Origin of the sequence: Pantoea vagans, assembly GCF_004792415.1 — a bacterium.
GTDB lineage: Bacteria > Pseudomonadota > Gammaproteobacteria > Enterobacterales > Enterobacteriaceae > Pantoea > Pantoea vagans.
On the sequence record NZ_CP038853.1, the window covers coordinates 2,688,837 to 2,919,522 of the forward strand.

Consider the following 230,686-nt stretch of genomic DNA (forward strand, 5'->3'; position numbering starts at 1 on the left):
CGTCGCGCCCGCTTCGGTGGTGTTACGGAAGTGCAGCAGCGTTAAATCGGGGATCAATGCGGTGACAAAGGCCGCCATGGTGGTGGACTTACCCGCGCCGTTACCGCCTGACAGCGTGGTCACTAATTCATCAAGATCAAAGGTACGGGCAAAAAAGCCGTTCCAGTTGATCAGCGTAAGCGAACGAAACTTTCCGCGCTCAATCATGCCTGTTCTTCCTCTGCGTTCTCACTCGCGTCGCCTTCCTGCCCTTCACTTTCATCGGTGTCGATCGGTGCAGTCGCATTTTCCAGTAGCATAGCCTCGCCATCACGAATCAGGCGAAGCTGCGCTTCACGGGCATCATCACCGCCGCGCACGTCGGCACCAAAGCGAAACACCGATTCCGTGATACGGAATTTGCTGCTGTCGTTGCCGAAAAACCACACCATGCCAAGGCGACGCAGGCGGCTCAGAGAAGCGCGTACCTTCTCCTGCAGTTTGGTGCGATCCAGATCTGAACCGGTTGAACGCTGGTTAACCAGCTTCAGCAGACGGTTCTCGTCGGCCAGCGAGAGCAGCTCGTCATAGAGCTCCTGCTGGGTGAAGATCCCCTCATTCGCCAGGCGTTCCGGACTGAGATAGAGGTAGCAGAGAATCTTCCCGACCATCATGTCCAGCTCAGAGAGTACGGAACGCGGAATCAGCGTGGTTGAACGCGGACGCAGATAGAAAAAACCTTCCGGCGCACGAATTAACTCAACGTTATAGCGGGTGTAAAACTCTTCGAGAAATGACTGGTAGTCCATCAGAAAAGCGTGGTTATCCAGCTCTTCAATTCCGATATGGCGTCCGGCGCGTAACTGGCTGTCCAGCGCGGGAAAAATCGGGTTGGCCAGTGCCTGTGCCAGCTTAACCGGCATCACTTGTTCAATATTTGTCGATGACATGTGCCTGCACCTTGGCTCCGTAATCATTGATGGCTTGCCATTCCACAGGCAAACCGGCTAAATCAGCTTCCGCTACGCCAAGGCGTACCGCCTGGTCCACCACAATGCGCGCCAGGTCAAAATGGCGGGCGCGTGGATACTGGGTCAGGTAGTCGCGCATCACTGACGCGAGGTTGAGCGGTTTTTGTTGCGATTTGTAGACCTGCAGCACTTCTTCAATCATCGCTGCCAGCTGTTCGCGAATTTCGTTAATCTCTTCGTATTCCATCTCTGGCGGCAGTTCGCCCATCACTTCGTCATTCCGCAGCGTCAGCGCCTCATCGCGCATGTCATACAGGCGGTCAGCATTGGCGTAGGTCAGCGCCCAGGGCGCGTCGAAGTAATTCTGTACCGATACCCGCAGACGCTGGGCAAAGACGCGGTTTTTATCCATGTCGATGGCGGTACGAATAAATTTATGGACGTGGCGGTCATAGCCGATCCACAGGTCAATCGCCTGCTGGCCCCAGCTGGTAATACGGTCGAGCTTGCTTTGCAGGTCAAACACCAGCTTATCGACGAAGCCCAGGTCAGGGCTGTCCAGCGTGGCATCCTGAATGCGCAGCAGATTTTCCTGAAGTTTGTCGCCTGCCGCTTCCAGCGTATCCTGCAGTTCACGCAGCGTTCCGGAGGTTTCAGAGAGCAGCATTTCACAGCTGGAGATCGCCGCGCGCCAGTCTTTATTCAGCAGTTCAGCGATGTCGTTTTTCACCGCCTGCTGCTGTTCATCCATCAGACGCTGGGTCATATCGATGCTGTCGAAAATTTCCGCCACCGAATATTTCAGCGGCGCGAAAACATTGCGATGCCAGTGAAACTCATCGCCGTTTTCCTGCGCGGCATCGGCTGCCCGCTTGAGCTCGCTGGCCACAATCGACAGCTGCATCGACAGACGCAGCGTTGAAAACTCACGCTGACGGATATAGTAGTCGGTGATGCCGATCGCCAGCGGCGTCAGGCGGTAGATAGCGTTGCCTTCGGTGAGTTCACTGGTAAAGCGGTTGAGCAGGCGCTGACGCACCATGTCGTTGATGGCGTTGTTGGCACGAACCAACACGGTTTCATGGGTTTGTTCAAAAGCTTTACTGACATGACGGAAAGCGTCAATCAGATCGCCTTCGCTCATTTCGCCATCCATCCGCTCACCGTTGAGGGTGGCGATAGCCAGCAAAAAGGCCAGACGTTCCACTGGCAGCGCAAGGGAAAAGTCATTTTTGCGCGCCCAGGAGACCAGTTCAGGTACCGTCTGGGAAAATTCACTCATAATTCGTCCTTCTACCCCGGTTTACGCGCGGTCACATGGATGTAGCGCCCTAAGCTTAAAAAGGGTTCCTGACGGCAGTAACGCCGCTCCATCTCAATAATTTCGTCGTCGCTTTTTGGCTCGCCCTTCGGCGGTTTCATGTAGTCACTGAATACCCGGATCCCGGCACGCTGCTCAATCACAAAGCCACACGCCTCCAGCCAGCGATAGACCTGCTCGGGGTCGCGCGGATAGTCAGGCGACAGGGTTCGCTTTTTGCGTTTAGTCAGGTTGGTGCGCAGATAGCCGAAGTTACCCAGCGTTAAGGTGCGCAATGTCAGGCCGTGCAGATTGTAAAACATCAGCGACATGACGCCCCCCGGACGCAGCAGATCGAACAGCGCTTTGAGCACCTTCTCCGGTTCAGCGACCCACTCAAGCACAGCGTGGAACAATACCAGATCCACCGGCTTATCCAAATGTTCGCCCACCTGCTGCGCGCTAATTTGTCTGAATTGCATGTTGTGGCTCACACCCTGCGCCGCCGCATTTTCGGCGGCCCGACGCAGCATCTCAGCAGAGAGGTCACACAGCAAAACCTGATGGCCCTGTGCAGCCAGCCCGCTGGAGACCTGGCCGACACCGCCGCCGGCATCCAGTATCGACAGCGGATGGGGTGACAGGCCAGGAACTATCTTCTCCAGCTCATCCCGGAGGATGGCCTGGCGTATCTTCCCTTTGGTGGTGCCGTAAATATTTTGCGAAAATTTATCCGCGAGATCGTCAAAGTTACGATCCTGCATGGCATGCGCTCCGGTATGCTGCGGTGAGACTTGTGCTATTTTGTCACAGGCACCAGAAGAATGAACCTTTCATCCCCATCTTCCCTTCCGGGTGCTCTATTTTCGGACAACAGGACGCGTTTTCGATGTTATTTACCCTGAAAAAAGTGATTGGCGGGCTGCTTTTACCCTTGCCGTTTCTGCTTTTGCTGATGGCGCTGGGCATTTTACTGCTTTGGTTTACTGACTGGCAAAAAAGCGGCAAAACCGTGATCTCCGTCAGCTGGCTGTTACTGCTGCTGCTGAGCCTGCAACCGCTGGCCGATCGGCTGCTTTTGCCGCTGGATATCCGTTATCCGACCTGGAACGGCGCAGAGAAGGTGGACTACATTGTGGTGCTGGGCGGAGGCTATACCTTCAATCCGGCCTGGGCACCCAGCTCGAACCTGCTGAATAACAGTCTGCCACGCGTGGCAGAAGGTATTCGTCAATGGCAACGCAATCCACAGTCGACCCTGATTTTTACCGGTGCTGCCGGTGGCACCAATCCGAAGAGCAGCGCCTGGGTAGCCGCTCAGGTGGCAGAAAGTCTGGGCGTGCCGCGCGAACATATTCAGATTCTGGACCAGCCTCGTGATACCGCGGATGAAGCGCAGGCGGTCAAAACGGTAGTCGGCGATCGCCCGATGCTGCTGGTCACCTCAGCGAATCATATGCCGCGGGCGATACGCTTTTTCCACGCGGTCGGTCTGAAGCCGATTGCTGCGCCTGCTAATCAGCTGGCGATTACCTCACCGCTGAATGGCTGGGAACGGGCGCTACCATCATCGATCTGGCTGAGCCACAGCGAACGGGCTGTGTATGAGACGCTGGGCACGTTACTGCAGCGACTTAAAGGTGAGGAACCCGACTCAGCCGAGCCAGGGAAGTAGTTGCGTGCAGGCATGGTCAAAACGAGGACGATTAAACGTGCCGGTCTGCACAAGATGCTCGATGCAGTCCCACAGCTGATAAACCCATCGGCGCCAGACAAAGCCCTCAGAGACGGGTGCCCGTTGCAGGTAGTCGTGCAGCAGCGCTGTCTCGGCGGGTGAGGTATCCAGATGGATCAGGTCGTATTCACGGGGCGCCCAGAGAATCGTGCCCGGCTGTGTCATCGCGACTAACTGGTCGCTGCGGCTGTTTTTCAGCATGCTCTGCAGCCGCACGTTGCCGTGAACCATCACACAGGGGTCATCGAATTCGCGAAAAAGATGCGCCAGACGCGACCGGCAGCGGAACAGAATCTGGCGATCTTCCAGCGTGAAGGCGGGTGGGCGCAGATAGCTCAGGGTCGACCACAATACTTCAACCCGTTGTGCATACCAGGCCGGCCAGTGATTCTGCTGCGTGCTGTCTACCGTTCCGACCAGGCCGTGGCTGTCGAGCCGGTGCCAGGCCAGCAGCCCCTCGACTGCCTGTTCGCAAAACTGTTGCCAGCGCTGAGCATCCCGCGCAGGCGCCTCCGCCGTCACGCCATTCAGTCGCGCCATCAGAAGCATTTCATGTACCGGAGGCTGCTGGCTCAGCACCAGACCATAGACGGCTGGCACCGGAATCAATCCGGCCTGCCCCAGTAATGCCAGCTTTCTGGCTTCCAGCGCTGCCCGCCCCTGATGACGAAAATATTTTGCCACCATCGGCATGGGGTGCCCCTGCCGATCGTACAGGGCATAGAGTCGGGTGGGCGGATGTTCACTGATTAATTCGAGGCGGCTGATGGTTTCACCCAGCGCCAGCGTGAGTTCCGATTTAAGCTGTTCCATGCGGCATCCTCCTCAGATGAGTATCACAATATCCTGAAGGAAGTAATGGAGATAAGTTTAGCGGCGGATCAATAACGTTGCGCTGAAACGGGGAGACTGACTCCCCGTGTATCAGGCCTGCATGGCAGCGCGGACGCGTTGCAAATCGTCTGGCGTATCCACGCCCACGCTGGGAATGGTTTTTGCTACGGCGACATGAATTTTTTCGCCGTACCATAAGACACGCAGTTGCTCGAGCAGCTCAATCTGTTCAAGAGGACAAGGCGCCCAGGCAACATAGCGGCGAATAAAACCAGCCCGGTAGGCATAGATGCCAATGTGTCGCAAAAGCGTATCGCCAATCTGTTCGCGTGAGGCAGCATAGCGTTCACGATCCCAGGGAATGGTGGCCCGTGAGAAATAGAGCGCATAGCCATTCGCATCCATGACCACCTTCACCGCGTTCGGATTGAAGGCTTCTTCCACATCGGTGATTGGCACCGCCAGCGTTGCCATCCCGGCCGCTGAGCCCGCCAGATTGGTCGCCACCTGACGCACAATCTCTGCCGGGATCATCGGCTCATCACCCTGCACGTTGACGATGATTTCGTCATCAGCAAACTGATATTTTTCGATCACTTCCGCCAGCCGCTCCGTGCCGGACTGGTGATCGGCGCGCGTCATGCAGACTTCACCGCCTGCCGCTTCCACTGCCAGAGCCACATCGGGATGGTCGGTGGCAACAATGACCCGGCTGGCACCCGATTCACGGGCGCGCTCCATCACATGCACGACCATCGGTTTACCGTGAATATCGAGCAGCGGCTTGCCGGGTAACCGGGTTGACGCATAGCGAGCAGGAATGATGGCAGTGAAACTCATGGATGAATCTCTTCCACTGACAGCGTGCGGGCTTCAGTTTCCAGCAGCACCGGAATACCATCCCGAACCGGGAAGGCCAGGCCATCAGGCTTGCAGATCAGCTCCTGCTGCGCATTGTTGAAGTAAAGTTTGCCATTGCACACCGGGCAGGCAACGATTTCGAGTAAACGATGATCCATATGTCCTCCATCAGGAACCGAATGCTTAAGGCACCAAGCATACCATAGCGCGGCGCAGGCGGGATGGGGTAAAACGCCTTACCGCAGCGGCTGCCGCAAAATTGATTAATTCAGCTGCCACCGGGCTGGCCAGTGGTCTTTGAGTGCATCAGGTACCTGCAGAATAGCGACGCTTTCTGCCCCCTGCCAGGCCGCGAAGCATTCAATCGCACGCCGGATATCCACCACAAAGCGCGCCGTGACGCGGGTCGTCTCTTCCAGCCAGAGTTTTTTAATCTCCAGCTGTTTGGCCTGACGCAGCATACGGGCATCGAGCCGCCCTTTTATCTGCCCACGATGAAGGATGGGCAAAACGAAATAGCCAAACTTGCGCTTCTCCTCCGGGGTGTAACACTCGATACGATAGTCAAAGCTGAACAGCTCCAGCGCACGTTTGCGATCCCAGACCACCGGATCAAAAGGTGACAGCAGCGCGCTGTGCGTTGCCTGCAGCGGCGTCTCCAGCCACGGTAAGTAGTCACGATGCAGCCACATCTCACCCAGTCCCTCTGTATTGACGGCGACCAGCTCGCCCGTAGCCTGGGCATCAGAGATAAAGTCGTTCAGGGGTGCCCGTTTAAGGCGATAGTAGTCCGGCAGCCAGGCCGCGCGGAAAATCCCTAAGCTACGGGCGCTGTTCATCAGCATCTGTCGGGTGGCCTCGGCTTCGCTGATGCCATGCACCGCATCCTGCCAGTCGGGCATGACACGGCTTCGCAAATCGTAGACGCGCTGAAAGTTACGGCGTTCTGTGACCATCAGCTCACCGGCACTGAAGAGATTTTCCAGGTGTCGCTTGTGTGGTTTCCAGTCCCACCAGCCTGATTTCGGATTACCGGGATGGGTGAAATCGGCGGCGCGCACCGGACCGTTTTCCTGAATCAGCTGCAGTAATTCGGTAATCGCCTGCTGGTGTTCAGCGACCCACTGCGCGTTGTATTTCCAGCCAAGGCGCTCAGGCGACAGCATGCGATGACGAAGCAGTCTGTAATCGGCGCGGGGAATAAAGCAGGCTTCGTGCGCCCAGTATTCAAAGAGATCGCCCTGGGCCAGCGCCTGTTCCAGCCATGCCTGAGGATAGTTTCCCAGGCGACTGAACAGCACCAGATAAGGACTGCGGGCCACCACATGGATGGTGTCGATTTGCAGCAGCGACATACGAGAAATGCAGCTGATCAGATCCTGATAAACAGCGCGTTTTGCCGGAGGGCGCAGCAGGCCCTGCGCGGCGAGATGAAGGTGACGTGCTTGCTGTAACGAAAGTGAATGCGGGGTGTTCATCCTCTTCCTTATCAGGCTTCACCTGAATGGGTGCAGGTATCAGAGCGGGCGACGGCAGCGTTGTTCAATGTCGTCCAGTAACGGCGTTACGGCGTTACCGGATAAATGGGCATCAACCGGCAGATACCACCAGTCAGGCTGCGCAAAGTGACGGCATTTCACTGCGTCCTTTTCAGTCATCAGTAGCTGCTGACCCGGCTGTAATAATCGTGTCAGCTCATCCTCACTGTAGGCATGATGGTCAGCAAAGGCGATCTCTGCGACTGGCGTTATGCCCTGCTGTTTCAGCGTGGTGAAAAAACGCGGAGGATGACCAATACCGGCCATGGCGACCACGGCACCCAGTTGCTCAGGTGCGCGGGTTTCCCCGGTCAGCAGATTGGTGGCGAGTCCGGGCTGAAGTTGCATTGCAATCTCGTCACCCAGGACCTCACCGCCATTAATGATGACGGCATCGACCTGGTGGAGACGATCGGCACGTTCACGCATCGGACCGGCAGGCAACCACCAGCCATTGCCAAAGCGACGAACGCCATCAACCACCACGATCTCGCGATCGCGCTGCAGCGCATAATGTTGCAGGCCGTCGTCAGTGATAATCACATCCAGCGGCCCCTGCTTCAGTAACGCCTCAATCGCCTGTCGCCGTTTGGGCGCAACCGCGACCGGCGCTCCGGTGCGCTGGGCGATCAGTACTGGTTCATCACCGGCCTGTTGCGTGGGGGTCTGCGCCGTGACCAGCAAGGGATAGTGGTCCGCCTTGCCGCCATATCCTCTGGAGACGACGCCAGCGCGCAGGCCACGCTGCTGCAGCGCCTCGACCAGCCAGATCACGACCGGCGTCTTTCCATTGCCACCAGCAGTGAGATTACCCACCACCACGACCGGCAGAGGCGCACGCCAGCTTTTACGCCAGCCGCGCCTGTAACTGAAACGTATCAGGGCCGTGATCGCACCATACAGCAGGCTGAATGGCCATAACAGAATCCATAACGGGGAGCGACCACTCCAGATACGTTCAATCATTGGCCGAATTGCATCTTATGCAGCTGTGCATAGGCGCCACGTTCTGCTAACAGCACCTGATGCGTTCCGCGTTCAACAATCTGACCATCTTCGATCACTACGATTTCATCGGCTTTCTCAATGGTAGAGAGACGGTGCGCAATCACCAGCGAGGTACGGTTCTTCTGCAACTCATCCAGTGCAGACTGAATGGCGCGTTCTGACTCGGTATCCAGCGCAGAAGTCGCTTCATCCAGGATCAGAATCGGACAATCACGCAGCAACGCACGGGCAATGGCGATACGCTGACGCTGACCGCCAGATAACAGCACGCCATTCTCGCCAATCACCGTATCCAGGCCTTTATCCATTTTATTGATAAAGTCCATGGCATGCGCCATGGTGGCCGCCTGCTCAATCTCTTCACGGCTATATTGCTCACTTCGGGCATACGCGATGTTATTAGCAATGGTGTCGTTGAAGAGATGCACATTCTGCGACACCAGCGCCACCTGATTACGCAGCGCACGCAGGCTGTACTCACGCAGATCATGACCATCCAGCAGGATTTGGCCCTGCTGAATGTCATAAAAGCGGGTCAGCAGGCTCGCCATCGTAGACTTACCTGAACCGGAACGGCCCACCAGCGCCACCGTTTTTCCTGCCGGCAGCGACAGATTGATATTACGCAGTGCCGGAATTTCACGACCTGGATAGGTAAAGGTTACATCACGGAATTCGATATCCCCTTTAGCACGGGTGATCTGGCGCGTGCCGTTGTCCACTTCCTGCTCGCTATCCAGAATAGAGAACAGCGTCTGACAGGCCGCCATGCCACGCTGGAACTGGGCATTGACGTTGGTCAGAGACTTAAGCGGACGCATCAGGGCAATCATCGAGGAGAAGACAACGGTGATCGTACCGGCTGTCAGCGTATCCATGACGCTGGGGAAGCTGGCAGCATAAAGGACAAAAGCCAGTGCCAGCGACGCGATCAGCTGAATAATCGGGTCTGAAATGGAAGAAGCAGAGACCAGTTTCATACCCTGCTGGCGCATACGGTTACTGACGCGGGAAAAACGCTCCGACTCAATTTCCTGACCGCCAAAGATCAGCACTTCTTTGTGCCCCTTCAGCATCTGCTCGGCGCTGGTTGTCACCTGCCCCATGGTGTTCTGCATACTTTTGCTGATCGAGCGGAAGCGCTTGGATACGGTACGGATTGCAAATGAGACGACAGGTGCCAGGACAATCAGGATTAACGACAGCTGCCAGCTGTAGTAGAACATCATGATGAACAGGCCAATAATAGAGGCACCTTCACGCACGACAGTGACCAGTGCGCCCGAAGATGAAGAGGCAACCTGCTCCGAATCATAGGTAATGCGCGACAGCAGGGTACCGGTTGACTGCTGGTCAAAAAATGAAACCGGCATGCCCATCATATGGCTGAACAGGCGACGACGGATATTCATCACCACATTGCCAGAGACCCAGGAGATGCAGTAGCTGGAGATATAACTGGTGACTCCGCGAACCAGCATCAGGCCAATAACGACTAATGGCATCCAAAGCATTACTGACCTGTCAGCTTTACCAAAGCCATCATCCAGTAACGGTTTCAACAGGGAGAGCATTAAGGCGTCGCCCGCAGCATTAATAATCAGGGCGACAGAGGCCACGATTAATCCCGCTTTGTTAGGCGCGATCATCGGCCAGAGTCGGCGAAACGTCTGCCACGTAGAGAGATCTTTATCTTGATGCATTATTTATTCACGCTGTTGGAAATAGCCGGCCATTCTACCTGGATTCGCGTTTGACGCCAAACCACTGATGATACCAACGGGGCATTAATTGTTCCCGCAGGGTGAAAACCTGCACTCTGCCCTGCTCTATCCTGATACTGATTTGTCCTGACTGGCCCGTGTCCAGCCACTGAAATCCAGCCGTTCGGTAATTTTCCAGCACATTTTTCGCGGGCATGCGCCATGCATTGTAGCGTGCCAGAGAGGCAATCGCGGTGTGTCCTTCTGTTTTACGCAGCAGCAGGGAGGTCGACGAAGTACGGCTTCCGTGGTGCGGTACCTGCAGGATATCGGCCTTCAGCCCCTGCTTCTCCAGCGCCACCAGCTGACGTTCCGCTTTAGCTTCAATATCACCGGTTAACAGTAGCCGGACCTGACCGTCATTGACAATGATGACACAGGAGTCGTTGTTCCCACCGGCTAAAGGGTTCGTCAGCGGCCAGACAACCCGGAAATGGAGCTGTCGCCAGCGCCACTGCGTACCACGTACACAGGGTAAGTGCGTTTTATCCGCCAGTGCGCTTCTCACTTCAACCGCGGGCCAGCGTTGCGTAATCGCCTGCAGCCCACCAGTGTGATCCAGATGGTTATGACTGAGGATGACCTGTTTTAAACGTAACTGTCTGTGCTCCAGCCAGGGAATAATCACCCGGCTCCCCGCATTATCGTTCTGCCAGCGTGGCCCTGTGTCATACATCACCGCTTCGTTACCCTGAGTGAGCACTATGCTCAGACCGTGTCCGATATCCAGCATATCGATGCGCCAGCCCTGCTCCGGTTCTGGCTGTCGACTCAGTATCATCGTCAGCGCTAGCGCGCAGCTGCTTAATGGCAGAGAGAAGAAGAACTGTGCACGCCAGAGAATCAGGCCACCCCATACCATGACCGTAAACCAGGCTGTGCCACTTAGCGGCCACCAGCCCGGCGGCAGCAACGTCAGGCAATAAAACAGTGCGCGTAAAGAGAGATCGGCCGCACCCCAAAAGAAGGCAGATAAATGCGCTACCGGCAGCAGCATGGCAAGTGTTACAAGGGGCATGGTAATAAATGAGACGACCGGGATTGCGACAACATTGGCCACCAGTGCGGTCAGGCTGATCCCGTTGAATATCGCCACCTGTAACGGCACCATCAAAATCATCATGCCCGCCTGCAAGTGCAGCAGTTGTAACGGAATCCAGCGCCGTTGATGACGGAACCGCGCAGGCAGCGGGAACCAGTGATACCAGACCAGCAGCATGCCGACAGCCAGTACCGAAAGCCAGAAGCTGTCAGAGAGCACCGTCAGCGGATCCGTTACCAGCAGCAACGCAATACAGAACGTCCAGATCTGCCAGCTGTTCAGCTGAACACCCGCAAACCGTGTTATTGCCCATAGCGTCAGGGCGAGCAGCGAACGGGCTGCGGGCGGCTGAGCCCCGGAGAGCCACGTATATACTGCAGCAAATAGCCAGCTCACGATGAGGGGAAAAAGATAGCCGATAAAGCGGGCTGGCAGGATAAATTGTACCCCACGCGCCATCATCCAGCCGGTGCTGGCGGCCAGGGCAATATGCATGCCCGATATCGCCATCAGGTGCGCCGTGCCGGTATCACGCAGTAGCTGACGTGTCTGCTGGCTCATCTCATCTCTGATGCCAAATGTCAGTGCCTCCAGCGTGCCTCGAAAAGGCATTTCGCGGGTTCTGTCACGGTGCCATACAATAAATCGCCAGCGGCCATCACAGCGATCGCTGACAGCATCCTGTTTAAGGATCCGCCCCTGGAGCGGCGTATTATTCGCGAGTGCAAAACGCTGGGCATCGAAGTCGCCTTCATTCAGGCGGGCATGAACCGGTCGTAAGCGCAGCTGCATCGTCCAGCGTTGTCCAGGACAGTAAATAGTTGGATCAGCATCTAAATAAAGCCAGGCAAAGCGAGGCGGAAATATCATCCTGCCCTCCTCTTCCAGCAGACGAACCCGGATTTGTTTTCGCTCTTGCCGCAGTTCATTAATCTGAAGGGTGAAGGTGGCGGGCCGTGCGGAGAGACGTTCAATATCCTGCACCATCACGCGGGCATCGTGACAGGCCCATGCCAGAAACAACAGAGTGATACCCGTCAGACGAGCGGGCTGATAAGGACAATGTTGCAGAGCCACGCCCACAAAGAGCAGGACCACTATCGCCTCACCGGAAGGCAGTCGGGCCATCAGCAGTAGCGGTAACGTTGCAACGATCGCCAGTCGCGCCAGAACGGTCCATGTCAGCATAATCGTGTCCATTATTTCAGTACGATTATTCTGGGCAAATGCGGTGAAAGTTACAGGAGAGGATCAGTCAGGCGCGGGCGGTCTCGCAAAAAGAATAACGGATTGCAGTGTTGGGTACAGCATTCCGGATGTCAGATCTGAATCTGAATAACAGGCAAAAAAAAACGACATCCGGAGATGTCGTTTATCTGGTTCGGTATCAGCTTAGCCGTAGATATTTGCGCGATCGCGCAGCTCTTTGCCTGGCTTAAAGTGGGGAACGTATTTACCTTCCAGATCCACTTTGTCACCCGTTTTCGGGTTACGTCCAGTACGCGGAGCGCGATAGTGCAAAGAAAAGCTGCCGAATCCCCGGATTTCGATGCGTTCGCCCTGTGCCAGCGTAGTGGCCATGTGCTCAAGCATCTCTTTTACTGCATCCTCAACGACTTTCGCCGGTATATGAGTATGCTGTCCCGCCAGTCTTTCGATCAGTTCTGACTTGGTCATGTAACCTCCGGTTTATCCCTGTGGGAATGTATGACAGCTTTTACCGAAACCGGGTGGTTGCCCACCCGGTGCTTCAGGTCAATTACTCGCCTTTAGCCGCTTTGAACGCTTCAGCCATAGCGCTAGAGAAATTGCCTTCTTCCTGTTTGGTGTTAACAGTATTGATAGCTTCTTTCTCATCAGCCTGGTCTTTCGCACGGACAGACAGGCTTACGACACGGTTTTTACGATCAACGCCGGTGAACTTAGCTTCAACGTCGTCGCCAACGTTCAGAACCAGAGTTGCATCTTCAATGCGGTCCAGTGAAGCTTCAGAAGCGCGCAGGTAACCCTCAACGCCGTCTGCTAATTCAACTGTAGCACCTTTAGCATCAACTGCAGTCACTTTACCGGTGACGATGGCACCTTTCTTGTTCAGAGTGATGTAGTTGTTGAACGGATCTTCTGCCAGCTGTTTAACGCCCAGAGAGATACGCTCGCGCTCTGCATCAACCTGCAGTACAACGGCAGCGATTTCGTCGCCTTTTTTGTACTCACGAACGGCTTCTTCGCCAGTCGCGTTCCAGGAGATGTCAGACAGGTGAACCAGACCGTCGATGCCGCCGTCCAGGCCGATGAAGATACCGAAGTCAGTGATTGACTTGATTTTACCTTCAACACGATCGCCTTTGTTGTGCGTCTCAGCGAACAACTGCCATGGGTTAGATTTACACTGCTTCAGACCCAGGGAGATACGACGACGCTCTTCGTCAATGTCCAGAACCATAACTTCAACAACATCGCCTACGTTAACAACTTTAGACGGATGGATGTTTTTGTTGGTCCAGTCCATTTCAGACACGTGTACCAGACCTTCAACGCCTTCTTCGATTTCCACGAAGCAGCCGTAATCAGTCAGGTTGGTAACACGACCGGTCAGGCGGGTGCCTTCCGGATAGCGTTTAGCGATAGCAACCCATGGATCTTCGCCCAGCTGCTTCAGACCCAGAGAAACACGGGTACGCTCGCGGTCGAACTTCAGCACCTTAACGGTGATTTCGTCGCCAACGTTAACGATTTCGCTTGGATGCTTAACGCGTTTCCATGCCATATCAGTGATGTGCAGCAGGCCATCAACGCCGCCCAGATCAACGAATGCACCGTAGTCAGTGAGGTTCTTAACGATACCTTTAACTTCCATGCCTTCCTGCAGGTTTTCCAGCAGCTGATCGCGCTCTGCGCTGTTTTCGGATTCGATAACCGCACGACGTGAAACCACGACGTTGTTGCGTTTCTGATCCAGCTTGATGACTTTGAACTCAAGCTCTTTGCCTTCCAGATGCAGCGTATCGCGCACCGGACGCACATCTACCAGTGAACCTGGCAGGAACGCACGGATACCGTTGAGCTCAACTGTGAAGCCGCCTTTAACTTTGCCGTTGATAACACCGGTAACAGTTTCAGCGTCTTCGTAAGCTTTCTCCAGCGTGATCCATGCTTCATGGCGCTTAGCTTTCTCACGGGACAGCAGGGTTTCACCGAAGCCGTCTTCCACTGCATCCAGAGCAACATCAACTTCGTCGCCAACCTGGATTTCCAGTTCGCCGGCTGCGTTCTTGAACTGCTCTGCAGGAATTGCAGATTCAGATTTCAGACCCGCATCAACCAGAACGACATCTTTGTCGATAGAAACGACGATGCCACGAACGATAGAACCCGGGCGGGTTTCGATTGTTTTTAAGGATTCTTCAAATAGTTGAGCAAAAGATTCAGTCATATTGATAATCTTCAGGATTCTTCAATTTAACGTCCATCTGACTTCATGTCGGATGGGGTTGTTTCACATGCCCGGCACCGGATCCGTGGTACAGGGTGATAAATTCAGTTAAGCCGGAATGCCCAGCTTCTCGCGGGCATAGTGTAGCGCTTTTTCAATGACCTGGTCGATAGACATCTCGGTAGAGTCCAGAACCAGTGCATCAGCAGCAGCCACTAAAGGCGCAATTGCGCGGTTACGATCGCGGTCGTCGCGTTCTTTTATCTCGGCTAAAAGGCGGTCAAAGTTAACATTAAAGCCATTTCCCTGCAACTGTAGCATACGTCGCTGAGCACGCTCTTCCGGGCTGGCATCAAGGAAAATCTTTACTGGCGCATCCGGGAAAACCACGGTGCCCATATCACGGCCATCAGCGATCAAGCCCGGCATCTCGCGGAAACCGCGCTGGCGGCGCAATAACGCTTCGCGCACCCGTGGAAACGCAGCGACACGTGATGCGGTATTGCTGACCTCCTGAGTGCGGATTTCGCCGGTCACATCTTCACCTTCAAGTATGACCTGCATTTCACCGTTTTGTGACAAAAAGCGCACATCAAGATGCGCAGCAATCGGCACCAGCGCCTCTTCAGATTCAATGTCCACCTGATGATGCAATGCGGCTAAAGCCAGCACGCGATAAATAGCACCGGAATCCAGCAGATGCCACTGCAGCGATTCTGCCATCGCTTTGCACAGGGTTCCCTTTCCCGCTCCACTTGGCCCATCAATAGTTATGACCGGGGCAGTTACTGTCATTATTCCCTCCTGTTGCTGCGTGCATTATGACCTTCAGGCCACCCTTAATGCTTAGCATTATACGCTGCATAGCAAGGCTTGGTTACCCTTTCGCACTGACGGGGTTCGAAATGTTAGTCAATTCAGAGGATATCGGTGCGGTTGCAGCCAGATTAAATCAGGGAGAGATCCGGTGCGGAACCGCACCGGAAAGGCGATATCAGGCGTGCTGACTGATTTTAGCCAGCTGAACAAAATAGTCCGGGAAGGTTTTCGCTGTACAGCCAGGATCAAGAATGGTTACCGGCGTATCAGAAAGTGCAACCAGAGAAAAACACATCGCCATGCGGTGGTCATTGTAGGTGCCAATATCAGCATGAATCAGCGATGCTGGCGGTGTAATACGGATGAAATCATGACCTTCTTCGACTTCCGCCCCTACTTTACGTAATTCCGTGGCCATTGCGCTCAGTCGATCGGTCTCTTTTACCCGCCAGTTATAAATATTACGTAACTGGGTAGTGCCCTCTGCAAACAGCGCGGTGGTCGCAATGGTCATTGCAGCATCAGGGATATGATTCATATCCATATCGATAGCCTGCAGTTTTCCGGCTGTGCAGGCAATGTAATCATCGCCCCACTCAATCACAGCGCCCATCCTTTCCAGCACGTCAGCGAAACGGATGTCGCCCTGCACACTCTGGCGTCCAATACCGGTGACGCGAACCGTCCCGCCTTTTATGGCAGCAGCAGCCAGGAAATAGGAGGCGGAAGAGGCATCGCCTTCAACCAGGTAATCGCCCGGTGACTGATACTGTTGCTGTCCCTTGATCAGGAAGCGCTGATAGTTCTGATTCTCAACCTCGACGCCAAAGCACTGCATCAGATTCAGAGTGATATCGATATAAGGTTTGGAAACCAAATCGCCTTTGATGGTAATGCAGGTATCCTGCTGCGCCAGCGGCGCGGTCATCAGCAGTGCCGTCAGGAACTGACTGGAGACGCTGCCATCCACGCTGACGTCACCCCCGGTGAAACCTCCGCGTAAACGAAGCGGCGGATAGTTTTCATTTTCCAGGTACTCAATTGTTGCTCCCCCCTGACGAAGCGCGTCAACCAGATGGCCGATGGGACGCTCTTTCATGCGGGGTTCGCCCGTCAGTTCGATATCGTGTTCGCCCAGACAAAGTGCTGCGGCCAGAGGACGCATTGCGGTGCCAGCATTGCCCAGAAACAGCGACAGCGGTTGAGAGGAGCGCAGCGGCCCGGCATTTCCCGTCACTTCACACACGGTGCGATCGCCGGAAAGCGTATAGTTTACGCCCAGCGCGGTCAGCGCATTCAGCATATGCTTCACATCATCGCTGTCGAGCAGGTTGGTGAGACGGGTTGTACCTTTAGCCAGCGCAGCCAGCAGCAGTGCGCGATTGGAAACGCTTTTCGAACCGGGCAGATTTACGGTGCCATCGACGCGTGCGATCGGTTGGAGAGTCAGGGAGTCCTGCATGTGAAACGAAATCCTCAAAAAATACAGAGACCTCGCTATATGGCGAGGTCTGGCATCAGCATCAATGCTGATATCTTAGTAATCAGCCGTGACGGCGTTCAAAGTCGACCATGAAATCGGTCAGCGCCTTCACACCTTCCAGCGGCATCGCATTATAAATAGAGGCACGCATACCGCCTACTACACGGTGGCCTTTAAGCGCATGCAATCCTGCCTTAAATGACTCTTCCAGGAACAGCGCATCGAGCGACGCATCCGCCAGCTGGAAAGGAATATTCATACGCGAGCGGTTTTCTTTAGCCACATCGTTACGGTAGAAGCCACTGTGATCGATAACGCCGTAAAGCAGGTCAGATTTTGCCTGATTGATACGATCAATTTCGGCTACACCGCCCTTCTCTTTCAGCCATTTAAACACCAGGCCTGAGAGATACCACGCAAATGTTGGCGGAGTATTAAACATCGAATCATTATCGGCCAGCACTTTGTAATCGAGAATTGAAGGTACAGAGGCGTGCGCCTGACCCAGCAGATCTTCGCGAACGACAACCAGCGTTAATCCGGCCGGACCGACATTTTTTTGCGCACCTGCATAAATCACGCCATAGCGGCTCACATCGATCGGACGTGAAAGAATGGTAGATGAGAAGTCAGCGACAACCGTTTTACTGCCGAAATCGGGCTGTTCATCAATGGCGATGCCATCGATAGTTTCATTCGGGCAGAAATGCAGGTAAGCAGACGATTCGCTCACCTGCCATTCGCTCATCGGCAGAATGGCACGTTTACCATCGCGGGTGGTTTTCACATCCAGCGTGCGTGGGGAGCAATACTTTTCCGCTTCCTTAATTGCACTGTGCGCCCAGTAGCCGCCATCGACATAGTCGGCGCTGGTCGCTTGCCCGAGCAGATTACCTGGTACAGCAGCGAACTGCGCACGCGCGCCGCCATGACAGAATAAAACTTTGTAATTAGCCGGTATTTTTAGCAGATCACGGAAGTCCTGCTCCGCTTCCTCAGCCACCTGAATAAACTCTTTACTGCGGTGACTGATCTCCATTACAGAGGTACCCAGACCGCGCCAGTTCGTCAGCTCCTGTTCTGCACGACGAAGGACTTCAACCGGTAGCATCGCCGGGCCAGAGCTAAAATTATAAACTTGCGTCATTTCCCCTCACCACTGTCATATCGAACGGTTATGAATAACCATCCGGTTTTATCACTGCATTCTGATAGCTGCAATGATAAATCAGGGTGCGGTCACATTTTCTGAATCCGGCTCGCCGGAGGTTATGTTACCAATGCAAATCTGAACGGAATTTTGTGAGGCTCTATCCAGCCTCACCAATCCGCATTTGGCCTGAGTGCCGCGGCAATGAAAACTATGCCGGTAAACTAAGCCGGTAAAAATGTCCCGCCCTGATAGCGGTCAGTTAGCAAAATCCGTATCATGGCGCGCTTTACGCACCCTATGACAACAGAGAGAGCGGCACTATGACGCAAACATTTATCCCGGGCAAAGATGCCGCACTGGAAGACTCCATCGCGCGTTTCCAGAACAAGCTGCAGGATCTTGGCTTTAATATTGAAGAAGCCTCCTGGCTTAATCCTGTTCCCCATGTCTGGTCTGTGCATATCCGCGACCGCGATTGCCCGCTCTGCTTTACCAATGGTAAAGGCGCCAGTAAAAAAGCGGCACTGGCTTCTGCGCTGGGCGAGTATTTTGAGCGTCTCTCTACTAACTATTTTTTTGCTGATTTCTGGCTGGGGAAAAAGATCGCTAACGGTGATTTTGTTCACTATCCCAATGAAAAATGGTTTGCGTTACCAGAGGATAATTCCTTACCTGAAGGCATTCTGGATGCGCGTCTGCATGCGTTTTACGATGCCGACAATGCTCTGACGGCTTCCGGCCTGATTGATTTGCAGTCCGGCAATGCTGAGCGTGGTATATGCGCTATGCCCTTTACCCGCCAGTCCGATCAGCAAACTGTCTATATCCCGATGAACATCATCGGCAACCTCTATGTCTCAAATGGCATGTCGGCGGGCAACACCGCGAATGAAGCGCGTGTTCAGGGGTTGTCAGAAGTGTTTGAGCGCTACATTAAAAACCGCATTATTGCTGAATCAATCAGCCTGCCAGCGATTCCTGATGAGGTGATGCAGCGTTATCCTGACGTCATTGAGGCGATTGCGCGCCTTGAAGCGGAAGGCTTCCCGATTTTCGCCTATGACGCCTCGCTGGGCGGCAAATATCCGGTTATCTGTGTGGTGCTGTTTAACCCGACCAACGGCACCTGTTTTGCTTCCTTTGGTGCGCACCCTGATTTCGGTGTGGCACTGGAGCGTACCGTTACAGAGTTGCTGCAGGGTCGCAGCCTCAAAGATCTGGATGTGTTTACACCACCGACCTTTGATGACGAAGAAGTGGCTGAACATGCCAACCTTGAAACACACTTCATCGATTCAAGCGGTCTGATCTCCTGGGATCTGTTTAAAGAGACGGCAGATTATCCTTTTGTCGACTGGTCTTTCGCGGGCAGCACCGAGCAGGAATTTGCTACGCTGATGGCGATCTTCGCTTCAGAAGATCAGGAAGTGTATATCGCTGACTACGAGCACCTGGGTGTCTATGCCTGCCGCATCATCGTACCTGGCATGTCTGATATCTACCCGGCGGAAGATCTGTTCCTGGCAAATAACAGCATGGGTGCAGGCATGCGTGAAACCCTGCTTGCCCTGCCTGACAGCAACTGGAATCCGGAAGAGTATCTGGATCTGATTGGACAGCTGGATGATGAAGGTTTTGACGACTTCACCCGTGTTCGCGAGCTGCTGGGCCTGGCAACCGGTAAAGACAACGGCTGGTACACGCTGCGAATTGGCGAATTAAAAGCGATGCTGGCGCTGGCGGGCGGCGATCTGGATCAGGCATTAATCTGGACCGAGTGGACAATGGAGTTTAACAGCTCAATCTTTACGCCAGAGCGGGCTAACTACTATCGTTGCCTGCAGACCCTGCTGTTGCTGGCAATGGAAGATGAGCGCGATCCGCTGCAGTATCATCACGCCTTCCTGCGTATGTATGGTGAGAACGCAATGGAAGCGGCTTCCGCTGCTATCAGTGGTGAGAATCCGTTTAACGGGCTTCAGGCTGTGGATGAAGAGTTGCAGGCATTCCCGGCCCATCAATCCCTGCTTGCTGCCTACGAAAAACTGCAGGCTGCTAAACGTCATTACTGGAAAAAAGCGTAAGGCATAATGCCTGAAGCTGGAAACAGATAGCTCAACATGGCACTGGATTTATCTGGTGCCATAATTTCCCTCTATCTCAATGAAACATTAGCTGTAATAAAAATACCTTCCGCCACATTGCATCATTTCACTTAACATATAAGATATTAATTCGTAACATAGACTGAATTAAAAGTGCGAGCAACTACATCCCATTAAAATATATTTGTATTTTTAAAATTTATTTAAATCTCTAATTTCAATAATTTACGCGATTATTTTTTCATTTCCATGCGAGATGATGGCGACCATTTCGGCAAACATGATCCACATCAATTACTGACCTATACTCCTTTGTTAGTATTTTTTCAGACAACTTCAGGAGTAAGTTAGTGTGAAAACTGACAACCCTTTTAATCTTTTATTACCAGCCGCAATGGCGAAAGTGGCCGAAGAGGCCGGTATTTATAAAGCAACCAAACATCCCTTTACTACCTTCTTTCTTGCAATAAACGCTGGCGTATTCATCTCAATCGCATTCGTTTTTTATATTACAGCGACTACCGGCAGCGGCGCGATGCCCTATGGCATAGCCAAACTGATTGGCGGTATCTGCTTCTCACTCGGTTTGATGCTGGTCGTGGTGTGTGGTGCCGACCTTTTTACCTCGACGGTATTAATCGTCGTGGCTAAAGCCAGTGGTCGCATCAGCTGGGGTCAGCTGGCCCGCAACTGGATTAATGTCTACGCCGGTAACCTGGCAGGTGCACTCTTCTTTGTCGCCCTGATGTGGTTTGCCGGACAGCATATGGTTGCGAATGGTGCCTGGGGCTTAAATGTCCTGGAAACCGCCGATCACAAAATGCATCACACCTTCATAGAAGCAGTCTGTCTGGGTACATTAGCTAATCTGCTGGTCTGCCTCGCCGTCTGGATGAGCTATTCCGGTCGCAGCCTGACCGATAAGCTGGTCGTGATGATTCTGCCTGTTGGGATGTTTGTCGCCAGCGGTTTCGAACACAGCATCGCCAACATGTTTCTCATTCCCTATGCCATTACTATCCGCGACTTCGCAACACCTGAGTTCTGGCAGGCTGCTGGCACTACGGCTGCACAGTTTCACGCGCTGACCGTCAGTAACTTTATTCTCCACAATCTGATTCCCGTAACGATCGGTAACATCATCGGCGGTGGCGTTCTGGTTGGGCTGACTTACTGGGTTATCTATCTCCGCAAAGGTGACCAGGTACATTAAACGCATTTTTGACGGCACAGGACGTTGACTGTGCCCGACCGTAAAGTCTCTTCATATAAGGCAGGTATATTATGACCGAACTTAATGCAAAACTGGCTTCAGCATGGGAAGGATTTGCTGAAGGCGAATGGCAGAACAGCGTCAATGTGCGCGACTTCATTCAGAAAAACTACACCCCCTATGAAGGTGATGAGTCATTCCTGGCGGGCGCCACTGAAGCGACCACCAAACTGTGGGAAAGCGTGCTGGAAGGCATCAAAATTGAGAACCGCACCCACGCGCCAGTCGACTTCGACACCGATCTCGCCTCCACGATTACCTCGCACGACGCGGGCTACATTAATAAGTCTCTGGAAAAAATTGTTGGGCTGCAGACTGAAGCGCCATTAAAACGCGCTATCATTCCTTATGGCGGCATCAAAATGGTCGAAGGTTCATGCAAAGTGTATGGCCGTGAACTCGACCCTTCTCTGAAAAAAATCTTCACCGAATACCGCAAAACACACAACCAGGGTGTATTCGATGTTTATACCCCGGACATTCTGCGCTGCCGCAAATCAGGTATTCTGACCGGTCTTCCTGATGCTTATGGCCGTGGCCGTATTATCGGTGACTATCGTCGTGTGGCGTTATACGGCATCGATTTCCTGATGGCGGATAAATTCGCTCAGTTCGCATCACTGCAGGAAGATTTAGAGAACGGTGTGAATCTCGAAGCGACCATTCGTCTGCGTGAAGAGATCTCCGATCAGCATCATGCGCTGGCCCAGATTAAAGAGATGGCTGCAAAATATGGTCATGACATTTCCGGCCCGGCAACCAACGCAATGGAAGCTGTGCAGTGGACTTACTATGGTTATCTGGCTGCCGTTAAATCACAAAACGGTGCTGCCATGTCGTTTGGCCGCGTCTCAACCTTCCTGGATGTTTACATTGAGCGTGACCTTAAAGCCGGTAAGCTGACGGAAGAACAGGCTCAGGAACTGATTGACCATCTGGTCATGAAACTGCGCATGGTTCGCTTCCTGCGCACCCCGGAATATGATGAGCTGTTCTCTGGTGACCCAATCTGGGCAACCGAATCACTGGCAGGTATGGGTGTTGATGGTCGCACACTGGTATCAAAAAGTACCTTCCGCTTCCTGAATACCCTCTACACCATGGGTCCTTCACCTGAGCCAAACATGACCATTCTGTGGTCAGAAAAACTGCCCATTAATTTCAAAAAATACGCCGCTAAAGTCTCTATCGATACCTCATCTTTGCAGTATGAGAACGATGACCTGATGCGTCCTGATTTCAACAATGATGACTACGCCATCGCCTGCTGCGTGAGCCCGATGATTGTCGGCAAACAAATGCAGTTCTTTGGCGCACGTGCCAACCTGGCGAAAACGCTGCTTTACGCAATCAACGGCGGCGTGGATGAAAAACTGAAAATGCAGGTCGGACCGAAAGGCGACAAAATCAGCGACGACGTGCTGGATTTCGACACCGTCATGGAGCGTATGGATCACTTCATGGACTGGCTGGCAAAACAGTATGTGACTTCGCTGAACATCATCCACTACATGCATGATAAGTACAGCTATGAAGCGGCACTGATGGCTCTGCATGACCGGGATGTCTATCGCACCATGGCCTGTGGTATCGCCGGTCTCTCTGTTGCTGCGGATTCACTTTCTGCAATTAAATACGCCAAAGTGAAACCGATTCGTGACGAAGATGGTCTGGCGATCGACTTCGATATCGAAGGTGAATATCCTCAGTTCGGTAACAACGACGCCCGTGTTGATGACCTGGCCTGCGATCTGGTTGAACGCTTCATGAAGAAAATTCAGCAGCTGACTACCTATCGTAATGCCGTACCGACGCAGTCTGTTCTGACCATCACCTCGAACGTGGTGTATGGTAAGAAAACCGGTAACACGCCGGATGGACGTCGCGCTGGCGCACCGTTTGGACCTGGTGCTAACCCGATGCATGGTCGTGACCAGAAAGGTGCGGTGGCTTCACTGACTTCTGTCGCTAAACTGCCGTTTGCCTACGCGAAAGATGGTATCTCCTATACCTTCTCAATCGTGCCAAACGCGCTGGGTAAAGATGATAACGTGCGCAAAACCAACCTTGCCGGTCTGATGGATGGTTACTTCCATCATGAAGCCAGCATCGAAGGCGGCCAGCACCTTAACGTCAACGTTATGAACCGTGAAATGCTGCTGGACGCGATGGAGCATCCGGAGAAGTATCCGCAGCTGACCATTCGCGTTTCCGGTTACGCTGTACGCTTTAACTCACTGACTAAAGAGCAGCAGCAGGATGTGATTACCCGTACCTTCACACAGTCACTGTAATCACGGCTAAACCCGATAAAAAGGCTCCTCGCGGAGCCTTTTCCTTAAAAGTCTGTTCTGATGGTCATCTTCATCAAGGTTCCCACCAGAATCGATTTCCTGCCCTGAGCGCAACAGAGATTGCGCCGTCTGTCCCGGCAGACTCACTGGAGAAACATCGCAATGTCAGTTAACGGTCGTATCCACTCATTTGAATCCTGCGGGACCGTCGACGGTCCAGGCATCCGCTTCATCACCTTCTTCCAGGGCTGCCTGATGCGCTGTCTCTATTGTCACAACCGTGACACCTGGGATACTCACGGCGGCAAAGAGATCAGCGTCGAGGCGCTGATGGCGGATGTGCTCTCCTATCGCCACTTTATGAATGCCTCTGGCGGCGGTGTTACTGCGTCAGGCGGTGAAGCGATTCTTCAGGCTGAATTTGTGCGTGACTGGTTCCGCGCCTGCAAGGCCGAAGGCATCCATACCTGTCTTGACACCAATGGCTTCGTACGCCGCTACGATCCGGTAATCGACGAACTGCTCGACGTGACTGACTTAGTGATGCTCGATCTCAAACAGATGAATGACGATGTGCATCAGATTCTGGTAGGTGTATCCAATCATCGTACGCTGGATTTTGCCCGCTACCTGCAGAAAAAAGGCAAGCGGACCTGGATCCGATTTGTCGTGGTACCTGGCTATTCTGACGATGATGACACCGCGCATCGGCTGGGTGAATTTACGCGTGACATGGAGAACGTTGAGAAGATTGAATTGCTGCCCTATCACGAACTGGGTAAGCATAAGTGGATTGCCATGGGTGAAGAGTACAAGCTGGATGGGGTGAAACCACCGGCGAAAGAGACGATGGAACGCGTTAAGAATATTCTCGCCAGCTACGGCCACGAAGTGATGTACTAGAGAATCGGTCACAAAAAAGGGAGCTTAACGCTCCCTTTTTACTGTTCAGCGATCAGGCATGTGCCACTGGCGTCGCCTGCTGGTCCGCTTTACGCAGCAGCATCAGCAGATAGATCAGCGCTACTGCAGCGATCATCACAAACAGCAGCCGGTCAGAATAATTCTGCATCAGAACGGAGGTCATTGCCGGTCCAGCCAGACTGCCAACGGTATAACTCATCAGCAGCGCCTGATTCATCGCAACCAGTTCATGATGTGCAACCGTCTCACAAGCCCAGGACATGGCCACCGGATAGAGTGTGAAGCCCGCCAGCCCCAGAACAAACAGTGCTGGTGCCATTGCGGCATTGGTTAGCATCGCCATCGCACCCAGGATAACGACAAAGACCTGCACCCGCAGCACCAGCAAGCGGCCGAAACGATCGGCCAGCCGACCAACTGGCCACTGCCCGACAATACCGGCGCTGACCAGTAACGCCATCCAGTAACCGACATTGGCATCGCTCATTCCCTGATGCGACAGGTAAAGCGGCATCAGGCCATAAAGCGAACCTAAAACGATACCGGAGATAATGCAGCCATTGATGCCGAGACGTGAACTGCGACGACGAAGCATCGGCCAGATGCGAGCCGGTGCCGCTTCAGCCGCTTCACCGGTGGCTGATACCCGTGTAAAGACCAGCGGCAGTACCGCACAGAACACCAGTGAAGTAACCCAGGGTACTACGCTCAGTAATTCTGTTGAGAGGGTGCTGACCAGTAACTGACCGGTTACGGTGCCGAGATAATAAACAATCATATAGGCAGCCAGTAGCTGTCCACGATTGCGGACGGTTCCGCTACAGAGAAGTGCGCTTTCAACCACGACCCACATCAGCGCACAGCCTGCGCCCGCGACAAAACGAAGCGAACTCCACGCCCAGAAACCTTCCATCGTTACCAGGCAAATCGTTGCCACGGCAAAGAGCCCGGTTGCCAGATAATAACTGCGATTAAATCCGTAATGTCTGATTAACCAGCCAGCCAGTAATGTACCTGCCAGATTGCCGGTGTAATAAGAGGAACTTACGATGCCCACTTGCCAGGTTGTCAGTAAGTCATGCGTCAGCCACAGTGGAACAAGCGTATTCAGCACGGCAATGGCGACAGTCATTAACATCAGACCGCAAAGCAGCAATATCACGGGGCGTGACCAGGTTGACATAGGGGATAGAAACCAGAGCAAAATGAAGGAAATTGCGCGCAGTTTGCCACTGGCTTTTTTAAAGTCAATGGGCTGAATTTCACAGCAGCACATTTTGCTGCGGGACAATTTAATTTACTAATCTTCAGTGGGTTACAATTGTGTTATGCGGCATATTGCTGAGCGCTATCTCTATGAAAAATTAGATTTTTAAGCGTTCCGGCGCACCTGGTATCGATAACGTTTATTTGTGATTAAAGTCGGTCTCAATAAATCCTTTTTTCAAAAACTACGCATAAAAAAACCCGGCCATGGCCGGGTTTAAGAATGGTGAATCATTTAGCCGATGATATCGACGCCATTCATGTAAGGGCGTAAAACTTCAGGTACGGCGATGCGGCCATCTTCCTGCTGATAGTTTTCCAGCACCGCGACCAAAGTACGGCCTACGGCCAGTCCTGAACCATTCAGGGTATGAACCAGACGCGGTTTCTTTTCCTGTTTGTTGCGGTATCGCGCTTGCATACGACGCGCCTGGAAATCACCCATGTTGGAACAGGATGAAATTTCACGATAGGTATTCTGCGCTGGCAGCCAGACTTCCAGATCGTAGGTTTTGGTCGATCCAAAGCCCATATCGCCGGTACAGAGTAAAACCTTACGATACGGCAGATTCAGCAGCTGCAGCACTTTCTCTGCATGACCAGTCAGCTCTTCCAGCGCATCCATTGACTGTTCCGGAGTGACAATCTGCACCATTTCAACTTTGTCGAACTGGTGCATACGGATCAGGCCGCGCGTGTCACGACCGTAAGAACCCGCTTCAGAACGGAAGCATGGCGTATGCGCGGTCAGTTTAACCGGCAGGCTATCCTCTTCTACGATCTCATCGCGCATCAGGTTGGTCAGCGGCACTTCCGCGGTAGGAATCAACGCATAGTTGCTGCTGTCTGACTGCTCTTCCAGCGGACGGGTGTGGAACAGGTCCTCGCCGAACTTAGGCAGCTGACCGGTGCCATAAAGCGTTTCGTGGTTAACCAGGTAAGGCACATAGGTTTCAAGGTAGCCATGCTGCTCAGTGTGCAGGTCAATCATAAACTGACTCAGTGCACGGTGCAGGCGGGCAATCTGCCCCTGCATGACCACAAAGCGCGAACCGGTCAGTTTCACGGCAGCCGCAAAATCCAGGCCTTTCGCCGCTTCACCCAGCTCAACGTGATCTTTAACCTGGAAACTGAATTCGCGCGGGGTACCCCAGCGGCTCACTTCCTGGTTTTCGCTGTCATCTTTGCCCAGCGGCACTTCGTCTGCCGGAATGTTCGGCAGCGCCAGCGCAAAGTCACGGATTTGATTCTGCAGTTCATCCAGTTCTGCTTTTGCGGCATCCAGGCGTTCGCCCAGCGCGTTCACTTCCTGACGCAGCGGCTCGATGTCTTCCCCACGTGCTTTGGCCTGACCGATGGATTTGGATCGGGAGTTACGCTCTGCCTGCAGACTTTCAGTTTCCACCTGCAGTACTTTGCGACGCTCTTCAAGCGAACGCAGCGTTTCCACATCCAGTTTGTATCCCCGGCGTGCCAGTTTTTCTGCGACTGCGTCTGGCTCGTTACGCAGCAGATTGGGATCGAGCATGCTTATCCTGTGTATAAAAAGTTGGTTGAAAGAAGGGACGCATTCCCGCGGAATGCGTTGAAAACATTGCCCACATTACCGTAACGTCTGTTTCAGCGGTAGCGTTTTGTCGGGCTATTTTGATCCTGCTCAGCGAGCCAGCTTAGCTTTTCACCAATCTTACCCTCAAGCCCACGCTGGGTTGGGGTGTAATAGCGTGCGCTGGCCAGTTCCTGCGGAAAATAGACTTCACCGGCGGCATAGGCATTGGTTTCGTCATGGGCATAACGATACTCTTTGCCAAGGCCCATTTCTTTCATCAGCTTAGTCGGCGCATTACGCAGATGCTCAGGTACATCGTAATCGGGATGGTCGCGCGCATCCCGCATGGCGGCTTTAAACGCGTTATAGACCGCATTACTTTTTGGCGCGCAGGCGAGATAAACAATAGCCTGAGCGATAGCGCGCTCCCCTTCTGCTGGCCCGACGCGCGTAAAGCAATCCCAGGCCGCAATCGCCACCTGCATACCGCGTGGGTCGGCATTGCCGACATCTTCTGAGGCGATAGCCAGCAACCGGCGTGCCACATAGAGCGGGTCGCCACCTGCGGTAATAATGCGTGCATACCAGTAAAGCGCCGCATCGGGTGCCGAGCCGCGCACGGATTTGTGCAGAGCCGAAATCAGGTCGTAAAAGCGGTCGCCTTTGTTGTCAAAACGCGCGGATCGCTCACCCGAGACTTCGTTGAGCAACTGCGGCGTCAGTTCACGCTGACCCGAGGCGGTGATTTCAGCCATATCCGCCATCATTTCCAGCGTGTTCAGCGCCCGGCGGGCATCGCCATTAACCAGTTCAGCGATCATCCTGCGTGTATTGTCCGGCAGCACAATATCACTGTCGCCATACCCACGCGCTTTATCCTGCATCGCCTGATCCAGCACCTGCTCAATATCCTCGGTCGTCAGTGATTTCAGCAGGTAAACGCGGGCGCGTGACAGTAATGCGGAGTTGAGTTCAAAAGAGGGGTTTTCGGTGGTCGCACCAATAAAGGTAATCGTGCCATCTTCGATATGCGGCAGAAAAGCATCCTGCTGGCTCTTGTTAAACCGATGGACCTCATCCACAAACAGGATGGTGCGCCGCCCGGCATGTTTATTCTGGCGCGCGCGCTCAATCGCCTCACGAATCTCTTTAACACCCGAAGTGACTGCTGAGATACGCTCCACATCGGCGTTACCATAATGCGCAATAATTTCAGCGAGTGTCGTCTTGCCGGTCCCGGGTGGTCCCCACAGGATCATCGAGTGCAGGTGCCCTGCTTCAATCGCGCGCGGCAGAGGTTTGCCCGCACCCAGCAGATGTTGCTGACCAATGTACTGTTTCAATGTTTCTGGCCGCATACGCGCGGCCAGAGGTTTGAAATTTTCGGTGGAAAAATCCAGGGACAGGTTACTCACCGTGACCTCACTGACGTTGGTCGTCCACCGTCACGCCTTTAGGCGGTGTGAACGTGAATTTATCCGGGCTGATAGCACCATTCTGCTGGCTTTTCAGCTGGTAATCACTGCGCTGGCCATCCTGTTCGATAGCGCTGAAGCGGTTAATGGTGCCGCTGGAGGTCACCTGAATGGTGAACTGTTTCAGGTTGCCATCGCTGTTTTTCGGTGTCAGCTCGAAATTGTCACCCTGCTGTTTAATGTTGTACTGCTTCCAGTCATTCGACTGGTTGCGGGCAATCAGCATAAACGGCGTATTGCTGGTCGCATTCTGCAGCAGGCTAACGGTCGCCTGCTCAACAAATGGATTGTAGAACCACAGCGATTTGCCGTCAGAGATGATGATGCTTTCGTCCGGCGCGGTCATGTGCCAGTTAAACAGGCTGGGACGTTTAACCCATAATTCGCCTTCACCATCCTGCACATTGGCACCGCTGCTGTCGGTGACTTTTTGCGTGAAGCTGGCGTGGAAGCTGCTGACCTTGTTCAGGCGCTGTTGCAGATCACTGGAAGCATCAGCCAGAACGCTGGCTGAAGAAAAGGTGGCCAACAGGCCCAGAGCGATTACGCGTAATTTCATCTGCTTCAATTCCTTATTTAAACGTTCCCATCGATAACTGCATTAAGCCTGGTCGCCGTTCCGTCATCAGAACAGAGGAAAAACCCGAAAGCTGATCCAGATATGGGGATTAACCGCGTAAAAACAATGAGCCAGTCGGAACTGGCTCATTAAGTAGTGTTTCAAAACATTTAACCGCTACATATCGTGAGGCGGTGGCGACAGCACTTCACGGTTACCATTGTGTCCTGGCGTAGAGACTATGCCCTGCGCTTCCATCTGCTCAATGATACGTGCCGCGCGGTTATAGCCGATGCGGAACTGACGCTGAACGCCTGAAATCGAGGCACGGCGCTTATCAACCACAAAGCCGACTGCCTGATCGAACAGCGGATCAAGTTCTTCATCGCTATCGATGCCACCGGCACTTTCACTCTCTTCGCCTGCCGTAATACTGTCGATATATTGCGGACGACCACGTGCTTTCCAGTCCTGAACCACCGCATGTACTTCCTGGTCACGCACAAAGGCACCGTGAACACGAACCGGCAGTGAGGAGTTCGGTGGCATGTAAAGCATGTCACCCATACCCAGCAGGGATTCCGCGCCGCCCTGATCGAGAATGGTACGGGAGTCTATCTTGCTCGAAACGGTAAAGGCGATACGTGTCGGGATGTTCGCTTTGATTAGGCCAGTAATCACATCTACGGATGGACGCTGTGTTGCCAGCACCAGATGGATACCCGCAGCACGGGCTTTCTGTGCCAGGCGCGCAATCAGCTCTTCAACCTTTTTACCCACTGCCATGATCAGGTCAGCAAACTCATCGACCATTACCACGATATACGGCAGTTTCTCCAGAACCGGCGGCGTCATATCCATGCTGTCGCCCGGTTTCCAGAACGGATCAGGAATCGGACGACCCATCGCTTCGGCCTGCTCCACTTTCTCGTTGTAACCCGCCAAATTACGCACGCCCAGCGCAGACATCAGCTTATAACGACGCTCCATTTCGCCGACGCTCCAGCGCAGCGCATTCGCGGCGTCCTTCATGTCGGTGACCACTTCGGTCAGCAGGTGCGGAATGCCTTCATAGACCGACAGCTCCAGCATTTTCGGGTCGATCATAATGAAGCGAACTTCTTCCGGCGTCGCCTTGTAGAGCATGCTGATGATCATGGCGTTCACGCCCACGGACTTACCGGAACCGGTAGTACCGGCAACGAGTAAGTGCGGCATTTTCGCCAGATCGGCCACGACCGGCTGACCGGCAATGTCTTTACCCAGCACGACGGCCAGTGGCGACGGGTTGTCGCGGAATTTAGGGCAATCCAGGACTTCACGCAGATAAACGGTCTGACGATGTTTGTTTGGCAGTTCCAGGCCCACATAAGGTTTGCCAGGGATCACTTCCACCACGCGAACCGCGACAGTCGAGAGTGAACGTGCCAGGTCGCGCGACAGGTTAGAGATACGTGCTGCTTTTACACCCGGCGCCAGGTCAAGCTCGAAACGGGTGATAACCGGGCCAGGTGAGATGCCAACCACTTCGGCTTTGACGCGGTAATCGCCTAGGCGTGACTCCACCAGACGGGCAGTCTGCTCCAGCGAGAACATATCGACCGGCTCTTCCTCTTCAGGAGGCGCCGTCAGCAGATCCAGCGAAGGCAGTGGCGTGGACGGTTTCTCCAGCGGCTGCTCGTGGCGCATCAGGAACGGATGGATCAGGCTGTCATGCAGTGAAGGTTTCGCTTCTTCAACAGGCTGAACCGGCTCAACGGCTGGCGTGCCATAAGACGGCGCAGAATAAGCCGGAGCCTGAGGCGCCGTTGGTGCAGCATACACAGGCGCAGACGGCGCGGCATAACCCGCTTCAGGCTCTGCTGGCGTACCGTAAGCTGGCGCAGAATAAGCCGGTGCCTGAGGTGCCGCTGGTGCATGATAGGCAGGCTCTGCGGGTGCCGCAGGCGTCACTGGGGCACTATAGGCAGGTTCTGCCGGTGCAAAACGGGCAGGTGCAGGCACCTGAGCCGGTGCCTGAGGACTTGAGAACTCACTCACCTGCTGCCACGGTTCGTGTGAAACCGCAGGCGCTTCCGGCTCCGGCGTCGCAGCAATGGTAAACAGCGGTTCAGACGGGCCGTCATCCACCAGATCTTTCATCGGTGAAAAATCAAATGCTGAGGCGGTATCAATATTCAATACCGGCTCTTTTCTGACTTCAGGTTCATAGCGCTGCTGTTGCTGCTCGGCGAACTGACGTGCCAGTGCATCCTGCTGCTGCGCATCCTGCTCCTCTTCTTCGTCCTGCTGCCAGTTGGTGCCGTAACGCTGCTGCTGTTCAGACTGGAAAGCCTGACGCAGTTCAGCCTGCTGCAATGCCTCTTCAGCATCAGGTGCAGTGGAAACCGACGTAGCCGATGCCGTTTCGCTCTCTTCCGCTTTGGCTTTCTCTTCAGCCATGCGCTGAGAAGGTAACTTAATGCCATAAGAAGCCAGCTCACGACGCGTAGGCAGTTTTACCGGATTAGGACGCGGCAGCGCCGGTCCGATACCCTGCTTAACCTGCGGATTCAGATTGGTTTCAGGGGCTAAGTCGAAAACAGGCGCAGTACGTGTGGCCGCCGTTCCGGCAGCGGCGGCTGTTGCGGCCGCAGGGATCGCTGATGTGTCACGCCAGTTACCCATTTTAGGTTCGTCATCGTCGTAAGCATTGAACGACGGCGCAGCCGGAGCTTCGTCTGGCATTTCAAAGTGGTAAAGCGGTGGTGAGGCTGCGGGTGCAGAAGCACTCTGCGCCGGGGCAGTCGTTGCACCATAGGATGCAGGGGTGCTCTGTGCAGATGCTGGAACAGGTTGTGCCGTCGGTGATGCAGGTATTGCTGCTGACGCGGCAGGTGCCGATGCAGTAAAGGCTGCAGCAGCAGGTGCCGCGTTAACCGGCGCTGCGGGAGCGATGGTCACCTCTGCAGCTTCCGCAGTGGCGGCTACCGCCGCACTGGTTGCGGCTGCCGCTTTCGCCAGTAGCGGATCCGGCTGTGTCGGCACAGGCTGAGCGGCAGCGCGTGGCGCGGCAAGCAGCACATCATCTTCCTGCTCGACAGCACGCGGCGCAGACAGCAGCACGTCATCATCCTGATCGGCGGCATGCAATGCAGGGACATCCGCATAATCTTGCGCGTCGCGTTCGTCATCCTCTTCCTGCCAGGGTTCATCGTGACGTGAGCGGTTGCTGGCAAACGTCAGGACGCCCATGACGACACCACCAATTCTTTCTGCAATGGTGAGCCAGGACCAGCCGGTATACAGGGTTATCCCCGCCGCCCAGACGCAGAGCAGCATCAGCGTGCCGCCAGCCGGACTGAACCAGGGAGCAATAGCATTACTGACCAGGCTACCAATCACGCCGCCCGAAGCAAAGTACCAGATATCATCAGCGTTCAGCGCTGCCATACCACAGGTCGTTACCACGAGCGCAAGAACGCCAATTAAGCGTAACCCCACGGCAAAGTAGTCAAAATAGTCCTGGCTGTCGCGCTGACGGAAAGCAATCCAGCACAAACCCAGAATGACGGGCGGAATGGCGTACGCCATCACACCAAAGATGAAGAGTAAGGTGTCAGCCAGCCAGGCACCGACGCTGCCGCCGATATTATGGATAGGTTCATGCCAGGCCGTTTGCGACCAGCTCGGATCGGAAGGGTTAAAACTGACCAGTGAAACCATCAGGTAAATGGCAAACAGCGCCACCAGAATGAGCAACGCTTCCAGCAGACGACGTCCACTGCTCAGCGATTGTAACGAAACGTCTTTATCTTCTGTATATTCCTGGCTCAAGAGGACTCTCCAGGTGCCTGTAAAGTAAGAAGCAACAGCGTCGGGCAAGCCCGACGCTGATCCTGTATGAATGCACAGGAGTGTACCGAAATCTCACAGGTTTTGCACCTGCCCCGCATCAGCGAGTTTTGATCACCAGTCGATTGCTCTGTTTGACCTCTTCCATCACCACATAAGTTCGCGTGTCGTTTACGCCCGGCAGGCGCAACAGGGTTTCGCCCAGCAGCTTACGGTAGGCAGACATATCAGGTACGCGCGTTTTCAGCAGGTAGTCGAAATCGCCGGAAACGAGGTGACACTCTTGAGTTTCCTCAAGTTTTTGCACAGCGGCGTTAAATTGCTCAAACACATCCGGCGCACCACGATTCAGAGTAATCTCAACGAATACCAGCAGAGAGGCATCCAGATAGTGCGGGTTTAACTGCGCAGTGTAACCAAGAATAAATCCCTGGCGTTCGAGACGGCGTACACGCTCAAGACATGGCGTAGGCGATAAGCCTACGCGTTTGGAAAGCTCTACGTTTGAAATGCGACCATCTTTCTGAAGTTCATTCAGAATGTTCCTGTCAATTCTGTCGAGGTCTTTCCCGGGGCGTTTCTTATTGTCTACCATTATTATTGTCTCTCTTAATTCCTTCCCTTTACCTGCCACGCCCTGAAAACGCTCAATGTTCGGGGCATTTCTGAAGTGAGCTAACAGAGCCTGTGATCTGACACCTATCGATATGACGCATGTTGTCTGTCCACATCATGCGTCATTATCCATATCAGGCTGCTTTTATTCGGCGTTACACGCAAAACAGGCGACGAAAACCTGTTTTGTTCCGATAAATGTTATTCGCTTCTGATAATGTTTTCGCAAAAGCGCAGGCGATTGTCAAAGTAAAATCACCAAATTCAGGACAAGATGCCAGACAGACCGCTGGGTATCTGTTTTTAAATGAGTATTTTTCCACTTTTGCACCCTTTAAAGCCGATTTTTGCCCCATTCTGGCGCATTGACCAGGCAAAACCGCCGCTCATCGTCTACGCCACTTGCAGCTATCGTTAACAAAATTGGCTAAGTCTTGTTATTGTCGCCGGATATTCCCTACAATCGCAGACTATGTCAGCCGAATGAAACTGAGGAACGCATGAGTACGGCCAAACACAGTAAGTTACTCATTCTGGGCTCCGGCCCAGCGGGTTATACCGCAGCCGTTTATGCTGCACGCGCCAACCTTAACCCGGTGCTGATCACCGGTCTGGAAAAAGGCGGACAGCTGACCACCACCACTGAAGTGGAGAACTGGCCGGGCGACCCGCACGATCTGACAGGTCCATCGCTGATGGAGCGCATGCACGAGCATGCCGAAAAATTTAATACTGAGATCATTTTCGATCACATCCACACCGTTGATCTGCAGAACCGTCCGTTCACCCTCACTGGCGACAGCGGCGTATACACGGCAGATGCCCTGATCATTGCCACCGGTGCGTCAGCGCGCTACCTGGGTCTGCCGTCTGAAGAGGCGTTCAAGGGCAAAGGTGTCTCTGCCTGTGCAACCTGTGACGGTTTCTTCTATCGCAACCAGAAAGTCGCAGTGATTGGCGGGGGTAACACGGCCGTTGAAGAGGCGCTCTATCTGGCGAACATCGCGGCTGAAGTGCATCTGATTCACCGTCGTGACAGCTTCCGCGCAGAGAAGATCCTGATCGACCGCCTAATGGAAAAAGTGCGCAATGGCAATATCGTGCTGCACACCCATCGTACGCTGGAAGAAGTCACAGGCGATCAGATGGGTGTGACCGGCCTGACGCTGCGTTCTACCCAGAACAGTGATGAAACAGAAGCGCTGGAAGTTGCGGGTCTGTTTGTGGCTATCGGACACAGTCCGAATACGGCTATCTTCGAAGGTCAGCTGGCGCTGGAGAACGGTTACATCAAAGTTCAGTCGGGTCTGCACGGCAACGCCACTCAGACCAGCATCCCAGGCGTCTTTGCGGCAGGCGATGTGATGGACCATATCTATCGTCAGGCGATCACCTCGGCAGGCACCGGCTGCATGGCCGCGTTAGACGCTGAGCGTTTTCTTGACGGGCTGGTTAAAAACGATCGGTAAGTTGTTAACCCTCTGATCTCAAATGTTCCAGGCGACGGTTTTTCCGTCGCCTTTTTTATGGCTCTCATGCTAGATTCTGGCGCCTGAAGAGATGGAAATGTCTTTCCATTTTCCCCTGTCACCGACATTTAGCATGGTCTCGCATGGAAAAATCGCGGCAGCAGCATCTTACCCGCTGGCTTCGTCAGCAACGTCGTTTCGCCGGTCGCTGGTTGCGGCTCAACACGCTGCTGGGCATGGCAAGTGCCCTGCTGATCATTGCCCAGTCGGGTTTACTGGCCTCGCTGCTGCAGGCGCTGATCATAGACCAGCAGCCGCGTGAAACCCTGACGGTCAGTATCGTGCTGTTACTGCTCTGCTTCGTACTGCGCGCCCTGATCAACTATGCCCGCGAACTGACCGGTTATCGGGCGGGACAGGCTATCCGTCAGGCGTTACGTCAGCAGGTCTTAGACCGGTTGTCTGCGCTGGGCCCGGCGTGGATTCAGGGAAAACCAGCCGGGAGCTGGGCAACCCTGCTGCTGGAGCAGATCGAAGAGATGCAGGAGTACTACGCCCGCTATCTGCCGCAGATGACGCTGGCGGTGCTGATCCCCTGCTGCATTCTGCTGACTGTTTTTTCGCTGAACTGGACCGCAGGTCTGATCCTGTTTGCCACTGCGCCGTTGATTCCGCTGTTTATGGCGCTGGTCGGCATGGGTGCGGCCGAGGCCAATCGCCGCAACTTCCTGGTGCTGGCCCGCCTGAGCGGTAACTTTCTCGACCGTCTGCGCGGCAGAGAAACGCTGCGGCTGTTTCATCGTGGTGAAGCAGAGCAGCAGGCGGTTGCCGACGCCACCACCGATTTTCGCCAGCGCACCATGGACGTGCTGCGTTTAGCGTTTCTCTCCTCCGCCGTGCTGGAGTTTTTTGCCTCGTTAGCCATTGCTGTGGTAGCCGTCTATTTTGGCTTCTCCTATCTGGGCGAATTGCATTTCGGTGATTATGGCCACGGCGTGACGCTGTTTGCCGGATTCCTGGTGCTGATCCTCGCCCCGGAGTTTTTCCAGCCACTGCGCGATCTCGGCGCGTTCTATCATGCCAAAGCCCAGGCGGTCGGCGGTGCCGATGCACTTGAGGCCTTTATGCAGGCGACACCTGACGCCGCGCCGCAGGAGGGTCAGTTACCTTTCACAGCCGACCGTTCCATCGCGCTTGTCGCCGATGATCTGCGGGTCTGCGCGCCCGATGGTCAGGTGCTGTGCGGCCCGCTCACTTTCACTATTGCCGCTGGCGAGCAGATTGCGCTGGTCGGTCAAAGCGGAGCCGGGAAAACGGCACTGATGAACGCCCTGCTTGGCTTCCTGCCTTATCAGGGTTCGCTGAAAGCGAATGGCGTCGAACTGCGTGATATACGGCGGAGTGACTGGCATCAGCAGCTTAGCTGGGTAGGACAGAATCCTCAGTTACCGGCCACCACCTTGCGCGACAATATCGTGATGAATGCGGTCTGGGATAGCGAGCGCTTTGCGATGCTGCTGGAATCGTGTGGCATTAACGAGTTCCTGCCTCGTCTGCCCAGGGGTATTGAAACTCAGCCCGGCGATGGCGGTAATCAGCTGTCGGTGGGTCAGGCACAGCGGGTCGCGGTCGCACGCGCGCTCTATAAATCCTCACATTTATTGCTGCTTGACGAACCGGCAGCCAGCCTGGATGCACTCAGCGAACGTCATGTAATGCTGGCCCTGAACCAGGCGGCTGCCCGCCAGACCACCCTGATGATTACCCATCAGATTGATACGCTGAGTTACTGGCAGACCCTCTGGGTAATGGAGGCGGGTAAACTGGTGCAACAGGGCAACTGGCAGCAGCTATCGCAACAGCCCGGTGCCTTCAGCGAAATGCTGAAGCATCGTCAACAGGAGATCCGCTGATGTCCGCCTTGCGTCCTTTTCTTCGTCTCTGGCTGCGCCACCCATTCCGTCTTGCCCTGGGCATTGTGCTGGCGATTGTTACCTTGCTGGCCAGCATCAGCCTGCTGACCCTGTCAGGCTGGTTTCTCGCCGCATCGTCAGTGGCAGGCGTAGCGGGCCTCTATACCTTCAACTATATGCTGCCCGCGGCTGGCGTCCGTGGCGCTGCGATCATCCGCACCGCCGCACGCTATGCTGAACGTCTGGTCAGCCATGATGCGACGTTCAGGGTGCTTCAGCATCTGCGCGTCCACACCTTCAGCCGCCTGATGGCACTTTCGCCGGGACAGCTGTCACAGTTCCGCCAGGCGGACCTGCTCAACCGTTTTGTCGCCGATGTTGATACGCTGGACCATCTCTATCTGCGCGTCATTTCGCCGCTGCTCGGCGCATTTGTGGTAATAGTGGTCGTTACCCTTGGGATGAGTTTTATTGATGTTTCGCTGGCACTGACGCTCGGCGGTATCATGCTGAGTACGCTGGTTCTGATGCCGTCACTGTTTTATCATCTGGGCTCACCGGCAGGCGTCGCGATTGCCCATGGACGCGCCCGCTGGCGTCTGCAGCTAATGCAGTGGCTGGCGGCGCAGGCTGAACTGACGTTATATGGTGCCTCGCAGAGCTGGCGTCAGCAACTTGACGAAGATGAACAGCGCTGGCAGCAGGCACAGAGCCAGCAACAGCGTTTACAGGCTGCCGCCCAGAGCCTGCTGCTGCTGATCAGCGGCGTAACCGTAACCCTGCTGCTCTGGCTTGGTGCTGCGACAATCAGCGAACAGCAGTTACCCGGCTCGCTGATTGCGCTGGTGGTGTTCTGCGCCCTGGCCGCCTTTGAGGCGCTGGCACCGGTTGCAGGCGCTTTTCTGCCTATGTCGCAGGTGACAACTGCCGCGCAGCGGGTCAATGACATTATTGATCAGTCACCCGCCATCACCTTCCCGGCACGGTCAGACGCCCGATCAGGACCGCTCGACGTCAGTATCGATCGGCTCGACTTCAGCTACCCCGACCGTCCGGATAAGGTACTCAATGGCTGTACCCTGCAGGTCGCCGCGGGTGAACATATTGCGCTACTGGGACCGACCGGCTGCGGAAAATCGACGCTGCTGGCGCTGCTGACCCGCGCCCGGGAGAGCCAGCATGGTGTCATCAGCCTGAATGATCTGCCGATTACCGCCTGGTCAGAGTCCGCGTTGCGCCAGCGTATCAGTGTAGTGACGCAGCGGGTTCATCTTTTCAGTCAGAGCCTGCGCGATAACCTGCTGCTGGCTCGTCCCGATGCCACTGATGAACAGCTATGCCGCGTACTGAACGACGTTGGCCTGCAGCGCCTGCTTGAGAACCAGGAAGGATTAAACGCCTGGATGGGCGAAGGGGGTCGCCCGCTTTCCGGCGGCGAACTGCGCCGGCTGGCGCTGGCACGTGCGTTACTGCACGACGGCGATCTCTGGCTGCTGGATGAGCCCACCGAAGGGCTGGATGCGACCACCGAGCAACATATTCTCGCCCTGTTGCAACGGCTGACCGCCGGAAAAACCTCGATCATAGTCACCCACCGGCTGAGTGGCCTGGAGCGCATGGATCGTATCTGCGTGATGGATAATGGCGCGATTGTTGAACAGGGCAGTCATACGGAATTAATCTCAAAAGCGGGGCGCTACTGGCGTTTCCGGCAGCGTATTGCGTTATAGTCTTAGCGAAATGCCGATGAGTAACATAACGCGATGAGACTGGTACAACTGTCACGGGAATCTCTGCTCTTTCCACCGCCTGAGATGGCGCTGCGTGAGCCAAATGGCCTGCTGGCCATGGGCGGCGATCTCTCCCCTGCCCGGTTACTTAACGCTTACCAGCACGGTATCTTTCCCTGGTTTTCGCCCGGCGATCCCATTCTCTGGTGGTCACCCGATCCGCGAGCCGTCCTGCTACCTGAACAGTTTCATCTCAGCCGTAGCATGAAGCGTTTTCACAATCGCTCACCCTATCGGGTAACAATGAACGAGTCCTTTGCCGAGGTGCTTGAGGGTTGCGCCAGCGGTCGCGAGGAAGGCACCTGGATTACCTTTGAGATGAAGCGTGCCTGGTTGCGACTGTATGAACTTGGCCACGCGCACTCCATCGAGGTATGGGATGAACATCAGCTGGTGGGTGGCATGTATGGGCTGGCGATGGGGCAAATCTTCTGCGGTGAGTCGATGTTCAGTCGTCAGCAGAATGCATCCAAAACCGCACTATGGGTCTTTTGTCAGCATTTCATCCGGCATCAGGGCCGACTGGTAGATTGTCAGGTACTTAATCCCCATACTGCCTCGCTGGGCGCGCAGGAGATCCCGCGCGCTGATTATCTGCAATATGTACAAAGCCTTGCTTACCAGCCGGTCAGCGATGGCTGCTGGCAGACACAAACGCTTTTTTAGCCGTGCAGAGATGTTTTGCACACATAAAGGCGCATAAGTGGTATAATAGTCGAGTTTGGTATGTCGTCCGCGCTTCGCAATAACGAGCCGGAATTGCCAGGCTGGGAATCTCAACGCACTCTCGGAACTGTTTTCAATCGTGCGCATGTAACCGGTTGATTCAGATTCTTAGCCCGCTAATCCCCTGCAGACGTCACCTTAAACACCCTAATTTTACCGGATGCGCGCAACTGACGTGCACCCCGGCAAAGCGTTGGCAAAATCGCCGACGGTTCTTTACATAAATCGTTGAATTGGGCATTATCTTGCCGGTTCAACTGAAAGGTAGTACACCCAGAGGATTCGATGGCCAAAGAAGACAATATTGAAATGCAAGGTACCGTACTGGATACGTTACCTAACACCATGTTCCGCGTAGAACTTGAAAACGGACACGTGGTCACTGCTCACATCTCCGGTAAAATGCGCAAAAACTACATCCGTATCCTGACGGGTGACAAAGTGACCGTTGAGTTGACCCCGTACGACCTGAGCAAAGGCCGCATTGTCTTCCGTAGTCGCTAATTTGCAGTAATCTCATCGCTCTGCATATTGCAGCGAAAAAAAAGGCCGGATTTTAATCCGGCCTTTTTCACATCTGTAGCAGGTGATTAATGAACAGTGCCTTCGGTTTTGCGTTTTTCAGCACTCAGGAAGTGATAGGTCAGTTCACCTTTCTCACGATCCAGCGCGACTGATACTGAGCCGCCATCCACCAGCGAACCAAACAGCAGTTCATTAGCTAACGGTTTCTTCAGGCTGTCCTGCACGGTGCGCGCCATCGGACGTGCGCCCATCGCTTTGTCGTAACCCTTCTCAGCCAGCCAGTCACGTGCTTCATCACTGACTTCCAGCGACACGCCTTTCGCATCCAGCTGCGCCTGCAACTCGACAATAAACTTGTCGACCACCTGATGGATCACCTCTGGTGACAGGTGACTGAACCAGATGATGTTGTCGAGACGGTTACGAAACTCTGGCGTAAAGATCTTTTTGATCTCCTCCATCGCATCGGTGCTGTTGTCCTGATGAATCAGGCCAATCGACTTACGTTCTGTCTCACGCACACCGGCGTTGGTGGTCATCACCAGCACCACGTTACGGAAGTCTGCTTTACGACCGTTGTTGTCGGTCAGCATGCCGTTATCCATCACCTGCAGCAGCAGGTTAAAGACATCCGGGTGCGCTTTCTCAATCTCATCCAGCAGCACGACCGCGTGAGGATGCTTGATTACCGCATCCGTCAGCAGGCCACCCTGATCAAATCCGACGTAACCCGGAGGCGCACCAATCAGACGACTGACGGTGTGACGCTCCATATACTCAGACATATCAAAGCGCAGCAGCTCAATGCCCAGTGCTTTCGCCAGCTGCACGGTGACTTCCGTTTTACCAACACCGGTTGGTCCGGCAAACAGGAAGGAACCGACCGGCTTACGATCCTGACCCAGACCGGCGCGGCTCATTTTGATTGCTTCGGTCAGCGCCTCAATGGCGTTGTCCTGACCAAATACCAGCATCTTCAGGCGATCGCCCAGATTTCTCAGCGTATCGCGATCGGTTGCCGACACGCTTTGCTCAGGGATACGGGCAATACGGGCCACCACGGTTTCAATGTCAGAGACATTGATGGTTTTCTTACGCTTACTGGCTGGCATCAGGCGCGCACGCGCACCCGCTTCATCAATCACATCAATGGCCTTGTCAGGCAGATGACGATCGTTGATATATTTCACTGCCAGTTCTACGGCTGCACGCACCGCTTTCGCGGTGTAACGCACATCGTGATGCGCTTCGTACTTGGTTTTCAGGCCATTCAGGATCTGCACGGTCTCTTCAACGGAAGGCTCCGTGATATCGATCTTCTGGAAGCGACGCGCCAGAGCACGATCTTTTTCGAAGATGTTGCTGAATTCCTGATACGTAGTGGAACCCATCACGCGAATTTTGCCCGAAGAAAGCAGTGGCTTGATCAGGTTAGCGGCATCAACCTGGCCACCGGACGCGGCACCCGCACCGATGATGGTATGAATCTCATCGATAAACAGAATGCTGTGTTCGTCCTGTTCCAGCTGCTTCAGCAGCGCTTTGAAACGTTTTTCAAAGTCACCACGGTATTTGGTGCCCGCCAGCAGTGAACCAATATCCAGCGAGTAGATGGTGCAGTCTTTCATCACTTCCGGTACGTCGCCCTGCTCGATGCGCCAGGCGAGACCTTCTGCAATGGCGGTTTTACCCACACCCGATTCACCCACCAGCAGCGGGTTGTTTTTACGACGACGGCACAGCACCTGAATGGTACGTTCCAGCTCTTTATCGCGACCAATCAGTGGATCAATACCACCGACGCGAGCAAGCTGATTAAGATTGGTGGTGAAGTTTTCCATACGCTCCTCCCCGCCTGCTTGCTCTTCGTTAACCGGATTTTCAGCGCCTGGCGCCTGGCCCGGCTCGTCTTTGCGCGTACCATGAGAGATGAAATTCACCACATCAAGGCGGCTGACTTCATGTTTGCGTAACAGATAGGCCGCTTGCGACTCCTGCTCGCTGAAGATGGCGACCAGCACATTTGCCCCGGTGACTTCGCTGCGACCGGATGACTGGACATGGAAAACCGCACGCTGCAGGACGCGCTGGAAGCTGAGCGTCGGTTGTGTATCACGCTCCTCTTCACTGGCGGGCAGCACCGGCGTGGTTTGTTCGATGAAGGCTTCGAGTTCCTGCCGCAGAGCCACAATGTCCACCGTACAGGCTTCCAGTGCCTCTCTGGCCGACGGGTTACTGAGCAACGCCAGTAACAGATGCTCGACGGTCATAAACTCATGACGGTGCTCACGCGCTCTGGCGAAAGCCATATTTAAACTGAGTTCCAGTTCTTGATTGAGCATTAGGCACCTCCCCCAATTATCGCCCTTACCAGTTTCCTATATGGAGACGGGTTCAGGCTTTTTCCAGCGTACACAGCAACGGATGATGGTTTTCCCGCGCATAGTTGTTCACCTGGGCCGCTTTTGTTTCGGCGACTTCTGCAGTAAATACACCACAGATCGCCTTGCCGTGATAGTGAACTTTCAACATCAGCTGCGTTGCACGTTCAACATCATAAGAAAAGAACTTTTGTACGACGTCAATAACAAATTCCATAGGTGTATAATCGTCATTATTCAGAATGACTTTATACATAGAAGGCGGCTTTAACCCTTCGCGTACTTTGTCTTCGGCCAGATGTTCAAAGTTAAGCCAGTCGTTTGTGTTTGCCATAGTGTTCCGTTGAGATTTTGCTTTGAGCCTTTTAATGGCTACATGTTGAGAGTTTAACATGCCTGTCAAGCTCCTGGTCGCTGCTGAAAATTTATTCAGAAATTTCCTTGCGCGACCTGCATCACAAAATTTGCAATAGCGTTAACCACCTCAAATTTTGATGATTTTTTCCCCACCTGGCCCGGTGGTTTGCTTGACGCCAGCGGCGCTTTCTCTACATTCTACCTGCACACGCTGATTGAGTTTTAATCAAATCCGACTCACAGCCTGTAAGACCTCACCTACTTATAAAATGTCTTGCGAGGGAAGTAAAAGCATGGAGACGGGCACAGTTAAATGGTTCAATAATTCCAAAGGCTTTGGCTTTATCTGTCCGGTTGGCGGTGGCGACGATATTTTTGCACACTACTCCACCATCCAGATGGAAGGCTACCGCACGCTAAAGGCAGGCCAGCAGGTTCAGTTCGACGTTCATGAAGGTCCGAAAGGCAATCACGCCAGCCTCATCGTGCCGGTTGAGATACAGGCTGTGGCGTGATACTTACCCCACCTCTGAACAGTGACGCAAAAATGCCAGCCAGTGCCGCTGGCATTTTTCTTTCCGAAGCAGACTTAATCTGCCTGGCGCTGCGCCAGCCCAATCACCCGGGCAAACATCTGCCGTATTAACGGCGGGATGGCCTCCGGCCCGCGTTCCGCCGCCGACGTCGCCACTGCGATCGCCAGTTCTGGCTTGGAGCTCTGATGAATCGCTTTAGTAATAATACGCCTGGAACTCATCGGAACGTTTAACGGCAGGTGCGCCATCTGATGATAGACATCCTGGAAACCCTGGTGATAGAGAAAATTTTCCATATCCAGCGCCGGTAGCTGCGTCAGAAAACGCGGCTCAGGATCGCCGGGCTGTAGCTGCGTGCGTGCGGTACTGGCATATTTGTTACCCGCCTGATCGCCGTCTGTCAGCACATGCCAGGCGATGCCCATGCGGCGGGCAAACTTCAGCAGCGGCTTTAAGCCCGACTGAGCAAACTCAATCACTTTTACCCCTTCAGCCGCGAAGTTGTAACCGCACTGCTGTGCCAGCTCATTCATGATCCAGACTTCGGTTTCCCCCTCCACCAGCAGCCAGCAACGGGCAAACAGCGCTGCAGGCCGGTTGACACGAATATGGAAGCCGATGCGCCGGCTCTCTTCGCCACTCAGCCCTTCTGGCCCGATGCGCCAGGCGGCCACGCGCGAGGGGCCGCGTACCAGACGACAGACGTTCTCTACCGGCACCTGAGACAGCAGCTCAGCGGAATTGGTGGTGGCGATTTTTTGCAGCGGCAGCAGCCTGAGCAGGTTCCACGCCACAGAAAGCATAATCGGATGCAGCCGGGTTTCCGGATCTTCAATCAGCAGTAGCGGCCGGGCATCAGCGGCCAGCGGGACATCGCCTCGCGCCTCAATCAGCAGGGTAAACATCTGCAGCAGGATCAGCTGACGGCTGCGGGAGTCGGTTCCGGCAATCAGCTGATTGAGATGATCCAGCGCCCGCCATCCCTTTTCCCCGTCGCGTGTCTGCGCATCCCGTGACCTGAGTTCGTTGCTCGCATCGGGCAGTTGCACCAGAAAGTAGTGCTGCATCAGTTGCTGCATGGTCTTCAGCCCCTGTCGCAGCACCTCATCACTGAGCTGCTGAGGATGGTGCTCCAGATCGCGCGCCAGCGACTCCATGCCCGCCAGCAGCTCAGGATGGGGAGTCGCCACCGGCGCACTGTTTCGCGTCCGCTTACTAAAGCGCGCATCGCGCAGTCGCAGCACCGGATAGCGTTTCAGCAGCAGATCGATGGCCGCCGCGCAGTGCTGCTCAGGCAACAGCTGTGCATTCGCGTCAACAAAACGGCGACGGGTTTCGATGCCGCTTTCCCGCCAGGTGGCACTAACACTGTAATAAAGCCGACGCTGACCCTGAGCATCGTGCTGCCAGAAGGCCGAGAGCACCGCATCCGGGTCGCTGCCGTCATCGCGAAAATGAAATACTACTGACAGACGGCGCATAGGATCGGTCACATCGCCCGGTGTGAAATGGAAATCAGCCTGGGTAAAATCATAGGCTGGTTCATGGGGCGAAAGCAGCAGGCTCAGGGCATCCAGCAGGCTGGATTTCCCCCACGCATTTTCACCAATCAGCAGATTGGTGCGGGTTAAAGGGAGTGAGAGTTTGTTGATGCCGCGGAAACCGCGAATATCGATATGTTCCAGAATCATAGGCGTCCGTCCTCAGGTTATAAACAGCATGGTTGCCGCCAGCGAACCGGTCAAGCTGCGATGGGGTTTACTCCGATACGCTTTTTCGCTAGCGTGTTGCCTCTTCCCCCATGGATGGCATTGATATGTACTCCGGACTTCTGATTATTCTGCTGCCGCTGATCGCCGGCTGGCTGATACCTTTCCGCAAAACCGACACCCTGCGCCGGGTAAATCAGCTACTGGGCTGGATGGTTTACGTGATCCTCTTCTTTATGGGCATCAGTCTGGCCTTTCTCGACAATCTGAGCAGCAACCTGCTGGCGGTTTTTCACACCGCACTGGTAGCGGCGTTCTGTATTCTGCTGTGCAACCTGCTGGCGCTGCGCGGACTCGAAAAGTATGCCCCCTGGCAACATGCGCACCGGCAGGAAAAACTGCCATCGCGACTGCATATGGCGCTGGACTCCCTGAAGCTGTGTGGCGTCGTTGTCCTTGGTTTTTTGCTTGGGCTGACCCAGTGGCCACTGCTGCATCACGCCTCAACCGCAAGCGAATATGCGCTGATCTTCCTGCTGTTTCTGGTGGGCATTCAGCTGCGCGGCAGCGGCATGACGCTGCGTCAGATCATCCTGAACCGTCGTGGCATGCTGGTGGCCGTTGTCGTGCTGGTCAGCGCGCTGATCGGCGGCATGCTTGCCGCGCTGGTGCTGGGCATGCCACTAAAGACCGGTCTGGCGTTAGCCAGCGGCTTTGGCTGGTACTCCCTCTCCGGCATTCTGATGACCGAAGCCTTTGGGCCGGTCATCGGCAGCGCCGCCTTCTTCAACGATTTGGTGCGTGAACTGGTCGCCATCATGCTGATCCCGGCACTGATTGGCCGTCATCGTTCGAGTGCACTGGGCCTGTGCGGCGCCACCTCAATGGACTTTACCCTGCCGGTACTGCAGCGGGCGGGCGGCAATGAGATTGTCCCGGCCGCCATTGTGCACGGCTTTGTCATGAGTCTGCTGGCCCCGATTCTGATCGCCCTCTTCTCTGCCTGAATCCTGTCTGAGATGCGCTGAGCTTTACCCAGCGCATTTTTTCACGTCTGCTTTTCTGCCGTGTCGTCTACGCTTCTTTTTTCGGTTCTGGTCACGTCACTCTTGAGGACGGGCCGACAAAGGAGAAGAGCATGAAACAAACCGTGGCGGCGCTGGTCGCCAAAACGCTGGAAAGCGCCGGCGTCAAACGCATCTGGGGTGTTACCGGGGACTCCCTTAATGGCCTGAGCGACAGCCTTAATCGCATGGGCACCATCGAATGGATGCCGACGCGCCATGAAGAAGTGGCTGCCTTTGCGGCGGGCGCGGAAGCCCATATCAGCGGCGAACTGGCGGTCTGCGCCGGTTCCTGCGGGCCAGGCAACTTACATCTGATCAATGGTTTGTTCGACTGCCATCGCAACCGCGTCCCGGTTCTGGCGATTGCGGCACATATCCCCTCCAGCGAAATCGGTAGCGGCTATTTCCAGGAAACCCATCCGCAGGAGTTATTCCGCGAATGCAGCCACTACTGTGAGCTGGTCTCGAATCCTGAGCAGTTACCCCAGGTGCTGGGCATCGCCATGCGTAAAGCGATTCTGAATCGTGGCGTCTCGGTCGTGGTACTGCCTGGTGACGTGGCGCTGAAACTGGCACCGGAAAGCGCCAGCACTGAGTGGTATCCGCCGCAGTTGCCGCAGGTCCTGCCTCAGCCCGCCGAACTGGCCCGGCTGGCTCAGACGCTGAACGACGCCACCGATATTACGCTGCTGTGCGGCAGTGGCTGCGCCGGTGCGCATCAGGAAGTGGTCGCGCTTGCCGAAGCGCTGAAAGCGCCTATCGTCCATGCGCTGCGCGGTAAAGAGCACATCGAGTATGACAACCCTTATGATGTCGGCATGACCGGCCTGATTGGCTTCTCATCCGGTTTCCACGCCATGATGAATGCCGGGACGCTGGTATTGCTCGGCACCCAGTTCCCCTACCGCGCCTTCTATCCCGAAAAAGCTAAGATCATCCAGATTGATATCAATCCGGGCAGTCTGGGATCACATTGTCACGTCGATCAGGCTTATGTCGGCGATGTGAAAAGCACGCTACAGGCATTGCTGCCGCAACTGACGCCCAAAAGCGATCGCAGCCATCTCGACAGTGCAGTTAAGCACTACGGTGAGGCGCGTAAAAGTCTGGACGAGCTGGCGCAACCCAACGACAGGCAGCCGATCCACCCGCAATATCTGGCACAGCAGATCAGCCACTACGCCAGCGACGACGCTATTTTTACCTGCGATGTCGGAACACCGACTGTCTGGGCGGCGCGTTACCTGAAGATGAACGGCAAACGTCGCCTGCTGGGTTCGTTTAACCATGGCTCGATGGCGAATGCGATGCCACAGGCGCTGGGCGCGCAGTCGATCGATCGCAACCGTCAGGTCGTCGCGTTGTGCGGCGACGGCGGTTTCAGCATGCTGATGGGCGATTTTATCTCGCTGGCGCAGCTGAAAATGCCGGTGAAACTGGTGATCTTTAACAATAGCGTTCTGGGCTTTGTGGCGATGGAGATGAAGGCCGGCGGCTATCTCACCGACGGCACAGAGCTGGAGAACCCTGACTTTGCCGCTATCGCCCAGGCCTGCGGCATCCGTGGCATCCGGGTGGAAAAAGCGTCGGAACTGAATGGCGCACTGGAGCAGGCGTTTGCCCATGATGGCCCGGTGCTGGTGGATGTCATCACCGCCAAAGAGGAGCTGGCGATGCCGCCGCAGATCAAAATGGAGCAGGCCAAAGGCTTCAGTCTTTACATGCTGCGCGCCATCATGAACGGTCGCGGGGATGAGGTGGTAGAACTGGCGAAAACCAACTGGCTGCGGTAAAACAGAGGTTCCATCCAGGCGGGCGCGATGCCCGCCTTTTTTTTGTCTTCCGCCACGTTCAGGAGCATAAGGTGATCGATTTACGCAGTGATACCGTGACCCGGCCCAGCGCCGCCATGTTAAGCGCGATGATGTCAGCCGAAACCGGTGATGACGTCTACCGTGACGATCCCACCGTGAATGCGCTGGAGGCGGAAGCTGCACGGCTGAGCGGCAAAGCCGCAGCGCTGTTTTTCCCGACCGGCACCCAGGCAAACCTGGTGGCGTTGCTCAGCCACTGCGAGCGCGGCGATGAATATATCGTCGGTCAGCAGGCGCACAACTACAAATATGAGGCGGGCGGTGCGGCGGTGCTGGGCAGCATCCAGCCGCAGCCGGTGCTGGCCACCGATGATGGCACCCTGCCGCTCGATGTGGTGGCAGCGGCCATTAAGCCGGATGATATTCACTTTGCACGCACCCGCCTGCTGAGTCTGGAGAACACCCATCACGGTAAAGTGCTGCCGCTGGATTACCTGGAACAGGCCTGGACCTTTACCCGCGAGCACAAGCTGGCGCTGCACATTGATGGCGCACGCATTTTCAACGCGGTAGTGGCACAGAAGACCACGCTGGCGACGATTGCCCGCTACTGCGACACCCTCACCATCTGTCTCTCTAAAGGTCTGGGCACGCCCGTCGGTTCGCTGCTGTGCGGCGACACGGCGCTGATTGAGCGCGCCCGTCGCTGGCGCAAAATGACCGGCGGCGGCATGCGTCAGGTCGGTATTCTGGCGGCGGCGGGTCTCTATGCGCTAGAGCACAACGTGGCGCGACTGCAGGAGGATCATGACAATGCCGCCTGGCTGGGACAGCAGCTGCATGAGCTGGGCGTCAGCGTCATCGATCAGCAGACCAACATGCTGTTTGTGGCGGTGCCGGAAGCCCAGGTCAAACCCTTAGGCGAGTGGATGAAGGCACGTGGCGTGCTAATCAGCGTGGGAACACGTACCCGGCTGGTCACTCATCTGGATGCTGACCGTGCGGCGCTGGAGCAGGTTGTCGCCCACTGGAAGGCGTTTCTCCAACAGTAATCCGCTATTCCGCCGCGCCATACTTCTCCAGTAGCGCGGCAGCTATCGCGGCGGTTTCGGCATCGGGCTGACCGCGATAATCCGCAGGCCGGAAATGCATCTGAAACGCGGCAATCACCTTCTGCTGCTCATGCGCACTCATCCCCGCTGTCACTGCATAACCGTAGCGTTGCAGACTTTCCATAAGCAGCTGTACAGGCACCCGCGCGTGCGGATCCTGACCCGCTAAATAAAACTGCACACGTCCGGCATCAGGCCAGGCACCGAGTCCGCGCTGTGCCAGCTGCTGCCACGGGAACAGTGGGCCAGGATCCTGCTTACGCTGCGGCGCGATATCACTGTGACCGACAATGTTTTCTGGTGGGATGCCATAACGCTGTGCAATATCCCGCACCAGCGCCTCCAGCGTGGTAATCTGGGCGGCGGTAAAGGGCTGCCATTCGAGGCCGGTTAGCGTCCGACGATAACCCCGGTTCACCAGCTCAATGCCAATCGAGGTGTCATTGATGCGGGTGGCTCCACGCCAGAAGCTGGGCCCGGCATGCCAGGCAAGCTGCTGCTCCGGCACCAGTTGCCAGATAACGCCTTTACCGGCGCGCTGTGGCGGCTGGCGGGGAATCAGATAGTGGGCGCTGACTTCCCGATCGGTGAGCGTCGCCAGCGACGAAGAAAAATCTTCGGCGGTGTAGTGGACCACAATCACCTTCACCCGCGGTCGCGCGCCCTGCGCCGGATACCGCAGATCGGCCCAGTAGCCGTCACGGGATTCCATCCCGGAGTGACAGCCCGCCAGCAGCAGCGCCAGTATCAGCCACAGCCCGCGTTTCAACGAATGATCACCGCCGTACCGCTGACGCTGACCATCAGCATGCTGCCATCTTTGCCGACCGTTTCGTAATCAATGTCGATACCGACCACCGCGTTGGCACCCAGTGATTTTGCCTGCTCTTCCAGCTCTTCAAACGCGATCTCCCGCGCTTTACGCAGTTCTTTCTCATACGCGCCGGAACGGCCACCGACTACATCACGGATACCCGCGAAAAAATCACGGAAGATGTTGGCCCCCAGAATCGCCTCTCCGGTAACCACGCCGCAATATTCACTGATGCTGTGACCTTCCAGCGTTGGGGTTGTTGAAAATTTCATCGCATTCTCCTTGTTGAAAATCGGGCTAAGGCTCTTTCGACTAAAAAGCACGGCTATACTCTATGCTAAAAAGGGCACCTTGCCAGAGAACCATAAGGAAATCGAGATGAGAAACAACGCGTTTGCGCTAATGATCCCGGCGGCCCTGCTGCTCAGCGCCTGTACCACCGTTGAGCCAGTCATTAAGGATAATGGCCCGCGAACCGCTCCCTGCATTGAAGGCGGTCCTGACCAGGTAGCCCAGAAGTTTTATGACCTGCGTGTCGAACAGCCCACGCAGGGCCTGCCCGACAGCAACACGCTGGCAAAATATCGCCCTTACCTGAGTGATGCGCTTTATCACTCCCTGCAGGCGGCCAGCGGCAGCAATGCTGGCTCACAGTGGCGCAATGGCGATCTCTTCTCCAGCCTGTCACAGGGTCCGACGGCTGCCAGCGTCGCCGATGCCTCCACCATCCCGAACCGTGATGCACGCAACATTCCGCTGCGGGTCGATCTGAGCCGCGACGGCAAACAGTGGCAGGATGAAGTGCTGATGATCCATCAGGGCACCTGCTGGGTCGTTGACGACGTGCGCTACATGGCGAACCCTGCACATGCCGAGGGTGGCAGCCTGAGCCAGATGCTTGAAAAATCAAAAAAATAATTAAGATTTAACGGTTATGAGAAGCGCAGCCACCGCAGGTGACTGCGCTTTTTTTATTGCCGCTGCCCGCCCTGCGGCCTTTGGTTGTAGCCAGACAGCGCATGATATTGTGCTAAGCTTTTGCTGTTTACCTGCTGTTTTACAAATTTTAACCCACCTTAATTGCATAACTATTCTGGTGACGTTAAAATCCGCGACACTAATAGCTATTCAAATCTGGCGCATGAGTATTCAACTAAACGCAATAAACTGCTTCTACGGTGCTCATCAGGCGCTGTTTGACATCAACCTTGAGTGTCCGCAAGGCGAGACTCTGGTGCTGCTGGGGCCCAGCGGTGCGGGCAAAAGTTCGCTGCTGCGGGTACTTAATCTGCTGGAGCAGCCACGTTCAGGTCAGTTGCAGATTGCCGGCAATCAGTTCGACTTCACGCAGAAACCGTCTGATGCTGCGATTCGCGAACTGCGTCAGAACGTCGGCATGGTGTTCCAACAATATAATCTCTGGCCACATCTGACCGTGCTGCAGAATCTGATCGAAGCACCCTGCCGTGTTCTGGGCCTCAGTAAAAGCGACGCCCGCGCTCGCGCCGATAAGCTGCTTGACCGGCTGCGGCTGACGCCCTATAGCGATCGCTTTCCGCTGCACCTCTCCGGGGGTCAGCAGCAGCGTGTGGCCATTGCCCGCGCGCTGATGATGGAGCCGCAGGTGCTGCTGTTCGATGAGCCGACGGCCGCGCTGGACCCTGAAATTACCGCACAGATTGTCAGTATCATTCGCGAACTGGCGCAGACCCGCATTACTCAGGTGATTGTGACCCATGAAGTGGAAGTGGCACGTAAAACGGCCAGCCGCGTTGTTTACATGGAGAACGGTCACATTGTGGAACAGGGCGATGCCAGCCGCTTTACACAGCCGCAAACCGAGGCGTTTGCTCACTATCTTTCGCACTAAGTCAGGATGCTAAAAATGAAAAAAATGGTACTTGCTGCACTGCTTGCCGGTTTTAGCCTGAGTGCTACCGCGGCACAGACGATTCGTTTTGCGACCGAAGCCTCTTATCCTCCTTTTGAGTTTGTGGATGCCGATAACAAGATTCAGGGCTTTGATGTCGATCTGGCTAACGCGCTGTGTAAAGAGATCGACGCAACCTGCACCTTCACTAACCAGGCGTTCGACAGCCTGATCCCAAGCCTGAAGTTCAGTCGCTTTGATGCGGTGATGGCGGGCATGGATATCACGCCGGATCGTGAGAAACAGGTCCTGTTCACCAAGCCTTACTACGACAACTCGGCGCTGTTTGTTGCTCAGAAAGGCAAAGTTGCCAGTGTTGAAGCGCTGAAAGGCAAGCGGGTTGGCGTTCAGAACGGCACCACTCACCAGAAATACCTGACGGATAAACACAGCGACATCACCATCGTGCCTTACGACAGCTATCAGAACGCGGTGCTGGATCTGAAAAACGGCCGTATTGATGCTGTCTTCGGTGACACCGCCGTGGTTAACGAGTGGCTGAAGCAGAATGCTGCGCTGGCTGCCGTCGGCGACAAAGTGACGGATAAAGCCTACTTTGGTACTGGCCTGGGCATTGCGGTACGCACTGGTAACACCGATCTGCAGACTAAATTCAATGGCGCGCTGGATAAGATCAAAGCAGATGGCACGTACAAAACCATCTACAGCAAATGGTTCCAGCAGTAATCTCTGATGAATGAAATGATGACCCTCGCAAGCGCCGCCGGGATGACCGTCGGCCTTGCTGTTTGTGCTCTCATCGCGGGCCTGGTGCTGGCGATGATATTCGCTGGCTGGGAGTCACTGCGCCTGAGACCGCTGGCGTGGATTGGCACCGGTCTGGTAACACTGATCCGTGGCCTGCCGGAAATTCTGGTGGTGCTGTTTATCTATTTTGGCGCCTCACAGCTGCTGCTCACCCTCTCTGACGGTTTCACGCTGAACTTCGGGCTGTTTACGCTGCCGGTTCAGATGCAGATTGAGAATTTCGATGTTAGTCCGTTCCTCTGCGGTGTGATTGCGCTGGCGATGCTCTATGCCGCCTACGCCTCACAGACGCTGCGCGGGGCACTCAAAGCGGTGCCGGTCGGTCAGTGGGAGTCGGGACAGGCGCTGGGCATGAAAAAGTCGGCCATTTTTCTCCGGCTGATTATGCCGCAGATGTGGCGTCATGCCCTGCCCGGTCTGGGTAATCAGTGGCTGGTACTGCTAAAAGATACCGCACTGGTCTCGCTAATCAGCGTCAATGACCTGATGCTGCAAACCAAAAGTATCGCCACCCGCACGCAGGAGCCGTTTACCTGGTTCCTAGTGGCGGCCGCGATCTACTTAGTGATTACGCTGTTCAGCCAGGCGGTGTTACGCCGCATCGAACTGCGCACCACCCGCTTTGAACGGGGGAACAGCTAATGCTGGCCTATCTGCCCGAACTCATGAAAGGGCTGCACACCAGCCTGACGCTGACGGTGGCCTCGCTGGTGGTAGCACTGCTGCTCGCGCTGCTCTTCACCGTGGTACTGTCGCTGAAGACGCCGGTGCTGAATCCGCTGGTAAAAGGATTTATCACGCTGTTTACCGGTACGCCGCTGCTGGTGCAGATCTTCCTGATCTACTACGGTCCGGGACAGTTCCCCTCGATCCAGCAGATCCCCTGGCTGTGGCATTTACTGTCGCAGCCGTGGCTGTGCGCGATGCTGGCACTATCGCTGAACAGTGCGGCTTACACCACGCAGCTGTTTTACGGTGCGGTCCGGGCGATTCCTTCCGGACAGTGGCAGTCGTGCGCGGCACTCGGCATGAGCCGCAAAGACACCCTGCGCATTCTGCTGCCTTATGCATTTAAACGCGCCCTCTCCTCCTACTCCAATGAAGTGGTGCTGGTGTTTAAAGGCACCTCGCTGGCCTACACCATCACCCTGATGGAAGTCATGGGCCACGGCCAGCTACTCTATGGTCGCACCTACGACATCACGGTCTATGCCGCGGCGGGTCTGATTTATCTCTGCGTTAACGGTTTGCTGACGCTGATGATGCGCCTGATCGAAAAACGCGCCCTGGCCTTTGAACGACGTAACTGAATACCGGGCGAGCCCCTCGCCCTTTTCGCCTGAAAAATCACACTAATTGCATAAAAATTCATTTTATGGCAGGGTATCGCCTTCTCTGGCTGACCACATCACAGGAATCATAAAATGAAAAAATGGATTATCGCTGCTGCGCTGGCTTCGCTGGCGGTGACCGCCCAGGCCGCGGAAACGATTCGCTTCGCTGCTTCAGCAACCTATCCGCCCTTTGAATCTCTGGACAAAGAAAATAACCTTGTCGGATTTGATATCGATCTGGCTAAAGCGCTGTGCCAGCAGATGAAAGCGGAGTGTACCTTCACTAACAATGCCTTCGACAGCCTGATCCCGTCACTGAAGTTCCGTCGCTATGACGCCGTGATTTCCGGTATGGATATCACCACGGAGCGCAGCAAGCAGGTCGATTTTACCCAGCCTTATTACGCTAATTCTGCCATCGTGATCGTGCCGAAAGGCCGGTTCAGCAGCTTCGGTGATTTGAAAGAAAAGCGCATCGGCGTTGAAAACGGCACCACCCACCAGAAGTACCTGCAGGATAAGCATCCGGAAGTGAAAGTGGTGGCGTATGACAGCTATCAGAATGCGATTCTGGATATGAAGAGTGGCCGGCTGGATGGCGTGTTTGGCGACAGCGCGGTAGTGAATCAGTGGCTAAAGGCCAATCCGGATCTCGCCACGATCGGTGAACATGTCACGGATGCAGACTACTTTGGTACCGGCCTCGGCATTGCCGTGCGTAAAGGCAATACGGCGCTGCGCGATCGGTTCAATCAGGCGCTGACCGAACTGAAAGCTAACGGCAGCTGGCAGCAGATTAATCAGAAATGGTTCCCGGAGTAATGACCGGCTGAAGCTCCGGACTTAGTGCTGACGGCGGGTTAACAGCGTCAGCACTTCAAAATGCGCGGTGTGCGGGAACATATCGAACAGCTGCACCTTCGTGACCTCATAGTCATTCAGCCGGGCAATATCCTGCGCCATGGTCTGCGGATTACAGCTTGAATAGAGCAGATAATCCGGGGCCATCTGGCTGAGATAGACACACAGCGCCTCACCCATCCCACGGCGTGGCGGATTCACCAGCACCAACTGCGGCACCGCGTCGCGTCCGGTGGCAAACGCCGTCGAATCCAGCGCCGCAAACTGCACTTTTTCCAGTCCCAGCATCTCAGCAGAACGTCGGGCGCATTTAATCGCCTCAGCGCTAATCTCGATGCCGGTCAGTTCCATTTCCGGTGTCGCGCAGTGCAGGCCAAAACCGCCTACGCCGCAGAAGAGATCCCACATGCTGTTAACCGGCAGCGCACGCACCCAGTCGCGCGCAGTGGCATAGAGCGCGCTGGCAACCTGCGGGTTGGTCTGAAAGAAGCTCTGCGGGCGGATCCACAGCGGCACGCCATTGAAGTTCTCAGCCAGCGACTGATCGGGCGTGAGCGCAATCTCCTCTTCGCCCTCCAGAATCGCCATGTGCACCGGCTGAATGTTGGCCGAAATCACCGCCAGCTGCGGCAATTGCTGTTGCAGCCACGGCAATGCCGCGCGCAGCTGTTCCAGTTTGGCGGTTGAGCGCAGGACAAAGCGCAGCATGATGCCGCCCTGCTGGCTTTCGGTAATCAGCAGGAATTTCAGTTCACCACGTTTGCGCGCCACGTTGTAGGGCGTCAGCCCGGCGCGGGCGATAAAAGGCTTAAGCGCTGCAAACACCGGCTGGAAGCTGGCGGGATAGAGCGGGCAGTTGCAGAGATCGACAGGCTCACCATCACGGTGAACAAGACCCAGCACCGGACGCTCCACACTACCGCTGACCACCATTTTGGCTTTGTTACGAAATGCCTGCTGCGCTGAAGTTACCGGCGGTAACCAGGCCGCAACCGGCTGCTCAGCCAGTAGCTGTTCCAGCATCGACTGTTTGTCGTTCAGCTGAGTGGGATAGGGTTTTTCCAGCCACTGACAGGAGCGGCAACGGTTAGCGTCATAAAGCGCGCAGTGCATGGTAAAGCCTTAACGATGGGGTCGGGCGGAGCGCGATTGTATCACCGCTTTCTGAAAAAAGCGCGGCTGCTGGCAGGCAGAAACAGCAGCATCAGCACGACCAGATCGGGGATTTTCTGCGACAGGGTGTGGTGGATAATCTGGACGTTGTTGTCGCCATCAATGCTGAAAATCTCGGGGTAAATCCCGCCCAGCGAGGCAAACAGCATATAGATCAGCACAACCCCCTGCGTGGCTACATAGCCCCAGCGGCCACGGTTACTGCCGCGCATCAGGGTAAAGGCGCAGCGCAGTTCGAACAGGAAGATCAGCTGGCTGGCGATAAAGATAAGCGTCGAGTCCCAGGACTGAGCGCTGCGATGAACAAAGTTGGCGATTTCACTGTAACCCAGCTCATTGGCCAGCATCAGTACGCTCAGGCAGCGGGTCGCAATAATGGCAATGCCCGCGACCGTCACCGGAACCGGTGCGTCTGAAAGCGTTGCACTGCTTTTGAAGATTTCTGACATAGTCCCTGACTCCACCTGATCGAAAAACGGGCCGGTTAAACCGGCCCGTTCATATAGTGGCAAAGGTTACGGATTTCAGCCACGTTTAGCTTTCTGAATATCGCTTAAACGCTGTTTTTCTTCGTGCGCCATGAATCGCCAGGCGATAAAACCGACTAAACCAACCACAAACAGGATCAGGGAAGCCAGCGCATTGATTTCCGGGTTCACGCCGCGGCGTACGGTAGCGAAGATCGCCATCGGCAGCGTGGTGGCGCCCGGACCGGTCACAAAGCTGGCGATTACCAGATCGTCGAGTGACAGGGTAAATGCCAGCAGCCAGCCGGTCACAATCGCCGGCGCAATCATCGGCACGGTAATGACGAAGAAGACCTTCAGCGGCGTCGCACCTAAATCCATCGCCGCCTCTTCGATTGAGCGGTCCAGTTCACGCAGACGCGAGTTAATCACCACCGCCACATAGGCGGTACAGAAGGTGACGTGCGCCAGCCAGATGGTCAGCATACCGCGCTCACTCGGCCAGCCAAAAGCGTTGCCCATGGCCACAAATAGCAGCAGCAGCGACAGGCCGGTGATCACATCGGGCATCACCAGCGGCGCCGTCAGCATAAAAGCAAAACCGTTGTGCCCGCGGAAGCGACCAAAGCGCACGATGATCACCGCCGCCAGCGTACCCAGCACCACCGCCATGGTGGCCGACAGCCCGGCAATGCTCAGACTCAGCAGCACCGCGTCAATCATCGCGCTGTCCTCAAACAGCACTTTGTACCAGTGGAATGAGAAGCTGTCCCACACCGTTACCAGCGGTGAGCTGTTGAAGGAGTAAACCACCAGCAGCAGCATCGGCGCATAGAGGAACAGGAAGCAGCAGACCAGAATGCCGGTTCGCCAGGGCGAGCGGATGGTTGGCAAATTATTCATGCCTTCTCTCCCATTTCACGGTTTTGATGCTTATGGAACCAGATGATCGGCAGAATCAGGATCAGCAGAATAATCACCGCCAGCGCGGAGGCCACCGGCCAGTCGCGGTTATTGAAGAACTCCTGCCACAGGATACGACCGATCATGATGCTGTCCGGGCCACCCAGCAGTTCAGGGATCACGTACTCCCCCACCGCCGGGATAAACACCAGCATCGACCCGGCGATAATGCCGCCTTTGGTCAGCGGCACAATCACGCTGAAAAAGGTCTTCAGCGGACGCGCCCCCAAATCCAGTGAGGCTTCCACCAGCGAGTAGTCGATACGGGTCAGCGCGGTGTAGATTGGCAGCACCATAAACGGCAGATAGCAGTAGACGATACCGATATAGACCGCGGTGTTGGTGTAAAGGATCACCAGCGGATGGTCGATCACGCCCAGCCACAGCAGGAAGCGGTTCAGAATACCGTTGTTGTTCAGCAGGCCCATCCAGGCGTAGACGCGCACCAGAAACGAGGTCCACGACGGCAGGATCACCAGCAGCAGCAGAATGGTGCGCATCGAGGGTTTGCTGTGTGCCACGGCCCAGGCAAGCGGATAGCCAATCAGCAGACAGATTACCGTGGAGATCGCCGCCACTTTCAGCGACTGCAGATAGGCGTCGATGTAGAGCGGATCGTCGGTCAGGGTCAGGTAGTTGCCAAAGTTGAGCACGATGCTGAACTGGTCGTCGGCCCAGCTCACCAGCTCGGTGTAAGGGGGAATCGCTCGCGCAATGTCCGCGAAGCTGATCTTCAGCACCGTCAGAAACGGCAGCAGGAATAACAGCACCAGCCAGACATAAGGCAGTGCGATCACCAGCTTGCGGCCATGCTGCATTTTTACCCGCGTGGCCCAGCGTTGCAGCGGCGTGCCGACCAGGCGGGCGGGCGCTTTAGCGCGTTGGAAAATCTGGCTCATAGCCGCTCCTTAAACCGTCAACACCACGCAGCTGTCGCTTTCCCAGCAGAGGCGGACTTCATCACCCCAGGTCGGCAACCCTTTGCGGTAGCGATGCGCGTTTTGCAACTGTGCGCTGATCATCTGCCCGCTATGCAGACGGACATGGAAAATCGAGAGGTCGCCGAGATAGGCGATGTGAACCACTTCGCCCACCGCAAAGTTACAGCCATCGGCGGGTACTTCATCGCACAGCATCACTTTTTCCGGGCGCAGCGCGACATGCACCGGCACGTTATCCACTACCGAAACATCGGAATCGACTTTCAGCGGATGCATCAGGCCGGGACTGTCGATCACCAGGCCATCTGCCTGACGTTCACGCAGTAAGCCTTCGAAGACGTTAACCGACCCGATAAATTCGGCGCTGTAGCGGCTGGTCGGATGCTCGTAAATCTCCTCCGGCTCGCCAATCTGCACGAACTTACCGCGATTCATAATCGCGATACGGCCCGCCATGGTCATCGCCTCTTCCTGGTCGTGCGTTACCATCACGCAGGTCGCGCCCACACGCTCCAGAATATCGACCACTTCCAGCTGCATCCTGTCGCGCAGCTTCTTATCCAGCGCGCCCATCGGCTCATCAAGCAGCAGCAGTTTGGGCCGTTTCGCCAGGCTGCGGGCCAGCGCCACGCGCTGACGCTGACCACCAGAAAGCTGATGCGGTTTGCGTTTCGCAAACTCCTGCATATGCACCAGCGCCAGCATTTCGGCGACGCGGCTGGTGATCTCCCCTTTCGGCAGCCGATCCTGCTTCAGACCAAAGGCGATGTTCTGCTCCACCGTCATGTGCGGAAACAGCGCGTAAGACTGGAACATCATGTTGATCGGACGCTGATAGGGAGCAACGTGCGACAGATCCTGTCCATCCAGCACAATCTGGCCGCTGGTGGGCGGCTCAAAACCGGCCAGCATACGCAGCAGCGTGGATTTGCCACAGCCCGATGCGCCCAGCAGAGCGAAGATTTCACCTTTATAAATGGTCAGACTAACATCATCCACGGCGTGCTGGCCGTCAAAGGATTTGGTCAGATTGCGAATTTCCAGCAGCGGCGTTAAAGCCTTTGCGGTTTTATGTTGAGGGCGGGGAATGGCATCGTTCACAAAGGGTTCTCTCCGGAGCCAGGCGGAACATGGCGGCAAAATCCGCCGCTAAAAATGGCACAACAGAGGCCGGGGTTGCGCCTCTGTTGCTGATGCGTGACAGGTCAATCCGTTAGGGACGAACTACTTACCACTTTTTACTTTAGTCCATGCGCGCGTACGCACACGATCCAGTTTCGGATCCTGGACTTTCAGCACGAACAATTTCGACATCGCTTCTGGCGTCGGGAAGATACCCGGGTTGTTGCGGACATCGGCATTGATCAGCGGCAGCGACGCTTTGTTGCCGTTGGCGTAGTTCATTTTGTTGGAGACATCGGCGATCACTTTCGGATCCATGATGTAGTTAAGCCAGGCGTAGGCACCGTCGAGGTTTTTGGCATCTTTCGGGATCGCCATCATATCGAAGAAGGCCAGAGCTCCCTCTTTCGGCACGCTGTAGCCCAGATGCACGCCGTTTTTCGCCGCATCGGCACGGTTTTTCGCCTGCAGAATATCGCCCGACCAGCCGATGGCGACGCAGATGTTGCCGTTAGCCAGATCGTTGATGTACTGCGACGAATGGAAGTAGCGGATATTCGGACGCAGTTTCAGCAGCAGGTCGGTCGCTGCGCCGGAATACTCTTTAGCATCCGAGGTATTCGGATCTTTGCCCAGATAGTTGAGCACGGTGGCGAAGATCTCTTCCGGTGCATCCAGGAAGGAGACGCCACAGCTTTTCAGCTTCTCCAGATTTTCCGGCTTCAGCACCAGATCCCAGCTGTTGACCGGCGCATCGGCGCCCAGTGCGGCTTTAACCTTGTCGATGTTGTAACCGATACCGGTGGTGCCCCACAGATAAGGAATGGCATATTTGTTACCCGGATCGTGCTGCGCCACTTTTTCCATCAGCGCCGGATCGAGGTTTTTGTAGTTCGGCAGTTTGCTCTTATCCAGTGGCTGGAATACGCCGGACTGCAGCTGACGCGCCAGGAAGCTGGAAGATGGCACCACGACATCGTAGCCGGTGCTGCCCGCCATCAGTTTGCCTTCCAGCACTTCGTTGGAGTCAAACACATCGTAGACCACTTTAATGCCGGACTGCTTTTCAAAGTTCGGCACGGTATCTGGCGAAATATAATCGGACCAGTTATAGACGTGCAGCGTTTTATCTTCCGCCATACTGCTGGCCGACGCGGCCATCAGCGCAGCAGCTACTACAGCTGACAGCCATTTCTGACGTGAGTTGAACATATTTTTCCATCCTCCTGAGCGGGTCATTTCAACGCTGCAAACCTGAGATCCCTGCATTGCGTTCTGTACAAGACGTCAGTGACACAATGAATCATTATTCAGCGGGAGTTTAATAGCAAAATCCTATAGCTGGGACGCAGTTACACGTCTGTTACAGCCCCGCAAGCATAGCCCCCCCGGTCAGGCTTCACCAGACCCCAGCGTAAAAAACGCCTGAAAGCGATATTTTATGCATGTCTGAGCTATGAGGTTCGGCTTTCATGGCATAAACCACGACAAATATCTGGCGGTAAAGGGCAAAATGCAGAATAAAAAATTATCAGGTTGGCAGATGCAGGGCATAAAAAAGCCGTCTCAGGGACGGCTTAGTGGGCGACCCTATCGGGCTTAGTGCAGCACAGAATGAACGCTGGTCACCGGAACGTGCTCTTCTTCTTCACCCACAATCAGCAGATTATTGGCAAAGGCCTCCAGGATCACCATGGAGATTTGCTCTTCACTCTGTTTCATAAATTGTGAGAACTGACCAAAGGTTAATCCGGCGGTGGTGGTCATTGACTGACAGACAATGAGCTTCGGCAGATTATCATCCTGAATGTCGATAAAGGCTTTCACCGTCAGTGAACTGGCATTGATTTGCGACAGATCGCCGACCAGCGGAATCAGCGCCGTCGGCTTCACTTCAGCCAGCGCCGAAAACAGAATGACGTTGTCGACCAGATCGATTTTGGCGTCAAACACCCCATCAAAGTTTTGCATGTGCGGCAGATGAAGTGCCTGACAGGCATCGCATTCGAACCAGGTGATATTTTGCTGATCCAGCCAGCGACGCAGCAGGTCGATATCCGGAACGACAAGAGAATCCATCGTAAAATCCCAGTGGGGTGATAAACAGGCGACTTAGCTTACGGAAAAATGCGCGGCGATGCCATGAAAACTGCTGAAAAGCGCGTGTCAGCCAGCGGTTTTAGGACGGAGCCCGGGGATGGCCTGCTGCTCAATTCGCTGAATCATCAGCGCGGCAATGTTAAGGCCGCTGCTGGTTTCGATGCCTTCCAGCCCGGGCGAGGCGTTCACTTCCATCACCAGCGGACCGCGATGGGCACGCAGAATATCGACACCGGCGACTTCCAGACCGAGCGTGGCCGCTGCTTTCACGGCGATCTGCCGCTCCTGTGGCGTGATCGCTACCGGATACGCTTTACCGCCGCGATGCAGATTAGAGCGGAAATCGCCCTCTTTCGCTACCCGCTCAATCGCAGCCACCACCTCATGACCAATTACCAGACAGCGAATATCACGACCCTGCGCTTCTTTAATGAACTCCTGCACCAGGATATGGGCGTTCAGGCCGCGAAAAGCATCGATAACGCTCTCTGCCGCCTGACGCGTTTCCGCCAGCACCACGCCAATGCCCTGCGTCCCTTCTACCAGCTTAACCACCAGCGGCGCGCCGCCGACCATGGCGATCAGATCGTCAGTGTCATCGGGCGACGAGGCAAAGCCGGTGACTGGCATGTCGATGCCTTCACGTGCCAGCAGCTGCAGCGAGCGCAATTTATCCCGGGTGCGGGTAATAGCGGCGGACTCATTCAGCGGATAGCTGCCGCACATCTCAAACTGTCGCAGCACTGCCGTGCCATAAAAGGTAATGGCGTTGCCGATGCGCGGGATAGCGGCATCGAAATGGCCCAGCGGTTCACCACAATAGTGAACCGCCGGTGAGGCGGGATTGATATTCATATAGCAGGAGAGCGGATCGATGATTTGTACCACGTGGCCGCGAGCGGCGGCCTCGTCACGCAATCGTCGGCTGGAGTAGAGCGTCTCATCGCGCGACAGAATGGCTATCTTCATCGCAGCTCTCCCTTTGTGGATTAACGCGTGGCCCAGCCCTGCTGATGCAGATAATCGAGCATAAACGGACGCGTCTCTTTAATGATCAGCCGCTGGATCAGCTCGCTCCAGGTTTCGCTGCGCTGGTTGCTGTCGCGCTGCTGATAGTAGAGTTCTGTGCGGCTGTCATATTCCGCCAGCACTGCCGGATCCAGAGGCTGATAGCGGTTCTCATGCACCAGCATCGCATGCGGCATACGCGGTTTGACGTCCGGCTTTGATTCCGGATACCCCAGACAGAAACCAAACAGCGGCAGCACAAATTTTGGCAGGCCAAGCAGTTCGGTCACTTCCGCGATGCTGTTACGGATCCCGCCGATAAAGACCCCCCCCAGATCCAGCGACTCTGCTGCGACCATCGCGTTCTGTCCCATCAGGGCGGTGTCGACGCAGCCCAGCAGCAACTGCTCGGCACGGCCCAGCTGCGCATCCGGGCAAATCTGCAGGTGGCGGTTAAAGTCCGCGCAGAAAACCCAGAACTCAGGTGCATCTGCGACCCACGTCTGTCCGCCGGTCAGCGTCACCAGCTTGTCACGCAGCGCTTTGTCGGTGATACGGATAATAGAAGAGCACTGTAAAAAGCTGGATGTGGACGCCGATTGCGCCGCATTAATAATCGCTTCACGCTGGGCTTCGCTGACCGGCTGGTCAGTAAAGGCGCGGATTGAACGGTGGCTGCACAGTAAATCAATGGTCGGTGTCATAAAGTCTCCAGCAACATTATCTTTTTTTATCAATCTGATTGAACAGCTGTGGCGCGATAGCTTTCGCGGTGCGCCACATCAATAGCCAGGCAGCAGGCAGCATCAGCACCACGCCAGCGATGAACAGCACGGTAGCCAGCGTTCTGGCATCAGCCTTATCTGGCAGCGGCAGCCAGTGGTTAATCAGCAGCAGCGCACCCAGAATTAACAGGCCTCCAGCCGCTTCCAGCACCACGATAAACCGGGGTAATCTGGCCACACTCTGCATCACATCCTCCTGCCTTTACGGCTTACTGAGCGTCAATTATGGTCAACAACCCAAAAATTGCGCGGGTTACACGGGCTGCCGTCTTGAAAAAGCCCTTGTTTCAGACGCTTCCTGAACGGCGGCAATAGCGTGCGGGCATCAGACTAACAGGCAAATCCTGCTTTCCTTAAGCGATACGAGCGGGCATGATGGTTGCCATTCTCTGTTTGATTATGTGATACACATCACATAATCGTCGCTGCAAGGAGTTCTCAATGATTGCTGTTATTTTTGGTCGTCCGGGTTGTCCCTACTGTGTCCGTGCCCATGAACTGGCCGACAAACTGACCGCGGAGCGCGATGACTTTAGCTATCAGTATGTTGATATTAATGCAGAAGGCATTACTAAAGCCGATCTGGAAGCCAGCGCCGGTAAACCGGTCAGCACCGTACCGCAGATTTTCGTGGACGAAAAACATATCGGTGGTTACACCGAGTTTGCGGCCTGGACCAAAGAGAATCTGGGATTTGTCGCGTAAGCGCAGATAACCGGAATGAAAAAGGCGAGGCAGGATTTTCCTGTCTCGCCTTTTTGCTTTCTGGCTGACGTCAGCCATCGGGCACCGTGTTAGTTGAGTGACGCCATCACAATCTGCATTAACCGTACCAGCAACGCCCCGCAGCCAGCCCAGAACAGCGCGCTGAGACTCCACGCGATGGCAAACAGTCCGCTGCTGTGAATAAACAGGCTGTTATTGAGCAGCAGTGCTGCCAGCAACGTTCCCCAGAGCCCCATCAGCAGCGTGCTTTTTAACGGGCTTTCCACCTGCATCAACGCCATCACAATGCCAGGTAACATAAAGAGCAGTAATTCGGGCTGACCACGAAGCGGGCCGGGACCGACCTGCCAGAAATGACAGGTAAAAACAAACACCAGACTGTACAACACCACGCCGCACAGGCGGGTAGTCCAGAGATAAGAACGCTGCGGCATACCACCCCACTGATTAAAAGTAACCCCGACAATAACCTGCTGATATCCCTGATGCGTTCTGGTGGAAATAAAAAGAAACAGTTCGTTGTGGCAACGAATGAAAACAGCTAATAGCTGTATAAGATATTTGTGATTAGAATAGCGCCGCGATAACGGTTCCATTTGCAGTGTTGATACAACAGAACCTCAACGGCCTGATCACGATAGCGAAAAACAGGCCACTCTTCAACAGGTTACACGTAAACAAGAAGTTAAACAGTGAATATTAACGTCGCAGGATTGTTAAGCGGAAATGACATTTTGTTATTATTTGTCGTTTTGGCGCTCGGCCTCTGTCTGGGCAAGTTGCGTCTTGGCTCGGTTCAGCTGGGAAATTCGATTGGCGTATTAGTGGTTTCGCTCTTATTAGGGCAGCAGCACTTCGCGATCAATACCGATGCGTTGAGTCTGGGCTTTATGCTGTTTATTTTTTGTGTTGGTGTTGAAGCGGGTCCCAACTTTTTTTCTATTTTCTTTCGCGACGGCAAAAACTATTTCATGCTCGCCATCGTCATGGTGGTCAGCGCGCTGTTGCTGGCACTGGGGCTGGGTAAACTCTTTGGCTGGGATATTGGGCTCACCGCCGGCATGCTGGCCGGGTCGATGACCTCAACGCCGGTGCTGGTCGGCGCAGGCGATACCCTGCGGCAAAGCATCAGCGATCCAAAGCAGCTTGGATTGATGCAGGATCAGCTGAGCCTCGGTTACGCTGTGACCTATCTGATCGGCCTGGTCAGTCTGATTTTCGGGGCACGCTACCTGCCCCGTCTGCAACATCAGGATCTGCCGACCTGTGCGCAGCAGATTGCGCGGGAACGCGGACTGGATGCCGACAGCCAGCGTAAAGTCTTTCTGCCGGTGATCCGCGCCTATCGCGTGGGTCCGGAACTGGTGGCGTGGAGCGGCGGCAAAAACCTGCGCGAGCTGGGTATCTATCGTCAGACAGGTTGTTACATTGAGCGTATCCGCCGCAACGGTATTCTCGCCAGTCCCGATGGGGATGCGGTGCTGCAGCTTGGTGATGATATCTCGCTCGTGGGCTATCCCGATGCACATGCCCGGCTCGACCCCAGTTTCCGTAACGGCAAAGAGGTGTTTGACCGCGATCTGCTGGATATGCGCATCGTCACCGAAGAGATCGTGGTGAAGAACCACAACGCAGTGAACAAACGCCTCAGCAAGTTAAACCTTACCGATCACGGCTGCTTCCTCAACCGGGTAATACGCAGTCAGATTGAGATGCCGATCGACGACAGCATCATGCTCAACAAAGGTGATGTGCTGCAGGTCAGCGGCGAGGCGCGACGGGTGAAAAGCGTGGCAGATCGCATCGGCTTTATCGCGATTCACAGTCAGATGACCGATCTCCTGGCCTTCTGCGCATTCTTTATCGTGGGTCTGATGATTGGTCTGATTACGTTTCAGTTCAGCAATTTCAGTTTTGGTATTGGCAACGCAGCGGGTCTGCTGTTCGCCGGTATCATGCTCGGCTTCCTGCGCGCCAACCATCCGACCTTTGGTTATATTCCGCAGGGCGCGCTTACCATGGTCAAAGAGTTTGGCCTGATGGTGTTTATGGCGGGCGTAGGATTAAGTGCCGGCAGCGGGATTAATCACGGGCTGAGCAGCGATGGTGCGCTGATGCTGCTGTGCGGTCTGCTGGTGAGCCTGATTCCGGTGATCATCTGCTATCTGTTTGGTGCCTATGTGTTGCGGATGAACCGCGCCCTGCTGTTTGGAGCCATCATGGGCGCGCGAACCTGCGCACCGGCCATGGAGATCATCAGCGATACGGCACGCAGTAATATTCCCGCGCTGGGCTATGCCGGAACTTATGCGATCGCCAACGTATTACTGACACTGGCGGGGACGCTGATTGTGATTATCTGGCCAATACTGCCCCTATAAAATTTTTTTGCTGACGTCCAGAACTTTATTGTTAAGCGATAGTCATAATAAGTGCCACTGCTTTTCTTTGAAATCCCCAAATTGTGGAGCCCGCTGGTCTTTTTCCCGGCGGGTTTTTTTATGCCTTTTTTTCGTCCGATCCCGCGCTTCCACACTGAAATCACTTCTCAAACCGTCATAAAACTTAAACAGTTGTGCAACTCATTATGAAATTAAGAGCCTTTCCGTAGACGAACTGCCCGGCAAAAAGCAGGATAGCGCTCTGTTAAATTAGCAAATTGTGCTGATTGATTGGTCGGGCGCGCTGTCGCTGAACGTTTATTTGCCGCTGTTATCGTGCCTGGGTGACCGGATGTTGCCTGAAGCTGATGACCGGCCTGTCTGCTGAGGAATTTATCCCGAAATGGAAGAGCTGAACCACGCATTGTTTACTGCCATCAATGCCACACCGGCGTCACCCGCCTGGTTGCTGCAGCTGGCGACCTTTATTGCCAGAGATTTGATCGCCATCGTGCCACTGTTAATCGTCGCGATGTGGCTCTGGGGACCGCGCGATCAGGTTTCTTCGCAGCGGGTACTGGTACTGAAAACGGGTATGGCGCTGATTTATGCGCTGGCGATCTCCTGGTGTGTGGGCCATCTGCTGCCGCATCCCCGCCCTTTCGCCATTGGCTACGGTTATCAGTTCCTGCATCACGCTGCCGATGACTCTTATCCCAGCGATCACGGCACCACGATTTTCACCTTTGCGCTGGCCTTTATTTTCTGGCATCGCCTCTGGTCGGGTGTGGTGTTGATGGTGGCGGGTTGCGCCATCGCCTGGTCGCGGGTTTACCTGGGTGTTCACTGGCCGATGGATATGCTGGGTGGGTTCCTGGTGGGTCTGCTAAGTTGTCTGGCGTCGCATCTGGCGTGGCAGTTCTATGGTGAGCGGATGCTGGCGGTGATCAACCCGCTCTATCGGGCATTGTTTGCCGTACCGATTCGTAAGGGCTTGACACAGAATTAAGAAAGGGACTGCTCATAAGCCTGAGTCAGGATCTCACAGCGATCGATAAGCTTAACCCGAAGGGAACACGGGCAGAGGAGGAAAGCGTCCCGCCGCCCGGATAAAAACGCCGGGCGCGTTTTTGAACAACGCAAAGCGTTGGCCCGGTAACGGGCGCACCTCAGGGATGAGGTGCGTAATCGCGCGGGCCGAGCATGTCAGGGACTGGCCTTAGCGTCTTTCCGATCTGACCGTGTTCCCTGAGCAGGCTCTGTCTTACAGCTTACGGAACACATTAATCAACTGTCTCAGGGACGCATCAGCGTCCCTGCTCACTTATGACAGCCACTTCCCGAACCAGCCGTTGAACTTCATCATCACAAAATCAATCATCCGGCTGAAGAAGCCGCCTTCCGGCACATCCTGCAGCACCACCAGCGGACGCTGCTCAATCGTCTTACCGTCTAACTGGAAGTCGATGGTGCCGACCACCTGATTCTTCTTCAGCGGCGCTTCGAGTTGTGGCGTTGTGAGTTTAAAACTCGCCTTCAGGTTCTTCATCTGCCCTTTCGGGATGGTCAGCGCGGCATCTTTCGCCACGCCCAGATTCACCTGACTTTTGTCACCAAACCAGACCCGCTGCTGCGCAAACGGCGCATCCGCTTTAATCGGCGTGACCGTTTCAAAGAAACGGAAGCCCCACGTCAGCAGCTTTTCACTTTCGCGGAAACGAATCGCGTCGCTGGCGGTGCCGAGCACCACCGAGATCAGACGCATGTCGCCTTCGGTCGCGGAAGCCACCAGGTTATTGCCCGCGCCGGAGGTGTGACCGGTTTTGACACCATCCACCTTAAGGTTGGTGCTCCACAACAGGCGGTTGCGGTTAATCTGGCGAATCTTATTAAAAGTGAACTCTTTCTCTTTATTCAGTGCGTACTCTTCAGGCACATCACGGATCAGCGCCTGAGCAATCAGCGCCATATCACGCGCGGTACTGTACTGCCCTTCTGCATCCAGACCATGCACCGTCATAAAGTGGGTATTCTGCAGTCCCAGCGCCTTCACATAGTTGTTCATCAGGCCGATAAACGAATCCTGACTGCCCGCCACATAGTCCGCCAGCGCAATACAGGCGTCATTGCCTGACTGGATCACAATCCCTTTGTTCAGCTCATGAACCGGTATCCGATCGCCCGGCTTGAGGAACATCAGCGAAGAGCCACGCAGCTTAGGATTGCCGGTCGCCCAGGCATCCTGTCCCACGGTAACCAGGTCATCCGGTTTGATTTTGCCCGCTTTAATCGCCTGACCGACCACGTAGCTGGTCATCATCTTGGTCAGACTGGCAGGATCGAGACGCTGATCGGCACTGGATTCGGTTAACACTTTACCGCTGGCGTAGTCGATCAGAATCCACGCTTTAGCATCAATGCCAGGCGCAGCGGGAGCCTGCTCAGCAAAAGCACTGATGGGGGCGATAATCAGTAATAAGGTGGCAACGAGGTGCCGCAGGCGAGATGTGAAGCGAGTGTTTGTCATGGGCTTGGCCGGATTGTCCTTGTTAAATCGAAATTCCAGGGGCAGAAAATTCTCACTCAAACGCTAACCGTTGCCGGCATCGAAAAAAACCGTCGAATCGTAAAGTTTTTTAGAGTTTAGTAGAGTAACCCTGGCATAAGCGCCGCGCGCGTGCCGCTTTTCCCCGCGTCTGTCACTTTCAAAACTGCGTGAAATTCCGATTTTTCGCAGAAGAGTTAAGCCCGTCACAATTATCGGCTAACCTGAAAGCCAGTCAGCCGAGGAGACCGACCATGGACTTAGCCCTTTTTGATCTTGATGAAACACTGATTTGTGAAGACAGCACCAGCCTGTGGCTGCGCTGGCTGGTATCACAGGGATTTGCCCCCAGCGAACTGATTGATCAGGAACAGGCATTGATGAACCAGTACTATGCCGGCACGCTGTCGATTGAAGAATACATGAATAAAACACTCTCGCCGCTGGCAGGCATGGCAACACTGACCGTTGAAGGCTGGGTGCGCCGCTTCATTCATCGCGACATCATGCCACGCGTTTATCCTGCCGCCCGCGAGCGCATTGAGTGGCACCGGGCACGCGGTGACAGAGTGATGATCATCTCCGCCAGTGGCGAACATCTGGTGGTGCCAATTGCCGAGAAGCTGGGTGCCTGCGGCGCGCTGGCGATTGGCGTTGAGATCGTGGATGAGCGCTACAGCGGCAACACTTACGGCACCATGACCTATAAAGAGGGTAAAGTGACCCGCCTGGGTGACTGGAAAGCGCTGCAGCAGGAGGAGAACTTTGACCGCACCTGGGCTTACAGCGACTCCATGAACGACCTGCCGCTCCTCCAACAGGCCGATCATGCCCACGTTATCAACCCGGATGAACAGTTGCACCAGGAAGCGCTAAACCGCGGCTGGCAGGTTTATCGCTGGGCACGCTGACTCAGCGCCTGTCCCGGCAGGCATCATTATTTTGGGCAGTCTGGACACGGACCGCGCGCAGCAACCAGCGCATACATGGAGTACGTGAAGATTGTGAGCACGGCTCAGGTCCAGACTGACAAATAAAATCGTCTGCCAGGCCAGCTCCTTAGCCGCGGGACGCGCCAGCGTCCTGCGCTAATCCCACTTTCAGCAGCCTGCCATTGGCCTCATCGGTCAGCACATAGAGCCAGCCATCTGGTCCCTGCCGCACATCGCGGATTCGCGCCTTCTGATCGCCCAGCAGGCGCTGCTCTTCCACCACTTTTTCGCCGTTGAGACTCAGACGGATCAGGTTTTTCTCTTTCAGTGCCCCGATAAACACGGAATTCTTCCACTGCGGAAAACGCGCGCTGTTATAAAACGCCATGCCGCTGATGGCCGGCGAATCCTTCCAGTGATAAAGCGGCTGTTCGGTGCCTGCAGCATGGGTGCCCTTTGATTCCGGCACTTTATCGCCGCTGTAATCAATGCCGTACGTCGCCAGCGGCCAGCCGTAGTTCTTGCCACGGCTCATGATATTCACTTCATCACCACCGCGCGGGCCATGTTCATTTTCCCATATCGTGCCGGTCCAGGGGTTGAGCGCCAGTCCCTGCGGATTACGCAGACCATAGGCCCAGATCTCTGGCCGCGCGCCGGGCTTTTTCACAAACGGATTATCGTCCGGCACGCTGCCATCGGCGTTCAGCCGCAGCAGTTTGCCCTGCAGCTTATCGAGATCCTGCGCGGCGCTGCTGACAAAATTATCGCCGAATGCGATCCAGAGGTAGCCCTGCGTATCAAACGCCAGCCGGGTGCCGATATTGTTGCCGCTGGAGAGCATCGGCGTCTGCCGGACTACCTCGCGGAAATCGCTGAGTTGCCGGTTATCCGGACTCAGCGTCCCGACGCCCACGACGGCACCTGCTTTGCCGCTGCTGTTCGCCTCGGTGTAGCTGAGCCAGACGCGACGGCTGGTCGCAAAATCGGGTGCCAGCACCACGTCCAGCAGGCCACTCTGCCGTTCTGCCCAGACCTTTGGCACGCCCTGAATCGGCTGAGACAGGCCACTCTCCGGACTCCAGCTGCGCAGCGCTCCGCTACGCTCGGTAATCAGCAGCGTTTTGTTGTCGGGCAGGAAGGCAACAGACCATGGATGTTGTAACTTATCCTGCAATACCTCGACCTTTACGTCAGCGGCAAACAGTGGCGATGCGCAGAACAGCGCGCCGCCGAGCATAAGAGCAGTCGAAAAACGGGTCATAAGGTTCTCCTGACGGGATAGCGTGCCCTTAAGCGTAGTCATCCGCTGCGTGGTGAACCTGAGGATTTACAAAAGATTAAACAGGGCGACAAGGATGTGCCGCCCCGAAAGGTTATGGCGCGTTGAAACTCACCGTGTCACGAACCAGCGTATCAATACCCGGCTTCAGATCATCAAAGGTGATTGGCGTCGTGCTGTTACTGACCGTTTTGCCAAAGGCTTTTCGCACAACCCGGATCAACGGTTTGCCCGTCACGGCATCGCTGGCTTCAACCTCCAGAAACAGTTCACTGTTCTGAGTTCGGTGGCCTGATGCCGCCATCGTACTGGCGACGACTGCCGCAATCGGCACCACTTCGTAAAACTGTACGCCCTCGTTCTCTGCCGAGACGGCGGTGATCGCCGCACGCACTTTAAGAGTATGCGGCGAAGCCTGATTAACCAGCGGCAGACGGGTGGCTATCGCCCCTTTCAACTGAATATCGGTGTAACTGCGTATCTGATCCAGCGTCTGCTGACTGACGCGAGCCGTAGGCCGTGCAGCCGGATAGAATACGACCGGTGTATAGAGCACATCCTGATACTGGCTGCTCTTATAGTCGGGAGAAATCCAGCGCAGGGTCGGTTCGCCGTTGGCCGATTCAGAGGGCTTCAGCTGGCTGTAATCTGCCAGGAAACCCGAATAGTGCTGCTTGTCTGCAACATGAGAAGTACATCCACTGAGCAACAGTGTAGAAACTGCCAGCAGAGTAGCAACGGACGTTTTACGCATGATCAACTCGCTTGTGTCAGGAAGGTTTAAGCAAGCATAGATAAATCACGGGGGAAATGCTGAAAATAAGCGTCGTTTTAAGGGGTTATCTGTGCGGAAGATCGGAAAATACCCGCTGCATAACGCAGCGGGTGAAAGGCATTACTCAAAACTGGCATCAGGATTATCAGACAGGGTGATGAACTGCTTACCGCCCTGAGTCAGCGCCATGATAGTGCCGGTTTCGATGTCGTAAACCCAGCCGTGCAGGCGCAGCTTGCCGTTACGCAGGGCAACGGAGACCGACGGATGAGTCTTCATGTTGTTCAGCTGAGCGATCACGTTCTCTTTGACCATCTCATTCAGCTTCTTCTCTGGCGAGTCATATTCACGCTGCTCGACCACTGCTTTTGCCGCATCGGCATAGCGCAGCCAGTGCTCAACCGCAGGCATAGTATCCATGCAGGCGCAGGACGCGATGGCATTCATGGCTCCGCAGTTAGAGTGACCGCAGATGATGATGTCTGAGACGCCCAGCGCGACCACCGCATATTCGATCGTAGCGGAGACACCGCCCGGCTCCGGGCCAAATGAGGGAACGATGTTGCCCGCATTGCGGATAACGAACAGCTCTCCTGGCTCCTGCTGCGTCACCAGTTCCGGCACCAGACGGCTGTCTGAACAGGAGATGAACAGCGCTTTCGGATTTTGATTTGACGCCAGGCTTTTGAAAAGATCCTTCCTTTCAGGAAACACATTCTGCTGGAAATTCAGAAATCCGTTGATGATCTCTTTCATTATTTAGCTCTCACATTATCCATTTCATTACCTGAGGGGCATAGCCCCCTCAGTGGGGTTTGCTGGTTTATTATTAATGAAAACAAGTGAATATCAACCCGCGTTTTTCGGACAGCGCTGAACGGCTGTCATCGTCAGCGTTTCGCTTATCCGTCATCCAGCGTTTTCGGAGCCGATTTCTTTTTACAGCACGGGACGTTACCGGAAAAGGCAGAGTGTGATCCACCCGCTTTTTTTATCCGAGTTGTGGACCGGCTTTTACGCGTTTTTTCACTACTTTACGTCGCAGTTTGAACGAAACCAAAGATTTCTCATTGGCATCTGGCCTTTCAGAGCTGGCAAAGGGGAGCAGGATAACGCCCGGAGAATGAGCCGGGCGGGTTCAGGCAATGATGGCAGCCACGGTGGAGGTGGCCGGGGGAGGAAATTTAGCGGTTAACCATACTGCTGCTGATGCGCTTTTTTGCGGCGCAGATAATCCTCATCCTCACGCAGCTTGTCCCAATAGCCTTTGAAGATAGCGGCCGCAGCGGCCTTTTCCTCGTTGACGCCGCGCGGCAGCTCCTTGCCGTCCGCGTCATATTTGCGTCCGCCTTTGTGGTTACTGTAACGCCGCGCACGGGTGTACCCCATCTGGATAAATTTGCGCGCCATATCCATGCCGACAAAATCGTCCTGACGCCGGTAATCCTCAAACAGCGCCATGATTTTTTCAGCCGACTCTTCAGCAATGGGAACGGTGCGAAAACGCCAGTGCGGCAGAATTTCGCCTTTATAAGGCTCGACCATCAGCACACCCTGCTCACCTCGCCCGACCTGATAAAGCTCGGGATGCTGGCGGAAGTCGATCGTGCTGAAGTCCTGATCATAATCGAAAGGTTTCATTTCTTTAGTTTAGGATCAAGTGCGTCACGTAGCCCGTCACCGAGCAAATTAAATGCCAGAACCGTGAAGAAAATCGCCAGACTGGGGAAAATCGCCACGTGCGGGGCAATCACCATGTCGGCCCGCGCCTCATTCAGCATGGCGCCCCACTCCGGCGTGGGCGGCTGCGCGCCCAGTCCGAGAAACGACAGACTGGCGGCGGTAATGATGGAGGTACCAACCCGCATCGTGAAATAGACCACAATCGGCGATACCGTGCCCGGCAGGATATGCCGCATCAGGATCGTCCAGTCAGACGCGCCGATGCTGCGTGCCGACTCAATATAGGTCTGATGCTTCAGCACCAGCGTGTTACCGCGTACCAGACGGGCAAAGGCAGGGATACTGAAGATAGCGACCGCCACAATCACGTTGCTCATGCCGCTGCCCATAATCGCCACCACCGCAATCGCCAGCAGAATGCCGGGAAAGGCAAACAGCACATCACAGATGCGCATGGTGATACGGTCCCACCAGCCTTCGTAATAACCGGCCAGCAGACCAAACAGCGTGCCAATCACTGCGCCAATGACCACCGAGAAAAAGCCAGCAATCAGGGAAATACGCGTGCCGACCAGCACCCGGCTGAAGATGTCGCGACCCAGCGAATCGACGCCAAAATAATGCATCAGCGACGGACCGTCGTTGAGCCGGTCATAATCGAAGTAGTTCTCTGCGTCGAACGGCGCAATCCATGGGGCGATCACTGCCAGTACAATCAGTATCAGCACAAACACCCCGGCCAGCAGCGCCACCGGCTGACGCCGGAAGCGTCGCCAGAACTCACGCCACGGCGTACGTACCCGGTTCTCCGCTATCAGCGGCATCGTTTTCAGGGCCGCTTCACGTCGCCAGTTTTTCATCGCGACTCCTTAAAGCGAATAGCGGGGTTAATCACCGCATAGAGCATGTCGACAAACAGATTGATCAGAATAAACTCCAGTGAAAACAGCAGTACTTCGGCCTGAATAACCGGATAGTCGCGCATCGCCACGGAGTCGACCAGCAGACGCCCCAGGCCCGGCCAGTTAAACACCACCTCGACCACGATTGAGCCACCCAGCAGAAAACCAAACTGCAGCCCCATCATCGTGACCACAGGGATCATCGCGTTGCGCAGGCCATGTTTCACCACCACCAGCGACTCGCGTACCCCTTTGGCCCGGGCGGTACGCATGTAATCTTCCTGCATCACCTCCACGAACGAGGCGCGGGTAAACCGTGCCATGACCGCGGCGACCGCTGCACCTAAGGTGATGGAGGGCAGAATGTAATGCTTCCAGCTCTCAGCGCCGACGGTGGGCAGCCAGCCCAGCTCAACCGAGAAGACCTGCATCAGCAGCATCCCCAGCGCAAAGGCGGGAAACGAAATGCCCGACACCGCCAGCGTCATCCCCAGCCGATCGGGCCAGCGGTTACGCCAGACCGCCGAAACGATGCCGATAGTCATGCCAAAAATCACCGCCCAGATCATACTGGCCAGCGTCAGCCACAGTGTCGGCATAAAGCGTGAGGCGATCTCATCCGCAACCGGCCGCTTTGAGACCATCGACTGACCGAAATCACCCTGCAGCGCATTCAGCATAAAGTGCCAGAACTGCTGTGGCAGCGGCAGATCCAGACCCAGCTCCTGACGCACCAGCGCCACCACCGAGGCATCCGCTTCCGGCCCGGCGATCAGGCGTGCCGGGTCGCCCGGCAGCAGGTGAACAAACAGGAATACCAGCACCGCCACGATCAGCAGCGTGGGGATCAGCCCAAACAGTCGTTTGAGAAAGTAGTTAAACATGCAACATCCTGCAGTTGCGGCCAGCCACACGGGCTGGCCGGCTCCGTTACTTCAGCGTGGCCTCATCAAAATTGAATGAGGTATCGGGCATCACATAAAAACCAGTCAGGTTTTTGCTGTTGGCAGAAACCAGTTGCTCAACCACCAGCGGGATCCACGGATGGTCCTGCCAGATGGTGTCCTGTGCCTCTTTGTAGAGACGCGCTTTTTCAGCACTGTCGGTAGTTTTCAGCGCATCGGCCAGATCTTTATCGACCTTCGGATTGCTGTAAAACGCGGTGTTGAAGATTGCCGGTGGCCAGGCTGCGGTGGCAAACAGTGGCGTCAGCGCCCAGTCGGCTTCACCGGTTGAGGCGGACCAGCCGGTGTAGAACATGCGCACGCCGCTCTCTTTCTGGCCTTTACCTTCGACTTCAGCAGCACGCTGACCCGCATCCATCGCCGTGACTTTTACCTTCACGCCAATCTGCGCCAGCTGCTGCTGAGTGAACTGCAGCACCTTCTGCGCGGTGCTGTGGTTGTGCGACGACCAGAGCGTAGTTTCAAATCCGTTCGGGTAGCCTGCCTCTTTCAGCAGCGCTTTCGCTTTAGCGGGATCGTAGCTGATAGCCGGATAGGTCTGCGCAAAGTCGATGGCGGGCGGCACGATGCCGGTCGCAGGCGTGGCGTAACCGGCGAAGGCCACTTTCGCCAGCGCCTGACGGTTGATGGCATACTCCAGCGCTTCACGCACCTTCGGATTGTCGAACGGCTTCTGCGTGACGTTAAGGCTGATGTAACGCTGCATAATCGAAGGCGTGGTCACCACATCGAGCTTGCTGTTCTTCTCCAGCAGTTTTGCCTGCTCATAAGGCACCGGGAACGCAAGGTTCGCTTCGCCGGTCTGCAGCATGGCCGCGCGGGTGTTGTTATCCACCACCGGTCGCCAGGTAATGCTGTCCAGCTTCGGATAGCCCGGTTTCCAGTAGCCATCCCATTTCTTCACCTTCACAAAGTCGGTCTGATTCCAGGTTTCAAACACAAACGGACCGGTGCCCACCGGATGGAAACCGATCTCTTTGCCATATTTTTTCAGCGCGGCAGGCGAAATCATTGCTGCCGCCGGATGGGCCAGATTGTTGATAAAGGCCGAGAACGGCTCTTTCAGCGTCACTTTCACCGTGGTCGGATCGACGACTTCGGTGCTGGCAATGCGTTTGAACAGGTTGTAGCGCTTAAGATGGTTATCCGGATTGCTGGCGCGATCGAGGTTGACCTTCACCGCGTCCGCATTGAAGTCCGTGCCATCCTGGAATTTAACCCCGGAGCGCAGCTTAATCGTGTACGTCAGGCCGTCGGCGCTGGCCTGGTAGCTCTCCGCCAGCACATTGGTAAGTTTCATATCCTTATCGAAGCCAAACAGCCCCTGATAGAACGATTTCGCCACCGCCTGCGACAGCGTGTCGTTGGCATCATAGGGATCGAGCGTGGTGAAGTTGGACGCGACGGCAATCACCGCATCCTGTGCTGCCCAGGCGGGCAATGTCATTGCGCTGCTTAACACGCCAGCCGCCAGTAACCCTTTACGCATCGTAATCTGCATCTTGTTCTCCTGTAATCCCTATCGGGTTGGTCGCCGGGGCGACATCTTCACTGTTCAGGTCGCGCTGATAACGTGGCGGGCGACGAAATGACCCGGAGCCACCTCCATCAGCGGCGCCACTTCAGGTTCATCCCCTAACGCATGAATCGGGCTGGGGATCTCATCGACCAGTAAGGCGCGTTCACGACGCCGGTGCGCCGGATCGGCTACCGGCACCGCGGCCATGAGTTTTCGGGTATAGGGGTGCTGAGGCTGTTCAAACACCGCCTGACGCGGCCCTATCTCAACAATCTGACCGAGATACATTACCGCCACACGGTGGCTGACACGCTCCACCACCGCCATATCGTGAGAAATAAACAGAAAGGCGATGCCAAATTCGCGCTGCAGGTCGAGCATCAGATTAATAATCTGCGCCTGAATCGACACATCCAGCGCCGAGACGGACTCATCGGCGATGACGACCTTCGGATTCAGCGCCAGCGCGCGGGCAATACAGATACGCTGGCGCTGCCCGCCGGAAAATTCATGCGGATAGCGCTGAGCATGTTCCGGCAGCAGACCGACTTTATCCAGTAACCAGGCGACACGCTGCTCCGCCTCGCGACGCGGCATCGCCTTATGGACCAGCAGCGGCTCCATAATTGAGAAGCCAACCGTCAGCCGGGGATCAAGCGAGGCGTAGGGATCCTGGAAAATAAACTGAATATCGCGCCGCAGATGGGCGAGTGCAGCACCTGAGAGATGGTCGATGCGCTGTCCGTCAAATGTCAGCGTGCCGCCCTGGCTGGCAACCAGCTTCAGCAGTGAGCGTCCGGTGGTCGATTTACCACAGCCCGACTCCCCCACCAGCGCCAGGGTCTCTCCGGCATAGAGATCAAAACTGACTTTTTCGACGGCATGAACCCGGCTTTTGACGCGATTCAGCAGGCCGCCGCGAATATCGAAGCGGGTGACCAGATCGCGTACCTGCAGAATGGGGGGCTGCAGGCGGCGAACCGTATCCTGCGGCACGTCATCAACCGCGTCGCTATGCAGCAGCGGAAATTTGGCCGGCAGCGGCTGGCCCTGCATCGATCCGAGCCTGGGCACCGCGGCCAGCAGCGCCTGGGTGTAGGGCTGCTGCGGTGCGCTGAACAGTTCGGCGACGGGCGCATTCTCCACCACATCGCCGCGATACATGACCTGAACGCGATCGGCCATTTCGGCGACCACGCCCATATCGTGCGTGATAAAAATCACCCCCATCTGCATCTCTTTTTGCAGCACGCGGATGAGTTGCAGAATCTGTGCCTGAATAGTGACGTCGAGTGCGGTGGTCGGCTCATCGGCAATCAGCAGCGCCGGTTTGCAGCAGAGCGCCATCGCAATCATCACGCGCTGACGCATTCCGCCTGAGAGCTGATGCGGGAAACGAGACAGAACATTGTGCGCATCGGGAATGCGCACCAGATCAAGCATCCGGCGCGCCTCTGCCAGTGCCGCGGCGTGGCTCAGCCCCTGATGAAGCCGGATGGATTCAGCTATCTGCTCGCCCACGGAGAAGACCGGATTCAGCGAGGTCATTGGCTCCTGAAAGATCATCGCCATATCCGCGCCGCGCACCCGACGCATCTGACTTTTTGAGGCGCGCATCAGATCCAGCACCTCGCCATTGCGACGACGTAATTGCACCTCGCCGCTCACCCTGCCGCCAGCCTGCTCAATCAGTCGCATCAGCGCCAGCGAGGTGACCGATTTTCCTGAACCTGACTCGCCTACCAGCGCCAGCGTTTCGCCGCGAAACAGATCGAGTGACAAATGACGCACCGCGTCTGTGACGGTGGCTTCGTGCTGAAAACGCACACTGAGATCGCGCACCGCCAGCACCTGATCAGGGGCCAGCGGCGGTAGCGTTTGCCTGTCGCTCATTTCTGCATCCTTAACTTTCGCGATAGATAGCGACGTCAGCCGCCTCGCCGACCCGCGCAACGCCCCGGTACATGCCTTCGCTGTTGAACGGCAGCGCCACGTTGCCTGCGCGATCGACGGCAATTAAGCCGCCACTGCCGCCCAGTTCCAGCACGCTGTCATGAATAACGTTAACACTCGCCTGCTGCAACGAGCGTCCGGCATAGCGCATCTGCGCGGCCACATCGTAGGCCGCCAGCGTCCGCATAAACACTTCACCGGTGCCGGTACAGGAGACCGCCACGCTGTCGTTGCTGGCGTAGCAGCCCGCGCCCGGCAGCGGCGAGTCGCCGACGCGTCCGGCCTGCTTATTGGTCATCCCGCCCGTTGACGTGGCCGCAGCGAGGTTGCCCGCCAGATCCAGCGCGACCGCCCCGACAGTGCCGAACTTACGGTCCGGGTCGAGCGGGTCGTCGCTGTGTGCGGCACCATCATGGTCCAGCACCGAGGTAGCGCTGTTGAGCGCGCGCTGCAGCTGCTCCCAGCGTTCCGGCGTCGAAAAGAAATCAGGATCGACCGTTTCCAGCCCCTGCGCCACGGCAAACTGCTCTGCGCCTTCCCCGATAAACAGCACATGCTCGCTTTTATCCAGCACGGCACGTGCCGCCAGGACCGGATTACGTAATCGCGTTACGCCTGCGACCGCGCCGACATCCAGCGTGCGGCCATCCATAATGCAGGCATCAAGTTCATGGGTGCCCTGATGGGTGAAGACCGCGCCTTTGCCCGCGTTAAACAGCGGACACTCTTCAAGCAGTCGTACAGCCTCGGTTACCGCATCGAGTGCACTGCCGCCCTGAGCCAGTATCTGCTGACCCTGAGTGACAATATCGTGGAGCGCCTGACGGTAGCGTTGTTCCTTTTCAGCGCTCATTGCTGCGCGCGAAATCGCACCTGCGCCGCCGTGAATGGCGATCACTGCATTGACCATAACGCTCTACCCTGTGATTGCATCAGGACGAAAAACACTGATTTAAAATGGTTTTCACCCATTTTTGGTGATTTTTGACTATAGAAAGCCTGCTAAGTGTTGTAAAGCGGAAACTGTTCCTGTGGTTATAACCTTTTCTTACCGCCATATTTCACTTTGGTCGCAATGACCGGCAGGTCAGGCCGACGCCGATGTGACTCAGCGACCAATTCCCACCATAATAGGCAGCATCTGAAATAACCAGGCTGGACTGTTCATGGAAAGTTTTACTGCAGGTTTGATCTCCCTTGAGGAGGCGCAACAAAAAATGCTGTCACAGCTGACGCCCGTCACCGACTCACTGAGCGTGTCGCTGGCCGAGGCGGTCGGGCGCATCACCGCAACCGCAGTCACCTCACCGATTGCCGTGCCGCCCTTTGATAACTCCGCGATGGACGGCTACGCCGTCAGGCTGGCCGATGTCAGCAGCGGACAGCCGCTTCCCGTGGCAGGCAAGGCCTTTGCTGGCGCGCCGTTCAGCGGTGAGTGGCCGCAGGGCAGCGTGATTCGCATCATGACCGGTGCGCCGGTGCCCGCAGGCTGTGAAGCGGTAGTAATGCAGGAGCAGACCGAAGCTCAGGGCGATGCGATTGTCATTACCGCGCCGGTGCGTCAGGGACAGAATATTCGCCTGACCGGCGACGACATTCAGCCGGGCCATGTAGTGCTGGAAGCGGGTACGCGTCTGGGTGCCGCCGAGCTGCCGCTGCTCGCCTCGCTGGGTATCGCGCAGGTGAGCGTGCTGCGAAAACTGCGGGTGGCTATCTTCTCCACCGGTGATGAACTTCAGCCGGTCGGTGAGCCGCTGGCAGACGGCCAGATATATGACACCAACCGTTTTGCGGTCTCGCTGATGCTGCATAAGCTGGGCTGCGAAGTCATCGACCTTGGCATTATCAAAGATGATCCCACTGCTCTGCGCGCCGCATTTGAGGAAGCCGATCGGCAGGCCGATGTGGTGATCAGCACCGGCGGCGTTTCTGTGGGTGAAGCGGACTTCACCAAAAGCATGCTGGAAGAGCTCGGTGCCATCAGTTTCTGGAAGCTGGCGATTAAGCCCGGCAAACCGTTTGCCTTTGGCCGCCTCAACAGCAGCTGGTTCTGTGGCCTGCCGGGTAACCCGGTCTCCGCCGCCGTCACTTTCTATCAACTGGTGCAGCCGCTGCTTGCCACCCTCACCGGCCAGCAGAAATCCGCCTTGCCACCCCGTCAGAAAGTGCGCTGCGCCTCGCGCCTGAAAAAGTCACCGGGTCGCCTCGACTTCCAGCGCGGCATCCTGCGCCAGAACGCACAGGGTGAACTGGAGGTAGAGACCACCGGGATGCAGGGTTCGCACGTCTTCAGCTCTTTTGCTCAGGCGAACTGCTTTATTGTGCTGGAACGGGATCGCGGCAACGTGGAACCGGGTGAATGGGTTGAGGTGGAACCGTTCAACGCCCTGCTGGAGGCGTAAATGCTGCCTGAATTAAGTGATGAGGAGATGCTGCGCTACAACCGACAGATTGTTCTGCGCGGCTTTGATTTTGACGGGCAGGAGCGGCTGAAAGCCAGCCACGCGCTGGTCGTCGGGCTGGGCGGGCTGGGCTGCGCGGCTGCGCCCTACCTTGCTTCTGCTGGCGTCGGCAATCTGACGCTGCTGGACTACGATACCGTGTCGCACTCCAACCTGCAACGGCAGATCCTGCATCATGACGCGGATATCGGCCGCGCTAAAGTGGACTCTGCCGCACAAAGTCTGGCCGCCATCAATCCGCACTGCCAGCTGCATCCGGTTAATGGACAGCTGGACGATGTGGCGCTGCTGGCGCTGATTGCCCGTCAGCAGGTGGTGCTGGACTGCACTGACAATGTTGCGGTTCGTGAGCAGCTTAACCGGCTCTGCCGACAGCAGCGGGTGCCACTGGTTTCAGGCGCCGCGATTCGGATGGAAGGTCAGATCAGCGTATTCAACTGGCAGCCCGGCACCCCCTGCTATCGCTGCATCAGCCGCCTGTTTGGCGAACAGACCCTGAGCTGCGTGGAGGCGGGCGTCATGGCCCCGCTGGTGGGTGTGATTGGTGCGATGCAGGCGATGGAAGCCATTAAAGTGCTGACATCTTTTGGCGCGCCCGCCACCAGCCGGTTGCTGATGTATGATGCGATGAGCGCGGAGTTCCGCAGCATGAAAGTGGCGCAGGACGCGCATTGTGAAGTGTGTAGCGGTGGGGCTTAACGTCAAAAGCAATACATCTGCTCCATGAAGCCAGCGCTGTTTTGAACTCTGCCTGCTTTAGGGAACACGGTCAGATCGGAAAGTCGCTTAAACCATCCCTGGGCGCTCTGCCCGCGCGATTACGCACCTCATCCCTGAGGTGCGCCCGTAACCGGGCCAACGCTTCGCGTTGTTCAAAAACGCTCCCGGCGTTTTTGTCCATGGCGCAGGACGCTTTCCTCCTCTGACCATGTTCCCTGCGCCTTGAACATTTGCGTTGCAGCCAAATTCACTCTGAACTGGCTTTACCTGAAGGGCCTGCGTTGAGCCCCAAAACTACGCTCAATCCACTTACAGACAGCTCAAAGCTTAAAGCGAAGGGAGCATACGCCTGTAGCAAAGCATCGCGGGCCAGGGACGGCCCGCGCTGAGCATGCCATGGATGGCGTCTTTTGCGTCTTTGCGAAAGGCGTATGCTCCCTGAAGCCCACACAGTAATGACGTTTTACCTGCTTAGGGAACACGGTCAGATCGGAAAGTCGCATAATTCATCAATGGGCGCTCAGCACTGCGGGGCAAAAAAAACGGGGTGGCCTGCGCCACCCCGTTTTTTATCAGACGATACCCTGACTGCGCAGGTAATCTTCGTAATTACCGGTGAAGTCCACCACCTTGTCTGCTTTCAGCTCAATCACGCGGGTTGCCAGCGAGCTGACAAATTCGCGGTCATGCGAAACAAACACCAGCGTGCCTTCATACATCTCCAGCGCCATATTGAGCGATTCAATCGACTCCATATCGAGGTGGTTGGTCGGCTCATCCATAATCAGAATGTTCGGTTTTTCCATCATCAGCTTACCGAACAGCATACGACCCTTCTCACCACCGGAAAGCACTTTGGCCGGCTTCTTAATATCATCCTGCGAAAACAGCAGACGACCAAGAATACCGCGAATGGTCTGCTCATCATCGCCCGGCTGTTTCCACTGACTCATCCAGTCAAATACCGTCAGATCATTGGCAAAATCATCGGCGTGATCCTGAGCGTAATAACCAATACGCGCATTCTCTGACCATTTAACCGTGCCATTATCTGGCGTAAGCTGACCCACCAGCGATTTCAACAGCGTCGATTTACCAATACCGTTGGCACCGATTACCGCCAGCTTCTCGCCCACTTCCAGCAGCAGATTTAAATTCTTAAACAGCGGACCGTTATCAAATCCTTTGGTTAATCCTTCCACTTCCAGCGCATTACGGAACAGTTTCTTGTCCTGCTCAAAACGGATAAACGGGTTCTGACGACTGGAGGCTTTCACTTCATCCAGTTTAATTTTATCCATCTGCTTAGCACGTGAAGTCGCCTGACGTGATTTAGAGGCGTTGGCGCTAAAACGACTGACGAACGATTGTAAGTCAGCAATCTGCGCTTTTTTCTTGGCATTATCAGATAACAGACGTTCACGTGCCTGCGTTGCTGCGGTCATATATTCGTCATAATTACCGGAATAAACCCGAAGCTCGCCATAATCCAAATCGGCCATGTGGGTGCAGACCATATTAAGGAAGTGACGGTCATGCGAAATGATAATCATGGTGCTGTCACGCTCGTTCAGCACCTGCTCCAGCCAGCGAATCGTATCGATGTCCAGGTTGTTCGTCGGTTCGTCGAGTAACAAAATATCCGGATTAGAAAACAGTGCCTGCGCCAGCAGCACACGCAATTTAAAGCCCGGGGCGATTTCGCTCATCGGGCCATAATGCTGTTCAACCGGAATGCCGACGCCGAGTAATAATTCACCGGCACGCGACTCGGCGCTATAGCCATCCATCTCACCGTAAAGCGCTTCAAGATCGCCGACTTTATACCCCTCTTCTTCGCTCATTTCTGGCAAAGAATAAATGCGGTCGCGCTCCTGCTTTACTTCCCATAATTCATGGTGACCCATGATAACGGTGTCCAGCACGCTGAATTGTTCAAAGGCGAACTGATCCTGACGCAACTTACCAATGCGCTCGTTGGGATCGTAAGAGACGTTGCCGCCTGAAGGCACCAGATCGCCACCCAAAATCTTCATGAAGGTGGATTTTCCGCTGCCGTTCGCACCGATTAAACCGTAACGATTACCGCCGCCAAATTTAACGGAGATATTTTCGAACAGTGGCTTGCTGCCAAACTGCATGGTGATATTGCTGCTAACTAACACGGCATTGACCTTTGTGAAGAGAATGGATGAAAAAACGGCGGCTATTATGCCAGATGTGACGCAGCGCACGCCAGCGTCAGGCGTGGATTCCTGGCGGGGTGATTGATATCCCGACAGAAATAAAAAAGCCGGAGGACCCTAATGGCCCCCCGGCTCCCACTTACAAGGATTGTGTTGATCAATCGATCAGGAAACTGTCCAGGCTTTTACCGGAATCCAGCGCTTTTTTAATCGCTGCCGGGGTGCGGCCCTGACCTGTCCATGATTTCTGCTCACCGTTTTCATCGGTGTAAGAATATTTAGCCGGACGCGGCGCACGCTTGGTGCGTTTTTTTCCGCTTTCCAGCGCACCTAATAATTCATTAGGATCGATGCCGTCAGCCAGCAGCATTTCGCGATATTTAGACAGCTTTTCTTCTTTTTCGCGATTCTGCGTCTCTTCCGCTTCTGCTTCTTCGCGGCGCTCAGTAACAACAACGGTTAATTTTTCCAGGATCTCTTCAAGATCGGTCAGTGGCAGTTCACGAGCCTGGGCACGTAATGTGCGAATATTGTTCAGTACTTTAAATGCGTCACTCATCACAATGTCCTTGATTAAGGGGGGTTAATAAAACTGTAGCGCCAAGATTACCTAATTCAAATAAAAAAATAAATTATTTTTACGCTACAGATAATTCTTAAGTATTAATTCAGACAAAACAGCACTATTAAAATCGGCAGTGCCTGACGTTTTATTAACGCTGAATTAACAACAAATCGTGCTCCGGTTCCATTGTTGAAAACGATTTCAGAGGCTTTATACCGAAAGCTGACCGTTTACCTTATCCACTAAAGTGGGTTTTTACAGCATCATTATTTACGGATGCGCACCTGGTGATAGCCGATTAAAAACGTGCTCCGATCGCGATCTCAGTCACACCAGCTTACAGATTATGCTTAAAAATCGCCCTCCGGGCCGTTAAATAGCCCAAAATAATTACCGTCCTGATGAATTTTTAATAATGCCCGCTGCTATCTGTTAACTTTTTTTGCCGCTGCGTTTAGCAGCAGAGTCAGATTATTCGCAGTTCCCTCAGCTGTGCAATAACAGTTCTGCCTGACGCAGGTGGAGGAATAGTTGCGCCCGGGTTACCTGCCTGCTCATGAGGCGACTTAAAAAATCCGTTCAGGAAATAAATTCAGAAAGGTGACAGAGTTCAAAAAGCTGAATCAGAATACACCAGCAACATAAAAATAACGTCGCTTCGCGGCTGCTGAAAATAACCCTGTGCTTATCACGCGTTTATTTTCTGCTGCCTGTGTCGGACAGAGCGGCGGTGAGACACCTGGTTATTCAACAGGTTAGATAATCATCAATCGCCGGGAGAGGCTGTCAGCCTCTGACGCGATGCTGACAGGAATAAAGATTAAGGGCGGTTACTGCACAGAGGCAGCGACCGCCAGAGGACTAATTTGCCTGGGTGGCCGGGCCAAATACCGGATATTGCGGCATCTCAACGTTCTGGTACGTTTCCCAGCCGCCGCCCAGCGCTTTATAGAGCGCGACTAAATCAAGCGCGCTCTGCATCCGCGCCTGTGTCGCCTGCTCCTGTGCCTGCGCCAGCTGACGCTGTGCATCCAGCACCTCAAGGAAGGTTGAAAGCCCCTGCCGGTAACTGTCGCTGGCGAGATCAAAGGCGCGCTGAAGGGCACCGGTCGTCTCATCCAGCGCAGTGACACGCTGCTGATCGGCGCGATAGCTGACCAGCGCATTCTCCACATCCTGCAACGCCGTCAGCACCGTCTGACGGTAATTCAGTGCAGCGCTGGCCTGCTGTGCCCGGGCGAGTTTGACGCTCGACACCAGTTGCCCACCCTGGAAAATCGGAATCGACAGCGACGGACCGTAACTGTAGAAATGGCTGCTCCAGTTATCCAGATAGCTGACGTCGGTATTGCGCACGCCCAGCTGACCCGTCAGTGACAGGCTCGGGAAAAGCTGCGCCACAGACACGCCAATCTCAGCGGTTTGAGCATGCAGCGTCGCTTCAGCCTGACGAATATCGGGACGACGACGTGCCAGTGTGGAGGGAATACCCACCGGGACAAACTGCGGTAGCGGTGGTAACGCTTTTGGCGTACTGAGTTCAGCATCCAGCGCACCCGGCGTTTTACCAAGCAGCACCGCCAGCCCGTTCATCGCCTGTCGTGCCTGTGACTGATACTGCGGCAGTTGCGCCTGCAGCGTGCTGAGCTGGGCTCGGGCATTTTCCACATCGGTCAGCGGTGCCAGTCCATTCTGCTGCTGACTCTGCGTAAGCTCGGTGGTCTGCTTCGCCACCTCAATCTGCTGCTGCAGCGTCTGAATGGTGCTCTGCGCGCCTCGCAGCTGCAGCCAGGCTCGCGCTACTTCGGCTTCCAGTGAGACCAGCGCATCATTGCGCTGCTCTATCGCCGCCTGCTGTTGAGCATTAGCGGCCTCAACCTGACGGCGCACTTTGCCCCACAGATCAAGTTCCCAGCTGGCATCAAAGCTGCCCTGATAGAGGTTAACCGGCTGGGTCAGGCCATTGAGCTGGCTGGCCACGTTGCTGTCGAGCTGATCGGTCGCGCCATTGGATTCCAGCAAGCCTTTAAGTCCGAGCTGCTGTCGCGTCACTTTGGCCGAACCGCTCAGACTCGGGAACAGACTCCCCTGCGCCTGTGTCAGCTGTTCACGCGCCCCGGCAATGCGCAGCACCGTCTGCTGCAGGCTCAGGTTGCCCGCAATCGCCCGCTCAATCAGGCTGTCGAGCTGCGGATCGTTGAAGCTGCGCCACCAGCGGGAATTAATCGCGGCAGTTTGTGGTTTTGACGCCTCCTGCGAATCCAGCGTGTTGTAGCTGCCCGGCACGGCGGGTTTCGGTGCCTGATAGTCAGGTCCGACGGCGCAGCCTGCCAGCCCCAGGGCCAGCAGTAAACTCAGGGGTTTCAGGCGATGAGAGAAATAAACCTTCATGTTAGTGTGCTCCTGCACTGCCTTCGCTCTTAATCGGCGACAGCAGCCAGCAAAATGGAATCAGAATCAGGGCGACAATACTCAGGCCTGAGAAGACATCGATGTAAGCGAGGATGCGCGACTGCGCAATCATCTCCTGATAAAGCTGTCCGGTTGCCAGCGTAACGGGATCACCCACCGCCGAGGTAAAATCACGTATCGCCTGCGCCCAGTGCTGAAGCGTAATGTTGAACGGCTCGTTCAGCGGCGTCATGTTATGCACCATATGCGCCGAGCGTACCTGCTCGCGTTCGGTGATGGCCGCGGTCGACAGCGAGATCCCAATCGATCCGGCCACGTTACGAAACATGGTAAACAGCGCCGAGGCGTCAGCATTGAGTCGCTGCGGAATGGTGACAAAGGCGATAGTCGTGAGCGGGACAAACAGGAAACCCAGCCCGATCGACTGCGCGCTGCGCATCAACACCAATGTTTTAAAATCGACATTGGGCGTTAAGGTGGAGGAGTAGAGAAACGCCACGGCCAGACAGCTGAAGCCAAACGCGATGATGTATCGCGTCTGTACAATCGGCATCAGTTTCAGCACCAGCGGAATCGTCAATACAATCAGCACTGCGCCAGGCGACAGCACCAGCCCTGACCAGGTGGCGGTGTAGCCCAGATCCTGCTGCGCCAGCTGTGGCAACACCACGGAGCTGCCATAAAGAATCATCGCCATCCCTGCCATCAGCAGGCCAGCCACCCAGAAGTTGCGGTCTTTCATCACCAGAATATCGACCACCGGCTTACGGGCATACATCAGCCAGTAGATGGCCCCGACGATGCCGACCAGCGCCAGCACCGCAAACAGCACGATAAAGTGTGAAGCGAACCAGTCCTCATCTTCTCCACGATCCAGCATCACCTGCAGGCAACCCAGCCCCAGCGTAATCAGACTGATACCGATGTAATCGATCTTCAGTTTGCCTTTGGCCCATTTACGCTCCCACGGTGGATCTTCCAGCAGCTGATAAATGGCCAGCACGGTCAGCACGCCGACCGGAATGTTAATAAAGAAGACCCAGCGCCAGCTGTAGTTGTCGGTGATCCAGCCACCCAATGTCGGGCCAATGACCGGCGCGACAATAATCGCGATAGAGGAGAGACCAAACGCCTTGCCGCGATCTTCCGGCTTGAAGTAGTCCAGCAGCACGGACTGCTGAACCGGCTGCAACCCGCCGCCAAAAAAGCCCTGCAGCACGCGGAACAGAATGATCTGCCAGAGTTCCGTGGCAATACCGCACAGAAACGAGCAGATGGTAAACATCACGATGCAGATCAGGAAAAACTGTTTACGGCCAAACAGCCGGCTGAAGAACGCAGAGATAGGCAGCACGATGCCGTTCGCCACCAGATAGGAGGTCAGTACCCAGGTTGACTCATCGTAACTGGAAGAGAGCGAACCGGCGATGTGCGGCAGCGCCACGTTAACGATGGTGGTGTCCAGGATCTCCATAAACACCGCCAGCGTCACCGTGATCGCCACTAACCACGGATTACTGGCGGGTTTCCAGCTCTGCGCCGTACTCATTCCACGGTTACCTTCGGTTCAACCGAGAGACCCAGCGGCAGCGGATGGTTCGGATCAAGGCCCTTATCGATAACGATTTTCACCGGCACGCGCTGAACGATTTTCACGTAGTTACCGGTGGCGTTCTCTGACGGGAAGGTCGAGAAGCGCGAACCAGAGCCCATCTGAATACTGTCGACATGCCCTTCCAGCTTCATATCCGGCCAGGCATCAACGCTGATGTCCACTTTGTCGCCCGGATTCATCCTTTGCAGCTGAGACTCTTTAAAGTTCGCCGTAACCCAGATCTCAGGTGAGACCAGCGAGAACAGAGAGGAACCGGCCTGCACCAGGGTGCCCAGCTGAACGTTACGTTTAGTGATAAACCCGTCATAAGGCGCACGAACCTGGGTATAGGAGAGATTCAGATCGGCTGTACTTAACTGCGCTTTCGCCTGCTCAACCTGTTGCTGACGCGCTTCAACATTGGTCTCCTGCTGACGAATCTGCAGAGCAACCTGTGACGCGACTTCAACCTGCGCTTTCGCGCTTTGTAACTGCGCCTGCGCCGAACGTAACTGCGCGGATGCGCTGTCGATATTACGCTGACTGGTCGCACGCGGGTCGACGCCACGCTGGCGACGATAATCCGCCTGCGCATTCAGCAGGTTCGCTTCTGCTTTCGCCTCGTCCGCCAGCGCCTGATCGCGCTGTGCCGGATACTGTACTTTTGACAGCGCCAGCTGTGCCTGCGCCTGATGCAATTGTGCGACCGCTAAGCCGAGCTGCGCATTAGCCTGTTCGCGCTGAGCACGGTTATCGCTGGGATCGATTTCCACCAGCAGATCGCCCTTCTTCACCCGCTGGTTATCTTTTACCAGCAGCTTCACGACATAGCCGGACGCTTTAGGCGCAATGGTAACGGCATCGCCTTCAGTAAAGGCGTCATCGGTGGTTTCAATATTGCGGGTAGAGAACCAGAACCAGAAGCCGACAATCAGCATCACCACCACCACCACCGCCAGAATAATCAGCGGCTTTTTACCGGGGCGTTTACGCTCAGGCTGCTGGTCGTTGTCCTGATTTTCCTCTGACTGACGGCTTTTATCCGTCGCGTTATCTGCGTCCTGCTGGTGTTGATCGCGTTGGTTATTCTCGCTCATAGTTCCCATCACTGGCTAAGGCCCTGATTCCGGGCATAAAGGTCCTGTTAACCTTATCTCGGAAATTGACAAAATCCAGTGCAACTTTACGAAACTTGAGGAATGGCGCACATCCTGCCACTTGATGGGCGTAGCAGGATGCGTCCGGGCTAATGGAGTAACTGCAACAGCAGCCAGCCGCTGGCCATTGACCAGGCCAGCAGAGGAAGGGAAAAGAGATGGAATTGCCACCAGACAGCTTTGTCTTTCGCCATGCGCAGGGCTATCAGGTTAGCAAGCGATCCCGGCAGCAGACCGAATCCGCCGATGTTGACGGCCCAGGCGAGCACATCAGTCGGCGGTACTTTTTGCAGCAGCAGAATCGTTGCCGGGACGTTGCTGATCACCTGAGACAGACCAATCGCCAGCAGATAGAGCTGTCCCTGGCCGAAATGCGCCACCGCATCAAAGTGCGCCTGCATCACCGGCAGACGCGTCAGCAGGAAGACGTCAATAAACATGGCGATAAACACCGCCAGCAGGCTCCAGTCGATACGCAGCAGCACCGGACGTGCCATCACCAGGAAAGTGGCAAGGATCAGCAGCAGTATCCAGCCAGTGATCTCCAGCTCCAGACCGGCAATAAACAGCAGGTACAACACGACGCTGACGATAAACAGCGGCTTCTGCCACTGCGGCTGCTCCGGGTTATCATGCTTATCAATCGACCGCTTTGAAAAGCTGAACCAGGTCAACACCACCAGACTCAGCAGCAGCCAGGCGGCCAGCGGCAGCATCTGCACGATAAATGCCACCACGCTCAGCTTGCCGTGGCTCCACAACAGAATGTTTTGCGGATTGCCAACCGGCGTCAGCAGCGATCCGGCATTAACCGCCAGCGCCTCAAAAATAATCAGTCGCGAGATCGGTAAACGGGAGAACTTACGCAGCGTCAGCGTCAGCGGCACCAGAATGAACAGTGCCACATCGTTGGTTAAAAACGTCGAGAGCAACGCTGCAGCCAGCACCATAAAGAGTGCCAGCGCCCGTTCATGCCGGAAACGCGCAACCAGCCGTCCCCCCAGCACGTCAAAGTAGCCGCTGGTTTCCAGCCCTTTGGTCAGAATCAACAACCCGGTGAGCGTGATGATGGTATGCCAGTCTACGGCACCAGGCAGATCGGCCCAGCGGAAATTCGCCAGAAATGCCAGAACTACACCAATCACGATTAATAAATGCAAAATAGAGTCATGCAAAAAAGATCGAAGCAGTTGAGGCATGGTGAGGGTACGCCTTAGCGTTAACGGGTTTCGGAGAACTTCTTAAATACAGCCAGCGTTTCATCACTGACGTGATGCTCAATACCTTCTGAATCGCGTCGGGCCGTTTCGGGGCTGATGCCTAACGCCAGCAGAAAACTTTCAACAATATGATGACGGGCGCGGCTCTCCTCTGCCAGCTTCTCGCCTTCACCGGTCAGGAAAACACCGCGGTAAGGCACCTGCTCAACCAGCCCGGCACTGCCAAGCCGCTTCAGCATTTTCGCCACGGTCGGTTGCGAAACGCCCAGGCGGGCCGCCATATCGACCTGACGCGCCTCGCCAAATTCACCAATCAAATCAGAGATTAACTCAACGTAGTCATCAATTAATTCCCGACGATGCGCTTCACGCACCTGCCGAAAACCTTCGACATGCTCTTCAATATCTTTCAGTGGTCCTTTTGGCGCAGAAACCACGCTTTTAGCACGACGACTCATTCAGCTTCCTCATTATTATTTCCCGTATTGGCACTGCTATACGGATTTAGCTGCGCTCATTGTAAACCAGCCGCAAAGAAGCTCAAATTTTTCGTCATTAGGCTTGGCTAAACAATATAGCCAGTGCTATATTTGTTGATAATGTAAGCAGCAAAAAGCGGGATCCCGGTTGATCCTCTGTTGCGCCGGTGTGATGACGTTTCTCACCGCAGGCTGCTGACTACCGCGTCGACAATGATTGGGAGGTGATTCTATGAGCACCCTGAAATGTTGCTTAGATTGCAGCAAATGCTTCCAGGCTGAGAAAAAAACAACCACGGAGATGAAATCCTGGCTGTGCCTGCTGACGCGTTCCCCGTTCACACTGCGTCTGATGTTGATTGAAAAGCTGCTGGGCCATAAGCCTGCCGATCGTCGCTGCCAGAATCTGATCTGGCGCGGCTAATCCTGATTCAGCGCCTTTCAGCCAGCGGCTGAGAGGCTCACTTCCCTCTTGCTTCATCCCTTTTCTTTTTTGCCCACGAAACCTGTATGCCTTACGGTATTAACAGCTACGGCTGGTTATCGGCTGTGGATAGCAGAAGCCATCGGAGATCGGTTCGGGGTGAAAGGCGAGCGGGGTAAAATCAGCACAATAAAAAACGGCCCACAAGGGGCCGTTTTTTTGCAGGTCAGCTAAGCTAAACTTAGAAGCTGTAACCTACGCCAGCAATCCAGGTGCCAACGTCAACGTTACGGATACGGCTCTGCTCGTAACCAACGTCCAGCGCAACGTCCTGAATTGGGTTAAACTGCAGACCTGCACCGTAGGAGAAGCCTACGTCGCTTGAATCAGTTTTAGCGCGTGATGCAGTATCGTTCTGCTGGAATTTACCGTAGCCGATACCCACAACACCGTAGATGCTAGCCCAGTCGTTCAGACGGAAAGCTGGACCACCGGTCACACCGTAGTACTGGCCTTTATTGTAGATGCCAGCTTCGGTACGATCTTTTTCAGTGTAGGTGAATGAACCGATCCAACCCAGTGGGTTAGAACCGTCTTCGTAGCGGTATTTCAGGTTGAAGCCGTTAGCTTTGTTAGCCACGCCCTGATAGTCGCTCTGAGCATAGCCACCAGTTACGGTGCTCTGTGCCATTGCTGAACCTGCAGATACTGCCAGTACACAGGCTAATGCTGAAAGACATGCAATTTTTTTCATAACCACCTCAAATGTGAAAATACTTCTCTCCTGACAACGCTGAAAATATAACAAAAAATAGCGAGAAACTCTGCCCGGATTTTGTTGTCTAACAGAAAGTTTGGTGTAACAGGAAGTTAATACGACATCCTATGTCATTCATTTTTCTTATAAAATCCGTCGTCTTTCTGCAATAATCATTTCGTGCTCATTTCGTGCTTTAAGTTAAATCCTAAAAAATCCTGACATTTCTTTACCTAAATGGCCCTGATTCTGGCCAAAATTTGCTCAGTTAAGTCAGGTTTAAAACGCGATTCCGTGATTCTTTGCCCGCTATTTCCTTTACACTGGCTGACTCATTACGTTTTTGACCAGGAAAAGTACACAGGATGTCTGCCTCTCCCGCTTCCAAAAATCTTGCCCCGATAGTCATGCCGATTGCCGTACTACTGATTGCGATGCTGTCGCTGCAGGGCGGCGCTTCACTGGCAAAAAGCCTGTTTCCTTCTGTAGGTGCCACCGGGATTACCGCACTGCGCCTGGGTTTTGGTACCCTGATACTCTGCGTCATTTTCAAGCCCTGGCGTTTACGCTTCAGCCGGGAGCAGCGTCTGCCCCTGCTGATGTATGGACTGGCTCTGGGCACCATGAATTTCACGTTTTATCTGGCGATTCGTACCGTGCCACTGGGCGTGGCGGTGGGACTGGAGTTTACCGGCCCACTGGCGCTGGCGCTGTTTGGATCGCGCCGGCCACTGGATTTTGTCTGGGTGTTGCTGGCGGTAATTGGCCTGTGGTTCCTGCTGCCGTTTGGTACAGACATGACCGCGATTGACCCGCTGGGCGCAGCGCTGGCAGTGGGTGCAGGTGCCTGCTGGGCGATCTATATCCTGGCGGGACAACGGGCAGGTGCAGAGCATGGCCCCGCAACCGTAGCCATCGGTTCGCTGATCGCCTCGGTCATTTTTGTGCCGCTCGGGCTGACGTTCGCCGAAAGCGGCATCTGGACATGGGCGGTTATGCCGATCGCGTTGCTGGTCGCGCTGCTTTCCAGCGCCATTCCCTATTCACTGGAGATGATCGCCCTCACCCGCTTACCGGCGCGCATTTTCGGCACGCTGATGAGTCTTGAACCCGCCATGGCCGCCTTTTCCGGCATGCTGTTTCTGGGGGAAACGCTGACCGGGCTTCAGTGGCTGGCGCTGCTGGCCATCATCATCGCCTCAGCCGGTTCAACACTGACTATGCGTCCGAAAAAGAGTCAGTTAAGCAGCGTTGAATTATCAGACGACAGGCATAAATAAGCGATTTCAGCCCGCCACGCTGGCGGGCGAAATAACAATCATGCTCATCATGATAATTATTCTTAACCGCTGCGCTTTACGGCTCATCCTATTTTGAAACAGTCACTTACCTGTAATTTACAACTGATGATAACGTTATGATTTAAATGGCTATTTAATAACAGTTATATTTTAACATAGCTTTAACCTTACTCGCCCAGCCCGGCCTTTAATAAAGACGCACGCTATTTCATCCATCGTCAAAGTCATTTCTGCAAAGCTGAAAAGCGCTGCTATACTTATCCGGTACTTGATTAGGACAACCATCAAAGAGAGGACTGAAACGATGAGTACCGCTAAATTGGTTAAAACGAAATCTTCTGACCTGATTTATACCCGCAACGACGTGGCCGAAGATGAGAAGAAAGCCACCATCGCGGTGTTGAACCGTCTGGTAGTCGAGTTTATTGACCTGTCATTGATCACCAAGCAGGCGCACTGGAACATGCGCGGTGCTAATTTCATCGGCGTGCACGAGATGCTGGATGGCTTCCGCACCACGATTACTGACCATCAGGACACCATTGCCGAGCGTGTGGTTCAGCTGGGTGGCGTGGCGCTGGGCACCACGCAGGTTGTGAATGACAAGACTCCGCTTAAAAGCTATCCGCTGAATATCCACAGTGTGCAGGATCATCTGAAAGCGCTGGCAGACCGTTACAGTGTTGTGGCGAACGATACCCGTAAAGCGATTTCAGAAGTGAAAGACGAAGATACTGCTGACATCTTTACTGCGGCATCACGCGATCTGGACAAATTCCTGTGGTTCATCGAAGCCAACATTGAATAACACGTATTGCACTCAATCAGGCGGGGAAACCCGCCTTTTTTACGTCTGTGTTACCGCAATTTTATGACCCTGTTAACAGTTCTTCCCTCCCCCGCTTCACAGCCTTAACATCTGAGGCACACTACCGCTTGCACCAAAACAGTTATCTGCACCAAAGTTGAGCACCAATAAGGTGCAATGGCAGAATTAACTGCAAAATCGTGTCAGCTGTGTTATTTAACTCTCTGATTTCGCGAATTTTGCAAAGTTGGCATAATTCTTTCATATGACAAGCCGCAAACGCAGGCCCTGCCGCCTGGTAGTAAAAAAGGAAAAATGATGAAGTCACTGTTAAAAGTTTCTGTGGGCGCGCTGGCGCTGGCCTTCTCCCTCTCTTCCACCGCAGCAGAAAAGAAGCTGGTCGTCGCTACCGATACCGCCTTTGTTCCGTTTGAATTCAAACAGGGTGACAAATATGTCGGTTTTGATGTGGATCTGTGGGATGCCATTGCGAAAGAGCTGAAGCTCGATTACACCCTGAAGCCAATGGACTTCAGCGGCATTATCCCTGCACTGCAAACGCGCAATGTCGATCTGGCACTGGCGGGTATCACCATTACCGAAGAACGTAAAAAAGCGATCGAGTTCTCTGATGGCTATTACAAAAGCGGTCTGCAGGTGATGGTGCGTAACAATGAAAACAACATCAAAGGCATCAGCGATCTGAACGGTAAAGTCGTCGCAGTGAAAAGCGGCACCGGCTCTGTGGAATACGCCAAAGCCAACATCAAATCGAAAGATTTGCGTCAGTTCCCGAACATCGACAGCGCCTACATGGAGCTGGGCACCAACCGTGCAGACGCGGTGCTGCATGACACGCCAAACATCCTGTACTTCATCCACACCGCGGGTAAAGGCCGCTTTAAAGCGGTAGGCGATTCGATTGAAGCGCAGCAGTATGGCATCGCCTTCCCGAAAGGCAGCGACGATTTACGTGAGAAGGTAAACGGCGCACTGAAAACCCTGAAAGAGAACGGCACCTACAACACGCTTTATAAAAAATGGTTCGGCACCGAACCTAAATAATAATTTGCCCGTTATCTGATTTCAGCAGGGAAACTTTTTCCCTGCTTTTTTCCATCGCAACATATCTGGAGTGACACCATGGAGTTTGACTGGAGCGTCATCTGGCCCGCCATGCCAGCGCTGCTCGAAGGCGCCAAACTGACCTTAATTATCTCAATCATTGGCCTGGTTGGCGGCCTGTTTATCGGGCTGGTGGCAGGTTTTGCCCGCGCTTACGGTGGCTGGATCACCAATAACATCGCACTGGTGTTTATCGAGATTATCCGCGGCACACCTATTGTAGTGCAGGTGATGTTTATTTACTTTGCGCTGCCGATGGCATTCCCTGACCTGCGTATTGATCCTTTCACCGCCGCCGTGGTGACCATCATGATTAACTCCGGCGCGTATATTGCCGAGATCACCCGTGGTGCCGTGCTGTCGATCAACAAGGGATTCCGTGAAGCCGGACTGGCGCTTGGCCTGTCGAGCCGCGAGACGCTGCGCTACGTGATTATGCCGCTGGCACTGCGTCGTATGCTGCCGCCGCTGGGCAACCAGTGGATTGTCAGCATCAAAGATACCTCACTGTTTATCGTTATCGGCGTGGCTGAACTGACACGTCAGGGTCAGGAGATTATTGCCGGTAACTTCCGCGCTCTGGAGATCTGGAGCGCCGTCGCGATCATCTATCTGGTGATTACGCTGGTGTTGAGCTTTGTGCTGCGCCGCATTGAGAAAAGGGTGAAAATCCTGTGATTGAATTTAAAGATGTCTCCAAGCATTTTGGCCAGACCCAGGTGCTGCACAATATCGATCTGAAGATTAACCAGGGCGAAGTGGTGGTGATTATCGGCCCATCCGGTTCCGGTAAGTCGACGCTGCTGCGCTGCATTAACAAGCTGGAAGAGATCACCAGCGGCGAGCTGATTGTTGATGGCCTGCGCGTTAACGACCCGAAAGTCGACGACCGCCTGATCCGTCAGGAAGCGGGTATGGTGTTTCAGCAGTTTCATCTGTTCCCACAGATGAGTGCGCTGGACAACGTCGCTTTCGGTCCTATCCGGGTGCGCGGTGCCAGCAAAGAGTCAGCACGCCAGCTGGCACGAGAGCTGCTGGGCAAAGTAGGTCTGGCAGAGCGTGCGCATCACTTCCCGTCCGAGTTGTCCGGCGGCCAGCAGCAGCGTGTGGCGATTGCCCGTGCGCTGGCGGTGAAGCCGAAGATGATGCTATTTGATGAGCCAACCTCTGCGCTGGACCCGGAGTTACGTCACGAGGTACTGAAAGTGATGCAGGATCTGGCGGAAGAAGGCATGACGATGGTGATTGTGACGCACGAAGTGGGCTTCGCGCAGAAGGTCGCCTCGCGTCTGATCTTTATCGACAAAGGCCGGATTGCGGAAGATGGCGATCCCGATAGCCTGATCAGCAATCCCCCCAGCGAACGTCTGCGCGAATTCCTGCAGCACGTATCCTGATCAAAACGGGCCGCTTAGCGGCCCGTTTTGATTGTTGGCAAAGTCTGCCCTGCCCAGCTGTGAGACCGACCCTGCGAAGGGAACACGGGCAGATCGGAAAGTCGCTTAAACCATCCCTGGTCGCTCGGCCCGCGCGATTACGCACCTCATCCCTGAGGTGCGCCCGTTGCCGGACCAACGCGTTGCGTTGTTCAAAAACGCTCCCGGCGTTTTTGTCCATGGCGCGGGACGCTTTCCTCCTCTGCCCGTGTTTCCTGCGCTATTAGCTAATGTGTTGCTGCCAGAGCAACCCTGATTGGGTTTGTCAGCAGTCTGAAACGGCCGCATCGCAGCCCGTCCTTTTTTCTCAGCAGATAGATTCCTGTTACCTGCGTAATGAGATGCCTCAGTTCCCCAGGCGACTCAGCAGCTTGCTGCGCTGTGCGGCAGGCATAAAACTCCACGCCAGGAAGCGGCTCTGCTTCTGACCCTGTGCCATATTCACCACCCGCACCTCTTCGACGTCGAGCGCCTGCAGCTGTTTTTCCAGCGCCGGTAAATTCTCTTTGCGAGACACCAGCGAGGTAAACCAGCCAATCTGGCGACCAAACGCCACGCTCTCGGCGATCATCTTGCCGATAAACGCCTTTTCGCCACCGGGATACCACAGCTCATTGTGCTGCCCGCCAAAGTTAAGTGGCGCACTCTTATCCAGCCCGAGATTGCGCACTTTACGCTGCGATCCCGAGGACGCCTCTTCCGCCGACGCGTGGAACGGCGGGTTACACATCACCGCGCTGAAAAATTCATTTTTACTGACCACGCCCGCCAGCACCGCATCGCTGTTTTTCTGACGACGCAGACGGATCTGACGCGTCAGGCGCGGATTGGCTGCGACAATGCGGTTAGCGGCTTTGATGGCGGCTTCATCTATCTCGGTGCCGGTAAAGCGCCAGCCATATTCCGCCGCACCAATCAGCGGATAGATGCAGTTTGCGCCGCAGCCGATATCCAGCACGTCCGCTGCCGGGATCGCGCCGTTGTTGTCCAGCGCCAGCAGATCGGCCAGGTAGTGAAGATAATCGGCGCGTCCTGGCACAGGCGGGCAGAGTGAGCCGGGGGCAAGCTGCCAGTCGATGTCATAAAACAGTTTGATGAGCGCCTGGTTCAGCAGCATCACCGCCTCCGGGTCCGCGAAATCCACGGACTGCACGCCATAACCGTTAGGCCGGACTTTCGCCGCCAGCGGCGGATGGGCAGCGGTTAGCGCGGCAAAATCGTATTCGCCCTGATGGCGATTGCGGGCGTGGAAGGGCGACGTGCTGGCTGACTTTTTCATACGTTCTCTCAATTATTCAGGCGCGCGTACAATACGCTGTAGGCGGCGGAAAATAAACCCGCACCATCCGCTTACCTCTTTCCGATTCCGTCGGGTGATGCTGTCGGGCTAAGATAAATAAAATCATCTGCTGGAGACGTTATGACCCGGAAACGCTATTCCTATCAACCCCGTGCTGGTCACGGACTGCCGCACGATCCGCTGAACGCCATCATCGGGCCGCGCCCGATTGGCTGGATTAGCTCTGTCAGCGCCAGCAGTCAGCACAATCTGGCCCCTTACAGCTTCTTTAACTGCTTCAACTATCATCCGCCGATTATCGGTTTCGCCAGCAGCGGCTGGAAAGACAGCGTGCGGAATATTGCAGAGACCAAAGAGTTTGTCTGGAACCTGGCGACCCGTCCGCTGGCCGAAGCGATGAATGAAAGTTCTGCCTCGCTGCCTGCCGATCAGGATGAGTTCGCCTTTGCCGGGCTAACGCCGCTGGCCGCTTCACAGGTCAGCGCCAGCCTGGTGGCGGAAAGCCCGGTCAACTTCGAGTGCCGCCTGACGCAGCTGATTCAGCTGCAGGATGCCAGCGCTAACCTGCTCGACAGCTGGCTGGTGATGGGTGAAGCGGTGGCGATTCACATCGATGAATCGCTGCTTGAAGAGGGCATTTATCAGACCGCGAAAGCCGAGCCGATTCTGCGCGCGGGCGGACCCAGTGCCTATTACGGGATCAGTGAAGCGCAGCGCTTTGATTTAGTCCGTCCGGACGCCCGCCGCAAATAATCCTCACTCCATAAGCGCATCGGCCCGGTGCGCTTTTATCTGCGCCACCGCGCGGGCAATGTCGGGAGCGAGCCAGCGATCCTGCTGCCAGCGATCAACCACCTGCCGCAACAGCTGCCAGGCGCGCCGCGTGCCCACTGCCAGCTGTGATTCACCGTGAAACTCCAGCGCCTGCGCCGCCAGCAGATACTCAATCGCGATAATGTGATCGACATTGCTGACCAGCTTCAGCAGTTTCAGCGCCGACCCGGTGCCGAGGCTCAGATGATCCTCCTGTAATCCCGACGTCACATAGTTGTCGAGCACCGCAGGCTGCGCCAGCTGACGGTTTTCCGCGCAAAGCGAGGCCGCCACATATTGCGCAATCATCATGCCGGAATTGACGCCAGGCTCCGCCACCAGAAACGGCGGCAGGCCGCTGACCAGCGGATTGACCAGCCGATCCAGCCGTCGCTCGGCAATACTGCCCAGCTCCGCCAGCGCAATCGCCAGCAGGTCGCAGGCCATCGCCACCGACTCACCGTGCGGATGTGACTGCGACACCACGCGCCAGGCCTGTGGCGTGCCCAGAATCAGCGGGTTGTCGGTACAGGCGTTGAGTTCGGTCTCCACCTGACGGGCGGCATGGTCGAACTGATCGCGGCAGGCACCGTGCACCTGCGGCATTGACCGCAGGCTCAGCGCATCCTGAGTCCGGATGCCGACGCTCGCGTTCAGCAGCGGACTGTCACGTAACAACTGGCGCAGACGTTCGCCGCTGCGCTGAATCCCCGGACTGGCCTTGAGCGCCAGCACCTCCGGATCAAATGCGACAAGCTGGCCTCGCAGCGCTTCAAAGCTCATTGCGCCCGTCACATCCGCCCAGTCCAGCAGACGTTCGGCATCGTCCAGCGCCAGACAGGCTAAGCCGGTCATGCAGGGCGTGCCGTTAACCAGGCTCAGCCCCTCTTTTGCGCCAGGCCGGTAAGGGGCTAACCCCGCCTGTTCCAGCGCCTGCTGCGCGGGGATGATTTCGCCACGCCACTCCACCTCGCCAATACCAATCAGCGCCAGGCCGATATGCGCCATGTGGGTCAGATAGCCCACCGATCCCTGCGACGGCACCTGTGGCGTAATCTGCAGATTCAGCAGCGCCAGCAACTGCTGCACCAGCGCCACTGAGACACCCGATTTGCCGTGGCTGTAGTTAGCAATCGCGGCGCACAGAATGGCGCGCACCTCCGCTTTTTTCAGCACCGGTCCGACGCCGCAGGCATGGCTCATCAGAGTATTGCGCGACAGCTGGCCCAGCTCATCTTCAGACAGCGTGATGTTACAGAGCGCTCCCAGCCCGGTATTGATACCGTACGCCACCTGCCCCGCCGCCACGATGTTGCCGACGATTTCACGGCTCTGGGCGATGCGCTGCCAGGCGCTGTCGCTCAGCATCAGGGTGGCACCGTGCCGGGCAACCTGCACCAGTTCCTGCCATTTGAGCGGACCCTCGCCCCAGACCCGCGTCTGCTTCGTCACGTCACTCATACCACCGGCTCCACCTGATGATGACTGGAGATAAACTGCTTAAAGCGCGTCGATCCCGCCTCGCCGAACATCGCCTCTGGCGTGCCCTGACAATCAATGGTGCCCTGATGCATAAATACCACCCGGTTTGAGACGTTGCGGGCAAAGCCCATCTCGTGAGTGACCACCAGCATGGTGCGCCCCTCTTCCGCCAGGCTGCGCATGACCTTCAGCACCTCGCCCACCAGTTCCGGGTCGAGTGCTGACGTCGGCTCATCAAACAGCATCACCTCCGGGTCCATTGCCAGCGCACGGGCGATTGCCACCCGCTGCTGCTGACCTCCCGAAAGCTGGGCAGGATAGAAGTCTTTGCGGTTCAGCAGACCAACCCGATCCAGCAGCTGTTCTGCCTGGGCGATGCAGGCTTTTTTATCGCGCTTCAGCACGTAGTGCGGCCCTTCAATGACATTCTGCAGCACGGTGAGATGTGACCAGAGGTTAAAGCTCTGAAACACCATCCCAAGTCGGGAACGCAGCCGTTCAATCTGACGCGGATTGGCCGCCAGCTGATGCCCGCGTGCATGGCGCTTCATCTCAATAGTTTCACCGCCGACGCTGACCACGCCGGAATCGGGCGTCTCCAGCAGGTTAATGCAGCGCAGCAGCGTACTTTTTCCCGAGCCGCTAGCACCAAGAATGGAGATGACATCGCCCTTGTGCGCCTGCAGCGAGATGCCTTTCAGCACCTCCATGGCACCAAAAGATTTATGGATATCGCTGGCCGACAGCGTGACGGGTTGCAGTTCAGACATTTTTCTCTCCTCCGGTAATCGGCTTAGCGGTCAGTAACGGCTTTTTTTCCGGTTTATGTACCGGCGTCAGACGCCGCTCCAGCAGGGCATAGAGTTGAACAATAATGAAGTTGAGGATCAGGTAGATCGCCGCCGCACAGAGAAACACTTCCATGGTGCGGTAGGTGCGCTGAATGATCTGCTGCGCTACCCCGGTGACATCCCAGACCGTCACCAGGCTGGCCAGCGCGGTCGATTTCACCAGCAGGATCGCTTCGGTAGAGTACGCGGGCAGCGCGTAACGCAGCATCACCGGCGCGATAATCCGTCGCAGCAGCAGCCCGCGCGACATACCGCAGGCCATTCCCGCTTCCACCTGACCGGGCGGCACCGCCAGCAGCGCGCCACGCAGAATCTCCGCGGTGTAGGCAGCGGTACAGAGCGACAGTGCCAGCACTGCGCAGGTAAAAGGCTCTCGCAGGAACGGCCAGAAGACGCTGTGACGGATTACGCCAAACTGCCCCAGACCGTAGTAGATCAGGAACAGCTGAATCATCAGCGGCGAGCCGCGAAATACCAGAATGTAACCACGGGCAAATGCACTCAGCACCCGCCAGCGGCTCATGCGCAGTGCCAGAATACCCACTGCCAGCACGCCTCCGCAGAGAAACGCGCTGATAAACAGGCCCAGCGTGACCGGCAGTGCAGCGCTGAGTTTAAGGAAGGTGTCAGTGAGGAACGCAAAATCGATCATAAGTCTCCTTAATGCTGCGCAGCGGTGCGGCTTTGCCAGGCGCGGCCAAGACGGGATTCGGCGCGCAGAAAGGCGCGGTTCGACAGCAGCGTCAGCAGCAGGTAACAGGCTCCGCCCACCAGGTAAAAGGAGAAGTAGTCACGGGTCGAACCGGCCGCAATCTGGCTGGCCCGCATCAGCTCGACAATGCCGGTCACCGACACCAGCGCCGAATCTTTCAGGCTCATCTGCCAGACGTTTGACAGGCCGGGCAGCGCATAGCGCGCCACCTGCGGCAGCAGAATGCGTTGCCGGATGCGCCAGCGCGGCATGCCAATCGCGACAGCGGCTTCAATCTCCCCTTTCGCCAGTGCCAGTCGTGCGGCGCGGTAGACTTCCGCCTGGTAAGAGCCGGAGATAAGCCCGATAGCCAGCGCCCCGATCAGAAATGGCGGCGCTTCGATAAAGCCGTCCGCGCCAAACAGCTGTCCGATCTGCGTGATCAACCCCGATCCGCCGAAGTAGAACAGGTAGATCACCAGCAGCTCAGGAATGCCACGGAAGATCACCGAGTAACCTTCCCCCAGCCAGCGCACCGCCCGGTGCGGCGATAACTTCGCGGCAGCAACGCCCGACCCCACCACCGCGCCAACCAGCAGCGCGGCAAACGACAGCAGCAGCGTGGTCAGCGTGGCACTCAGAATCAACCGTCCCCAGCCGTCCGGGCCAAAACTCAGCAGGCTTATCATCCGTTACCTCTCTCAGGGTGTGACGTCAGTTTTGAACCACTTCTCGCTCAGCTTTTTCACTGTGCCGTCGGCCAGCGCGGCTTTGATCGCCTGATCCAGCCGGCCTTTCAGATCGTTGTCTGCCATTCGCACGCCCAACGCCTCGCCCTCACCCCAGATCGGACCGCCCAGCTGCGGACCGCTGAAACTGAGGTTACGGTTATCCGGTCGCGCCAGCATCGACTGTGCAAAGGTCACATCATCAAACACCGCATCAATGCGTCCGGCCTGCAAATCGAGGATCGCATCGGCTGAGCTGGTGTATTCGCGCACATCCGCCACATCTTTGAAGTATTTGTCGATAAACGGCGTGTAGACCGTGCCGGAGGCGATACCGATGGTTTTGCCCTTCAGCGCGGCTTTCAGGGGTGCAATGGCAGGCGCTATGGTTTTTTCATCGTCGGTAAGTTTGACGATCTTACTGTCGGCGGGCAGCAGTGACCCTTTCACGGTGATAAAGGTGGCGGGCGTGGAGGCGTAAGGCACGGTGAAATTCACCACTTTTTTGCGATCGGGTGTAATCACAATCGCATCCATGATCACGTCATATTTCCCGGCATTCAGTCCGGCGATCATGCCATCCCAGTTCTGCACCACCAGCTTGCACTGAATCGCCATGCGCTGGCAGAGATCCGCCATCAACTCCGGTTCGAAACCGCCCAGCTTGCCGCCCGGCAGGGTGAGGTTCCAGGGTTCATAACTGCCTTCAGTGGCAATGGTGATCGACTTCCACTCTTTAGCCTGGGCGCTGACGCCACAGAGCAGCAGACTGGAAACCAGCGTAGTGAGACATAAACGACGAAGGGTCAGAGGGTGCGTCATACGGTTCTCCTGAAAGTAGCGGCCTGGTGATCGCCCTGCAAGATTTAACATAAATTTCACAGGATGATATGTCATGTATATACAAGTTAACGCAGTGCAGTTCATTGCCGGCTTTATCATTTTGTGAGCCAGACGGGATTTATTCAGATTGAGCACGCGCTGCAGCACTTGTACATACAACCAAGCAAAGGTTATGCCAGCTCTGCAAAAGCGACGAATGGAGGCGGAAACAAGGGAGCAGCCAGACAGGCTGCTCTCACCTGCACCCGATTAGCGCAGCGCTGCACCAGGGCGGCGCATCGCAGATTTATTGCGGTCTGGCCTGCGCCAGCATGGCGTGAATCATCGCCTTTAACACTTTTTGTAACCCTGCGGCACGCGCCTGCTGCCAGGCATAAGGCGGGGTTTCATCCATGTAGTTCAGCTGCGCCAGCTCCAGCTGAACAGCCTCAATCTGCTGCTGTGGCTGGCCATAGGCGCGGGTGATGTAACCGCCTTTAAAGCGGCCGTTGAGCACCCAGCTGTAGTCGGTCTGGGCCGCACACACCGCCTCAATCGCCGCGCTCATGGCAGGCGTGCAGCTCGCGCCGTCGTTAGTGCCAATGTTGATATCGGGCAGCCGCCCCTCAAACAGGCGAGGGATTTCACTGGCGATGGAATGCGCGTCAAACAGCAGCGCATAGCCGTGCTGCGCTTTAAGCCGCGCCAGCTCCTGCTGAATCTGCTGATGGTAAGGTTGCCAGATCTGATCGATGTAGCCCTGACGCGCCGTGGCATCCGGCGTTTTGCCTGGTGCAAAGGTCGGCGTGCCGTCGAACAGGGTTTCCGGGAACAGGCCGGTGGTGGCGGTGGTGTAGAGCGGCTGATTATCGGGCGGACGATTAAGATCGACTACAAAACGGGAATAGCGGCCGATTAACACACTGGCCCCGAGGTCACGCACAAAATCATACAGCAGCGGGATATGCCAGTCGGTGTCAGGCAGGCCACGCGCGGCCTCGCTCAATCCGGCGTCCACCTCAGGCGTCAGTTCAGTACCGGCGTGGGGAATGCTGACCAGCAGCGGCAGGCTGCCCTGGGAAAAATAGAAAGGGTTCATTGCGGTTCTCCACGATAGATAACGGTACAGGGCAGTTCACCACCCAGCCAGTAAACCAGTTCTGCCGGACGTGCCAGCGGCCAGTGGACGAAGTTTGCCACTTTACCCGCCTCCAGCGAGCCGTGACTCTCCGCCAGCCCCAGCGCTTTTGCCCCCCACAGGGTGACGCCCGCCAGCGCCTCTTCCGGCGTCATGCCAAACAGCGTACAGCCCATATTGAGCATCAGTCGCAGCGACAGCGCAGGCGAGGTGCCGGGATTGGCATCGCTGGCCAGCGCCATCGGCACGCCGTGGCGGCGGAAGAGATCCACCGGCGGACGCTGGGTTTCGCGCAGCAGATAAAACGCACCGGGCAGCAGCACCGCCACGGTGCCATGCTGCGCCATCGCCCTGGCATCCTCTTCGGTGGCATATTCAAGATGATCAGCTGAAAGCGCACCATAGCGGGCCGCCAGTGCAGCACCGCCCAGCGCGGAAAGCTGTTCTGCATGCAGTTTCACCGGCATACCCAGCGCGACGGCCCGGTCAAACACCCGTGTCACCTGCTCCGGGGAAAAGGCGAGATGCTCGCAGAAGGCATCCACCGCATCCGCCAGCCCCAGCGCCTGCACCTGCGGCAGCAGACGGTCGCAGATGATACCGACCCAGCCATCCGGGTCGTGCTTAAACTCCGGCGGAAAGGCGTGCGCCGCCAGGCAGGTGGCGTGGACATCTGCGGCCACGCTCTCTCCCAGCTGACGAATCGCCCGTAGCATCCGCAGTTCGCTCTCTTCATCCAGACCATAGCCGGACTTAATCTCCACGGTGGTCACACCCTCAGCCAGCAGGCGGTCGAGTCGCCAGCGGGCCGAGGCCACCAGCTCCTCTTCAGTCGCCGCGCGGGTGGCGCGCACGGTGGAGAGAATGCCTCCGCCCTGCGCGGCAATCTCTGCGTAGCTGACGCCATTCAGACGCTGTTCAAACTCCTGGCTGCGGTCGCCGCCAAACACCAGGTGAGTATGACAATCCACCAGCCCCGGCGTCACGATACCGCCTGGCAGACGATGATGCCGATCGGCGACGAAGGCGGGCATCTCCGCTTCAGGCCCGACCCACACCAGCCTGCCCGCCCGCACCACCAGTGCGCCCTGTGGGATCAGATGGTACTTTCCGTCACGCATGGTGACCAGGTCGGCCCCCGTCCACACCGCCTCTACGCGCATCTCTTCTGTCATCGCTGCCTCATGCCTCCGCCGTTTACACTGTGCCTCAAAGTATGTATATGTATATACAACCACATCCGATGAGGATCAACCATGGCGACTTTTTTTGCCCCGCGCGCACTGCTGGCGGAGGGCTGGCAGCAGCAGGTACGTATTACGGTCAATCAGGCCGGTTTTATCGACTCCATTTCTCCGGACAGCCACGCCGATCAGGCTATCCGCCTCAACGGCGAGGTGATCCCGGCCATCGCCAACCTGCACTCGCACGCCTTCCAGCGGGCGATGGCGGGTCTGGCGGAAGTGGCGGGCGATCCACAGGACAGCTTCTGGACCTGGCGGGACCTGATGTACCGCATGGTGCAGCGCCTGACGCCAGAGCAGGTGGGTGATATTGCCGCCCTGCTCTACATTGAAATGCTGAAAGGCGGCTACACCCAGGTAGCAGAGTTTCACTATCTCCATCACGATCCCAGCGGTACGCCCTACAGCGATGACGCGATGCTGCAACAGCTGATTGAAGCGGCGGAGATTGCCGGTATCGGCCAGACAATGTTGCCGGTGCTCTACAGCTACAGCGGTTTTGGCAGCCAGCCTGCGGCGGCGGGTCAGAAGCGTTTTATCCAGCAGACTGACCACTACCTGCAACAGCAGGCGCGGCTGGATGCGTGGCAGCGGCAGCGGCCCCTGCTGAACCGTGGCCTCTGTTTCCATTCGCTGCGGGCAGTAAGCGAAAGCCAGATGAATGAGGTGCTGGCGGCCAGCGATCCGGCACTGCCGGTGCATATTCATGTGGCTGAACAGCAGAAAGAGGTCAATGACTCGCTGGCGTGGAGCGGCGAGCGTCCGGTAGCCTGGCTGCTGAACCGCTTTGCGGTGGATGCGCGCTGGTGCCTGATCCACGCCACCCATCTGGATGAAGATGAACTGTCACGCCTCGCCCGCAGCGGCGCGGTAGCGGGTCTCTGTCCGACCACCGAAGCCAACCTCGGCGACGGCATTTTTCCGGCGGTGGAGTATATCGCGCAGGGCGGACGCTGGGGCATCGGCTCCGACAGTCACGTCTCGCTGAGCGCCCAGGAAGAGTTGCGCTGGCTGGAGTATGCGCAGCGGCTGCGCGACCAGCGTCGCAACCGGATTACCCTGCCCGGCCAGCCCTCGGTGGGCGATTTGCTGTGGCAGCAGGCCGCGGCGGGCGGTGCCCAGGCGTGCGGCATTCAGCAGGGCGCGCTGGCGGTGGGACAACGTGCCGACTGGCTGGTGCTGCGCGATGAGGCATGGCTCGGCAGCGTTGAGTCCCACGCCGTGCTGAACCGCTGGCTGTTTGCCGGACAGCGCGATCAGATTCGGGACGTTTATGTGGCGGGTAAGGCCGTGGTTGAAGATGGGGTGCATCCGCAGCAGGCGGCGTGTGCTGCACGCTTTGCTCAGGCGATGGCGGCGCTGCGATGATCGCCCGGTTCACGTACGACGATCTGGCGGTCAGCCGCTGGCGCAACGGCGGCGGCGAAACCCGCGAAATCATCAGCTTCCCGCCCGGCGCTGAGCATTTCGGCTGGCGCGCCAGCATTGCAACCCTGGCGCAGGATGGTCCCTTTTCCGCCTTTCCGGACATCGATCGGGTGATTACCCTGCTGCATGGCGATCCGGTGTTGTTAACCGCGCCCGGCGTGCAGCACCTTTTAACCCCGCAAAAGCCGTGGGCGTTTGCCGGAGAACTTGCCTTAACGGCGCAGCTGCAGGGTAGCGTCAGCGAAGATTTTAATATCATGACCCGGCGCGGTGAATGGCAGGCCATAGTTGAGGTAGTTACCGCGCCGGTCAGTAGTCTGCACGGCCTCGCCTGGGTGCTGGCGGGGGCGTGGCAGACCGCTGACGGGGAAAGGCTGACCGCGCAACAGGGCGCGTGGTGGGTCGATGAAGAAACACAACTCAGCCCGTGCGAGCCGGATGCCCGGCTGCTGTTTACCCGGCTTAGAGCCTATCCCGGTAGGCGTAATTGTTGCAGGTAGTCTGGGCACGGACAGCGCGGAACAAGCAGGCGTACACGTAGTACGTGAGGATTACTCGCTGTGCTCGCCCCTTCAGGGCCGCACTTCAGGGCGTTCAGGTTGCTAAAGCAGCCTGTGTGAGCACTGCCCAGGTTCAGACTGTCAAATAAAATAGCCTGATTGGCTCGGCTCTTAACCGTGTCCCCTGAAGCGGCCCAGCAGTTTGTAACGTGAGCCGGGATAGAGCAGTCGCGCATAGGTGACGATTTTCGTGTCGCTCCAGGTCTGACGGCGAATCAGCAGGCAGGGTTCATGTTCATCCAGCGACAGATGTTTACGCTGACGCGCATCGGGCAGCACCGCTTCAACAATGTGCTCGCCTGCCGTCAGCGGCGCGACCCGCATCAGATAGGTATAGGGCGTCATCTGCTGATAATCCTGCGTCAGGTAATCGGGCGCGACCAGCGGATTGACCAGACGGTCCTCAAGCTGCACCGGCAGATCATTTTCGTAATGCACAATCAGCGAATGGTAGAGCGTCTGTCCGGTGGTGAGCCCCAGCACGGCGGCCTGCTCAGGATCGGCTTTGTCCTGACCGATGGCGAGAATTTTACAGCTGTGCTGATGGCCACGCTGAGCGATCTCATCGGCGATGTTATGCACCTCCAGCATAGCGGTATAGCCTTTCATCTCCGCCACGAAGGTGCCGACACCCTGCATCCGCACCAGAAAACCTTCGCTGGTCAGTTCGCGCAGCGCCCGGTTAATCGTCATGCGGCTGACACCCAGCTCATTCACCAGTTCACTTTCTGATGGCACACGCTGATTCGCTTTCCACAACCCTTCACGGATCTGGCTGACGATGGCCTGCTTCACCCGCTGATAAATCGGGGCGGGTTCATCGCTCATTGCCGCCGCCAGTTGTGCCAGTGCCGTATGCTCGACCATTTGCTGTTCCTTATGCTGAAAGTCCCTTAAGTTTACTGTCTCACTGCGTGAATGTATATACATCCAGTAGCGCGCGCCGTGCCCCACTGGTGCAGTCTGCGCATCCTGATGGTGCACTCGCTCCGTCGCGTTTAACCCGCCACCCGCGCCAGGTGGACATTCGATTTTTGTGATCGGTCTGGCACGGCACTTGCTTAGTCTGTTTGATTGTATAGACAAGCATAGACAAGAATTAACGCTTATGTTTCACTCGCATTATTCCGCTGGTTCAGGGCATGGAAAGCAGCTTAGCCTTGCCAGCACACTTGTATAGACAGGAGTAGACTATGTCAGGTTCGTTTCAGGCATTGCGCCTGGTGCCCGGCGAGGTGGACCTCGCCACATTACGCGCTATCTATCAGGGTAACGTCACGCTGAGTCTTGACGACAGTGCGCGTCAGGCAATTGCGGCGGCGCAGCAGACCGTGGAGACGATTGTCGCCTCCGGCAACGTGGTGTATGGCATTAATACCGGCTTTGGCAAGCTGGCACAGACGCAAATCCCGGCCAGCCGGCTGGCGGATCTGCAGCGCAATCTGGTGCTGTCACACAGCGTGGGTCTGGGCGATCTGCTGCCTGACAATGTCACCCGCCTGGTGGTCGCCACCAAAATCATCAGCCTGGCGCGCGGTCACTCTGGCGTGCGTATCGAACTGGTTGAGGCGCTGCTGGCGCTGTTCAACGCGGGCGTGATGCCCTGCATTCCGGAAAAAGGCTCGGTCGGCGCCTCTGGCGATCTGGCACCGCTGGCGCACATGTCGCTGATGCTGCTGGGCGAAGGTCAGGTGCGGGTCAATGGCACGCTGATCCCGGCAACCGAGGGACTGGCAGGCGTGGGCCTGTCGCCGTTTGTGCTCGGTCCCAAAGAGGGCCTGGCGCTGCTCAACGGCACCCAGGTTTCGACTGCGCTGGCGCTGCGTGGCCTGTTCGAGTGTGAAAACCTGTTTGCCGCCGGTCTGATGGCCGGTGCGCTGTCGCTGGAAGCGATCAAAGGCTCGCTGAAACCGTTCGATGCCCGCATCCACAAGGCGCGCGGCCAGCAGGGCCAGATTGCCGTCGCGGCAGCCGTCAGCACCCTGATTGAGGGCAGTGAAATTCTGCAGTCGCATACCCATTGTGGCCGTGTTCAGGACCCCTACTCCATCCGCTGCGTGCCCCAGGTAATGGGCGCCTGCCTGGATAACGTCAGCCACGCGGCGCGAATTCTGGAAATCGAAGCGAACGCCGCCTCGGACAACCCGCTGGTATTCAGCGACAGCGGCGATGTGATCTCCGGCGGCAACTTCCACGCTGAGCCGGTGGCTTTTGCCGCTGACATCCTGGCGCTGGCAATTGCCGAAGTGGGTGCCATCTCTGAACGGCGACTGGCGCTGCTGCTGGACAGCGGCTTATCCGGCCTGCCGCCCTTCCTGGTGCGTGACGGCGGCGTAAACTCCGGCTTTATGATCGCCCAGGTCACCGCCGCCGCGCTGGCTTCTGAGAACAAATCGCTGGCCCATCCGGGCAGCGTCGACAGTCTGCCCACCTCAGCGAATCAGGAAGACCACGTCTCCATGGCGACTTACGCCGCCCGCCGTCTCAGCAGCATGTGCTTTAACAGCGCCGCCGTAGTGGGCATCGAGGCGATGGCCGCCGCGCAGGGCATTGAATTTAACCGGCCACTCAAAAGCTCCACGCTGATTGAGCAGGCCATTGACACCATTCGCGAGCAGGTCGCCTTCCTTGAGGAAGATCGTCTGCTGGCACCCGATATCGAGGCAATGCGTCAGTGGGCAAGTCGCGCTGACTGGCCTCAGGCATTGACCGCGCTGCTGCCGAGCATGCGCCCAACTTCTTGAATTAAGGAATCCTTCATGAGCGAAACTCTTTCTCAGGCTGTGGCACGTGAGATTCGTGCACCACACGGTACTACACTGCACTGCGCCAACTGGCTGATTGAAGCGGCTTACCGCATGATTCAGAACAACCTCGATCCCGATGTCGCCGAACGTCCGGAAGATCTGGTGGTGTACGGCGGCATCGGTAAGGCAGCACGCAACTGGGAATGCTTCGAGCAGATCCTGCGTTCGCTGCGGGCGCTGCAGCCGGATGAGACGCTGCTGATCCAGAGCGGCAAGCCGGTCGGCATCTTCCGCACCCACGCGGATGCGCCGCGCGTGCTGCTGGCAAACTCCAACCTGGTGCCGCACTGGGCGACCTGGGATCACTTCCATGAGCTGGATAAAGCGGGTCTGATGATGTACGGCCAGATGACCGCCGGTTCCTGGATTTATATTGGTGCGCAGGGCATCGTGCAGGGCACCTATGAAACCTTCGTGGAAGCGGGCCGTCAGCATTATAACAATGACCTGAGTGGCCGTTGGATCCTCACCGCCGGGCTGGGCGGCATGGGCGGCGCCCAACCGCTGGCGGGTGTACTGGCCGGGGCCTGTGTGCTGGCGATTGAGTGCCAGGAGTCGCGCATCGATTTCCGTCTGCGTACCCGTTACGTCGACTACAAAGCCACCACGCTGGATGAAGCGCTGGCGTTAATCAGCGAAGCCACCGCCGCCAAAAAAGCGATTTCGGTCGGCCTGCTAGGCAATGCCGCTGAGATCCTGCCGGAGCTGGTGAAACGCGCCCAGGCGGGCGGGCCGAAGCCGGACATCGTGACTGACCAGACATCGGCGCACGACCCGATTAATGGCTATCTGCCGATTGGCTGGGATCTGGCGCGCTGGCAGCAGGAGCGCGTCTCACAGCCGAAAGCCGTTGAGAAAGCAGCCCGTGCTTCTATGGCAGTTCATGTCCAGGCGATGCTCGACTTCTGTCATATGGGCATCCCGACCGTGGATTACGGCAACAACATTCGTCAGGTCGCGCTGGACGAGGGTGTCAGCAACGCGTTCGATTTCCCTGGCTTTGTGCCAGCCTATATCCGTCCGCTGTTCTGCGAAGGCAAAGGCCCGTTCCGCTGGGTGGCGCTCTCGGGCGATCCGGAAGATATCTACAAGACCGATGCGAAACTCAAAGAGCTGTTCCCGCACCATAAAACGCTGCATCGCTGGCTGGATATGGCGCAGGAGCGCATCGCCTTCCAGGGCCTGCCTGCCCGTATCTGCTGGCTGGGACTGGGTGAACGGCATCTTGCCGGTCTGGCGTTTAACGAAATGGTGCGTAACGGCGAGCTGAAAGCGCCGGTCGTGATTGGCCGCGACCATCTCGACTGCGGCTCGGTCGCCTCTCCTAACCGTGAGACCGAAGCGATGAAAGATGGCTCGGATGCGGTCTCAGACTGGCCGTTGCTTAACGCGCTGCTGAATACCGCAGGTGGCGCAACCTGGGTCAGCCTGCATCATGGCGGCGGTGTCGGCATGGGCTTCTCACAGCACTCCGGTGTGGTGATTGTCTGTGACGGCAGCAAAGAAGCTGATGCGCGTCTGGGTCGCGTATTGTGGAACGACCCGGCCACCGGTGTGATGCGTCATGCCGACGCGGGTTATGAGCTGGCACAGCAGTGCGCGGCTGAACATGGCCTGAACCTGCCGATGCAGAAGTAATCCTTTGACCGGGGCGAGCAGCAGCTTGCCCCGTTTTCCCCCGCGATTCCATTCTTACCCTCTGGCATAAACATCACTTCCTTATTACTTATTCCATTTTGATTTAGCCTATAGCCAGATTTAGTCCTGACGGCGATAGACGCCGCATCACCCGACCACTAAAGTGAAATCTTCTCATTCTGTATGGAGCGCGACTCTGCATGACCCTTTCCCCTGCCCTGCTTGAAGATGCCCTGCGCTGGCGTCGTGAGTTTCATCGCCACCCCGAATTAGGTTACCAGGAACAGCAAACCAGCCAGTTTATTGCGGAAGAATTAGCGCGGGCGGGATTGCAGGTGTTCCGTGGCCTGGCGGGCACCGGCGTCATCGGCACACTGGAAAATGGTCCCGGCCCGGTTATCGGGCTGCGTGCAGATATGGATGCGCTGCCGATTACGGAAAAAGGTGATGCCGAGTGGCGTTCTGCGACGCCAGGCGTGATGCACGCCTGTGGACACGATGGTCACAGCGCTATTCTGCTGGCTGCCGCCCGCCAGCTGGCCGCCACACGTCAGTTCAGCGGCACGGTGCATTTCATCTTTCAGCCTGCCGAAGAGAATCTGGGCGGGGCACGCAAAATGGTGGAAGAGGGGCTGTTCAAGCGTTTTCCGATGGATGCGATCTACGCCATGCATAACTGGCCGGGACTGCCGCTTGGCTCACTGGCGGTCAACCCTGGCGCGATGATGGCGTCGCTGGATTCGTTTGAAATTACGCTGCACGGCAAAAGCTGCCACGCGGCGATGCCGGAAAGCGGTGCCGACCCGATGGTGGTGGCGGCCGAGCTGATTCTGGCGCTGCAGACCATTCCGTCCCGCCGGCTCTCGCCGCTGGCGTCAGCCGTGGTCAGCGTGACGCAGATTCACGGTGGTGAAGCGATTAACGTCATCCCGGAGCAGATTGTCTTACGCGGCACGGTGCGCTGCCTGCAGACCAGCGTGCGCGAAAAAGTGCGCGGGCTGATTAATGAGTTTGTCGGGACCCTGCCGCGTCCGTTTGGCGTGAGCGGTGAGATTGAGTGGCTGCCGGGCTATCCGGTCACCGCCAACCATGTGGCACCGGCTGAGCAGGTGCGCGAGGTGGCGCTCTCAACACTGGGTGCTGAACAGGTTCACTGGCAGGTTAATCCGTCGATGGCGTCAGAAGATTTTGCCTGCATGATGGAAGCCTGTCCCGGCGCTTACTTCTGGCTGGGCGCAGACGGTGAAACGCCTTCCGCGCCGCTGCATAACGCCCGCTATGACTTCAACGACGCGCTACTGCCGATTGGCATCCGTTTCTGGCAGAACCTGGTTGAACAGGCGCTGCCAATCGCCTGAGTCAGTACCCGGCGGCGAGGATCTGCTGCTCTGCCGCTGCCAGCGAGTCGCACTGGCCGCTGGCGCGCAGGCAGCAGGCGAGCTGCAGTCGCAGTGACGCAGGCACCGGGCGCTGCTGATTCAGTACCTCTTCAATCCAGCGCGCAGTGACTTCTGCCGTCTTGTCTGCCGGCAGCTCTACCGCCACTTCCGGCTGACGCTCCACCCACACTTCCGCTTCCGCGCCTGCACCCTGAATCATACTGATCGCCGGGCAGCGCTGGGGATTCGCATAGACTTCCCCTTCGGTGCCATTGAGCAGTATCGCAGGCGCATCGATGTCGCTGAAGAATTTCGCCACACGCGGTACATATTCAGGATGCGAGACGCTCGACAGCCGCAGCGCCGCCCGTTCCGCAAACGGCGTAGCCAGTTTTGCCAGCGTGTGTGCGCTATTACGCACCCCCATCCGCCAGCGCAGCGACAGCTGTTTCGCCATTGGCGGGCAGAGATGATCGATGGTGATAAAGGCCAGTTCACCCTGATCGAGTTTTGTCTGCGCCGCCTCCGCGGTGGTGACGGGCGCAATACCCAGTGCGGCAAACACCGCTTCACTGGTGATGCGTGTCGCGTCGTCGCTGACGCCGTGTACCAGCACCGGGAAGCCAAGTTTCACCAGCAGCAACGCCAGCAACGGTGTGAGATTCCCCTGGCGGCGTGCGCCGTTGTAGCTGGGGATCACCACCGGCATCGGGCGATTTTCCGGCGCATGCAGCTGCATCATCTGCGCCTGCATTGCCTGATAAAAGCCGCGCATTTCGGCTTCACCTTCGCCTTTAATACGCAGCGCAATCAGAATAGCGCCCAGCTCCAGATCCGGCACTTCGCCCGCCAGCATCGCGCCATAGAGCGCCACGGCAGTATCAAAGTCGATATCGCGGGCATGATTTTTACCGCGACCCACCTCTTTAATGATTTTATTCAGTTCCATCACTCGCTTCCGGTTAAGTGCGCGGCTCAGCGCCGCGTGGGACGGCGTTTACGCACGGTGTGCTTTGGCACCACGGTGGCCGGTATCGCTGCCGGCTCTGGCGTTTCCGGCTGCTCAATCGGGAAGATCGGCAGTGCGGCTAACAACCGGCTGCCGTAGGCTTTGCTCAGCAGACGGCGGTCGTAAATCACGATTTCGCCATAACACTGATGGCTGCGAATCAGGCGTCCGACCTGTTGAATCAGGGTAAATGAGGCGCTGGGCAAACTCTGCACCTCAAACGGATAGCGCTTCAGGCTTTTCAGCCATTCGCCTTCGGTCAAAATTACCGGACTGTCCACCGGGGGAAAAGCGATTTTGTGGATATGCACCTGACTCAGCAAATCGCCTTTGAGATCCAGCCCCTCAGCAAAGGACTGCAGGCCAATCAGAATGCTGGTGTCACCTTGGGTAACGCGCTGACGGTGCAGATCCACCAGGCGGCTGCGCGGCTGATCGCCCTGCACCAGCATCGAGAGCCGCAGATCGGGCAGACAGGCGACAAACTGCTGCATCGCCCGGTTGCTGGCAAACAGCACCAGTACGCCCTTATGCTTCTTTTCCGCCATCTGCTGACGGAAGAACCCGGCCATCTCGGCAATGTGCTCCGCTTCGTGCGTCATCAGCGGCTCCAGGCGCATCTGCGGGATCACCAGCTTGCCCTGCTCCACATGGTTAAACGGTGAGTCGAGCGCCACAAAGCGGTCGCCCGCTTTTTCGCTAAGCCCCGACATCTCCTGCAGGCGATTGAAGCTGTTAAGCGATCGCAGCGTGGCGGAGGTGACCACCACATGCGGAATTTTGCGCCACAGCATCTTCTCCAGCTGGTCGCTGACGCGGATGCCGGCGCAGTGAAACAGCAGATGCGCCTGGCCTTCGCGCAGCTCGCGGGTAATCCACTTCGATACCGGCGCGCCAGAGGCTTTTTCCATCGCCGCCAGCCGCCAGAGCTTGCTTACCGATTCGAACCAGCCAAACTGCCGGTTGAGCTGCAGCAGATTGCGATGCAGTCGCACCATATCGACCTTGCCGGTCTGCTCACTGAGCGCATTAATCAGGCCTTCGCTCAGTCCCCGCAGGGCATCGCTGAGTTTAAACAGCCGGGCGCAGAGATCCAGCAGCTCCTGCGGCAGCGCCCCCAGCACAAAGCGAAATTCGCCCGGCTGGTTATTGGGCGGCAGCAGCGGATTCAGCGCCTGCGCAGTAATGGTCAGCAGTTCGCGCAGTTCATCGCAGTGCGCTTTCAGCCGTTCCGGATTCGCCAGCGGCGGCGGCGATTTTGGCCGCGTCTGCGTCATGATGCTCTCGACCAGCTTGATAAACAGGTCAAGCTGCAGGCTGCTCCAGCCCGGCGTGATATCGGCGCTCATCTCCAGCGCATCGCGTGCCACTTCCGGCAGATGATGTCCTTCATCCAGTACCAGCATCAGGTTTTTAGCGGGCGGCAGCACCGACTCATTCTCCATCGCGGCCATCACCAGCGCATGGTTCGCCACCACCACATCGACCTGCTCAATTTCGCGCCGCGCCACAAAGAACGGACATTCACGATACCAGTGGCAGTGCGAACCCAGACAGCTCGCTTTGTCGGTGGAGAGGCGCTGCCACAGGCTGTCGCTGACGTTCTCCTCGCTGTGATCGCGCAGGCCATCCCATTGGTAGCGATCCAGCGATTTCTGTAAGCGGCCACACTGCGTCTGTTCTTCTTTGGTACTGCTGACGGCGTCATCATCCAGATAAAGCAGCAGATCGCCCTGCTGGTCGTCATCGGCCGCCATCGCCGCCAGATTGCGCGGACAGACATAGCGCCCGCGACCAAAGGCGGCGGTAAAAGTGAGATCGGGGATAATTTTCTTCAGCAGCGGCAGATCTTTGATGAAGATTTGATCCTGCAGCGCCACGTTGGCGGTGCTGATCACCAGCTGTATTTCCTGAGCGCGGCTGGCTGCGATGCCCGGAATCAGATAAGAGAGAGTTTTGCCCACGCCGGTCGGCGCTTCTACCGCCAGATGACGCGCATCGTCACCCGCCAGGCATTTCGCTACTTCGGCGATCATCTGGCGCTGCGGCGCTCGCGGAATAAAATCAGGCACCTGCTGCTGAAGCGCTTTATACCACTGCGCTATCTGGCTTTTTACTGCGGCTGTCAGGGCCATGATTTGCGTTACCACACCGAAAAAATGGCCTGTATTTTTACACAGTATCCTGGCGGCGTCAGCTTTCGCGCCGAATTTTTCGTGCCGTGTCGTAAATTTCAGCGATTGTCCGACGGCGGTGTTTTACGCCAGCACTTTGTACATATAGGTGGTGGCATCCAGCACGCCTGCGGTGGACTCGGCATAACAGGGAATCGACCCCGCCACCTGCCAGCCCAGCGAGCGATAGAGGTCGCTCGCGACATCGCCGCTGCGCGTATCCAGCACCAGCAGGGTTTTGCCCTGCGCGCGTGCTCGCCGCTCCGCACGCTGCATCAGGTCACGGGCGATACCCTGACGGCGCGCCTGCGGATGCACCAGCAGTTTACTGATCTCTGCGCGGTGGCGGCCATTAGGGATGCCGCTGCGGCTGATAATGACCGTGGCCACGATGCGACCGTGCTGACGCGCAACCAGTAATTCGCTGTCGCCGCTGGTGATGCTGGCGATCCGCTGCTGCCAGAATCGCGTCATCACCTCATCGTCTTCGGCATCAATAAAGCCGACGCTGGCACCGTCTGCCACGCAGCCCTGCAAAACGTCGGTAAGTTCACCCAGCAGCTGTTGCGCCTGGGTCACGCTGAGCGTTGCGTAATCCGTCATGGTTTTGCCACCACCAGTAAGTAACGCGCGCCGTCGGTCAGGTGCGCCTCAAAAGCCGATTTTCCGATCAGATGAAACCGCAGGCAGTCGCCGGGCTGTAGCGTCCACGCCTGAGACCCCATCGTGATGGTGAGACCACCCTCACTCAGCCAGATATGCTGTTCAAGCCCCTGGATGGGTGGCGCATCATAATCGATACGCGCACCAGGCCGTAACTTGCCCTCTACGAGTTCGCATCTAAAATGAAGGGCAGGTGGTGAAATATTCCGGCGAATAAAGCCGCTGGCGTCATCCTGCCACACCGGCTGTTGCTCGTTTCTGACCAGCAGGCTGGACTCTTCTTCCACTTCGCTGAGCAGGCGCGACATTGTTAAGCCGTAGGCGACACACAGACGATTAAGCAGTGCAGCCGTGGGACTGGTCTCGCTTCGCTCAATGCGCGATAATGTCGCGCGGCTGATGCCGGTAGCGACAGACAGTTCATCAAGAGACCAGCCGCGTTGCAGGCGTAATTCCGCCAGCCGCACCGCCAGTCGTTGCTCCGTATTCAGCTCCGGCATGGTGTTTTCTCGTTTTTGGGAATAATTCTCTTATTTGAGATATAGCCTGGAAAAGCCGTATCAGTCAAGTTGTACATTGAGAAATGTATTGTACAACTTAATTTGCTTCGTTATGGTAATCGCACTCAGACCAATCGAAAGAGGAATTTATGACCTTATACAGTATCGGTGACGTCGCCGAGCGCTGTGGCATAAACCCAGTCACCCTGCGCGCCTGGCAGCGTCGTTATGGCTTACTGAAGCCGCAACGTACCGAAGGCGGACATCGTCAGTTTGACGAAGAGGATGTGCAGCGCATCGAAGAGATTATGCGCTGGATTGAAAGTGGCGTGCCGGTCGGTAAAGTGAAGGCACTGCTGGAAGGTGGCGATGTTGATGCGCACGATGGCTGGACCACGCTGCAGGATGAGCTAATCAGCGTTCTGCGTCACGTCAGACCCACTAAACTTCGTAATAAAATTGCCGCGATTGGTCGCGAACATCCGATTGATGCGCTGATTGATCACGTTTTCATGCCTGTGCGCCAGAAGCTGAGTCTGGATCAGAACACGGCCCGCACCATGTGCAGTCTGCTTGATGGTCTGCTGATCGACTATGTTGCATTCTGTCTGACCGCCAGCCGCAAAAAATCGGGTAAAGATGCGCTGATTATTGGCTGGGGCATCGACGATCGCACCCGTATCTGGCTGGAAGGCTGGCGTCTGTCGCAGCATGGCTGGCGGATTGACGTACTGGCAGAACCGCTGGATGTTCCCCGTCCTGAACTCTTTCCCGGCATGAATATGTTTGTCTTTACCGGTAAAAAACTGACCCGTCGTCAGCAGGAGCAGCTGTCACACTGGCAGGAACAGGGCTATGGCGTGCGGTTACACGAACCGGCCTGATAACAAAAACGCACGCCGGGCACTTTGCCTCCTGCCTTGCGCGCGCTATTATCCCCGCCTCACTGTTAACAAGCTCAGGTTTCATCCATGAATGTCAAAAAAGCCTTTTTCGCCACGCTGTTTTTCATTATGGCTCTCGGCGGCACCAGCGGTCTGATGCTGGTGGGATACTCTCTTATTGTTCACTCACGCTAAGCCAGCGCTGCAGGCGTTCAAACAGGCGATCGCTCACTATTGCCAGCAGCGCCACCAGTAGTGCTCCCTGAATTACATAAGCTGTATTAAACCCGCTCAGGCCGATAATCACCGGCGATCCCAGACTTTTCGCGCCCACCGTCGAGGCGATAGCCGCGGTGCCGATGTTAATGATTACCGACGTGCGTATCCCGGCGATGATCACCGGTGCAGCCAGCGCCAGTTCAATCTGCCACAACCGCTGCCAGCTACTCATGCCGACCCCGATGGCAATCTCGCGGCTGCTGGCGGGTACGCTATCAATGCCCGCCAGCGTACCCTGTAAAATTGGCAGTAATCCGTACAGCAGCAGCGCTACCACCGCCGGCCACGCGCCAAAGCCCATCACCGGCACCGCAATCGCCAATACCGCCACCGGTGGAATAGTCTGCCCCGCCGCCACGATAGTTTCCATCAGCGGCCGGAAAGCGCGCCCCACTCGCCGGGTCACCAGCACACCGCTGCCAATGCCGATAACAATGGCCAGCAGGCTGGCGGTGACCACCAGAAACAGATGCGCCAGCGTCAGCTGCCAGAAGCTCTCCTGCTGATAGAGTGGCCGTGCCAGTTCGGGAAACCAGCGGTGAAACAGCGGCCCGCTGTAAGGCATCAGGGTCAGCAGCGCGCCATAGAACAGCACCAGCCACAGCAGCGGATCCCTTAGCCTGCGCATGTTAAGCCCTCGCGCAGTTGCAGCAGGTCGCCAAAGTGGAGCACGCCCAGCGGCTGCTGCTGATCGTCAACGACCGGCAGTTTATCAGTGCGCCGGGCGATAAACTGCGACAGCGCATCCCGCAGCGTCAGTGCGGCAGCGATCGGTTCGCCTGCCAGCCATTCGCCACGCCGTACCGCATTCCCGACCTGTTCCAGCGACAGCAGCCGGACGCCCATTTCACTGCGGCCAAAGAAGTCGCGCACGAAGTCATTTTTTGGCTGGGTCAGCAGCTCAACCGGCCTGCCCTGCTGAACAATTTCACCGTTATCCATCAGCACGATGCGATCTGCCAGCGTCAGCGCTTCGTCGATGTCATGCGTCACCAGCACGATGGTGCGGCCCGACAGCCGATGAATACGCAGCATCTCCTGCTGCAGCACGCCGCGCGTCACCGGATCGAGTGCGCCGAACGGCTCATCCATCAGCAGCACTTCCGGGTCAGCTGCCAGTGCCCGCGCCACACCCACCCGCTGCTGCTGCCCGCCCGAAAGCTGATGCGGATAGCGATTCAGCAGCTGCGCGTCAAGGTTCAGCAGCGCCAGCAGCGCCGCGATGCGCTCATCGATCTGCGCTCTGGACCAGCCCAGCAGGGCCGGCACCGTGGCGATATTCTTCCGCACCGTCCAGTGCGGAAACAGGCCAATCGACTGAATGGCATAGCCCATGCGTCGGCGTAATGTACGGGCATCAAGCTGACGAATCGACTCACCGGCGAAGCGGATCTCACCGCTATCAAACTCCACCAGCCGGTTGATCATTTTCAGCGTGGTCGATTTGCCGGAGCCGGAGGTGCCGAGCAGCACGCAGAATTCCCCTTTTGCCACCTGCAGCGACAGATCTTTTACCGCCGCTTTGCCGTTAAAGGCGCGGGAAACGCCATCAAACTCAATCATCTTTTCTCTCCAGCAGTGAGATCAGCAGGCGGAATAGCGCATCAATGACGACCGCCAGCGCAATCACCGGGATAACGCCCAGCAACACCAAATCCAGCGCACTGCTTAACAGCCCCTGGAAAATAATCGCGCCAAAGCCGCCCGCACCAATCAGCGCCGCCACCACCGCCATGCCCAGCGTCTGCACTACGACGACACGCAGGCCCGCGAGCCAGACCGGCAGCGCCAGCGGCACGTCCACCGCGATAAACTGCTGCCAGCCGCTCATGCCCGTGCCACGCGCACTTTCGCGCACCTCCTGCGGCACCTGTTGCAGCCCCACCACCACGCTGCGCACCAGCGGCAACAGTGCATAAAGCACCAGGGCGATCAGCGCCGGAGCCATACCAATGCCGCTGATACCCCAGTCACCGAACCACGGAAAATGCTGAGCCAGACCGGCCAGCGGCGCAATCAGCAGACCAAACAGTGCCACTGACGGCACCGTCTGAATCACATTCAGTACACCGAAGACACTTCCCTGCCAGCCAGGTCGCCGGAACAGCGTGACGCCCAGCGGCAGCGCAATCATCAATGCAGGCAAGACCGTACCGGCCAGTAACGTAAGATGACAGCTCAGCGCCGCATCAAACACCGCATGACGGTTGGCATACTCTTTCAGCAGGGAGAGATCGGCGAGCTGGCCACTGAACAGCAGCAACAGCGGCAGGAGCCAGACCTGCAGATTAAGCAGCAGCTGTGCCAGCCGATGCGGGGTCAGCTGCCGTACCTGATCGGTGATCAGCAGCAGGATCAGCGCACCGCTGCACCACAGGCCGCTGGCAAAGCTGGTGCGCGCCAGACGGCTGCCCTGCTGACTCAGCAACGTCGCCTGATGACCGCTGAGCCAGATGATCGCCGCCAGCATCAGCTCAGCCGCCAGCAGCGCCACCATCAGCGTGACGCGCCCGGGCTGACGCCACAGCAGCAGCCACAGCGTCACCAGCGGCAGCAGCAACAGCCCGAAGCGGTTTATCTGCCAGCCCATCAGGGGTTCACCCGCCACCAGACGATTCGGGGCGAAGTTAAGAAACGGCAAGGTCACCAGCGCCAGGCTCAGCAGCGTCAGCAGCAGCAAAGCCACCGGCTGCTGAGCCGGACGGCGTATCGCGTCCCGCGATATCTGCATCGGTTACAGCAGCTTTTTCTGCTGCAGCCACTCGGTCGCTACACTGCTGGCGTCCTGGCCGTCGACCGCAATTTTGGCGTTGAGCTGTTGCAGCGTTTTCTCATCAAGCGCGCTGAACACTGGCTTCAGCCAGTCGGCAATCTGCGGATAGGCTTTAAGTACTGATTCGCGGATCACCGGCGTCGGCGCGTAAATCGGCTGAACACCTTTGGGATCGCTGAGCGTCTGCAGACCCAGTGCCGCCACCGGACCGTCGGTACCGTAGGCCATCGCCGCGTTGACGCCAGAGGTCTGCTGCGCCGCCGCGCTGATGGTCACAGCAGTATCGCCGCCCGCCAGCGACAGCAGCTGATCCTGCTTGAGGTCAAAGCCGTAGGCTTTTTCAAAGGCCGGTAAAGCATCGCTGCGTTCGATAAATTCGGCTGAGGCGGCCAGCTTGAAGGTGCCGCCCTTTTTCAGAAAGGCGCTGAGATCGGCCAGCGAGGTGAGCTGGTTTTTCTCTGCCAGGTCTTTACGCACGGCAATGGTCCAGGTGTTGTTGGCCGGAGCCGGTGTCAGCCACACCAGATGGTTTTTCTCCGCATCCAGCTTCTTCACCTTTTCGTAGCCAGCGGCGGCATTCTTCCAGGCGCTGTCTTTTTCATCATTGAAGAAAAACGCGCCGTTGCCGGTATATTCGGGGTAGATATCAAGCTCGCCCGCCGTGATGGCACCGCGTACCACCTGCGTTGTGCCGAGCTGGATTTTATTGACGGTTTTTACACCGTGCTTTTCCAGCACCTGAAGGATTACGTTGCCCAGCAGTGATCCTTCGGTATCAATTTTGGAGCCGACCCGCACCGGATCCGCCGCCTGTGCCATCCCCATACTGAGCAGCAACGCGCTGACTCCCACCCAACCCCGAATTCTGACCATGGTCTTTTCCTTATCGCAGTTTGTTGTTTTTACATGATGTTTTCGCGTGATGACTCGCAAGGCATGGGACGCCTTAGCGTTGAGGCTGCTCGCCTGCCGCTGAGAGGGAGACTGACAAGGCGTGCAGCGGAAATAATCTGCCTTAAAAGCGTAGCCTGGCGCGGCGGCGATGCAGCTGACTTTATCGCAAATTGATAACGATTTGGGATTAAAAAATTATTATCTATAACCGAAATGAATTTACGTCTGGGCGTCTAAACGGCTATTCTCGAAAATCTGTTTTTATAATAAAAGACGTACAACATCATGTCCGACCTGACCTCTTCCGCCCATGTGGCAACAGCAGGGAGTTCGCCCGGTGGCGAAACAGAGTGGATTCGCAGCGCAGCTGACGTTTCCCGTTTAGTGAACAGCGGCGACAGCGCCCGTAACAATGCCCGTATTGTGGTGGCGATTGCGCTGGGAGGCGTGTTCCTTGACGCCTACGACCTTGGTGCGCTGGCGTTTGGCATTAAAGACATCACGCGCGAGTTTAGTCTCACGCCGACCGGCACCGGCATGGTCGCCTCGGCCATCACCTTCGGCGCGATCATCGGCGCGCTGATTGGCGGCTATCTCACCGACAAAATTGGCCGTTATCGGGTCTTTATGGCCGATATGTTCTTTTTCGTGGTGGCCGCCATCGCCTGTGCCTTTGCCCCGAATGAGTATGTGCTGGCTGGTGCGCGCTTTGTGATGGGGCTGGGCGTCGGGATCGATCTGCCGGTGGCGATGGCGTTTCTGGCGGAGTTTTCTAAGCTGCGTGGCAAGGGGAATAAAGCCGCCAGCGTGGCGATGTGGTGTCCGACCTGGTACGCGGCAATCAGTATCTCCTATCTGCTGGTGCTGCTGCTTTATGCGGTGCTGCCTGAAAGCCACACCGACTGGCTCTGGCGGCTGATCCTCGGTTTTGGGGCCGTTCCGGCGATTGTTATCATCGCCATCCGCAGCCGTTACATGAGTGAATCGCCGGTGTGGGCGGCCAATCAGGGTGATTTGAAAGGGGCCGCCGCGATTTTACGCAGTGCCTGGAACATCAACGCGCAGGTGGCACCCGACGCCGGGCTGACCGCTGCCACGCCGGTGCGAAAAGCGAGCTGGCGCAACTATGGCGCGCTGCTGCAGGGCGTTTATCGCCGTCGCACGCTGCTGGCGACCATCACCTCTATCGCCTCGTCGTTTGCCTATAACGCGGTGGCGTTTGGTCTGCCGGTGATTATCTCCAGCTTCTTTGCTCAGTCGATGCTCACCACCATTCTGGTGTCACTGGCGCTGAATTTGCTGTTCGCCTTTGTCGGCGGGATTCTGGCGGTGCGACTGGTGCCGCGTCTGGGTGCGTGGAAGATGTCGGTGGCGGGTTATGGCTGTCAGTGCGTGGCGCTGCTCGGGCTGGCGCTGATTGGTCGTCCGGAAGGCGGCCAGGAAGCCGCACTGGCAATCGGCATGCTGGCGCTGTTCCTGTTTGGTCAGGGCTTCGGGCCGGGTTCGCACACGATGACCTTTGCGTCGCTGAGCTACCCGACTTCGCTGCGCGGCGTGGGCGTCGGCTTCAACCAGACGCTGATGCGCGGCAGTTCGACCGTGTCGCTGTTTCTGTTCCCGGTGCTGGTTGCCGCGCTGGGCACTGGCGTGTTCTGGGTGATCTTCCTGGCCCCGCTGGCCGGACTGCTGGCGCTGCTGGCGATCCGCTGGGAACCATCGGGCTATGATGTGGATGCAGAGGATTTTGAGCTGCCACGTTAAACAGCGGTAAGGGCATGGGTAGAGCGCAGGCTCAGGGAGCGGCGAAAGGTGCTTTGTTAGCCTGATTGCAAAGCATCTGAATCAAAAATCAGGCAGGTAATGATTTATAACAAAGGCAACTGGGATGGTTCATAAGATGATGCAAAACATCTGCTAAGGGCGATAAACGAGGGCTGGTAATGGACAAGAAATTGTTTGAGCGTTTGAAAGAAAGCATGACGCAGATGAATGAAATTGCAGAAGGCTCCTGCGAGTCATCCCGTGAGACTACGGTTACTGCGGTTAAAGTCAAAGCGATACAAAAAGGCTTACAGAACATGAATCAATCGCAGGACCCGCGATAACAATAATTCCTGACTTCTCTCACCCACGATTAAACCGCACCTCGGTGCGGTTTTTTTATGCCGTTACGGCCGGGAAAGGAAACTGCTCCAGATAGTCCGGGATACGCGGGAAGGTATGCAAAAACCACGGCGTGAACTGCTGTGGCTGCTGCTGCATCTGCTGCTCAATCAGCGCCATCGGACGATAATCGAAGGCATCGGCTTCCTGCGGATTCAGCTGCGGCAGGCTGTCGCAGACGGCAAAGAAGACATGGCCATATTCATGCTCGGTCAGGCCGTTGCTCAGCTTCAGGTTATAGCTCAGCTCAAATACCGGCGTCAGCGTCACGATCATCCCCATCTCTTCACGCAGACGGCGTTCGGCGGCGTCGCGGGTCGATTCATGCGGATAAGGATGGCCACAGCAGGTATTACTCCACAAGCCACCACAGTGATATTTATCGCTGGCACGCCGCTGCAGTAACAGCTCCTGCCGGGAATTGAAGACGTAGACCGTCACCGCGCGGTGCAGTAATCCTTTTTCATGCACTTCCAGCTTTTCCATTTTGCCGGTGGGACGATCGAGGTGGTCAACGAGGATAACTTCAATAGCAGACATGGCGTTTCCTTGAGATTATTCCCAACTATTCTGGCACAGAATAAGCAGTCTGGGTGGAACATCGCGGAATTTTTGCGCGTCTCAGGCGGAGATAAGCAGATGAAGCAGAGAGAAAATCAGGCCAGCAGCGCTGGCCTGGAGAGGAATTACAGTCTGAAGCTCTGAACCACCTGCTCAAGCTGGGTGCTCTGCGATTCCATCGCCTGCGCGGCAGCGGAAACCTGCTCCACCAGCACGGCGTTTTGCTGGGTAGTGCCATCCAGCTGAGTAATCGCCACGTTAACCTGTTCGATACCCAGGCTCTGCTCGCGGCTGGCGGACATGATTTCGCTCATCAGGGTCGTTACGCTGCTTACCCCCTTCATCAGCTCATCCATGGTCTGACCTGCCTGCTCAACCAGCGCGCTGCCGGTATCGATGTTTGCCACGGACTCTTCGATTAACTTTTTAATCTCACGCGCCGAGTTGGCTGAACGCTGCGCCAGGTTACGTACTTCCGATGCAACTACCGCAAAACCACGGCCCTGTTCACCGGCCCGGGCAGCTTCTACCGCAGCGTTGAGTGCCAGGATGTTGGTCTGGAAGGCGATGCTGTCGATCACGCTGATGATGTCGACCACTTTACGCGACGAGTGATGAATCTCACCCATCGTGGTGACCACCTGACGGACTACTTCCGTACCACGCGCGGCCACCTGCGAGGCATCGCCCGCCAGCTGGTTAGCGTGAGTGGCGTTGTCGGCGTTCTGACGCACGGTGCCGGTCAGCTGCTCCATCGATGCGGCCGTTTCAACAATCGAGCTGGCCTGATCTTCGGTACGGGAGGAGAGATTGGCGTTGCCGCTGGCAATTTCGCGCGACGCAGCGGTAATCGCCAGCGCGCTGTCGCCCACCTGCTGGAGCAGCCCCTGCAGATAGCTGATGAACTGGTTAAAGCTCTGCGCGACAGCATTGAACTCCGGGCTGTTGCTGGCGGGCAGACGCTGGGTCAGATCGGCACCACCCGTCGACAGCGCTTCGATGTTGCTGTTCAGCACGTTGAGGCGTTTCATCATGGCGCGGACAAAGCCCAACGACACCAGCAGCAGAATGACCGCCAGTGGGATCTGCACCAGACCCAGGCGGGTCAGCATGTTGTGCGACTGCGCTTTCAGCAGGCTGGTTGGCAGGCTGCTGGCGAGATACCACGGGCTGCCAGGAATGGCCTGCACGAACAGGGTCTGCTCGCCTTCGCTGCTGTCATAGGTGGTTTCCAGCGGCTGATTGCCAACACCGTTCAGCAGCGTTTTCAGCGGCGCGGCCATCGGCATCTGCACGTCAGCCAGATTCTCCAGCTTCGGCGCGGCATTCACCAGCGCGCCATTGCCCACGACTTTGCCGTCGGCTTCGACGATCAGCACGTTGCCGTGAATAGTTTCACCCATCTGCTTCGCCAGCTGGTTAAAGAACCCCAGCGTTACGTCGATGGTGGCAACACCCCAGGCTGAGCCGTTGCGGTAGATAGCCATGGCGCAGTTGGTACGCGGCTGCGGGCTGGCGGCATCCTGATAGGCTTTTGCCCAGGCGCACTGCCCTTTCGCGGCAGCCAGACCATCTTTGTACCAGGGTTGCTCCCAGTATTTATCGGCGGCGTCGGAGTTCCAGTAGGTGTTGACCTGCAGTTCATTGCTGGCATTACGGGCAAAGAAGCTGCTGTCTTTCTCTTTGGCCGGATCGCGACGGTTTGGCAGTGGCCAGATACCGCCACCAAACACGTTGCTGTCCTGATACTGGTTCACCAGCGTCGGTAACAGGGTGTCGATAGTGGCGCTGTCCATGACAGAGGCGGCTTCGGTAATCGCACGCTGCTGTGCCTGCACGCGGTTCATCTGTTCAACGATACCAGACGCGAGTGAATCGACCTGATAGCGAACCAGACGGCTTTCGCTGTCGACCAGCTGCGGCGCGACGAACTGATTGATGACCCAAACTGTAACGAGTAAAAGCGCAACAAAGAACGCGATCATTGTTGCGGTGAAGCGGGATTGTGTTGTTTTAAACATCTTTGTTCCCCTGAACCTGGTGCGGCGCGATTGCCTGATCCGGGTTAACGGCTCGCTAAACAGGAACTTGAGATGAGCGGGATCACATATTTGAGAAATGTTTGATTTTTGTAAAAATTTAATTTCATGACGGGACTATCACGTCCCCGACTGTTGCCGGGGATCGCATGAACAGGTGCGTTATTGCTGGCCTACTCTTCGGGGTTGATCACCTGCTGGCGCGGACGGAAGACATGATCGTTGCCCTCCGCTGTTAACAACTCCCGTAACTTCTGGCCGCCATGTTCATCGGCCTGGGCGAACTGACGCTCCGCTTCGGTGACAGGCGTGGTCCAGAGCAAAGTAGGTCGATCGCCATCGCGCTTGGGCAGCTTGAACTGCGCCTGTTCGGTTGCCAGTTCATTCGCCAGCAGGAAGCTTTCAAAGCCGACCGGTGCCACTTCCGACGCCAGCGTGTGGCCCTCACCCAGCCAGGTGAGCCGCGCCCACGGCAGATGCACGAACTCCGCCAGCGCGCTCGCCATCTGCACCGCGTTGCCTTCGGTCATGATTTCACCGTCGACCGCCATGCCCAGTTCGATACGGCGATACTGCGGTGCCAGCTCATCGAACAGGTAATCGACCTGCGGCATGGGACGGATGCTCATGCCGAGCGTCAGGAAATACCAGACGCCCTGATGCCAGTGCTGCGAGATCGCCATCGGCGGCCAGCTGCCCTGATCGATTGCGTAATATTTCACTGACTCGCCAAAACGCGCCTGATAGCAGGCCATAAGATCCTGCTGGACCCTATCCCACTCGCTGCCGTCGTGCCATTCGCGCCAGAACTGACGCTGATGCTCCGCACGGGCATAGTAGTCGTTGGTCGATGCCGAGCCCAGCGGGGCCGTCAGCCGGTTCTTTTTGATGCAGCCCGCAGAGAAGCTCACCTGCTTCTCCTGATAAAGACTCCAGCCGGGGATCACCGCCAGCAGCTGGCCGTAATACCACAGCGCCGCGCCATCATCAGAAGGCTCCCACAGGACCTGCAGACCGGCCGGGTCCAGCGCGGGCTCCGCTTCCAGATTACGGCAATACTCGGCGCTGAGCAGCGGCGCGATGCCCTGCTCCATCGCCTCACGATCTTCCTGTGCCGGTGCGGGCAGCAGGTTACGAAGCCAGCAGCCGCGCACCGCATACTGACTGCGGAACAGGTCGGTGGGCCAGATGTAAAAATAGGCGGTGCGCTCATCCTGTTCGACAATGGCGGTCAGGGTGCGCTGCTGATTGTGGACTTCAGCAATCAGGGATTTGTACGTCATAGTGCCTCGACAAAGCCTGGAGGAATCCATTTTCCCCGAGAATAGAGCAGGATCCTGGCTGCCGCCATTTGAGACAAGGGTAATAGTCTCAAAGTGTGGGGGGATGGGGAAGATGGTAAGATGCGTTAAAAAGAAAAATGTTAAAACTAATGTTTAGTAGCTTCAGTATGGAAGTTCTATACCCACTCCTCCATCATCCGGGTTAACAGTTCTTTAAACTTGAAAGAAATTTTTCTTTTTCAATTTTTCATAATGGCATTCACCTAGACTTGAGTTCAATATCAGCAGGATGCTGGAATGAGTTAGACTAGTTTTTGAAAGAACGTAAGCCTAATTTGAGTTAAAACGCGAAAAAGCCTCATTTTATAAGCGAAATCCCCGTAGGTCTAAAAATAATTCTCGTAAATTTGATTTAAAATTTGAGCAAACTCCAATATTCTCATGATCCATAAAAAGATTTCTAGCGCTATTCATAGCGCTAAAGCATCGACGCAAAAAACATTACTCATTGAATTGAATGGTTAAAAAACGCTTATGTTTTACTTTTGGAAACTATGAGAAACAAGAAAATTAAATATCACTGCCCGCTTTTAGAAAAAAACTTGCTTGTTGAATGGTTGCTTGTTTATAGTGAGAAAAAATTACCTGCCCATAGTTTATTAAGCCTTTACCTAATTTCAATTAAATTAATCACGAGACGGATGACAAATGAAGATAATATCAGTATTTAATAACAAAGGGGGCGTGGGTAAAACAACTTTAACTTATCACATTGCTCACTCGATAGCTGAAATGGGTTTTAAAGTTCTAATGATTGATGCCGATCCCCAATGTAACTTAACAATATACTCATTAAAACAAGACTTCATTCATGACCTCTGGGCCGAAGAAGATACTTTTATAGATGAAGGATTTGAATATGCCTTCAATGATAAATCTCCTGAAGAATATTCAAAAATTATCTCTAAGCCGAGAAGCTTGCACTTTCTTCTAAAGCCTACGGAAGAAGGTACTGGAGATCATATTCAGCTCCCACCCCCAGCCCAACTGACAAAAAATTTAGACATAATACCTGGCAGATTGACATTACATCTCTATGAAGAAAAAGTTGCAGGACGATGGACCGATCTATACCGCGGTGATCCGTTAGCAATTAGGACCATCACGAAAATTAGAAATCTAGCTGAAGAATATACAAGAATTCATAATTATGATTATGTAATAATTGATACTTCTCCTAGTCTTGGATCCTTAAATAAAGTAATTATATCTACAGTAGATGGTTTCTTTGTACCTGCTCTTCCTGATTTATTCAGCCTTTATGGAATAAAGAACATTGGGAAATCTTTAGCCTCATGGAAAGAAGAATTTGATACAATTTATAAGCTTATTTCAAATGAGAAGCGTCATGTTTTTCCGGAAAAATTCGTTCGCTTCTTGGGCTATACTATCTATAATGCAAAAAAGTACACAGGCACTGAAACCAAATGGAATTTAGCAAGAGCGCATCTCAATTATGCAGAAAAAATACCACAAACTATTCATGATAATATTAGTGCTTCTTTAAGAGACAATATACCTGAAAAGTTATTAGAATTACCAATTGGAAGTACAGCCATTATGCATACGCATAATACCTTCCCATCTATGGCACAATACTATAACGTCCCAATGTGGTTAGTACCAGATCTGCAACATATTGAATCTGAACATGTTGATACATTACGTGGTGCACGTAAGAAATACATAGCAACGCAAAACGGATATCATAAATTTACAGAAGAATTACTGGAAAGAATAAAATTATTAGGGTAATAACGATATGGATATTGATAAAATAATAAACATTTACTCTTCTGAAGAGCATACTTTTAATATTTTCATGTCTACAGTAGTAAATATGTTCCAACTAGAACCCAGTCTCAATGAGTATGGGACACCTATAATACACACATTAAAAAGTCGGTTAAAAGATAAAGATCACCTTCGAGAAAAAATATCTAGAAAAGAAGCTGACGACAATCCTATAACAGAAGAAAATCTCTTCGAGCGTATAACTGATCTTGCGGGTGTAAGAGTTTTACACCTTTATCAGGATCAATTTATAAATATCCATGAATTCATAAAAAGTCAAATTGAAAAAGGAGAGTGGTTTTATAGGGAACCTCCTGTTGCATATACATGGGATCCGGAATGTAGAACTTACTTCACTGGCCTAGGCCTTGAGTGTAAAGTAAAAGAATCATATTATACAAGCATCCATTACCTTATTAAACCTAAAGAAAACTCGTTAATAACTTGTGAGATTCAAGTTAGAACTCTTTTTGAAGAAATATGGGGAGAAATTGATCACACAATAAATTATCCACATAAGACTGAGAATATTTCTTGCAGGGAGCAACTAAGAGTACTTTCAAAGTTAGTTTCAACAGGAACTAGATTAGCTGACTCTATTTTTAGAACTCACAGAGCAGGATAGTGAAAAAACCATGAGCTAGCTGCTCATGGTTTTGCCCATATTCTATTAATAGGCTGTTGCTTTGATTAACATATTTACGTTCTCATAGACTTTCCAAAGCTAAAAAAATAGCATCAAACCGTTAGCCGCAGTACCCTTACCCCAGCCTCCCCATCCTCACCATTGCCCGATACCATGCCCCGCGCTGAATTGACCACCTCAACCCCACCGCAATCGCATTAATCTTCCGGTCAATCATCGCCTGCTCAAAGCGGCCGATTTCACGGCCGGACATCGCCTGCGCCCACGCGGGCATCAGCCCGAATCCCGACTTCAGCATGATTTTCATCACCGGTTTCGCCTGCCAGCTCGGAGCAGGGGCATTCATCAGCAATCGCGTCACTTCGGCGGTGCGTTCATCAAAGCGCAGCTCCGGACGCATCTGTTGCAGGTAATCCGCCACATCGGCAACGCTTTTCGGCACCTTCTCTGCACCCAGCGCTTCGGCAATCAGTGCCGCTTCCTGATAGTACTGATCCTGTTCCGCCCGGGTAAGCTGCGGGTTTTTGTAGCGCAGATGAGCGGCCAGAAAACGGCTGGTCTCCGCCACATGCACCCAGGTGAGCAGATGCGGATCGCCGGCGGCATAAGGTTTGCCCGCGCTGTCGACGCCGCTGACTTTCAGATGAATGCGTTTCACCCGGTCAATCAGCGTCTGCACATCCTGTGAATTACCGTAGGTGGTCACGGCGATAAACTGACTGGTGCGGCGCAGGCGACCCATCATATCTTCGCGGAAATTGGAGTGATCCCAGACGCCTGCCAGCGCTGCCGGATGCAGCATCTGCAACAGCAGCGCACTGATGCCGCCGCACATCATGGAGGTGAAGTCACCATGGACGCGCCAGATCACGCTGTCCGGGCCAAACAGGCCGGGATCGCCAGGCGGTTGAGAGAGGTCAAATTCATTCATCGACAGGCCGTTAAGGCGGAAGACCTGCTGCTGAATGCGGTCACGCAGATTAATCATGGCGGCTCTGATAGTGGATATGATACGGCGCGCGGTAGCAGGACGCTCCCGACGCGCCGCATCACCTTCCCCTGAGTTCAGGAAAAAGGCTGACGGTTATTGATAGCTGAACTGCGCATTCTCGGTACGAACGGAATCGAGTCCAATCATCACGTTAAATTTGCCGGGCTCTGCAACGTGCTGCATCTGCTGGTTCCAGAACTTCAGCGCATCGACATCAATTTTAAAGGTGACGGTTTGCGACTCACCCGCTTTCAGCATGATGCGCTTAAAGCCACGCAGCTCCTGCACCGGACGGCTGATGGACGCGACCGGGTCGTTCAGATACATCTGCACTACCGTCGCACCATCGCGCTTACCGCTGTTGGTCACCGTCACGCTGGCCTCAACGCTGCCGTCGCGCGGCATGGTCGGTGAGGACATTTTTACCAGCGACACGGTGAAGCTGGTGTAGCTCAGGCCGTAACCAAACGGATAGAGTGGGCCGTTAACCGCATCATAGTAATGCGACGTGTACTTGTTCGGCTTCGCAAAGTTGTAAGGACGACCGGTTGGCAGATGGTTGTAGTAGATCGGAATCTGACCCACTGAACGCGGGAAGGAGACCGGCAGTTTGCCCGACGGGTTGTAGTCACCGAACAGCACATCGGCGATAGCGTTGCCGCCCTCGGTGCCGCTGAACCAGGTTTCCAGTACCGCATCAGCCATGCGATCTTCATTCACTATCGACAGCGGACGTCCGTTCATCAGGACAATCACCAGCGGCTTACCGGTGGCTTTCAGTGCCGCGAGCAGCTTCTGCTGGCTCGGCGGGATCACCAGGTCGCTGCGGCTGGAGGCTTCATGCGCCATCCCCTGCGCTTCGCCTACGGCGGCAACCACCACATCGGCCTGCTTCGCTTTGGCAACCGCGTCATCGATCATCTGCTCAGCTGAACGCGTATCCACCGAAACCGCCTGCTCATAGAGGTTCAGGAAGTCCTGAATCCCTTTGTTGTCGCTGACGTTAGCGCCCTTCTCATAAAGCAGTGTCGCTTTGCCTTCGGTGGCATTGCGCATGCCCTGCAGCAGCGAAACGGATTGCTTCGCCACGCCTGCGGCAGACCAGCTGCCCATAATGTCGCGCTGACTGTCTGCCAGCGGACCAATCAGCGCAATGGTGCCCGATTTTTTCAGCGGCAGGGTTTCCAGCCGGTTTTTCAGCAGTACGATGCTTTTACGCGCCACATCGCGTGCTTCAGCGCGATGCAGACGGCTTTCCGCATTGGTGTCCTGCGGGTCGCTCTCTTTCGGACCTAAATGGCTGTAGGGATCGTTAAACAGACCCATGTCATATTTGACGTTAAGCACATGACGCGCCGCATCATCAATTTCGGCCATCGTGACATCGCCGCTCTTCACCAGGTCCGGCAGATACTTGCTGTAATATTCGTCGCTCATGCTCATATCCACGCCCGACTTCAGCGCGATGCGTACCGCTTCCTGCGGATCGCTGGCGACGCCATGCTTGATCAGCTCTTTAATCGCGCCATGATCGCTGATGGTGATGCCTTTGAATTTCCACTTATCGCGCAGCAGATCTTTCAGCAGCCAGCTGTCCGCCGTGGCGGGGACGCCATTGATGGAGTTCAGCGCCACCATCACGCCGCCGCTGCCCGCGTCCAGTGAGGCTTTATACGGTGGCAGATAGTCCTGGAACATGCGCTGCGGGCTCATGTCCACGGTGTTGTAATCGCGTCCCCCCTCAACGGCACCATAGAGCGCGAAGTGTTTCACGCTGGTCATCACGCTGTAGCGATCGGCGGCACTTTTGCCCTGCATCGCCTGCACCATGCTGCGACCCATTTCGCTGGTGAGCCAGGTATCTTCACCGAAGCCCTCGGAACCACGACCCCAGCGCGGTTCACGACTGACATCAACCATTGGCGCCCAGGTCATATTCAGACCGTCGTCGGCCGCTTCATAGGCAGAGACGCGCCCTACTTCTTCAACAGCATCCAGATCCCAGCTGGCCGCCAGAGCCAGAGGAATCGGGAAAATAGTGCGCTGACCGTGAATCACGTCGAAGGCGAAAAACAGGGGGATCTTAAGGCGGCTGAGCTGCATCGCCTGATCCTGCATCGCGCGGATATCCTGACGCGTTACCGTGTTAAAAATCGCGCCAACCTGACTCTTCTGAATCATGTCGCGAATGGCTTCTTTCGGATTATCAGGTCCGACGCTGATTAAGCGCAGCTGACCGATTTTCTCATCCAGCGTCATTTTTTTAAGCAGCTGGTTAACGAAGGCATCACGCGCCTGTTCGGTCATCGGGTGGTTACCTGGCACTGTCTCAGCCAGTGCGGGTTGCATCGCGAGGGAGACAGCGAGACTAACAGAGTAAATCCATTTCATCAGGTTGGGTTCTCTTAAGTAACTGCGCAATATCGAATAAACAGGCGGCAGTGTGCCACAAGATGAGAATAGCAGGTAGCTGCCGCTGTCACACTGCGTTGAGGTCAGTTGACGTGCTACAGTTAGGACGCACTGATAAGACAAGGGAATTGCTCATGATACAAACCTCTGCCCTGCTTTCTGACCTGCGCCGCCTGGTCGGCCCTGCCCACCTGCTGACAGAACCTGAACAGACTGCCCGCTATCGCAAAGGCTTTCGCTCCGGCGAAGGTGAGGCGCTGGCCGTGGCGTTTCCCGGTACGCTGCTGGAGCTCTGGCGGGTACTGCAGACGCTGGTGAAAGCGGATGTCATCATCCTGATGCAGGCGGCGAATACCGGCCTGACCGAAGGTTCAACGCCGCACGGCAATGATTACGACCGTCCGCTGGTGATTGTCAGTACCCTGCGACTGGATAAGCTTCAGCTGATCGACGAAGGCCAGCAGGTGCTGGCGTTCCCCGGCAGCACACTCTATCAGCTGGAAAAAGCGCTGAAGCCGCTGGGACGTGAACCCCACTCGGTGATTGGCTCCTCATGCATTGGGGCCTCGGTGCTGGGTGGCATCTGTAATAACTCCGGTGGATCGCTGATTAAGCGCGGCCCGGCCTACAGTGAGATGGCCCTGTATGCGCAGATTGATGCACAGGGAAGACTGAAGCTGGTGAACCATCTGGGTATCGATCTGGGGACCTCGCCGGAAGAGATTCTGGGACGGCTGGATGACGATCGCTGGCAGCCCGGCGACGTGCAGCACGATGGCCGTCACGCCTCCGATCATGAATATGCCGACCGGGTCCGTGAAGTCGATGCGGATACGCCCGCCCGTTACAACGCCGATGCGCGTCGCCTGTTTGAAGCGTCCGGCTGTGCCGGGAAACTGGCGGTCTTCGCGGTGCGACTCGATACTTTCGCCAGCGAACCGCAGCAGCAGGTGTTTTACATCGGCACCAACGAACCTGGCGTGCTTAACGATATCCGCCGTCACATCCTGGCGCATTTCACCCATCTGCCTGTGGCGGGCGAATATATGCACCGCGACATTTATGACATTGCGGAAGTCTACGGCAAAGACACCTTCCTGATGATCGACAAGCTGGGCACCGACAAGATGCCGCTGTTTTTCACGCTGAAAGGACGGGTTGACGCCTGGCTGAGCAAGCTCTCCTTCGTTAAACCGCACTTCAGCGACCGGCTGTTGCAGCGCCTGAGCAAACTGTTCCCGGCGCATCTGCCTAAGCGTATGAAGCAGTATCGCGACAAATATGAACATCATCTGATGCTGAAGATGTCGGGCGACGGCGTGGCAGAAGCGCGTAACTATCTGCGCGACTACTTCCGTGAAGGCGGTGGCGAGTTCTTCGAGTGTGAAGGCAAAGAGGGTGCGCACGCGTTTCTGCATCGCTTTGCGGCAGCGGGCGCGGCGGTGCGCTACCACGCAGTCCATGCAGATGAGGTCGAGGATATTCTGGCGCTGGACATTGCCCTGCGTCGCAACGATGCGGACTGGTTCGAAACCCTGCCCGATGCGATCCGCGCATCATTAAGCCATCGCCTCTACTATGGTCACTTCTTCTGTCATGTTTTCCATCAGGATTACATCGTCAGAAAAGGAGTCGATGTCCATGCACTGAAAGCACAGATGCTGGAGATCCTGCAGGCGCGCGGCGCGGAATATCCCGCTGAGCATAATGTCGGCCATCTCTATCAGGCGAAACCGCAGCTGGCGGCGTTCTATCGCCAGCTCGATCCGACCAACAGTTTCAATCCTGGCATTGGCAAAACCAGCAAGCAAAAAGGCTGGGCGGTGAAGCAGGTTTAATCGCGTTACCGGTCAGCCTGCCGGTCAGAGCAGGCTGATCGTCACACTTCTTTTTGACCCGCTCACTCCCCATTTCGACCCATTTTTATTACTAACAACTTCATCAAAAAATTAATTCATCTTCCCAGATTGCACCTTCTTTATTTTCTCTCAGTGGGTTCTGCGCAATACCTCACAAAATATCCCGCTGCTAATTGATAATTCGCGTCGCGAAAAATAGATTGTCGCCACTAAAACTAAAAGCCGTGTAATTGCCTTTATTTCATTCAGGGAGGAATGACCATGCGGAAAAATAATTTCGCGTTAGCGTTAACAGAAATAGCCACTGTGGTAATAGCCCTGTCAGCAATAAATTCATCACCCGCTTATGCGGCCGGATTTATTGATGACGCATCGCTAAAAGGCAATGTTTTTTACTGGCAGCGGCAGCGTGATCGCAGAGACACCGATCCCGCCAGTGACTATCAGGGACAGTATCGGGCTAATTTACATCACGCTTCGCTCAACAGTAATCTCGACTTCCAGTCAGGCTACGCCGGAGAGTGGATAGGTCTGGACCTCGCCGTTTTTGGCGCTGCCGAACTTGCCAACAGTGGCCCCGCTGCCCCCAACGAAATTGGCTTCAGTAAGGCACGTACCCGCTGGGATGAAAAATGGAATGGCGACAGCGGCGGTGCTTCGGTTTATAAAGCCGCGCTAAAGTTTAAATATCACGATTACTGGTTACGCGCCGGATATATTCAGCCAACCGGCCAGACGCTGATTGCACCGCACTGGAGTTTCTTACCCGGCACCTATCGCGGTGTCGAAGTGGGTGCGCTATATGATTTTCAGGAAGCCGGAGCATTATCATTCTCGTGGATGTGGAGTGATAAATATAAGGCACCCTGGTATCGTGATTTATATGATTTCCGGCAGGCTGATGGCAAAACGCATATCAGCTACCTGCACTCATTCGGCATGAAATATGACTTCAAAAATAATCTGGTCCTTGAGGGCGCATTCGGTCAGGCGGCGGATTATATGGATCAATATTTTGCCAAAGCCTCCTGGTCGGCCACGCCTTACGGCAATGCACTCTCCACCAGCTATCAGTTTTACGGCGCACACGACAACGTGCAGGGCGGTGCGGCTAATTCCCGGGATGTTTATGACGGCCTCGCCTGGCTACAGGCAATCACGATCGGTTACAACGTCGGCCCGGTGGATCTGCGCCTCGAAGGCAGCTGGGTCAAAGCAGAGGGCAATCAGGGCTTCTTCCTGCAGCGCATGACGCCGGGCTATGCCAGCTCCAATGGCCGACTGGATATCTGGTGGGATGCCCGTTCCGACTGGAACGCCAATGGCGAAAAAGCGATCTTTGCCGGTGCGATGCTCGACTTAACACCGTGGCAGCTGGCGGGATGGAAAGTGGGCGCATCGTACGTCTGGGGCTGGGATGCCAGACCCGCCACCCTGCCCACCGTTGACCAGAGTCAGCGGCTGAAAGAGTCCGCCTGGAACCTCGATTTGATCTATCAAATCCAGCAGGGCCGCGCCAAAGATACCCTGTTTAAACTGCACTACACCCGCTACGACAATCACAGCAACCTGCCCAGTTATAGCGGCGGTTACGGCAACATTTTCCAGGACGAGAAGGACATCAAATTTATGGTTATCGTGCCGTTTACGCTGTTCTGATGCCCTGCGAACTTCCGGATATCTCTTCACCAGCAAGGATAAAAATCAACATGTTAAAATTAAGCCTTATCGCGCTCACTCTGCTGGGCGTTGCAGTCACAGGCCACGCCAGCCCGTCAGAGCAGCAGGTGGTGAATCAAATCAGCCAGTTTGGCATTACTTATGAAGTGAATGACAACCAGGCCGCTCTGAATGGCACCGACTGCGCCGCGCTGGGAGCCGACTATGCCGCCTGCAATCGCGCCACCATTACCCTGACCAATAACGGCCCGGCTCTGACCGACAAACACTGGGCCATCTACATGAGCAACGTTCACCAGACGCTGCGGGTCGAAAACGATCAGTTTAAAATGACGCATCTGGTGGGCGACTTAACCCGGCTGGAGCCGACGGAGAAGTTTACTGGCATTGGTGCAGGTGAGTCGGTGCAGATTCCCATCGTTAACGAATACTGGCAGCTGTTTGTCACTGATGTGATGCCGCGCTGGTATGTTACGTCCGGGCAGGCAGCGCCCAAAATTATTGCCAGCACCGATCATGAAGACCCCGGCCAGTTTGTATCGCCGCTGGGTGACCACTGGCGACGCAGTGCCGATGACCACAATGTCCTGATGCAGCCCGCCAGCCGGTTTGATAAAAACAGCGATGTTGCTGCCCTGCCCGTCTCTGCGCTGCGCGGTCAAATCACCCCCACGCCGCTTGAGGTGAAGCTCCGCCCGCAGGATGCCGATCTCAGCCGCGGCGTCAGGCTGATGCTTACCGGGCTGACACCTGAAACCGGTGAGGCGGTAAAACAGCGCCTCACCCTGCTCGGCCTGAAAGAAGCACCCGATGGATTCGCCATCACGACGCAGATCAAGCCAGGCCACTTCAGTGGCAAAACGGCGAAATCGGGTGCATACAATCTGGATATCACGCCTCGCCGCGCCGTTGTGGTGGCCTACGATGCTGCCGGGGCTTTCTACGGTCTGATGTCGATTCTCTCACTGGTCCCTGGCGAGGGTGCGGCGCGTATCGCCGCGCTGGAAGCCCATGATGCGCCGCGCTTTGCTTATCGCGGCGCGTTTCTTGACGTTGCCCGTAACTTTCACAGTAAGCAGGCGGTGATGCGGCTGCTTGATCAAATGGCGGCGTGGAAGATGAACCGCTTTCACTTTCACCTGAGTGACGATGAGGGCTGGCGGCTTGAAATTCCTGGCTTACCCGAACTGACTGACGTGGGCGCTAAACGCTGTCATGACCTGACTGAACAGCGTTGTCTGCTGCCGCAGCTCGGTTACGGTCCGTTCAGCGATAACAACGGTAGTGGCTTTTTCAGTCGTGCCGATTACATCGACATTGTGAAATATGCGCAGGCGCGCCACATTCAGGTAATCCCGGAAATCGATATGCCCGCCCATGCCCGCGCGGCGGTTATCGCCATGGAAGCACGCTATCAGCGGCTGATGCAGGAGGGAGAATCTGAACAGGCCAGCACGTATCGCCTGATTGATCCTACTGACGACTCCAATACCACCTCGGTGCAGCTCTATGACCGCACCAGCTATCTTAATCCCTGCATTGACGGCTCACAGCGCTTTGTTGACAAGGTGATCGGTGAAGTTCAGGCGATGCATCAGGAAGCGGGACAGCCGCTCGATGTCTGGCATTTTGGCGGCGACGAGGCGAAAAACATCCGGCTGGGCGCAGGCTACTCTGACAAAAATAATCCTAAACCGGGTACCGGACTACGCGACTGGCGTAACGAAGATCTGCCGTGGGCAAAATCGCAGGTCTGTCAGGCGCTGGTGAAGAGCGGCAAAGTGGAAGATCTGGCACACCTGCCGAGCTATTTTGCCCTGACCGTCAGTGAGATTGTTAACCGGCACGGCATTGGCAAAATGCAGGCGTGGCAGGATGGTTTAAAAGATGCCAGAAATGCCGCAGCCTTCGCCACCCCGCGGGTTGCGGTCAACTTCTGGGACACGCTCTACTGGGGCGGTTTTGACAGTGCCGCTGACTGGTCACAGAAAGGTTACGACGTGGTGATCTCCAGTCCCGACTACCTCTACCTGGACTTCCCGTATGAGGTGAACCCGCTGGAGCGCGGCTACTACTGGGGCACGCGTTTCAACGACGAGCGTAAAATTTTTGGTTTCTCACCGGACAACCTGCCGCAGAATGCGGAAACCTCGGTGGATCGCGACGGCAACGTTTTCAGCGCTAAATCAGAGAAGCCGTGGCGCGGTGCTTATGGCATGTCGGCCCAGCTGTGGAGCGAAACCGTGCGAACAGATGCCCAGATGGAGCACATGATCTATCCGCGTCTTTTTGCGGTCGCGGAAAGAAGCTGGCACCGCGCCAGCTGGGAGCGGGATTACCAGCCAGGTCAGGAATACACGGGAGGCAAAACCCATCACGTCGATCAGCAGGCACGCCTGCATGACTGGCAGCGATTTGCCAACCTGCTGGGACATCGGGAACTGGTGAAGCTGGATAAAGCGGGTATCGATTATCGCCTGCCGGTGCCGGGAGCAAAAATCGTTGATGGCATCCTGTCGATGAACGTGGCCTTGCCTGGGGTAACGCTGGAGTACAGTCTGGACAAGGGGGTGAACTGGCAGCGCTACGATGCCAACAGACCGCCGCAGGTCAGCGGTGCCGTGGCAATCCGCTCGGTGAGCCGCGACGGGCAGCGCACCAGCCGCGTTGAGACGCTGTAGAAAGCGGGAGTGGCACCGGACTAAGAAACCAGCGCCTTAAAAGTAAAAAAGGCCGACATAAATCGGCCTTTTGATTGCTGCCAACTCTGAAGCATGGGAAATCTGGCAGCAATTAAAAAACTTAATGCGCTGGGAACACGGTCAGAAGAGGAAAGCGTCCCACGCCAAGGATGGCGTGGGCCGAGCATGTCATGGATGACAGCTTTTGCGTCTTTCCGATCTGACCGTGTTCCCTGTGCCAGCTCGATCACGCAGCTAGCCGGGCCAGGCTTTATTACTTTCAGAGCCCACACACTCCAGCCCCTTTAACACCTAAACCAGCTTCTCTTCCGGAACCGGCTCCACACCCGCCATCTGCTGACGGCGCTCGATAATCATTGTTTGCGGTGTGGAGAGCAGAATGCCCTCTTTACGCAGACGCGTCAGAATATCGAACAGCAGGTCGCTCTTCGCCCCTGAGATCTGGCGCTGACCCGCTACGTTACCCGTGACGCTCAGCACAATCCCCTGCTGGGTCAGATCTTTAAACGAAACAGACGGCTCCGGCGTTTCCAGAATACGTTCATTCTCGTTGTAAACTTCCAGCAGAATATCGCGCACCTTCACCGGATCAATATCCAGCGGGAAAGTCAGCGTAATCGTGACCACCCCCTGCGCATTGCCCATGGTCGCGTTGCGTACGTTCTGCGAGATAAACTGCGAGTTCGGCACAATCACCGTGGATTTGTCGCCCAGCTGGATCTCGGTGGCGCGCACGTTAATGCGACGGATATCCCCTTCAATGCCGCTGATGCTCACCAGATCGCCGACTTTAACCGGACGCTCGGTTAACAGAATCAGCCCCGAGATAAAGTTCTTCACGATCTCCTGTAAGCCAAAACCGATACCAACCGACAGCGCACTGACGATCCACGCCAGTTTGTTCCATTGCAGACCCATGATCGACAGCGTCAGCAGGATAATCAGCACGTAACCGATGTTGCTGAACAGCGTCACCAGCGATACCCGCATTCCCACATCCATGGTGGTTTTTGGCAGGAAATCGGTGTCGAGCCAGCGGCGCACCGAGCGCAGCACATAGATTCCGACAATCAGGCAGATTATCGCATTCACCATGTGCGCCGGTACGATGTTCAGGGATTCAAGCCCTTTACCGCCCCAGAACTCAATCACTTTTTGCAGCAGCTCAATCGGCGTTGAGGAGGCAAAGGTGCCGTTGACCAGCGCCAGTGCAACAACCAGCACCAGGAAGGTTTTACCGATGGCCGTCAGCAGCGTGGCCGTCTGCTGCAGGTGACGCTCATTAATGTTAAGCGAACTCTGAATGCGACGACCGGTGGCGTTACTGGTTGAGAAAAGACTCTCACAGCCATCTTTCAAAAGGTGACTGAGGAAGTAGAACGAGCCAAACAGCAGGCCGCACCAGATCACCTCATAACTCAGGAAGCGCGCCAGCGTAACGTAACCGATGAGCAGCGAGACCAGAATCGCAATGGCGGTCAGCGTCAGGCCCATCTGAATCAGACCAACCAGCGTTGAGCGCGCTTCCGGCGGAGTGCCCGCCAGCGTCAGGCGACGACGCACACGATTGGTGCGCATGCTGATCGCCAGCGCGGTGGTGCCGATCAGCAGTGCCGTCAGTCCGTTGGCAAAAATAGTGGTATTCAGGCTGGTGCCGACGCTGTAGTTGAACGCCTCGACCGTCTGGAAGATAAAGACCAGCACCGCAGTAATCGGTGGAAACGGTTTTAACGCCATCGCCACTTCATTGGAGATGGTCGGTAACCGCCAGCTGGGCCGACGGGTAGAAAGGAATGCGCGTCCCAGTCCGGCAATCAGGCCACAAAAGACGCTGAGCTGCACCAGACGATCGACAAAGTCCTGAACGTTTTCAGAGACCTCATCACGGCGGGTGAAAGCCAGGGCGATAAAGTTAAAGGTGAGGACAACCGCCACCAGCGTGGTGAGCGCTATCGCTGCCGCCAGGAAACTGCGACGCAGCTTCCCTTCCGGCAGTTTATTAATGCTGACCCAGGCCAGAAACTCTTCACTGTAACGACGGCCCACCGTCATCACCAGCAGCGCTGCCAGCAGCCAGAAGACACTGCCCACGCGCCAGCCCGGCTCCCATGAGAGCGCAGCCGTGTCCTGCAACTCCTGCAGGAACTCACCAATTTTCTCGCCATCCAGATCCTGTGTGCTCAGCAACGGTGACCAGAAGCGCGCCCCGAGGATGCTGCCCGAGTTCAGCGCCAGCTGGCTTTTCAGCTGATCGCGACGCAGGTTAACAATCTGCGAGGAGAGCATCAGTGCGCCATTTTTAATGCCTTCAGCCTGCTTAATCTGGTCGTCGAGTTTGCTTTTCTGACTCTCCAGCGTGTTGCGCTTGCGCGTCACTTCCGGCGTCTCTTTGACGCCGCTGTCCGCTTTCGGGGCCGGACCCAGCACCTGCAACTGGGCTTCCAGCTGCTGGCGATCGGGAACCAGCGCCTGACCCAGCGTATCGGCATTACCGGAGAGCTCAAGCGCCATTTCATTCAGCTGCGTCAGCTTGTTTTCGCCAGCATCGACAGAAACCTGACTTTTAATTTTGTCGAGGATCTTCTGCATTTTCGGCAGTTCAACCGCGGCATTCAGCTTCGGCGGAGCATCCTGTTCCTGAGCAGCACCGGCCGTATCATCCGCGGCCAGCGCCAGCGCCGGGGCAAACCCTGCCAGCGCCAGCATTAACAATGCAAAAAGGGATCGTATAAACATATGTGTAAGATTCCGGCAGCTTAAATCAGGCGATCTTCCCTCGCCAGTCGCGCGTAAGTTTAGGGCTTTGCAAGGGATGGCAATATAGGAATAACGGGCATTTTTCGGGCTGATTCGGGACAGGCAGCGGCATGAACATCGCTCTATGCCTCTGCCTGTTTCTTCCCGGCTACCTGCTCAGCCTGCAGGCAATGCCGGTGCGCGCCGTGCGCGACACCGGCTATTCTCTACTCAACGTCGGCACTGCCGGCACCATTGCTGGCAACCTGGCCCGACTTCTGCTTTTTATACGCCAGCGCAGCGGCAGGCACTGGCGCGGCTTTGCCGGTCTCAATCCAGCTGCGCAGACGGTTAGCGTCGGCGAAGTGGGTATATTTGCCAAAGGCATCCAGCACCACCAGCGCCACCGGACGATTGTTAATCATCGTGCGCATCACCAGGCAGTGGCCCGCCTCGTCGGTATAACCGGTTTTGGTCAGCTGAATATGCCAGTCATTTTTATAGACCAGATGGTTGGTATTGCGGAACGGCAGCGCGTAGCTCGGATGGGCAAACACGGCCGTCTCTTCTTTTGTGGTGCTGAGCGCCCCAAGCATCGGATATTCCCGCGTCGCTTTGAGTAACTTCACCAGGTCCTGCGCGCTGGAGACGTTCTGCGTTGAGAGGCCGGTTGGCTCCACATAGCGGGTCTGTTTCATGCCGAGTGACCGCGCTTTGGCATTCATTGCCTGGATAAAGGCGCGATAACCGCCCGGATAGGCGTGGGCCAGGCTGGCGGCGGCACGGTTTTCTGAAGACATCAGCGCCAGTAACATCATATTGCGGCGGCTGATCTGGCTGTTGAGCTTAACGCGCGAGAAAACGCCACGCATTTCCGGCGTCTGGCTGATATCGACGTTAATCATCTCATTCATCGGCAGATGCGCATCCAGCACCACCATCGCGGTCATCAGTTTGGTGATGGACGCAATGGGCCTGACCCGATCCGGGTGACTGGAAAAGAGCACTTTATTCGTGGTGAGGTCGACAATCATCGCACTGCCAGAAGCGATCTGCGGCTGAGCAATAGGCGTAAGTTGCGACAATGAAGTCGTCGCCTGCGCCGGAAGTGAAACAATCTGCCCGGAAACGAGCAGCGCCAGCGAAAGCAGGGTGGAGCGAATTTTTGCAGGCATCGTAGAAAAAAACCCGGTTATGATTGTGTACTGTGTCAGACCGACACAGGCCGCCCGCTTCAGTCACGTCGGCGCGCGGGCTGGCAGCAGCATCATACGCTTTAGGTTAAGAAATTTCCTGGTGAGATTGTTTCCGGGCGTAAAAAGAGAACTGCCGCCAGAGCGGCGGCAGCGGTCAGTCAGAACAGATGCGGTCCATATCCCCACAGCACCACGGTTAATGCCAGTAACACTTCAAAAACCAGCACGCCGATGGCAAGCGTTGAGCCGGAAAAACGCAGGCTCTCTTCGCGGTCGATATTCAGAAACAGGGGAATGCCAATATAGAGCAGATAGCCGGTGTAGAGCAGCGCCAGCGCCCCTGCCAGTACGCAGAGCCAGACCAGCGGATAGAGTGCCACCAGCCCGCTGAGAAACAGCGGCGTCGCCACGTATCCCGCAAACACGGTGCAGCGCTGGACGCCGGGACGCTGCGGATAATCCCGCGCCATCCAGTGGATCACGCGCCCCATAACCGCGACGCCACCCAGAATAATCAGGTAGAACAGAATGCCCAGCCCGATGCCGGTTGCCAGGTTAAGTTGCACATATTGCCCCTCGCCCAGATTCCAGCCCAGCTGAGTTGTACCGACAAAGGCGCAGATCACCGGGATCGCCGCCATCAGCAGAACATGGTGAGTGTAGTGGTGCGAGACGCTCTCATTCTCTTGCTTGATATGACGCATTTCCTGGTTCGGATGCGCCAGAAGTCCCCAGACATGGTTCATACAGTCACTCCTCTGATGCGATGGGCCGCCCGGTGATGCATGCGTCTTTGGGGGCAGCGTCTCCTCAAGTATAAACGGCAGTGAAATTTTCGTAGTGACCGGACAAAAAAACAGCATAAATAAACGGACCCGTGGTAGCCGGGCGGAAGCGAAGCCAAATCGCGTATAGACTGAAAGAAATCATCACCGAACAGGGAGAGTCATTTTGCATCTGGATATCAACGCATTAATTACGCAGTACGGTTATCTGGCACTTTTTATTGGCTGTATTGCAGAGGGGGAGACATTTACGCTGCTGGGCGGCGTGGCCGCGCATGAGGGGCTGCTGCATTATGTGGGGGTCGTGCTGGCGGCAATGGGTGGCGGCATTGTTGGCGATCAGCTGCTCTACTGGGTCGGTCGCCGCTGGGGCACGCGGATCCTGCGCCGCTTTAAAAAGCATCAGGACAAAGTGGTGAAGGCAAACCGCCTGATTAAACGCCGCCCCAGCCTGTTCGTGATTGGCGTGCGCTTTATGTATGGCTTCCGGCTGATTGGACCCATCATCATCGGTGCCAGCCGCCTTAACCCGATGAAGTTTTTTATTCTTAACGTTATCGGGGCGGCTATCTGGTCGCTGATCTTCGTGACGCTGGGCTATTTCGCAGGCGGCATCATCGCGCCGTGGCTGCATAAACTCGACCAGCATCTGAAACATCTGCTGTGGCTGGCCGGCGCGGTCGTCTTCGCCTTTGTGCTGCGCTGGGTAATCCGTCGCTGGCACAACCGCCGGGCCGATCAGCAATAAACGAATGGCGTATTCGCCAGATGACATACCGGTCGCCAGATGCTGAAAAGCGTCTGGCGACATGTTGACGATGATGTAAGTCTCACCCGCCCACCTTCCCCTCTCCTTCCTTATTCAACCGCGCGTTAACCATCTGTGCCCAAACGAAGCCGCATCGGATGGCTCAGCTATAGTTAGGATGGACACTGACAGGGAGATAAGAATGAGTAAGGTAAAACGTAAGATTGAAGACCACGGCGTCATCGGCGATTTGCGCACCTGTGCGCTGGTCGCTAACGATGGCACCATTGATTATCTCTGCTGGCCTGAACTCGACAGCCCGTCGGTGTTTGCCGCCCTGCTCGACAGCGATGATGCCGGCCTTTTCTCCCTGGCGCCTGACTGGCCCAATGCGCGGCGTCAGCAGCTTTACCTGCCTGACACCAATATCCTGCAGACCCGCTGGCTGGATGATGAAGGCGTGGCGGAAATCACCGACTACATGCCGATTTGTGATGATAAGAACAAACTGCCGCGCCTGATCCGCCGGGTCAAGATGGTTCGCGGCAGCGCAACCTTTCAGCTGCGCTGTTCACCGCGTCATGACTACGCCCGGGCGCAGACCCGGGCCGAAGCGCACAACGGCTGCATAGACTTTCATGCCGAAGGTCAGCCGTCGCTGCGCCTGGCAGCCTCTGTGGTCATGACGCTGGAGGATGACAGCGCCACCGCCCACTTCACGTTACAGCCTGGCGAACATGCGCAGTTCGAATTTGGCAGCGTGGATGATGCACATATCGAAGCGCTGGCCACCGAGCACTGCTTCGAAGAGACGCTGAACTACTGGCGACGCTGGAGCGCCCGGAGCACCTATCAGGGACGCTGGCGCGAGATGGTGCAGCGCTCGGCGCTGGTCCTGAAGCTGCTGACTTCACATCAGCACGGCTCGATTGCGGCGGCGGCAACCTTTGGCCTGCCTGAAGAGCTGGGCGGCGAACGCAACTGGGACTATCGCGCCTCCTGGATCCGCGACGCCTCGTTCAGCATGTATGCACTGATGCGGCTGGGCTACGTTGATGAAGCCAAACATTTTACCCACTGGGTCGGACGCTGTGTTGAAAACAGCCATCACGATGAGATGCGCCTGCAGGTGATGTACCGGCTGGACAGCGGCACCGAGCTGCATGAGATGGAGTTACTCAATCTTTCCGGCTATGCCGACTCCCGTCCGGTTCGCATCGGCAATGACGCCTGGCAGCAAACCCAGCTCGATATCTATGGCGAGCTGATGGATGCGGTCTATCTGGCCAATAAGTATGGTGAGGCGATCTCGCAGCGCGGCTGGGAGCATGTGGTCAAGATGATCGACTGGCTGTGTGAGCACTGGAATCAGCCCGATGCCGGTATCTGGGAGATGCGCGGTGAACCCGAGCATTTCCTGCATTCGCGTCTGATGTGCTGGGTGGCAATGGATCGTGCGCTGCGTCTCGGCATGAAGCGATCTCTGCCGATGCCTTATGAACGCTGGGATCGGGCGCGTCGCGAGATCCGCGAAGATATCTGGGCAAACTTCTGGAACAGTGAACGCGGCCATTTCTCTGCCACCCGTCATGGTGAACATCTCGACGCCTCCATGCTGCTGATGCCGCTGGTACGCTTCGTCGGTGCCACCGACCCGGACTGGATTGCCACGCTGGATGCGATCAAAACCAATCTGGTCAGCGACGGTATGGTGCGGCGTTACAATACGCATGAAACACCGGCCGATGGCCTCAAGGGATCGGAAGGCTCCTTTGGTGCCTGCTCATTCTGGTATGTCGAGTGTCTGGCGCGCGCGGGCCGGATTCAGGAAGCGCATTTTGAATTTGAGAAGCTGCTGAGCTATGCCAATCCGCTGGGCCTGTACGCCGAGGAGTTTGACAGCCACGGTCATGCGCTGGGCAATACGCCGCAGGCGCTGACGCATCTGGCGTTAATCAGTGCCGCCTTTTTCCTGAATCGCAAACTCAGCGGTGAACAGACGCAGTGGCAACCTTAATCAGGACTTCCCCCGGAAAGCCGCATTTTACACGCCCTGCTTTCCGGAAATGCGCTAACATCCGCGGTGAATTTACGTAAAGTATTGCAGGCAGGTTAAATTCCCGATTCACAACGTCAGATTAATGAACATATAATGCGCAGCAGGTCACATTGGCCAGCATGAATTCGACACATAGACCAGCCTGAAATATGGCGATAAAGACTTGTAAAATATGAAAATTATTCGCGCTTTCGCTTCAATCGCTCTGGCCCTGGCGGCATTCAGCCAGTCAGCCTTTGCTGTGGTTTACCCGTTACCGCCGGCCAACAGCCGTCTGATCGGGGAAAATATTGAAATTACGGTTCCTGAAGACAGCAAGCTGCCGCTGGAAGCTTTTGCGGCGCAGTACCAGATGGGCCTCAGCAATATGCTGGAAGCCAATCCGGGTGTTGACGTTTATCTGCCTAAAGCTGGCAGCAAAATGATCATCCCACAGCAGCTGATCCTGCCTGACGCACCGCGTGAAGGCATTGTGATTAACAGCGCAGAGATGCGTCTTTATTACTACCCGAAAGGCAGCAAAACCGTCGTGGTGCTGCCAATTGGTATCGGTGAACTGGGTAAAGATACCCCGATTAACTGGACCACAGCGGTAGAACGTAAGAAAGATGGCCCGACCTGGACGCCAACCAAAGGTATGCATGCGGACTATGCGGCACGCGGTGAAACCCTGCCAGCCGTGTTCCCGGCAGGCCCGGATAACCCGATGGGTCTTTACGCGCTCTATATCGGTCGTCTCTATGCGATTCACGGCACCAACGCCAACTTCGGTATCGGCCTGCGCGTGAGCCACGGCTGTGTGCGTCTGCGCGCTGACGATATTAAATGGCTGTATCAGAACGTGCCGGTCGGAACCCGCGTTCAGTTCGTTGACCAGCCGGTAAAAGCGACCGTAGAGCCAGACGGTTCACGTTATGTTGAAGTGCATAACCCGCTGTCGACTACCGAAGAGCAGTTTAACTCGCGTGAGCTGGTGCCGATTACGCTGACGCAGGCAGTAAGCAAAGTGCTGGTTGATGCCAGCGTCAATCAGGATCAGGTTAACGGCGCCATTCAGGGCCGTACCGGTATGCCGGTAAAAGTGAACGGTGTGGAAAACAACATCCAGACTGCACCTGTACCAATGCCGGAAAACCCGCAGGCTGCACCACAGGAACAGCCGATGACGCCAGTCACCCCACAGGGTGCCAGCAGTGATGCTGCACAGCCACAGCAGCCCGCCACTGAGCAGGCCGCACCGGTCACACCAGCAGCCCCTGCAGCAGCGGCCAATACCAACTCGTAATCGCCGCCCTGCTCTAAGAAGCCAGCGCCTGTCGCTGGCTTTTTTATTGCCTGGATTAAGGTCTACTAGCGCTCATCTGGCCAATTAGAGGAGATCATCAACTTCGCCGGTCTGAGTGCACTACTGGCCATTCCCTGATTGTCTTTGTATACGCTGTTCCAGTTGCCCGAAGTGAATATATCTTCAATCCGCATTAAAAAGTATCAGCAGCGTTACCATTGGCCGTAAGGGTATTTTTTTCCTTTTATAAAAATCTCAGTATCTTTGCCGTATTCATAGCCGTGTGAAAAACGTGTAATTCCTTTACAGATATCCAGCTTATCTCCGGAGAAAGTTTTCAGAACGGACGGCGTTATACGGTAACCAGGTTCGCCCCGGGCAACGCCACTTAACCAGACAGCTACCTTTCCCTCCGGAGCCAGACCAATTTGTATAGTGTTGTAATACTTCCCTTTCCCCGGATAGTTCTGATTTACCCCGGGCCGGAGCATTTTATCCACAACGGGTTCAGGAATGGTCAGAGAGGTCTGATATACCCTTTTATCGATAATTGAGTCCCAGCAAAAGATAATATGTCTGGGAGGCCGTTTAACATGATTCCAGTGACCGTTAAGCGTTCGTGCATTATCGTTCCACTGACCGACTACACCATTGAGCGCTCTTGTACTATCCAGTGTATTGAACTCATAAACTTTACCTTCTGCATCCTGAACACCCGCGAAGGTCACTAATGCCGGAAGCGCTTCAGGCGTAAAAAAATTAAACCACCATTCTGTTGGCTCATCGTTCTGAGGAGCACCAGTTGTGTGTGCTTCTCCATGACAGCCAGTCAATATCAGAATGACAAGAAGCCATGCCACGCGTTCTATTTCCATATTCTATTCCCGTCCATATCGTAAACCGTACGCTGCCAGCGCTCGTCTGGCCGATTGGTGAAGGTCATTAGCTTTGCCGGTCTGACCGCACCGCTGACCCTTCCCTCACTGTCTCTAAGTACGCTGTTCCAGTTAGCCGAGCAGTGGATATATTTCTCGGCCAGCATCAGAATTTCCGATGTAGTAAAGCCCTGTATGGATTGACCATTCCGAACCGCACGCCCCATGATAATTGCTTTTTCACACAAATTATTGAGCTCAGCTCTTAGCGAAAGATAATCATCTTTAGGCAAGATGGGATCAAACACCACACCGGCATCCTGCGCCGCATCAAGCATCACCCGTAGCGCCACCTTAGACCAGTCATTGCGGGTTAGTCTGTCAATAACCAGCGCCGCGCCGCTGCGCTTTTGTAGTGCTCCGTACCGATCGGCTGGCATTCTGTCGTCATGCCAGACATCGGCATTGACCTCCACTGCATTCAGCAGCGGCGCTATCGCCGGATAGCCGTCCATCGTTTTAAGCTGCGCGCAGGTCTGCCGATAAATCCGCGTTTCTGTATCGGGAGTTGAGAGTGGTACGGTTTCAAACTCCGGCCGGGTAAGGAAACAGGCTTCGCGTTCCTCCGGATTGTAACCTCCGCCAATGTCGGAGTGCGCACCGGGAAGAGCCAGCTCAGGCCAGGCTGGTTTGACGCTGTTCAGTGCAAAGTTAAACCGGCATTCGTGCTGCGCGGTGATATGAAATACCTTTTCCGCCACGCCCGGGCGCAGCACAAGATTCACCTCACCTGTATCTGCGCTGTGCGGGTTCAGGCCATTAACCGGCGTTCCGATGGCCGCCACAGTATCGAAAATTCCCAGAAATCGGGTTTTACCGCCGGGCGTACCGGAGAACTCAACATCACCCAGCCCCATCTTAATTGCCGAGATGATGGCCCTGTCCTGGCTGAATACCCGGTTGGCAAAATGCCGCGCCGCCGCGGCTCCACGGCTGAAGCCAAAAATATCAAACTGCAATTGTCTGACGATTCCGACATCAACTTCAGACGGTTTGGCTAAATAGTCTTTGATAGCTGCAGCAAGTGCAGCAATAGCTCTGTCCGTTTTTTTCACCACACCGGTATCACCGCGACCGGTGCCCATCCCGTAAGTGCTGTCACCTGCACCATCTTCCGTACCGATACCCTCGATATAAACCGCGTACTGTCCTTGTTCGATACTGGAGGGGAAATCAGTAGAGTACAGTGCATGGAGCCAATGCACGTTACTGTAGTAGCCGATATAGCTTCCGGCTGCGGTACCGCTGACTCCTTGATTCAGTCTCAGGCACTGCTCTAATCCAGACGTAGCCTCCGCATTATTCATCCCAAAATGTTCACCGGAACAAGCGGCCTGCCGAGCGCCGCTGTTATTCGCATTGTTGCCCGTTCCATCAAAGAACACACCGATGGTGAGCGTGATTTCCCGTTTCTTCTTCGCTGCCTGTGCACGCTGTTCAGGCTCTGACTGCCGTGCTTTTCTCTCCGCAGCCTCAGCCCGTTCGGCTGCACGGCCAGCGTTGCAGTCGATCTCGTAAGTGTGCGTGCTGACGGAGGGAATAAAACGGGCACGACAGGGGCAGGAGCTGTAACTGTGAAGAGAGCCCGCCCACTCTTTCAGGACACCATTCACCTCATAGGCATCCCCCATCCCCCCACAGACGCGAAACCGCCCTTCATGTTTTCCGCAGGTCACCGGATCGCCCTCCCGGACCTGCTGGCGCTCGATGCCGCTGATGGTGTACGTTTCATCAGACGCGCCGCTAAGAATCCGTCCGCCGCAGGTGGTTTTATCCAGGTGATATAAAAAAAATCCTTCAGTCATAATCCCTCATGAACTTTATGGCTATTAAGTAAAGACATCATACCTTAATCATGACTTAACCCAAATTACGGGCTTCTGTTAGTGGTCCCAGTGCCTGAATGTGGCATCGCTGTTAATGGTGTTAGCTTTTAATATCGCCATCAGGTAAAAGAACTTTTTCGCAAGACCGGCCATCATTTTTCTGTCATATAAAGCGCGTATCACACTCCGTTAACCCGATGCAAATCAGCATCTGGCATCCGCCACGTGAGGTACACCATGAGCGAAAACAGTCTCTCCTCCTCATCAGCCCGGGGACGCCCCGATTTCAACGGCAGGGGCAGTCGCTTCAGCAAACCGCTGTTTTTCATTCTGCTGATCGCCGGGCTGGCCTTCGCCGGACTTAACCTGGTTAATGATGTTGAAGAAACCAATACGCCGGTCACCAGCTATCTGCCGTTCTTTCTGCTGGGACTGGCGCTGCTGATCGCGCTCGGCTTTGAGTTCGTCAATGGTTTCCACGATACCGCCAATGCGGTCGCTACCGTGATCTACACCCATTCGCTGACGCCCGGCGTGGCCGTGGTCTGGTCGGGTTTCTGTAACTTTATGGGCGTACTGCTCTCCAGCGGCGTGGTAGCGTTTGGCATTATCTCGCTGCTGCCGGTCGAGCTGATCCTGCAGGCCAGCAGCGGCAACGGCTTCGCCATGGTCTATGCGCTGCTCTTCTCCGCCATTATCTGGAATCTCGGCACCTGGTATTTCGGCCTGCCCTCATCGTCGTCGCATACGCTGATTGGTTCAATTATCGGCGTCGGGGTGGCTAACGCCATGCTGCATGGCCGCAGCGGACTGAGCGGCGTGGACTGGGATCAGGCACTCAAGGTCGGCTATGCCCTGCTGCTGTCGCCGGTGGTGGGTTTTGTCTGCGCCGGGCTGCTGCTCTGGGTGATGAAGATGTTTATCCGTAATCGCCAGCTTTATCAGGCTCCGAAAAGTGACCAGCCACCGCCAGTCTGGATCCGTGGTCTGCTGATCCTGACCTGTACCGGCGTCTCCTTTGCGCACGGCTCTAACGATGGGCAGAAAGGGATGGGGCTGATTATGCTGATCCTGGTGGGCACCATGCCGATCGCCTACGCCCTGAACCGATCGCTGCCGGCCGATCAGATCCCACGCGTGGCCGCACTGACCGAAGTGACCGCCCATCAGCTACTACAACTGCAACCGGCGACGGCGCATCCCCCGGCAGCCCGCAACGTGCTGACCGGCTTTGTCGGCAGCAACCAGATGAACGCCGAGGTGTTACCGGCGCTGGCGCGGACGCTCAACGAGGTGGGCGATCAGATTCGCCGCTACGGTTCGATGGATAACATCCCCGCCCAGGCGGTGACCAATACCCGCAACCAGATGTATCTGGCCTCGGAGTCGATTAAGCATCTGCAGACCGCGAAGGTGACGCTGCCGCATGAGACCGAACGCAATCTGAAAGCAGTGAAAACCGAACTCGACAGCGCCACCCGCTTTATTCCGATGTGGGTGAAAGTGGTGGTGGCGATAGCGCTGGGGCTGGGCACCATGGTCGGCTGGCGCAGGATTGTGGTGACGGTGGGAGAACGGATCGGCAAAACCCATCTGAGCTATGCCCAGGGTGCCAGCGCGGAGCTGGTGGCGATGATGACCATTGGCGCAGCCGATGGCTTTGGCCTGCCGGTATCGACCACCCATGTGCTGTCGTCCGGCGTGGCGGGCACCATGGCGGCCAACCGCTCTGGTCTGCAGTTTTCCACCCTGCGTAATCTGGCTGTCGCCTGGATATTAACGCTGCCGGTCTCTATTCTGCTTTCTGCCCTGCTCTACTGGGTGTTTACCCGTTTCTGATAGTCAGGGCTCACCACCGGTCAGGTGGTGAGCCGTTGCTGCGTATAGAGCCGCAGCGTAATCAGCAGCGCGCCCAGCACCATCATCGCGGCAGCCAGATAGACCGACTGCATCCCCCAGTGCCCGATAAACAAGCCCGCCACCGGGCCGGTTAAGCCGAGTCCCAGATCGAGAAAGGCGGAATAGGTGCCCAGCGCCGAGCCCTGATCCTGACGCTCAACCCTTTTTACCGCCTCAACGCCCAGCGCCGGGAAGACCAGCGAGAAACCGCTGCCGGTGAGGAACGCGCCCGCGCCCACCAGCCAGGCGCTGTCCGCCTGCCAGATTATCAGCAGTCCCAGGCACTCCAGCAGGAAAGAGAACAGCGACACGCGCAGTCCGCCAAAGCGGGTAATGAAGCGACCGAAACCCAGCCGCACCAGCACAAACCCCAGGCTGAACAGCGTCAGCGCATAGGCCGCGCCCTGCCAGTCGCGGCTGGCAAAATAGAGGGTGATAAAGGTGGCGATGACGCCAAAGCCGATGGTGCCGAAGCCCAGCGCCAGGCCATAAAGCCAGACGCGTGAGAAGACGCGATGAAACGGAATGCGCTCGCCCACGCTGACCGTTACCGCCGGTTTGCGGCTGGCCATCAGATAACCGACGACGCCCATCAGCGCAATCAGTCCGGCAAATCCGCTCATACCAAACTGACTGTTCAGCAGCACGCCCAGCGGCGCACCAACAGCCATCGCCAGATAGGTGGCGACACCGTTCCAGGAGATGACGCGCGCGGTCTGCAACGGCCCGACGATATTCATGCCCCACAGCGTGGAGCCAGTGCTGCTGAAGCTTTCGCCCACGCCAAGAAACAGTCGCCCGATAGCCAGCAGCGCCAGACTCAGCCACGGCCAGCTGCTCAGCAGTGCCGCCACGATAGTCAGCACCCCGCTCATGCCACAGCAGAGCAGCCCCAGCATTACCACCCGTTTTGGCCCCAGGCGATCGGCAAGACGGCCCGACTGCGGACGGCTGAGCAGCGTCGCAAAATACTGGATGCTGATAATCAGACCGGCGATAAAGGAGCTGAAGCCAAGCTGATTTTTGACGAAGCCCGGCAGTACGGCCAGCGGCAGTCCGACAGAGAGATAGCAGAAGAAAGTGAAGATGATAACTGAGAGGATTCGTTTGTTGAGCTGACTGTTGCTCAACACAGCGGTGTCAGACATAGCAGGCTTGTGGTGTGGGAAATTTTGCCCACTATACCGTCAGGCTGCTAAGGGGTCGCCTGATTTTTTATCACAAACCATGAACAATTGCGTGACGATCAATCGCCTGCGCAATATCACCTGAGTTTTTTAACGCACGGATTTCACTGAATAAGCCATCGGCTTCGCCATACGCTTTGCGCAGATAACCGAGCCACTGTTTGATCCGCGCTACGTGATAGAGGCCGGTATCGCCCTGCTTCTCCAGCCGGCTGTATTTCTGCAATAACCTCACCACATCGGGCCAGGCCATCGGCGGTTCGTTGTATTTCACTACCCGGCTCAGGTTGGGGATGTTCAGTGCACCACGGCCAATCATCACCGCATCGCAGCCGGTGACCGCCATACAGTTTTGCGCGCTTTGCCAGTCCCATATCTCGCCATTAGCAATCACCGGAATGCGCAGCCGCTGACGAATCTCGCCAATCGCCTGCCAGTTAATCGCTTCTGCGCGATAGCCCTCTTCTTTGGTCCGCCCATGCACCGTCAGCTCGCTGGCACCGGCCTGCTGGACCGCGTCGGCAATCTCCAGGCTACGGGCACTGGAATCCCAGCCGAGCCGTACTTTCACCGTCACCGGCAAATCGGCAGGCACCGCTTCACGCATCGCTTTCGCGCCACGATAAATCAGATCGGGATCTTTCAGAAGGGTTGCGCCGCCTCCGCTGCCGTTGACCAGTTTAGAGGGACAACCACAGTTGAGATCGACACCCCAGGAGCCCAGCTCCACCGCGCGCGCGGCGTTCTCGGCTAACCATTCGGGATGCTGCCCCAGCAGCTGCATCCGCACCCGCGTGCCGGATGGCGTACGGCTGGCGTGATGCAGTTCGGGGCAGAGGCGGTAGAAGGATTTTACCGGCAGCAGTTGATCGACCACGCGCAAAAACTCAGTGATGCAGAGATCGTAGTCGTTCACTTCCGATAGCAGCTGGCGTACCAGTGAATCCAGCACGCCCTCCATCGGAGCCAGTAAAACCCTCATACTCAGACGTTTCCGGTGCGCTTCGGAGCCGGACGACGTGGACGGGCTGCGGGCTTATCGCCCTGAGGCGCAGCCTGGCTCTGACGACGCGCCTGAGGACGTTTGTCGCCGGATGAAGAGGAACGCGATGCGCCTGCACCCTGTCCGCCCTGACCACGACCACGACCGCCGCCACCTGCACCGCCGCGAGACTGCTGCTGACGACCGTTGATGATCGGCTCCGCCTTGATGCTCGGATCCGGCTCATAGCCTTCAATCGCCAGACGCGGGATTTCACGCTTCAGCAGACGTTCGATATCACGCAGCAGTTTGTGCTCATCGACGCAGACCAGCGACAGTGCGACACCGGTTGCAGCCGCACGGCCGGTACGGCCAATACGGTGAACGTAATCTTCAGCGACGTTAGGCAGCTCGTAGTTCACGACGTGTGGCAGCTCTTCGATATCCAGGCCACGGGCCGCGATATCGGTCGCAACCAGCACGCGAATGCCGCCTGACTTAAAGTCGGCCAGCGCACGGGTACGGGCACCCTGGCTTTTGTTGCCGTGGATCGCGGCGGCGGTGATGCCATCTTTGCCCAGCTGCTCGGCAAGGTGGTTAGCGCCGTGTTTGGTACGGGTAAAGACCAGCACCTGCTGCCAGTTACCTTCGCCGATCAGCTGCGACAGCAGTTCCCGCTTACGCTTCTTATCAACGAAATGCACCTGCTGCGCCACCTGCTCAGAAGCGGTGTTGCGGCGAGCCACTTCAATCATTTCCGGGTTGGTCAGCAGTTTTTCCGCCAGGCCTTTGATCTCATCCGAGAAGGTGGCAGAGAACAGCAGGTTCTGACGTTTGGCTGGCAGACGCGCCAGCACGCGACGGATGTCGTGGATAAAGCCCATATCCAGCATACGGTCCGCTTCGTCCAGAACCAGAATTTCGACCTGTGACAGGTCAACGGCATTCTGCTGCGCCAGATCCAGCAGGCGACCTGGCGTGGCCACCAGCACATCGACGCCGCCACGCAGCTTGACCATCTGTGGATTGATGCTGACGCCACCAAACACTACCAGCGAGCGCAGCGAGAGATATTTGCTGTAGTCGCTGACGTTTTCACCGACCTGCGCCGCGAGTTCACGGGTTGGGGTCAGGATCAGGGCGCGCACCGGGCGACGACCGCGCACGGGCGTTGCGGTAGCAGAGAGTTTCTGTAACAACGGTAAGGTAAAGCCGGCCGTTTTGCCGGTGCCGGTCTGGGCACTCGCCAGCAGATCGCGGCCTGCCAGCACCACAGGAATCGCCTGGCGCTGGATAGGTGTAGGTTCGCTGTAGCCTTGTTCGGCAACCGCGCGCAAAATATCGGCACTCAGGCCGAGAGAGTCAAATGACATTACGTGGTTTACTCCGGTCCGCTCTGGCCGTGATTCACGGTGTAGTTTTCAGAGGGATAGTGACGGCAGCTGGGGCTGACGCGTGAAAAGGGCACAAACTACGATGCGTAAGCGGGCGAGTGTAGCAGCTTTAAATGAAGTGTGCGAGATAGCTCACATTTACTGACATAACTTAACTGCGCAGAAACAGGAAGGCCACCTCGCGGTGGCCTTCAACTTAGCTACGTTTATTTTCGATACGCCGCGGTGGCTCTTTCGCCAGCAGCGAAACCAGCGCCGGACCCAGCAACATTACTACGCCGAGACAGGCCAGCAGCAGGTTGTTGTGGTAAATCCGCGACACCAGGAACAGTGTCATCATGGCGGCGCCAAAGTAGTAAGTGGTGGTCGCTTCTTCAAGATAATCGCCGAGCGTGCGTAAACGGGCGATGCGCTGTGTCACCAGCATGGCAACAAAAACCAGTGCGTACATCGCCACCAGCGTGCTGCAGACATCAACCAGCGCCTTGTGTTTCCAGCCCCAGATCAGCGCAGCGATCACCAGCAGATGCATAGCGATATGCAACAACGTCTGACCCGTGATGATTTGAATACGATTAGACCATTTCATTCAATTCTCCTGGCAGACCCAACAGGTCGCCCAAGTGCTACCGGCACAAGCCGGAAACGGTTTCCTCAATGTAAAACAATTTTCGGATAACGCCCTAAATATCGCGCTCTCTCACCACCCATTTGTGACAAAGACTACACTTTGATTCTATTGATGATGAAAAGGAGTGCGTCGCGAGTATGCCACAAAATGCGCAAGGATTTTCAATAAAAGTCCTGACGATCAATACACACAAGGGGTTTGCCCCGTTTAATCGCCGCTTCATCCTGCCGGAATTGCGCGAAGCCGTTCGCGCGACCTCGGCGGATGTGGTCTTTCTCCAGGAGGTAATGGGCACACATGCCATCCACTCCCTTAACCATGAAGAGTGGCCTGAGTCGCCTCATTATGAGTTTCTGGCTGACACCATGTGGAACGATTTCGCCTACGGACGCAATGCGGTCTATCCGGAGGGACATCACGGCAATGCGGTGCTGTCACGCTTCCCGATAACCGAGTATGAGAACCGGGATATCTCGGTAGCAGGCAGTGAAAATCGCGGCATGCTGCACTGTCAGATCGCCCTGCCCGAGCCGCACGGCACGCTGCATGTCATCTGTGTTCACCTGGGTCTGAAAGAGGCGCATCGTCACGCGCAGATGAAGAAGATCTGTGAAATGGTCAACTCGCTGCCACCCGACGCGCCGGTCGTCGTAGCAGGCGATTTCAACGACTGGCAGCGACGCGCTAACGCCATATTAAAACAGGGCGCAGGCCTGAAAGAGGTATTCAGTATGAAGACCGGACGCCCGGCGCGCACCTTCCCGGCGCGCTTCCCACTATTGCGGCTTGATCGCATCTATGTGCGCAACGCCACCGTGAGTCATCCGTGGGCGCTGCCGCGTAAGCCCTGGTCCCATCTTTCCGATCACGCGCCGCTGGCGGTGGAGATTCATCTATGAATTTTAACTGGCAGGAAGGCAACCGACTGCTGTTGCTGGAAAATGGGGAAGCGTTTTTCCCGCGCGTCTTTGGCGCGATTCAGCGGGCAGAACGCTCAGTTTTGATCGAAACCTTTATTCTGTTTGAGGATGACGTCGGCAACGCCCTGCACCGCGAATTGCTGGCAGCGGCCCAGCGCGGCGTGCGGGTCGAAGTGATGGTCGATGGCTACGGCTCCGCTGAACTCTCCGACAAGTTTGTGAACAGCCTGACCAGCGCGGGTGTGCGTTTCATCTATTACGATCCGCGCCCGCTGGTGATGGGGATGCGCACCAACGTCTTCCGCCGTCTGCACCGTAAAACGGTGGTGGTGGATGACGTGGTCGCCTTTGTCGGCGGCATTAACTTCTCGGCTGAACACAACACCGATTATGGCCCGGAGGCGAAGCAGGATTACGCAGTACAGGTCAAAGGCCCGGTCGTGGCCGACATCGCCCGCTATCTGCAACAGGCGATTGGCAGCGAACAGCATACCCGCCGCTGGTGGGGATCGCGTTCTCATCGTCCGGCGGTGAATGCTAAACCCGGCGATGCCCAGGTGCTTTATGTCTATCGCGATAACGACGAGCACCGCGACGACATCGAAGTGCACTATCTGGAGATGCTGCGCGAGGCGAAGCGGGATGTGATTATTGCCAACGCCTACTTCTTCCCGGGCTACCGGCTGCTGCGTGAGATGCGCAATGCCGCACAGCGGGGTGTCCGGGTGCGGCTGATTGTACAGGGCGAGCCGGATATGCCGATTGTGAAAGTGGGCGCAGAGCTGCTTTACAACTATCTGGTCGATGGCGGCGTGGAAGTCTACGAATATATCCGGCGTCCACTACACGGCAAGATCGCTGTCAAAGACGATTACTGGGCCACCGTTGGCTCCAGTAACCTCGATCCGCTCAGCCTCTCTCTGAATCTGGAAGCCAACCTGATCATCCACGATCGCCCATTTAACCAGACGCTGCGCGACAACCTCGAAGCGCTGCTGGCGAATGATTGCCAGCGCGTGCAGGAGGATCGCCTGCCGCCGCGCAACTGGTGGCAACTGAGTAAAAGCGTGGTGGTATTCCATTTCCTGCGTCATTTCCCGGCTATTGCTGGCTGGCTTCCGGCGCATACGCCACTGCTGGCCCAGGTCAGTGCGCCGGTACAGCCTGAAATGGAAACGCAGGATCGCGTTGAAGCTGATAACCCGGGAGCAAAATCCTGATGGTAAAAAAACATCCACGCTGGCAACTGGCGAAAAAAATCCTCACCGTGCTGTTTTTCATCGCGGTGGTGGTACTGCTGGTGGTTTACGCCCGCAAGGTGAACTGGGAAGATGTTTATGACGTCATCGTTAACTACAACCGCTTTGTGGTGCTGACCGCCGCCGGGCTGGTGGTGCTGAGTTACCTGGTTTATGGCTGCTACGACCTGATTGGCCGTGCCTACTGCGGCCATAAGCTGGCGAAGCGGCAGGTGATGCTGGTGTCGTTTATCTGTTACGCCTTTAACCTGACGCTGAGTACTTGGGTGGGCGGCGTCGCGATGCGCTACCGGCTCTACTCCCGGCTGGGCCTCGACAGCGGCACCATCACCCGCATCTTCTCCCTGAGCATCGCCACCAACTGGCTGGGCTATATACTGCTGGCGGGTGTGGTATTCAGTGCGGGCATGGTCTCGATTCCCGGCGGCTGGTTTATCGGTGAGACCACGCTGCGGCTGATTGGCGTGGTTCTGCTGGTGCTGGTGGCGATTTACCTCTGGGCCTGCGCCTTCTCAAAACAGCGTCGCTGGACGATTAAAGGCCAGACGCTGCAGCTGCCTTCACTGCGCATGGCGCTGCTGCAGTTTGCGGTTTCCTGTGCCAACTGGATGGTGATGGGCGCGATTATCTGGCTGCTGCTGGGACGCGACGTGGGCTATCCGATGGTACTGGGCGTCCTGCTGATCAGCAGTATTGCCGGGGTAATCATTCATATTCCGGCGGGCATTGGCGTTCTGGAAGCGGTGTTCCTGGCGCTGCTCAGCGGTCAGCACGCGTCGCATGGCACCATCATTGCGGCGCTGCTGGCGTATCGCGTGCTCTACTTTATCCTGCCGCTGCTGTTAGCGCTGGTGCTCTATCTGGGACTGGAGAGTCGGGCGAAGCATCTGCGTCAGAAGAACGAGCAGAAGTTACAGAAATCGTCATAAAAAAGGGAGGCGCACACAGTGTGCCTCCCCAGACGGCTGACAAACCTAAATCAGGGTGAGTCTGGCAGCAATGAATAAGCTCAATGCGCAGGGAACACGGTCAGAGGAGGAAAGCGTCCCGCGCCACGGACAAAAACGCCGGGAGCGTTTTTGAACAACGCAACGCGTTGGCCCGGTTACGGGCGCACCTCAGGGATGAGGTGCGTAATCGCACGGGCCGGGCATGCCATGGATGGCGGTTTTGCGTCTTTCCGATCTGACCGTGTTCCCTTCGCAGGCTCGGTCTTACCGCTACCGAGCTGGACTTTATCAACAATCTCAGGAGGCGCATACAGTGCGCCTCCCCTGCAATCCCCCCACAGACTTAACGGCGGTTGCCGAAAATCCGCAGCAGCATCAGGAACAGGTTGATGAAGTCGAGATAGAGCGTCAGCGCGCCCATGATTGAATAGCGACGCAGGTTTTCCGTGTCGCGGGCATCAATCTGCTCACCGATGTTTTTCAGCTTCTGCGTGTCATAAGCCGTTAATCCAACAAAGAGCACCACGCCGATATAGGTAATCGCCCACATCAGCGCCGGGCTTTTCAGCCAAAAGTTCACCAGCGACGCCAGCACAATGCCAATCAGCCCCATAAACAGCAGGCTGCCAAACCGGCTCAGATCGCGTTTGGTGGTATAGCCGTAGAAGCTCATTGTACCAAACATCCCCGCCGTGACAAAGAAGGTGCTGGCGATGGAAGAGTAGGTGTAGACCAGGAAGATACTCGCCATGGTCAGGCCGGTCAGTGCCGAATAGAGCATAAACAGCCCGGTTGCAACGGCCCCGCTCAGACGATGCACCATGCCTGACAGGAAGAACACCAGCGCCAGCTGCGCGATAATCAGCCCGAAAAAGGTAATACGATTGGCAAACACCAGCTCCATCACTGCGGGCGTACGCGCCGCAAACCAGGAGACAAATGCGGTCAGTAACAGACCGCAGGTCATCCAGCCATAGACCTGCGCCATATAGGCTTGTAAACCGCGAGATGCGGGTTGAACGATGGAATCATTGCGTGGATATCGGTCCATGATGCACCTCTTGTTGAACGGATGAACAGCTCCCTGCCGGGAGCCATGCCAGATTTAAGTGTGGCACAGCACAGCTCAACTGTGCCACAACATGCCGGTTAACGCCGCGACAGACACTGCTGATAACGACTGTCGACGCGCTGCGCAAACCACGCCGTCGTCAGATTACGGGTAATTTTCGGACTTTCCAGCTTAATGCCCGGCAGCATTTCGCGCGGCAGCTTACGGCCTGCCATTTTATCCGCCAGGGCAAAGACCTGTTTCCAGAGTTCGCTGTCGCTGAACGATTCTTTCTCCCCTTTCTCCAGATCGCGGCGAATGGCGCTGTTGCTCATGTCGATCTGCTTCGAGAGCGTACGCACCGCCAGTTCGGTGCCGCCCGCTGCGTCTGAGCCATAGAGAATCAGATCGCCATCCAGCGCCAGCTTCATGCCGGTGGCTTTTGACACTGCCGCCTGGAACGCCGCATTGCGGCTGGCGTACCAGCCTGCATTGTAGTCGGCAAAGCGATAGAGCGGCTGGCTGTAGTCAGCCGGATAGCCGAGCAGGTGCATGGTGCCGAAGTAGATCCCGCCGTGACGGGTAAAGACTTCGCGCCGGATGGTGCCATCGATCGGCCACGGATAGCCTTTGGCGTGTGCTTCGGCAAACGCAATGCTGACCTGCATCGGCCCGCCGGTGTGGATCGGGTTGAGATTGCCAAACAGCGTCTGGCCCATCGGCACCATGTCGATCAGATCATCGAAGATGGCGCTGAGATCTTTTTCACTGCGCACCTTGTCCAGCCGGGCCGCGTAGCTTTCCCCGGTCGGCGATTTGATCAGCAGCGCGGTGCGCACCAGGAAGGCCGGAACATGCACCTGCGCTGCACGGCGGTTGATCTCGCCCCAGGCGATTTTCGGCAGGCCCGGTACTGCGGCCTCGGCGCTGAAGTTACTCTCCTGATCTGCCACGGCGATCACCGCGCACAGGTTACTGGCGCTGGGGTCGATCTGCTGCGTGCGGAAGGTGGTGTAGATATCGTCGCTCCAGGCCGCTTTATTGCTGACGTGCGACGGCAGCAGCCGCTGGATTTGCGCTTTGACATCTTCAGGCTGCCGTACCGGCGCCTCCGGGGTTTTCTTGCTGCTACAACCCGCCAGCACCAGCGCGGCGACTAGTGTCAGACGTTGCAGAATCGGGGTGGATGACATGCCTGTCCTCAGAATGAACCAAAGCCCTACTCTACCATTGCCAGAGTTTCACAGGCAGGAGAGAACTGAACTAAGGTTACCTTTTTTAACGTTAAAGGAACTTACGATGTTTAAACTCTGGCCTGTTGCGGCGTTCAGCCTGTTATTAACCGGCTGCGGCGCCAGTAATACCCCTGCCCAGGTGCAGTCACCGGGCGCGCCCACCTCCTCCTCGCTTAAGGTGCTGGAGACCGGCGCCAGCGTGATGCAGTCACGTCCGCCTATCGACGCTATCAACACCTATCTCGATGGCTTCCATTTTTATAACGGCGATAAGAACGGTCAGATGGAGGCGCACCACTATGTCACCGTGCTGAACGACGATGTGATGCAGGCGGTGATTTACGACGGCAACACGCGCGACGCGCGGTTGATGGGCGTGGAGTACATTATCAGCGAACGGCTGTTTAAGACCCTGCCGCCCGAAGAGAAGAAACTGTGGCACAGCCATCAGTATGAGGTGAAATCGGGCACGCTGATTGCGCCGGGCTTACCGAAAGTCGCCGACCACGCGCTGATGACCCGCATCGTTAATACCTATGGCAAAACCTGGCACACCTGGCACACCGATCGCGACAAAACGCTGCCGATCGGCATTCCGGCGCTGATGATGGGCTTTACCCAGGATGGTCAGATGGATTCACGGCTGCTGGCGGATCGCGATCGCCGCTTTGACGTGGACAGCAAGCAGATCCGTGCCGATCGGGCGGATATCGTAGCCAATCCGGCGGCTCCAGGTGCTAACGCCTGGGAAAAGGGCCAGGTTATTCAGCTTAAGCGCACCAGCGGTGGTGGTGAGCACAGCCACGGTCAGACCGGGTTTGGTCCGGCGGAGCAGCTGAAACAGCCGTAGGCGTTGTTTAAGCGTGTTAGCGGGCTGTGACGCGGGAGGGATCAGCGGTAACACAGCGGGCGGAGACACCTCTGCCCGCTTGCGCCATTAATGCCTTAGTCCCAGCGCTGGGCCGCCTGATGGTCGCTGTCGCGGGCATCCACCCAGCGATCGCCCTGCTCTGTCGCTTCGCGCTTCCAGAACGGCGCACGAGTTTTCAGGTAATCCATGATGAACTCCGCGGCAGAAAAGGCGCTACCGCGATGGGCGCTGGTGACGCCCACCAGCACGATCTCATCGCCGGGAAACAGCTCGCCGACGCGGTGGATCACCGTGACGCGCTGCAGCGGCCAGCGTTCGCGCGCCGCATCAACAATCTCCTGCAGCGCTTTTTCGGTCATGCCGGGATAGTGCTCCAGCGTCAGCGCCGCCACGTTATCACCCAGATTGTGGTTACGCACTTTGCCGGTAAAAGTCACCACCGCTCCATCTTCATCACAGGCCGCCAGCCAGCGATACGCTTCCGCCATATCAAAGGGTTCGGGGCCGACGCGAATCTGCGTTTCCATCTCAGCCTCCGGTTACGGGCGGGAAAAAGGCCACTTCATCACCGGCGTGCAGCGGGTGACTCATCGGCACCAGCGTCTGGTTGACGGCCGCCAGCAGTTTGCCCGACTCCAGCGCCAGCGCCCAGCGATCGTCGCGTTCGGCCAGCGCAGCGCGCAGCGCCGCCACATCCGGATAGTCAGCGTTAACCTCAAGGGATGCGGTGCCGATCAGCTCACGCACCTGGGCGAAAAACAGCACCTTAATCATGCGTGACCGCCTGAAAATCGCCACTTTTGCCGCCGCTCTTGCTGATTAAGCGCAGCTGATCGATGACGATATCCTTCTGTACGGCTTTGCACATGTCGTAGATGGTCAGCGCGGCTACTGACGCTGCCGTCAGCGCTTCCATCTCGACGCCGGTTTTGCCCGTCAGTCGGCAGAGCGAGGTGATGCGCACCCGGTTATGATCCGGTTCCGCTTCCAGATTCACTTCCACTTTGCTCAGCATCAGCGGATGACAGAGCGGGATCAGCTCCCAGGTGCGTTTTGCTGCCTGGATCCCGGCGATGCGCGCGGTGGCGAAGACATCCCCTTTGTGATGGCTGCCGTCGATAATCATCTGCAGCGTTTCCGGCTGCATCAGCACCAGTACTTCGGCGCGCGCTTCGCGCACGGTTTCAGCCTTGGCGGAAACATCCACCATGTGCGCTTCGCCCGCAGCGTTAATGTGTGTGAGTTGAGACATACTTACCGTTTCTTCAGATGTGAGACAAAATTACAGGGCGCAGTGCGCGCATCAAGCTGGTCAGCGATAATCCGCTCCCAGGCGGTGCGGCAGGCGCTGGTGGAACCCGGCACGGCCAGAATCAGCGTCCCGTTAGCCAGACCGGCAATGGCGCGCGACTGCAGCGTCGAGCCGCCAATCTCCTCATAGGAGATCATCCGGAACAGTTCGCCAAACCCGTCAATCTCGCGGTCAAACAGCGGCAGCAGCGCTTCCGGCGTGCTGTTTTTCAGGTTAAAGCCGGTGCCGCCATTGATGATCACCACCTGGACATCGTCACTGGCTATCCAGCGCGATACGGTGGCGCGAATGCGATAAAGGTTATCCGGCACGATGGCGTGATCGACCACCTCATGGCCCGCTTCCGCCGCCGCCTCGCGCAGATAGTCGCCGGAGGTATCGTTGCTGGCATCGCGACGGTCTGACACCGTCATCACCGCAATCTGCAAGGCCTGAAATTCGCTGGCTGGTTTACCCATACTTCCTCCTGAAATTAGCCGCCAATGTAAGAGAGATTCTGTGTGATGCCGGTGTTGCCCTGATGCAGGAAGTGTGTCTGCTTCTTCTGCCCCAGGCTGCTGGCAATGCGCGCCTGCAGTTCGGCCTGCTGCTCATCGGACGCCAGCAGGTCACGCAGCGGTATGCCGCCGTCACCAAACAGGCACAGGTGAAGGTTACCCTGCGCCGAGACGCGCAGACGGTTGCAGCTGGCACAGAAATCTTTGGCATAAGGCATGATCAGGCCAATCTCGCCGACATAGTCGGGATGATAAAAGACCTGCGCCGGGCCGTCGCTGCGTCCGCTTTCGCGACGCTGCCAGCCCTGGGCAATGAGCTGATCGCGGATCACCATGCCGGAAACGTGCTGATCGCGGAACAGCGTGCCGCCGTCGCCGGTCTCCATCAGTTCGATAAAGCGCAGCTGAATCGGACGGGTGCGGATCCAGTCGAGGAAGGTGGCCAGATTACGGCTGTTGAGATCGCGCATCAGCACGCTGTTGACTTTGACCTGACGAAAACCGGCGTCCAGCGCCGCGTCGATGCCGCTCATCACCTGATGGAATTTATCCTGACCGGTAATAGCGTGAAACTGACGGGCATCCAGGCTGTCGACGCTGACATTGAGTGCGGTCAGACCCGCGTCGCGCCACTGCTTCACGTCGCGCGCCAGCCGGTAGCCGTTAGTGGTGACCGCGATCTGGCGGATAGAGGCGTTTTCACGCACTGCCGCAATGATGTCGGTGAAATCACGGCGCAGCGACGGCTCACCGCCGGTCAGCCGCACTTTTTCGGTTCCGGCTGCAGCGAAAGCCCGCGTGACGCGGCGGATTTCATCCAGAGAGAGAAAGCTTTTGTTACGAATTCCCTGCGGTTTGTAGCCGTCAGGAAGACAATAGGTACAGCGGAAATTACAGACATCCGTGACCGACAGGCGCAGGTAATAGAACTTACGCGCGTATGCATCAGTAAATTGTGACACCAGAACACCTTTCCAGATTGGGAGATGCAGTCATTTCTTCCTGCACCCTGGCAGCTCAATGGCTACGGCCTGAACCCCCTATCCGCAGACTTAGGCATTCAGGCTTGAGTGTACGCTGACCCGTTGATCAGCGCGGTAAACATGATGGTAGCGTGAATTTCGTCACTCTTCCATTTGCTCTTTTCGCTATATATTCTTATACATATCGAATTTTCACCGCATTTTCGCGACAGGATACGTTAAAATACGATCCAGATTTTGACGCAAGTCATCCGCGCGGGATTAGCGTTTAGAGCCACGCTACGCGACGAGATGTTAAGGAGAAGTATGAATCGCACACTGGCCGATCTTGATCGCGTTGTGGCACTGGGTGGCGGACACGGTTTAGGCCGTGTGATGTCGGCCCTTTCCCCGCTGGGCTCACGTCTCACCGGCATCGTCACCACCACCGACAACGGCGGATCGACCGGCCGCATTCGTCGCTCCGAAGGCGGTATCGCCTGGGGCGACATGCGCAACTGCCTGAACCAGCTGATTGCAGAACCCAGCGTCGCCTCCGCGATGTTCGAGTACCGTTTTGCCGGTAACGGTGAACTGGCCGGACACAACCTCGGCAATCTCATGCTGCGGGCGCTGGATCATCTGAGCGTTCGCCCGCTGGAAGCGATCAACATCATCCGTAACCTGCTGAAGGTCGACGCCTTTTTAATCCCGATGTCGGAGCAGCCGGTGGACCTTGTGGCGATGGATGCCGAAGGCAATATGGTTTACGGCGAAACCGCCATCGATGAGATGAAGCAGCCGCCGCAGGAGCTGATGCTGCACCCCAACGTTCAGCCGACGCGGGAAGCGCTGCAGGCCATTGCAGAAGCGGATCTGATCCTGATTGGTCCAGGCAGTTTCTACACCAGCCTGATGCCGATTCTGCTGATGGAAGAGATGGCGCAGGCTCTGCGTCGCACGCCTGCCACCATGGTGTTTATCGGCAATCTGGGCCGTGAGCTCAGCCCCGCCGCGGCCAGTCTTTCGGTGGCTGACAAACTTCAGATGATGGAACGTTATATCGGCAAACGGGTGATCGATGCAGTAGTGGTCGGACCGTCGGTCGCCACAGAGGGCATTGAAAACCGGCTGATTGTCCGTGAGCCGCTGGAGGCCGCCGACATTAAATATCGTCACGACCGCCAGCTGTTACGGGTGGCGCTGGAACACGCCATTCAGGGCTTTAGCGGCGCTACGAGGCCGCAATAAACAGCGTTCGCAGCTCATGCAGCTGATCGCGCACACTGGCCGCCTGTTCGAACTCCAGGTTCTGCGCGTGCTGCTGCATCTGCCCTTCCAGCTCGTGGATTTTCTTCTGCAGCGCCTGCGGCGTTAACAGCTGGAAATCGGCCAGTGCCTGCGCCTCGCCAGGACGTGCCGGTTTCGCTTTGCCGCGGGTTTTCACCACATTGTTGCCCAGTTCCAGAATATCGGTGATCTTCTTGTTCAGGCCCTGCGGCACAATGCCATTCTGCTCGTTATGCAGCTGCTGCTTCTCACGGCGGCGCTCCGTCTCTTCAATGGCACGCGCCATCGACGGCGTGATTTTATCGCCATAGAGAATCGCTTTACCGTTGATGTTACGCGCCGCACGACCAATGGTCTGAATCAGCGATCGTTCGGAACGCAGGAAGCCCTCTTTATCTGCATCCAGAATCGCCACCAGCGACACTTCCGGCATATCCAGCCCCTCACGCAGTAAGTTGATGCCTACCAGCACATCAAACTCACCCAGACGTAAGTCGCGAATAATCTCCATACGCTCTACGGTGTCGATGTCGGAGTGCAGATAGCGCACCTTCTCGCCATGCTCGGTCAGATATTCAGTGAGATCTTCCGCCATGCGCTTGGTCAGCACCGTCACCAGCACACGTTCGTTGATTGCCACGCGCTGACGGATTTCCGACAGCAGATCGTCGACCTGCGTCCCGACCGGACGCACTTCGATGATCGGGTCCAGCAGGCCGGTAGGACGTACCACCTGATCGACCACTTCGTCGCCCGATTTTTCCAGCTCATATTTACCCGGCGTTGCCGAGACATAGATGGTCTGCGGGGCCAGCGCTTCAAACTCTTCAAACTTCATCGGACGGTTGTCCAGCGCCGACGGCAGGCGGAAGCCATACTCCACCAGCGTCTCTTTGCGCGCCCGGTCGCCTTTGTACATGCCGCCAATCTGCGGGATGGTGACGTGGGACTCATCCACCACCAGCAGGCCATCGGCAGGGAGATAGTCAAACAGCGTTGGTGGCGCTTCGCCCGGTCCGCGTGCGGAGAGGTAGCGCGAATAGTTCTCGATGCCGGAGCAGTAGCCCAGCTCACTCATCATCTCCAGGTCAAACTGGGTACGCTGAGTAATACGCTGCTCTTCCAGCAGTTTATTGTTCTCCAGCAGCACCCGGCGGCGATCCGCCAGCTCGACTTTGATGTCTTCCATCGCCTGCAGAATGCGCTCACGCGGCGTGACGTAGTGCGTCTTGGGATAGATGGTAAAGCGCGGCACCACTGAATCGATCTGCCCGGTCAGCGGGTCAAACAGCGACAGACGCTCGACCTCTTCGTCAAACAGTTCGACGCGCAGCGCAATATCGTCCGACTCCGCCGGGAAGATATCGATCACTTCGCCACGTACGCGGAAGGTGCCGCGCTGAAACGCCTGATCGTTGCGGGTGTACTGCAGCTCTGAGAGGCGGCGCAGAATGCTGCGCTGATCGATAATCATGCCGCGGGTCAGGTGCAGCATCATTTTCAGATAGAGATCGGGGTCGCCCAGACCGTAGATCGCCGAAACCGACGCCACCACGATAACGTCGCGCCGCTCCAGCAGCGCCTTGGTCGCTGACAGACGCATCTGTTCGATGTGTTCATTCACCGACGCATCCTTTTCAATAAAGGTGTCGGAGCTCGGCACATAGGCTTCAGGCTGATAGTAGTCGTAGTAAGAGACGAAAAACTCAACGGCATTATCCGGGAAAAACTCTTTCATCTCGCCATAGAGCTGCGCCGCCAGCGTCTTGTTCGGCGCCAGCACCATCGTCGGGCGATTGAGGTCGGCAATGACGTTGGCGACGGTAAAGGTTTTACCGGAGCCGGTCACGCCTAATAAGGTCTGATGGGCCAGTCCATCCTCCAGCCCCTCTTCCAGGCGACGGATCGCGTCAGGCTGGTCGCCCGAAGGTTTAAAGGCGGAATTGAGTTTAAAAGCTTTGGTCATGAATGCAGTTCCTGCTGGAGAAGTCGGCGGGCAGGCACTTATTTTACTCTGCTATGGTGATTTTGCCAGAAAATAATACTGGATATAAAAACAGTAATCGTGCAAGGTTAAAGGCAATCAGGGTGAGACTTAGCCCACGCGCATTGGATATGTGATATCGCCAAGCGTGTTGCGCAATGTTATCCCCAGACCGGGATCGGATTTAACATTTGTCAATAGAACGTCACAAAATTACAGTTCGGTTACCTGACAGAAAATTCGCAGGCTTGTTTTTTGATAACCAGCTGATTTTACTGGTTTAAGCTAATAAGGCCAGAATCTCGTCATTATGTTACCAGGCCGCGTATTTCCTCGCTTCTAACCGGTTTTCATTACCTAATGCACAAGGTTATCCACAGGAATGGTGGATAAGTGATGGCAGCCCCGCCGCCATCAGCTGTGTATAATTTTTCCCTGCCCTCCCGCCTCGTTGAAAATAATTTTTTTTGCGTTAAATTTCGCGTCGGCTGCTGACGGATTATTCTGCATTTTTAATCTGTCGCCTGGCGTGGCACGCAAATTTTCATCATTCCACTAAGATTCTTAATCAGACATTCTGCGTTACCGCAGCACGTCTGCACCACAAACAGCGCCCGCAGGCACTGTAAAAGTGCAGGCGCGTGATGACCATGGGTAATTGATAAGTTTTTCTCACCTTTCGTTCCTGATACAGCGCACTGCAGCAGGAAACAGGGCCGTTTTAAGATCTGGCCTGGGAATTGCAGGAGTCAGTAACGTCACCGCGCTTTACGCGCACTGTGCTGCAATGGTGAGGCTGCCGTTGCTGATGACTTGTTTGCCAGACGACAAAGAGCGGAAGCAATCAGGCTAATGATCGGGAAGGAGAGTGTCAGATGCTGAGTCTACGTTCGGTAAATCAATTTTACGGTCAGAACCATATTCTGTGGGATGTGGACCTGGATCTGTCGCCTGGCACCTGCACCGGCATTCTGGGCCGCCCTGGCATGGGCAAGACCACGCTGGTCAACTGCATCATGGGCAGACTGCCGATTAATAGCGGCACCATCTCCTGGAAAGAGGATGGCTCGCCGCCGGAAGATTTGCTGCTGCAACCGGCTGAACAGCGGGCGCAGATGGGCATCGGCTATGTGCCGCAGGGCCGCCATATTTTTACGCAGATGAGCGTGGAAGATAACCTGCTGATTGCTCTGCTGGCGGGTGCCAGCCAGCGCGATCGTCATCGCGCCATTCCCGAAATGGTCTTTGATTTATTCCCGGCGCTCTACTCCCTGCGCCAGCAGCGCAGCGGCGATCTGCCCATCGATCAGCAGCAACAGCTGGCCCTGGCGCGCGCGCTGGTGCTGCAGCCCAAACTGCTGATTCTGGATGAGCCGACTGATGGGATGTCGCCGTGGCTGGAAGAGGAGATGGGCAACCTGATCCGCCGTCTTAATCTCGACTATGGGCTGACCATCCTGCTGCTGGAGCAGCGCCTGTCGCTGATCCGTCGTGTGGCGGACTATTTCCTGCTGCTGCACCGCGGCCGCAATGTGGCGCAGGGCAGCATGGAGCAGCTCGATGACCACACCGTGGATAAGTGGCTGACGGTGGCCTGACGCTGAGTCCCTGCCACGGCAGGCGTCAGGCTTGCAGGCAGCGCGCAACAACCTGACGGTCACTGCACAGGCTCAGACTGATTGAGCAAAAGCCCGTAGGGCCAGGTTTTACGCCGGCAGCGTCAGGTAGTGTCCACAGGACGCCTGCTGCGCCGCATCGGTGAGATACGGAATGGTGCCCAGACAGGGCGCAGGCAGTCGCTGCTTCAGGCTGGTGAGATATTCCTGATAGCGTTTGCCGGGCGGTTCGACGGTGTTGGCGATCCAGCCCACCAGTGGCAGGCCGCACGCACGCACCACCTCGGCGGTGAGCATGGCGTGGTTGATGCAGCCGAGCTTAATTCCCACCACCAGAATCACGGGCAGCTTTTCACTGACCACCCAGTCCGCATAGGTGTGCGTTTCTGACAGCGGGGTGTACCAACCACCCGCACCCTCGACCAGAATCCAGTCCGCCAGCGGCTCCAGCGCCGCCAGACCTGCTGACAGCGCCAGATGGGTAATCGGCCTGCCCTCTTCAGCGCTGACGATGTGCGGCGAGGTCGGTTCGATAAACGCCAGCGGATTGACCTGCTGGTAGCTCAACGACACGCTGCTGAAGCGCTGCAGCGCCAGCGCATCACTGTTGCGAATGCCTTCTGGCGTTATCTCACAGCCTGACGCAACCGGCTTGTAGCCCGCACAGCGGTAGCCCGCTGCGGCGGCGGCCTGCAACAGTGCGCCGCTGGCGACCGTTTTACCGACTTCGGTGTCGGTGCCGGTAATAAAAAACCGATTCATGAAAGCGTAACTCCGTAAATTAAATGGTAACTCAATCGATAGCCGTGCCGATCGCGCGGCCAGTGTGCCTCTAACTGGTTGAGCCGTTGTCGGGTGAGTATCTGCCCGTCGCGGCCCTGATGCAGATGGGTCGCGCCAATCCCTTTCAGCGAACGCATGGCACTGAGCGCATCGGGAAAATGCAGCGTCACCCTTTCCGCGCTGCAAAGCAGTTGCTCTGCGTGGCAGGCCGCCGCAATCTGCGACTCGCTGAGAAAACGGTTAGCATGGGGTAACGCATCCAGATGGGACCAGGCTTCATGCACCTCCTGCAGCGAACCGTCGCCCAGCGTAGAAAACAGCAGCGTGCCCTCGGGCCGCAGCACCCGCCGGAACTGGCGCAGCGCGCCGGGCAGATCCTCACTCCACTGCACCGCCAGGTTGCTCCATATCAGGTCGATGCTGTTATCCGCCAGCGGCAGTGCGTCGATGTCGCCCGCCAGATAGTACTGCGCCGCGTCGTTGTCCCGCGCCTGTTGCAGCATCTGCGGTGAGAGATCGAGTGCCGTGACCTGTTTACCCCGTTCGCGCCACAGCCTGCTGTACCAGCCGGTGCCACACCCGGCATCCAGCAGCTGCAGCCCGCTGTGAGCCGGTGCGCGTGCCAGCAGCGCATCGCCGCTGAGCCGTTGCAGTGCCGCATGGTCATCGTAATGGCTGGCAGCCCGACCAAAGGCACGCGCAACCGCCTGCTTATCAACCCGCAGCGTCATGCAGCGCCTCCAGTAACCGATCAATATCTTCCGGGTGATGTGCCGCCGTCAGGGTAATGCGCAGCCGGGCCGTTCCCGGCGGCACGGTAGGTGGCCGAATCGCACTGACCCAGCAGCCCGCCTCCGCCAGCCGCGCAGAGAGCGCCATCGCATCGCCATTTTCACCGATCAGCAGCGGCTGGATCGCGCTGGCTGAGTCCATCAGTTGCCACGGCAGCGAGGCCGCGCCACGCCGGAAATGCGCAATGTTCTGCTGCAACTGCTGGCGCAGCGCATCACCCTGCTGAATTTCGCGCAGTGCCGCCTGCAGCGCCACAGCCTGCGCAGCGGGCATGGCGGTGGAGTAGATCAGATGCCGGCTGAACTGCAGGAAATAGTCGGCGGTGTCCGCGTCACACAGCAGCGCGGCACCGCTGACGCCAAAGGCTTTGCCAAAAGTAACCACCAGCAGTTCCGGTTTAACACCCTGCTGCCAGCAGCTGCCGCGCCCCTGCTCGCCCACCACGCCAATGCCGTGCGCATCATCCACCAGCAGCCAGCCCTGTGCCTGACGCGTCTTTTGCGCCAGCGCAGCCAGCGGTGCGCTGTCGCCATCCATGCTGAAAATCCCCTCGGTCACCACCAGCGTTTCCCCCTCGCAGGGTGACGCGAGCCGTGTCGCCAGGCTCTCCGGGTCGTTGTGACTGAAACGCCGCAGCTGCGCCGGGCTGTGGCTGGCGGCATCGAGCAGCGAGGCATGGCTGAGCTTATCGGCCAGGATGCGATCGTTTTTCTCGCCCAGCAGATGAATCACTGCCTGATTGGCGGCAAAGCCGGTGATAAACAGCAGCGCACGGTCATAGCCGAGCCAGTCGGCCAGCTGCGCCTCAAGTTCGGCGTGCTGACGGTGATAACCGGTGACGTGACCTGAGGCACCCGCCCCCGCGCCCGCCAGCGCCGCACCCTGTTGCCAGCCGGCAATCACCGCCGGATGGCGGGTTAAACCAAGATAGTCATTGCTGGAGAAGTGCAGATAGCGGCGGCCACCGCTCTGCAGCGTGCGGGTCGATTGCTCATCGATGACCCGCCGCTGTCGCCAGCCACCGGCCGCACGGCGCTGCGCCAGCCCCTGCTGAAGTCGTTGCTGCCAGCTCATTACAGCGCCGCGTTGTAGAACTGTTCTGTATCGGCATGGAACAGCTGCTCGCTGAGGTGTTCTTCCTGCTGCTGATCGCCATGCCGGGTGTGGGTATGCTCCGGATTCAGACCCAGTTTGCGGAACAGCACGCGGTCTTTATCCTCTTCCGGATTCGGCGTGGTCAGCAGTTTGCAGCCGTAGAAAATCGAGTTCGCCCCGGCCATAAAGCACATAGCCTGAGTCTGCTCGCTCATCTGCTCGCGGCCCGCGGAGAGACGCACATGCGAGGTCGGCATCATGATGCGCGCCACCGCGATAGTGCGGATAAAATCGAAAGGCTCTACGTCATCGTTGTCCGCCAGCGGCGTGCCTTTAACCTTGACCAGCATGTTGATCGGCACGCTCTCCGGCGGCGTCGGCAGATTGGCTAACTGCACCAGCAGACCGGCGCGATCGTTCACGGTTTCGCCCAGGCCGACGATGCCGCCCGAACAGACTTTGATTCCGGCGTCACGCACTTTGCCCAGCGTATCCAGACGTTCCTGATAGCTGCGGGTGGTGATGATGGAGCCATAGAATTCCGGTGAGGTGTCGAGGTTATGGTTGTAATAATCGAGGCCCGCGCCCGCCAGCCGCTGTGCCTGTTGATCGCTGAGCGTGCCGAGCGTCATGCAGGTTTCCATTCCCATCGCCTTGACGCCTTCGACCATCTTTTCCAGGTAGGGCATATCGCGCTCGTGCGGGTTTTTCCACGCGGCACCCATACAGAAGCGGGTTGAACCGGCAGCTTTGGCCTGACGCGCGGAGGTCAGTACCTCCTCCACTTCCATCAGACGCTCCGACTCCAGGCCGGTCTTGTAGCGCGCGCTCTGCGGGCAATACTTACAGTCTTCCGGGCAGGCCCCGGTTTTGATTGACAGCAGGGTACTGACCTGCACCTGGCGCGGGTCGAAGTGCTGGCGATGCACCTGCTGCGCTTTAAACATCAGTTCAAGAAAAGGTTGATCAAACAGCGCTTGCGCCTGTGCAATTGTCCAGCGTTGAGCCATTACGTACTCCAGAAAAGGGTGTCATCCCGACAGAAAGCAGGGGTATACTTGTAAACTATATTTTTTTATTTTGGTTTACAACTCCGATGACTACCCCCGTTTTCTCCTCCGATGATGCCCGTTTTGATCGCCAGCATATCTGGCATCCCTACACTTCCATGCAGGATCCGCTGCCCTGCTACCCGGTCGTCGCCGCGCAGGGTTTTCAGCTGCAGCTGGCCGATGGCCGTGAGCTGGTGGATGGGATGTCATCGTGGTGGGCGGCGATCCACGGCTATAACCATCCGCGCCTGAACCGGGCGCTGACGGAGCAGGTCACGCAGATGTCGCACGTGATGTTTGGCGGCATTACCCATCCGGCAGCAGTGGCGCTCTGCCGTCAGCTGGTGGCGATGACGCCCGAGGCGCTGGAGTGCGTCTTCCTGGCCGATTCCGGCTCGGTGGCGGTGGAAGTGTCGATGAAGATGGCACTGCAGTACTGGCTGGGACGCGGTGAGACGCGCCAGCAGTTCCTGACACTGAAGCGCGGCTATCATGGCGATACCTTTGCCGCGATGTCGGTGTGCGATCCCGATAACTCGATGCACAGCCTGTGGCGCGGTTATCTGCCTGAGCACCACTTTGCGGCAGCCCCAGCCTGCGGCTTTGATGATGAATGGGACGAACGCGATTTCGACGATTTCGCCCGACTGATCGAACAGCATCACCGGCAGCTGGCAGCGGTGATCCTGGAGCCGATTGTGCAGGGTGCGGGCGGGATGCGTTTCTATCATCCGCGCTATCTGCAGCAGGTCCGGGAAGCGTGCGACCGCTATGGCGCGCTGCTGATAGCGGATGAGATCGCCACCGGCTTTGGCCGCACCGGCAAGCTCTTTGCCTGTGAACATGCAGGCATTACCCCGGATATTCTCTGCGTAGGCAAAGCGCTGACCGGCGGCATGATGACGCTGGCGGCGACCCTGACCACCCGTGAGGTGGCTGACACCATCAGCCGCAGCGCGGCAGGCTGTTTTATGCATGGCCCGACCTTTATGGGCAATCCGCTGGCCTGTGCGGTGGCGGCGGAGAGCATGAGCATGCTGGCGCACGGTCACTGGCAGCGTCAGGTGGCCGCAATCGAACAGCAGCTGCGGGCTGAGCTGCTGCCGCTGCGCCGTTCACCGCAGGTGGCCGATGTGCGCGTGCTGGGGGCGATTGGCGTGGTGGAAACTCATCAGCCGGTCAACATGGCGGCGCTGCAGCAGTTCTTTGTTGAACAGGGCGTCTGGATCCGGCCGTTTGGCCGACTGATCTACCTGATGCCGCCCTACATCATCTCGCCCCAGGCGCTGAGTCAGCTGGTGCAGGCGATTGGCGGCGCGCTGGAACATTCGCAACATTTTGCCGCCTGAAGCGGGCTGACCACTGGCACTGGTGGCGCTTTTGGTTATGATGAAAGGCTATTCATCGACAGTTAAGGAGATGTAATGCGCGTTTTTAGTCAGGATTTTAATGACGGCGAGAAGATGCCAGAAAAGCATGTTTTCAACGGCATGGGTTATCAGGGCGAGAATATCTCTCCCCATCTTGCCTGGGAAGCGGCACCGGAAGGCACCAAGAGTTTTGTGGTGACCTGCTACGATCCTGATGCGCCGACGGGCTCCGGCTGGTGGCACTGGGTCGTGGCGAATATTCCGGCCAGCACCACGTCACTGCCGCAGGGTGCCGGTTCCGGCAAAGCGTCACTGCCAGCAGGCGCAATCCAGACCCGCACCGATTTCGGTCAGGCGGGCTATGGTGGCGCGGCACCGCCACAGGGCGAAACTCATCGCTACATTTTCACCGTGCATGCGCTGGATGTGGAGACAATTGAGGTGGATGAAGGCGCCAGTGGCGCAATGGTCGGCTTTAATGTGCATTTCCACGCACTGGCGAGCGCCTCGCTGACCGTGAATTATCAGTAATGCAATACGCCTCTCCCGCTCAGGAGAGGCGTTTTTCAGGATGCGTTACGCCTGCAGCTGATGAATCACCACCCACATCGGGCCCTGCCCTACCGCATAACGTCCCAGCGGCTGTAACAGCCCCTTCGGTTCGCTAATCGCATACACTTCGATGTGATGCGATTTCTGTCCCGCCGCCACCAGAAAACGTCCGCTGTGATCGATATTGAACCCGCGCGGCTGCGTTTCCGTCGGCTGGAACCCTTCCAGCGTCAGTTCATCGCCCAGTTCGCTGACGCTGAAAATTGCCAGCGTGCTGCTGGTGCGATCGCAGGCGTAGAGGAAACGGCCATCCGGCGTCAGATGAATATCGGCTGCCCAGCGCGTACCGCTGAAGTCAGGCGGCATCATATCCAGCGTCTGCACGCTTTCTGCTTCGCCTTCACCAGTATTTAATGCCCAGACATCAACCGTGCTGTCGAGCTCGTTGACGCAGTAAGCAAACTGCCCGCCCGGATGGAACTGCATATGACGCGGACCCGCGCCCTCTACTGTTGTGACCTGCGCCTGTTTGCGCGGCGTCAGCTGACCGTCTGCGCCCAGCGCAAACAGACAGATACGGTCCTGCTTCAGTGCCGGTACATAGAGTGTCTTGTTATCGGTATCGATATTGGCCGAGTGACAGCCATCCAGGCCGTTGATCACCTGCAGCGGGGCCTGCGGAATGCCATCATCGCCAATCGGGCTGACGCTGACGCAGGCATCATTGTAGGAACCGCAGAACAGGAACCGGCCCTCGCGATCGGTGGAAATGTGGGTCGGACTGCCCGGCAGCGGTGCCTGACCGGCTTCGGTCAGCGTGCCATCGGCGGCAATCCGGAACGCCAGCACGCGAAAATTGGGACGCACGCCGACATAGAGAAAATCGCGTTTCGGACTCACCACCATCGGCTGAACCTGGCCGGCGACATCAATCACCTGAAGCAACGTCAGCGCACCCTCATCATTCATCTGCCAGACGTGAATCTGCTGGCTCTCGGGACTGGCGGTGTAGACAACCTGTTTCATGCATTCTCCTTTTTTGCTGCCTGATCATGATCTGTGAATCACTGTAGCGTGTTTTATTGGCCTGCGCTGGAATCATTTGTGCCCTGTTTTTTGTCTCCGGACCGTGGACAGGTGTAGACTTCAGCCTCTGCAAAATGGAAAAAACGAGAGGATGAATGAGCTACCGGGTAATTGCCCTCGACCTCGACGGCACGCTGCTGACCCCAGCCAAAACGATTCTGCCGCAGTCAATCGACGCGCTGAACCAGGCCCGCCAGGCGGGTGTTCATGTCGCTATTGTGACCGGACGCCATCACTGCGCTATCCACCCTTTTTATCAGGCACTACAACTGGATACACCCGCAATCTGCTGTAATGGCACCTATCTGTATGATTACCAGGCGAAAAAGGTGCTGGCGTCCGATCCTCTCGACCCGCAGCTGGCGTTACAGGTCATTGAGAGGCTGGATCAGCAGCAGATTCACGGCTTGCTCTACGTGGATGATGCGATGCTCTATCAGACGCCGACCGGTCACGTGATGCGCACGCTGAAATGGGCCGAATCGCTGCCTGAGCATCAGCGTCCGCTGTTCCGTCAGGTGCCTGATTTAGCCCAGGCGGCACGTGACGCCGGTTCGATCTGGAAGTTTGCCCTGTCGCACGACAATCATCAGGAGCTGCAACAGTTCGCCACTGCGGTGGAAGCGGAGCTGGGGCTGGCCTGCGAATGGTCATGGCACGATCAGGTGGATATCGCTAAAGGCGGCAACAGCAAAGGCAAACGGCTGGCGCAGTGGGTTGAATCGCTGGGGCTGAGCATGTCCGATGTGATCGCGTTTGGTGATAACTACAACGACCTCAGCATGCTGGAAACGGCCGGACTGGGCGTTGCGATGGGTAATGCCGACGAGGCGATCAAAGCACGGGCGAAAAAGGTGATCGGCACTAACCTTGAAACCGGTATTGCCGATACTCTCCGTCAGTTCGTCCTGTAATCAGGGCGTCACGGAGACGCTTTTAATCTGGGCATAAAGCCACTGTTCGGGCCGGATGCCCAGTTCATCGCGCGCCCACGGTGTGATGCGCGCCCAGAGTTCGCTGATGCCGATACGCAGCTTCACCTCCACCTGGTCTCCGACCTCCAGCAGCTCAACTACCTGTGCCGGTAAAATGTTGCGGATGGAGGTATGCTGCGGCGGTTGCAGCGCCAGCGAGACATCGGATGAGGCGATGCGAATACGCAGCGGCGTTTTCACCGGCTGATTCACCCGGCTGATCCAGATGTGCTGATCGCCCAGCGACAGCGCGGTCATCGGATAGTCGGGATGCTGATCCAGCACCTGCACCCGCAGCACGCTGGTCAGTTCGCTCACCGGCAGCCAGGGCCGCATCGCGCTACTGCTCCAGACCCGCTCCAGCGGACCAAAGGCTTTAACCTTGCCCGCATCCAGCACCAATACGTTATCAGCCAGATGCAGGATTTCATCCAGACTGTGCGAGACGTAGAGCATTGGAATATCGACTTGCTTCGCCAGCTTTTGCAGATACGGCATCAGTTCACGTTTGCGCGGCAGATCCAGCGACGCCAGCGGCTCATCCAGCAGCAGCAAATCCGGTGCGGTCAGCAGCGCCCGGCCAATCGCCACCCGCTGCTTTTCACCGCCCGACAGCGACAGCGGAAAGCGTGACAGCAGCGCCTCCAGCCCCAGCAGCGAGACCAGACTGTCGAACTGCGCTTTCATTGACGGTGCCATACCATATTGCAGGTTGCCCCGGACCCGATAGTGCGGGAACAGCCGCGCATCCTGAAACACATAACCGATGCGGCGTTTTTCCGGCGGCAGCGCAATCTTCTGCTCTGCATCAAACAGCAGGCGATCGTTAAGCTCAATTCGCCCGCGCTGCGGCTGAGTCAGTCCGCTAATGGCGTTGATCAGTGAGGTTTTACCGGCACCGGAAACACCGAAAATGGCGGTGATCCCTTTGGCCGGGATCTGCAGGTCGATCTCCAGTTGGTGATCGCCCTGCTGCTGCATAAAATTGAGTGATAGCATCAGCTTCCCATCCGCTTACGGCCTGCCCGTGCCAGCCATTCCGACGCCAGCAGTGAACCCAGTGCCAGCACGATAGCGATCACGCAGAGCCGCGCCGCCGCACCCTCTGCACCGGGCGTTTCGATCAGGGTAAACATCGCCAGCGGAAGCGTGCGCGTTTCACCGGGAATATTGGACACAAAGGTAATGGTGGCGCCAAATTCGCCCAGCGATCGGGCAAACGCCAGCACCGTTCCGGCGATCACGCCCGGCAACGTCAGCGGCAGTGTAATGGTGAAAAAGACCCGCCAGCGTCCGGCACCCAGCGTACGCGCTGCCTGCTCCAGCCGGCTATCCACCGCTTCCAGCGCCAGCCGGATAGCGCGTACCATCAGTGGAAAGGCGATGACGGCAGACGCCAGTGCCGCCCCGCGCCAGCTGAACGCAAAGCTGAAACCAAACCAGTCAAACAGCTTTTCACCAATGATCCCGCGTCGTCCCAGGCTAACCAGCAGCAGATACCCCACCACTACCGGCGGCAGCACCAGCGGCAGGTGAATCAGGCTGTCGAGCAGCGCTTTGCCGGGAAAACGGCAGCGCACCAGAATCCAGGCCATCAGGATGCCGAACGGCAGACTGCCCAGCACGGCTATGCCAGAGACTTTAAGACTAAGCAGTACCGCCTGCCATTCGGGATCGCTGAGTATCATTTCGTCGGTGTGAATCCGTAATGTTTGAAAATCGCCGCAGCCTGCGGCCCTTTCAGGTAATCATAAAAGGCTTTAACGGTAGCCGTGTCGTGATCGTTTACGATCGCCATCGGATATTCCACCGGTTTATGGCTGTCTGCCGGAAAACGCCCCACCACCTGCACTTTGTCGCTGGCGACGGCGTCCGAACCGTAGACAATGCCATAAGGCGTTTCGTTACGCTCGACCAGCGCCAGCGCTGCCCGCACATTATTAGCGGGCGCTAACGCGGGCGCAACGCCGTCCCAGGCGCCCAGCTTTTGCAGCGCCTCTTTGGCGTAAATTCCCGCCGGAACGTGGTCCGGATCGCCAACCGCCAGACGTTCGCCGTGCAGCAATGTTTTCCAGTTGGTCTGCGGATCCAGCGTCACCGCTTTAGCTGCGGCACTGCGTGGCGCAATCAGTACCAGGTCGTTGCCCAGCAGGGTGTAGCGGGTGCGGGTTATCACGCTTTTCTTCGCCACCGCATCATCCATCCACTGCTGATCGGCAGAGATAAACAGGTCGGCAGGCGCGCCCTGTTCAAGCTGACGCGCCAGCGTGGAGGATGAGGCGAACGAAGAGACGACCGTTACGCCCTTTTCCTTCTGATACTGACTGGCAATATCCTGCATCGCATTGGTCAGCGAAGCCGCGGCAAACACGGTAATGTTATCGGCGGCCACGGCCTGTCCGGCCAGCGACACGGTGACCAGCGCCGCGACGCCCCAGCGGGTGTAATTAAATGACATGATTCTCTCCGGCTATTCGTTGTGTAGCGGATAATATAACGCAATATCAGGGATGTTCAGTAAATTATCGGCAGGCGTCAGAGAAGGTTGAATCGGTGCGGGACAAAAATGACGACGCCCGCCAGGATGGCGGGCGTGGCAGAAATTAATTATGCGAACGGGCTGAAGATTTTTCGCGATGACCCACTTTAGAGAAGATATTAAACACTTCACCCAGGCCATAAATCATACCCAGCATCAGCGCCATTACCACAGGGACCATCAGTACGGCCACGGCGAGGCTTTTCAGTAATTCCAGCATGGAGAGTCTCACTCTGCTAACAAAAAAGTGATTGTAACGGGTCAGTAAAATTTTGCGCAGCCCTTTTCGTGCTTTTACTTTGGTCATAAAACGCCGCTATCATCGGCCTTCGCCTTAACCCTTTGCCGGAGCTGTCATGGAAGCTGAACTATCCCTTCATATCCGTTTACAACAGAAACTGTTTGCCGATCCGCGGCGTATTGAGCTGCTGAAACGCGTCCAGCAGACCGGATCGATCAGTCAGGGGGCGAAGCTGGCTGGCATCAGTTACAAAAGTGCCTGGGATGCGATTAATGAGATGAACCAGATGGCGGATGAAACGCTGGTGGCGCGGGCAACCGGCGGCAAAGGCGGCGGCGGTGCCACGCTGACCCGCTACGGTGAACGCCTGATTCAGCTGTTTCATCTGATGGAGCAGATCCAGCAGAAAGCCTTCGATGCGCTGCAGCAGGATACGCTGCCGCTCGACAGCCTGCTGGCGGCCATCGCCCGCTTCTCACTGCAGACCAGCGCCCGCAACCAGCTGTTCGGCACCGTGGTCAGCAACGATGCGCAGCAGGTGGTTCAGCATCTGCTGATTCAGCTGGCTGATGGCGTCACTCAGCTCAATGTGGCGCTGACCCAGCGCAGCGCCGATCGTCTGCAGCTGGCGGCGGGTAAAGAGGTGCTGGTGCTGATCAAAGCGCCGTGGATCCGCATCAGTCGTGACGCCGCAGAGGAAGACAATCAGCTGGCGGCCACCGTCACTGCCATCGAACCGGGTGAGCAGATGAGTGAGGTGCTGATGCAGCTCGCCAGCGGCGAAACCCTGTGTGCCACTCTTACTAATGAACAGCTACAGCAGCTGAAGCTGCAGCCCGGCGACGCGGTGATCGCCAGTTTCAATGCGGAGAACGCCATCGTCGCCACCCTGCTCTAGCGGCTGATTTGACATCATTACAGCCAATGGTTACAACTCAGTGACACGATGCAGAAAATGGAACAGATCATGGCTTCATTGCATATTTTGCAAGGCACGTTTCATCTTAGCGATACCCGGATATTGACGCTGAATCAGGTGGAACTACAGCGCGGCGAAAGCTGGGCCTTTGTCGGTGCCAACGGCAGCGGTAAATCCTCCCTGGCGCGCGTGCTCTCCGGTGAACTGCCCCCGCTGGCGGGTTCCGTCAGCAGCGATTTCACAAGGCCGGTCCGTCTGTCGCTGGAGCAGTTACAGACGCTGGTGGCGCAGGAGTGGCAGCGCAACAACACCGATATGCTCAGCGAAGGTGAAGAGGATACCGGACTGACCGTGGCAGAGGTGATTCAGGCGGAAGTGCAGCAGCCCGAGCGCTGTGAACAGCTTGCACAGCAGTTTGGCATCGAGCCGCTGTTATCGCGCCGCTTCAAATATCTCTCAACCGGCGAAACCCGCAAAACCCTGCTTTGCCAGGCCCTGATGAACCAGCCAGATTTGCTGATTCTGGATGAGCCGTTTGACGGACTGGATGTGGCGTCGCGTGCCAGCCTGACCGACACGCTGCGCAATCTGCAGCATCCGGCGTTTACGCTGGTGCTGGTGCTTAATCGCTTTGACGATATTCCCGATTTCGTTCAGCAGGTGGGTGTGCTGGCAGAGTGCACGCTCACTCACAGCGGGCCGCGCCAGACGATTTTAACGGAAGCGCTGGTGGCACAGCTGGCACACAGTGAGCAGCTGATGGGTATGGCGCTGCCCGAAGCGGATGTGCCGGATCAGCTGCCTTCACTGGCGGATGATGCCCCGCGCGTTATCCTGCGCAACGGCACCGTCTCCTACAACGATAAGCCGGTGATTCAGGGGCTGAACTGGCAGGTTAACGCGGGCGAGCACTGGCAGATTATCGGTCCTAACGGCGCCGGAAAATCGACGCTGCTGAGTCTGGTAACCGGCGATCATCCGCAGGGCTACAGCAATGATCTCACCCTGTTTGGCCGTCGTCGCGGCAGTGGCGAAACCATCTGGGATATCAAACAGCATATTGGCTATGTCAGCAGCAGCCTGCACCTCGATTATCGCGTCAGCACCAATGTGCGGACGGTGATCCTGTCGGGTTTCTTCGACTCCATCGGCCTCTATCAGGCGGCGTCCGATCGGCAGAAAGCGCTGGCACAACAGTGGCTGACGCTGCTGGGAATGGATAACCGGCTGGGCGATGCGCCGTTCCACTCGCTCTCATGGGGACAACAGCGGCTGGTACTGATTGCCCGCGCGCTGGTTAAGCATCCGACGCTGCTGATTCTGGACGAGCCACTGCAGGGACTCGACCCGATTAACCGCCAGCTGGTGCGGCGCTTCGTCGATGTGCTGATTGGCGAAGGTCGCACGCAGTTGCTGTTTGTTTCCCATCATGCCGAAGATGCGCCCGCCTGCATCACGCATCGTCTGAGCTTTGTTCCCGATGAGGGCGGCTACGCTTTTCAGCAGGAAACGCTGCGCTAACGCGTTAACAACGCCCCCTCAACGCCGCTATCGCGGCGTTTTACTGTGTCATTGTGTAAGCGTTACCATTCCTCCCCTCCTTTCATCTTCTGAATACGCACACAACGCCACGAAATAAGAATATTCAGCTTGTGTAAACGATACCATTTATCCAGACTTGATCACGCTTTCGGGCGCGCTTATGTGCTACTTTTTACCGATGCCTCTCTGGCTTTTGACGCTTACCAGGATCTCACATGGAAAAATTCAACCCGGTCGATCACCCGCATCGCCGTTACAATCCACTGATTGATCAATGGATTTTAGTTTCACCTCATCGGGCCAAACGTCCGTGGCAGGGCGCGCAGGAAACGCCGGCGGTTAATACCTTACCGTCGCACGATCCGGACTGCTTCCTGTGTGCCGGAAATACCCGCATCACCGGCGACAAAAACCCGGACTATGCTGGCACGTACGTCTTTACCAATGACTTTGCTGCACTGATGACCGACACGCCTGACGCGCCCGAGAGCGACGATATCCTGATGCGCTGTGAAAGCGCACGCGGCACCAGTCGGGTCATCTGCTTCTCGCCCGATCACAGCAAAACGCTGCCGGAGATGTCACTGAGCGCGCTGGAAGAAGTGGTGCGCACCTGGCAGGCGCAGACCGCCGATCTGGGTCAGCACTATCCTTGGGTGCAGGTGTTTGAGAACAAAGGCGCGGCGATGGGCTGCTCTAACCCGCATCCGCACGGTCAGATCTGGGCTAACAGCTTCCTGCCGAATGAAGCGCAGCGCGAAGATGATCATCAGCGCGACTATTTCGCTAAACATGGCTCGCCGATGCTGGTCGATTATCTGGCACGCGAGCAGCAGGATGGCAGCCGCGCCGTGGTGGAAACCGAACACTGGCTGGCCGTGGTGCCGTGGTGGGCCGCCTGGCCGTTTGAAACCCTGCTGCTGCCGAAAGCGCACGTTAAACAGCTGACCGATCTCAGTGAAGCGCAGAGTGCCGATCTGGCGAAAGCCATCAAGCAGCTGACCAGCCGCTACGACAACCTGTTCCAGTGCTCCTTCCCCTACTCCATGGGCTGGCACGGCGCGCCGTTTAACGGCGAAGCCAACGACCACTGGCAGCTGCATGCGCACTTCTATCCGCCGCTGCTGCGCTCAGCAACGGTACGTAAATTTATGGTTGGCTATGAAATGCTGGCCGAAACCCAACGCGATTTAACGGCGGAACAGGCGGCGGAACGTCTGCGTTCTGTCAGCGACGTTCACTTCCGTGAGGCACAACAATGAGCTTAAAAACCATCACGCAGCAGCTTTTCTCTGACACCTTCGGTTACGCCGCCACCCACACTATTCAGGCGCCGGGCCGCGTTAACCTGATTGGCGAGCATACCGACTATAACGATGGCTTCGTGCTGCCGTGCGCCATCGATTACCAGACGGTGATCGCCTGTGCCCGCCGTGACGACCGCCAGATTCGCGTGGTCGCGGCCGATTATGAGAATGCGCAGGACATCTTCTCGCTGGACGAAGAGATTGTCAGCGTGCAGGAACCGATGTGGGCTAACTATGTGCGCGGCGTGGTCAAACATCTGCAGCAGCGCCATGCCGATTTCGGTGGCATCGATATGGTGATCAGCGGCAACGTGCCGCAGGGCGCGGGCCTGAGCTCATCGGCGTCGCTGGAAGTCGCGGTCGGCACCGTGGTGCAGCAGCTTTATAACCTGCCGCTGGATGGCGCGGCCATCGCGGTGAATGGTCAGGAAGCGGAGAACCAGTTCGTTGGCTGTAACTGCGGCATCATGGACCAGCTGATCTCCGCGCTGGGCCAGAAAGATCACGCCATGCTGCTCGACTGCCGCACGCTGGGCACGCGTCCGGTGTCGATGCCGGAAGATATTGCGGTGGTGATCATCAACTCCAACTTCCGTCGCAGCCTGGTCGGCAGCGAATACAATACCCGCCGCGAACAGTGTGAAGCAGGCGCGCGTTTCTTCAGCAAGAAGGCGCTGCGTGACGTTGAACTGACCGAGTTTGAAGCGGCGCAGGCGCAGCTCGACCCGCAGGTGGCAAAACGCGTGCGTCACGTCCTGACCGAGAACGCCCGTACGCTGGAAGCGGCCGATGCGCTGACTCAGGGCGACCTGACCCGAATGGGCCAGCTGATGGCCGAATCACACGCCTCGATGCGTGACGATTTTGAAATCACCGTGCCGCCGATCGATACTCTGGTTGAGATCGTGAAAGCGCAGATCGGTGAACGCGGCGGCGTCCGTATGACCGGCGGCGGCTTTGGTGGCTGCATCGTGGCACTCATGCCGCTGGATCTGGTCGATCAGGTGAAAGCCGCCGTTGCTGAGCAGTATGAAGCCGCGACTGGCATCAAAGAGACCTTCTATGTCTGCAAAGCCTCTGAAGGAGCGGGCCAATGCTGAATGACGTCAACTCCCATGCGCCCGACGGTCAGCCGTGGCGCATAACGGTACTGCGCAATGCCAACGGCATGCTGGCGACCTTTATGGACTGGGGCGCAACCTGGCTTTCAGCCCGCATCCCGATGCAGGATGGCAGCGTGCGTGAAGCGCTGCTTGGCTGCGCCACGCCGTCTGACTATCAGCATCAGGATGCCTATCTGGGTGCCACGGTGGGCCGTTACGCCAACCGCATCGCCGGAGCAAAGCTCAATAAGCTGAACCGTCAGCTGGTGCCCAACCAGGGTGCCCATCAGCTGCATGGCGGGCCGGAAGGCTTTGATAAACGCCGCTGGCAGATTGTCAGCCAGTCCGACAGCGAGGTGCACTACCGCATCGATTCGCCGGATGGCGATCAGGGCTATCCGGGCAATCTGATTGCCGACCTGCACTATCAGCTGGATGACCAGAACTGCCTGAGCATCCGCTATGAAGCGCGCTGCGACCAGCCCTGCCCGGTCAATCTGACTAACCATGCCTACTTTAACCTTGATGCGCATCATGGCGACGCCCGCCAGCATCGCTTACAACTGCACGCCGACCAGTATCTGCCGGTCGACAGCGAAGGGATTCCGAATGCGCCGCTGAAAGCCGTCGCCGATACCAGTTTCGATTTCCGCAACGCCAAAGTCGTGGCGCAGGATTTCCTGGCAGACGACGACCAGCGGGCGGTGAAGGGTTATGACCATGCGTTTCTGCTCAACAGTGCAGGCGACGAAAGTCAGCCTGCGGCGGAACTCTGGTCGGAAGATGGCAGGTTACAGCTCAGCGTGACCACCTCGGCACCGGCACTGCAGTTCTACACCGGCAACTACCTGGCCGGCACGCGTGCCCGTGAGCAGGCGAGCTATACTGCATTCCAGGGCATTGCGCTGGAGAGTGAATTTTTACCGGATTCGCCTAATCATGCTGAGTGGCCTCAGCCGGATTGCTGGCTGCAGCCGGGAGATCGCTGGGAATCCGTGACGCGGTATCGCTTCACGCCACGCTGAGCCTCCGGCTGAAAAACGCGCAGTGCGTCACACACAGGCTTACGCGCTGCCCGCTTTTCCGTTATGGTATGGCGCAATCAGCTCGTGTTTCAGGCGGGCAGCAGCAGGTTTCCAATCTCACAGAAACATCACAGTATTAAGGAGTTAAGCTATGGCTGTAACTAAGCTGGTTCTGGTGCGACACGGCGAAAGCCAGTGGAACAACGAAAACCGCTTTACCGGTTGGTATGATGTTGACCTTTCTGAGAAAGGTCGTGGCGAAGCCAAATCAGCAGGTCAGCTGCTGAAGAAAGAGGGCTTTGTTTTTGATTTCGCTTACACCTCCGTACTGAAGCGTGCGATTCACACGCTGTGGAATGTGCTGGATGAGCTGGATCAGGCCTGGCTGCCGGTTGAGAAAACCTGGCGTCTGAACGAGCGTCACTACGGTGCGCTGCAGGGTCTGGATAAAGCTGAAACGGCCGCCAAATATGGCGACGAGCAGGTTAAGCAGTGGCGTCGCGGCTTTGCCGTAACCCCACCAGAGCTGGATCGTTCAGATGAGCGCTTCCCGGGCCATGACCCGCGTTACGCGAAACTGACCCCGGAGCAGCTGCCAACGACCGAAAGCCTGGCGCTGACCATCGACCGCGTTATCCCTTACTGGAACGACACCATTCTGCCGCGCATCAAAAGCGGTGAGAAAGTGATCATTGCTGCACACGGCAACTCACTGCGTGCGCTGGTGAAATATCTGGATAACCTGAGCGAAGATGAAATCCTCGAGCTGAACATCCCTACCGGCGTTCCGCTGGTGTATGAGTTCGATGAAAACTTCAAACCGCTGAAACGCTACTACCTGGGCGACCAGGACGAGATTGCTGCGAAAGCTGCCGCCGTTGCGAATCAGGGTAAAGCGAAGTAATTTCTCGCTGACATGCAAAAAGGCCAGACGAAAGTCTGGCCTTTTTTATTGGGCTGCGCCGCCTGAAAAACAGCGCTTAGTGCTTAGCAGCACAGAGAATCAGGGCAGCCTTTGTCACTCGTCTCAATCAACCGCGGCGCTGTTTAACCGCTGCCGCCAGCTGACGCAGCACTTTGTCGGTATCTTCCCAGCCGATACAGGCGTCGGTGACGCTTTTGCCATAGACCAGCGGCTCGCCGCTCTCCAGGCTCTGGTTGCCTTCTACCAGATGACTCTCAATCATCACACCGACAATCGCCTGCTCACCGTTGATCAGCTGCTGTGAAACATCGTCTGCCACAACCATCTGACGCTGGAACTGCTTGCTGCTGTTGGCATGGCTGAAATCGATCATCACCTGCTGTGGCAGACCCGCTTTCGCCAGACCCGCTTTAACATCGGCGACATGCTGCGCACTGTAGTTCGGCTCTTTGCCGCCGCGCAGGATGATGTGGCAGTCACCGTTGCCGCTGGTTTCCACAATCGCGGAGTGACCATACTTGGTTACTGACAGGAAACAGTGCGGGGAGCCCGCTGCGTTGATCGCATCAATCGCCACCTTGATCGTGCCATCGGTGCCGTTTTTAAAGCCGACCGGACAGGAAAGACCGGATGCCAGCTCGCGGTGAACCTGAGATTCCGTAGTACGCGCACCAATCGCGCCCCAGCTCATCAGGTCTGCCACATACTGCGGGGTAATCATATCCAGAAACTCGCCCGCCGCCGGTAAACCGCTGTCATTAATCTCCAGCAGCAGCTTACGCGCCAGACGCAGACCGTCGTTGAGCTGGTAGCTGTTATCCATATACGGGTCGTTAATCAGCCCTTTCCAGCCCACCGTCGTGCGCGGCTTTTCAAAATAGACCCGCATGACCACTTCCAGCTCGCCTTTCAGCTCATCACGCAGGGCCAGCAGGCGGCTTGCATACTCTTTCGCCGCGTCAGTGTCATGAATTGAACAGGGTCCAATCACCACCAGCAGACGATCGTCCTTGCCCTGCAGGATCTGATGAATCGCCTGACGGGCCTGTGAAACGGTCTGTGCAGCACGATCGGTCGCCGGGAATTTTTCGAGCAGCGCAACCGGAGGCAACAGCTCTTTAATCTCTTTGATGCGTAAATCATCGTTCTGGTAATTCATACTGATTCCATATTATTTCTTGCCCGGCGCCCGCCGGACACATCCTGTCCAATGTAGCCCGAAGCGCCAGGGGTGTAAATTCCCGCTGCGGGTTAAATGTGCGGGTCATATTTGCATTAATCAGGTTAGCGACTAGACTTTTTAATGGTAAGCACTGAGGAATGTCCCGCTTACCTTATTTAATTACCCTGTTTAAGCCAACTGGCGAATTTTATTTCGTCAGGGATTTCTTTACCCGAAATTGCACCTCTGGGCTTAAAGCCTCTTCATTTATTAACGGGAGCATAATGATGAAAAAGTTTGCCTTAATATTTTTGACAGCAGCAATGACACTGAGCAGCGGCGCGGCACTGGCTGAGGGCAGCAACAACGGTACAGCGAATCAGGCAGCCAGTGCAGGCGCTGTAGCGCCTGGAGCAAAAGAAAATCTGCCACCGAATAATGTCGATAACAGCAAAATTAATAACACCGGCACGAACACCAATCCGGCAACCTCTGGCAGCACCACCAGCAATGGTAATTTGTCTGCTAACGAAATTGACCAGAACAGCCAGTGTAAAGATGGCAAATGTCCGAACGTGAATAAAAAAGTTCAGACTAAAGTGGGCGGCGGTGACGTAAACACGAAAACCGACGGCACTTCACAGTAATTCTGTTTAGCCTGGAGAGCTGCGGCTCTCCGGGTTTTTCTCCCCTCAGCCCCACTCTTCCGCTATGCTAATCCTGTGAAATTTACAGGAAATCCTTCATGGCCGTTTTGCTTTTGATTGACGATCATCCGCTGGTTGAAGTGGCACTTGAAGCTGCCCTGAGCCAGTCGCCCATACCCGTTAAGCTCCTTTCTGCCAGCAGTGAAAAAGCCGCCCGCCCCTTACTTGAGGAGCAACCGGACATAATTGTGCTGGATATCGGCCTGCCGGATAGCGACGGACTGGAGTTCCTGCGTCGCCTGAAGATCCATCGCCCCGAATGCCCGGTACTCATCTACTCCGCGCAGCAGACCCGCCACTACGTGCGTCGCGCTCAGGCGCTGGGTGCCGCCGGTTACGTGGTAAAGAGTCAGCGCATGACGCAGTTGCTCAGCGCCATTCTGGCGGTGCTGGGCGGTCAGACAGCCTTTCCGGTGATGGATGATGAGCCCGAGCTGCCGCTGACCCAGAAGGAGCGTCAGATTCTGGCGCTGCTGGCCGGTGGGTTATCCAATCTGCAAATCGCGGCTCAGCTGCACATCAGTAACAAAACGGTCAGTACTCATAAAAAGAACATTCTGGAAAAAACCGGTGCCCGCTCAGTGGTGGAACTGGCTGATCTGTGGAAAGCCCAGCAGTGAGAATTATTCTGCTGATCCTGCTGTTCTGGTGCGGCACCGCCCTGGCTGAGGTGCGACCGGTGAGCAGCGTGAATCTGCCGATGATGCTGCCGGTGACCCATGCGGAAATCATGCAGGGCAGGATCCTGCGCGTCGGCCTGCTGGAAGAGAACCACGCGCCCTGGGCGATGCGTATCGGCAACGACCTCTATGGTATCAACGCCGACTATCTTTCCGCGCTGCGACAGCTGACCGGCGCGCAGTTCACGCTCAACCTTTACAGCGATCAGCCGCATCTGATGCAGGCCCTGACCAGCGGCCAGATCGATTTTGCGCTGGGCATGTGGGTCACGCCGCTGCCACCCGGCACCCTGAGCAGCGATAACTGGTTCAGCAGTCCGCTGCGGGTCTACCGCAATCAGCAAAACCAGCGTGCCGTAATGTTCAACAGCCAGAATGCCTCGCTTGCAATCAGCGACAGCACGCTGGCTCAGCTGCCGCCTGCGCTGGCAGCCCGCCACAGCTGGCGACGCTACAGCAGCGACCTGCAGGCGCTCTATACCCTGCTTAATCAGCAGAATGACTATGTGGTGGCGGATGAAACCAGCGCCGGCTTTCTGCTAAGCCAGCTGCAACAGGGCCAGATTTATCAGATCGCCTCCCACATCGAGGCCGGCCAGCTGAACCTGCGTGCGGTGGCACGCGATCCTCAACTTATCAACTGGATAAATCAGAGCCTGCGTCAGCTGCCTGCAGAACTGATGAACACGCTACAGGCGCGCTGGAGCAGCAGCCTGCCGCGCTATCAGGACACCCAGACCCTGATGCTCAGCCCCGCTGAGCGCGCCTGGATTGCCGATCATCCGCGTATTACCTACACCGCCGAACCGGACAACTATCCCTGGAGTTATCGCGATGCCAGCGGAACCGCCCGGGGCTATGGCGTGGATTTGCTGAAAGCGATTGCGCAGAGCACCGGATTAGAGTTTGAGCCAGTGTGGGTCAGCAATCCCCGTCAGGCCAGCACGCTGATTCAGCAAAAGCAGGCAATGCTGCAGCTGATGCAGCCGCTGAATGGCGATGCGATGCAGAGCACGTCACTGCCGGTGTGGCGCGCGCTGTGGGGCATCTACAGCGTCCAGTCCGATACGCTGGCGCACTGGCGCGACCTGCACGGCAAGCGGATCGGCGTGTTGCAGGATGACCTGGCGCTGCGTCTGCTGCCTGCGGATCTGCAGCCACAGCTGTTTGCCGACCGTAATAGCCTCTATGACGCGCTGGCAAAGGGGCAGATCGACGCGTTGGTCGATAACGTGCTCTCCGCCCGCTGGCGTATCGCCAGCCGCGATGATGCCCGTATTCACCTCGCCTTTGCCGCCAGCGACATCGCCTGGCCGATTGCGCTGGGCGTCACGCCGGACCAGCCAGTGCTGCGCACCCTGCTGGATCGCGCGCTAAAGCAGATTCCGGCCGATACCCAGAGCCAGATGCGTGATAGCTGGTCAACGCCGCCGCAGCCCGGCAGCGTGATGGTAATGCGTTCGCTGCCGATGGTAGTGCTGGCAGTAGCCGGTGCAGCCATTGTGCTGCTGCTGTTACTGCTGGCGCGCCGCTACTGGCAGCAGCGCCGGGAACGTCAGCAGCGTGAGCAGGCGGAACATGCCAATGCGATGAAAAGCCAGTTCCTGGCGACGGTCAGCCATGAGCTGCGCACGCCGATGCAGGCGATCCTGGGTCTGCTGGAGCTGGAGAAGCAACAGCACAGCAGCCAGAATCTTTCACTGCTGCACAGCAGCGCACAATCGCTGCTGACCCTGCTGAATGACCTGCAGGATCATGCGCGCATCGAGAGTAACAGTTTTACCCTGGCACCCCGTCCGCTGGCGCTGGCGCAGTGGCTCTATCAACAGCAGCATTTTTATCATCCACTGATGCGCGCTGATGGCCCGCGTCTGATCGTCGAGGCACTGACGCCGCTGCCTGACACCGTGCTGATCGATGCCGACCGCCTGCAGCAGGTGGTCAATAACCTGATGACCAATGCGCTGAAATTTACCCGTCACGGCGCGATTCGTCTGACCCTGGCCGCAAAGCAGCAGCTGGTTCTGACGGTGAGCGACAGCGGCAGCGGGATTCCGCCGGAGGAACAGCAGAAGCTGTTTGATCCGTGGTATCAGGCGCCGTCCGGAAAATCCGTTTCGGTGCAGGGCAGCGGGCTGGGACTGTTTATCTGCCGGGAAATGGTGTTGCGGATGGGCGGCGACATCCGGCTCACCTCTGAACCTGGTCACGGCACTCAGGTCACCGTAACGCTGCCGCTGGAGATCTGCGCGCCGCTAAGCCATGCGGATGAGACGTCCCTGCCCGGCTTTCCTCAGCTTAGGGTGGCGATTGTCGATGACCATCCAGCCAATCTGCTGGTGATGCAGCAGCAGCTGGCGCGCTTTGCGATTCAGGCTGACACCTTCGAACAGGGACGCGCGCTGCTGCAGGCCGACGCAAAGCAGCCTTATGATCTATTGTTTATCGACCAGATGATGCCGCGCCCTGACGGTACGCTGCTGCTGCGGATATTGCGGCGGCGTGACCGCCAGCGTGGACGTCAGGCGATGCGGGTGCTCTGCTCGGCGGACGCGCAGTTGCTGTCACGGCCGCCTGAGGCGGGCGAGCGGGTGCTGATTAAACCGGTGCAGTTAGCCGATCTCAGCGCGCTGCTGGCGGAATGGCAGCAGGCGTGGCAGGAAGATCCGCTGGCGACACTGGATGACAATCTGTGGCAGCTGGCGCAGCAGAATGACAAATTCCTCAGCCGTCTGAGCCAGACGCTGCACAGTACGGTGACACAGGACCTGGCTGTGATGCGTGAGGCACACGAACGCGCAGACTGGACGCAGTTCGCCGAAGCAGCACACCGGATGAAAGGAAGCTGCCTGCTGGCAGGGCTGGAGCATGGCGCGCAGCTCAGCCAGCAGCTGACGGAGCAGGTTAAACAGCATCAGGACACGTCTGAGACGTGGCAATTACTGATATTATTCGTAAACAGGTTACTGAAAAAACTGGAAAATTATGGCACATACCCACACTCATAGCGGGCAGGATAGTAATCGCACGCGTCTGGCGGCCGCCTTCGGGGTGACCGTCGTCTTCATGGTTGCTGAAGTGATTGGCGGCTGGCTCTCGGGTTCACTGGCGCTGCTGGCGGACGCCGGGCATATGCTGACCGATGCTGCAGCACTGCTGATGGCCTTGCTGGCGGTGCAGTTCTCGCGCCGTAAACCTAATGCACGTCACACCTTTGGCCTGCTGCGCCTGACTACGCTGGCCGCATTTGTTAACGCCATCGCACTGCTGGGCATTACCGCGCTCATCGTCTGGGAAGCGGTGCGCCGCTTTGCCGATCCGCAGCCGGTCACGGGCGGCCTGATGCTGGGGATCGCAGTTGGCGGCCTGCTGGCCAATATTCTGTCGTTCTGGCTGCTGCACCACGGCAGCGGAGAGAAGAACCTCAACGTGCGCGCCGCTGCGCTGCATGTCATGGGTGACCTGCTGGGTTCGGTGGGCGCGATTGTGGCGGCGGTAATCATCCTGCTGACCGGCTGGACGCCAATTGACCCGATTCTGTCACTGCTGGTCTCCCTGCTGGTGCTGCGCAGCGCCTGGGCGCTGCTGCGTGAAAGTCTGCAGGAGTTACTGGAAGGGGCACCGCATTCACTGGATGTGAACCGGCTGATACGGGATCTGACGCTGAACATCGCCGAAGTGCGCAATGTCCACCATGTGCATTTGTGGCAGGTCGGCGAAAAGCCGCTGCTGACACTGCATGCGCAGGTGATCCCGCCTTACGATCACGATGCGCTGCTGCATCGTATTCACGACTACCTGCGCCAGAACTACCAGATTGAGCATGCGACGGTGCAGATGGAATATCAGCCCTGTGCCGGCGCCGAGTGTGAACTCGGCTTAAGCAGCGCGGCTGCTTCCCGCCATGATCACAGTCATTCTCACGACCCTGATCATGACCACGCTCACGCTAAAGGCGAAGCGCACACTCACTGAGCCGACAGCGCGCGGGAACCCTGTTGCCGCGCGCTGCGGATCCACATACGCGATCCGTTCAGCGCAATCAGTGTCAGGATCACATACTCCAGCGACATCGCATAGACGCCCTGACGGGCGAAAATCATCACGCTAATCACATTGATGATGACCCACAGCAGCCAGTTCTCAACATATTTGCGCGTCATCAGCACCATCGCCGCAATCGACAACACCATCATGCAGGAATCCCAGAACGGGAAGGCATCCGGCTGCAACGCGGGCATCGCCACCGACAGGCCAATACCGTTCATCAGCGTCACCGCTGCACGGGTTAACAGCGCAAACACCGGGTCGATATAAAGCGTCATCAGCGCAATGGCGATTACACAACCCGCCGCCCAGGCGAGCGCTTTGGGCAGTGGCAGCCAGCGGATTTTCAGCTCGGCCTGATGATCGGCGGTCTGACGGCTCCAGGCGTACCAGCCATAGATATTGGCGGCAAAGAAGAAGAGCTGCAGCAGGAGGCTGGCATAGAGCTGGATCTGAAAGAAGATCACCGCAAACAGCGTCACGTTGATCAGGCCGAACGGATAGTTGATGATTTTTTCCAGGCTGGCAAACCAGATACAGAGTAAGCCCGCCAGCGTGCCGATGGCTTCAATCCATGAGAGATCGTAGCCTCCGGCACCCAGAGGAATGTGAACCAGAATATTATGTGTGCTGAAGAAGTCCATGCTGAGCACCTGTCCGGGAACGCTTAGGCGTTGCCCTTCACGTTGAGTTTAAGTTCCGCTGCAAAGGATAGCATGCGATTTAGCGGCAGTAACGCCGCCTCTCGCAGCGTCTCATCCACCTGAATCTCATGTTCCGCGCCGCCCGTCTCCAGCGCCTCTGCGATAGCTTTAAGGCCGTTCATCGCCATCCACGGACAGTGTGCACAGCTGCGGCAGGTTGCGCCCTCGCCCGCGGTCGGCGCTTCCAGCAGCTCTTTATCCGGCACCATTTGCTGCATTTTGTAGAAGATGCCGCGGTCGGTCGCCACAATCATCTGTGGATGTGGCAGGGATTTCGCCGCCTGAATAAGCTGGCTGGTCGAGCCAACGGCATCTGCCAGATCGACAATCGCCTGCGGTGACTCAGGATGCACCAGCACCGCCGCATCGGGATAGAGCGCTTTCATACGCTGCAGCGCCTGGGTTTTAAACTCGTCATGCACAATGCAGGCGCCCTGCCAGCACAGCACGTCCGCACCCGACTTCTGAGTGACGTAGCGGCCCAGATGACGATCCGGTGCCCAGATGATCTTTTCGCCCAGGCTATCGAGATGCTCGATCAGCTCAACCGCAATGCTGGAGGTCACTACCCAGTCGGCCCGCGCTTTGACCGCCGCTGAGGTATTGGCATAGACCACGACGGTGCGATCGGGATGGGCATCACAGAAGGCGTTAAACTCTTCAATCGGGCAGCCGAGATCCAGTGAGCACTCCGCCTGCAGCGTCGGCATCAGCACGGTTTTTTCAGGGCTGAGGATTTTGGCGGTTTCGCCCATAAAGCGCACGCCTGCCACCAGCAGCGTGGTAGCTGAATGATTGCTGCCGAAACGCGCCATCTCCAGCGAGTCAGAGACGCAGCCGCCGGTCTCTTCCGCCAGCGCCTGGATTTCCGGATCGGTATAGTAGTGCGCCACCATCACCGCGTTACGCGCCAACAGCTGCGCTTTGATTTTCTCACGGTAAAACGCCTTCTCGTCGTCACTCAAACGAGCAGGTTTAGGCGGAAAAGGGTAAACGGCGCTTTCAGGATCGAACATCACACTCATGACACAGCTCTCGTTTTATCTAATTAACGAAAATCGCCAGTAAAGGCGAATAATGGCGTTCAATCCACCATCGTGTTTTATATGCTAAACACGATAGCGGAAAAGCCAGACTGTGTCGTGGGATTTTTAGTCTGCCTGTATCTCTAACTGGAGCGGCTCTGAAGCTGCTTTGTCGATAAGCGACTGCGGCGCTTCCAGCGCCAGCAGGAAAGCTTTGATGTCCAGCCCGCCTGCAAAGCCGGTCAGCTTGCCGTTAGCACCAATCACGCGGTGGCATGGCGCAACAATGGAGAGTGGATTACGACCATTGGCCGCGCCGACCGCCCGTACTGCCTGCGGATGACCGATCTCTCTGGCAATCTGGCTGTAGCTGCGCGTTTCACCAAACGGAATCGCCACCAGCGCCTGCCAGACTTTTTTCTGAAAGTCGGTGCCGACCATGTCGAGCGGCAGCTCAAAGCAGCGACGCTCACCGGTAAAGTATTCGCTGAGCTGTCGCTCAGTTTCGATCAGAATGGGATGATCGTCATTGCGCGTCTGCGGCAAAAATCGGGTGCGCTTCGGATCGTCGTTTTCCCACAAGATGCCCGCCAGGCCACTGTCGCTGGCGACCAGTTTCAGCTCGCCCACCGGAGTAACTATCGGTTTGAAGTAGTACATGGTGATTCTCCCGTCACGGTTCCGTCATCCAGTATCGCACTTTTTTTGCCCCTGACTGGCTGTTTCCGGTCATGGCGTTAAACTGTTTTGCTGTCCGAAAACAGCTAGTCTGACGGATCCAGCCGGTATAGGCTGTCCCTATTTGCCGGAGAAATGCCATGCTCGATCCCGAAATTGCCTACCAGGCACTGACCTCTCGTGATACCCGTTTTGACGGCGTTTTCTTTGTGGGCGTGACGTCAACCGGTATCTATTGCCGTCCGGTCTGCCCGGTTAAAGCCCCCATGCAGAAGAACTGCCTTTTCTTCAGCAGCGCTGAGGCGGCGGAAAAAGCGCGCTTTCGCCCCTGCCTGCGCTGTCGGCCAGAACTGGCACCCGGCAATGCGCCGGTTGATCAGCCGCATCGCGTTGCCGAGCGGCTGATTCAGCGCATTGAGGAAGGCATGCTGGAGGAGCGCGAAGGCCTGGAAGCAATTGCTGCGGAATTCGGCCTCAGCCTGCGTCAGCTGCGCCGTATCGTGCAGCATGAACTCGGCGTTTCGCCGCTGGAGCTGAAGCAGACGCGGCGAATGCTGCTGGCAAAACAGCTGCTGACAGAAACTCAGCTGCCGGTCACGGAAGTCGCCTACGCCAGCGGTTTCAGCAGCCTGCGCCGGTTTAATGATGTGTTCCAGGCGCGCTACCGCATGACACCGAGCGCGCTGCGCCGGGATGACACCGGCACTAAGCGTGCGCAGCCCGGCGACCGCGTGACGCTGCGGCTGACCTATCGCCCCCCCTATGACTGGGCGGCAATGCTCTGGTTTTTGCAGACGCACCTGATGAAGGAGGTCGAAGCGGTGGAAGATGGCAGCTGGCGACGCACTGTGGCGTTGGGTCGCTGCCGGGGCTGGGTCAGCGTTTCCCATATGCCGCAGAAGAACGCCTTGCAGGTGACGCTCTCAACGTCCCTGACGCCAGTGCTGCCTCTGCTGCTGCGCCGTCTGCGTGACCTGTTCGATCTCGATGCGCAGCCACAGCGTATCGCCGCCTGCCTGGCCCAGGATCCGCTGCTGGCACCCAGCCTGATCGCACATCCCGGTCTGCGCGTGCCTGGCGCATTCGACGCCTTTGAGCTGGGCGTGCGCGCCATTATCGGCCAGCAGGTAACCGTCAAAGCGGCCACCACGGTCAGCAGCCGTTTTGCCGCCGCCTTCGGTGAACCCTGCGAGACGCCTTTTGCCGATCTTACCCGTTACACCGCGCTTCCTGAACGCATCGCCGGACTGACGGTGGACGATGTCGCACCGATGGGCATTGTCAGCGCCGCGCGCTCCCGCGCCATCATCGCTTTTGCCAGCGCCTGCGCCAGCGGTGACCTGCGTCTCAGCGCCGCTCAGCAGCCTGACGAGGTAATAAAAAAGCTGGTCAGCCTGCCGGGCATTGGTCCCTGGACGGCGCATTATATCGCTATGCGCGCCCTGCGCTGGCCGGATGCCTTTCCCAAGGAAGATATTGCCATCCGTAATAACCTGGGCGGCATGTCATCGAAAGAAGCGGAAGCGCGTTCGCAATCCTGGCGTCCCTGGCGCAGCTATGCGGTGATGCATATCTGGGAAAGCCTGGCAGTGGCGAAGGTGAAGAAAAAGGCGTGACGGCGGGTGTGGGGATTCAGGTTGGCACCTTGAGCGTCAAAGTCGCTGTTCCGGAAATGAAAAAATCGGCATCAGCCGCTTTCAAACAGCCAGGAAAGCCGCATCAAACTACTCTCACAGCAACACAGATGCTCAACGCGCAGGGAACACGGTCAGAAAAGGAAAGCGTCCCGCGCCTGGGACAAAAACGCCGGGAGCGTTTTTGAACAACGCGAAGCGTTGGCCCGGCTACGGGCGCACCTCATGGATGAGGTGCGTAATCGCGCGGGCCGAGCAGGTCATGGATGACGGCTTTTGCGTCTTTCCGATCTGACCGTGTTCTCTGCGCAGGCTCCATCTCAACGCGGCAACGACAAACTTTATCGCCAACCTCAAATGCCAGAGGCACTGTACTTTTAAGTAGATACCGCAGAAACGAAAAAAGCGCCTTAAAGGCGCTTCATTCTAATTGGTGGGTCGTGCAGGATTGCCTCGGCCCTTCCAGGGCCTCGCCCTCCGGGTGATGCTGAAGCATCAGCCTGAATCGCCGGGCGATTCAGTCGAACCTGCTGCAGGTTCTCACCCTGCACGGTGAATACCGTACCCTGAAAACGAAAAAAGCGCCCAAAGGGCGCTTCATTCTAATTGGTGGGTCGTGCAGGATTCGAACCTGCGACCAATTGATTAAAAGTCAACTGCTCTACCAACTGAGCTAACGACCCGCTGGAGCCTTACAACCGTTCAGCGCGCCAGGCGGCTGAGATAAGATGGTGGGTCGTGCAGGATTCGAACCTGCGACCAATTGATTAAAAGTCAACTGCTCTACCAACTGAGCTAACGACCCATCTTAGGTTGTGAAGCAATGCTGAAGTGTTCTTCTTAAAACAGCGCTGTAACAGCGCGTCTGAAGGAGATGGTGGGTCGTGCAGGATTCGAACCTGCGACCAATTGATTAAAAGTCAACTGCTCTACCAACTGAGCTAACGACCCATCTTCAGGCTTACCAGACACTTTGCAATGTGTCCCGGCAACGGCGGCATATATTACTGATTTAGCGGGGTAGCGCAACTCTTATTTCTGCTAAATGCTTCAGTTGCTTACCTTTCATACGGCAAGACCAGAAATCACACGATATCTGGTCTGAACCGGACAAATTACAGGCTTGCCAGACGTTTCTGCGCCTGTTTAGCAGATTCGGTGTCTGGATAAAGTTTGATCACCTGCTGGAAGACCGCTTTGGCTTTCGCCGTGTCTTTCTTCTCCTGCATGATGACACCCACTTTCAGCAACGCTTCTGCAGCTTTCGGTGACTTCGGATAGTTCTTCACCACCGTGGCGTAATAATACGCCGCGTCGTCCTTTTTGCCTTTGTTGTAGTTCAGCTGACCCAGCCAGTAATTCGCATTCGGCTGATAGGTCGAATCCGGGTAACGTTTTACCCACGCCTGAAGCGCACTGATCGCCTGGTCATACTGTTTCTTCTCCAGAATCAGCGCCACAGCCGCATTGTAATCGCTGTTAGCGTCACCGGTCTGCGCAGGTGCGCTCTCCGTGGATGCTGCCGCGCCTGCGGTGGCTGCTGCGCCGGTATCTGCTGCGGCATCGCTGCCGGCTGCCTGTTGCCCGCCGCTGCTGCTGGCGCTGCTCAGGCTGTCAATCTGCTGGTAAAGCTGCTTCTGCCGCTCAACCACCTGATTCAACTGATACGAGTTTTGCTGGATTTGCCCACGCAGCGCATCGATATCACGCTGGTTATCGCTCATCTGCTGCTGCAGTTGCTGCATCAGTTGTGCCTGGGCATTAGAGATTCGTTCGAGAGTGGTGACACGGTCTTCGACCGAGCCGGAGCCAACGCTACTGATTGACGCTTGGGCATTAGCGGCCCAGGGGGCCGCTACGCCAATCAGTAACGACAGACTCAACAGATGACGTCTGAAGTTACTAACCATGTGATTCTCTTAGTAGACCAGTACGGCACGACGGTTTTTAGAATACGCTGCTTCGTCATGACCCAGAACGGCTGGCTTCTCTTTACCGTAAGAAACGATAGACATCTGATCAGCCGACACGCCTTTACCCTGCAGGTACATTTTAACGGCGTTAGCACGACGTTCGCCCAGGGCGATGTTGTATTCCGGCGTACCGCGCTCATCCGCGTGACCTTCGATGGTCACTTTGTAGGATGGGTTGCTGCGCAGGAAGGTCGCGTGCTGATCCAGCATCTGTGCATAATCAGACTGAACGTCATACTTGTCCAGGCCGAAGTACACGATGTTGTTCTGCTGCAGCTGCTGCATCTGCAGACGAGCCTGCTCGTCAGAAGACATGTTGCCGCCGTTACCGTTCATGCCAGAGTTTGCACCGTAAGCGCCATCAGCGCCCATGCCAGTCTGGTCATTGTTGTTGTTTTTGTGTGAGCTACAAGCCGCTACTGCCAGAACCGGCAGAGCCAGCATCAAACCCTTCAGCACTTTGTTCAGTTGCATTTCAAAAATCCCATTATTGTTTATTGTTTGCGATGTCTGAACTGTCAGACATTACAGATACGGCGACCAGGCAGGAAATTTGACCTGTCCATCAGTTGCCGGAAGACGCGCTTTGAAACGACCGTCGGTTGAAACCAACTGCAGCACGGAACCCATCCCCTGAGTAGAGCTATAGATTACCATTGTGCCGTTTGGTGCCAGGCTCGGCGTTTCATCCAGGAACGTGTCCGTTAACGTTTGAACGGCTCCCGTTTCCAGATCCTGTTTGGCGACGTGTTGAGCACCACCGCTGGTGCTAATCATCACCATAGATTTACCATCTGTTGCGACATCCGCATCCTGGTTCTGACCACCTTCCCAGGTAATACGCTGTGGCGTGCCGCCATTCAGACCGACTTTATAGATCTGAGGCGCACCCGCCTGATCCGAGGTATAAGCCAGCGTCTGGCTGTCCGGGAACCAGGTCGGTTCAGTGCTGTTATAGCGACCATCTGTCACCTGACGCGTCTGACCTGACGCCAGATCCATCACATAGAGGTTCAGGCTGCCGGTTTTAGAGAGCGCGAAAGCGAGCTTAGAGCCATCTGGCGAAAACGCCGGTGCACCGTTATGACGTGGATAAGAGGCGACCTGACGGATAGCACCGTTAGACAGCGTCTGAACCACCAGCGCAGATTTGCCGCTTTCAAAGGTCACGTAGGCAACTTTGCTGCCATCCGGAGACCAGGCTGGCGACATCAGTGGCTGTGGTGAACGATGTACCACGAACTGGTTGTAACCATCGTAGTCAGCGACGCGCAGCTCATACGGGAACTGACCGCCGTTGGTCTGCACGACATAGGCGATGCGGGTACGGAAAGCACCTTTAATGCCGGTCAGCTTCTGGAACGTCTCATCACTGGCCGTGTGGGCAGCATAACGCAGCCACTGTTTAGTCACTTTATACGAGTTCTGTGCCAGTACGGTACCTGGCGCACCGCCGGTATCCACCAGCTGGTAAGAGACCTGATAGCTGCCATCCGGGTTAGAAGCGACCTGACCGACGACAACGGCATCAATACCGAGCGCGCTCCATGCGGCAGGCTGAACTTCCTGCGCGCTGGCAGGCTGCTGTGGCAGACGCGAGCGATCCAGTGGATTAAATTTGCCACTGTTGCGCAGGTCAGCCGCTACGATGCCGCCGACATCTTCCGGCGCGGCACCCGCACCCGCCCATTTAAACGGCACCACGCCAATCGGGCGCGCAGTGTTGACACCCTGGGTGATCTCAATTCGAACTTCTGCATGCAGCATGGCTGCCCACAGCAGGATAAAAAAGCCTAACGTAACGCGAAGAGCTTGCTTCATTTTATCTCCCTTATCTGAACCTCAGTCCACGATAATTGGCACTGTTCCTGGAAACCACGAGTACAACTTAAGTACGGCAAGCTAAACATAGAACAACTTGCCGCCCGTTACTGCATTATTGCGGTTTAAAACGCATTGGGGCGTTTTTAAACACTTCGTAGACCGCCTGCGAAGGCGGCTTCGGAATGCGTGCCTGTTTAGCGGCAGCAATCGCAGCCTGACAGAGCGCAGGATCGCCACCCTCTGACTTAACATCGATTAACAAGCCATCAGGCGCAAGTTTAATCCGCAAATCACAGGTTTTTCCGCGATACAGATCGGCATCGTAGAATCGGCTCTGAATCGCACTGACAACCTGCCCCATATAGGAGTTGATTTCCGCGCCTGATGCGCCCGCTTTCTTCTGGTTTCCCTGCCCTGCTGCGCCACCGGAGGTGCCACTTTTCGGTGCATTTTTGCCGGAAGCGAGTCCACCCAGTAAATCATCGACATCGCTGTCATTGGCGGCATCCGCTGCGGCTTTCGCTTTCGCATCTGCTTTGGCCTTAGCAGCAGCATCCGCTTTTGCTTTGGCTGCCGCATCGGCTTTGGCTTTTGCCGCAGCATCGGCTTTCGCCTTCGCAGCCGCTTCTGCCTTTTCTTTAGCCGCTTCTTTAGCGGCCTCAGCTTTCTCTTTCGCCGCTTCTGCAGCTTTCTCTTTCGCTGCCTCGGCTGCTTTTTCTTTGGCTTCAGCGGCTTTCTCTTTCGCCTCTTCGGCCGCTTTAGCTTTTGCCTCCGCCGCCGCTTTCACTTTGGCTTCGGCTGCCGCTTTGGCATCCGCTTCAGACTTTGCTTTGGCTTCCGCAACGGCTTTCTCTTTTGCCGCCGCGGCAGCCGCAGCTTTCGCCTGCTGGTCAGCCTGCTTCTTTGCGTCGGCTGCGGCCTGCTTCGCCTGCTCGGCGGCGGCTTTTGCCTGTGCATCCGCCTCGGCTTTTGCATCTGCTTTCGCTTTGGCTGCCGCCGCTTCAGCGGTTTTTTGCTGTTCCTGAGCCTGTTTAGCAGCATCGATGGCCGCTTTCTGCTGCTCAGCCTGCTGTTTAGCCTCTTCTTTCGCGGTTTCCTGCGCGGCTAAACGCTCTTTCTCCAGCGCTTTCAGACGCTGCTGTTCAGCAGCCTGCTTCTGTTGCAGCTCTTCAGCCTGCTGCTGCGCCTGCTTTTTACGCTGCTGCTCAGCCCGCTGGCTGTCGCTCTGCTGGTTCTGCTGACGATTATATTGACTCACGACGGCACCGGGATCGACCATCACTGCATCGATATCGCTGCCGCCACCACCCGCACTGCTGGGGTCAACGTGCTCATTAAACGAGCTCCAAATCAGCAGCGCGATCAGCACGATATGCAGAATCACCGAAATGATTATCGCGCGCTTTAACTTCTCGTTTTGCTCGGTTGCCTTCGACACACTCGGTTCCCAAAAAACGGTTCGATTTTAAATCGGCTGCGTCATCAAACCGACAGATTTAACACCCGCCTGGTGCAGCAGGTTGAGCGCTTTAATAATTTCATCGTAAGGCACCTCTTTCGCGCCCCCGATCAAAAAGACCGTCTTAGGATTCGCTTCCAGTCGACGCTGCGCTTCGCTGATTACCTGCTCAGGCGGGAGTTGGTCCATGCGATCGTGATCCACGACCAGGCTGTACTGCCCCACGCCCGCCACTTCAACAATTACCGGCGGATTATCATCGCTGGAAACCGTTTTGGAGTCGGTCGCATCAGGCAGATCCACTTCCACGCTCTGGGTAATAATGGGTGCCGTTGCCATGAAGATCAGCAACAGCACCAGCAGGACGTCCAGTAGCGGAACGATGTTGATTTCCGACTTCAGGTCGCGGCTTTTGCGACCACGTACTCTGGCCATCATTAACCTCTATTTACTTAGCGCTATCGCTGGAGAAAGCCTGGCGATGCAGGATGGCAGTGAACTCTTCCATAAAGTTGTCGTAGCCCTGCTCCAGTTTGTTCACGCGCTGGTTCAGACGGTTGTACGCCATGACCGCCGGAATCGCGGCAAACAGACCGATAGCGGTCGCAATCAGTGCTTCAGCGATACCCGGTGCCACCATCTGCAGCGTCGCCTGCTTCACCGCGCCCAGCGCGATAAAGGCGTGCATAATTCCCCAGACGGTACCGAACAGCCCGATGTAAGGACTGATAGAGCCGACGGTGCCGAGGAATGGAATGTGGTTTTCCAGTGCTTCCAGCTCACGGTTCATTGAGATGCGCATAGCACGACTCGCCCCGTCAATGACCGCTTCCGGCGCATGATTATTGGCGCGATGCAGGCGGGCAAATTCTTTGAAGCCGGAATAGAAAATCTGCTCCGAGCCACCCAGTTCTTCCCGGCGCTCCTGGCTCTCCTGATACAGGCGCGAGAGTTCGATACCGGACCAGAATTTGTCTTCAAACGCCTCCGCTTCTCTTCCCGCCGCATTCAGAATACGTGTACGCTGAATAATGATGGCCCAGGAGGCAATAGAAAAGCCGATCAAAATCAACATGATAAGTTTGACCAGAAGGCTCGCCTTCAGGAACAAATCAAGAATGTTCATGTCAGTCACTGCTTGAACTCCGCGACAATAGACTTGGGAAGCGCAATCGGCTTCATCAGATGTGGGTTAATGCAGGCAATCAGGACTTCTGCCTCATTGAGCACTTTGCCTTCAGTATTCACGATACGCTGCGTGAACGTCATGGTTGCCCGTGTCATTGAGGTGACCTCACTCTGGATCTCCAGAAGGTCATCAAGACGCGCCGCCGCCAGATAGTCCACCGATATGCGCCGTACCACAAAAGCGATCTGCTGTTCTAACAGCGTCTGCTGATTGAAATGGTGCTGTCGCAACATTTCGGTACGTGCTCGTTCATAAAAAGCGATATAGCTGGCGTGATAAACCACACCACCGGCATCAGTATCTTCGTAGTAGACCCGAACCGGCCAGCGAAACAGCGTTGTACTCACTCTACATCCCGGCCTCGTTTTAAACGTTGCTACTATACGCAAGAGAATTGGGGTTGGGAATGGGTCGCCAGAGCCAGGCGAAAATAATTATCGCTCCGTAACAAACGGAACGATTTCAGAGAGATTTATTGACCAGATGCTGACAAATATTCACTGACAGCGCGGGTGAGGCGGGGGATTAAAGGTAAAAACGGTAAAGCGCAATCACTAACACCAGCAGAGCCGGTAACGGCGTAAACAGCGCCTGCCATCGGGTTTTCCGTGGCCGGAAACCCACACCATGAATGACGCAGCAGCAGACCGCCCAGATCAGCACCAGCCCCTGCAGAGCAGGAAGCTGGCCCGCCTGATTGGCAAAACGGGTCGGATCCCACATCACGCCGCCCGCCGTCAGCAGCGCCAGCAGCAGTGAGAGGGCCCGTAACGGGCCCTTATCCATCAGATCATAGAGCATCCGAACTGCCGTGCGCATCAGTGAGTCTCATCCTGCGCTTCAACGTGTTCAATCGCCAGCGCGGTCACGATACCAAAGGCACAGGCCAGCAACGTGCCGAGAATCCAGGCAAAATACCACATGCGACATCTCCTTTATTAATAGAGTGAGTGACTGTTGCTTTCAATCTGCTCTTTGGTAATACGGCCAAACATCTTCCAGTAGCACCAGGTGGTGTAAATCAGAATGATTGGGACAAAGATAGCGGCGGCCACGGTCATGGTTTGCAGCGTCAGCAGACTGGACGTGGCGTCCCACATGGTCAGGCTGATTCCCGGCACGGTGCTGGATGGCATGATGAACGGAAACATCGCAATGCCGGCGGTCATGATGACGCAGGCCAGCGTCAGTGATGAGAACAGGAACGCCCAGGCGCCCTTCTCAACCCGCGAGCAGAGTACGGTCAGCAGCGGCAGTACCGAACCGAGCAGCGGGAACAGCCACAGTACAGGATGGTTCTGGAAGTTGACCATCCAGGCACCCGCTTCGCGCACGACGGTTTTTCCCAGTGGGTTCGAGGCGGCAAAGTGATCCATTGTGCTGGTCACCACATAACCATCGATACCGTATTTCACCCAGACACCCGCCAGGATGAAGCAGACCATCATCACCAGCGCGGCAAGTTGTGCAGCGGTACGCGAACGCAGATGCAGTTCGCCAGTGGTGCGCATCTGCAGGTAGGTTGCGCCCTGTGCCAGAATCATCGCCACACTGACCACACCCGCCAGCAGGCCAAACGGATTCAGCAGCTGGAAGAAGTTGCCGGTATAGAACAGGCGCAGATACGCATCGGCATGGAACGGCACGCCCTGTAACAGGTTGCCAAAGGCCACGCCAATCACCAGCGGTGGCACGAAGCTGCCAATGAAAATGCCCCAGTCCCAGGCACCGCGCCAGCGGTTATCTTCAATCTTCGAGCGGTAATCGAAACCGACCGGACGGAAGAACAGTGATGCGAGCACCAGAATCATCGCCACATAGAAGCCGGAGAAGGCCGCCGCGTAGACCATTGGCCAGGCGGCAAACAGTGCGCCACCCGCGGTGATCAGCCAGACCTGGTTACCGTCCCAGTGCGGGGCGATACTGTTAATCATGATGCGACGTTCAGTATCGGTGCGGCCCAGAATGCGTGTCAGCATCCCGACGCCCATATCAAAACCATCTGCGACAGCAAAGCCAATCAGCAGCACGCCAATCAGCAGCCACCAGACAAAGCGCAGAACTTCATAATCAAACATGGTCGCTCTCCTTATCCCTGAACCGGCTGAGTGGTTGCTGTGATCTGCTCATGATGATATCGCCCGGTTTTCAGGCTGCTCGGCCCAAGGCGGGCGAATTTGAACATCAGGTACATCTCTGCCACCAGGAACAGCGTGTAGAGTCCGCAGATCAGGATCATCGAGAACAGCAGATCGCCCACAGTCAGCGAGGAGTTGGCCACCGCGGTCGGCAGGATTTCACCGATAGCCCAGGGCTGACGACCATACTCGGCTACGAACCAGCCTGACTCGACAGCAATCCAGGGTAACGGAATACCAAACAGCGCCGCTTTCAGTAACCAGCGATTTTTGCCCACGCGATTGCGTATTACGCTCCAGAAAGAGAGTGTGATAATGCCCAGCAGCAGTACGCCACACAGCACCATGATGCGGAACGCAAAGTAGAGCGGCGCTACGCGCGGGATAGAGTCCTGGGTCGCCTGCTTAATCTGCGCTTCGGTCGCATCCGCCACATTGTCGGTATAGCGCTTCAGCAGCAGACCATAACCGAGATCCTGTTTGTGACTATTGAACGCGTCACGTACTGCGGGATCCTGACTGCCGCCGCGCAGTTCATTCAGCAACGTGTAGGCTTTCATGCCGTTGCGGATGCGCACTTCATGCTGAGCCATCAGATCTTTCAGGCCGGTGACCGGCTTATCGATGGATCGGGTCGCGATCAGGCCCAGCAGCCACGGGATCTGCACGGCATACCGGTTCTCCTGCGTTGCCTGATCGGGCAGGCCAAACAGCGTAAATGAGGCTGGGGCTGGCTGGGTTTCCCACTCGGCTTCGATAGCGGCCAGCTTGGTTTTCTGCACGTCGCCCATTTCATAGCCAGACTCATCGCCCAGCAGAATCACGGAGAGGACCGCCGCCATGCCAAAGCTGGCCGCAATAGCGAACGAGCGTTTAGCAAAAGCAAGGTCGCGCCCTTTCAGCATGTACCACGCGCTGATGCCCAGAATGAACATCGCGCCGGTGGTGTAACCGGCCGCAACGGTGTGAACGAATTTCACCTGCGCCACCGGGTTCAGTACCAGCTCTGAGAAGCTGACCATCTCCATGCGCATGGTTTCGAAGTTGAATTCAGAGGCGATGGGGTTCTGCATCCAGCCGTTAGCAACCAGAATCCACAGCGCGGACATGTTCGAGCCCAGCGCCACCAGCCAGGTCACCGCCATGTGCTGCACTTTACCCAGCCGATCCCAGCCAAAAAAGAACAGGCCGACAAAGGTCGATTCCAGGAAGAACGCCATCAGACCTTCAATGGCGAGCGGCGCGCCGAAGATATCGCCGACGTAGTGAGAGTAATATGACCAGTTTGTTCCGAACTGAAATTCCATGGTCAGGCCGGTAGCGACACCCAGCGCAAAGTTAATACCAAATAACTTGCCCCAGAACTTCGTCATATCTTTATAAATTTGTTTACCGCTCAGGACATAGACCGTCTCCATGATCGCCAGCAAAAACGCCATACCCAGCGTTAAAGGGACGAACAGAAAATGGTACATCGCTGTTAAGGCAAACTGTAACCGCGACAGTTCGACGATATCTAACATAATGACTCCTTGCTCCTCGCTTTGTCTCCGTCACGCGCGCGATCAGAACGAACGTAATCAGAGTCAGGAACGACTGTTTATTGATTCCAGTTTTTTTATGACCAGCAGAACAGATTTGTGAGCTGCCCGAACAGGCGAGTAGCGAATAAAGCAGCTCTGAAAATTGTCAATCCGCGCCTTCATTAACGCGTGCTTTAACAGGAGGAAAGCGGGTGTCATCCCGGGTTGAGCAGACGTTTGAAAATTTGTGTAGAAGGCTGGATTGATGCAGCGCAATTTACGCTCTTAGCGTTGCGCTTTGCCAGCGATATAGTTGGATATAAATCGCGATTAATTGATCTGGATTAACGCAATAAGTTTCCAGATAGAGTCAGGTGGGTTTCTTGTTAATGAGATGTCATTAATGAAATAAAGCGGGGAAAAATAGTTTACCTTTGCCACTTTTTATTAACGTAACTAATACCTGCGTGGTTATCTGACCACGCCCTCTTCTCTTTAAATGTCTGGGTGATGGCTGTGCGTTACCGGCATAAAAAAAGCCACCCGTAGGTGGCTTAGTCTCAGATGACGACGACTTATTTTGCCGGTAATACGGCTTTAACTGCGTCACCGATGTCAGCCAGGCTGCGAACGGTTTTTACGCCTGCGGCTTCCAGTGCAGCAAATTTCTCATCTGCTGTACCTTTACCACCGGCAATGATGGCGCCCGCATGGCCCATACGCTTGCCTTTCGGCGCGGTGACGCCAGCAATGTAACCCACAACCGGCTTGGTCACGTGCTCTTTGATGAAGGCTGCGGCTTCTTCTTCTGCGCTGCCACCGATTTCACCAATCATCACGATCGCTTCAGTCTGTGGATCATCCTGGAACATTTTCAGGATGTCGATGAAGTTAGAGCCCGGGATCGGGTCACCACCGATGCCGACGCAGGTTGACTGGCCGTAGCCGATATCAGTGGTCTGCTTAACTGCTTCATAGGTCAGGGTGCCTGAACGGGAAACGATACCGACGCGGCCCGGCTGGTGAATGTGGCCCGGCATGATGCCGATCTTACATTCGCCTGGGGTGATTACGCCCGGACAATTTGGACCGATCATCCGCACGCCCGCTTCATCCAGCTTCACTTTCACGGTCAGCATATCCAGTGTCGGGATACCTTCGGTGATGGTGATAATCAGCTTGATGCCCGCTTCAATCGCTTCCAGGATGCCATCTTTACAGAAAGGTGCCGGAACGTAGATCACGGTGGCAGTTGCGCCGGTCGCTTCTACCGCTTCGCGTACGGTGTTGAACACCGGCAGGCCGAGATGCGTCGTGCCGCCTTTGCCTGGCGTCACGCCGCCAACCAGCTGAGTACCGTAAGCCAGCGCCTGCTCAGAATGGAAAGTCCCCTGGCCACCGGTGAAACCCTGGCAAATGACTTTGGTGTTTTTGTCGATCAGAATGGACATTATTTACCCTCCGCGGCAGCAACAACACGCTGTGCGGCGTCTGTCAGGCTGGTTGCTGCAATGATGTTCAGACCGCTGTCCGCCAGTTTCTGTGCGCCCAGCTCGGCGTTGTTACCTTCCAGACGTACCACTACTGGCACGTTAACACCCACTTCAGCGACTGCGCCGATGATGCCGTCGGCAATCAGGTCACAGCGTACGATGCCGCCGAAGATGTTAACGAAGACGGCTTTAACCGCATCGTCAGACAGGATGATTTTGAAGGCTTCGGTCACGCGCTCTTTAGTTGCGCCGCCGCCGACATCAAGGAAGTTGGCTGGCTGACCGCCATGGTGCTTAACGATGTCCATGGTGCCCATCGCCAGACCTGCGCCGTTAACCATACAACCGATGTTGCCTTCCAGCGCAACATAGTTCAGTTCCCATTGTGTCGCATGCGCTTCACGTGGGTCTTCCTGGCTTGGATCGCGCATTTCGCGCAGCTCTGGCTGGCGGAACAGGGCATTGCCATCGGCGCCCAGTTTGCCATCCAGGCAGATCAGATCGCCCTGCTTAGTGATGACCAGCGGGTTGATCTCAACCATCGCCAGATCGCGCTCCAGGAACAGCGTTGCCAGACCCATGAAGATCTTGGTGAACTGACCAACCAGCTTACCGGTCAGGCCCAGTTTGAATGCCAGCTCGCGACCCTGATAAGGCTGCGGACCAGTCAGTGGGTCCAGCGCCATTTTGTGGATCAGGTGCGGGGTCTCTTCCGCCACTTTTTCGATTTCCACGCCACCTTCGGTTGAGGCCATGAAAATCACGCGACGCGTTGCGCGATCGACCACAGCGCCCAGGTAGAGCTCCTGATCGATGTCGGTTGCCGCTTCAACCAGAATCTGGTTTACCGGCTGGCCGTTTGCGTCTGTCTGATAGGTCACCAGACGTTTGCCCAGCCAGTTTTCAGCAAATGCGCGAATCTCTTCTTTGCTGTTAACCACTTTCACACCGCCCGCTTTACCGCGGCCACCGGCATGAACCTGACATTTAACTACCCACGGGCCTGCGCCAATTTTAGAGGCTGCTTCTTCCGCTTCACGTGGTGTAGTACAGGCGTAACCCGTTGGTGCCGGCATGCCATACCGTGCAAACAGTTGTTTCGCCTGGTATTCGTGTAAGTTCATGATGTTCTATCCATTCAGGTCTGAAAAGAGTATTGAGGTTGGGCGCGCGAGGCGCGCCCGGTGAAAATCAGACATCCAGCAGCAGACGCGCCGGATCTTCCAGCATCTCTTTCACTGCAACCAGATAACCCACTGATTCACGGCCATCGATCAGACGGTGGTCGTAGGAGAGCGCCAGGTACATCATTGGCAGCACCACAACCTGACCATTGACCGCCATCGGGCGATCTTTGATAGCGTGCATGCCCAGGATGGCGCTCTGCGGTGGGTTGATGATCGGGGTGGACATCAGGGAACCAAAGACGCCGCCATTGGTAATGGTGAAGTTACCGCCGGTCAGATCGTCAACTGTCAGCTTGCCGTCACGGCCTTTCACTGCCAGCTCTTTGATTTTCTTCTCAATGTCCGCCATGCTCAGCGCATCAACGTCACGCAGAACCGGTGTCACCAGACCGCGTGGCGTAGAGACCGCGATGCTGACGTCGAAGTAGTTGTGGTAAACCACATCTTCGCCATCGATGGAGGCATTCACTTCCGGATAGCGTTTCAGTGCTTCAACAACCGCTTTGATGTAGAAGGACATGAAGCCCAGACGTACACCGTGACGCTTCTCAAAGGCCTCACCATACTGCTTGCGCAGATCCATGATGGGCTTCATGTTGATTTCGTTGAAGGTGGTCAGCATCGCAGTGCTGTTTTTCGCTTCCAGCAGACGCTCGGCAACACGCTTACGCAGACGGGTCATCGGCACGCGTTTTTCGCTGCGATTCGCCACAGGCTGCTGCACAGCTGCAGTTTCTGCCGCAGGTGCGGCGGCTTTGGCGGCCTGTGGTTTATTGGCCAGATGTTTTTCAACATCTTCACGGGTCAGACGTCCGCCTACACCGCTGCCTTTGATCTGCGAAGCATCAAGGTTGTGCTCGGCAATCAGACGGCGAATGGCCGGGCTGAGCGCATCGTTGCTCTCTTCTTCCAGTGACGCAGTCTGACGCTGAGCCGGGGTAGACTCTTTGCTTTCAGACTTCGCGCTGGTCTCTTTACCGGCGCTGTTGCCCTCTTTCAGACGACCCAGAATCTGGCGTGAAGTGACGGTGGCGCCCTCTTCTTCCAGAACCGCTTCCAGGATACCGTCAGCAGAGGCTGGCACTTCCAGCACCACTTTGTCGGTTTCGATTTCAACCAGCACTTCATCGCGAGTCACTGCATCGCCTGGTTTTTTGTGCCAGGTTGCCACGGAGGCATCGGCAACCGATTCAGGCAGGTCGGGAACGAGAATATCTACGCTACTCATTATCTTTCCTTTTAATTAATTAACGTTCAGCGCGTCATTAACCAGGTCTTGCTGCTGTTGTTGGTGTACGGACATGTAACCCACGGCCGGTGAGGCGGAGGCTGGGCGGCCTGCATAACGTAAGGTCGCACCAAACGGCACAACTTCACGGAAATGATGCTGGCTGCAGTACCAGGCGCCCTGATTCAGCGGCTCTTCCTGACACCAGACAAAATCCTGTACGTGAGAATACGCTTTTAATGCTTCCTGAACCGCGTGATGCGGGAACGGATAGAGCTGCTCGATACGGACAATCGCCACATCGGTCTGCTCATTTTTACGACGCTGCTCAAGCAGGTCGTAATAGACTTTACCGGAGCACAGCACGACGCGTTTCACGCCCTGCGCATCCAGATTATCCACTTCGCCAATCGCCGGCTGGAAGCTGCCGTTAGCCAGTTCATCCAGCGTGGAGATCGCCAGCGGATGACGCAGCAGCGATTTCGGCGACATCACAATCAGCGGACGGCGCATACCGCGCAGCGCCTGACGACGCAGCATGTGGTAAACCTGAGCAGGCGTAGACGGTACGCAGACCTGCATGTTCTGCTCAGCGCAGAGTTGCAGATAACGCTCCAGACGCGCAGAGGAGTGCTCTGGTCCCTGACCTTCATAGCCGTGCGGCAGCAGCATAACCAGGCCACACATACGGCCCCATTTCTGCTCACCCGAGCTGATGAACTGGTCGATAACAACCTGTGCACCGTTGGCGAAGTCACCAAACTGCGCTTCCCAGATGGTCAGGATGCGTGGCTCAGCAGTGGCGTAGCCATATTCAAAGGCCAGTACCGCCTCTTCTGACAGCACGGAGTCCCAGACTTTGAACTGGCCCTGACCGCTATGCACATGGTGCAGAGGGGTATAGGTTGAGCCGTTTGCCTGGTTATGAACTACCGCGTGACGGTGGAAGAAGGTGCCGCGACCGGTATCTTCACCCGACAGACGCACCGGAATGCCTTCATCAACCAGCGTGGCGTAGGCCAGGTTTTCCGCGCCGCCCCAGTCAAAGGCTTTCTCGCCTTCAGCCATCAGACGACGGTCGTTATAAATCTTGGCAACACGCGACTGCACCTCAACCTCTTCAGGAACCTGGCTGATACGCAGCGCCAGCTCCTTCAGACGTTTCATGTCGACCTGAGCCGGGTAAGGCTCATCCCACTCATGATTCAGGTAAGGTGACCAGGTAAAGGAGTGCAGGCTCATCGGACGCCATTCCGGCACCACGCATTCGCCCGCATCCAGCGCATCACGGTAAAGATTGACCATTTCGGTCGCATCTTCCTGCGTGGCAACGGCTTCACCTTCCAGACGGTCGGCGTAAATTTTACGCGGCGTCGGATGTTTTTTGATTTTCTGGTACATCAGCGGCTGGGTCGCACTTGGCTCATCGGCCTCGTTGTGACCATGACGGCGATAGCAGACCAGATCGATAAACACATCACGCTTAAAGGTGTTGCGATAGTCGAGCGCCAGACGGGTTACAAAAGCGACCGCTTCCGGGTCATCCGCATTGACGTGGAAAATCGGTGCCAGCACCATTTTGCCGATGTCGGTGCAGTAAGGCGTTGAACGCGCATCTTTCGGGTTGGACGTCGTAAAACCAACCTGGTTGTTGATGACGATGCGAACAGTACCGCCCACTTCATAACCGCGTGCCTGTGACATGTTCAGGGTTTCCTGAACCACGCCCTGGCCAATCACCGCCGCGTCACCATGAATGGTGATCGGCAGGACTTTATTGCTCGCAGGCTCATCCAGACGATCCAGACGGGCACGCACGGAACCCATAACGACCGGGCTGACGATCTCCAGGTGTGACGGGTTAAACGCCAGCGCCAGGTGAACCAGGCCGCCTTCGGTTTCCACGTCAGAAGAGAAGCCCATGTGGTACTTCACGTCACCGGTGCCAAGATGCTCTTTATGCTTACCGGCGAACTCGTCGAACAGATCCTGCGGCTTTTTACCCAGCACGTTGATCAGCACGTTGAGACGACCACGGTGCGCCATGCCCAGCACGACTTCACGGGTACCGCTCTTGCCAGCGTGACGGATCATTTCGCGCAGCATGGGCACCAGCGCATCGCCGCCTTCCAGCGAGAAGCGTTTGGCACCCGGGAATTTCGCCCCGAGATATTTTTCCAGTCCTTCTGCCGCGGTCAGCTCTTTCAGGAAACCTTTTTTCTCTTCGTTGCTGAACGCTGCACGGCCCGCTACAGACTCAAGACGCTGCTGGATCCAGCGTTTCTCATCCGTGTTGTTGATGTGCATATATTCCGCACCGATTGAGCCACAGTAGGTCTGCGTCAGCGCGTCGAAGAGATCGGCCAGCTTCATGGTCTCTTTACCGATGGCAAAAGAGCCTACGTTAAAGCTTTCCTGAAAATCGGCCTCGGTCAGGTCATGAAAAGCGGGATCAAGATCGGCGACCCGATCCTGTTTCCACAGACCAAGCGGATCGAGATTGGCGTGCTGATGACCGCGAAAACGAAACGCGTTGATCAGCTGCAGCACTTTCACTTGCTTGGAGTTGGTTTCCGGATCGGAGACAGATGAGGTGTAACGAGATGCGTCTTTCGCCAGGCGACGGAAGTACTCACGTGTGGTGGAGTGAAACTGCTCAGGTTTCATTCCGGTGCCCGGTAACTGTTGGAACATCGAGCGCCACACTGCATCGACAGAGTCAGGATCGGTCAGGAAATCCTCATAGAGCTGCTCTATGTAAGACTGATTCGCGCCGGCCAGCCAGGAAGAGTCCAGCCAGGGCTTCATCGCGCTGTTCTGCATTGTGATCCCTTAAGCATTGCTATGCTTTTTTGAGGTTTCATTTGTTGCCGCTTTCGCGGTTTGCCGTAGTGAGTTCAGCGATACGAGCACTTTGCGCAGCGCGCGTGGCCCGTAAGGGAACCTTTGTAAACGTGGTCATCACCGCGCTTACAGAGGCTTCCGTAAAACACCGGGAACCTGAGGTTCCCGGCGGAGACTGCTTATGCGCCGCGCTGCAGCAACATCGACTTGATATGGCCGATGGCGCGCGTCGGGTTCAGCCCTTTCGGACAGACACTCACACAGTTCATGATGCTATGGCAGCGGAATACGCTGAAAGCGTCATTCAGATTGTCGAGACGCGCATCTGTTTCAGTGTCGCGGCTGTCAATCAGGAAACGGTATGCCGCCAGCAGGCCGGCAGGACCGATGAACTTCTCAGGATTCCACCAGAATGATGGGCATGAGGTTGAGCAGCAGGCACAGAGAATACACTCGTACAGGCCATCCAGGTGCTCGCGCTCATCCGGTGACTGCAGATGCTCACGTGCTGGCGGATTTTCCCCATTATTCAACAGGAAAGGCTTAATTTTCTCATACTGCGCATAAAACTGGCTCATGTCTACGACCAGGTCACGCACAACCGGTAAACCTGGCAATGGACGGATAACGATTTTCTGTTTGCCGTTGCCCAGGGCCGAAACCGGCGTAATGCAGGCCAGTCCGTTTTTACCGTTCATGTTGAGGCCATCAGAGCCGCAGACGCCTTCACGACAGGAGCGACGAAACGCCAGCGTCGGATCTTTCTCTTTCAGGCGAATCAGCGCGTCCAGCAGCATCATGTCGCGACCATCTTCCGATTCCAGGGTGTAATCCTGCATGCGCGGCTTGTCATCGACGTCCGGATTGTAGCGATAAATTGAAAACTCGAGTCTCATGATCGTCTCCGAAATTAGTAGGTACGCACTTTCGGCGGGAACGCCGCGCGCAGTTTCGGCTGCATGTTCACCTCACGGCGCGTCATGCTTTCGGTTTCCGGGACATAAAGACTGTGGCACAGCCAGTTTTCATCATCACGATCCGGGAAGTCGAAGCGACTGTGCGCACCGCGGCTCTCGGTGCGATAGTTAGCCGCTACCGCCGTGGCAAAGGCCGTCTCCATCAGGTTATCCAGCTCCAGACACTCAATGCGCTGAGTGTTGAAATCCGGTGAGCGGTCATCCAGACGCGCTGATTTCAGACGCTGGCGAATCTCTTTCAGCTCTTCCAGACCCTGCGCCATCGCGTCGCCTTCGCGGAATACAGAGAAGTTGTTCTGCATGCAGCGTTGCAGCGCTTTACGAATCTCAACCGGATCTTCACCGGTGGTGTTATTTTCCCAGCGGTTGAAGCGCGCCATCGCCACGGCAATCTCATCTTCCGTGGCGTCACGCAGTTCGCCCTGCTCCTGAATACTCTCCAGCAGGTGCAGACCCGCTGCGCGGCCAAAGACCACCAGGTCAAGCAGTGAGTTGCCGCCCAGACGGTTGGCGCCGTGTACTGATACGCAGGCAATTTCGCCGACGGCGAACAGGCCAGGAATCACCACATCTTCACCCTGCTCATTCACACGCAGTGCCTGACCGGTCACTTTGGTCGGAATACCGCCCATCATGTAGTGGCAGGTCGGAATGACCGGGATAGGTTCTTTGATCGGATCGGCGTGAGCAAAGGTGCGTGACAGCTCGAGGATGCCAGGCAGACGTGATTCAAGCACCTCTTTACCCAGGTGATCGAGTTTCAGTTTGATGTGCGGACCCCACGGGCCGTCACAGCCGCGACCTTCACGGATTTCAATCATCATTGAGCGCGCAACCACGTCGCGGCCCGCCAGATCTTTGGCGTTTGGCGCATAACGTTCCATGAAGCGTTCGCCATGTTTGTTCAGCAGATAGCCGCCTTCACCACGGCAGCCCTCGGTGACCAGCACGCCCGCACCGGCGATACCGGTTGGGTGGAATTGCCACATCTCCATATCCTGCACCGGCACGCCCGCACGCAGTGCCATACCCACGCCGTCGCCGGTGTTGATATGTGCATTGGTGGTGGACTGATAGATACGGCCCGCGCCGCCGGTGGCCAGAATGGTCGCTTTCGCTTTGAAATAGACGGTTTCGCCGGTTTCGATACAGATAGCGGTACAACCGACTACCGCGCCGTCGGCGTTTTTCACCAGATCCAATGCATACCACTCAGAGAAGATGGTGGTTTTGTTTTTCAGGTTCTGCTGATAAAGGGTATGCAACAGGGCGTGGCCGGTACGGTCTGCTGCTGCTGCGGTACGTGCCGCCTGCTCGCCGCCGAAGTTCTTCGACTGACCACCAAACGGACGCTGATAGACACGACCATCTTCCAGACGCGAGAACGGCAGGCCCATGTGCTCCAGTTCCAGAATCGCTTCCGGGCCGGTTTTACACATATATTCAATCGCGTCCTGGTCACCGATGTAGTCGGAACCTTTGACGGTGTCGTACATATGCCATTCCCAGTTATCTTCATGGGTATTACCCAGCGCAACGGTAATACCGCCCTGCGCAGATACGGTGTGGGAACGGGTCGGGAAAACTTTCGATAACAGGGCACAGCTCTGGCCGGCCTGGGAGATTTGCAGTGCGGCCCGCATACCTGCGCCACCTGCGCCGATCACCACGGCATCAAACTCTCTGATTGGCAAACTCATTTACACACCCCACACCACAACAAATCCATAAATCGCATACCACAGCAGCGCCACGACAATCACAAACTGCAACAACAGGCGCGTTGGCAGTGATTTAACGTAGTCTGTTAACACCTGCCACATACCAATCCAGCCGTGAATCAGAATGGAGAACAGCGTCAGCAGCGTGAACACTTTAGTGAATGCCGAAGCGAAGAAGCCACGCCACAGGTCATAAGTCAGCGTGTCTGCCATCACAACGAAACCGAGGATGTAGACGATGTAGAGCGTAATGAGAATTGCAGTTGCCCGCAGCAGCAGCCAGTCCTGAATGCCGTTGCGACCTAATGCGGATGCATTGCTTACCATACGAGGACTCCCGCCAGAATTGCCAGCACGACAGTGATCACAAAAGTCATATGAGCAGAACGCTTGCCCACTTCCAGCGTTTCAGCCAGATAACCAAAATCCATCAACATATGACGAATCCCGCTCACCGCGTGATAGGCCAGCGCGGTTAAGATGCCCCACATGATGAACTTCGCGAAGAAGCCATCCATGATGGATGCAGCGTGCTGGAAACCTTCAGGAGAAGAGAGAGAGAGACCGAGCAGCCACAGCAGGATGCCAATGGCAACCAGGGTGATTACGCCGGAGACGCGGTGAAGAATGGACGATATTGCAGTAACGGGAAACCGGATCGTCGAGAGATCCAAGTTGACAGGTCTTTGTTTTTTCACGGTTTTGCCCACACAGCTCTTTTTTATTTTGCTTCCTCCGGACCTGAGGCGGAGTCTAATCACAACGTGTGGCAGACTTAACCGTCACCAAACAAGCAACATCCAGTGTTAATTGACGCGGTAGTAAACGCTGGGTGGCTCCTGGTGTCAGGGTGTTCCGGAGACCTGCCAGGAGTATAGGAGGATCACATTCTGATTACAATTCCCCTACAAACTCTTTGGTATATTTTAGGTGGAACAGTGATCCTACTCACGATTTTCACAATTGATACAATTTTAATTATCTGATTTGACAATAGTTCAACAATTCAGTTACAAACTAAGCCTGTAAATTCCTATGATGCACAAAAGTTATGGGGATACACTTTCCCCTAAGCGCAAGTTATGTAACATTGCGAATATGAGCTTTAAAAAGCATCAGGTTATTGGTTACCAAGAAGTTATGTCCTGACCGGATCTTTAACAACCGCGATATGCAGCATGTCCATGGCTCACCGGTTCCCGCTGGGAACGCGCCGCTCACTCTGTACCCTGCACCCGCTTTATACCCGCAGAGTGATACCGTGTAGTTTTGCCAACCGCAACATGAACGCGTTTCAGGTGTCTAAAGATCCTTACCTACATAAGGCGCTATGGAGACGAAAATGACAGATAAAAAAGTAACGCTAACCCTGCAAGATGGAACATCTATTGAACTGGACGTGCTGAAAGGTACGCTGGGCCAGGATGTGGTTGATGTCCGCGCTCTGGGTTCAAGTGGCCTGTTCACCTTCGATCCCGGTTTTACGTCTACAGCGTCCTGCGAATCTGCCATCACTTTTATCGATGGTGACGAAGGTATTCTGCTGCACCGTGGTTTCCCGATTTCTCAGCTGGCGACCCATTCTAACTATCTGGAAGTCTGCTATATCCTGCTGAACGGCGAAGCGCCGGACCAGAAACAGTTTGATGAGTTCCGTACCACCGTTACCCGTCACACCATGATTCATGAGCAGATTACCCGCCTGTTCCACGGCTTCCGTCGTGACTCGCATCCGATGGCGGTAATGTGCGGTGTGACCGGTGCACTGGCTGCGTTTTACCACGATTCACTGGACGTAAACATTGAGCGCCACCGCGAAATCGCGGCATTCCGTCTGCTCTCTAAGATGCCGACCATGGCAGCGATGTGTTACAAATATTCTATCGGCCAGCCGTTTGTTTATCCGCGCAATGACCTCTCTTACGCCGGTAACTTCCTGCACATGATGTTCGCCACGCCGTGCGAAGAGTACAAAGTGAACCCGGTGCTGGAACGCGCCATGGACCGCATCCTGATTCTGCATGCTGATCATGAGCAGAACGCTTCAACCTCTACCGTACGTACCGCCGGTTCAAGCGGCGCGAACCCATTTGCCTGTATCGCCGCAGGGATCGCCTCTCTGTGGGGACCGGCGCACGGCGGTGCCAACGAAGCGACTCTGCGTATGCTGGAAGAGATCAGCACTGTTGAGCACATTCCGGAATTTGTTAAACGCGCCAAAGACAAGAATGACTCCTTCCGTCTGATGGGCTTTGGTCACCGCGTTTATAAAAACTACGATCCACGTGCGACCGTGATGCGCGATACCTGCCATGAAGTATTGAATGAGCTGGGTATGAAGGATGATCTGCTGGAAGTGGCGATGGAGCTGGAACACATTGCGCTGAACGACCCGTACTTCATCGAGCGTAAACTCTATCCAAACGTGGACTTCTACTCCGGTATCATTCTGAAAGCCATGGGTATTCCTTCGTCCATGTTTACGGTGATCTTCGCGATGGCCCGTACGGTTGGCTGGATTGCTCACTGGAAAGAGATGCACGACGAAGGCATGAAGATTGCCCGTCCGCGTCAGCTCTACACCGGTTATACCGAGCGCGAATTCAGCTCACAGCTGAAAAAGTAAGATTCGGTCGATAGCGGAGAGAAATCTCCGCTTGATGTGGTTATAACGCTGGGGCGCTTCGCTGGGATACTGCGCCTGCGCATGAAACACGGTCAGATCGGAAAGTCGCTTAAACCATCCCTGGCCGCTCGGCCCGCGCGATTACGCACCTCATCCATGAGGTGCGCCCGTAAACGGGCCAACGCGTTGCGTTGTTCAAAAACACTCCCGGCGTTTTTGTCCCTGGCGCGGGACGCTTTCCTCTTCTGACCATGTTCCCCGCGCGTTAAGCTTCTTCGTAGCGGTTGGAATCACCCGGTTCGAAGTTTTTTAGCCGTCTGATGTAAGAACATTTTTCGCTTTTAACTTCATGCGCTTTCTATCTCTGACAACCCGGACACCAGTAAAAAGGCCGTGATGAAAGCGTGCCCTTCTCAACTATCGTGCCACAGCGCCGGCATTTTTTGCCCTGCCGATGAAACACCTCAAACTGAAATGCCGCTTCCTCATGATACTTCTTCATGGTTCCCCGCATCCGATAAGCATGACGCGGCACCGATAGCAGCGCCTCGCTGAAAGCAGTCAGCTGATCGTCACTGAGATCCTGCGCCCGATGATTTGGCAGCAGCTGCGCCAGCCAGAGAATCTCGGCGCGCAGGTAATTTCCCAGCCCGGCCAGAAAAGCCTGATCCAGCAGCAGACCACTGAACTGTCGCCGCCGGAACCGGGGCGACAGCAGCCGCTCTTTCACCTCTTCAACGTTAAGCTGGCTGTTCAGCACATCCGGTCCGATGCGGGTCAGAAAGGGATGCGCCGCCAGCGTATCTGCGTTGAGCAGTTCAATATCGGAGGCGCTGTAAAGCAGAATCGCTTTGCCCGCCGTCGCCAGCCGCACCCGCAACTGACGTGTGGTATTGAGTTCGGTATCGGGTTTAACAATGCGCCAGACACCATAAAGCTGGTTATGACTATAGAGTGTCAGGCCATTGCTGAAATGCGTCAGCAGCGCTTTGCCCCGCGTCTCAATCGCCTGCACCTGCTCACCAATCAGTGAGTGTTCGTAAGTCTTCAGCTGAGGAAACGCGAACCACGCTTCCGTTAACGGCTGCCCCACAATGGCGGCTTCAAGCTTATCCGCCACGCGGCGAATTTCCGGTCCTTCAGGCATCGTTCATCCTCTTAATGGGTGGCGCCGCCAGCCTGTTTGATATCGTCGCCGGTCTCCAGCGTCACTTTTACCGCAATCTCCAGCGCCTGAATGATGGTCGCCACCGCCATGCTGGGGGCACCCGGATGCTGCGCCGCCTGTTCGGGCAGATAAGGAATATGAATAAAGCCACCGCGCGCCGGGCTTTTCTGCTGCTCCAGCCAGTGCAGCAGGCCATACATCACCCGGTTACAGGTGAAGGTGCCTGCCGTCTGCGAGACCGATGCGGGAATCCCCGCTTCACGCACTGCGGCCACAATCGCTTTGATGGGCAGCCGGGAAAAATAGGCTGCCGGGCCGCCTGCCACAATCGGTTCATCGACGGGCTGGTTTCCCGCGTTGTCCGGGATGCGGGCGTCATCAACATTAATACCGATACGTTCTACGGTAATGTCGCTGCGGCCACCCGCCTGCCCTACCGACAGCACTGCATCCGGTTTCACCTCATCCAGTGCCCGGTTCAGCACGTTGAGCACCTCACTGAACACCACCGGCAGCTGGCGTATGACTATCGTCGCCCCGCCAATCTGTTTGCCTTCCAGTGCGCGCACCGCTTCCCAGGAAGGATTAATCGTTTCACCGCCAAAGGGTTCAAAGGCGGTCATCAGGACAGTTTTCATGCAGCCTCACAGGAACATCAGGAAATAGAGCAGGAAAATGTTAACGATTAACAGTAGCACACCGGTCGGAATCTGAGCTTTGATGACCGCGTTACGATCGGGCAGCTCCAGCAGCGCCGCCGGAACAATATTGAAATTGGCCGCCATTGGCGTCATCAGCGTGCCGCAGTAACCGGAGAACATACCAATCGCCGCCATTACTGCCGGATTTCCGCCATGCTGCAACACCAGAATCGGAATCCCGACGCCTGCGGTAATAATCGGAAACGCCGCAAACGCGTTACCCATGATCATCGTTAACAGCGCCATACCGACGGCATAGACCGTTACCGCAATAAACCGGTTATCCACCGCCAGCCAGGTTTCGGTCAGATGCGAAATGGCACTGCCCACGCCCGCGCTGGTAAACAGCAGTCCGAGAGTGGCGAGGATCTGCGGCAGGATAAAGGCCCAGCCAATCGAATCCAGCAGGCGACGGGTCTCCTGCATCGACTGCACCGGTTTTTCATGGGTCAGTTTCAATGCCACCAGCCAGCCAATGACACAGCCGACCATCATTGAAAAAAGTGTCACCAGCGTGGCGTGATTTCCCGGCCCGAACACGGCATCCTGCAGACCGGGAATATGGTTAAACGCCAGCACACCGACCACGGTCACGACCGGAATGGCCAGCGCAGGCAGAAACAGTTTGTTGCGCAGACGCAGCGCACTGCCCTGCTTCTCTTCATCGCTGCGCTGATGATAGCGCCCCAGCCGGACACCACCCAGACCGGCAATCAGCGCCATTACCACCACAATGACACCGATGGTGATGTGCAGCATTCGGGTGCCCATCGCGTCCGAGCCCATCAGACTGCTCATCATCTTCGTCGTCCAGTCACCCACCAGAAACACCAGGCCATACAAGGCCCAGAACAGTCCGGTGGTAAAGCGGCGTGGGTTCGCACTGTCACGCCACGAGAGAATAGCCACCACCAGCAGGATAATGCCCGCCAGCCACATCAGATATTGTTGCTGGAACATTACTGACCTCCTTTGGCTTTCAGCGCCTGGTTGTTCAGCAGCTGCAGCTCACGCGCCAGCTGACGATCGAGTCGCACCAGACGTGCCGAGTGGATCAGGAAGGCGGCTATAGCGGTCGGAATGCCCCATAACGCAATGTGCAGCGGTTCGGTCTGAATCCCGGCCGACTCCTGCATGAAGTTGTGCATAAAGATAATCGCGCCAAATGCCACGAAGATATCTTCACCAAAGAAGAGTCCGACGTTATCGGTGGCTGCTGACATGGCACGCAGCTTATGACGCAGCTCAGGTGTGATCTCACCATAACGGTTTTCCGTTGCGCCCTCTGCCATCGGGGCCAGCAACGGACGTACCATCTGCGGATGCCCGCCGAGGCTGGTTAGTCCCAGCGCGGCGGTGACTTCACGTACGAACAGGTAGACGATCAGCAGACGTCCGGCGGTGGCCGTTTTAATCTGAGCAATCCACGCCTGTGCGCGCTCCTTCAGCCCGTGACGCTCCAGCAGGCCAATGACCGCCAGCGGCAGCAGCAGAATCAGCGGCAGGTTACGGGTATTCAGAAAACCCGCGCCGAGCTTTTCCAGAATGTCCGCCAGCGGCATCATCGCCGCCAGACCGGTCACAAAACCGGCGACGATCACCACCAGCACCGGATTAAAACGTAATACGAAGCCGACGACGATCGCGGCAATGCCCAGTAAAGGCCAGAGATTCACTGCACTTTCCATGGATTTCCCCCAGAGTTAAAAAACCCGACATAAGCCGGGCTAAGTAGTGTTTTCAGGCGCTGGTGACACGGATCTGCTGTCCGGCAAACGCATCACGCAACCGCTGTGCAAACTGCAGGGCGTGCGCGCCGTCGCCATGTAAGCAGACGGTCTGCGCATTCACTGCCACCCATTCTCCCGTGATACTTTTTACCTTGCCCTGCTGCACCATCGTCAGCGTCTGATCGATAGCCTGCTGCTCATCGTCAATCAGCGCGCCCGGCTGGCTGCGCAGCACCAGCGCACCGCTGCTGAGATAGCCACGATCGGCAAAGACCTCTTCCCGTGTGCGTAAGCCATAGTGCGATGCGGCACGTATCGATTCGCTGTTCGCCAGTCCCACCACAATCAGCTGGCTGTCGACGGCACGGATGGCGCGGGCAATGGCGTCTGCCAGCACCGGATCAGCCGCGGCCTGGTTATAGAGCATGCCGTGCGGCTTAACGTGAACCAGCCGCGCACCTTCGCTTTCCGCCAGGCTTTTCAGCGCGCCAATCTGGTAGATCATCTGGGCATAGACCGTTTCCGGTGGCAGCTGCATGGCGCTGCGGCCAAAGTTCTCCCGATCGGGGAAAGCAGGATGCGCGCCGATGGCAACGCCGGATGCCTGCGCCCAGCGCACCGACTGCAGCATGGTCTGCGCATCCCCTGCGTGAAAGCCACAGGCGATGTTGGCGGAACTCACCAGTTCAAGCAGCGCCTGATCGCTGGCACAGCCTTCGCCCAGGTCGGCGTTTAAATCAATTTTCATGAAGTCCCCATTTCATCTGGTCCAGCGCGCGTTGCTGATGCTGACGTGCCAGCATCGCTTCCGGCAGCGTGCAGTGAATAAAGTGAATCGGCTCACCCAGGCGGATTTGCGCCAGATGGTAGAGATCGGCTTCGATGACGGAGGCGATACGCGGATAGCCGCCTGTGGTCTGGGCATCCGCCATCAGCACGATAGGCTGTCCGTTCGGCGGTACCTGAATCACACCCGGCATCACGCCGTGTGACAGCAGCTCACGCGGACTTTCACGTTTAAGCTCACGTCCCTCAAGCCGGTATCCCATCCGGTTACTTTGCGGACTGAGTTTCCATGCGGTGCGCCAGAACGCCTGCTGCGCGTCGGGGCTGAACTCGTGATACTCCGGACCAGGCAGTGCGCGGATGCGGTTGCCCCACAGCAGCTGCCGTACCCCGACTTTGCGGTCGAACTGACGCGTCGGTTTGCCCAGCGGGATCTGATCGCCATCCCGTAAGGCGCGACCGTGAAACCCGCCGAATTTTGCTTTCAGATCGGTGCTGGCTGAGCCGAGCACCGCAGGGATGTCAAAACCACCCTGCACTGCCAGATAGCTGCGCATGCCGCGCTGCGGCATCGCCAGCGACAGGACCTGGCCGCGTTTTACCGGCGTGCGCCAGCCCGTCCAGACCGGCTTACCGTCCAGCTCCGCATGGCAGCCTGCGCCGGTCAGTGCGAACCAGCCGTCGCGGGTAAACTCCGCTTTGAACTGGCCGAGCACCAGCTCCAGCACCGCGCTGTCAGGCGCATTGCCCACCAGCACGTTGGCGGTGAACATCGCGGGATGATCCAGTACGCCGCCGGGGCTGATGCCATACTGACGCCAGCCGTAGCGGCCCGCATCCTGAAGGGTGGCGGCCAGCCCGGCGCGAAGAATATTTAACATACGCCCTCCTGTTGCGGCACAAAGCGAACCCTGTCACCGGGACGGAGCAGTGTGGGCGGTTGCTGCAGGGGATCAAACAGCGCGGTGTGCGTCTGGCCAATTAACTGCCAGCCGCCGGGCGATGCCAGCGGATAGACGCCCGTCTGGCTGCCACCGATGCCAACCGATCCGGCCGGTACCGCAACTCTCGGCTCCGCACGGCGCGGAATGTGCAGACGCGGATCCAGACCGCCCAGATAGGAAAAGCCCGGCTGAAAGCCGACAAAAAACACCACATAGTCGCTGCTGCTGTGCAGCTCAACCACCTGACCGGGCTTCAGCGCGGCATGTTCCGCCACCACCACCAGATCGGGGCCATGTTCGCCGCCATAGATCACCGGGATCTCCACCAGACGCGATTCCGGCAACTGCGCTTCACTCTCTTCCCACCAGCGCTGAAGCCGCTCTATCGCATCCAGCGCACTCTGCTGGGGATCGCGCAGAATCAGGGTGATATTGTTCATGCCGGGAATGACCTCCAGCACGCCCGCATCCGACTGCAGTCGCTGGTTCAGTCCCCAGATACGCTGCTGGCTCTCCAGTGAGACCGGCGGCTCCAGCTCCAGCACGACAGCGCGTTCACCCAATAAATAACACCGTGCTCGTTGCAACAGCTACCTCCCGCCTGATTGAGATCGTGCCTGGCCGACCTGACCGGATGCCCGGATCAGCCGATGGCTTATCTACTTAAAGCAAATAGTTATGCGAAAGTGGCAGGGATGTGTCAACAGATTTTAGGTCCTGCGCAGGCGCGCAGGACAAGGGAGAGATCAGGCAGGATTAGGAATATCGATGAAGGTCACGTCAAGGTTGTGGTGTTGTGCCAGCCACTCGCCCAGCGCTTTGACGCCGCCACGCTCGGTGGCGTGATGGCCTGCGGCAAAGAAATGCACCCCCTGCTCGCGTGCGCTGTGAATGGTCTGTTCAGAGACTTCACCGGTGATGTAGGCATCAACGCCCGCAGCGGCGGCCTGGTCGATAAAGCCCTGTCCGCCACCGCTGCACCAGGCGATGCGACGGATCAGTGCTGGCGCGTTGTCACCGCAATGCAGCGGTTCGCGTCCCAGCTTATCGCCAATTCGGCGGGCCAGCTGTTCACCGGAGATCGGCTCAGCCAGCTCACCCCAGAACACCAGCGGCATGACTTCGCCACGTACGTCGATATCCAGCAGTTTCGCCAGCTGGGCGTTGTTGCCCAGTTCTGAATGCGCATCAAGCGGCAGGTGCCAGCCATAGAGATTAATATCGTTAGCCAGCAACGTCCGCAGACGGCGGCGCTTCATGCCTTTAATCGCGGCCGGTTCACTTTTCCAGAAGTAGCCATGATGGACGATTATTGCATCGGCCTGACGTGCGACCGCCTCATCCAGCAGGGCCTGACAGGCCGTCACGCCGGTGATAATCGTTTTAACTTCGCTGCGTCCCTCAACCTGCAACCCGTTGGGGGCATAGTCGCTGAAGCTGTGGCTGTCGAGTTGCTGATTGATCAGCGTCTCTAGTTCGTAATGGTTCATTCAGGCTCCTTCGAAGCCTCAGGCGGCGCTTTTGGCGCGCTCAAAGGCGTCTAATGTCTTTTTACGGGCTGCCTTATGATCCACGATTGGTGCCGGATA

General features: G+C 56.5%; 207 protein-coding genes, 3 tRNA genes, 1 other RNA gene and 1 riboswitch (2 of these 212 only partly in view). Of the genes, 71 read left to right on the forward strand and 140 right to left on the reverse strand.

Going from position 1 to position 230,686, the window contains the following annotated elements:
* The 4 genes in view from mukB to cmoM are tightly spaced (at most 11 nt apart) and all read right to left on the reverse strand, a layout consistent with a single transcriptional unit that may run on beyond the window.
* Positions 1 to 207, reverse strand: the 5' portion of a protein-coding gene (mukB, locus tag EGO56_RS12720; protein ID WP_135909497.1) for a chromosome partition protein MukB. The gene continues 4,281 nt to the left of window position 1, outside the view; 207 of the gene's 4,488 nt are visible here — the first part of the coding sequence; it begins with the start codon at positions 205 to 207; the stop codon falls past the left edge of the window.
* Positions 204 to 929, reverse strand: coding sequence for a chromosome partition protein MukE (gene mukE / locus EGO56_RS12725; protein ID WP_013357326.1), 726 nt, complete (start codon positions 927 to 929; stop codon positions 204 to 206). The genes mukB and mukE overlap by 4 nt, the downstream gene beginning before the upstream one ends.
* Entirely contained in the window at positions 910 to 2,232 is a 1,323-nt protein-coding gene (gene mukF / locus EGO56_RS12730) for a chromosome partition protein MukF (protein WP_135909499.1), read from the reverse strand. Before mukF ends, mukE begins: the two co-directional genes overlap by 20 nt.
* Positions 2,233 to 2,243: 11 nt before the next feature.
* Complete coding sequence (gene cmoM / locus EGO56_RS12735) at positions 2,244 to 3,014, reverse strand: tRNA uridine 5-oxyacetic acid(34) methyltransferase CmoM (RefSeq protein WP_135909501.1); 771 nt, start codon at positions 3,012 to 3,014, stop codon at positions 2,244 to 2,246.
* Between the two features lie 125 nt (positions 3,015 to 3,139).
* On the opposite strand from cmoM, the gene elyC reads away from it, so the two are divergent.
* Positions 3,140 to 3,925: an envelope biogenesis factor ElyC gene (elyC, locus tag EGO56_RS12740; RefSeq protein ID WP_135909503.1), complete on the forward strand. Its 786-nt coding sequence runs from the start codon at positions 3,140 to 3,142 to the stop codon at positions 3,923 to 3,925.
* On the opposite strand, the gene EGO56_RS12745 is transcribed toward elyC, so the two are convergent.
* The 12 genes from EGO56_RS12745 to serC all read right to left on the reverse strand — a co-directional run bounded on the left by EGO56_RS12745 (position 3,905) and on the right by serC (position 17,913).
* Positions 3,905 to 4,798 (reverse strand): phosphotransferase, encoded by an 894-nt coding sequence (locus EGO56_RS12745; protein WP_135909505.1) that lies wholly within the window; start codon positions 4,796 to 4,798, stop codon positions 3,905 to 3,907. The genes elyC and EGO56_RS12745 overlap by 21 nt on opposite strands.
* Positions 4,799 to 4,909: 111 nt before the next feature.
* Positions 4,910 to 5,659: a 3-deoxy-manno-octulosonate cytidylyltransferase gene (gene kdsB / locus EGO56_RS12750; protein ID WP_135909507.1), complete on the reverse strand. Its 750-nt coding sequence runs from the start codon at positions 5,657 to 5,659 to the stop codon at positions 4,910 to 4,912.
* A complete protein-coding gene (locus EGO56_RS12755; protein ID WP_003849374.1) occupies positions 5,656 to 5,838 on the reverse strand; it encodes a Trm112 family protein in 183 nt (60 codons plus the stop codon). Before EGO56_RS12755 ends, kdsB begins: the two co-directional genes overlap by 4 nt.
* A gap of 105 nt (positions 5,839 to 5,943) precedes the next feature.
* Positions 5,944 to 7,158 carry a winged helix-turn-helix domain-containing protein gene (locus tag EGO56_RS12760; protein WP_135909509.1) on the reverse strand — a complete coding sequence of 405 codons (1,215 nt, stop codon included), beginning with the start codon at positions 7,156 to 7,158 and terminating at the stop codon, positions 5,944 to 5,946.
* 39 nt (positions 7,159 to 7,197) lie between these two features.
* A complete protein-coding gene (gene lpxK / locus EGO56_RS12765; RefSeq protein WP_135909511.1) occupies positions 7,198 to 8,184 on the reverse strand; it encodes a tetraacyldisaccharide 4'-kinase in 987 nt (328 codons plus the stop codon).
* The gene (gene msbA, locus EGO56_RS12770; protein WP_135909513.1) at positions 8,181 to 9,929 is read right to left on the reverse strand and encodes a lipid A ABC transporter ATP-binding protein/permease MsbA; all 1,749 of its coding nucleotides are present in this window, start codon (positions 9,927 to 9,929) and stop codon (positions 8,181 to 8,183) included. The genes lpxK and msbA overlap by 4 nt, the downstream gene beginning before the upstream one ends.
* A gap of 34 nt (positions 9,930 to 9,963) precedes the next feature.
* Entirely contained in the window at positions 9,964 to 12,219 is a 2,256-nt protein-coding gene (locus EGO56_RS12775; RefSeq protein ID WP_167493436.1) for a DNA internalization-related competence protein ComEC/Rec2, read from the reverse strand.
* A gap of 204 nt (positions 12,220 to 12,423) precedes the next feature.
* Complete coding sequence (ihfB, locus tag EGO56_RS12780) at positions 12,424 to 12,708, reverse strand: integration host factor subunit beta (RefSeq protein WP_003849360.1); 285 nt, start codon at positions 12,706 to 12,708, stop codon at positions 12,424 to 12,426.
* Between the two features lie 82 nt (positions 12,709 to 12,790).
* Entirely contained in the window at positions 12,791 to 14,464 is a 1,674-nt protein-coding gene (gene rpsA / locus EGO56_RS12785; protein ID WP_003849352.1) for a 30S ribosomal protein S1, read from the reverse strand.
* Between the two features lie 108 nt (positions 14,465 to 14,572).
* Positions 14,573 to 15,259: a (d)CMP kinase gene (gene cmk / locus EGO56_RS12790; protein ID WP_013357315.1), complete on the reverse strand. Its 687-nt coding sequence runs from the start codon at positions 15,257 to 15,259 to the stop codon at positions 14,573 to 14,575.
* A 199-nt stretch (positions 15,260 to 15,458) separates the two neighbouring features.
* On the reverse strand, positions 15,459 to 16,745 hold the full coding sequence (gene aroA / locus EGO56_RS12795) for a 3-phosphoshikimate 1-carboxyvinyltransferase (RefSeq protein ID WP_135909517.1): 1,287 nt from the start codon (positions 16,743 to 16,745) through the stop codon (positions 15,459 to 15,461).
* An 82-nt stretch (positions 16,746 to 16,827) separates the two neighbouring features.
* Complete coding sequence (gene serC, locus EGO56_RS12800) at positions 16,828 to 17,913, reverse strand: 3-phosphoserine/phosphohydroxythreonine transaminase (protein WP_013357313.1); 1,086 nt, start codon at positions 17,911 to 17,913, stop codon at positions 16,828 to 16,830.
* 326 nt (positions 17,914 to 18,239) lie between these two features.
* On the opposite strand from serC, the gene ycaO reads away from it, so the two are divergent.
* The 4 genes from ycaO to pflA all read left to right on the forward strand — a co-directional run bounded on the left by ycaO (position 18,240) and on the right by pflA (position 24,494).
* The gene (gene ycaO / locus EGO56_RS12805) at positions 18,240 to 20,003 is read left to right on the forward strand and encodes a 30S ribosomal protein S12 methylthiotransferase accessory factor YcaO (protein WP_135909519.1); all 1,764 of its coding nucleotides are present in this window, start codon (positions 18,240 to 18,242) and stop codon (positions 20,001 to 20,003) included.
* Positions 20,004 to 20,376: 373 nt separating this feature from the next.
* Positions 20,377 to 21,237 carry a formate transporter FocA gene (gene focA, locus EGO56_RS12810; protein ID WP_135909521.1) on the forward strand — a complete coding sequence of 287 codons (861 nt, stop codon included), beginning with the start codon at positions 20,377 to 20,379 and terminating at the stop codon, positions 21,235 to 21,237.
* Between the two features lie 71 nt (positions 21,238 to 21,308).
* Positions 21,309 to 23,591, forward strand: coding sequence for a formate C-acetyltransferase (gene pflB / locus EGO56_RS12815; RefSeq protein WP_013357310.1), 2,283 nt, complete (start codon positions 21,309 to 21,311; stop codon positions 23,589 to 23,591).
* A 162-nt stretch (positions 23,592 to 23,753) separates the two neighbouring features.
* Positions 23,754 to 24,494 carry a pyruvate formate lyase 1-activating protein gene (gene pflA, locus EGO56_RS12820; protein ID WP_033732109.1) on the forward strand — a complete coding sequence of 247 codons (741 nt, stop codon included), beginning with the start codon at positions 23,754 to 23,756 and terminating at the stop codon, positions 24,492 to 24,494.
* 52 nt (positions 24,495 to 24,546) lie between these two features.
* Here pflA and EGO56_RS12825 read toward each other — a convergent pair whose 3' ends face one another.
* From EGO56_RS12825 to lrp, 6 genes are all read right to left on the reverse strand, one after another.
* Positions 24,547 to 25,698, reverse strand: a complete 1,152-nt coding sequence (locus EGO56_RS12825; protein ID WP_135909523.1) for an MFS transporter — start codon at positions 25,696 to 25,698, stop codon at positions 24,547 to 24,549.
* A 318-nt stretch (positions 25,699 to 26,016) separates the two neighbouring features.
* Positions 26,017 to 27,309, reverse strand: coding sequence for a serine--tRNA ligase (gene serS, locus EGO56_RS12830; RefSeq protein ID WP_135909525.1), 1,293 nt, complete (start codon positions 27,307 to 27,309; stop codon positions 26,017 to 26,019).
* 92 nt (positions 27,310 to 27,401) lie between these two features.
* Positions 27,402 to 28,745, reverse strand: a complete 1,344-nt coding sequence (locus EGO56_RS12835) for a replication-associated recombination protein A (protein ID WP_110331623.1) — start codon at positions 28,743 to 28,745, stop codon at positions 27,402 to 27,404.
* 7 nt (positions 28,746 to 28,752) lie between these two features.
* A complete protein-coding gene (gene lolA / locus EGO56_RS12840; protein WP_003849334.1) occupies positions 28,753 to 29,364 on the reverse strand; it encodes an outer membrane lipoprotein periplasmic chaperone LolA in 612 nt (203 codons plus the stop codon).
* A gap of 177 nt (positions 29,365 to 29,541) precedes the next feature.
* Positions 29,542 to 33,180, reverse strand: a complete 3,639-nt coding sequence (locus tag EGO56_RS12845; RefSeq protein ID WP_135909527.1) for a DNA translocase FtsK 4TM domain-containing protein — start codon at positions 33,178 to 33,180, stop codon at positions 29,542 to 29,544.
* Between the two features lie 118 nt (positions 33,181 to 33,298).
* Positions 33,299 to 33,793, reverse strand: a complete 495-nt coding sequence (lrp, locus tag EGO56_RS12850; protein ID WP_006118610.1) for a leucine-responsive transcriptional regulator Lrp — start codon at positions 33,791 to 33,793, stop codon at positions 33,299 to 33,301.
* 520 nt (positions 33,794 to 34,313) lie between these two features.
* On the opposite strand from lrp, the gene trxB reads away from it, so the two are divergent.
* From trxB to infA, 5 genes are all read left to right on the forward strand, one after another.
* Positions 34,314 to 35,282: a thioredoxin-disulfide reductase gene (gene trxB, locus EGO56_RS12860; protein ID WP_013357303.1), complete on the forward strand. Its 969-nt coding sequence runs from the start codon at positions 34,314 to 34,316 to the stop codon at positions 35,280 to 35,282.
* 143 nt (positions 35,283 to 35,425) lie between these two features.
* Positions 35,426 to 37,195, forward strand: a complete 1,770-nt coding sequence (cydD, locus tag EGO56_RS12865) for a heme ABC transporter permease/ATP-binding protein CydD (protein WP_135909531.1) — start codon at positions 35,426 to 35,428, stop codon at positions 37,193 to 37,195.
* Positions 37,195 to 38,925 carry a heme ABC transporter ATP-binding protein/permease CydC gene (cydC, locus tag EGO56_RS12870; RefSeq protein ID WP_135909533.1) on the forward strand — a complete coding sequence of 577 codons (1,731 nt, stop codon included), beginning with the start codon at positions 37,195 to 37,197 and terminating at the stop codon, positions 38,923 to 38,925. Before cydD ends, cydC begins: the two co-directional genes overlap by 1 nt.
* A 33-nt stretch (positions 38,926 to 38,958) precedes the next feature.
* The gene (gene aat / locus EGO56_RS12875; RefSeq protein WP_061062042.1) at positions 38,959 to 39,651 is read left to right on the forward strand and encodes a leucyl/phenylalanyl-tRNA--protein transferase; all 693 of its coding nucleotides are present in this window, start codon (positions 38,959 to 38,961) and stop codon (positions 39,649 to 39,651) included.
* A gap of 345 nt (positions 39,652 to 39,996) precedes the next feature.
* Complete coding sequence (gene infA, locus EGO56_RS12880) at positions 39,997 to 40,215, forward strand: translation initiation factor IF-1 (protein ID WP_002211347.1); 219 nt, start codon at positions 39,997 to 39,999, stop codon at positions 40,213 to 40,215.
* A gap of 86 nt (positions 40,216 to 40,301) precedes the next feature.
* On the opposite strand, the gene clpA is transcribed toward infA, so the two are convergent.
* On the reverse strand, positions 40,302 to 42,578 hold the full coding sequence (gene clpA, locus EGO56_RS12885) for an ATP-dependent Clp protease ATP-binding subunit ClpA (protein WP_033732099.1): 2,277 nt from the start codon (positions 42,576 to 42,578) through the stop codon (positions 40,302 to 40,304).
* Positions 42,579 to 42,630: 52 nt separating this feature from the next.
* Positions 42,631 to 42,951, reverse strand: coding sequence for an ATP-dependent Clp protease adapter ClpS (gene clpS / locus EGO56_RS12890; protein WP_003849318.1), 321 nt, complete (start codon positions 42,949 to 42,951; stop codon positions 42,631 to 42,633).
* A 316-nt stretch (positions 42,952 to 43,267) separates the two neighbouring features.
* Between clpS and cspD the strand changes: the two genes are divergently transcribed.
* Positions 43,268 to 43,489, forward strand: a complete 222-nt coding sequence (gene cspD / locus EGO56_RS12895) for a cold shock-like protein CspD (RefSeq protein WP_013357297.1) — start codon at positions 43,268 to 43,270, stop codon at positions 43,487 to 43,489.
* A gap of 74 nt (positions 43,490 to 43,563) precedes the next feature.
* Here cspD and EGO56_RS12900 read toward each other — a convergent pair whose 3' ends face one another.
* The gene (locus EGO56_RS12900) at positions 43,564 to 45,201 is read right to left on the reverse strand and encodes an ATP-dependent nuclease (protein ID WP_135909535.1); all 1,638 of its coding nucleotides are present in this window, start codon (positions 45,199 to 45,201) and stop codon (positions 43,564 to 43,566) included.
* A 125-nt stretch (positions 45,202 to 45,326) separates the two neighbouring features.
* Between EGO56_RS12900 and EGO56_RS12905 the strand changes: the two genes are divergently transcribed.
* From EGO56_RS12905 to ltaE, 3 genes are all read left to right on the forward strand, one after another.
* Positions 45,327 to 46,226 (forward strand): LysO family transporter, encoded by a 900-nt coding sequence (locus EGO56_RS12905; protein WP_135909537.1) that lies wholly within the window; start codon positions 45,327 to 45,329, stop codon positions 46,224 to 46,226.
* 131 nt (positions 46,227 to 46,357) lie between these two features.
* A complete protein-coding gene (gene poxB / locus EGO56_RS12910; RefSeq protein WP_135909539.1) occupies positions 46,358 to 48,079 on the forward strand; it encodes a ubiquinone-dependent pyruvate dehydrogenase in 1,722 nt (573 codons plus the stop codon).
* Between the two features lie 71 nt (positions 48,080 to 48,150).
* Positions 48,151 to 49,152, forward strand: coding sequence for a low-specificity L-threonine aldolase (gene ltaE, locus EGO56_RS12915; RefSeq protein ID WP_135909541.1), 1,002 nt, complete (start codon positions 48,151 to 48,153; stop codon positions 49,150 to 49,152).
* Positions 49,153 to 49,156: 4 nt separating this feature from the next.
* On the opposite strand, the gene EGO56_RS12920 is transcribed toward ltaE, so the two are convergent.
* On the reverse strand, positions 49,157 to 49,981 hold the full coding sequence (locus EGO56_RS12920) for an N-acetylmuramoyl-L-alanine amidase (RefSeq protein ID WP_135909543.1): 825 nt from the start codon (positions 49,979 to 49,981) through the stop codon (positions 49,157 to 49,159).
* Positions 49,978 to 50,298 carry a heavy metal-binding domain-containing protein gene (locus EGO56_RS12925; RefSeq protein ID WP_033782490.1) on the reverse strand — a complete coding sequence of 107 codons (321 nt, stop codon included), beginning with the start codon at positions 50,296 to 50,298 and terminating at the stop codon, positions 49,978 to 49,980. The genes EGO56_RS12920 and EGO56_RS12925 overlap by 4 nt, the downstream gene beginning before the upstream one ends.
* 106 nt (positions 50,299 to 50,404) lie before the next feature.
* Between EGO56_RS12925 and EGO56_RS12930 the strand changes: the two genes are divergently transcribed.
* The 6 genes from EGO56_RS12930 to EGO56_RS12955 all read left to right on the forward strand — a co-directional run bounded on the left by EGO56_RS12930 (position 50,405) and on the right by EGO56_RS12955 (position 54,880).
* On the forward strand, positions 50,405 to 50,944 hold the full coding sequence (locus EGO56_RS12930; RefSeq protein ID WP_135909545.1) for a lipoprotein: 540 nt from the start codon (positions 50,405 to 50,407) through the stop codon (positions 50,942 to 50,944).
* A gap of 223 nt (positions 50,945 to 51,167) precedes the next feature.
* Complete coding sequence (gene artP / locus EGO56_RS12935; RefSeq protein WP_013357289.1) at positions 51,168 to 51,896, forward strand: arginine ABC transporter ATP-binding protein ArtP; 729 nt, start codon at positions 51,168 to 51,170, stop codon at positions 51,894 to 51,896.
* 15 nt (positions 51,897 to 51,911) lie between these two features.
* A complete protein-coding gene (gene artJ, locus EGO56_RS12940; RefSeq protein ID WP_135909547.1) occupies positions 51,912 to 52,643 on the forward strand; it encodes an arginine ABC transporter substrate-binding protein in 732 nt (243 codons plus the stop codon).
* Between the two features lie 6 nt (positions 52,644 to 52,649).
* The gene (artQ, locus tag EGO56_RS12945; RefSeq protein ID WP_003849293.1) at positions 52,650 to 53,366 is read left to right on the forward strand and encodes an arginine ABC transporter permease ArtQ; all 717 of its coding nucleotides are present in this window, start codon (positions 52,650 to 52,652) and stop codon (positions 53,364 to 53,366) included.
* Positions 53,366 to 54,034, forward strand: a complete 669-nt coding sequence (gene artM, locus EGO56_RS12950) for an arginine ABC transporter permease ArtM (protein ID WP_135909549.1) — start codon at positions 53,366 to 53,368, stop codon at positions 54,032 to 54,034. The genes artQ and artM overlap by 1 nt, the downstream gene beginning before the upstream one ends.
* A gap of 114 nt (positions 54,035 to 54,148) precedes the next feature.
* Positions 54,149 to 54,880 carry an arginine ABC transporter substrate-binding protein gene (locus EGO56_RS12955; RefSeq protein ID WP_135909551.1) on the forward strand — a complete coding sequence of 244 codons (732 nt, stop codon included), beginning with the start codon at positions 54,149 to 54,151 and terminating at the stop codon, positions 54,878 to 54,880.
* Between the two features lie 21 nt (positions 54,881 to 54,901).
* Here the strand turns inward: EGO56_RS12955 and rlmC are convergent, their stop codons facing one another.
* From rlmC to EGO56_RS13005, 10 genes are all read right to left on the reverse strand, one after another.
* Entirely contained in the window at positions 54,902 to 56,032 is a 1,131-nt protein-coding gene (rlmC, locus tag EGO56_RS12960) for a 23S rRNA (uracil(747)-C(5))-methyltransferase RlmC (RefSeq protein WP_135909553.1), read from the reverse strand.
* A 41-nt stretch (positions 56,033 to 56,073) separates the two neighbouring features.
* A complete protein-coding gene (locus tag EGO56_RS12965) occupies positions 56,074 to 56,541 on the reverse strand; it encodes a YbjO family protein (protein WP_013357283.1) in 468 nt (155 codons plus the stop codon).
* A gap of 75 nt (positions 56,542 to 56,616) precedes the next feature.
* Entirely contained in the window at positions 56,617 to 57,462 is an 846-nt protein-coding gene (potI, locus tag EGO56_RS12970; RefSeq protein ID WP_013357282.1) for a putrescine ABC transporter permease PotI, read from the reverse strand.
* The gene (gene potH / locus EGO56_RS12975) at positions 57,459 to 58,421 is read right to left on the reverse strand and encodes a putrescine ABC transporter permease PotH (RefSeq protein ID WP_003849283.1); all 963 of its coding nucleotides are present in this window, start codon (positions 58,419 to 58,421) and stop codon (positions 57,459 to 57,461) included. The genes potI and potH overlap by 4 nt, the downstream gene beginning before the upstream one ends.
* A gap of 9 nt (positions 58,422 to 58,430) precedes the next feature.
* Positions 58,431 to 59,564 (reverse strand): putrescine ABC transporter ATP-binding subunit PotG, encoded by a 1,134-nt coding sequence (gene potG / locus EGO56_RS12980; protein ID WP_013357281.1) that lies wholly within the window; start codon positions 59,562 to 59,564, stop codon positions 58,431 to 58,433.
* Positions 59,565 to 59,687: 123 nt separating this feature from the next.
* On the reverse strand, positions 59,688 to 60,797 hold the full coding sequence (potF, locus tag EGO56_RS12985) for a spermidine/putrescine ABC transporter substrate-binding protein PotF (RefSeq protein ID WP_010669743.1): 1,110 nt from the start codon (positions 60,795 to 60,797) through the stop codon (positions 59,688 to 59,690).
* A gap of 387 nt (positions 60,798 to 61,184) precedes the next feature.
* The gene (locus EGO56_RS12990) at positions 61,185 to 61,664 is read right to left on the reverse strand and encodes a YbjN domain-containing protein (RefSeq protein ID WP_135909555.1); all 480 of its coding nucleotides are present in this window, start codon (positions 61,662 to 61,664) and stop codon (positions 61,185 to 61,187) included.
* Positions 61,665 to 61,751: 87 nt separating this feature from the next.
* Positions 61,752 to 62,654 carry a 30S ribosomal protein S6--L-glutamate ligase gene (rimK, locus tag EGO56_RS12995; RefSeq protein WP_135909557.1) on the reverse strand — a complete coding sequence of 301 codons (903 nt, stop codon included), beginning with the start codon at positions 62,652 to 62,654 and terminating at the stop codon, positions 61,752 to 61,754.
* A 20-nt stretch (positions 62,655 to 62,674) separates the two neighbouring features.
* Entirely contained in the window at positions 62,675 to 63,397 is a 723-nt protein-coding gene (gene nfsA / locus EGO56_RS13000) for an oxygen-insensitive NADPH nitroreductase (protein WP_135909559.1), read from the reverse strand.
* Between the two features lie 16 nt (positions 63,398 to 63,413).
* Complete coding sequence (locus EGO56_RS13005) at positions 63,414 to 63,665, reverse strand: DUF1418 family protein (RefSeq protein ID WP_135909561.1); 252 nt, start codon at positions 63,663 to 63,665, stop codon at positions 63,414 to 63,416.
* A 254-nt stretch (positions 63,666 to 63,919) separates the two neighbouring features.
* On the opposite strand from EGO56_RS13005, the gene EGO56_RS13010 reads away from it, so the two are divergent.
* A complete protein-coding gene (locus EGO56_RS13010; protein WP_003849263.1) occupies positions 63,920 to 64,183 on the forward strand; it encodes a GrxA family glutaredoxin in 264 nt (87 codons plus the stop codon).
* A gap of 89 nt (positions 64,184 to 64,272) precedes the next feature.
* Here the strand turns inward: EGO56_RS13010 and ybjM are convergent, their stop codons facing one another.
* Positions 64,273 to 64,638, reverse strand: coding sequence for an inner membrane protein YbjM (gene ybjM, locus EGO56_RS13015; protein WP_033782470.1), 366 nt, complete (start codon positions 64,636 to 64,638; stop codon positions 64,273 to 64,275).
* Between the two features lie 258 nt (positions 64,639 to 64,896).
* On the opposite strand from ybjM, the gene EGO56_RS13020 reads away from it, so the two are divergent.
* Entirely contained in the window at positions 64,897 to 66,585 is a 1,689-nt protein-coding gene (locus EGO56_RS13020; protein WP_013357276.1) for an aspartate:alanine antiporter, read from the forward strand.
* 403 nt (positions 66,586 to 66,988) lie between these two features.
* Complete coding sequence (ybjG, locus tag EGO56_RS13025) at positions 66,989 to 67,594, forward strand: undecaprenyl-diphosphate phosphatase (protein WP_135909563.1); 606 nt, start codon at positions 66,989 to 66,991, stop codon at positions 67,592 to 67,594.
* Between the two features lie 315 nt (positions 67,595 to 67,909).
* Here ybjG and EGO56_RS13030 read toward each other — a convergent pair whose 3' ends face one another.
* Entirely contained in the window at positions 67,910 to 69,112 is a 1,203-nt protein-coding gene (locus EGO56_RS13030) for a serine hydrolase (protein WP_135909565.1), read from the reverse strand.
* A 272-nt stretch (positions 69,113 to 69,384) separates the two neighbouring features.
* On the opposite strand from EGO56_RS13030, the gene EGO56_RS13035 reads away from it, so the two are divergent.
* A complete protein-coding gene (locus EGO56_RS13035) occupies positions 69,385 to 70,041 on the forward strand; it encodes an HAD family hydrolase (protein ID WP_135909567.1) in 657 nt (218 codons plus the stop codon).
* Between the two features lie 148 nt (positions 70,042 to 70,189).
* On the opposite strand, the gene EGO56_RS13040 is transcribed toward EGO56_RS13035, so the two are convergent.
* The 9 genes from EGO56_RS13040 to EGO56_RS13080 all read right to left on the reverse strand — a co-directional run bounded on the left by EGO56_RS13040 (position 70,190) and on the right by EGO56_RS13080 (position 80,051).
* Positions 70,190 to 71,326, reverse strand: a complete 1,137-nt coding sequence (locus EGO56_RS13040) for a PQQ-dependent sugar dehydrogenase (RefSeq protein WP_135909570.1) — start codon at positions 71,324 to 71,326, stop codon at positions 70,190 to 70,192.
* Between the two features lie 112 nt (positions 71,327 to 71,438).
* Entirely contained in the window at positions 71,439 to 72,098 is a 660-nt protein-coding gene (locus EGO56_RS13045; protein WP_135909572.1) for a DUF3313 domain-containing protein, read from the reverse strand.
* A 141-nt stretch (positions 72,099 to 72,239) separates the two neighbouring features.
* Complete coding sequence (locus EGO56_RS13050; protein WP_013357268.1) at positions 72,240 to 72,875, reverse strand: carbonic anhydrase; 636 nt, start codon at positions 72,873 to 72,875, stop codon at positions 72,240 to 72,242.
* Between the two features lie 435 nt (positions 72,876 to 73,310).
* The gene (locus EGO56_RS13055) at positions 73,311 to 73,760 is read right to left on the reverse strand and encodes a DUF4385 domain-containing protein (protein WP_095707465.1); all 450 of its coding nucleotides are present in this window, start codon (positions 73,758 to 73,760) and stop codon (positions 73,311 to 73,313) included.
* The gene (gene gsiD / locus EGO56_RS13060; RefSeq protein WP_013357266.1) at positions 73,757 to 74,662 is read right to left on the reverse strand and encodes a glutathione ABC transporter permease GsiD; all 906 of its coding nucleotides are present in this window, start codon (positions 74,660 to 74,662) and stop codon (positions 73,757 to 73,759) included. Before gsiD ends, EGO56_RS13055 begins: the two co-directional genes overlap by 4 nt.
* Complete coding sequence (gene gsiC / locus EGO56_RS13065) at positions 74,659 to 75,588, reverse strand: glutathione ABC transporter permease GsiC (protein WP_013357265.1); 930 nt, start codon at positions 75,586 to 75,588, stop codon at positions 74,659 to 74,661. The genes gsiD and gsiC overlap by 4 nt, the downstream gene beginning before the upstream one ends.
* Before the next feature lie 46 nt (positions 75,589 to 75,634).
* The gene (gene gsiB / locus EGO56_RS13070) at positions 75,635 to 77,170 is read right to left on the reverse strand and encodes a glutathione ABC transporter substrate-binding protein GsiB (RefSeq protein WP_135909574.1); all 1,536 of its coding nucleotides are present in this window, start codon (positions 77,168 to 77,170) and stop codon (positions 75,635 to 75,637) included.
* 54 nt (positions 77,171 to 77,224) lie between these two features.
* Complete coding sequence (locus EGO56_RS13075; RefSeq protein WP_135909576.1) at positions 77,225 to 79,081, reverse strand: dipeptide ABC transporter ATP-binding protein; 1,857 nt, start codon at positions 79,079 to 79,081, stop codon at positions 77,225 to 77,227.
* Positions 79,082 to 79,091: 10 nt separating this feature from the next.
* On the reverse strand, positions 79,092 to 80,051 hold the full coding sequence (locus EGO56_RS13080) for an isoaspartyl peptidase/L-asparaginase family protein (protein WP_135909578.1): 960 nt from the start codon (positions 80,049 to 80,051) through the stop codon (positions 79,092 to 79,094).
* Positions 80,052 to 80,307: 256 nt separating this feature from the next.
* Between EGO56_RS13080 and moeA the strand changes: the two genes are divergently transcribed.
* Both moeA and moeB read left to right on the forward strand, forming a co-directional pair.
* Entirely contained in the window at positions 80,308 to 81,543 is a 1,236-nt protein-coding gene (gene moeA / locus EGO56_RS13085) for a molybdopterin molybdotransferase MoeA (RefSeq protein WP_135909580.1), read from the forward strand.
* Positions 81,544 to 82,302 (forward strand): molybdopterin-synthase adenylyltransferase MoeB, encoded by a 759-nt coding sequence (moeB, locus tag EGO56_RS13090; RefSeq protein WP_135909582.1) that lies wholly within the window; start codon positions 81,544 to 81,546, stop codon positions 82,300 to 82,302.
* 593 nt (positions 82,303 to 82,895) lie between these two features.
* Here moeB and EGO56_RS13095 read toward each other — a convergent pair.
* The 7 genes from EGO56_RS13095 to mntR form a co-directional block, all read right to left on the reverse strand.
* Complete coding sequence (locus EGO56_RS13095) at positions 82,896 to 84,488, reverse strand: ABC-F family ATPase (protein ID WP_033782451.1); 1,593 nt, start codon at positions 84,486 to 84,488, stop codon at positions 82,896 to 82,898.
* A gap of 178 nt (positions 84,489 to 84,666) precedes the next feature.
* Entirely contained in the window at positions 84,667 to 85,068 is a 402-nt protein-coding gene (locus EGO56_RS13100; RefSeq protein WP_003850507.1) for an H-NS family histone-like protein, read from the reverse strand.
* Positions 85,069 to 85,935: 867 nt separating this feature from the next.
* The gene (locus tag EGO56_RS13105; protein WP_135909583.1) at positions 85,936 to 87,465 is read right to left on the reverse strand and encodes an efflux transporter outer membrane subunit; all 1,530 of its coding nucleotides are present in this window, start codon (positions 87,463 to 87,465) and stop codon (positions 85,936 to 85,938) included.
* Between the two features lies 1 nt (position 87,466).
* Entirely contained in the window at positions 87,467 to 89,035 is a 1,569-nt protein-coding gene (locus tag EGO56_RS13110; RefSeq protein WP_013357256.1) for a DHA2 family efflux MFS transporter permease subunit, read from the reverse strand.
* Positions 89,032 to 90,177: an HlyD family secretion protein gene (locus EGO56_RS13115; protein ID WP_135909585.1), complete on the reverse strand. Its 1,146-nt coding sequence runs from the start codon at positions 90,175 to 90,177 to the stop codon at positions 89,032 to 89,034. Before EGO56_RS13115 ends, EGO56_RS13110 begins: the two co-directional genes overlap by 4 nt.
* Positions 90,178 to 90,326: 149 nt before the next feature.
* Positions 90,327 to 91,436: an SLC13 family permease gene (locus EGO56_RS13120; protein ID WP_135909586.1), complete on the reverse strand. Its 1,110-nt coding sequence runs from the start codon at positions 91,434 to 91,436 to the stop codon at positions 90,327 to 90,329.
* Positions 91,437 to 91,456: 20 nt separating this feature from the next.
* A complete protein-coding gene (mntR, locus tag EGO56_RS13125; protein ID WP_010254350.1) occupies positions 91,457 to 91,915 on the reverse strand; it encodes a manganese-binding transcriptional regulator MntR in 459 nt (152 codons plus the stop codon).
* A gap of 253 nt (positions 91,916 to 92,168) precedes the next feature.
* Between mntR and EGO56_RS22655 the strand changes: the two genes are divergently transcribed.
* On the forward strand, positions 92,169 to 92,360 hold the full coding sequence (locus tag EGO56_RS22655; protein ID WP_033782439.1) for a hypothetical protein: 192 nt from the start codon (positions 92,169 to 92,171) through the stop codon (positions 92,358 to 92,360).
* A 241-nt stretch (positions 92,361 to 92,601) separates the two neighbouring features.
* Here EGO56_RS22655 and ompX read toward each other — a convergent pair whose 3' ends face one another.
* On the reverse strand, positions 92,602 to 93,114 hold the full coding sequence (gene ompX, locus EGO56_RS13135) for an outer membrane protein OmpX (protein ID WP_013357252.1): 513 nt from the start codon (positions 93,112 to 93,114) through the stop codon (positions 92,602 to 92,604).
* A gap of 368 nt (positions 93,115 to 93,482) precedes the next feature.
* Between ompX and rhtA the strand changes: the two genes are divergently transcribed.
* The 5 genes from rhtA to glnQ all read left to right on the forward strand — a co-directional run bounded on the left by rhtA (position 93,483) and on the right by glnQ (position 97,748).
* The gene (rhtA, locus tag EGO56_RS13140; RefSeq protein WP_033731969.1) at positions 93,483 to 94,397 is read left to right on the forward strand and encodes a threonine/homoserine exporter RhtA; all 915 of its coding nucleotides are present in this window, start codon (positions 93,483 to 93,485) and stop codon (positions 94,395 to 94,397) included.
* A 325-nt stretch (positions 94,398 to 94,722) separates the two neighbouring features.
* A complete protein-coding gene (dps, locus tag EGO56_RS13145; protein WP_013357250.1) occupies positions 94,723 to 95,226 on the forward strand; it encodes a DNA starvation/stationary phase protection protein Dps in 504 nt (167 codons plus the stop codon).
* A gap of 318 nt (positions 95,227 to 95,544) precedes the next feature.
* Entirely contained in the window at positions 95,545 to 96,291 is a 747-nt protein-coding gene (gene glnH / locus EGO56_RS13150; protein ID WP_135910582.1) for a glutamine ABC transporter substrate-binding protein GlnH, read from the forward strand.
* Between the two features lie 78 nt (positions 96,292 to 96,369).
* Positions 96,370 to 97,029, forward strand: a complete 660-nt coding sequence (gene glnP / locus EGO56_RS13155) for a glutamine ABC transporter permease GlnP (RefSeq protein ID WP_013357248.1) — start codon at positions 96,370 to 96,372, stop codon at positions 97,027 to 97,029.
* Complete coding sequence (gene glnQ / locus EGO56_RS13160) at positions 97,026 to 97,748, forward strand: glutamine ABC transporter ATP-binding protein GlnQ (RefSeq protein WP_009091231.1); 723 nt, start codon at positions 97,026 to 97,028, stop codon at positions 97,746 to 97,748. Before glnP ends, glnQ begins: the two co-directional genes overlap by 4 nt.
* Positions 97,749 to 98,133: 385 nt before the next feature.
* Here the strand turns inward: glnQ and rlmF are convergent, their stop codons facing one another.
* Positions 98,134 to 99,066 (reverse strand): 23S rRNA (adenine(1618)-N(6))-methyltransferase RlmF, encoded by a 933-nt coding sequence (rlmF, locus tag EGO56_RS13170; RefSeq protein WP_135909590.1) that lies wholly within the window; start codon positions 99,064 to 99,066, stop codon positions 98,134 to 98,136.
* Between the two features lie 141 nt (positions 99,067 to 99,207).
* Between rlmF and EGO56_RS13175 the strand changes: the two genes are divergently transcribed.
* On the forward strand, positions 99,208 to 99,840 hold the full coding sequence (locus EGO56_RS13175) for a flavin reductase family protein (RefSeq protein WP_135909592.1): 633 nt from the start codon (positions 99,208 to 99,210) through the stop codon (positions 99,838 to 99,840).
* Positions 99,841 to 99,843: 3 nt separating this feature from the next.
* On the opposite strand, the gene EGO56_RS13180 is transcribed toward EGO56_RS13175, so the two are convergent.
* From EGO56_RS13180 to hutI, 7 genes are all read right to left on the reverse strand, one after another.
* Positions 99,844 to 101,361: an HAL/PAL/TAL family ammonia-lyase gene (locus EGO56_RS13180; RefSeq protein ID WP_135909594.1), complete on the reverse strand. Its 1,518-nt coding sequence runs from the start codon at positions 101,359 to 101,361 to the stop codon at positions 99,844 to 99,846.
* Positions 101,358 to 102,152: an ABC transporter ATP-binding protein gene (locus tag EGO56_RS13185; RefSeq protein WP_013357244.1), complete on the reverse strand. Its 795-nt coding sequence runs from the start codon at positions 102,150 to 102,152 to the stop codon at positions 101,358 to 101,360. The genes EGO56_RS13180 and EGO56_RS13185 overlap by 4 nt, the downstream gene beginning before the upstream one ends.
* Positions 102,145 to 102,885, reverse strand: coding sequence for an ABC transporter permease (locus EGO56_RS13190; RefSeq protein ID WP_107319453.1), 741 nt, complete (start codon positions 102,883 to 102,885; stop codon positions 102,145 to 102,147). Before EGO56_RS13190 ends, EGO56_RS13185 begins: the two co-directional genes overlap by 8 nt.
* Positions 102,886 to 102,893: 8 nt before the next feature.
* Complete coding sequence (locus tag EGO56_RS13195) at positions 102,894 to 103,613, reverse strand: ABC transporter permease (RefSeq protein ID WP_013357242.1); 720 nt, start codon at positions 103,611 to 103,613, stop codon at positions 102,894 to 102,896.
* Between the two features lie 12 nt (positions 103,614 to 103,625).
* Positions 103,626 to 104,474 (reverse strand): transporter substrate-binding domain-containing protein, encoded by an 849-nt coding sequence (locus EGO56_RS13200; protein ID WP_110331590.1) that lies wholly within the window; start codon positions 104,472 to 104,474, stop codon positions 103,626 to 103,628.
* Between the two features lie 307 nt (positions 104,475 to 104,781).
* Positions 104,782 to 105,573: an N-formylglutamate deformylase gene (gene hutG, locus EGO56_RS13205; protein ID WP_135909596.1), complete on the reverse strand. Its 792-nt coding sequence runs from the start codon at positions 105,571 to 105,573 to the stop codon at positions 104,782 to 104,784.
* On the reverse strand, positions 105,570 to 106,787 hold the full coding sequence (gene hutI / locus EGO56_RS13210) for an imidazolonepropionase (RefSeq protein ID WP_135909598.1): 1,218 nt from the start codon (positions 106,785 to 106,787) through the stop codon (positions 105,570 to 105,572). Before hutI ends, hutG begins: the two co-directional genes overlap by 4 nt.
* Before the next feature lie 81 nt (positions 106,788 to 106,868).
* On the opposite strand from hutI, the gene EGO56_RS13215 reads away from it, so the two are divergent.
* Positions 106,869 to 108,224 (forward strand): formimidoylglutamate deiminase, encoded by a 1,356-nt coding sequence (locus EGO56_RS13215; protein WP_135909600.1) that lies wholly within the window; start codon positions 106,869 to 106,871, stop codon positions 108,222 to 108,224.
* Positions 108,221 to 108,784 carry a HutD/Ves family protein gene (locus EGO56_RS13220; protein ID WP_135909602.1) on the forward strand — a complete coding sequence of 188 codons (564 nt, stop codon included), beginning with the start codon at positions 108,221 to 108,223 and terminating at the stop codon, positions 108,782 to 108,784. The genes EGO56_RS13215 and EGO56_RS13220 overlap by 4 nt, the downstream gene beginning before the upstream one ends.
* A 171-nt stretch (positions 108,785 to 108,955) precedes the next feature.
* Here EGO56_RS13220 and hutC read toward each other — a convergent pair whose 3' ends face one another.
* Positions 108,956 to 109,711 (reverse strand): histidine utilization repressor, encoded by a 756-nt coding sequence (hutC, locus tag EGO56_RS13225; protein WP_013357236.1) that lies wholly within the window; start codon positions 109,709 to 109,711, stop codon positions 108,956 to 108,958.
* A gap of 326 nt (positions 109,712 to 110,037) precedes the next feature.
* Here hutC and hutH point away from each other — a divergent pair, with 326 nt between their 5' ends.
* From hutH to EGO56_RS13240, 3 genes are all read left to right on the forward strand, one after another.
* Complete coding sequence (gene hutH / locus EGO56_RS13230) at positions 110,038 to 111,588, forward strand: histidine ammonia-lyase (RefSeq protein WP_135909604.1); 1,551 nt, start codon at positions 110,038 to 110,040, stop codon at positions 111,586 to 111,588.
* A gap of 15 nt (positions 111,589 to 111,603) precedes the next feature.
* Positions 111,604 to 113,289, forward strand: coding sequence for a urocanate hydratase (gene hutU / locus EGO56_RS13235; RefSeq protein ID WP_013357234.1), 1,686 nt, complete (start codon positions 111,604 to 111,606; stop codon positions 113,287 to 113,289).
* Positions 113,290 to 113,489: 200 nt separating this feature from the next.
* Positions 113,490 to 114,647, forward strand: a complete 1,158-nt coding sequence (locus tag EGO56_RS13240) for a M20 aminoacylase family protein (protein ID WP_135909606.1) — start codon at positions 113,490 to 113,492, stop codon at positions 114,645 to 114,647.
* A gap of 1 nt (position 114,648) precedes the next feature.
* Here EGO56_RS13240 and ybiB read toward each other — a convergent pair whose 3' ends face one another.
* The 4 genes from ybiB to EGO56_RS13260 all read right to left on the reverse strand — a co-directional run bounded on the left by ybiB (position 114,649) and on the right by EGO56_RS13260 (position 119,014).
* Positions 114,649 to 115,617 (reverse strand): DNA-binding protein YbiB, encoded by a 969-nt coding sequence (gene ybiB, locus EGO56_RS13245; protein WP_135909608.1) that lies wholly within the window; start codon positions 115,615 to 115,617, stop codon positions 114,649 to 114,651.
* A gap of 26 nt (positions 115,618 to 115,643) precedes the next feature.
* Positions 115,644 to 117,812 (reverse strand): ATP-dependent DNA helicase DinG, encoded by a 2,169-nt coding sequence (gene dinG / locus EGO56_RS13250; RefSeq protein WP_135909610.1) that lies wholly within the window; start codon positions 117,810 to 117,812, stop codon positions 115,644 to 115,646.
* Positions 117,813 to 117,935: 123 nt separating this feature from the next.
* Positions 117,936 to 118,454, reverse strand: coding sequence for a GNAT family N-acetyltransferase (locus EGO56_RS13255; protein ID WP_135909612.1), 519 nt, complete (start codon positions 118,452 to 118,454; stop codon positions 117,936 to 117,938).
* Complete coding sequence (locus EGO56_RS13260) at positions 118,451 to 119,014, reverse strand: helix-turn-helix domain-containing protein (RefSeq protein WP_135909614.1); 564 nt, start codon at positions 119,012 to 119,014, stop codon at positions 118,451 to 118,453. The genes EGO56_RS13255 and EGO56_RS13260 overlap by 4 nt, the downstream gene beginning before the upstream one ends.
* Positions 119,015 to 119,163: 149 nt before the next feature.
* On the opposite strand from EGO56_RS13260, the gene EGO56_RS13265 reads away from it, so the two are divergent.
* Positions 119,164 to 119,898, forward strand: a complete 735-nt coding sequence (locus EGO56_RS13265) for a MerR family transcriptional regulator (protein ID WP_135909616.1) — start codon at positions 119,164 to 119,166, stop codon at positions 119,896 to 119,898.
* Between the two features lie 175 nt (positions 119,899 to 120,073).
* Here the strand turns inward: EGO56_RS13265 and EGO56_RS13270 are convergent, their stop codons facing one another.
* Genes EGO56_RS13270 through osmF form a run of 4 tightly spaced genes read right to left on the reverse strand, consistent with a single transcriptional unit; the run spans position 120,074 to position 123,823 of the window.
* Positions 120,074 to 120,805, reverse strand: coding sequence for an ABC transporter permease (locus EGO56_RS13270; protein WP_135909618.1), 732 nt, complete (start codon positions 120,803 to 120,805; stop codon positions 120,074 to 120,076).
* Positions 120,793 to 121,740 carry an ABC transporter ATP-binding protein gene (locus EGO56_RS13275; protein WP_135909620.1) on the reverse strand — a complete coding sequence of 316 codons (948 nt, stop codon included), beginning with the start codon at positions 121,738 to 121,740 and terminating at the stop codon, positions 120,793 to 120,795. The genes EGO56_RS13270 and EGO56_RS13275 overlap by 13 nt, the downstream gene beginning before the upstream one ends.
* Positions 121,733 to 122,908: an ABC transporter permease gene (locus tag EGO56_RS13280; RefSeq protein WP_135909622.1), complete on the reverse strand. Its 1,176-nt coding sequence runs from the start codon at positions 122,906 to 122,908 to the stop codon at positions 121,733 to 121,735. The genes EGO56_RS13275 and EGO56_RS13280 overlap by 8 nt, the downstream gene beginning before the upstream one ends.
* Positions 122,909 to 122,911: 3 nt before the next feature.
* Positions 122,912 to 123,823 carry a glycine betaine ABC transporter substrate-binding protein OsmF gene (gene osmF, locus EGO56_RS13285; protein ID WP_107319444.1) on the reverse strand — a complete coding sequence of 304 codons (912 nt, stop codon included), beginning with the start codon at positions 123,821 to 123,823 and terminating at the stop codon, positions 122,912 to 122,914.
* 306 nt (positions 123,824 to 124,129) lie between these two features.
* Between osmF and EGO56_RS13290 the strand changes: the two genes are divergently transcribed.
* Positions 124,130 to 125,605, forward strand: coding sequence for an MFS transporter (locus EGO56_RS13290; RefSeq protein ID WP_135909624.1), 1,476 nt, complete (start codon positions 124,130 to 124,132; stop codon positions 125,603 to 125,605).
* Between the two features lie 179 nt (positions 125,606 to 125,784).
* On the forward strand, positions 125,785 to 125,949 hold the full coding sequence (locus tag EGO56_RS22330; protein ID WP_167493410.1) for a hypothetical protein: 165 nt from the start codon (positions 125,785 to 125,787) through the stop codon (positions 125,947 to 125,949).
* Between the two features lie 55 nt (positions 125,950 to 126,004).
* On the opposite strand, the gene idi is transcribed toward EGO56_RS22330, so the two are convergent.
* The 3 genes from idi to EGO56_RS13305 form a co-directional block, all read right to left on the reverse strand.
* Positions 126,005 to 126,547 carry an isopentenyl-diphosphate Delta-isomerase gene (idi, locus tag EGO56_RS13295; protein ID WP_135909626.1) on the reverse strand — a complete coding sequence of 181 codons (543 nt, stop codon included), beginning with the start codon at positions 126,545 to 126,547 and terminating at the stop codon, positions 126,005 to 126,007.
* A 146-nt stretch (positions 126,548 to 126,693) separates the two neighbouring features.
* Complete coding sequence (locus EGO56_RS13300) at positions 126,694 to 128,589, reverse strand: methyl-accepting chemotaxis protein (RefSeq protein WP_135909628.1); 1,896 nt, start codon at positions 128,587 to 128,589, stop codon at positions 126,694 to 126,696.
* Between the two features lie 191 nt (positions 128,590 to 128,780).
* Entirely contained in the window at positions 128,781 to 129,890 is a 1,110-nt protein-coding gene (locus EGO56_RS13305; protein ID WP_033731944.1) for a suppressor of fused domain protein, read from the reverse strand.
* 708 nt (positions 129,891 to 130,598) lie between these two features.
* Here EGO56_RS13305 and EGO56_RS13310 point away from each other — a divergent pair.
* The gene (locus EGO56_RS13310; protein WP_135909630.1) at positions 130,599 to 131,705 is read left to right on the forward strand and encodes a ParA family protein; all 1,107 of its coding nucleotides are present in this window, start codon (positions 130,599 to 130,601) and stop codon (positions 131,703 to 131,705) included.
* Between the two features lie 7 nt (positions 131,706 to 131,712).
* A complete protein-coding gene (locus EGO56_RS13315) occupies positions 131,713 to 132,369 on the forward strand; it encodes a RelA/SpoT domain-containing protein (RefSeq protein WP_135909632.1) in 657 nt (218 codons plus the stop codon).
* Between the two features lie 136 nt (positions 132,370 to 132,505).
* Here EGO56_RS13315 and EGO56_RS13320 read toward each other — a convergent pair whose 3' ends face one another.
* Both EGO56_RS13320 and bglX read right to left on the reverse strand, forming a co-directional pair.
* Positions 132,506 to 133,378, reverse strand: coding sequence for an oxygenase MpaB family protein (locus tag EGO56_RS13320; RefSeq protein ID WP_135909634.1), 873 nt, complete (start codon positions 133,376 to 133,378; stop codon positions 132,506 to 132,508).
* 96 nt (positions 133,379 to 133,474) lie between these two features.
* Positions 133,475 to 135,772 (reverse strand): beta-glucosidase BglX, encoded by a 2,298-nt coding sequence (gene bglX, locus EGO56_RS13325; RefSeq protein WP_135909637.1) that lies wholly within the window; start codon positions 135,770 to 135,772, stop codon positions 133,475 to 133,477.
* 155 nt (positions 135,773 to 135,927) lie between these two features.
* Here bglX and dld point away from each other — a divergent pair, with 155 nt between their 5' ends.
* From dld to EGO56_RS13340, 3 genes are all read left to right on the forward strand, one after another.
* Positions 135,928 to 137,631 carry a D-lactate dehydrogenase gene (gene dld, locus EGO56_RS13330; RefSeq protein ID WP_135909639.1) on the forward strand — a complete coding sequence of 568 codons (1,704 nt, stop codon included), beginning with the start codon at positions 135,928 to 135,930 and terminating at the stop codon, positions 137,629 to 137,631.
* A gap of 282 nt (positions 137,632 to 137,913) precedes the next feature.
* Complete coding sequence (gene chiP, locus EGO56_RS13335) at positions 137,914 to 139,311, forward strand: chitoporin ChiP (protein ID WP_135909641.1); 1,398 nt, start codon at positions 137,914 to 137,916, stop codon at positions 139,309 to 139,311.
* A gap of 50 nt (positions 139,312 to 139,361) precedes the next feature.
* Complete coding sequence (locus EGO56_RS13340) at positions 139,362 to 142,013, forward strand: beta-N-acetylhexosaminidase (RefSeq protein ID WP_135909643.1); 2,652 nt, start codon at positions 139,362 to 139,364, stop codon at positions 142,011 to 142,013.
* Positions 142,014 to 142,325: 312 nt separating this feature from the next.
* Here the strand turns inward: EGO56_RS13340 and EGO56_RS13345 are convergent, their stop codons facing one another.
* From EGO56_RS13345 to EGO56_RS13355, 3 genes are all read right to left on the reverse strand, one after another.
* Positions 142,326 to 144,770 (reverse strand): DUF3772 domain-containing protein, encoded by a 2,445-nt coding sequence (locus EGO56_RS13345; RefSeq protein WP_135909645.1) that lies wholly within the window; start codon positions 144,768 to 144,770, stop codon positions 142,326 to 142,328.
* Between the two features lie 227 nt (positions 144,771 to 144,997).
* Entirely contained in the window at positions 144,998 to 145,945 is a 948-nt protein-coding gene (gene pbpG, locus EGO56_RS13350) for a D-alanyl-D-alanine endopeptidase (protein WP_013357207.1), read from the reverse strand.
* A 179-nt stretch (positions 145,946 to 146,124) separates the two neighbouring features.
* Positions 146,125 to 146,712 carry a Yip1 family protein gene (locus EGO56_RS13355; protein ID WP_135909647.1) on the reverse strand — a complete coding sequence of 196 codons (588 nt, stop codon included), beginning with the start codon at positions 146,710 to 146,712 and terminating at the stop codon, positions 146,125 to 146,127.
* 205 nt (positions 146,713 to 146,917) lie between these two features.
* Here EGO56_RS13355 and EGO56_RS13360 point away from each other — a divergent pair, with 205 nt between their 5' ends.
* The 3 genes from EGO56_RS13360 to EGO56_RS13370 all read left to right on the forward strand — a co-directional run bounded on the left by EGO56_RS13360 (position 146,918) and on the right by EGO56_RS13370 (position 150,843).
* On the forward strand, positions 146,918 to 147,499 hold the full coding sequence (locus EGO56_RS13360) for a DedA family protein (RefSeq protein WP_033731933.1): 582 nt from the start codon (positions 146,918 to 146,920) through the stop codon (positions 147,497 to 147,499).
* 202 nt (positions 147,500 to 147,701) lie between these two features.
* Positions 147,702 to 149,516: a glycoside hydrolase family 15 protein gene (locus EGO56_RS13365; protein ID WP_135909649.1), complete on the forward strand. Its 1,815-nt coding sequence runs from the start codon at positions 147,702 to 147,704 to the stop codon at positions 149,514 to 149,516.
* Positions 149,517 to 149,730: 214 nt separating this feature from the next.
* Positions 149,731 to 150,843 carry a L,D-transpeptidase family protein gene (locus tag EGO56_RS13370; protein WP_135909651.1) on the forward strand — a complete coding sequence of 371 codons (1,113 nt, stop codon included), beginning with the start codon at positions 149,731 to 149,733 and terminating at the stop codon, positions 150,841 to 150,843.
* Between the two features lie 212 nt (positions 150,844 to 151,055).
* On the opposite strand, the gene EGO56_RS13375 is transcribed toward EGO56_RS13370, so the two are convergent.
* On the reverse strand, positions 151,056 to 151,718 hold the full coding sequence (locus EGO56_RS13375; RefSeq protein ID WP_135909652.1) for a DUF2931 family protein: 663 nt from the start codon (positions 151,716 to 151,718) through the stop codon (positions 151,056 to 151,058).
* Positions 151,709 to 153,583 carry a PAAR domain-containing protein gene (locus EGO56_RS13380; protein WP_135909654.1) on the reverse strand — a complete coding sequence of 625 codons (1,875 nt, stop codon included), beginning with the start codon at positions 153,581 to 153,583 and terminating at the stop codon, positions 151,709 to 151,711. The genes EGO56_RS13375 and EGO56_RS13380 overlap by 10 nt, the downstream gene beginning before the upstream one ends.
* Positions 153,584 to 153,841: 258 nt before the next feature.
* On the opposite strand from EGO56_RS13380, the gene EGO56_RS13385 reads away from it, so the two are divergent.
* On the forward strand, positions 153,842 to 155,443 hold the full coding sequence (locus EGO56_RS13385; protein WP_135909656.1) for an inorganic phosphate transporter: 1,602 nt from the start codon (positions 153,842 to 153,844) through the stop codon (positions 155,441 to 155,443).
* Between the two features lie 20 nt (positions 155,444 to 155,463).
* On the opposite strand, the gene EGO56_RS13390 is transcribed toward EGO56_RS13385, so the two are convergent.
* The 4 genes from EGO56_RS13390 to EGO56_RS13405 form a co-directional block, all read right to left on the reverse strand.
* The gene (locus tag EGO56_RS13390) at positions 155,464 to 156,651 is read right to left on the reverse strand and encodes an MFS transporter (RefSeq protein ID WP_135909658.1); all 1,188 of its coding nucleotides are present in this window, start codon (positions 156,649 to 156,651) and stop codon (positions 155,464 to 155,466) included.
* 70 nt (positions 156,652 to 156,721) lie between these two features.
* Positions 156,722 to 157,672: a tRNA dihydrouridine(16) synthase DusC gene (gene dusC, locus EGO56_RS13395; RefSeq protein WP_135909660.1), complete on the reverse strand. Its 951-nt coding sequence runs from the start codon at positions 157,670 to 157,672 to the stop codon at positions 156,722 to 156,724.
* Between the two features lie 2 nt (positions 157,673 to 157,674).
* Positions 157,675 to 159,045, reverse strand: coding sequence for an ATP-dependent RNA helicase RhlE (gene rhlE / locus EGO56_RS13400; protein ID WP_110331543.1), 1,371 nt, complete (start codon positions 159,043 to 159,045; stop codon positions 157,675 to 157,677).
* Between the two features lie 217 nt (positions 159,046 to 159,262).
* A complete protein-coding gene (locus EGO56_RS13405; protein ID WP_031594396.1) occupies positions 159,263 to 159,655 on the reverse strand; it encodes a YbhQ family protein in 393 nt (130 codons plus the stop codon).
* A 179-nt stretch (positions 159,656 to 159,834) separates the two neighbouring features.
* Here EGO56_RS13405 and EGO56_RS13410 point away from each other — a divergent pair, with 179 nt between their 5' ends.
* The 3 genes from EGO56_RS13410 to EGO56_RS13420 are packed head-to-tail and all read left to right on the forward strand — an operon-like array spanning position 159,835 to position 162,805.
* Positions 159,835 to 160,596 (forward strand): endonuclease/exonuclease/phosphatase family protein, encoded by a 762-nt coding sequence (locus EGO56_RS13410; protein ID WP_135909662.1) that lies wholly within the window; start codon positions 159,835 to 159,837, stop codon positions 160,594 to 160,596.
* Positions 160,593 to 161,837: a cardiolipin synthase ClsB gene (gene clsB / locus EGO56_RS13415; RefSeq protein WP_135909664.1), complete on the forward strand. Its 1,245-nt coding sequence runs from the start codon at positions 160,593 to 160,595 to the stop codon at positions 161,835 to 161,837. Before EGO56_RS13410 ends, clsB begins: the two co-directional genes overlap by 4 nt.
* On the forward strand, positions 161,837 to 162,805 hold the full coding sequence (locus EGO56_RS13420; RefSeq protein WP_135909666.1) for a lysylphosphatidylglycerol synthase domain-containing protein: 969 nt from the start codon (positions 161,837 to 161,839) through the stop codon (positions 162,803 to 162,805). Before clsB ends, EGO56_RS13420 begins: the two co-directional genes overlap by 1 nt.
* 364 nt (positions 162,806 to 163,169) lie before the next feature.
* On the opposite strand, the gene EGO56_RS13425 is transcribed toward EGO56_RS13420, so the two are convergent.
* Positions 163,170 to 163,877, reverse strand: coding sequence for a Bax inhibitor-1/YccA family protein (locus tag EGO56_RS13425; protein WP_135909667.1), 708 nt, complete (start codon positions 163,875 to 163,877; stop codon positions 163,170 to 163,172).
* A gap of 98 nt (positions 163,878 to 163,975) precedes the next feature.
* Positions 163,976 to 165,070, reverse strand: a complete 1,095-nt coding sequence (locus tag EGO56_RS13430) for a DUF1615 domain-containing protein (RefSeq protein ID WP_135909669.1) — start codon at positions 165,068 to 165,070, stop codon at positions 163,976 to 163,978.
* A 106-nt stretch (positions 165,071 to 165,176) separates the two neighbouring features.
* On the opposite strand from EGO56_RS13430, the gene EGO56_RS13435 reads away from it, so the two are divergent.
* Complete coding sequence (locus EGO56_RS13435) at positions 165,177 to 165,962, forward strand: OBAP family protein (protein ID WP_107319433.1); 786 nt, start codon at positions 165,177 to 165,179, stop codon at positions 165,960 to 165,962.
* A 95-nt stretch (positions 165,963 to 166,057) separates the two neighbouring features.
* Here EGO56_RS13435 and moaE read toward each other — a convergent pair whose 3' ends face one another.
* From moaE to moaA, 5 genes are all read right to left on the reverse strand, one after another.
* A complete protein-coding gene (moaE, locus tag EGO56_RS13440) occupies positions 166,058 to 166,510 on the reverse strand; it encodes a molybdopterin synthase catalytic subunit MoaE (RefSeq protein WP_135909671.1) in 453 nt (150 codons plus the stop codon).
* A 1-nt stretch (position 166,511) separates the two neighbouring features.
* Positions 166,512 to 166,757, reverse strand: coding sequence for a molybdopterin synthase sulfur carrier subunit (gene moaD / locus EGO56_RS13445; RefSeq protein ID WP_013357190.1), 246 nt, complete (start codon positions 166,755 to 166,757; stop codon positions 166,512 to 166,514).
* Complete coding sequence (gene moaC, locus EGO56_RS13450; protein WP_135909673.1) at positions 166,750 to 167,235, reverse strand: cyclic pyranopterin monophosphate synthase MoaC; 486 nt, start codon at positions 167,233 to 167,235, stop codon at positions 166,750 to 166,752. The genes moaD and moaC overlap by 8 nt, the downstream gene beginning before the upstream one ends.
* Positions 167,236 to 167,237: 2 nt before the next feature.
* Positions 167,238 to 167,753, reverse strand: a complete 516-nt coding sequence (gene moaB / locus EGO56_RS13455) for a molybdenum cofactor biosynthesis protein B (RefSeq protein ID WP_135909675.1) — start codon at positions 167,751 to 167,753, stop codon at positions 167,238 to 167,240.
* Between the two features lie 14 nt (positions 167,754 to 167,767).
* The gene (gene moaA, locus EGO56_RS13460) at positions 167,768 to 168,754 is read right to left on the reverse strand and encodes a GTP 3',8-cyclase MoaA (RefSeq protein ID WP_061061958.1); all 987 of its coding nucleotides are present in this window, start codon (positions 168,752 to 168,754) and stop codon (positions 167,768 to 167,770) included.
* A riboswitch (molybdenum cofactor riboswitch) is annotated at positions 168,744 to 168,877 on the reverse strand. It overlaps the preceding gene by 11 nt.
* 204 nt (positions 168,878 to 169,081) lie before the next feature.
* On the opposite strand from moaA, the gene EGO56_RS13465 reads away from it, so the two are divergent.
* Positions 169,082 to 170,005 (forward strand): gluconeogenesis factor YvcK family protein, encoded by a 924-nt coding sequence (locus EGO56_RS13465; RefSeq protein WP_135909677.1) that lies wholly within the window; start codon positions 169,082 to 169,084, stop codon positions 170,003 to 170,005.
* Here the strand turns inward: EGO56_RS13465 and uvrB are convergent.
* On the reverse strand, positions 169,989 to 172,010 hold the full coding sequence (gene uvrB, locus EGO56_RS13470) for an excinuclease ABC subunit UvrB (protein ID WP_135909679.1): 2,022 nt from the start codon (positions 172,008 to 172,010) through the stop codon (positions 169,989 to 169,991). The genes EGO56_RS13465 and uvrB overlap by 17 nt on opposite strands.
* An 893-nt stretch (positions 172,011 to 172,903) precedes the next feature.
* Here uvrB and EGO56_RS13475 point away from each other — a divergent pair.
* Positions 172,904 to 173,626, forward strand: a complete 723-nt coding sequence (locus EGO56_RS13475; protein ID WP_013357183.1) for an ABC transporter ATP-binding protein — start codon at positions 172,904 to 172,906, stop codon at positions 173,624 to 173,626.
* A gap of 108 nt (positions 173,627 to 173,734) precedes the next feature.
* On the opposite strand, the gene bioD is transcribed toward EGO56_RS13475, so the two are convergent.
* From bioD to bioB, 4 genes are read right to left on the reverse strand one after another with little or no spacing between them, the layout of a single operon-like run.
* Complete coding sequence (gene bioD, locus EGO56_RS13480) at positions 173,735 to 174,406, reverse strand: dethiobiotin synthase (RefSeq protein WP_135909681.1); 672 nt, start codon at positions 174,404 to 174,406, stop codon at positions 173,735 to 173,737.
* The gene (gene bioC, locus EGO56_RS13485; RefSeq protein ID WP_135909683.1) at positions 174,403 to 175,158 is read right to left on the reverse strand and encodes a malonyl-ACP O-methyltransferase BioC; all 756 of its coding nucleotides are present in this window, start codon (positions 175,156 to 175,158) and stop codon (positions 174,403 to 174,405) included. The genes bioD and bioC overlap by 4 nt, the downstream gene beginning before the upstream one ends.
* On the reverse strand, positions 175,142 to 176,293 hold the full coding sequence (bioF, locus tag EGO56_RS13490) for an 8-amino-7-oxononanoate synthase (RefSeq protein WP_135909685.1): 1,152 nt from the start codon (positions 176,291 to 176,293) through the stop codon (positions 175,142 to 175,144). The genes bioC and bioF overlap by 17 nt, the downstream gene beginning before the upstream one ends.
* The gene (bioB, locus tag EGO56_RS13495) at positions 176,293 to 177,324 is read right to left on the reverse strand and encodes a biotin synthase BioB (protein WP_095707533.1); all 1,032 of its coding nucleotides are present in this window, start codon (positions 177,322 to 177,324) and stop codon (positions 176,293 to 176,295) included. The genes bioF and bioB overlap by 1 nt, the downstream gene beginning before the upstream one ends.
* Before the next feature lie 86 nt (positions 177,325 to 177,410).
* On the opposite strand from bioB, the gene bioA reads away from it, so the two are divergent.
* Both bioA and EGO56_RS13505 read left to right on the forward strand, forming a co-directional pair.
* Complete coding sequence (bioA, locus tag EGO56_RS13500; protein WP_135909687.1) at positions 177,411 to 178,715, forward strand: adenosylmethionine--8-amino-7-oxononanoate transaminase; 1,305 nt, start codon at positions 177,411 to 177,413, stop codon at positions 178,713 to 178,715.
* A gap of 75 nt (positions 178,716 to 178,790) precedes the next feature.
* Entirely contained in the window at positions 178,791 to 179,267 is a 477-nt protein-coding gene (locus EGO56_RS13505) for a kinase inhibitor (protein WP_013357177.1), read from the forward strand.
* Positions 179,268 to 179,312: 45 nt separating this feature from the next.
* On the opposite strand, the gene pgl is transcribed toward EGO56_RS13505, so the two are convergent.
* Positions 179,313 to 180,314: a 6-phosphogluconolactonase gene (gene pgl, locus EGO56_RS13510; RefSeq protein ID WP_135909689.1), complete on the reverse strand. Its 1,002-nt coding sequence runs from the start codon at positions 180,312 to 180,314 to the stop codon at positions 179,313 to 179,315.
* Positions 180,315 to 180,469: 155 nt separating this feature from the next.
* On the opposite strand from pgl, the gene EGO56_RS13515 reads away from it, so the two are divergent.
* Positions 180,470 to 181,288 carry a pyridoxal phosphatase gene (locus tag EGO56_RS13515; RefSeq protein ID WP_013357175.1) on the forward strand — a complete coding sequence of 273 codons (819 nt, stop codon included), beginning with the start codon at positions 180,470 to 180,472 and terminating at the stop codon, positions 181,286 to 181,288.
* On the opposite strand, the gene modC is transcribed toward EGO56_RS13515, so the two are convergent.
* The 4 genes from modC to EGO56_RS13535 form a co-directional block, all read right to left on the reverse strand.
* Positions 181,289 to 182,347, reverse strand: a complete 1,059-nt coding sequence (modC, locus tag EGO56_RS13520) for a molybdenum ABC transporter ATP-binding protein ModC (RefSeq protein WP_135909691.1) — start codon at positions 182,345 to 182,347, stop codon at positions 181,289 to 181,291.
* Positions 182,347 to 183,036 carry a molybdate ABC transporter permease subunit gene (gene modB / locus EGO56_RS13525; RefSeq protein WP_013357173.1) on the reverse strand — a complete coding sequence of 230 codons (690 nt, stop codon included), beginning with the start codon at positions 183,034 to 183,036 and terminating at the stop codon, positions 182,347 to 182,349. Before modB ends, modC begins: the two co-directional genes overlap by 1 nt.
* Entirely contained in the window at positions 183,033 to 183,806 is a 774-nt protein-coding gene (gene modA, locus EGO56_RS13530; RefSeq protein ID WP_135909693.1) for a molybdate ABC transporter substrate-binding protein, read from the reverse strand. Before modA ends, modB begins: the two co-directional genes overlap by 4 nt.
* Before the next feature lie 145 nt (positions 183,807 to 183,951).
* The gene (locus EGO56_RS13535; RefSeq protein ID WP_033731900.1) at positions 183,952 to 184,107 is read right to left on the reverse strand and encodes an AcrZ family multidrug efflux pump-associated protein; all 156 of its coding nucleotides are present in this window, start codon (positions 184,105 to 184,107) and stop codon (positions 183,952 to 183,954) included.
* Positions 184,108 to 184,243: 136 nt separating this feature from the next.
* Here EGO56_RS13535 and modE point away from each other — a divergent pair, with 136 nt between their 5' ends.
* The 6 genes from modE to gpmA all read left to right on the forward strand — a co-directional run bounded on the left by modE (position 184,244) and on the right by gpmA (position 190,928).
* Entirely contained in the window at positions 184,244 to 185,026 is a 783-nt protein-coding gene (gene modE / locus EGO56_RS13540; RefSeq protein WP_013357171.1) for a molybdenum-dependent transcriptional regulator, read from the forward strand.
* A gap of 69 nt (positions 185,027 to 185,095) precedes the next feature.
* The gene (gene modF / locus EGO56_RS13545; protein WP_135909695.1) at positions 185,096 to 186,568 is read left to right on the forward strand and encodes a molybdate ABC transporter ATP-binding protein ModF; all 1,473 of its coding nucleotides are present in this window, start codon (positions 185,096 to 185,098) and stop codon (positions 186,566 to 186,568) included.
* 236 nt (positions 186,569 to 186,804) lie between these two features.
* The gene (gene galT / locus EGO56_RS13550; protein WP_135909697.1) at positions 186,805 to 187,851 is read left to right on the forward strand and encodes a galactose-1-phosphate uridylyltransferase; all 1,047 of its coding nucleotides are present in this window, start codon (positions 186,805 to 186,807) and stop codon (positions 187,849 to 187,851) included.
* On the forward strand, positions 187,848 to 188,996 hold the full coding sequence (gene galK, locus EGO56_RS13555) for a galactokinase (RefSeq protein WP_013357168.1): 1,149 nt from the start codon (positions 187,848 to 187,850) through the stop codon (positions 188,994 to 188,996). The genes galT and galK overlap by 4 nt, the downstream gene beginning before the upstream one ends.
* Positions 188,990 to 190,024: a galactose-1-epimerase gene (galM, locus tag EGO56_RS13560; RefSeq protein ID WP_135909699.1), complete on the forward strand. Its 1,035-nt coding sequence runs from the start codon at positions 188,990 to 188,992 to the stop codon at positions 190,022 to 190,024. The genes galK and galM overlap by 7 nt, the downstream gene beginning before the upstream one ends.
* A gap of 151 nt (positions 190,025 to 190,175) precedes the next feature.
* Entirely contained in the window at positions 190,176 to 190,928 is a 753-nt protein-coding gene (gpmA, locus tag EGO56_RS13565) for a 2,3-diphosphoglycerate-dependent phosphoglycerate mutase (protein WP_003851893.1), read from the forward strand.
* A gap of 127 nt (positions 190,929 to 191,055) precedes the next feature.
* Here the strand turns inward: gpmA and aroG are convergent, their stop codons facing one another.
* Positions 191,056 to 192,108: a 3-deoxy-7-phosphoheptulonate synthase AroG gene (gene aroG, locus EGO56_RS13570; protein WP_033731895.1), complete on the reverse strand. Its 1,053-nt coding sequence runs from the start codon at positions 192,106 to 192,108 to the stop codon at positions 191,056 to 191,058.
* Between the two features lie 287 nt (positions 192,109 to 192,395).
* Between aroG and EGO56_RS13575 the strand changes: the two genes are divergently transcribed.
* From EGO56_RS13575 to zitB, 4 genes are all read left to right on the forward strand, one after another.
* Complete coding sequence (locus EGO56_RS13575) at positions 192,396 to 192,758, forward strand: YbgS-like family protein (RefSeq protein WP_167493454.1); 363 nt, start codon at positions 192,396 to 192,398, stop codon at positions 192,756 to 192,758.
* A 98-nt stretch (positions 192,759 to 192,856) separates the two neighbouring features.
* Positions 192,857 to 193,438 carry a response regulator transcription factor gene (locus tag EGO56_RS13580; RefSeq protein WP_135909701.1) on the forward strand — a complete coding sequence of 194 codons (582 nt, stop codon included), beginning with the start codon at positions 192,857 to 192,859 and terminating at the stop codon, positions 193,436 to 193,438.
* Positions 193,420 to 196,506: a hybrid sensor histidine kinase/response regulator gene (locus tag EGO56_RS13585; RefSeq protein WP_135909703.1), complete on the forward strand. Its 3,087-nt coding sequence runs from the start codon at positions 193,420 to 193,422 to the stop codon at positions 196,504 to 196,506. The genes EGO56_RS13580 and EGO56_RS13585 overlap by 19 nt, the downstream gene beginning before the upstream one ends.
* A complete protein-coding gene (gene zitB / locus EGO56_RS13590; RefSeq protein WP_135909705.1) occupies positions 196,484 to 197,473 on the forward strand; it encodes a CDF family zinc transporter ZitB in 990 nt (329 codons plus the stop codon). The genes EGO56_RS13585 and zitB overlap by 23 nt, the downstream gene beginning before the upstream one ends.
* On the opposite strand, the gene pnuC is transcribed toward zitB, so the two are convergent.
* The 3 genes from pnuC to EGO56_RS13605 form a co-directional block, all read right to left on the reverse strand.
* A complete protein-coding gene (gene pnuC / locus EGO56_RS13595; RefSeq protein ID WP_013357161.1) occupies positions 197,467 to 198,189 on the reverse strand; it encodes a nicotinamide riboside transporter PnuC in 723 nt (240 codons plus the stop codon). The two genes, zitB and pnuC, sit on opposite strands and share 7 nt — an antisense overlap.
* A gap of 23 nt (positions 198,190 to 198,212) precedes the next feature.
* Positions 198,213 to 199,274, reverse strand: a complete 1,062-nt coding sequence (gene nadA, locus EGO56_RS13600; RefSeq protein WP_135909707.1) for a quinolinate synthase NadA — start codon at positions 199,272 to 199,274, stop codon at positions 198,213 to 198,215.
* Between the two features lie 126 nt (positions 199,275 to 199,400).
* Complete coding sequence (locus EGO56_RS13605) at positions 199,401 to 199,934, reverse strand: methylated-DNA--[protein]-cysteine S-methyltransferase (RefSeq protein ID WP_135909709.1); 534 nt, start codon at positions 199,932 to 199,934, stop codon at positions 199,401 to 199,403.
* Positions 199,935 to 200,092: 158 nt separating this feature from the next.
* Between EGO56_RS13605 and EGO56_RS13610 the strand changes: the two genes are divergently transcribed.
* The gene (locus tag EGO56_RS13610) at positions 200,093 to 201,568 is read left to right on the forward strand and encodes an AlkA N-terminal domain-containing protein (protein WP_135909711.1); all 1,476 of its coding nucleotides are present in this window, start codon (positions 200,093 to 200,095) and stop codon (positions 201,566 to 201,568) included.
* A 449-nt stretch (positions 201,569 to 202,017) separates the two neighbouring features.
* On the opposite strand, the gene EGO56_RS13615 is transcribed toward EGO56_RS13610, so the two are convergent.
* The 23 genes from EGO56_RS13615 to sdhC all read right to left on the reverse strand — a co-directional run bounded on the left by EGO56_RS13615 (position 202,018) and on the right by sdhC (position 221,852).
* A non-coding RNA gene (locus EGO56_RS13615) (RtT sRNA) lies at positions 202,018 to 202,151 on the reverse strand.
* Positions 202,152 to 202,193: 42 nt separating this feature from the next.
* Positions 202,194 to 202,269, reverse strand: a tRNA-Lys gene (locus tag EGO56_RS13620).
* A 46-nt stretch (positions 202,270 to 202,315) separates the two neighbouring features.
* Positions 202,316 to 202,391: transfer RNA gene (locus EGO56_RS13625), tRNA-Lys, on the reverse strand.
* Positions 202,392 to 202,461: 70 nt separating this feature from the next.
* A tRNA-Lys gene (locus EGO56_RS13630) sits at positions 202,462 to 202,537 on the reverse strand.
* Between the two features lie 164 nt (positions 202,538 to 202,701).
* Positions 202,702 to 203,496 carry a cell division protein CpoB gene (gene cpoB / locus EGO56_RS13635; protein ID WP_033782347.1) on the reverse strand — a complete coding sequence of 265 codons (795 nt, stop codon included), beginning with the start codon at positions 203,494 to 203,496 and terminating at the stop codon, positions 202,702 to 202,704.
* A gap of 9 nt (positions 203,497 to 203,505) precedes the next feature.
* Complete coding sequence (gene pal / locus EGO56_RS13640; protein WP_003853135.1) at positions 203,506 to 204,033, reverse strand: peptidoglycan-associated lipoprotein Pal; 528 nt, start codon at positions 204,031 to 204,033, stop codon at positions 203,506 to 203,508.
* Positions 204,034 to 204,084: 51 nt separating this feature from the next.
* The gene (tolB, locus tag EGO56_RS13645; protein WP_013357155.1) at positions 204,085 to 205,380 is read right to left on the reverse strand and encodes a Tol-Pal system beta propeller repeat protein TolB; all 1,296 of its coding nucleotides are present in this window, start codon (positions 205,378 to 205,380) and stop codon (positions 204,085 to 204,087) included.
* A gap of 115 nt (positions 205,381 to 205,495) precedes the next feature.
* Positions 205,496 to 206,821: a cell envelope integrity protein TolA gene (tolA, locus tag EGO56_RS13650; protein ID WP_098051192.1), complete on the reverse strand. Its 1,326-nt coding sequence runs from the start codon at positions 206,819 to 206,821 to the stop codon at positions 205,496 to 205,498.
* Positions 206,822 to 206,848: 27 nt separating this feature from the next.
* Positions 206,849 to 207,277 (reverse strand): colicin uptake protein TolR, encoded by a 429-nt coding sequence (tolR, locus tag EGO56_RS13655; protein ID WP_013357153.1) that lies wholly within the window; start codon positions 207,275 to 207,277, stop codon positions 206,849 to 206,851.
* A gap of 13 nt (positions 207,278 to 207,290) precedes the next feature.
* Entirely contained in the window at positions 207,291 to 207,977 is a 687-nt protein-coding gene (gene tolQ, locus EGO56_RS13660) for a Tol-Pal system protein TolQ (RefSeq protein ID WP_003853142.1), read from the reverse strand.
* On the reverse strand, positions 207,974 to 208,378 hold the full coding sequence (gene ybgC, locus EGO56_RS13665; protein ID WP_010260759.1) for a tol-pal system-associated acyl-CoA thioesterase: 405 nt from the start codon (positions 208,376 to 208,378) through the stop codon (positions 207,974 to 207,976). Before ybgC ends, tolQ begins: the two co-directional genes overlap by 4 nt.
* A 178-nt stretch (positions 208,379 to 208,556) precedes the next feature.
* A complete protein-coding gene (gene ybgE, locus EGO56_RS13670) occupies positions 208,557 to 208,850 on the reverse strand; it encodes a cyd operon protein YbgE (RefSeq protein ID WP_135909713.1) in 294 nt (97 codons plus the stop codon).
* On the reverse strand, positions 208,850 to 208,954 hold the full coding sequence (cydX, locus tag EGO56_RS13675; RefSeq protein WP_013357150.1) for a cytochrome bd-I oxidase subunit CydX: 105 nt from the start codon (positions 208,952 to 208,954) through the stop codon (positions 208,850 to 208,852). Before cydX ends, ybgE begins: the two co-directional genes overlap by 1 nt.
* A 15-nt stretch (positions 208,955 to 208,969) precedes the next feature.
* Positions 208,970 to 210,109: a cytochrome d ubiquinol oxidase subunit II gene (gene cydB, locus EGO56_RS13680; protein ID WP_135909715.1), complete on the reverse strand. Its 1,140-nt coding sequence runs from the start codon at positions 210,107 to 210,109 to the stop codon at positions 208,970 to 208,972.
* An 11-nt stretch (positions 210,110 to 210,120) separates the two neighbouring features.
* Positions 210,121 to 211,692, reverse strand: coding sequence for a cytochrome ubiquinol oxidase subunit I (cydA, locus tag EGO56_RS13685; RefSeq protein ID WP_135909717.1), 1,572 nt, complete (start codon positions 211,690 to 211,692; stop codon positions 210,121 to 210,123).
* A gap of 575 nt (positions 211,693 to 212,267) precedes the next feature.
* The gene (gene sucD / locus EGO56_RS13690; RefSeq protein WP_013357147.1) at positions 212,268 to 213,143 is read right to left on the reverse strand and encodes a succinate--CoA ligase subunit alpha; all 876 of its coding nucleotides are present in this window, start codon (positions 213,141 to 213,143) and stop codon (positions 212,268 to 212,270) included.
* Positions 213,143 to 214,309, reverse strand: coding sequence for an ADP-forming succinate--CoA ligase subunit beta (gene sucC / locus EGO56_RS13695; protein WP_003853151.1), 1,167 nt, complete (start codon positions 214,307 to 214,309; stop codon positions 213,143 to 213,145). Before sucC ends, sucD begins: the two co-directional genes overlap by 1 nt.
* Before the next feature lie 67 nt (positions 214,310 to 214,376).
* A complete protein-coding gene (gene odhB, locus EGO56_RS13700; RefSeq protein WP_061061927.1) occupies positions 214,377 to 215,600 on the reverse strand; it encodes a 2-oxoglutarate dehydrogenase complex dihydrolipoyllysine-residue succinyltransferase in 1,224 nt (407 codons plus the stop codon).
* Positions 215,601 to 215,615: 15 nt separating this feature from the next.
* Positions 215,616 to 218,423, reverse strand: a complete 2,808-nt coding sequence (gene sucA, locus EGO56_RS13705) for a 2-oxoglutarate dehydrogenase E1 component (RefSeq protein WP_033731875.1) — start codon at positions 218,421 to 218,423, stop codon at positions 215,616 to 215,618.
* Positions 218,424 to 218,623: 200 nt separating this feature from the next.
* Positions 218,624 to 219,340 (reverse strand): succinate dehydrogenase iron-sulfur subunit, encoded by a 717-nt coding sequence (locus EGO56_RS13710; protein ID WP_013357144.1) that lies wholly within the window; start codon positions 219,338 to 219,340, stop codon positions 218,624 to 218,626.
* A gap of 14 nt (positions 219,341 to 219,354) precedes the next feature.
* Positions 219,355 to 221,121 (reverse strand): succinate dehydrogenase flavoprotein subunit, encoded by a 1,767-nt coding sequence (gene sdhA / locus EGO56_RS13715; protein WP_013357143.1) that lies wholly within the window; start codon positions 221,119 to 221,121, stop codon positions 219,355 to 219,357.
* Positions 221,122 to 221,469 carry a succinate dehydrogenase membrane anchor subunit gene (sdhD, locus tag EGO56_RS13720; protein WP_135909718.1) on the reverse strand — a complete coding sequence of 116 codons (348 nt, stop codon included), beginning with the start codon at positions 221,467 to 221,469 and terminating at the stop codon, positions 221,122 to 221,124.
* The gene (gene sdhC / locus EGO56_RS13725; RefSeq protein WP_033782341.1) at positions 221,463 to 221,852 is read right to left on the reverse strand and encodes a succinate dehydrogenase cytochrome b556 subunit; all 390 of its coding nucleotides are present in this window, start codon (positions 221,850 to 221,852) and stop codon (positions 221,463 to 221,465) included. The genes sdhD and sdhC overlap by 7 nt, the downstream gene beginning before the upstream one ends.
* 632 nt (positions 221,853 to 222,484) lie before the next feature.
* Here sdhC and EGO56_RS13730 point away from each other — a divergent pair.
* Positions 222,485 to 223,768 (forward strand): citrate synthase, encoded by a 1,284-nt coding sequence (locus EGO56_RS13730; protein WP_033731874.1) that lies wholly within the window; start codon positions 222,485 to 222,487, stop codon positions 223,766 to 223,768.
* A 358-nt stretch (positions 223,769 to 224,126) separates the two neighbouring features.
* On the opposite strand, the gene nei is transcribed toward EGO56_RS13730, so the two are convergent.
* The 9 genes from nei to phrB form a co-directional block, all read right to left on the reverse strand.
* Positions 224,127 to 224,915 carry an endonuclease VIII gene (gene nei / locus EGO56_RS13735; protein ID WP_135909720.1) on the reverse strand — a complete coding sequence of 263 codons (789 nt, stop codon included), beginning with the start codon at positions 224,913 to 224,915 and terminating at the stop codon, positions 224,127 to 224,129.
* An 11-nt stretch (positions 224,916 to 224,926) separates the two neighbouring features.
* Positions 224,927 to 225,574, reverse strand: a complete 648-nt coding sequence (gene pcp, locus EGO56_RS13740; protein ID WP_013357139.1) for a pyroglutamyl-peptidase I — start codon at positions 225,572 to 225,574, stop codon at positions 224,927 to 224,929.
* Positions 225,575 to 225,580: 6 nt separating this feature from the next.
* A complete protein-coding gene (locus tag EGO56_RS13745) occupies positions 225,581 to 226,597 on the reverse strand; it encodes a DUF979 domain-containing protein (RefSeq protein ID WP_135909723.1) in 1,017 nt (338 codons plus the stop codon).
* The gene (locus EGO56_RS13750) at positions 226,597 to 227,325 is read right to left on the reverse strand and encodes a DUF969 domain-containing protein (protein WP_135909725.1); all 729 of its coding nucleotides are present in this window, start codon (positions 227,323 to 227,325) and stop codon (positions 226,597 to 226,599) included. The genes EGO56_RS13745 and EGO56_RS13750 overlap by 1 nt, the downstream gene beginning before the upstream one ends.
* A gap of 52 nt (positions 227,326 to 227,377) precedes the next feature.
* Entirely contained in the window at positions 227,378 to 228,115 is a 738-nt protein-coding gene (pxpA, locus tag EGO56_RS13755; protein WP_135909727.1) for a 5-oxoprolinase subunit PxpA, read from the reverse strand.
* Positions 228,105 to 229,034, reverse strand: a complete 930-nt coding sequence (pxpC, locus tag EGO56_RS13760) for a 5-oxoprolinase subunit PxpC (protein WP_135909729.1) — start codon at positions 229,032 to 229,034, stop codon at positions 228,105 to 228,107. Before pxpC ends, pxpA begins: the two co-directional genes overlap by 11 nt.
* Positions 229,028 to 229,684, reverse strand: coding sequence for a 5-oxoprolinase subunit PxpB (gene pxpB, locus EGO56_RS13765; RefSeq protein WP_135909731.1), 657 nt, complete (start codon positions 229,682 to 229,684; stop codon positions 229,028 to 229,030). Before pxpB ends, pxpC begins: the two co-directional genes overlap by 7 nt.
* 159 nt (positions 229,685 to 229,843) lie before the next feature.
* Positions 229,844 to 230,587, reverse strand: a complete 744-nt coding sequence (locus EGO56_RS13770) for a type 2 GTP cyclohydrolase I (RefSeq protein WP_135909733.1) — start codon at positions 230,585 to 230,587, stop codon at positions 229,844 to 229,846.
* An 18-nt stretch (positions 230,588 to 230,605) separates the two neighbouring features.
* Positions 230,606 to 230,686, reverse strand: partial view of a deoxyribodipyrimidine photo-lyase gene (gene phrB / locus EGO56_RS13775; protein ID WP_135909734.1) — the final stretch only. It continues 1,344 nt past the right edge of the window; 81 of the gene's 1,425 nt are visible here — the last part of the coding sequence; its start codon lies off the right edge, out of view — the gene reads right to left on this strand; its stop codon occupies positions 230,606 to 230,608.

Bases quoted from the DNA above. Each gene is read 5' to 3' on its own strand.
- mukE (WP_013357326.1), bottom strand. From the start codon at position 929: ATGTCATCGACAAATATTGAACAAGTGATGCCGGTTAAGCTGGCACAG.
- mukF (WP_135909499.1), bottom strand. From the start codon at position 2,232: ATGAGTGAATTTTCCCAGACGGTACCTGAACTGGTCTCCTGGGCGCGC.
- cmoM (WP_135909501.1), bottom strand. From the start codon at position 3,014: ATGCAGGATCGTAACTTTGACGATCTCGCGGATAAATTTTCGCAAAAT.
- elyC (WP_135909503.1), top strand. From the start codon at position 3,140: ATGTTATTTACCCTGAAAAAAGTGATTGGCGGGCTGCTTTTACCCTTG.
- EGO56_RS12745 (WP_135909505.1), bottom strand. From the start codon at position 4,798: ATGGAACAGCTTAAATCGGAACTCACGCTGGCGCTGGGTGAAACCATC.
- kdsB (WP_135909507.1), bottom strand. From the start codon at position 5,659: ATGAGTTTCACTGCCATCATTCCTGCTCGCTATGCGTCAACCCGGTTA.
- EGO56_RS12755 (WP_003849374.1), bottom strand. From the start codon at position 5,838: ATGGATCATCGTTTACTCGAAATCGTTGCCTGCCCGGTGTGCAATGGC.
- EGO56_RS12760 (WP_135909509.1), bottom strand. From the start codon at position 7,158: ATGAACACCCCGCATTCACTTTCGTTACAGCAAGCACGTCACCTTCAT.
- lpxK (WP_135909511.1), bottom strand. From the start codon at position 8,184: ATGATTGAACGTATCTGGAGTGGTCGCTCCCCGTTATGGATTCTGTTA.
- msbA (WP_135909513.1), bottom strand. From the start codon at position 9,929: ATGCATCAAGATAAAGATCTCTCTACGTGGCAGACGTTTCGCCGACTC.
- EGO56_RS12775 (WP_167493436.1), bottom strand. From the start codon at position 12,219: ATGCTGACATGGACCGTTCTGGCGCGACTGGCGATCGTTGCAACGTTA.
- ihfB (WP_003849360.1), bottom strand. From the start codon at position 12,708: ATGACCAAGTCAGAACTGATCGAAAGACTGGCGGGACAGCATACTCAT.
- rpsA (WP_003849352.1), bottom strand. From the start codon at position 14,464: ATGACTGAATCTTTTGCTCAACTATTTGAAGAATCCTTAAAAACAATC.
- cmk (WP_013357315.1), bottom strand. From the start codon at position 15,259: ATGACAGTAACTGCCCCGGTCATAACTATTGATGGGCCAAGTGGAGCG.
- aroA (WP_135909517.1), bottom strand. From the start codon at position 16,745: ATGCAGGACTCCCTGACTCTCCAACCGATCGCACGCGTCGATGGCACC.
- serC (WP_013357313.1), bottom strand. From the start codon at position 17,913: ATGACGCAAGTTTATAATTTTAGCTCTGGCCCGGCGATGCTACCGGTT.
- ycaO (WP_135909519.1), top strand. From the start codon at position 18,240: ATGACGCAAACATTTATCCCGGGCAAAGATGCCGCACTGGAAGACTCC.
- pflB (WP_013357310.1), top strand. From the start codon at position 21,309: ATGACCGAACTTAATGCAAAACTGGCTTCAGCATGGGAAGGATTTGCT.
- pflA (WP_033732109.1), top strand. From the start codon at position 23,754: ATGTCAGTTAACGGTCGTATCCACTCATTTGAATCCTGCGGGACCGTC.
- EGO56_RS12825 (WP_135909523.1), bottom strand. From the start codon at position 25,698: ATGTCAACCTGGTCACGCCCCGTGATATTGCTGCTTTGCGGTCTGATG.
- serS (WP_135909525.1), bottom strand. From the start codon at position 27,309: ATGCTCGATCCCAATCTGCTGCGTAACGAGCCAGACGCAGTCGCAGAA.
- lolA (WP_003849334.1), bottom strand. From the start codon at position 29,364: ATGAAATTACGCGTAATCGCTCTGGGCCTGTTGGCCACCTTTTCTTCA.
- lrp (WP_006118610.1), bottom strand. From the start codon at position 33,793: ATGGTAGACAATAAGAAACGCCCCGGGAAAGACCTCGACAGAATTGAC.
- trxB (WP_013357303.1), top strand. From the start codon at position 34,314: ATGAGTACGGCCAAACACAGTAAGTTACTCATTCTGGGCTCCGGCCCA.
- cydD (WP_135909531.1), top strand. From the start codon at position 35,426: ATGGAAAAATCGCGGCAGCAGCATCTTACCCGCTGGCTTCGTCAGCAA.
- cydC (WP_135909533.1), top strand. From the start codon at position 37,195: ATGTCCGCCTTGCGTCCTTTTCTTCGTCTCTGGCTGCGCCACCCATTC.
- aat (WP_061062042.1), top strand. From the start codon at position 38,959: ATGAGACTGGTACAACTGTCACGGGAATCTCTGCTCTTTCCACCGCCT.
- infA (WP_002211347.1), top strand. From the start codon at position 39,997: ATGGCCAAAGAAGACAATATTGAAATGCAAGGTACCGTACTGGATACG.
- clpA (WP_033732099.1), bottom strand. From the start codon at position 42,578: ATGCTCAATCAAGAACTGGAACTCAGTTTAAATATGGCTTTCGCCAGA.
- clpS (WP_003849318.1), bottom strand. From the start codon at position 42,951: ATGGCAAACACAAACGACTGGCTTAACTTTGAACATCTGGCCGAAGAC.
- cspD (WP_013357297.1), top strand. From the start codon at position 43,268: ATGGAGACGGGCACAGTTAAATGGTTCAATAATTCCAAAGGCTTTGGC.
- EGO56_RS12900 (WP_135909535.1), bottom strand. From the start codon at position 45,201: ATGATTCTGGAACATATCGATATTCGCGGTTTCCGCGGCATCAACAAA.
- EGO56_RS12905 (WP_135909537.1), top strand. From the start codon at position 45,327: ATGTACTCCGGACTTCTGATTATTCTGCTGCCGCTGATCGCCGGCTGG.
- poxB (WP_135909539.1), top strand. From the start codon at position 46,358: ATGAAACAAACCGTGGCGGCGCTGGTCGCCAAAACGCTGGAAAGCGCC.
- EGO56_RS12925 (WP_033782490.1), bottom strand. From the start codon at position 50,298: ATGAAATTTTCAACAACCCCAACGCTGGAAGGTCACAGCATCAGTGAA.
- EGO56_RS12930 (WP_135909545.1), top strand. From the start codon at position 50,405: ATGAGAAACAACGCGTTTGCGCTAATGATCCCGGCGGCCCTGCTGCTC.
- artP (WP_013357289.1), top strand. From the start codon at position 51,168: ATGAGTATTCAACTAAACGCAATAAACTGCTTCTACGGTGCTCATCAG.
- artJ (WP_135909547.1), top strand. From the start codon at position 51,912: ATGAAAAAAATGGTACTTGCTGCACTGCTTGCCGGTTTTAGCCTGAGT.
- artQ (WP_003849293.1), top strand. From the start codon at position 52,650: ATGAATGAAATGATGACCCTCGCAAGCGCCGCCGGGATGACCGTCGGC.
- artM (WP_135909549.1), top strand. From the start codon at position 53,366: ATGCTGGCCTATCTGCCCGAACTCATGAAAGGGCTGCACACCAGCCTG.
- EGO56_RS12955 (WP_135909551.1), top strand. From the start codon at position 54,149: ATGAAAAAATGGATTATCGCTGCTGCGCTGGCTTCGCTGGCGGTGACC.
- rlmC (WP_135909553.1), bottom strand. From the start codon at position 56,032: ATGCACTGCGCGCTTTATGACGCTAACCGTTGCCGCTCCTGTCAGTGG.
- EGO56_RS12965 (WP_013357283.1), bottom strand. From the start codon at position 56,541: ATGTCAGAAATCTTCAAAAGCAGTGCAACGCTTTCAGACGCACCGGTT.
- potI (WP_013357282.1), bottom strand. From the start codon at position 57,462: ATGAATAATTTGCCAACCATCCGCTCGCCCTGGCGAACCGGCATTCTG.
- potH (WP_003849283.1), bottom strand. From the start codon at position 58,421: ATGAGCCAGATTTTCCAACGCGCTAAAGCGCCCGCCCGCCTGGTCGGC.
- potF (WP_010669743.1), bottom strand. From the start codon at position 60,797: ATGTTCAACTCACGTCAGAAATGGCTGTCAGCTGTAGTAGCTGCTGCG.
- EGO56_RS12990 (WP_135909555.1), bottom strand. From the start codon at position 61,664: ATGGATTCTCTTGTCGTTCCGGATATCGACCTGCTGCGTCGCTGGCTG.
- rimK (WP_135909557.1), bottom strand. From the start codon at position 62,654: ATGAAGATAGCCATTCTGTCGCGCGATGAGACGCTCTACTCCAGCCGA.
- nfsA (WP_135909559.1), bottom strand. From the start codon at position 63,397: ATGACACCGACCATTGATTTACTGTGCAGCCACCGTTCAATCCGCGCC.
- EGO56_RS13005 (WP_135909561.1), bottom strand. From the start codon at position 63,665: ATGCAGAGTGTGGCCAGATTACCCCGGTTTATCGTGGTGCTGGAAGCG.
- EGO56_RS13010 (WP_003849263.1), top strand. From the start codon at position 63,920: ATGATTGCTGTTATTTTTGGTCGTCCGGGTTGTCCCTACTGTGTCCGT.
- ybjM (WP_033782470.1), bottom strand. From the start codon at position 64,638: ATGCCGCAGCGTTCTTATCTCTGGACTACCCGCCTGTGCGGCGTGGTG.
- ybjG (WP_135909563.1), top strand. From the start codon at position 66,989: ATGGAAGAGCTGAACCACGCATTGTTTACTGCCATCAATGCCACACCG.
- EGO56_RS13030 (WP_135909565.1), bottom strand. From the start codon at position 69,112: ATGACAAACACTCGCTTCACATCTCGCCTGCGGCACCTCGTTGCCACC.
- EGO56_RS13035 (WP_135909567.1), top strand. From the start codon at position 69,385: ATGGACTTAGCCCTTTTTGATCTTGATGAAACACTGATTTGTGAAGAC.
- EGO56_RS13040 (WP_135909570.1), bottom strand. From the start codon at position 71,326: ATGACCCGTTTTTCGACTGCTCTTATGCTCGGCGGCGCGCTGTTCTGC.
- EGO56_RS13045 (WP_135909572.1), bottom strand. From the start codon at position 72,098: ATGCGTAAAACGTCCGTTGCTACTCTGCTGGCAGTTTCTACACTGTTG.
- EGO56_RS13050 (WP_013357268.1), bottom strand. From the start codon at position 72,875: ATGAAAGAGATCATCAACGGATTTCTGAATTTCCAGCAGAATGTGTTT.
- EGO56_RS13055 (WP_095707465.1), bottom strand. From the start codon at position 73,760: ATGAAACCTTTCGATTATGATCAGGACTTCAGCACGATCGACTTCCGC.
- gsiD (WP_013357266.1), bottom strand. From the start codon at position 74,662: ATGAAAAACTGGCGACGTGAAGCGGCCCTGAAAACGATGCCGCTGATA.
- gsiC (WP_013357265.1), bottom strand. From the start codon at position 75,588: ATGTTTAACTACTTTCTCAAACGACTGTTTGGGCTGATCCCCACGCTG.
- gsiB (WP_135909574.1), bottom strand. From the start codon at position 77,170: ATGCAGATTACGATGCGTAAAGGGTTACTGGCGGCTGGCGTGTTAAGC.
- EGO56_RS13075 (WP_135909576.1), bottom strand. From the start codon at position 79,081: ATGAGCGACAGGCAAACGCTACCGCCGCTGGCCCCTGATCAGGTGCTG.
- EGO56_RS13080 (WP_135909578.1), bottom strand. From the start codon at position 80,051: ATGGTCAATGCAGTGATCGCCATTCACGGCGGCGCAGGTGCGATTTCG.
- moeA (WP_135909580.1), top strand. From the start codon at position 80,308: ATGGAAAGTTTTACTGCAGGTTTGATCTCCCTTGAGGAGGCGCAACAA.
- moeB (WP_135909582.1), top strand. From the start codon at position 81,544: ATGCTGCCTGAATTAAGTGATGAGGAGATGCTGCGCTACAACCGACAG.
- EGO56_RS13100 (WP_003850507.1), bottom strand. From the start codon at position 85,068: ATGAGTGACGCATTTAAAGTACTGAACAATATTCGCACATTACGTGCC.
- EGO56_RS13105 (WP_135909583.1), bottom strand. From the start codon at position 87,465: ATGAAGGTTTATTTCTCTCATCGCCTGAAACCCCTGAGTTTACTGCTG.
- EGO56_RS13110 (WP_013357256.1), bottom strand. From the start codon at position 89,035: ATGAGTACGGCGCAGAGCTGGAAACCCGCCAGTAATCCGTGGTTAGTG.
- EGO56_RS13115 (WP_135909585.1), bottom strand. From the start codon at position 90,177: ATGAGCGAGAATAACCAACGCGATCAACACCAGCAGGACGCAGATAAC.
- EGO56_RS13120 (WP_135909586.1), bottom strand. From the start codon at position 91,436: ATGCCTCAACTGCTTCGATCTTTTTTGCATGACTCTATTTTGCATTTA.
- mntR (WP_010254350.1), bottom strand. From the start codon at position 91,915: ATGAGTCGTCGTGCTAAAAGCGTGGTTTCTGCGCCAAAAGGACCACTG.
- EGO56_RS22655 (WP_033782439.1), top strand. From the start codon at position 92,169: ATGAGCACCCTGAAATGTTGCTTAGATTGCAGCAAATGCTTCCAGGCT.
- ompX (WP_013357252.1), bottom strand. From the start codon at position 93,114: ATGAAAAAAATTGCATGTCTTTCAGCATTAGCCTGTGTACTGGCAGTA.
- rhtA (WP_033731969.1), top strand. From the start codon at position 93,483: ATGTCTGCCTCTCCCGCTTCCAAAAATCTTGCCCCGATAGTCATGCCG.
- dps (WP_013357250.1), top strand. From the start codon at position 94,723: ATGAGTACCGCTAAATTGGTTAAAACGAAATCTTCTGACCTGATTTAT.
- glnH (WP_135910582.1), top strand. From the start codon at position 95,545: ATGAAGTCACTGTTAAAAGTTTCTGTGGGCGCGCTGGCGCTGGCCTTC.
- glnP (WP_013357248.1), top strand. From the start codon at position 96,370: ATGGAGTTTGACTGGAGCGTCATCTGGCCCGCCATGCCAGCGCTGCTC.
- rlmF (WP_135909590.1), bottom strand. From the start codon at position 99,066: ATGAAAAAGTCAGCCAGCACGTCGCCCTTCCACGCCCGCAATCGCCAT.
- EGO56_RS13175 (WP_135909592.1), top strand. From the start codon at position 99,208: ATGACCCGGAAACGCTATTCCTATCAACCCCGTGCTGGTCACGGACTG.
- EGO56_RS13180 (WP_135909594.1), bottom strand. From the start codon at position 101,361: ATGAGTGACGTGACGAAGCAGACGCGGGTCTGGGGCGAGGGTCCGCTC.
- EGO56_RS13185 (WP_013357244.1), bottom strand. From the start codon at position 102,152: ATGTCTGAACTGCAACCCGTCACGCTGTCGGCCAGCGATATCCATAAA.
- EGO56_RS13190 (WP_107319453.1), bottom strand. From the start codon at position 102,885: ATGATCGATTTTGCGTTCCTCACTGACACCTTCCTTAAACTCAGCGCT.
- EGO56_RS13195 (WP_013357242.1), bottom strand. From the start codon at position 103,613: ATGATAAGCCTGCTGAGTTTTGGCCCGGACGGCTGGGGACGGTTGATT.
- EGO56_RS13200 (WP_110331590.1), bottom strand. From the start codon at position 104,474: ATGACGCACCCTCTGACCCTTCGTCGTTTATGTCTCACTACGCTGGTT.
- hutG (WP_135909596.1), bottom strand. From the start codon at position 105,573: ATGAACCCTTTCTATTTTTCCCAGGGCAGCCTGCCGCTGCTGGTCAGC.
- hutI (WP_135909598.1), bottom strand. From the start codon at position 106,787: ATGACAGAAGAGATGCGCGTAGAGGCGGTGTGGACGGGGGCCGACCTG.
- EGO56_RS13215 (WP_135909600.1), top strand. From the start codon at position 106,869: ATGGCGACTTTTTTTGCCCCGCGCGCACTGCTGGCGGAGGGCTGGCAG.
- EGO56_RS13220 (WP_135909602.1), top strand. From the start codon at position 108,221: ATGATCGCCCGGTTCACGTACGACGATCTGGCGGTCAGCCGCTGGCGC.
- hutC (WP_013357236.1), bottom strand. From the start codon at position 109,711: ATGGTCGAGCATACGGCACTGGCACAACTGGCGGCGGCAATGAGCGAT.
- hutH (WP_135909604.1), top strand. From the start codon at position 110,038: ATGTCAGGTTCGTTTCAGGCATTGCGCCTGGTGCCCGGCGAGGTGGAC.
- hutU (WP_013357234.1), top strand. From the start codon at position 111,604: ATGAGCGAAACTCTTTCTCAGGCTGTGGCACGTGAGATTCGTGCACCA.
- EGO56_RS13240 (WP_135909606.1), top strand. From the start codon at position 113,490: ATGACCCTTTCCCCTGCCCTGCTTGAAGATGCCCTGCGCTGGCGTCGT.
- ybiB (WP_135909608.1), bottom strand. From the start codon at position 115,617: ATGGAACTGAATAAAATCATTAAAGAGGTGGGTCGCGGTAAAAATCAT.
- dinG (WP_135909610.1), bottom strand. From the start codon at position 117,812: ATGGCCCTGACAGCCGCAGTAAAAAGCCAGATAGCGCAGTGGTATAAA.
- EGO56_RS13255 (WP_135909612.1), bottom strand. From the start codon at position 118,454: ATGACGGATTACGCAACGCTCAGCGTGACCCAGGCGCAACAGCTGCTG.
- EGO56_RS13260 (WP_135909614.1), bottom strand. From the start codon at position 119,014: ATGCCGGAGCTGAATACGGAGCAACGACTGGCGGTGCGGCTGGCGGAA.
- EGO56_RS13265 (WP_135909616.1), top strand. From the start codon at position 119,164: ATGACCTTATACAGTATCGGTGACGTCGCCGAGCGCTGTGGCATAAAC.
- EGO56_RS13270 (WP_135909618.1), bottom strand. From the start codon at position 120,805: ATGCGCAGGCTAAGGGATCCGCTGCTGTGGCTGGTGCTGTTCTATGGC.
- EGO56_RS13275 (WP_135909620.1), bottom strand. From the start codon at position 121,740: ATGATTGAGTTTGATGGCGTTTCCCGCGCCTTTAACGGCAAAGCGGCG.
- EGO56_RS13280 (WP_135909622.1), bottom strand. From the start codon at position 122,908: ATGCAGATATCGCGGGACGCGATACGCCGTCCGGCTCAGCAGCCGGTG.
- osmF (WP_107319444.1), bottom strand. From the start codon at position 123,823: ATGGTCAGAATTCGGGGTTGGGTGGGAGTCAGCGCGTTGCTGCTCAGT.
- EGO56_RS13290 (WP_135909624.1), top strand. From the start codon at position 124,130: ATGTCCGACCTGACCTCTTCCGCCCATGTGGCAACAGCAGGGAGTTCG.
- EGO56_RS22330 (WP_167493410.1), top strand. From the start codon at position 125,785: ATGGACAAGAAATTGTTTGAGCGTTTGAAAGAAAGCATGACGCAGATG.
- idi (WP_135909626.1), bottom strand. From the start codon at position 126,547: ATGTCTGCTATTGAAGTTATCCTCGTTGACCACCTCGATCGTCCCACC.
- EGO56_RS13300 (WP_135909628.1), bottom strand. From the start codon at position 128,589: ATGTTTAAAACAACACAATCCCGCTTCACCGCAACAATGATCGCGTTC.
- EGO56_RS13305 (WP_033731944.1), bottom strand. From the start codon at position 129,890: ATGACGTACAAATCCCTGATTGCTGAAGTCCACAATCAGCAGCGCACC.
- EGO56_RS13310 (WP_135909630.1), top strand. From the start codon at position 130,599: ATGAAGATAATATCAGTATTTAATAACAAAGGGGGCGTGGGTAAAACA.
- EGO56_RS13315 (WP_135909632.1), top strand. From the start codon at position 131,713: ATGGATATTGATAAAATAATAAACATTTACTCTTCTGAAGAGCATACT.
- EGO56_RS13320 (WP_135909634.1), bottom strand. From the start codon at position 133,378: ATGATTAATCTGCGTGACCGCATTCAGCAGCAGGTCTTCCGCCTTAAC.
- bglX (WP_135909637.1), bottom strand. From the start codon at position 135,772: ATGAAATGGATTTACTCTGTTAGTCTCGCTGTCTCCCTCGCGATGCAA.
- dld (WP_135909639.1), top strand. From the start codon at position 135,928: ATGATACAAACCTCTGCCCTGCTTTCTGACCTGCGCCGCCTGGTCGGC.
- chiP (WP_135909641.1), top strand. From the start codon at position 137,914: ATGCGGAAAAATAATTTCGCGTTAGCGTTAACAGAAATAGCCACTGTG.
- EGO56_RS13340 (WP_135909643.1), top strand. From the start codon at position 139,362: ATGTTAAAATTAAGCCTTATCGCGCTCACTCTGCTGGGCGTTGCAGTC.
- EGO56_RS13345 (WP_135909645.1), bottom strand. From the start codon at position 144,770: ATGTTTATACGATCCCTTTTTGCATTGTTAATGCTGGCGCTGGCAGGG.
- pbpG (WP_013357207.1), bottom strand. From the start codon at position 145,945: ATGCCTGCAAAAATTCGCTCCACCCTGCTTTCGCTGGCGCTGCTCGTT.
- EGO56_RS13355 (WP_135909647.1), bottom strand. From the start codon at position 146,712: ATGAACCATGTCTGGGGACTTCTGGCGCATCCGAACCAGGAAATGCGT.
- EGO56_RS13365 (WP_135909649.1), top strand. From the start codon at position 147,702: ATGAGTAAGGTAAAACGTAAGATTGAAGACCACGGCGTCATCGGCGAT.
- EGO56_RS13370 (WP_135909651.1), top strand. From the start codon at position 149,731: ATGAAAATTATTCGCGCTTTCGCTTCAATCGCTCTGGCCCTGGCGGCA.
- EGO56_RS13375 (WP_135909652.1), bottom strand. From the start codon at position 151,718: ATGGAAATAGAACGCGTGGCATGGCTTCTTGTCATTCTGATATTGACT.
- EGO56_RS13380 (WP_135909654.1), bottom strand. From the start codon at position 153,583: ATGACTGAAGGATTTTTTTTATATCACCTGGATAAAACCACCTGCGGC.
- EGO56_RS13385 (WP_135909656.1), top strand. From the start codon at position 153,842: ATGAGCGAAAACAGTCTCTCCTCCTCATCAGCCCGGGGACGCCCCGAT.
- EGO56_RS13390 (WP_135909658.1), bottom strand. From the start codon at position 156,651: ATGTCTGACACCGCTGTGTTGAGCAACAGTCAGCTCAACAAACGAATC.
- dusC (WP_135909660.1), bottom strand. From the start codon at position 157,672: ATGAGGGTTTTACTGGCTCCGATGGAGGGCGTGCTGGATTCACTGGTA.
- rhlE (WP_110331543.1), bottom strand. From the start codon at position 159,045: ATGTCATTTGACTCTCTCGGCCTGAGTGCCGATATTTTGCGCGCGGTT.
- EGO56_RS13405 (WP_031594396.1), bottom strand. From the start codon at position 159,655: ATGAAATGGTCTAATCGTATTCAAATCATCACGGGTCAGACGTTGTTG.
- EGO56_RS13410 (WP_135909662.1), top strand. From the start codon at position 159,835: ATGCCACAAAATGCGCAAGGATTTTCAATAAAAGTCCTGACGATCAAT.
- clsB (WP_135909664.1), top strand. From the start codon at position 160,593: ATGAATTTTAACTGGCAGGAAGGCAACCGACTGCTGTTGCTGGAAAAT.
- EGO56_RS13420 (WP_135909666.1), top strand. From the start codon at position 161,837: ATGGTAAAAAAACATCCACGCTGGCAACTGGCGAAAAAAATCCTCACC.
- EGO56_RS13425 (WP_135909667.1), bottom strand. From the start codon at position 163,877: ATGGACCGATATCCACGCAATGATTCCATCGTTCAACCCGCATCTCGC.
- EGO56_RS13430 (WP_135909669.1), bottom strand. From the start codon at position 165,070: ATGTCATCCACCCCGATTCTGCAACGTCTGACACTAGTCGCCGCGCTG.
- EGO56_RS13435 (WP_107319433.1), top strand. From the start codon at position 165,177: ATGTTTAAACTCTGGCCTGTTGCGGCGTTCAGCCTGTTATTAACCGGC.
- moaE (WP_135909671.1), bottom strand. From the start codon at position 166,510: ATGGAAACGCAGATTCGCGTCGGCCCCGAACCCTTTGATATGGCGGAA.
- moaD (WP_013357190.1), bottom strand. From the start codon at position 166,757: ATGATTAAGGTGCTGTTTTTCGCCCAGGTGCGTGAGCTGATCGGCACC.
- moaC (WP_135909673.1), bottom strand. From the start codon at position 167,235: ATGTCTCAACTCACACACATTAACGCTGCGGGCGAAGCGCACATGGTG.
- moaB (WP_135909675.1), bottom strand. From the start codon at position 167,753: ATGGGTAAACCAGCCAGCGAATTTCAGGCCTTGCAGATTGCGGTGATG.
- EGO56_RS13465 (WP_135909677.1), top strand. From the start codon at position 169,082: ATGAATCGCACACTGGCCGATCTTGATCGCGTTGTGGCACTGGGTGGC.
- uvrB (WP_135909679.1), bottom strand. From the start codon at position 172,010: ATGACCAAAGCTTTTAAACTCAATTCCGCCTTTAAACCTTCGGGCGAC.
- EGO56_RS13475 (WP_013357183.1), top strand. From the start codon at position 172,904: ATGCTGAGTCTACGTTCGGTAAATCAATTTTACGGTCAGAACCATATT.
- bioD (WP_135909681.1), bottom strand. From the start codon at position 174,406: ATGAATCGGTTTTTTATTACCGGCACCGACACCGAAGTCGGTAAAACG.
- bioC (WP_135909683.1), bottom strand. From the start codon at position 175,158: ATGACGCTGCGGGTTGATAAGCAGGCGGTTGCGCGTGCCTTTGGTCGG.
- bioF (WP_135909685.1), bottom strand. From the start codon at position 176,293: ATGAGCTGGCAGCAACGACTTCAGCAGGGGCTGGCGCAGCGCCGTGCG.
- bioB (WP_095707533.1), bottom strand. From the start codon at position 177,324: ATGGCTCAACGCTGGACAATTGCACAGGCGCAAGCGCTGTTTGATCAA.
- bioA (WP_135909687.1), top strand. From the start codon at position 177,411: ATGACTACCCCCGTTTTCTCCTCCGATGATGCCCGTTTTGATCGCCAG.
- EGO56_RS13505 (WP_013357177.1), top strand. From the start codon at position 178,791: ATGCGCGTTTTTAGTCAGGATTTTAATGACGGCGAGAAGATGCCAGAA.
- pgl (WP_135909689.1), bottom strand. From the start codon at position 180,314: ATGAAACAGGTTGTCTACACCGCCAGTCCCGAGAGCCAGCAGATTCAC.
- EGO56_RS13515 (WP_013357175.1), top strand. From the start codon at position 180,470: ATGAGCTACCGGGTAATTGCCCTCGACCTCGACGGCACGCTGCTGACC.
- modC (WP_135909691.1), bottom strand. From the start codon at position 182,347: ATGCTATCACTCAATTTTATGCAGCAGCAGGGCGATCACCAACTGGAG.
- modB (WP_013357173.1), bottom strand. From the start codon at position 183,036: ATGATACTCAGCGATCCCGAATGGCAGGCGGTACTGCTTAGTCTTAAA.
- modA (WP_135909693.1), bottom strand. From the start codon at position 183,806: ATGTCATTTAATTACACCCGCTGGGGCGTCGCGGCGCTGGTCACCGTG.
- EGO56_RS13535 (WP_033731900.1), bottom strand. From the start codon at position 184,107: ATGCTGGAATTACTGAAAAGCCTCGCCGTGGCCGTACTGATGGTCCCT.
- modE (WP_013357171.1), top strand. From the start codon at position 184,244: ATGGAAGCTGAACTATCCCTTCATATCCGTTTACAACAGAAACTGTTT.
- modF (WP_135909695.1), top strand. From the start codon at position 185,096: ATGGCTTCATTGCATATTTTGCAAGGCACGTTTCATCTTAGCGATACC.
- galT (WP_135909697.1), top strand. From the start codon at position 186,805: ATGGAAAAATTCAACCCGGTCGATCACCCGCATCGCCGTTACAATCCA.
- galK (WP_013357168.1), top strand. From the start codon at position 187,848: ATGAGCTTAAAAACCATCACGCAGCAGCTTTTCTCTGACACCTTCGGT.
- galM (WP_135909699.1), top strand. From the start codon at position 188,990: ATGCTGAATGACGTCAACTCCCATGCGCCCGACGGTCAGCCGTGGCGC.
- gpmA (WP_003851893.1), top strand. From the start codon at position 190,176: ATGGCTGTAACTAAGCTGGTTCTGGTGCGACACGGCGAAAGCCAGTGG.
- aroG (WP_033731895.1), bottom strand. From the start codon at position 192,108: ATGAATTACCAGAACGATGATTTACGCATCAAAGAGATTAAAGAGCTG.
- EGO56_RS13575 (WP_167493454.1), top strand. From the start codon at position 192,396: ATGATGAAAAAGTTTGCCTTAATATTTTTGACAGCAGCAATGACACTG.
- EGO56_RS13580 (WP_135909701.1), top strand. From the start codon at position 192,857: ATGGCCGTTTTGCTTTTGATTGACGATCATCCGCTGGTTGAAGTGGCA.
- zitB (WP_135909705.1), top strand. From the start codon at position 196,484: ATGGCACATACCCACACTCATAGCGGGCAGGATAGTAATCGCACGCGT.
- pnuC (WP_013357161.1), bottom strand. From the start codon at position 198,189: ATGGACTTCTTCAGCACACATAATATTCTGGTTCACATTCCTCTGGGT.
- nadA (WP_135909707.1), bottom strand. From the start codon at position 199,274: ATGAGTGTGATGTTCGATCCTGAAAGCGCCGTTTACCCTTTTCCGCCT.
- EGO56_RS13605 (WP_135909709.1), bottom strand. From the start codon at position 199,934: ATGTACTACTTCAAACCGATAGTTACTCCGGTGGGCGAGCTGAAACTG.
- EGO56_RS13610 (WP_135909711.1), top strand. From the start codon at position 200,093: ATGCTCGATCCCGAAATTGCCTACCAGGCACTGACCTCTCGTGATACC.
- cpoB (WP_033782347.1), bottom strand. From the start codon at position 203,496: ATGGTTAGTAACTTCAGACGTCATCTGTTGAGTCTGTCGTTACTGATT.
- pal (WP_003853135.1), bottom strand. From the start codon at position 204,033: ATGCAACTGAACAAAGTGCTGAAGGGTTTGATGCTGGCTCTGCCGGTT.
- tolB (WP_013357155.1), bottom strand. From the start codon at position 205,380: ATGAAGCAAGCTCTTCGCGTTACGTTAGGCTTTTTTATCCTGCTGTGG.
- tolR (WP_013357153.1), bottom strand. From the start codon at position 207,277: ATGGCCAGAGTACGTGGTCGCAAAAGCCGCGACCTGAAGTCGGAAATC.
- ybgE (WP_135909713.1), bottom strand. From the start codon at position 208,850: ATGCGCACGGCAGTTCGGATGCTCTATGATCTGATGGATAAGGGCCCG.
- cydX (WP_013357150.1), bottom strand. From the start codon at position 208,954: ATGTGGTATTTTGCCTGGATTCTCGGCACGTTGCTGGCCTGTGCCTTT.
- cydB (WP_135909715.1), bottom strand. From the start codon at position 210,109: ATGTTTGATTATGAAGTTCTGCGCTTTGTCTGGTGGCTGCTGATTGGC.
- cydA (WP_135909717.1), bottom strand. From the start codon at position 211,692: ATGTTAGATATCGTCGAACTGTCGCGGTTACAGTTTGCCTTAACAGCG.
- sucD (WP_013357147.1), bottom strand. From the start codon at position 213,143: ATGTCCATTCTGATCGACAAAAACACCAAAGTCATTTGCCAGGGTTTC.
- sucC (WP_003853151.1), bottom strand. From the start codon at position 214,309: ATGAACTTACACGAATACCAGGCGAAACAACTGTTTGCACGGTATGGC.
- odhB (WP_061061927.1), bottom strand. From the start codon at position 215,600: ATGAGTAGCGTAGATATTCTCGTTCCCGACCTGCCTGAATCGGTTGCC.
- sucA (WP_033731875.1), bottom strand. From the start codon at position 218,423: ATGCAGAACAGCGCGATGAAGCCCTGGCTGGACTCTTCCTGGCTGGCC.
- EGO56_RS13710 (WP_013357144.1), bottom strand. From the start codon at position 219,340: ATGAGACTCGAGTTTTCAATTTATCGCTACAATCCGGACGTCGATGAC.
- sdhA (WP_013357143.1), bottom strand. From the start codon at position 221,121: ATGAGTTTGCCAATCAGAGAGTTTGATGCCGTGGTGATCGGCGCAGGT.
- sdhD (WP_135909718.1), bottom strand. From the start codon at position 221,469: ATGGTAAGCAATGCATCCGCATTAGGTCGCAACGGCATTCAGGACTGG.
- EGO56_RS13730 (WP_033731874.1), top strand. From the start codon at position 222,485: ATGACAGATAAAAAAGTAACGCTAACCCTGCAAGATGGAACATCTATT.
- nei (WP_135909720.1), bottom strand. From the start codon at position 224,915: ATGCCTGAAGGACCGGAAATTCGCCGCGTGGCGGATAAGCTTGAAGCC.
- pcp (WP_013357139.1), bottom strand. From the start codon at position 225,574: ATGAAAACTGTCCTGATGACCGCCTTTGAACCCTTTGGCGGTGAAACG.
- EGO56_RS13745 (WP_135909723.1), bottom strand. From the start codon at position 226,597: ATGTTCCAGCAACAATATCTGATGTGGCTGGCGGGCATTATCCTGCTG.
- EGO56_RS13750 (WP_135909725.1), bottom strand. From the start codon at position 227,325: ATGGAAAGTGCAGTGAATCTCTGGCCTTTACTGGGCATTGCCGCGATC.
- pxpA (WP_135909727.1), bottom strand. From the start codon at position 228,115: ATGAAAATTGATTTAAACGCCGACCTGGGCGAAGGCTGTGCCAGCGAT.
- pxpC (WP_135909729.1), bottom strand. From the start codon at position 229,034: ATGTTAAATATTCTTCGCGCCGGGCTGGCCGCCACCCTTCAGGATGCG.
- EGO56_RS13770 (WP_135909733.1), bottom strand. From the start codon at position 230,587: ATGAACCATTACGAACTAGAGACGCTGATCAATCAGCAACTCGACAGC.